This is a genomic window from Paenibacillus lactis, assembly GCF_017873605.1.
Taxonomy (GTDB): Bacteria; Bacillota; Bacilli; order Paenibacillales; family Paenibacillaceae; genus Paenibacillus_AQ; species Paenibacillus_AQ lactis.
This window is the reverse complement of sequence record NZ_JAGGKI010000006.1, coordinates 1-230,686: the sequence shown is the minus strand read 5'-3', so window position 1 is coordinate 230,686 and position 230,686 is coordinate 1. Positions and strand designations below refer to the sequence as shown.

General features: G+C 50.9%; 194 protein-coding genes, 3 pseudogenes and 5 riboswitches. Of the genes and pseudogenes, 38 read left to right on the top strand and 159 right to left on the bottom strand.

Annotated elements, in window-relative coordinates:
• Positions 1–583 precede the first annotated feature (583 nt).
• From J2Z18_RS13900 to J2Z18_RS13890, 3 genes are all read right to left on the bottom strand, one after another.
• Complete coding sequence (locus tag J2Z18_RS13900) at positions 584–2,038, bottom strand: Msr family ABC-F type ribosomal protection protein (RefSeq protein WP_007128151.1); 1,455 nt, start codon at positions 2,036–2,038, stop codon at positions 584–586.
• A gap of 533 nt (positions 2,039–2,571) precedes the next feature.
• Complete coding sequence (locus J2Z18_RS13895; protein ID WP_232239373.1) at positions 2,572–2,928, bottom strand: hypothetical protein; 357 nt, start codon at positions 2,926–2,928, stop codon at positions 2,572–2,574.
• A gap of 23 nt (positions 2,929–2,951) precedes the next feature.
• On the bottom strand, positions 2,952–3,434 hold the full coding sequence (locus J2Z18_RS13890; protein ID WP_007128154.1) for an SRPBCC family protein: 483 nt from the start codon (positions 3,432–3,434) through the stop codon (positions 2,952–2,954).
• 172 nt (positions 3,435–3,606) lie between these two features.
• Between J2Z18_RS13890 and J2Z18_RS13885 the strand changes: the two genes are divergently transcribed.
• Entirely contained in the window at positions 3,607–4,422 is an 816-nt protein-coding gene (locus tag J2Z18_RS13885) for an AraC family transcriptional regulator (protein WP_007128155.1), read from the top strand.
• 209 nt (positions 4,423–4,631) lie between these two features.
• On the opposite strand, the gene ppsA is transcribed toward J2Z18_RS13885, so the two are convergent.
• The 9 genes from ppsA to J2Z18_RS13840 all read right to left on the bottom strand — a co-directional run bounded on the left by ppsA (position 4,632) and on the right by J2Z18_RS13840 (position 18,328).
• Positions 4,632–7,286 carry a phosphoenolpyruvate synthase gene (ppsA, locus tag J2Z18_RS13880; protein WP_007128156.1) on the bottom strand — a complete coding sequence of 885 codons (2,655 nt, stop codon included), beginning with the start codon at positions 7,284–7,286 and terminating at the stop codon, positions 4,632–4,634.
• A 270-nt stretch (positions 7,287–7,556) separates the two neighbouring features.
• Positions 7,557–9,764: a glycosyl hydrolase family 95 catalytic domain-containing protein gene (locus tag J2Z18_RS13875; protein ID WP_007128157.1), complete on the bottom strand. Its 2,208-nt coding sequence runs from the start codon at positions 9,762–9,764 to the stop codon at positions 7,557–7,559.
• A gap of 34 nt (positions 9,765–9,798) precedes the next feature.
• The gene (locus J2Z18_RS13870; protein WP_210094827.1) at positions 9,799–12,192 is read right to left on the bottom strand and encodes a glycosyl hydrolase family 95 catalytic domain-containing protein; all 2,394 of its coding nucleotides are present in this window, start codon (positions 12,190–12,192) and stop codon (positions 9,799–9,801) included.
• 221 nt (positions 12,193–12,413) lie between these two features.
• Positions 12,414–14,024, bottom strand: coding sequence for an extracellular solute-binding protein (locus J2Z18_RS13865; protein ID WP_007128160.1), 1,611 nt, complete (start codon positions 14,022–14,024; stop codon positions 12,414–12,416).
• 108 nt (positions 14,025–14,132) lie between these two features.
• Complete coding sequence (locus J2Z18_RS13860) at positions 14,133–15,011, bottom strand: carbohydrate ABC transporter permease (RefSeq protein ID WP_210094826.1); 879 nt, start codon at positions 15,009–15,011, stop codon at positions 14,133–14,135.
• 28 nt (positions 15,012–15,039) lie between these two features.
• Complete coding sequence (locus J2Z18_RS13855) at positions 15,040–15,948, bottom strand: ABC transporter permease (protein ID WP_100085189.1); 909 nt, start codon at positions 15,946–15,948, stop codon at positions 15,040–15,042.
• 79 nt (positions 15,949–16,027) lie between these two features.
• On the bottom strand, positions 16,028–16,987 hold the full coding sequence (locus J2Z18_RS13850) for an aldo/keto reductase family protein (protein WP_040738210.1): 960 nt from the start codon (positions 16,985–16,987) through the stop codon (positions 16,028–16,030).
• Positions 16,988–17,142: 155 nt separating this feature from the next.
• Positions 17,143–17,505: a cupin domain-containing protein gene (locus J2Z18_RS13845; RefSeq protein ID WP_007128164.1), complete on the bottom strand. Its 363-nt coding sequence runs from the start codon at positions 17,503–17,505 to the stop codon at positions 17,143–17,145.
• A 343-nt stretch (positions 17,506–17,848) separates the two neighbouring features.
• A complete protein-coding gene (locus J2Z18_RS13840) occupies positions 17,849–18,328 on the bottom strand; it encodes a GyrI-like domain-containing protein (RefSeq protein WP_007128165.1) in 480 nt (159 codons plus the stop codon).
• Positions 18,329–18,437: 109 nt separating this feature from the next.
• Here J2Z18_RS13840 and J2Z18_RS13835 point away from each other — a divergent pair, with 109 nt between their 5' ends.
• A complete protein-coding gene (locus J2Z18_RS13835) occupies positions 18,438–19,397 on the top strand; it encodes a helix-turn-helix transcriptional regulator (protein WP_007128166.1) in 960 nt (319 codons plus the stop codon).
• Between the two features lie 56 nt (positions 19,398–19,453).
• On the opposite strand, the gene J2Z18_RS13830 is transcribed toward J2Z18_RS13835, so the two are convergent.
• From J2Z18_RS13830 to J2Z18_RS13805, 6 genes are all read right to left on the bottom strand, one after another.
• Entirely contained in the window at positions 19,454–20,521 is a 1,068-nt protein-coding gene (locus J2Z18_RS13830; RefSeq protein WP_007128167.1) for a sensor histidine kinase, read from the bottom strand.
• Positions 20,518–21,219: a response regulator gene (locus tag J2Z18_RS13825; RefSeq protein WP_007128168.1), complete on the bottom strand. Its 702-nt coding sequence runs from the start codon at positions 21,217–21,219 to the stop codon at positions 20,518–20,520. The genes J2Z18_RS13830 and J2Z18_RS13825 overlap by 4 nt, the downstream gene beginning before the upstream one ends.
• A 155-nt stretch (positions 21,220–21,374) precedes the next feature.
• A complete protein-coding gene (locus tag J2Z18_RS13820) occupies positions 21,375–22,148 on the bottom strand; it encodes an ABC transporter permease (RefSeq protein WP_007128169.1) in 774 nt (257 codons plus the stop codon).
• Positions 22,145–22,882: an ABC transporter ATP-binding protein gene (locus J2Z18_RS13815; RefSeq protein WP_007128170.1), complete on the bottom strand. Its 738-nt coding sequence runs from the start codon at positions 22,880–22,882 to the stop codon at positions 22,145–22,147. The genes J2Z18_RS13820 and J2Z18_RS13815 overlap by 4 nt, the downstream gene beginning before the upstream one ends.
• Positions 22,883–23,402: 520 nt before the next feature.
• Positions 23,403–24,476: a phosphotransferase enzyme family protein gene (locus tag J2Z18_RS13810; RefSeq protein ID WP_007128171.1), complete on the bottom strand. Its 1,074-nt coding sequence runs from the start codon at positions 24,474–24,476 to the stop codon at positions 23,403–23,405.
• Positions 24,477–24,795: 319 nt separating this feature from the next.
• Complete coding sequence (locus J2Z18_RS13805; protein WP_210094825.1) at positions 24,796–26,103, bottom strand: ADP-ribosylglycohydrolase family protein; 1,308 nt, start codon at positions 26,101–26,103, stop codon at positions 24,796–24,798.
• Between the two features lie 30 nt (positions 26,104–26,133).
• Between J2Z18_RS13805 and J2Z18_RS13800 the strand changes: the two genes are divergently transcribed.
• The 3 genes from J2Z18_RS13800 (at position 26,134) to J2Z18_RS13790 (ending at position 29,645) form a co-directional block, all read left to right on the top strand.
• The gene (locus J2Z18_RS13800; RefSeq protein ID WP_312889619.1) at positions 26,134–27,087 is read left to right on the top strand and encodes an AraC family transcriptional regulator; all 954 of its coding nucleotides are present in this window, start codon (positions 26,134–26,136) and stop codon (positions 27,085–27,087) included.
• Between the two features lie 176 nt (positions 27,088–27,263).
• Positions 27,264–28,010 (top strand): EcsC family protein, encoded by a 747-nt coding sequence (locus J2Z18_RS13795; protein WP_007128174.1) that lies wholly within the window; start codon positions 27,264–27,266, stop codon positions 28,008–28,010.
• Positions 28,011–28,295: 285 nt separating this feature from the next.
• Entirely contained in the window at positions 28,296–29,645 is a 1,350-nt protein-coding gene (locus J2Z18_RS13790) for a glycoside hydrolase family 64 protein (RefSeq protein WP_007128175.1), read from the top strand.
• Positions 29,646–29,774: 129 nt separating this feature from the next.
• Here the strand turns inward: J2Z18_RS13790 and paiA are convergent, their stop codons facing one another.
• From paiA to nirB, 4 genes are all read right to left on the bottom strand, one after another.
• Complete coding sequence (gene paiA / locus J2Z18_RS13785; RefSeq protein WP_007128176.1) at positions 29,775–30,332, bottom strand: spermidine/spermine N(1)-acetyltransferase; 558 nt, start codon at positions 30,330–30,332, stop codon at positions 29,775–29,777.
• Between the two features lie 24 nt (positions 30,333–30,356).
• A complete protein-coding gene (locus J2Z18_RS13780) occupies positions 30,357–30,806 on the bottom strand; it encodes a MarR family winged helix-turn-helix transcriptional regulator (protein WP_007128177.1) in 450 nt (149 codons plus the stop codon).
• A gap of 220 nt (positions 30,807–31,026) precedes the next feature.
• Entirely contained in the window at positions 31,027–33,165 is a 2,139-nt protein-coding gene (gene nasC / locus J2Z18_RS13775) for an assimilatory nitrate reductase catalytic subunit NasC (RefSeq protein ID WP_007128178.1), read from the bottom strand.
• Positions 33,166–33,198: 33 nt separating this feature from the next.
• A complete protein-coding gene (gene nirB / locus J2Z18_RS13770) occupies positions 33,199–35,367 on the bottom strand; it encodes a nitrite reductase large subunit NirB (RefSeq protein ID WP_007128179.1) in 2,169 nt (722 codons plus the stop codon).
• Positions 35,368–35,825: 458 nt separating this feature from the next.
• Between nirB and J2Z18_RS13765 the strand changes: the two genes are divergently transcribed.
• A complete protein-coding gene (locus J2Z18_RS13765; RefSeq protein ID WP_007128180.1) occupies positions 35,826–37,052 on the top strand; it encodes a nitrate/nitrite transporter in 1,227 nt (408 codons plus the stop codon).
• Between the two features lie 124 nt (positions 37,053–37,176).
• Here J2Z18_RS13765 and J2Z18_RS13760 read toward each other — a convergent pair.
• Positions 37,177–38,406: pseudogene (locus J2Z18_RS13760) on the bottom strand (MFS transporter).
• Positions 38,407–38,554: 148 nt separating this feature from the next.
• Here J2Z18_RS13760 and J2Z18_RS13755 point away from each other — a divergent pair.
• Together J2Z18_RS13755 and J2Z18_RS13750 are read left to right on the top strand one after the other, a co-directional pair.
• Entirely contained in the window at positions 38,555–39,169 is a 615-nt protein-coding gene (locus tag J2Z18_RS13755) for a TetR/AcrR family transcriptional regulator (protein WP_007128182.1), read from the top strand.
• Positions 39,170–39,335: 166 nt separating this feature from the next.
• Positions 39,336–39,677, top strand: a complete 342-nt coding sequence (locus tag J2Z18_RS13750) for an MmcQ/YjbR family DNA-binding protein (protein WP_007128183.1) — start codon at positions 39,336–39,338, stop codon at positions 39,675–39,677.
• Between the two features lie 6 nt (positions 39,678–39,683).
• On the opposite strand, the gene J2Z18_RS13745 is transcribed toward J2Z18_RS13750, so the two are convergent.
• The 5 genes from J2Z18_RS13745 to J2Z18_RS13725 all read right to left on the bottom strand — a co-directional run bounded on the left by J2Z18_RS13745 (position 39,684) and on the right by J2Z18_RS13725 (position 48,940).
• Positions 39,684–40,244, bottom strand: a complete 561-nt coding sequence (locus tag J2Z18_RS13745; protein WP_007128184.1) for a dihydrofolate reductase family protein — start codon at positions 40,242–40,244, stop codon at positions 39,684–39,686.
• A 144-nt stretch (positions 40,245–40,388) separates the two neighbouring features.
• Positions 40,389–40,619, bottom strand: coding sequence for a hypothetical protein (locus J2Z18_RS13740; RefSeq protein ID WP_007128185.1), 231 nt, complete (start codon positions 40,617–40,619; stop codon positions 40,389–40,391).
• Positions 40,620–40,821: 202 nt separating this feature from the next.
• Positions 40,822–41,598 (bottom strand): SDR family oxidoreductase, encoded by a 777-nt coding sequence (locus tag J2Z18_RS13735; RefSeq protein WP_007128186.1) that lies wholly within the window; start codon positions 41,596–41,598, stop codon positions 40,822–40,824.
• A 461-nt stretch (positions 41,599–42,059) separates the two neighbouring features.
• Complete coding sequence (locus J2Z18_RS13730; RefSeq protein WP_210094824.1) at positions 42,060–47,969, bottom strand: S-layer homology domain-containing protein; 5,910 nt, start codon at positions 47,967–47,969, stop codon at positions 42,060–42,062.
• A 743-nt stretch (positions 47,970–48,712) separates the two neighbouring features.
• On the bottom strand, positions 48,713–48,940 hold the full coding sequence (locus tag J2Z18_RS13725; RefSeq protein ID WP_007128189.1) for a hypothetical protein: 228 nt from the start codon (positions 48,938–48,940) through the stop codon (positions 48,713–48,715).
• 317 nt (positions 48,941–49,257) lie between these two features.
• Between J2Z18_RS13725 and J2Z18_RS13720 the strand changes: the two genes are divergently transcribed.
• Positions 49,258–51,798 (top strand): S-layer homology domain-containing protein, encoded by a 2,541-nt coding sequence (locus J2Z18_RS13720; protein ID WP_007128190.1) that lies wholly within the window; start codon positions 49,258–49,260, stop codon positions 51,796–51,798.
• A 135-nt stretch (positions 51,799–51,933) separates the two neighbouring features.
• Here the strand turns inward: J2Z18_RS13720 and J2Z18_RS13715 are convergent, their stop codons facing one another.
• The 6 genes from J2Z18_RS13715 to J2Z18_RS13690 all read right to left on the bottom strand — a co-directional run bounded on the left by J2Z18_RS13715 (position 51,934) and on the right by J2Z18_RS13690 (position 56,708).
• A complete protein-coding gene (locus J2Z18_RS13715; protein ID WP_007128191.1) occupies positions 51,934–52,290 on the bottom strand; it encodes a winged helix-turn-helix transcriptional regulator in 357 nt (118 codons plus the stop codon).
• A gap of 82 nt (positions 52,291–52,372) precedes the next feature.
• Positions 52,373–52,948 (bottom strand): 6-phospho-3-hexuloisomerase, encoded by a 576-nt coding sequence (gene hxlB, locus J2Z18_RS13710; RefSeq protein ID WP_007128192.1) that lies wholly within the window; start codon positions 52,946–52,948, stop codon positions 52,373–52,375.
• On the bottom strand, positions 52,941–53,573 hold the full coding sequence (hxlA, locus tag J2Z18_RS13705; protein ID WP_007128193.1) for a 3-hexulose-6-phosphate synthase: 633 nt from the start codon (positions 53,571–53,573) through the stop codon (positions 52,941–52,943). The genes hxlB and hxlA overlap by 8 nt, the downstream gene beginning before the upstream one ends.
• A 576-nt stretch (positions 53,574–54,149) precedes the next feature.
• Positions 54,150–55,397 (bottom strand): MFS transporter, encoded by a 1,248-nt coding sequence (locus J2Z18_RS13700; protein WP_007128195.1) that lies wholly within the window; start codon positions 55,395–55,397, stop codon positions 54,150–54,152.
• A 335-nt stretch (positions 55,398–55,732) separates the two neighbouring features.
• Positions 55,733–56,137: a nuclear transport factor 2 family protein gene (locus J2Z18_RS13695; protein ID WP_007128196.1), complete on the bottom strand. Its 405-nt coding sequence runs from the start codon at positions 56,135–56,137 to the stop codon at positions 55,733–55,735.
• 100 nt (positions 56,138–56,237) lie between these two features.
• Positions 56,238–56,708 (bottom strand): DinB family protein, encoded by a 471-nt coding sequence (locus J2Z18_RS13690; protein WP_007128197.1) that lies wholly within the window; start codon positions 56,706–56,708, stop codon positions 56,238–56,240.
• A 192-nt stretch (positions 56,709–56,900) separates the two neighbouring features.
• Here J2Z18_RS13690 and J2Z18_RS13685 point away from each other — a divergent pair, with 192 nt between their 5' ends.
• Positions 56,901–57,803, top strand: coding sequence for a LysR family transcriptional regulator (locus J2Z18_RS13685; protein WP_007128198.1), 903 nt, complete (start codon positions 56,901–56,903; stop codon positions 57,801–57,803).
• Positions 57,804–58,267: 464 nt separating this feature from the next.
• On the opposite strand, the gene helD is transcribed toward J2Z18_RS13685, so the two are convergent.
• From helD to J2Z18_RS13650, 7 genes are all read right to left on the bottom strand, one after another.
• Positions 58,268–60,682 (bottom strand): RNA polymerase recycling motor HelD, encoded by a 2,415-nt coding sequence (gene helD / locus J2Z18_RS13680; protein WP_007128200.1) that lies wholly within the window; start codon positions 60,680–60,682, stop codon positions 58,268–58,270.
• Between the two features lie 336 nt (positions 60,683–61,018).
• A complete protein-coding gene (locus J2Z18_RS13675) occupies positions 61,019–61,696 on the bottom strand; it encodes a DUF1796 family putative cysteine peptidase (protein WP_034273142.1) in 678 nt (225 codons plus the stop codon).
• A 305-nt stretch (positions 61,697–62,001) separates the two neighbouring features.
• Positions 62,002–63,081, bottom strand: a complete 1,080-nt coding sequence (locus J2Z18_RS13670; protein ID WP_050954003.1) for a glycoside hydrolase family 88/105 protein — start codon at positions 63,079–63,081, stop codon at positions 62,002–62,004.
• 190 nt (positions 63,082–63,271) lie between these two features.
• Positions 63,272–64,915, bottom strand: a complete 1,644-nt coding sequence (locus J2Z18_RS13665) for an extracellular solute-binding protein (RefSeq protein ID WP_007128204.1) — start codon at positions 64,913–64,915, stop codon at positions 63,272–63,274.
• A gap of 51 nt (positions 64,916–64,966) precedes the next feature.
• On the bottom strand, positions 64,967–65,866 hold the full coding sequence (locus J2Z18_RS13660; protein WP_007128205.1) for a carbohydrate ABC transporter permease: 900 nt from the start codon (positions 65,864–65,866) through the stop codon (positions 64,967–64,969).
• Positions 65,867–65,880: 14 nt separating this feature from the next.
• On the bottom strand, positions 65,881–66,846 hold the full coding sequence (locus J2Z18_RS13655) for an ABC transporter permease (RefSeq protein WP_007128206.1): 966 nt from the start codon (positions 66,844–66,846) through the stop codon (positions 65,881–65,883).
• A gap of 270 nt (positions 66,847–67,116) precedes the next feature.
• A complete protein-coding gene (locus J2Z18_RS13650) occupies positions 67,117–69,387 on the bottom strand; it encodes a helix-turn-helix domain-containing protein (protein WP_028405104.1) in 2,271 nt (756 codons plus the stop codon).
• A 658-nt stretch (positions 69,388–70,045) separates the two neighbouring features.
• Here J2Z18_RS13650 and J2Z18_RS13645 point away from each other — a divergent pair.
• Together J2Z18_RS13645 and J2Z18_RS13640 are read left to right on the top strand one after the other, a co-directional pair.
• Positions 70,046–70,528 (top strand): MarR family transcriptional regulator, encoded by a 483-nt coding sequence (locus J2Z18_RS13645; RefSeq protein ID WP_007128208.1) that lies wholly within the window; start codon positions 70,046–70,048, stop codon positions 70,526–70,528.
• A gap of 57 nt (positions 70,529–70,585) precedes the next feature.
• Positions 70,586–71,617, top strand: a complete 1,032-nt coding sequence (locus J2Z18_RS13640) for a nitroreductase family protein (RefSeq protein WP_007128209.1) — start codon at positions 70,586–70,588, stop codon at positions 71,615–71,617.
• An 86-nt stretch (positions 71,618–71,703) separates the two neighbouring features.
• Here the strand turns inward: J2Z18_RS13640 and J2Z18_RS13635 are convergent, their stop codons facing one another.
• The 5 genes from J2Z18_RS13635 to J2Z18_RS13615 all read right to left on the bottom strand — a co-directional run bounded on the left by J2Z18_RS13635 (position 71,704) and on the right by J2Z18_RS13615 (position 75,299).
• A complete protein-coding gene (locus J2Z18_RS13635) occupies positions 71,704–72,066 on the bottom strand; it encodes a DUF4181 domain-containing protein (protein ID WP_007128210.1) in 363 nt (120 codons plus the stop codon).
• A 326-nt stretch (positions 72,067–72,392) separates the two neighbouring features.
• Positions 72,393–73,271 carry an ADP-ribosylglycohydrolase family protein gene (locus J2Z18_RS13630; RefSeq protein ID WP_028405105.1) on the bottom strand — a complete coding sequence of 293 codons (879 nt, stop codon included), beginning with the start codon at positions 73,269–73,271 and terminating at the stop codon, positions 72,393–72,395.
• An 82-nt stretch (positions 73,272–73,353) separates the two neighbouring features.
• The gene (locus tag J2Z18_RS13625; RefSeq protein ID WP_034273146.1) at positions 73,354–74,178 is read right to left on the bottom strand and encodes an isocitrate lyase/PEP mutase family protein; all 825 of its coding nucleotides are present in this window, start codon (positions 74,176–74,178) and stop codon (positions 73,354–73,356) included.
• A gap of 183 nt (positions 74,179–74,361) precedes the next feature.
• Positions 74,362–74,796, bottom strand: coding sequence for an SRPBCC family protein (locus J2Z18_RS13620; RefSeq protein ID WP_007128213.1), 435 nt, complete (start codon positions 74,794–74,796; stop codon positions 74,362–74,364).
• Between the two features lie 2 nt (positions 74,797–74,798).
• Positions 74,799–75,299: a MerR family transcriptional regulator gene (locus J2Z18_RS13615; protein ID WP_007128214.1), complete on the bottom strand. Its 501-nt coding sequence runs from the start codon at positions 75,297–75,299 to the stop codon at positions 74,799–74,801.
• 233 nt (positions 75,300–75,532) lie between these two features.
• Between J2Z18_RS13615 and J2Z18_RS13610 the strand changes: the two genes are divergently transcribed.
• Complete coding sequence (locus tag J2Z18_RS13610) at positions 75,533–75,871, top strand: DUF1801 domain-containing protein (RefSeq protein WP_007128215.1); 339 nt, start codon at positions 75,533–75,535, stop codon at positions 75,869–75,871.
• 228 nt (positions 75,872–76,099) lie between these two features.
• Here J2Z18_RS13610 and J2Z18_RS13605 read toward each other — a convergent pair whose 3' ends face one another.
• The 3 genes from J2Z18_RS13605 to J2Z18_RS13595 all read right to left on the bottom strand — a co-directional run bounded on the left by J2Z18_RS13605 (position 76,100) and on the right by J2Z18_RS13595 (position 80,003).
• Positions 76,100–76,618, bottom strand: coding sequence for a hypothetical protein (locus J2Z18_RS13605; RefSeq protein ID WP_007128216.1), 519 nt, complete (start codon positions 76,616–76,618; stop codon positions 76,100–76,102).
• A 361-nt stretch (positions 76,619–76,979) separates the two neighbouring features.
• Entirely contained in the window at positions 76,980–79,019 is a 2,040-nt protein-coding gene (locus J2Z18_RS13600) for a serine hydrolase domain-containing protein (protein WP_210094823.1), read from the bottom strand.
• Positions 79,020–79,265: 246 nt separating this feature from the next.
• The gene (locus J2Z18_RS13595) at positions 79,266–80,003 is read right to left on the bottom strand and encodes an SDR family oxidoreductase (protein ID WP_007128219.1); all 738 of its coding nucleotides are present in this window, start codon (positions 80,001–80,003) and stop codon (positions 79,266–79,268) included.
• A gap of 186 nt (positions 80,004–80,189) precedes the next feature.
• Between J2Z18_RS13595 and J2Z18_RS13590 the strand changes: the two genes are divergently transcribed.
• Positions 80,190–81,095 carry an AraC family transcriptional regulator gene (locus J2Z18_RS13590; protein ID WP_028405112.1) on the top strand — a complete coding sequence of 302 codons (906 nt, stop codon included), beginning with the start codon at positions 80,190–80,192 and terminating at the stop codon, positions 81,093–81,095.
• A 257-nt stretch (positions 81,096–81,352) separates the two neighbouring features.
• Here the strand turns inward: J2Z18_RS13590 and J2Z18_RS13585 are convergent, their stop codons facing one another.
• From J2Z18_RS13585 to J2Z18_RS13550, 8 genes are all read right to left on the bottom strand, one after another.
• Positions 81,353–81,850, bottom strand: a complete 498-nt coding sequence (locus tag J2Z18_RS13585; RefSeq protein WP_007128221.1) for a DinB family protein — start codon at positions 81,848–81,850, stop codon at positions 81,353–81,355.
• Positions 81,851–81,981: 131 nt separating this feature from the next.
• Positions 81,982–82,575, bottom strand: a complete 594-nt coding sequence (locus J2Z18_RS13580; RefSeq protein WP_040738121.1) for a YdeI/OmpD-associated family protein — start codon at positions 82,573–82,575, stop codon at positions 81,982–81,984.
• 130 nt (positions 82,576–82,705) lie between these two features.
• Positions 82,706–83,482 (bottom strand): MeeY/MeeF family manganese export membrane protein, encoded by a 777-nt coding sequence (locus J2Z18_RS13575; protein ID WP_040738123.1) that lies wholly within the window; start codon positions 83,480–83,482, stop codon positions 82,706–82,708.
• 555 nt (positions 83,483–84,037) lie between these two features.
• Complete coding sequence (locus J2Z18_RS13570; protein WP_007128224.1) at positions 84,038–85,243, bottom strand: PQQ-binding-like beta-propeller repeat protein; 1,206 nt, start codon at positions 85,241–85,243, stop codon at positions 84,038–84,040.
• Between the two features lie 349 nt (positions 85,244–85,592).
• Positions 85,593–85,793 carry a helix-turn-helix transcriptional regulator gene (locus J2Z18_RS13565; protein ID WP_007128225.1) on the bottom strand — a complete coding sequence of 67 codons (201 nt, stop codon included), beginning with the start codon at positions 85,791–85,793 and terminating at the stop codon, positions 85,593–85,595.
• Positions 85,794–85,803: 10 nt separating this feature from the next.
• Positions 85,804–86,184: a DUF2178 domain-containing protein gene (locus tag J2Z18_RS13560; RefSeq protein ID WP_007128226.1), complete on the bottom strand. Its 381-nt coding sequence runs from the start codon at positions 86,182–86,184 to the stop codon at positions 85,804–85,806.
• Positions 86,177–87,400: a hypothetical protein gene (locus tag J2Z18_RS13555; RefSeq protein ID WP_007128227.1), complete on the bottom strand. Its 1,224-nt coding sequence runs from the start codon at positions 87,398–87,400 to the stop codon at positions 86,177–86,179. The genes J2Z18_RS13560 and J2Z18_RS13555 overlap by 8 nt, the downstream gene beginning before the upstream one ends.
• Positions 87,397–88,146 carry an ATP-binding cassette domain-containing protein gene (locus J2Z18_RS13550; RefSeq protein WP_034273169.1) on the bottom strand — a complete coding sequence of 250 codons (750 nt, stop codon included), beginning with the start codon at positions 88,144–88,146 and terminating at the stop codon, positions 87,397–87,399. Before J2Z18_RS13550 ends, J2Z18_RS13555 begins: the two co-directional genes overlap by 4 nt.
• Before the next feature lie 289 nt (positions 88,147–88,435).
• On the opposite strand from J2Z18_RS13550, the gene J2Z18_RS13545 reads away from it, so the two are divergent.
• Positions 88,436–88,867 carry an N-acetyltransferase gene (locus tag J2Z18_RS13545; protein WP_007128230.1) on the top strand — a complete coding sequence of 144 codons (432 nt, stop codon included), beginning with the start codon at positions 88,436–88,438 and terminating at the stop codon, positions 88,865–88,867.
• A gap of 118 nt (positions 88,868–88,985) precedes the next feature.
• Here the strand turns inward: J2Z18_RS13545 and J2Z18_RS13540 are convergent.
• From J2Z18_RS13540 to J2Z18_RS13520, 5 genes and pseudogenes are all read right to left on the bottom strand, one after another.
• Positions 88,986–89,918, bottom strand: a pseudogene (locus J2Z18_RS13540) (NAD(P)-dependent oxidoreductase); the annotation flags it as partial.
• 121 nt (positions 89,919–90,039) lie between these two features.
• Entirely contained in the window at positions 90,040–90,903 is an 864-nt protein-coding gene (locus J2Z18_RS13535) for an NAD(P)-dependent oxidoreductase (protein WP_007128232.1), read from the bottom strand.
• A gap of 274 nt (positions 90,904–91,177) precedes the next feature.
• On the bottom strand, positions 91,178–91,753 hold the full coding sequence (locus tag J2Z18_RS13530; RefSeq protein ID WP_040738221.1) for a TetR/AcrR family transcriptional regulator: 576 nt from the start codon (positions 91,751–91,753) through the stop codon (positions 91,178–91,180).
• A gap of 75 nt (positions 91,754–91,828) precedes the next feature.
• Entirely contained in the window at positions 91,829–92,818 is a 990-nt protein-coding gene (locus J2Z18_RS13525) for a formylglycine-generating enzyme family protein (RefSeq protein WP_007128234.1), read from the bottom strand.
• Between the two features lie 90 nt (positions 92,819–92,908).
• Complete coding sequence (locus tag J2Z18_RS13520) at positions 92,909–94,369, bottom strand: sulfatase family protein (RefSeq protein ID WP_040738222.1); 1,461 nt, start codon at positions 94,367–94,369, stop codon at positions 92,909–92,911.
• Between the two features lie 250 nt (positions 94,370–94,619).
• On the opposite strand from J2Z18_RS13520, the gene J2Z18_RS13515 reads away from it, so the two are divergent.
• Positions 94,620–95,402, top strand: a complete 783-nt coding sequence (locus J2Z18_RS13515) for a helix-turn-helix domain-containing protein (RefSeq protein WP_007128236.1) — start codon at positions 94,620–94,622, stop codon at positions 95,400–95,402.
• Between the two features lie 46 nt (positions 95,403–95,448).
• Positions 95,449–95,574 (top strand): sporulation protein YjcZ, encoded by a 126-nt coding sequence (locus J2Z18_RS13510; protein ID WP_198031543.1) that lies wholly within the window; start codon positions 95,449–95,451, stop codon positions 95,572–95,574.
• Positions 95,575–95,732: 158 nt separating this feature from the next.
• Here the strand turns inward: J2Z18_RS13510 and J2Z18_RS13505 are convergent, their stop codons facing one another.
• The 5 genes from J2Z18_RS13505 to J2Z18_RS13485 all read right to left on the bottom strand — a co-directional run bounded on the left by J2Z18_RS13505 (position 95,733) and on the right by J2Z18_RS13485 (position 101,926).
• Positions 95,733–96,860 (bottom strand): GntR family transcriptional regulator, encoded by a 1,128-nt coding sequence (locus J2Z18_RS13505; protein WP_007128237.1) that lies wholly within the window; start codon positions 96,858–96,860, stop codon positions 95,733–95,735.
• A 183-nt stretch (positions 96,861–97,043) separates the two neighbouring features.
• Positions 97,044–98,627, bottom strand: coding sequence for an extracellular solute-binding protein (locus J2Z18_RS13500; protein ID WP_007128238.1), 1,584 nt, complete (start codon positions 98,625–98,627; stop codon positions 97,044–97,046).
• 74 nt (positions 98,628–98,701) lie between these two features.
• Positions 98,702–99,598, bottom strand: coding sequence for a carbohydrate ABC transporter permease (locus J2Z18_RS13495; RefSeq protein WP_007128239.1), 897 nt, complete (start codon positions 99,596–99,598; stop codon positions 98,702–98,704).
• Positions 99,599–99,638: 40 nt separating this feature from the next.
• Positions 99,639–100,598 carry an ABC transporter permease gene (locus J2Z18_RS13490; protein ID WP_007128240.1) on the bottom strand — a complete coding sequence of 320 codons (960 nt, stop codon included), beginning with the start codon at positions 100,596–100,598 and terminating at the stop codon, positions 99,639–99,641.
• Between the two features lie 278 nt (positions 100,599–100,876).
• On the bottom strand, positions 100,877–101,926 hold the full coding sequence (locus J2Z18_RS13485) for a 2,3-butanediol dehydrogenase (RefSeq protein WP_007128241.1): 1,050 nt from the start codon (positions 101,924–101,926) through the stop codon (positions 100,877–100,879).
• A 382-nt stretch (positions 101,927–102,308) separates the two neighbouring features.
• On the opposite strand from J2Z18_RS13485, the gene J2Z18_RS13480 reads away from it, so the two are divergent.
• Entirely contained in the window at positions 102,309–103,337 is a 1,029-nt protein-coding gene (locus tag J2Z18_RS13480) for a LacI family DNA-binding transcriptional regulator (RefSeq protein ID WP_007128242.1), read from the top strand.
• A 515-nt stretch (positions 103,338–103,852) separates the two neighbouring features.
• On the opposite strand, the gene J2Z18_RS13475 is transcribed toward J2Z18_RS13480, so the two are convergent.
• The 41 genes from J2Z18_RS13475 to J2Z18_RS13280 all read right to left on the bottom strand — a co-directional run bounded on the left by J2Z18_RS13475 (position 103,853) and on the right by J2Z18_RS13280 (position 147,179).
• Positions 103,853–104,473 (bottom strand): flavin reductase family protein, encoded by a 621-nt coding sequence (locus J2Z18_RS13475; protein ID WP_007128243.1) that lies wholly within the window; start codon positions 104,471–104,473, stop codon positions 103,853–103,855.
• Positions 104,474–104,590: 117 nt separating this feature from the next.
• Entirely contained in the window at positions 104,591–105,871 is a 1,281-nt protein-coding gene (locus J2Z18_RS13470; protein WP_007128244.1) for an FG-GAP-like repeat-containing protein, read from the bottom strand.
• 76 nt (positions 105,872–105,947) lie between these two features.
• Positions 105,948–106,745 (bottom strand): polysaccharide deacetylase family protein, encoded by a 798-nt coding sequence (locus J2Z18_RS13465; protein WP_007128245.1) that lies wholly within the window; start codon positions 106,743–106,745, stop codon positions 105,948–105,950.
• Between the two features lie 101 nt (positions 106,746–106,846).
• Positions 106,847–109,105, bottom strand: coding sequence for a rhamnogalacturonan lyase (locus J2Z18_RS13460; protein ID WP_007128246.1), 2,259 nt, complete (start codon positions 109,103–109,105; stop codon positions 106,847–106,849).
• On the bottom strand, positions 109,089–109,859 hold the full coding sequence (locus J2Z18_RS13455) for a DUF1961 family protein (protein WP_007128247.1): 771 nt from the start codon (positions 109,857–109,859) through the stop codon (positions 109,089–109,091). The genes J2Z18_RS13460 and J2Z18_RS13455 overlap by 17 nt, the downstream gene beginning before the upstream one ends.
• An 81-nt stretch (positions 109,860–109,940) precedes the next feature.
• Complete coding sequence (locus J2Z18_RS13450) at positions 109,941–112,541, bottom strand: exo-rhamnogalacturonan lyase family protein (RefSeq protein WP_007128248.1); 2,601 nt, start codon at positions 112,539–112,541, stop codon at positions 109,941–109,943.
• Positions 112,542–112,803: 262 nt separating this feature from the next.
• Entirely contained in the window at positions 112,804–115,128 is a 2,325-nt protein-coding gene (locus J2Z18_RS13445) for a helix-turn-helix domain-containing protein (protein WP_007128249.1), read from the bottom strand.
• Positions 115,129–115,453: 325 nt separating this feature from the next.
• The gene (locus J2Z18_RS13440) at positions 115,454–117,049 is read right to left on the bottom strand and encodes an extracellular solute-binding protein (RefSeq protein ID WP_007128250.1); all 1,596 of its coding nucleotides are present in this window, start codon (positions 117,047–117,049) and stop codon (positions 115,454–115,456) included.
• A gap of 118 nt (positions 117,050–117,167) precedes the next feature.
• Positions 117,168–118,052: a carbohydrate ABC transporter permease gene (locus tag J2Z18_RS13435; RefSeq protein WP_007128251.1), complete on the bottom strand. Its 885-nt coding sequence runs from the start codon at positions 118,050–118,052 to the stop codon at positions 117,168–117,170.
• Positions 118,053–118,072: 20 nt separating this feature from the next.
• The gene (locus J2Z18_RS13430) at positions 118,073–119,035 is read right to left on the bottom strand and encodes an ABC transporter permease (RefSeq protein WP_028405132.1); all 963 of its coding nucleotides are present in this window, start codon (positions 119,033–119,035) and stop codon (positions 118,073–118,075) included.
• A gap of 225 nt (positions 119,036–119,260) precedes the next feature.
• Entirely contained in the window at positions 119,261–120,259 is a 999-nt protein-coding gene (locus J2Z18_RS13425; protein ID WP_007128253.1) for a hypothetical protein, read from the bottom strand.
• Positions 120,260–120,518: 259 nt separating this feature from the next.
• Positions 120,519–121,838 (bottom strand): HAMP domain-containing sensor histidine kinase, encoded by a 1,320-nt coding sequence (locus J2Z18_RS13420; RefSeq protein WP_007128254.1) that lies wholly within the window; start codon positions 121,836–121,838, stop codon positions 120,519–120,521.
• Positions 121,839–121,855: 17 nt separating this feature from the next.
• Positions 121,856–122,533, bottom strand: a complete 678-nt coding sequence (locus J2Z18_RS13415; RefSeq protein ID WP_007128255.1) for a response regulator transcription factor — start codon at positions 122,531–122,533, stop codon at positions 121,856–121,858.
• Positions 122,534–122,718: 185 nt separating this feature from the next.
• Positions 122,719–123,267, bottom strand: a complete 549-nt coding sequence (locus J2Z18_RS13410; RefSeq protein ID WP_007128256.1) for a cysteine hydrolase family protein — start codon at positions 123,265–123,267, stop codon at positions 122,719–122,721.
• 61 nt (positions 123,268–123,328) lie between these two features.
• Positions 123,329–123,703, bottom strand: coding sequence for a winged helix-turn-helix transcriptional regulator (locus tag J2Z18_RS13405; RefSeq protein ID WP_007128257.1), 375 nt, complete (start codon positions 123,701–123,703; stop codon positions 123,329–123,331).
• Between the two features lie 17 nt (positions 123,704–123,720).
• On the bottom strand, positions 123,721–123,810 hold the full coding sequence (locus J2Z18_RS31045; protein WP_167324083.1) for an AraC family transcriptional regulator: 90 nt from the start codon (positions 123,808–123,810) through the stop codon (positions 123,721–123,723).
• A 38-nt stretch (positions 123,811–123,848) separates the two neighbouring features.
• A complete protein-coding gene (locus J2Z18_RS13395; protein ID WP_007128258.1) occupies positions 123,849–124,460 on the bottom strand; it encodes a GNAT family N-acetyltransferase in 612 nt (203 codons plus the stop codon).
• Positions 124,461–124,464: 4 nt separating this feature from the next.
• On the bottom strand, positions 124,465–125,076 hold the full coding sequence (locus J2Z18_RS13390) for a TetR/AcrR family transcriptional regulator (protein ID WP_007128259.1): 612 nt from the start codon (positions 125,074–125,076) through the stop codon (positions 124,465–124,467).
• A gap of 336 nt (positions 125,077–125,412) precedes the next feature.
• Complete coding sequence (locus J2Z18_RS13385) at positions 125,413–126,081, bottom strand: DUF998 domain-containing protein (RefSeq protein ID WP_007128260.1); 669 nt, start codon at positions 126,079–126,081, stop codon at positions 125,413–125,415.
• Positions 126,074–126,505, bottom strand: a complete 432-nt coding sequence (locus J2Z18_RS13380; protein ID WP_007128261.1) for a hypothetical protein — start codon at positions 126,503–126,505, stop codon at positions 126,074–126,076. The genes J2Z18_RS13385 and J2Z18_RS13380 overlap by 8 nt, the downstream gene beginning before the upstream one ends.
• Before the next feature lie 36 nt (positions 126,506–126,541).
• Complete coding sequence (locus tag J2Z18_RS30785; protein ID WP_007128262.1) at positions 126,542–126,670, bottom strand: hypothetical protein; 129 nt, start codon at positions 126,668–126,670, stop codon at positions 126,542–126,544.
• Positions 126,671–127,143: 473 nt separating this feature from the next.
• A complete protein-coding gene (locus tag J2Z18_RS13375) occupies positions 127,144–128,910 on the bottom strand; it encodes a glycoside hydrolase family 2 protein (RefSeq protein ID WP_007128263.1) in 1,767 nt (588 codons plus the stop codon).
• Positions 128,911–128,946: 36 nt separating this feature from the next.
• The gene (locus J2Z18_RS13370; protein WP_232239310.1) at positions 128,947–131,421 is read right to left on the bottom strand and encodes a family 43 glycosylhydrolase; all 2,475 of its coding nucleotides are present in this window, start codon (positions 131,419–131,421) and stop codon (positions 128,947–128,949) included.
• Positions 131,422–131,426: 5 nt separating this feature from the next.
• Positions 131,427–132,293 carry a carbohydrate ABC transporter permease gene (locus J2Z18_RS13365; RefSeq protein ID WP_245255990.1) on the bottom strand — a complete coding sequence of 289 codons (867 nt, stop codon included), beginning with the start codon at positions 132,291–132,293 and terminating at the stop codon, positions 131,427–131,429.
• Positions 132,275–133,171, bottom strand: a complete 897-nt coding sequence (locus J2Z18_RS13360; protein ID WP_028405137.1) for a carbohydrate ABC transporter permease — start codon at positions 133,169–133,171, stop codon at positions 132,275–132,277. Before J2Z18_RS13360 ends, J2Z18_RS13365 begins: the two co-directional genes overlap by 19 nt.
• Positions 133,172–133,264: 93 nt before the next feature.
• Positions 133,265–134,650: an ABC transporter substrate-binding protein gene (locus tag J2Z18_RS13355; protein WP_007128267.1), complete on the bottom strand. Its 1,386-nt coding sequence runs from the start codon at positions 134,648–134,650 to the stop codon at positions 133,265–133,267.
• Positions 134,651–134,779: 129 nt separating this feature from the next.
• Positions 134,780–135,856 (bottom strand): GntR family transcriptional regulator, encoded by a 1,077-nt coding sequence (locus tag J2Z18_RS13350; RefSeq protein WP_007128268.1) that lies wholly within the window; start codon positions 135,854–135,856, stop codon positions 134,780–134,782.
• A gap of 193 nt (positions 135,857–136,049) precedes the next feature.
• A complete protein-coding gene (locus J2Z18_RS13345; RefSeq protein ID WP_007128269.1) occupies positions 136,050–136,955 on the bottom strand; it encodes a metal ABC transporter permease in 906 nt (301 codons plus the stop codon).
• A gap of 3 nt (positions 136,956–136,958) precedes the next feature.
• Positions 136,959–137,891, bottom strand: a complete 933-nt coding sequence (locus J2Z18_RS13340; protein WP_007128270.1) for a metal ABC transporter permease — start codon at positions 137,889–137,891, stop codon at positions 136,959–136,961.
• 3 nt (positions 137,892–137,894) lie between these two features.
• The gene (locus J2Z18_RS13335) at positions 137,895–138,623 is read right to left on the bottom strand and encodes a metal ABC transporter ATP-binding protein (RefSeq protein ID WP_007128271.1); all 729 of its coding nucleotides are present in this window, start codon (positions 138,621–138,623) and stop codon (positions 137,895–137,897) included.
• 1 nt (position 138,624) lies between these two features.
• Entirely contained in the window at positions 138,625–139,593 is a 969-nt protein-coding gene (locus J2Z18_RS13330; RefSeq protein ID WP_040738227.1) for a metal ABC transporter solute-binding protein, Zn/Mn family, read from the bottom strand.
• A gap of 388 nt (positions 139,594–139,981) precedes the next feature.
• On the bottom strand, positions 139,982–140,578 hold the full coding sequence (locus J2Z18_RS13325) for an ATP-binding protein (RefSeq protein WP_007128273.1): 597 nt from the start codon (positions 140,576–140,578) through the stop codon (positions 139,982–139,984).
• Between the two features lie 23 nt (positions 140,579–140,601).
• A complete protein-coding gene (locus J2Z18_RS30900; RefSeq protein WP_312889613.1) occupies positions 140,602–140,814 on the bottom strand; it encodes a GNAT family N-acetyltransferase in 213 nt (70 codons plus the stop codon).
• Positions 140,815–141,011: 197 nt separating this feature from the next.
• On the bottom strand, positions 141,012–141,209 hold the full coding sequence (locus tag J2Z18_RS13315; protein WP_007128276.1) for a hypothetical protein: 198 nt from the start codon (positions 141,207–141,209) through the stop codon (positions 141,012–141,014).
• Between the two features lie 288 nt (positions 141,210–141,497).
• On the bottom strand, positions 141,498–141,827 hold the full coding sequence (gene csaA, locus J2Z18_RS13310) for a chaperone CsaA (protein WP_007128277.1): 330 nt from the start codon (positions 141,825–141,827) through the stop codon (positions 141,498–141,500).
• A 148-nt stretch (positions 141,828–141,975) separates the two neighbouring features.
• Positions 141,976–142,863 (bottom strand): arylamine N-acetyltransferase family protein, encoded by an 888-nt coding sequence (locus J2Z18_RS13305; RefSeq protein ID WP_007128278.1) that lies wholly within the window; start codon positions 142,861–142,863, stop codon positions 141,976–141,978.
• 175 nt (positions 142,864–143,038) lie between these two features.
• A complete protein-coding gene (gene pdxR, locus J2Z18_RS13300) occupies positions 143,039–144,466 on the bottom strand; it encodes a MocR-like pyridoxine biosynthesis transcription factor PdxR (RefSeq protein WP_007128279.1) in 1,428 nt (475 codons plus the stop codon).
• 355 nt (positions 144,467–144,821) lie between these two features.
• Positions 144,822–144,992, bottom strand: a complete 171-nt coding sequence (locus J2Z18_RS13295) for a hypothetical protein (protein WP_208604277.1) — start codon at positions 144,990–144,992, stop codon at positions 144,822–144,824.
• Between the two features lie 177 nt (positions 144,993–145,169).
• Positions 145,170–145,592: a VOC family protein gene (locus tag J2Z18_RS13290; RefSeq protein ID WP_007128280.1), complete on the bottom strand. Its 423-nt coding sequence runs from the start codon at positions 145,590–145,592 to the stop codon at positions 145,170–145,172.
• Positions 145,593–145,704: 112 nt separating this feature from the next.
• The gene (locus J2Z18_RS13285; RefSeq protein WP_007128281.1) at positions 145,705–146,535 is read right to left on the bottom strand and encodes a helix-turn-helix transcriptional regulator; all 831 of its coding nucleotides are present in this window, start codon (positions 146,533–146,535) and stop codon (positions 145,705–145,707) included.
• A 62-nt stretch (positions 146,536–146,597) separates the two neighbouring features.
• Complete coding sequence (locus tag J2Z18_RS13280; protein ID WP_007128282.1) at positions 146,598–147,179, bottom strand: LysE family transporter; 582 nt, start codon at positions 147,177–147,179, stop codon at positions 146,598–146,600.
• 130 nt (positions 147,180–147,309) lie between these two features.
• On the opposite strand from J2Z18_RS13280, the gene J2Z18_RS13275 reads away from it, so the two are divergent.
• A complete protein-coding gene (locus J2Z18_RS13275) occupies positions 147,310–147,864 on the top strand; it encodes a helix-turn-helix domain-containing protein (protein WP_007128283.1) in 555 nt (184 codons plus the stop codon).
• A 67-nt stretch (positions 147,865–147,931) separates the two neighbouring features.
• Here J2Z18_RS13275 and J2Z18_RS13270 read toward each other — a convergent pair whose 3' ends face one another.
• From J2Z18_RS13270 to J2Z18_RS13245, 6 genes and pseudogenes are all read right to left on the bottom strand, one after another.
• Positions 147,932–148,708, bottom strand: a complete 777-nt coding sequence (locus J2Z18_RS13270; RefSeq protein WP_007128284.1) for an ABC transporter permease — start codon at positions 148,706–148,708, stop codon at positions 147,932–147,934.
• 28 nt (positions 148,709–148,736) lie between these two features.
• On the bottom strand, positions 148,737–149,513 hold the full coding sequence (locus J2Z18_RS13265) for an ABC transporter ATP-binding protein (RefSeq protein ID WP_007128285.1): 777 nt from the start codon (positions 149,511–149,513) through the stop codon (positions 148,737–148,739).
• Complete coding sequence (locus J2Z18_RS13260; protein ID WP_007128286.1) at positions 149,510–150,550, bottom strand: ABC transporter substrate-binding protein; 1,041 nt, start codon at positions 150,548–150,550, stop codon at positions 149,510–149,512. The genes J2Z18_RS13265 and J2Z18_RS13260 overlap by 4 nt, the downstream gene beginning before the upstream one ends.
• Entirely contained in the window at positions 150,537–151,997 is a 1,461-nt protein-coding gene (locus tag J2Z18_RS13255; protein WP_007128287.1) for an aryl-sulfate sulfotransferase, read from the bottom strand. Before J2Z18_RS13255 ends, J2Z18_RS13260 begins: the two co-directional genes overlap by 14 nt.
• A gap of 30 nt (positions 151,998–152,027) precedes the next feature.
• The gene (locus J2Z18_RS13250; RefSeq protein WP_007128288.1) at positions 152,028–152,567 is read right to left on the bottom strand and encodes a MarR family winged helix-turn-helix transcriptional regulator; all 540 of its coding nucleotides are present in this window, start codon (positions 152,565–152,567) and stop codon (positions 152,028–152,030) included.
• Positions 152,568–152,908: 341 nt separating this feature from the next.
• Positions 152,909–153,094, bottom strand: a pseudogene (locus tag J2Z18_RS13245) (glycoside hydrolase family 5 protein); the annotation flags it as partial.
• A 276-nt stretch (positions 153,095–153,370) separates the two neighbouring features.
• Between J2Z18_RS13245 and J2Z18_RS13240 the strand changes: the two are divergent.
• Positions 153,371–154,567, top strand: coding sequence for an AGE family epimerase/isomerase (locus tag J2Z18_RS13240; protein WP_007128290.1), 1,197 nt, complete (start codon positions 153,371–153,373; stop codon positions 154,565–154,567).
• 148 nt (positions 154,568–154,715) lie between these two features.
• Positions 154,716–155,723 (top strand): substrate-binding domain-containing protein, encoded by a 1,008-nt coding sequence (locus J2Z18_RS13235; protein ID WP_007128291.1) that lies wholly within the window; start codon positions 154,716–154,718, stop codon positions 155,721–155,723.
• A 142-nt stretch (positions 155,724–155,865) separates the two neighbouring features.
• Here J2Z18_RS13235 and J2Z18_RS13230 read toward each other — a convergent pair whose 3' ends face one another.
• The 9 genes from J2Z18_RS13230 to J2Z18_RS13190 form a co-directional block, all read right to left on the bottom strand.
• Positions 155,866–157,029: an MFS transporter gene (locus J2Z18_RS13230; RefSeq protein ID WP_007128292.1), complete on the bottom strand. Its 1,164-nt coding sequence runs from the start codon at positions 157,027–157,029 to the stop codon at positions 155,866–155,868.
• A gap of 70 nt (positions 157,030–157,099) precedes the next feature.
• Positions 157,100–157,200, bottom strand: a riboswitch (purine riboswitch).
• Between the two features lie 117 nt (positions 157,201–157,317).
• Entirely contained in the window at positions 157,318–158,526 is a 1,209-nt protein-coding gene (locus J2Z18_RS13225; RefSeq protein ID WP_007128293.1) for an aminotransferase class I/II-fold pyridoxal phosphate-dependent enzyme, read from the bottom strand.
• A 600-nt stretch (positions 158,527–159,126) separates the two neighbouring features.
• The gene (locus J2Z18_RS13220; protein ID WP_007128294.1) at positions 159,127–161,370 is read right to left on the bottom strand and encodes a stalk domain-containing protein; all 2,244 of its coding nucleotides are present in this window, start codon (positions 161,368–161,370) and stop codon (positions 159,127–159,129) included.
• Positions 161,371–161,618: 248 nt separating this feature from the next.
• The gene (locus J2Z18_RS13215) at positions 161,619–162,053 is read right to left on the bottom strand and encodes a hypothetical protein (protein ID WP_007128295.1); all 435 of its coding nucleotides are present in this window, start codon (positions 162,051–162,053) and stop codon (positions 161,619–161,621) included.
• A 45-nt stretch (positions 162,054–162,098) separates the two neighbouring features.
• Positions 162,099–162,473 (bottom strand): VOC family protein, encoded by a 375-nt coding sequence (locus tag J2Z18_RS13210; RefSeq protein WP_007128296.1) that lies wholly within the window; start codon positions 162,471–162,473, stop codon positions 162,099–162,101.
• A 13-nt stretch (positions 162,474–162,486) separates the two neighbouring features.
• Positions 162,487–163,002 carry a GNAT family N-acetyltransferase gene (locus J2Z18_RS13205; RefSeq protein ID WP_040738128.1) on the bottom strand — a complete coding sequence of 172 codons (516 nt, stop codon included), beginning with the start codon at positions 163,000–163,002 and terminating at the stop codon, positions 162,487–162,489.
• A gap of 103 nt (positions 163,003–163,105) precedes the next feature.
• Positions 163,106–163,834, bottom strand: a complete 729-nt coding sequence (locus J2Z18_RS13200; RefSeq protein WP_007128298.1) for a class I SAM-dependent methyltransferase — start codon at positions 163,832–163,834, stop codon at positions 163,106–163,108.
• Between the two features lie 160 nt (positions 163,835–163,994).
• Positions 163,995–164,270, bottom strand: a complete 276-nt coding sequence (locus tag J2Z18_RS13195) for a CD3324 family protein (protein WP_007128299.1) — start codon at positions 164,268–164,270, stop codon at positions 163,995–163,997.
• A 320-nt stretch (positions 164,271–164,590) separates the two neighbouring features.
• The gene (locus J2Z18_RS13190; RefSeq protein WP_007128300.1) at positions 164,591–165,703 is read right to left on the bottom strand and encodes a threonine aldolase family protein; all 1,113 of its coding nucleotides are present in this window, start codon (positions 165,701–165,703) and stop codon (positions 164,591–164,593) included.
• A gap of 318 nt (positions 165,704–166,021) precedes the next feature.
• On the opposite strand from J2Z18_RS13190, the gene J2Z18_RS13185 reads away from it, so the two are divergent.
• Positions 166,022–166,216, top strand: a complete 195-nt coding sequence (locus J2Z18_RS13185) for a hypothetical protein (protein ID WP_144865832.1) — start codon at positions 166,022–166,024, stop codon at positions 166,214–166,216.
• 54 nt (positions 166,217–166,270) lie between these two features.
• On the opposite strand, the gene J2Z18_RS13180 is transcribed toward J2Z18_RS13185, so the two are convergent.
• From J2Z18_RS13180 to J2Z18_RS13165, 4 genes are all read right to left on the bottom strand, one after another.
• The gene (locus J2Z18_RS13180) at positions 166,271–168,049 is read right to left on the bottom strand and encodes an ABC transporter substrate-binding protein (protein WP_007128302.1); all 1,779 of its coding nucleotides are present in this window, start codon (positions 168,047–168,049) and stop codon (positions 166,271–166,273) included.
• Between the two features lie 87 nt (positions 168,050–168,136).
• Positions 168,137–170,194 (bottom strand): catalase, encoded by a 2,058-nt coding sequence (locus tag J2Z18_RS13175; RefSeq protein WP_007128303.1) that lies wholly within the window; start codon positions 170,192–170,194, stop codon positions 168,137–168,139.
• Positions 170,195–170,527: 333 nt separating this feature from the next.
• Entirely contained in the window at positions 170,528–171,403 is an 876-nt protein-coding gene (locus tag J2Z18_RS13170) for an RNA polymerase sigma-70 factor (protein WP_007128304.1), read from the bottom strand.
• A gap of 40 nt (positions 171,404–171,443) precedes the next feature.
• Complete coding sequence (locus J2Z18_RS13165) at positions 171,444–172,634, bottom strand: NAD(P)/FAD-dependent oxidoreductase (RefSeq protein WP_007128305.1); 1,191 nt, start codon at positions 172,632–172,634, stop codon at positions 171,444–171,446.
• A gap of 317 nt (positions 172,635–172,951) precedes the next feature.
• Here J2Z18_RS13165 and J2Z18_RS13160 point away from each other — a divergent pair, with 317 nt between their 5' ends.
• A complete protein-coding gene (locus J2Z18_RS13160) occupies positions 172,952–173,503 on the top strand; it encodes a hypothetical protein (protein WP_007130072.1) in 552 nt (183 codons plus the stop codon).
• A 93-nt stretch (positions 173,504–173,596) separates the two neighbouring features.
• Here J2Z18_RS13160 and J2Z18_RS13155 read toward each other — a convergent pair whose 3' ends face one another.
• Both J2Z18_RS13155 and J2Z18_RS13150 read right to left on the bottom strand, forming a co-directional pair.
• Positions 173,597–174,244, bottom strand: coding sequence for a hypothetical protein (locus tag J2Z18_RS13155; protein ID WP_007130073.1), 648 nt, complete (start codon positions 174,242–174,244; stop codon positions 173,597–173,599).
• On the bottom strand, positions 174,244–175,683 hold the full coding sequence (locus J2Z18_RS13150; RefSeq protein ID WP_007130074.1) for an aminotransferase-like domain-containing protein: 1,440 nt from the start codon (positions 175,681–175,683) through the stop codon (positions 174,244–174,246). The genes J2Z18_RS13155 and J2Z18_RS13150 overlap by 1 nt, the downstream gene beginning before the upstream one ends.
• A gap of 108 nt (positions 175,684–175,791) precedes the next feature.
• On the opposite strand from J2Z18_RS13150, the gene J2Z18_RS13145 reads away from it, so the two are divergent.
• A complete protein-coding gene (locus J2Z18_RS13145; RefSeq protein WP_210094821.1) occupies positions 175,792–176,709 on the top strand; it encodes a DMT family transporter in 918 nt (305 codons plus the stop codon).
• A 143-nt stretch (positions 176,710–176,852) separates the two neighbouring features.
• Here the strand turns inward: J2Z18_RS13145 and gcvH are convergent, their stop codons facing one another.
• Positions 176,853–177,242, bottom strand: coding sequence for a glycine cleavage system protein GcvH (gene gcvH / locus J2Z18_RS13140; RefSeq protein WP_210094820.1), 390 nt, complete (start codon positions 177,240–177,242; stop codon positions 176,853–176,855).
• Between the two features lie 173 nt (positions 177,243–177,415).
• Positions 177,416–177,540, bottom strand: a riboswitch (glycine riboswitch).
• Positions 177,541–177,852: 312 nt separating this feature from the next.
• A riboswitch (glycine riboswitch) is annotated at positions 177,853–177,962 on the top strand.
• 3 nt (positions 177,963–177,965) lie between these two features.
• Positions 177,966–178,073: riboswitch (glycine riboswitch) on the top strand.
• A gap of 111 nt (positions 178,074–178,184) precedes the next feature.
• Between gcvH and gcvT the strand changes: the two genes are divergently transcribed.
• The 3 genes from gcvT to gcvPB are packed head-to-tail and all read left to right on the top strand — an operon-like array spanning position 178,185 to position 182,103.
• The gene (gene gcvT, locus J2Z18_RS13135; RefSeq protein WP_210094819.1) at positions 178,185–179,303 is read left to right on the top strand and encodes a glycine cleavage system aminomethyltransferase GcvT; all 1,119 of its coding nucleotides are present in this window, start codon (positions 178,185–178,187) and stop codon (positions 179,301–179,303) included.
• The gene (gene gcvPA, locus J2Z18_RS13130) at positions 179,300–180,649 is read left to right on the top strand and encodes an aminomethyl-transferring glycine dehydrogenase subunit GcvPA (RefSeq protein ID WP_210094818.1); all 1,350 of its coding nucleotides are present in this window, start codon (positions 179,300–179,302) and stop codon (positions 180,647–180,649) included. The genes gcvT and gcvPA overlap by 4 nt, the downstream gene beginning before the upstream one ends.
• A complete protein-coding gene (gcvPB, locus tag J2Z18_RS13125; protein WP_007130079.1) occupies positions 180,646–182,103 on the top strand; it encodes an aminomethyl-transferring glycine dehydrogenase subunit GcvPB in 1,458 nt (485 codons plus the stop codon). The genes gcvPA and gcvPB overlap by 4 nt, the downstream gene beginning before the upstream one ends.
• Positions 182,104–182,348: 245 nt before the next feature.
• Here the strand turns inward: gcvPB and J2Z18_RS13120 are convergent, their stop codons facing one another.
• Positions 182,349–183,965 (bottom strand): YcdB/YcdC domain-containing protein, encoded by a 1,617-nt coding sequence (locus J2Z18_RS13120; protein ID WP_007130080.1) that lies wholly within the window; start codon positions 183,963–183,965, stop codon positions 182,349–182,351.
• Between the two features lie 123 nt (positions 183,966–184,088).
• Between J2Z18_RS13120 and J2Z18_RS13115 the strand changes: the two genes are divergently transcribed.
• Positions 184,089–184,883 carry an arylamine N-acetyltransferase family protein gene (locus J2Z18_RS13115; protein WP_007130081.1) on the top strand — a complete coding sequence of 265 codons (795 nt, stop codon included), beginning with the start codon at positions 184,089–184,091 and terminating at the stop codon, positions 184,881–184,883.
• A gap of 178 nt (positions 184,884–185,061) precedes the next feature.
• Here J2Z18_RS13115 and J2Z18_RS13110 read toward each other — a convergent pair whose 3' ends face one another.
• Positions 185,062–185,541 carry a nucleoside deaminase gene (locus J2Z18_RS13110; RefSeq protein WP_007130082.1) on the bottom strand — a complete coding sequence of 160 codons (480 nt, stop codon included), beginning with the start codon at positions 185,539–185,541 and terminating at the stop codon, positions 185,062–185,064.
• Between the two features lie 300 nt (positions 185,542–185,841).
• On the opposite strand from J2Z18_RS13110, the gene J2Z18_RS13105 reads away from it, so the two are divergent.
• The 3 genes from J2Z18_RS13105 (at position 185,842) to J2Z18_RS13095 (ending at position 188,991) form a co-directional block, all read left to right on the top strand.
• Positions 185,842–186,171, top strand: a complete 330-nt coding sequence (locus J2Z18_RS13105) for a hypothetical protein (protein ID WP_007130083.1) — start codon at positions 185,842–185,844, stop codon at positions 186,169–186,171.
• Positions 186,172–186,251: 80 nt separating this feature from the next.
• On the top strand, positions 186,252–187,958 hold the full coding sequence (locus J2Z18_RS13100) for an ABC transporter ATP-binding protein (RefSeq protein ID WP_040738666.1): 1,707 nt from the start codon (positions 186,252–186,254) through the stop codon (positions 187,956–187,958).
• A gap of 181 nt (positions 187,959–188,139) precedes the next feature.
• Positions 188,140–188,991, top strand: a complete 852-nt coding sequence (locus J2Z18_RS13095; protein WP_007130085.1) for a hypothetical protein — start codon at positions 188,140–188,142, stop codon at positions 188,989–188,991.
• Between the two features lie 160 nt (positions 188,992–189,151).
• Here J2Z18_RS13095 and J2Z18_RS13090 read toward each other — a convergent pair whose 3' ends face one another.
• Both J2Z18_RS13090 and J2Z18_RS13085 read right to left on the bottom strand, forming a co-directional pair.
• Positions 189,152–191,026, bottom strand: a complete 1,875-nt coding sequence (locus J2Z18_RS13090; protein ID WP_007130086.1) for an ABC transporter ATP-binding protein — start codon at positions 191,024–191,026, stop codon at positions 189,152–189,154.
• A complete protein-coding gene (locus tag J2Z18_RS13085; RefSeq protein WP_007130087.1) occupies positions 191,023–192,810 on the bottom strand; it encodes an ABC transporter ATP-binding protein in 1,788 nt (595 codons plus the stop codon). Before J2Z18_RS13085 ends, J2Z18_RS13090 begins: the two co-directional genes overlap by 4 nt.
• 272 nt (positions 192,811–193,082) lie before the next feature.
• On the opposite strand from J2Z18_RS13085, the gene J2Z18_RS13080 reads away from it, so the two are divergent.
• A complete protein-coding gene (locus J2Z18_RS13080; protein WP_007130088.1) occupies positions 193,083–193,499 on the top strand; it encodes an NUDIX hydrolase in 417 nt (138 codons plus the stop codon).
• A 121-nt stretch (positions 193,500–193,620) separates the two neighbouring features.
• Here the strand turns inward: J2Z18_RS13080 and J2Z18_RS13075 are convergent, their stop codons facing one another.
• The 6 genes from J2Z18_RS13075 to J2Z18_RS13050 all read right to left on the bottom strand — a co-directional run bounded on the left by J2Z18_RS13075 (position 193,621) and on the right by J2Z18_RS13050 (position 198,764).
• The gene (locus J2Z18_RS13075; protein WP_007130089.1) at positions 193,621–193,968 is read right to left on the bottom strand and encodes a hypothetical protein; all 348 of its coding nucleotides are present in this window, start codon (positions 193,966–193,968) and stop codon (positions 193,621–193,623) included.
• A 152-nt stretch (positions 193,969–194,120) separates the two neighbouring features.
• Positions 194,121–194,603, bottom strand: a complete 483-nt coding sequence (locus J2Z18_RS13070) for a tetratricopeptide repeat protein (protein WP_028407279.1) — start codon at positions 194,601–194,603, stop codon at positions 194,121–194,123.
• Positions 194,604–194,916: 313 nt separating this feature from the next.
• A complete protein-coding gene (locus J2Z18_RS13065; protein WP_007130091.1) occupies positions 194,917–195,555 on the bottom strand; it encodes a nitroreductase family protein in 639 nt (212 codons plus the stop codon).
• Positions 195,556–195,680: 125 nt separating this feature from the next.
• Positions 195,681–196,136 (bottom strand): RrF2 family transcriptional regulator, encoded by a 456-nt coding sequence (locus tag J2Z18_RS13060; protein WP_028407278.1) that lies wholly within the window; start codon positions 196,134–196,136, stop codon positions 195,681–195,683.
• Between the two features lie 77 nt (positions 196,137–196,213).
• Complete coding sequence (locus J2Z18_RS13055) at positions 196,214–198,220, bottom strand: Na+/H+ antiporter (protein ID WP_007130093.1); 2,007 nt, start codon at positions 198,218–198,220, stop codon at positions 196,214–196,216.
• 124 nt (positions 198,221–198,344) lie between these two features.
• Complete coding sequence (locus J2Z18_RS13050) at positions 198,345–198,764, bottom strand: Lrp/AsnC family transcriptional regulator (protein ID WP_306437002.1); 420 nt, start codon at positions 198,762–198,764, stop codon at positions 198,345–198,347.
• Positions 198,765–198,943: 179 nt separating this feature from the next.
• On the opposite strand from J2Z18_RS13050, the gene J2Z18_RS13045 reads away from it, so the two are divergent.
• Positions 198,944–199,924: an oxidoreductase gene (locus J2Z18_RS13045; RefSeq protein WP_007130095.1), complete on the top strand. Its 981-nt coding sequence runs from the start codon at positions 198,944–198,946 to the stop codon at positions 199,922–199,924.
• Between the two features lie 91 nt (positions 199,925–200,015).
• Here J2Z18_RS13045 and J2Z18_RS13040 read toward each other — a convergent pair whose 3' ends face one another.
• From J2Z18_RS13040 to J2Z18_RS13030, 3 genes are all read right to left on the bottom strand, one after another.
• The gene (locus tag J2Z18_RS13040; protein ID WP_007130096.1) at positions 200,016–200,606 is read right to left on the bottom strand and encodes a TetR/AcrR family transcriptional regulator; all 591 of its coding nucleotides are present in this window, start codon (positions 200,604–200,606) and stop codon (positions 200,016–200,018) included.
• 73 nt (positions 200,607–200,679) lie between these two features.
• Complete coding sequence (locus tag J2Z18_RS13035) at positions 200,680–202,359, bottom strand: glycoside hydrolase family 2 protein (RefSeq protein ID WP_007130097.1); 1,680 nt, start codon at positions 202,357–202,359, stop codon at positions 200,680–200,682.
• A gap of 23 nt (positions 202,360–202,382) precedes the next feature.
• Positions 202,383–203,423, bottom strand: coding sequence for a Gfo/Idh/MocA family protein (locus J2Z18_RS13030; RefSeq protein ID WP_007130098.1), 1,041 nt, complete (start codon positions 203,421–203,423; stop codon positions 202,383–202,385).
• 233 nt (positions 203,424–203,656) lie between these two features.
• On the opposite strand from J2Z18_RS13030, the gene J2Z18_RS13025 reads away from it, so the two are divergent.
• Positions 203,657–204,550: a helix-turn-helix transcriptional regulator gene (locus tag J2Z18_RS13025; RefSeq protein ID WP_007130099.1), complete on the top strand. Its 894-nt coding sequence runs from the start codon at positions 203,657–203,659 to the stop codon at positions 204,548–204,550.
• Positions 204,551–205,711: 1,161 nt separating this feature from the next.
• Here J2Z18_RS13025 and J2Z18_RS13020 read toward each other — a convergent pair.
• The 9 genes from J2Z18_RS13020 to J2Z18_RS12980 form a co-directional block, all read right to left on the bottom strand.
• Positions 205,712–208,165 (bottom strand): DUF4962 domain-containing protein, encoded by a 2,454-nt coding sequence (locus tag J2Z18_RS13020; protein WP_210094817.1) that lies wholly within the window; start codon positions 208,163–208,165, stop codon positions 205,712–205,714.
• A complete protein-coding gene (locus J2Z18_RS13015; RefSeq protein ID WP_028407273.1) occupies positions 208,162–210,252 on the bottom strand; it encodes a heparinase II/III domain-containing protein in 2,091 nt (696 codons plus the stop codon). The genes J2Z18_RS13020 and J2Z18_RS13015 overlap by 4 nt, the downstream gene beginning before the upstream one ends.
• Positions 210,253–210,260: 8 nt before the next feature.
• Complete coding sequence (locus J2Z18_RS13010) at positions 210,261–211,028, bottom strand: SDR family NAD(P)-dependent oxidoreductase (RefSeq protein WP_007130104.1); 768 nt, start codon at positions 211,026–211,028, stop codon at positions 210,261–210,263.
• 57 nt (positions 211,029–211,085) lie between these two features.
• Complete coding sequence (locus tag J2Z18_RS13005) at positions 211,086–212,957, bottom strand: cache domain-containing sensor histidine kinase (RefSeq protein WP_028407272.1); 1,872 nt, start codon at positions 212,955–212,957, stop codon at positions 211,086–211,088.
• Positions 212,954–214,003, bottom strand: coding sequence for a response regulator (locus J2Z18_RS13000; protein WP_007130106.1), 1,050 nt, complete (start codon positions 214,001–214,003; stop codon positions 212,954–212,956). The genes J2Z18_RS13005 and J2Z18_RS13000 overlap by 4 nt, the downstream gene beginning before the upstream one ends.
• 107 nt (positions 214,004–214,110) lie before the next feature.
• Complete coding sequence (locus J2Z18_RS12995) at positions 214,111–215,691, bottom strand: extracellular solute-binding protein (RefSeq protein WP_007130107.1); 1,581 nt, start codon at positions 215,689–215,691, stop codon at positions 214,111–214,113.
• Between the two features lie 126 nt (positions 215,692–215,817).
• Positions 215,818–216,690, bottom strand: coding sequence for a carbohydrate ABC transporter permease (locus J2Z18_RS12990; protein ID WP_007130108.1), 873 nt, complete (start codon positions 216,688–216,690; stop codon positions 215,818–215,820).
• Positions 216,691–216,705: 15 nt separating this feature from the next.
• Positions 216,706–217,659 (bottom strand): ABC transporter permease, encoded by a 954-nt coding sequence (locus J2Z18_RS12985; protein ID WP_007130109.1) that lies wholly within the window; start codon positions 217,657–217,659, stop codon positions 216,706–216,708.
• Between the two features lie 6 nt (positions 217,660–217,665).
• Positions 217,666–217,848: a tautomerase family protein gene (locus tag J2Z18_RS12980; RefSeq protein ID WP_007130110.1), complete on the bottom strand. Its 183-nt coding sequence runs from the start codon at positions 217,846–217,848 to the stop codon at positions 217,666–217,668.
• 372 nt (positions 217,849–218,220) lie between these two features.
• Between J2Z18_RS12980 and J2Z18_RS12975 the strand changes: the two genes are divergently transcribed.
• Complete coding sequence (locus J2Z18_RS12975; protein WP_232239450.1) at positions 218,221–219,318, top strand: glycoside hydrolase family 88 protein; 1,098 nt, start codon at positions 218,221–218,223, stop codon at positions 219,316–219,318.
• A gap of 135 nt (positions 219,319–219,453) precedes the next feature.
• On the opposite strand, the gene J2Z18_RS12970 is transcribed toward J2Z18_RS12975, so the two are convergent.
• The 4 genes from J2Z18_RS12970 to purT form a co-directional block, all read right to left on the bottom strand.
• Complete coding sequence (locus J2Z18_RS12970) at positions 219,454–220,557, bottom strand: sensor histidine kinase (protein WP_007130112.1); 1,104 nt, start codon at positions 220,555–220,557, stop codon at positions 219,454–219,456.
• Entirely contained in the window at positions 220,554–221,249 is a 696-nt protein-coding gene (locus J2Z18_RS12965; protein ID WP_007130113.1) for a response regulator transcription factor, read from the bottom strand. The genes J2Z18_RS12970 and J2Z18_RS12965 overlap by 4 nt, the downstream gene beginning before the upstream one ends.
• A 96-nt stretch (positions 221,250–221,345) precedes the next feature.
• Positions 221,346–222,704, bottom strand: coding sequence for an MATE family efflux transporter (locus J2Z18_RS12960; RefSeq protein ID WP_007130114.1), 1,359 nt, complete (start codon positions 222,702–222,704; stop codon positions 221,346–221,348).
• Between the two features lie 379 nt (positions 222,705–223,083).
• The gene (gene purT / locus J2Z18_RS12955; protein WP_007130115.1) at positions 223,084–224,244 is read right to left on the bottom strand and encodes a formate-dependent phosphoribosylglycinamide formyltransferase; all 1,161 of its coding nucleotides are present in this window, start codon (positions 224,242–224,244) and stop codon (positions 223,084–223,086) included.
• Between the two features lie 64 nt (positions 224,245–224,308).
• Positions 224,309–224,390: riboswitch (ZMP/ZTP riboswitch) on the bottom strand.
• A gap of 213 nt (positions 224,391–224,603) precedes the next feature.
• On the opposite strand from purT, the gene J2Z18_RS12950 reads away from it, so the two are divergent.
• Entirely contained in the window at positions 224,604–226,049 is a 1,446-nt protein-coding gene (locus J2Z18_RS12950; protein ID WP_007130116.1) for an ATP-binding protein, read from the top strand.
• Between the two features lie 3 nt (positions 226,050–226,052).
• Here the strand turns inward: J2Z18_RS12950 and J2Z18_RS12945 are convergent, their stop codons facing one another.
• Positions 226,053–226,685, bottom strand: coding sequence for a YdcF family protein (locus tag J2Z18_RS12945; protein WP_034275186.1), 633 nt, complete (start codon positions 226,683–226,685; stop codon positions 226,053–226,055).
• A 420-nt stretch (positions 226,686–227,105) separates the two neighbouring features.
• Positions 227,106–227,882 carry a phytanoyl-CoA dioxygenase family protein gene (locus J2Z18_RS12940; RefSeq protein ID WP_007130118.1) on the bottom strand — a complete coding sequence of 259 codons (777 nt, stop codon included), beginning with the start codon at positions 227,880–227,882 and terminating at the stop codon, positions 227,106–227,108.
• 123 nt (positions 227,883–228,005) lie between these two features.
• Here J2Z18_RS12940 and J2Z18_RS12935 point away from each other — a divergent pair, with 123 nt between their 5' ends.
• The gene (locus J2Z18_RS12935) at positions 228,006–228,908 is read left to right on the top strand and encodes an AraC family transcriptional regulator (RefSeq protein WP_007130119.1); all 903 of its coding nucleotides are present in this window, start codon (positions 228,006–228,008) and stop codon (positions 228,906–228,908) included.
• Positions 228,909–228,940: 32 nt separating this feature from the next.
• Here J2Z18_RS12935 and namA read toward each other — a convergent pair whose 3' ends face one another.
• Entirely contained in the window at positions 228,941–229,963 is a 1,023-nt protein-coding gene (gene namA / locus J2Z18_RS12930) for an NADPH dehydrogenase NamA (RefSeq protein WP_007130120.1), read from the bottom strand.
• Positions 229,964–230,124: 161 nt separating this feature from the next.
• Between namA and J2Z18_RS12925 the strand changes: the two genes are divergently transcribed.
• Positions 230,125–230,565, top strand: coding sequence for an Lrp/AsnC family transcriptional regulator (locus tag J2Z18_RS12925; RefSeq protein ID WP_007130121.1), 441 nt, complete (start codon positions 230,125–230,127; stop codon positions 230,563–230,565).
• The last annotated feature ends 121 nt before the right edge of the window (positions 230,566–230,686 follow it).

Sequence of the window (230,686 nt, the reverse complement as noted above, 5' to 3'; positions counted from 1 at the left end):
AAAAAGGCGCACTTGTCCGCAAGGGACGAGCGCGCTCGTGGTTCCACCCTAAATTTGACCCGCCGTAATCGCGAATCCTCATTGGATCCTGTAACGGGAATACCCGGCGAAGTATACTCTCAAGGATAAACCTTGATTTCCATATCGCAGCTGCAAGGTGGTAAATCCTTAGGGGTGCCGAAGAGGATTTCAGCCCATGTCCTCTTTCTCTGAACGGCCCTTGGTTAAGGATTCATGTCCTTGGTCATCGCTATTCTTTCTTTCGTTTTCAATCTCACGCAAAAAAGCGCACTGATCCCGCAAAGGGACGAGTGCGCTCGTGGTTCCACCCTAATTCGACCCGCTTATAAAGCGAATCCTCATTGGATTCTGTAACGGGAACACCCGGCGAAGTTTACACTCAAGGATCATCCTTGATTTCAACATCGCAGCTACAAGGTGGTAAATCCTTAGGGGTGCCGAAGAGGATTTCAGCCCATGTCCTCTTTCTCTGAACGGCCCTTGGTTAAGGATTCATGTCCTTGATTACAGCTTTTATGTTTTTACATGGTACTTGAAATATTTGCCGGCGTCAAGCTGGAAGTTACTCCAATCGAACAAGCCCGCCATCCTTCACTTCATACACCTGATCGGCGACGCCTTCGAGCAGGCGAACATCGTGGGATATAAATAGGATGGTGCCTGTGTAATTTCGCATCATCGTCTCAAGCGCTTCCACGGCTGGAACGTCCAGAAAATTGCTTGGTTCATCCATAAGCAGGATGTTATAGCGCCCAAGCAGCAATTTGGCCAGCTGGAGCTTGATGATTTCGCCCCCGCTTAATACTGACAGCTCTTTGCGAACATCCTGCTGCGTGAACCCCATGGACGCGAGTACCGCTCGAATGTCCGAAACCGGGTATTCACAGTTTTCCTGCATGAATGCCATGACGTTCTGATTCCGATCGAACTTGTAACCGGTTTGGACAAAGCAGCCGATTTCCGCCTTGGGCGATAATGCAATACCGCTCTCCCGATTGCGGATCATGTTGAACAACGTCGTTTTTCCTGCTCCATTTGCGCCCGTGATTGCAATTTTTCCTCCAAGCGGGAATTGGAAGGACATATTGTCGAAGATCACCTTATCTCCGAATCGTTTGCAGATATCCTGCCCTGCAATCGGAAATGGATTGTGGAGCTCCAGCGCTTTGCTCTGTCGGAACTGGACATTTCGCATGGCCTCGGGGGCGGTAACTTCGCCAAGCGCTTTGATTCTCCGTTCCGTATTTTTGACTGCGTTATGGAGCTTTTTTTGTTTGCTCCCTTGGGACTTTTGATGGCCGAGGCGTCCGCCGCTTTCCGATCTGATTTTGCTGTTCGTTCCCTTTGAATCAAGCTTCCGAGCCTGATTTTTCTTCTCGATGATAACCTGCTCCAGTCGCTCCCGCTCTGCCACGTATTGTTTATATCGGGTTACTTGGCTTTGTCGTTCCTCTTCCTTCTGAACCAAGTAATCGGTATATCCTCCCCAATATTCGGTGATCTTTCCGTCTCTCAGCTCCCAGACCTTATCGACAACCTGGTCCAGGAAATAACGATCGTGACTGATGATGAGCAGAGCTCCGGAATAATGTTTAAGCTGGTTAACGAGGAAGTCGATGCCGCCGCGATCCAGATGAGATGTCGGCTCGTCGGCAAATATGCCGTGCGCTTCGCCCGACAGTGCCTGTGCAATTTTTAGTCGTGTTTCTTCCCCGCCGCTCATGGTCTCGGCTTGCACTTGGTTGATGCCTAATCTGCCAACGATGGCGTAATCCTGCACATCTTGGACGACTACCTCATCCAATTGGGGGAGATAGGTAAACGTTCCTTCCCTTGCAATCTTGCCGTGCTGTACAGGCATTTTGCCTAGCAACGCTTTGAGCAGTGTACTTTTTCCAGCTCCGTTGGCACCAACCAGACCGATTCGATCAAACTCATATAACTCCAAATGGTCGATATCGAGCACAGTGCGTCCCAGATATTCCACATAAAGATCCGTTGCTTTTATCAACAACATTTAAATACCTCCTTCGAAAATCGCAGTTTCCGTCGTTTCGTTCGCAGGTTGGACCTGCGATTTGCAAAGAGAGGATTATATAAAGAAGAACCAGTGTATCCTATGCATCCTCATGCCTCCTTTTCATATCAATGACTTTGACGTTACATTGCCAGCAGGAGAGCAATAAAAAATGCAGATTCAAGTCCACGTGTGGGCTTGAATCTGCATGGGTTACGTGCCAGAACAGAGCGAAATAAGGCACAGCAAATATGCCGTCCAGGTCGCAATCAATGTCCTCATACGTAAAAATAAGCAGCTCAAAAAAAGCCCACACGAGTGGAAATCCGCTTCTTTATCGCATACTTACCATAAACGCATGGAGTGAACCATTGATCGCAATCCTCCTCTTCTTTAATAGCCGTATCTTAACATCATCGGCTTCAACCGTCAATTGATACGCTTCCTGATATACAGTTAGTTTACATGTCCGCATGATCTAACCCTAACGGTTTAACTGCAAGAACGCATTCTCTTCCCCGCTGGAATCACCTTCAAATCGCCTCCGCCCTAATCAATTCCAGCCAATGTTCAAGCGTTTCTTTAATCTCAAAGCGATTTCTAGACCGCATTTCCTTTAATGTATCCCAGTTATCATTTACGACCACCAACAGATATTCTCCGCTGGCACTCGAATCCGGTGACCAACCTAAGTCGATAATCAATCTCTCCTGCCCGCTTTTGGGCACGATCCATTCACCTTTCTCCAGCCTCATCTGAATGATTTGCAGCAGATCCTCGGTGAAATAGTGCCAGTTCTTGATAAATCCATCTGCATCGGGCTCAGGTTCAACATCATAGAACTTATTGTAGCAAACGGCAAAACCTGCCGGAATTCGAAGCTCCATCATTTCCAATGTTCATGTACTCCTTATCAATGTCCGCCAAGCTTCTCAAACTCTTTTTTATACAATTCATATTTAACCGCCCACGCATCTTTGCGGGATTCCATCGTTCTTTCATCAAGCAGCGCCTCGATGACATCCAGGCATACATCCCATCCGGCAATGTCCTTAGGCGTATGGTCCGTGATGCTCGTGATTCGCTCTGTCAGCACCAACCGGCAGCCGCCTCTTTCCGGATGCAATTCGAAGCGGACCCGGTCCTCACCCCACGTATATTCCAGAACGGACAGCTCTTTGTAATCGGTAATCTCAAATACCTCGAATGTTCCGTCCTGCATATCAAAAGTAATGGTTCCGCCCAAACGCAAGTCTTCCACCTTGAGTTCAGAAAACCACCTTGTCAATTTTTCGTTATCCGTCAGGTAAGACCAAACGTTCTCCACGGAATGCTTCAATGTGCGTTCGAATCGGACCCTTGTTCCAAACTCGTCTTGCTCTACCACAGCCAACATTATATAACCTCCTTCCCGTTATCGACGATCTCAAACTTTTAGAATGACTCCATTGACATTAAGGATAAACTGCGCTTTCCTTAATTTAATAGAATTATAGCTCCATATGCAGCTATTTCATACCTGCCATGGTCCTTCATATAATTTTCGATTAGGAAAGGAGAACACTTCATTGTCCGGAATTACCTTTGTTCGTAACCCCGATTTGCCGTTCCTGGAGCTTAAGCACTGCGATTCCCTAGATCATTTGTCGTACAAAAAACATTTTCATGAGGAGCTCTCCATCGGTTTGGTTGAGGAGGGAACCACACGCGTCTGGTCAGAAGGACAGCAGTTCCAGGCTTCAGCGGGACAGGTCGTCTGTTTTCCCCCGCTGGTCCCTCATGCCTGTCATCCGGAGAATCCCTCCATTTGGAAATATACGATGATATTTATTCATCCCGAATGGTTTGCCGATGTTCCTTGCGATCTTCCGATCCGCCGTCCCCATTTCCCGGTTCTTCTCCAAGGGGCTCGGGGGAGCCAATGCCGCCAATTGATCCTTGCTTGCAGATCGCTGCTTCACGAGGATGCCTCGCCCTTAGAGATTGAGTCGATGCTTCTGGAATTAATGCATTTAACGAAGGTCATATTGCAGCCCTCAACCCCCGTCTCGGACATGGAACGTGCAGCCCCCGCCGTTCTGCAGGTCAAGTCATATCTCGATCTTCATTTCAAAGAGCGCATTACGCTGGATACACTCCAAGAGATCTCGGGTATCAGCAAATTTCATCTGATTCGTCTGTTTAATGCGACATTTCACCTTGCTCCCCATGCCTATCAAAATTTACTGCGCATCAATTATGCCAAGCGGGAGCTGTTAAGCGGCCGGCCGATTGCCGACGTCGCTTTTGATGCCGGATTCTACGATCAAAGCCATTTTACGAGAACTTTTTCAGGCTGTGTCGGCACGACTCCGCTTCAATATATAAGGGCAGCTACAACCTGACCGCAATTTTTTACAAGACCGCCTTGCGCACGAATTGTACAATCGAAAAAAATCGAGGGTGCCTTGACGAGAATGATCAAGGGCAATCAGGGAAGAAAACCCGTCAATACGGGTTTCTTCCCGAGAGTGTCCTCAGCTTTGCATCGGTGCCTGTTTCCATGTAATGCCGTCAATGAGGCCAAAGCCCTTTTCCTTGACGTAATCGGTCTTTACAGTAATTCAATATACCCTTCCGTTCCATGCACCCGGATTCGCTGCCCATCCTTTATCCGTTTGGTGGCATTCTCCACGCCGACAACGGCCGGCAATCCATACTCACGTGCAATTACGGCGCCATGGGTCATCAGTCCGCCAACTTCGGTGACCAGTCCTTTGATGGATACAAACAATGGCGTCCAGCTGGGGTCTGTAAAGGAGGTGACTAAAATATCTCCCTCATCCAGATCGGCGTCTTCCATGTTTAAGATGACGCGTGCGCGTCCCTCGATAACGCCGGAGGAGACGGCAAGACCTGCAATTGCTCCGTCAGGAAGATCTTCTCGTTTGTAGGCCCCTGTGATGATTTCACCCTCCGATGTGATGAGACGCGGCGGCGTTAATTTTTCATACAATTTATACTCGTCTTTTCGCTGGCTGATCATCTTTCTTGGCGCAAGCCTCGCTTGCTGCTCGACCATGCAACCCGGGTCATCCAATGTATTGGTGCGCACGACTTCGTGAAGTTCCTCAAAAGTAAGATAATAAATATCTTCCTTTTCATGAATAACGCCCGCTTGCACGAGCCGTTCGGCTTCTTTCAGCAAAGCCTGCTTATAAACGAAGTACCGACTCACCATGCCGTATTTGGGATATTCCCGGTAACCGATGAAATTCCGGATGAGGTCGATCTTTCGTTTGGTTTCTTTGGCTTTTTGTTCACCATCCGGCAATTGCATCAATCGCTCTAATAGTTCTTTTTCTTTTTTCAAAGCTTCCTGGCGCCCCTGCTCAAACTTCCGAACACTTTCATTTGGTTCAAAGTTTTTGATGTTGCCCAGGATCAAAGGGATAAGCGTGCTTGGTTTTTCACTCCACCGGGTTCTTGTGATATCGATTTCTCCGGCACATCGCATGCCATACTTGTCGAGAAAACTTTGAATTGCGTCAAGGGCTTCCTGCCCGCCATCCAGCTTAACCAGTTCATCCAAGAAGGCGTCGTCTTTGACATGCTGTAAATAATCGATGACTTCCGGATAAGGACGGATTGCATCAGCGACATCGAGCAGGGCCAAGCCCATTTCCGAAGTAATATTGTGGGGTACAGATTGTGAAAGCGTGTCTGCTGCGTTTTTTTCACCTAACCATTGGTTCATTCGCTCATTAACCCATGCTGAAGCATTCATGGCAGCCATAAACACAGCCGAACTTTGCGGGTCAAACAAGATCTTCTTTAATTGCTGAATATCTTCCAGGATAAAATCAAACAAATCCGATCCAGACTTCGTTTGGATGTGTTGTTTTAACTCTTCGATCGATGTCTGACTACGTTTAATCAAATCAGAAACGATCGTCGGATCGTTATCGAATTGCGGTTGGGCACCGGCAGGCGGCATACCTTTATTGCTTTTACCCGGGCTTGATTCGTTTTTATCGTTTGGTAATAGTTTTATGAAATCTCGATCGATTATGGTCATAAGCGCGTCTTTTAGAAGCGGATCGTGTTGTCCCATGCCATTCACTAAAAATTCTCTGCTGTCAGGTGATGCCAGATTCCGTGTGACATCAACAAACAATCTTCCGCCAGCTTTATGCATGGGGGCTGAAGTCGTCATCAGAAAAAATGACAATCCAAGCGGCTTTATGGGATCCGTCATCATTTGTTGATGACCCACAGAGATATAGACGTGATTTTCTTCATCATTCGCTTCAGGGATCGGAAATAAAGTCGTGATAGGCCGGCTTTGGACCATATAAAATATGTCATCGACTAGGCACCATTCGATATCTTGCGGCTGACCGAAATAAGCTTCAATCTGTCTCCCGATGCTTGCCAGCTGTAATATTTGCTCATCCGTCAGGGTTTGAGCCTTTTGCCGATCCGGATCCAGCTGCTTTGTTTCTGTTCCTCCTTCGTTCCGTGCATAGATTGCCAAAGTTTTAGTGGCGATCCGCTTCTCGGCGATTTTTCCTTCCCGTACTTTGTAACCATCGGCAGAAACCAAGCCAGAGACTAGCGCTTCTCCAAGTCCATAACTGGCATCAATGGAGAGGAGCTTTCGGTTTCCGGTCATCGGATCAGCGGTAAACATGATCCCAGAAGCAAGCGGGAAAACCATCCTTTGAACGATAACGGATAAATAAACTTGACGGTGGTCAAATCCATTTTGCATACGGTAGATGACCGCGCGGTCCGTAAATAGCGAAGCCCAGCATTTGCGGATATGCTGCAGGATGGCATCTTTGCCGATGATGTTTAAGTAGGTGTCTTGTTGCCCCGCGAAAGAGGCATGCGGCAAATCTTCGGCGGTCGCGCTGGAACGTACGGCATAAGCATGCTCTTCGCCAAACCGGGAGAGAGACTCGGTTACTGCAGTCACCACGTCGGAAGGGATCTCAACGTTCATAAGGGTTTCCCGAATCTTCCTGCTGATTTCACCAATTTGATCTCGATCCTCTACGGATAGCATGGTTAGTCGATGGAGCAAAGCATGATACGTTTCGTTGTGTTCGACGGCTCTTTGATATCCCTCGGTTGTCACGCAAAATCCTTCAGGAACTTGGATTCCTTCGATTTTTGATAATTCCCCTAAATTCAATCCTTTTCCGCCAACAAGCCAAAGCTGGGATGTTGCCATTTCCTTAAAATCGATAACCAACGAACTCATTCAACATCTCTCCTAACCATGGATTTGAAAAAAAACATTTGACAAGAGATTTTTCGGCATGCTACAATGAAAATGTAAGATAAGATATTTATGACCTTTTACACAATCTCAGTCGTGGTCTGATTATATCACCGCGTCTGTTTATATGCAATACAAAAGAACCTGGTCCATCGACTCAGGTTCTTTTTTTTATGACCATCCGCTTCTTTGCTTCGTCGTTCCTGCTTCGGGCTTGGACAGTGCCTGTTCAATTTCCGATACGGATCGCATTTACCCAGGCAGGAGCAGAAGCCGCTCGCCGGGCATCGTCTCAAGCTGAATCCGTTCTCCTGCAATCGCTTGCCCTTCCGCCCCGTCCCGGTAAACGATGACGCCCCGATCCGGCCATGGATTGAGCAGCTTGAGCTCTCTTCCACGCTCGCTTGTAATCAGAACGTATCGCACCTTGCCGTTCTCAATCTCGCTGCTTACGACAAAGGCGCCTACGGCTCTTAGCTTCTTGAATCTCGCTGTTCTGTCTGCTGGCCAGGTCGGAAAAAGGCGCAGGATGCCTTGATGGCTCTGCAGCAGCATTTCGTGCAGGCATGCCGGTACGCCGGCCGCATCCTCAATTCCTCCGCCTCCGTGATGGATCGACAGATTGGGCAGCGCGTACCGCTCGCATTCCGCTCTCAAACGTTCCAGAAGCTCGGCCGGGTCATGGCCGACCCGCGCGGCTGCAGCGTAATAGGTTGGAAAAGCGTTGAAGTCGGACCAGCGCTGCATCTCTGCCACCGTATCCTGCGCGATCTTCAGCTCTTCGGGCGAACTGTCGAGTCCAAGGTTCCCGGCCGGGAAAATATGCTGCACCGCCAATGAATTGCGGTCGTTCCAGCTCATTCCCTCCTCGGTCAATCTATAGACCGTTTTGCCGCTTCGTTCCATCAGCGGATAAGCGCTCAAGTTCGCTAAAATGTGCCGCCACTTCGGCTGTCTATGCGTATCCCGATCCAGCTCTACACTCAAATGGAGCATGGCTCGCATGATCATTCGCACGAAGCCGAGCGAAAGAATCGGGTTTTTCCGGTCTTGGGAGCGCTCGTGGATGTCATCATCGTAGATGACGTAACGTCCATTCTCAAAGACCAGGTAGTCTTCCCAAAAATCGGCGACCGCAAGCAGATAAGGATAGACCTTTCGCGCGTAGTCCAGATCGTATGTATAGTAAATATGCATAAGCAAGTTGACCGCCGCAAACGAGGCGTTTGATTTTTGGCCGTGAAACAGCGCGGAACAAACCATGCCGTCCGGACCGAGTTCGACCGGCATGTAGATGCCCCGGCAGTTCAACTTCTCGCGGGCCAATACTTTTCCAAGGGGAAGGAAGGCCAGCAAGGGATCGCAGTAGCCTGAAGACAAGGCGATCCGATTTCCGGTATACAAGCCGAAGTAAGGCGCTTCAAAGTTGTAATTCATCGTGTAGGACCCGGTCCATTTCGGCCGGTCCGTCGTCACCCAGTTGCCGAACAGGCCCGGCTGGACCTTGTCTGGACGCATACAGGATCCAATGATGTAGTAAGAGGCGTAATAGTACTTCTCTAATACGGGATCGCCGATTTCGATCGAGGACGCGCGCCAGTACTCGCTCCACCAGCCCCGATGGTTTTGCTTGCGTTTGGCCAGATCGTCCAAGCCTCCGGTTGCGTAATCATTCAGCAGGCCTAGTGCCCCTTGCAGGCAATCCGGCTCGTCTCGGTTGCTGACGATCGCCGTCACAACAGCCAATCGTTCTCCTGCCCGGATCTGAAAGGAAGCTTCCACATTCTGAAACAGCCACTTGTTTTGCGCGTTCGTACCGATGACACGACATGCGGCAGCCACTCGTCGAACTTGCGGCAGGCTGCCTGGATTGGCGGCGTAGCGGAACCAGATTGCTTCCGGGTCGGCCCCGTTATCGTAATGGTAGACCTCATCGGTGGCACTATCGCCGGCATGGAGTCTGGCGGTTACATCCAGCTTCCCTGCCATGCATTCCAGTTCGGTCACCAGCACGTTGGAATCTGCGGAAACCCAGGAACATAGCCGCAGCTTCACCTGCTCATTTCGGAATGATCCCCTCGTTTCGGCATTCAATATGTCCTGCTCCAGGTCATACGACGCATCCGCGAGCCGAGGCATCAGCAGCGATATCTGCCCGACCGTTATGATGCGCGCGCCCGTTCTCCGGCCGTTGTCCCGGAGCAAGCGTCCAATCCGCTGTTCTTCACTTTCGCCAAGATGAGGCTGAACCCAAAAATCGTTTTTGCCAATGTAAAAGGTCTGATGATGGGCCTCGCCGCCGATCGAAACCCCTACGTCGCCGTTGCCGAGCAGCGGCGCGTCCGTCCACGTATCCGTTGGGATCCGGGTTGGCGGACGTCGGAATACGCCTATATGGTCTTTCCATTGCTCTTCCCGAATGCTTATTTCATCCTGGTTCATCCATACACTCGATTCCATTGCTCTCCTCCTTGGTTAAAATCCTTGACAGATGCTATGACAAAGGCTTCAGCTCCAGCCGCAAGCGACGAGGCCTTTCATCCAGCTTGACATTCACCGGTTGTCCTGGCCGAAATTCGAACTCCTGGATTCGCGCCACCATGTCCGGCAATATGAGCCGGACAGCCTGCCTTCCGCTGCATGTTCGAAGCGTCACGTCTACCATCTGTTCTTCCCGATCCCAGCTTAACTCGCACTGCACCCCGCCTCTTGCCAGCAAAGGCCCGACAGATCCCCGAATCCACCGTGTCGGCAAGGCCGGAAGCAAATGCAGCTCGCCTGGCACAGAGAACAACAGCATCTCCTGCACTGCGGCCGTCCATCCCATATTCGCATCCAATTGAACGGGCGCCCAGTCCATATCCACGCCGATCCCCATGCCCCGCCAGTCGTTATGAAGCGTCATCAAATTATTCATGACGCAGGAGCGGCCGAGGATATCCAAACATTCTAGAGCCAGGTCCCCTTCTCCCATGCGCGCATAATTATTCGCCATATGGGCGAGTGACCAGCCGGACTGCTCCTTCAGACCGATGACGAGCCGCTTCCGGATAGCCTGGACGAAAGCATCGAACAGCGCCGGATCGTTCTGCCTGGTCACTTCAATCCCCGGAAAGACGGGGTACGCATGCGACTGATGGCGATGATGGTAATTGTCATCATAATCGGGATGCATCCATTCGCGGACGGCACCGTCCTCGTTGATCTGATATGGAGGTATGCGCTCCAGCATAGCCCTCCACTGATTCTCTTCCTCCTCACTTTCCCCGATCGCACGCAAACCGTCAGCCAAGTTTCTCATTAATTCCTTGGCGATCGCGAAATCCATCGTGGCGTTAACCGTCGTGCCCATCGAATGACCGGGTCCTTTCCAATAATTCCCCGGCGTATTCTCCGGCGAATTGGAAGGCGAACTTACAAAGAATCCATTCTCGCCAAGGATGAAGAAATCCCTGTAAAACCATGCCGCCTCGCGCATGAACGGAATCGCGCGTTCGCGCAGGAAGGCTATATCGCCCGTATGCAGATAATAGTCGTAATACAGCTGGCTGACCCAGCCCGCGCCCCCGGTCCAATGTACGATGTGGGGCTGGAGATGTTTGAGCAGCCCCGAGTCCGGCGCCGTCGGAGCGGGAATGTAAATCCCGCGGCAGCCGTATAAGAGGCGCGCATTCGTCCGGAAGTCGTCCATCAGCGAATCCATGTAGTCGAACACGGCCAGCATTAGGCCCGACATATTGCCGGAGAGCGCCTGCCAATACATCATTTGCAAATTTTCGTTCACCATGTGAAACGCCCATACCGCATCGTAATCGCCAGCCCACAATCCGTAGAGATGGCAGGGCTGCCCCTTCTCGCGCGAGGCGGATATAAGCAGGTAGCGTCCGTACGCCCACATCTTCTCCATCAGTGCGTCCGGAACCTCGCCCCTGTATGCTTCCATCAGCAGCTCCTCATTGGAGCGCTCCCTTCCTTGCGCCCTCAAGTCGAAGGACGATGCGTGGAACAATCTGCCGTGCTCCGAAGCATGCCGTGCGAGCAGCATCTCGTAGTCGGCTGCCAGATCCCGAAGCTCGAATGTCAAGCGCTCCCACTGCTCTTCCCTCTTCCCCGACGGAAACAACCGGATGATCACGAGCAGCGACTCGGCGTCTTTAATTGAGTACTCCCGTTCATTGGCACCCAATGTCCCGGACCGATTGACGATCCTGGCGACTGCTCCGAAGTCCGAGCCGTCATTGTTGCGAGCGGCGTAGTATAAATAATGGCCGTCCCGCTTCGATTCGGGAGCCTCCGGGATATAAGCCGTTCCCGGCCGGCGTGTATCCTCGGGATTATGCGGCTGAAAGGTCATCGTGGCTTCCAGCGCAAGCGGACCCTGCTTACGGATGGCCAAGACGACGGAATCGTCCGTGCGGGAGACGAATAACGATCTTTCGTACGCGGTCTCCCCAACCGTCCAACGAACCGTAACTTCCCCTGTGGCCATGTTCAGTCTTCGCTCATAACTGCGGAAGGCGCTGTGCTGCGGCATATAAATCTTCAGGTCCCCCAGCGGAAGAGGCGACGCAATCTTCGGCTCGTATCCGCTCGTGCGCAGGCATTTGACTAGAACGCCATCAGCTTCCTCTGCTTCTCCTTCGGCGAGAAGGCGCCGAACCTCGGGAAGTATTGCGCTCACATCCGGCAACTCCGGTGTCGAGCCCTTACGCCACAGAAGCTCATGATTGAGCAGTATGGTTTCTTCGTACACTCCTCCGTATACCGAAGCACCGATGCAGCCATTGCCAGACGGCATCGCTTCCCTCCACTGGGACCGCCACCATGCTGCGGGATAGCGCATCGTCAAGATATGTTTCTGATCGGTATTGCGATGATCTGAATGCATGCCATATATCCTCCTCTCCAAGTCAAATCATATCCGGCACTCCATAGCTTGGGCCCGAATCGACGGTATCGAGATCAAGGTTCTTAAAAAATGGGGACAGCAAAAACTCAATCTCGTTCATGTCCTGGTCCTCGATGTCGGTAACGATAAGGCCATCCCCCGGGGATGGCCTGGTATCGGCGACTGGATTTGCAAGCCTTGCATTCCATGCATTCGCGGGGTTATCGAAGGCGCGACTCCTGGATAACAACGCCGTCCTTGTTGTTAAATCGTTCGGTTGCTTCCTTAATAATCTCGTTGCCGCCTTTCTGGCGATATTCCTCGATGACCTTGGGCCAATCGGCGATATCCTCGTTGCCGTAAATCATTTTGACCATATGGTCGACGATGATCTTAGGCGCCTGATCCGGCCGCTTGGAAGCGAGGTCCGGATACCGCTGGAACGATTCCAAATCAGGGATAAAGATAATGCCGCCCACCCCTTCTCTTGCCAGTGTGTTATCCAGCGCATCCAGCACGTCTTGGCCGCCTTCGAGCTGCTCCATCCGCATCCGATTGATTGTCGCATCGCCCACGAATCCCAGCATGCCCCTGAAGCCTTGCTCGGCTTCTTCTTCCGCGGTTGTAGGCGCTTTGTAATTCACTTTGCCATTATCGATCGTGTAATTCTCCCCTTCGATGCCGAAGGTGAAGAACATTTTGGCTTCATCGGTCAGCATCCAATCCAGCATCTTGATAATGCGGATCGCTTTTTCCTCCGGCACATTCTTGTTGATGTACAAAGACGTAATAACCGAGCTGTACAATCCGTAACCGCTCAGTCCGTCAGGCCCGACCGGTGACGGAATGATTTCAACCTCGGCCTTCGGATCAACCGCTTTGATCTTCGAGCGGAAATCGAGCAGCCCCGCAGCGTTGGACGTCCACATGCCGGCTTTGCCGCCATTGATATTTTCTGCGTATGTAGTTACATTCAATGTGGCAAAGTCTTTTGGTACCAAGCCTTCATCATACATGGTTTTGTACATGGTCAGCGCCTTGGTCATATTGTCTACGTCGAAAAACTTGGGAACGATCTCGTCGCCCTGCTGCATGAACTGATAGCCTAACGCGTCGTAAGGGCCGAAGAAGAGGTCGGCGTACTTAAAGTCCATGCGAAGCTGGTACGGATTTTCGACACCCAGCTTCTTGAATGCGCGAATGACATCAAGGAATTCCTCCGGCGTCTTCGGCACGGGCAATCCGGTTTGCTTCAGCAGATCGGTCCGAATGAACGTGGCCCGTCTGGACGGATTGCTTAGCCAGTTCGGGATGCCGTAAATCTTGCCCTTATAACTGACTTCGTCCCAGGCTGCTTCCGTGACGTGCTTCATGATGTTCGGCGCGTGTTGCTTCAGCAGATCGTCGAGCGGCATGAAGACACCGGCTTGGACGGACCCTGCCATCGATTTGTCCGTCGCACCTCCTACGTTTTGCACGACGTCGGGGATATTATTGCTTGCGAACATAATCGACATTTTGGAATCGAAATCTTTAAGCGGAATCGTAGTCAACTGAACGTCGGTATTCGTACGCTTCTCCAGTTCCAGCACCCATTTATCTTTGTTGATATCCGGAGACTGCTCCACATGGGGATTGCCGCTTGTCGTGATCGACATGCTGAACTTCAGAGGCTCCTCCGCTCCCGAATGGCCGGTCTCGCCGGTTTGGGCCGGTTGTTGATTGGTCTGCCCCTCACTCGAGTTGCCTGGAGTGCTGCCGCCACCAGCGCAAGCGCTTACACTTCCGACTGCAAGAATGATGGCTAGCATCAGGCTTAGTCGTCTCTTCATCGTACCTTCATCTCCTTTTCATTGAATAAACCACAACAATAAGTTACTAAATATAAAAATTAATGGTTATGGCATATTTATTATGGATGTGTGTTTTTTTATCATGGGCTACGATTTGATCGAACCGATGAGCATGCCTTTCACAAAATATTTTTGCAGAAAAGGATACACCAGCATGATCGGCAGCACCGATACGATTATGACGGACATTTGGACGCCGCTTGGCGACACGTTCGACAACTCCTCCATCAAACCTCCCGCCTCGGCCATGGAGTTATTCATCACGATTTCCTGAAGCCTGAGCTGCAGCGGATACAGCGTGCGCGAGTTGATGTAATATAACGCTTGCGAGTATGAATTCCAATGCGTGACTGCATAGAACAACCCCATCGTCGCCATGATCGGTTTGGACAGCGGGAGCACGACGCTCCATATGATCCTAAGCTCTGAAGCTCCGTCTGTTCTGGCGCAGTCGATCAACTCATTAGGCAGGCTCATATAGAAAGACCTCATGATGAATAAATTATAGGCGCTGATTGCGCCTGGGATCATAAGTGCCCACAGCGTATCGAGCAAATGCAGATTTTTGATAAGCAGAAAGTTCGGGATAAGCGGCGCCGAGAAAATGAAAGTAACGAGAATGAGCATCAGAATGGGCTTGCGTCCCTGATACTCCTGCCTGGACAGGGGGTAAGCGAGCGATGCGGTCGAGACGAGATTGATCAAGGTGCCGACGACCGTAATGAACACGCTGACGCCGAACGCGCGCAGGATCGACGGATCATTGAGAATAACTTGATAATTATCGAAGGTCAGATCGACCGGAATCAGCGAAACGCGCCCGCTATTGATAGCCGCTTCACTGCTCAGAGACTTAGCCAGTACGTGTAAAATCGGAAAAATCATCATTATCCCGAGCAGCGTCATAAAGATATAGTTCATGCAGTCAAATAAATGGAAACGACGAAGCTTCGATGATGGCTGCATGCCGCAACCCTCCTTTTGATTCGTAAAATTAATACAGTCCGCTGCCCGTCGCTTTCTTGCTCAGCGTGTTGCCGATCATGATCAGGCCAAGGCCGACCACGGATTTGAACAAACCGATGGCGGTCGTGTAGCTGTATTGCTGCTGGATCAAACCGACGCGATAGATATACGTATCCAGAATATCGCCGCTATTTTCATTTAACGGGTTCAGGAACACGAATACCCGTTCGAAACCGAAATCAAGAAAGTTGCCAATATGCAGCAAAAACATGATGACGACCGTTGGCAAAATGGCCGGTATAGTAATCTTCGAGATTTGCTTCCAGCGGTTGGCACCATCGATGCGGGCAGCCTCGTACAGTTCAGGATTGATGCCGGCGAGCGCCGCAAGGTATACGATCGTGCCCCAACCGCTGTCCTTCCAAATGCCCGATCCTACGAGAATGCTTCGGATATAGGACTCTTCCCCGAGAAAATAAATGGAGTCCAAACCTAGCGATTCGAGCATGCTGTTTACGAGCCCTGTGGACGGGGACAAAATACCGATGGCGATGCCCCCAATGATGACCCATGATAAAAAATGCGGCATGTACACGACGGTTTGCAGCACTCGCTTAAACAAAACCACCCTCATCTCATTCAGCAGGATCGCCAAAATGATCGGCACGGGAAAAGCAAAGATGAGGTCATAACCACCGATTAAAATCGTGTTCTTCAAAATCCGCAAAAATTCGCTGTATTCAAACATGCGTCGGAAATGCTCCAGCCCGACCCACGGACTTGCAGAAAATCCATTGAATATGTTGTAATCCTGGAACGCCATGGCCGAGCCTAGCAACGGAATGTATTTGAATACGATGAAATACAACAATCCTGGCAGCGAGATGATGTAAAGAACCTTGTATTTGCGGAACTGGCTCAACCTCGATCGGGACATGGAAGTGCGTTTGGGCGGCTTCGATGCGGCAATGGGCGTGTTTCCCGGCATATTCTTCACTCCTTCTGTAAATCATGTGCTACTTCTCTTCGAATTTAAGCGCAGCATCAATGGCATCGAGCGTAGCCGCGTCAAGCCGGATACCGGAAGCGTGGACGTTATGGTCCACCTGCTCTGGTCTCGAGGCTCCGACGATGCAGCTGGCCACGGATGGCTGACGCAGAATCCAGGCTAGCGCCATTTGTGCAAGCGAGATGCCGGCCTGATCCGCGATCGGTTTCAGTCGCTGCACCCGCTTCAGGTGATCCTCGTCAATCCAGCGGGAGATGGCTCCGTTCTGCTTCGGGTCCGCCGCCCTCGAGCTTGGCGGGATCATGCCGCCAGGCTCGTATTTGCCAGTAAGCGCGCCTTGGGCAAGCGGAGAGAATACGATTTGGCCGAGCCCCTCCCTCTCGCAAACCGGGATCAGCTCCAGTTCCGGTTCGCGAAGGAGCATATGGTATTGCGGTTGACTGGAGATGATGCGGTTCAGGTTCAATTCGGCGCCCGTCCGAACCGCATCCACGATCTGCGCCGGTCTCCACATGCTCACACCTGTGTACAACACTTTGCCCGCTTTCACCAGATCATCGAGAGCCCGGAGCGTTTCGTCGAGCGGCGTATCGGGATCGTACCGGTGACACTGATACAAGTCGATATAGTCGACGCCAAGCCGCTTCAAGCTCAAGTCGCACTGCTCGCGAATATGCTTGCGGGACAAGCCGCGGTCATTGGGGCCGTCTCCTACCGGCACGCAAACCTTTGTGGCCAGAACATATGAGCTTCGTTCGTATTTGGCCAATGCATGCCCAACGATCCTTTCTGCTTCACCATGATGATAGACGTTCGCCGTATCAAATAGATTTATGCCATGCCCATAAGCGCGGTCGATGATCCTCTCCGGAAGCCTGGGATCTGAAGCCGCTCCGACGGTAAGCCAGCTGCCGAGTGCGATTTCGCTCACCTTCAATCCACTGTTACCCAGTCTTCTGTACTGCATAGATGTCAACTCCATTCCATCTTCAAAATTCAGGCTGTGCCCGCACTGTTTGGTACAGGTTCTGATATCCTGCAAATCGATCATAAAACGACAGACTATGTAAGCTCCATGTCGCGTCTCCATACTGCCCTGTGTTTTTCTACGACGTTGTTTCATCATTCCGCCTGACTTTTATGGCGAACGTGCCCCGCGTGACACCACAATGTTACGAGCGGATCGTCTTCGCTGGAACGAAGGTGATGGTCTTCGCCAGCTTCAATAATCAGGATATCCCCTGTGGTTACAACGTGCTCCACTCCATCCACCTCCATGATGCCGTACCCTTGGATTATGATGAACGCCTCTCGATCCGGATGCGTATGTATATCCAAGCCTCCGGGTCCGTCGTTCGTATGGCTTCTTTCGCCGGGCTTCGTGAAAGCGAGACCACCGGCGCATAAATAATCGCCGGGCAGAAGGTCTCCGAGTATATGGCCAGACCTCGTATCCTTCAATTCATGAAGCCGAAATCGTAGCATTTCGGGTTCCTCCTTAATAGAATTTGATCAGCTTGGCTTTCTTGAACATCATACCTTCCGATCGCTTCTTGCAACATGTCGTTTCTTAAGCCGCAGCTGTGTTTTCTTCGAAGGGCGCTTACAATCGGAAAATCATAAATCTATATATAGAGAGAGAGGATTTTTGGATAAATAAAAACCGCCCTCATAAGAAGGCGGTAATTGCTATTATGGAAATCGCGCTCCGTTGCTTCTACACTCTGACCGGCTGTTCTCCTGTTTGATCATCCAGTTCTTGCACCGATCCCAAAAAGGCTGAAATGTTTTCGGTATGTAGAATGGCACAGATTAGATACAGGTCTACTTATTTCCTAACGACAGGAATCCACATTTCACCAAATACGAGGCCGTTTCGCTGCCCCATTTCCACCGTTGCGTTGGGCCCGCCGACATAGGCAACCTCCTGTGTTTCCGGCAGCGCTTGTCCAAAGGCGATACCTGTAAGCATCTGACTCAACTCATCAGCGCTCTGCGCTTCTCCTTTTACAACGAGGTATTCCCCTTTAGGAAATTGGATCGCTCTGGTCGCTTCCGGTATCGATGCCTCGGTCATCACGCCAGCGTAATACATCATCTTGTTATTCACGGCTTCGTTTACGGCAAAGATGTAGTCATTTGCGGCCACGGCCTTTAATGTGTCAAGCTTTCCATCTTGTTTTACGGCCTCCCAAAAGTCGGCCTTCTCCTTGTTGATGCCGGCATAGTCGGTGTAATCGCTTTGAAGCTCCGTTCCGATCCCTAATACGATAAAGCTGTCTTTTTCCTCAATACTGTAATTGGTCATATTCCAAACCTTCCTCTTCTTAAATTTATCAAATGATTTGTTTTTTCACTTGATGGGTTTATAATAACTTTAAACCATGTCAAAAAGTGATACTGTTTAGGAGGGCCCGATGAAAAAAGTTGAACGGATCAACACCATCATGCGGTATATCAACAACCGCGCCCACTTTACCATTTCTGAAATCATGAGGGAATTTAACATCTCTCGTTCGACCGCGATTCGCGATATCAGAGAAATTGAAGCGATGGGAATGCCGCTTGTCGCTGAGGTCGGGAGGGATGGGGGATATTTTGTCATGAACAACTCCGTCCTCCCTACGGTCCGCTTTACCGATAATGAGATTAGAGCCCTGTTTATCGCCTTTATGGCCACAAGAAATCAACAACTGCCATATTTAAAGAGCCGTCACTCTTTAGCCGAAAAATTGCTGGGTCTCATCTCGGAAAACCAGCAAGATGACCTGGTGCTTCTAAATCAAATATTGCTGTTCGAAGGAACTAACCCCAATAATCCGGACCTGCTTGACCTGACTGATCTCCCCCATCCGATGTTGGAACATCTCATTCAAATTCTTCTTGGGGACAGGTATTTAATGCTCTTCGTCAAAGAAGAGAAGGTAACCAAGTCATATCCGATTTATCTCTTGCATCTATATCGGGAAAAAAGCCAATGGCAAATTGATGGCTTGGACCTAGAGGCTGAAAAAAGGCGGATCATCCCTGTCGACAATCTCACTGATGTACAACCATACCCTGTGAAAAAAAGAATGAACAAGAAAAAGATATCCGAGCTCAGTAAGCTGGAGGAGGCAGCCAACCTTGTCCTTGATCTCGGTCCAAAGGCGATTGCCCAGTTCAAAAAATACCACCCTTTGAGGTTTTCGCTTGCTTATACGAATCCGTATCAAACCACAGCGACCTTAAAGACTTTTATCAATGTGCATCATTCAGAAGAAGTAACCGAAATAACCAATTGGCTGCTTTTCCTCGGGGATGATATCAAGGTAAAGGAAATGCCAAGAGAAATTGCAGAAGGCTTAAAAGGGAGATTAAGCGTATACGTACCATAAGAAGCACTCTATCGATTGAGAGATGAAGGGAACATCCGGCGTCCGGTCAGGAACGTTTATTCATCCTTGAAAACCGGCAAGGTAAAATAAAATTCGGCTCCGCTACCATCTGTACTCCTGACCCAAATCCGGCCGCCATGATCTTCCACGATTTGTTTGCAAATGGCCAGTCCCAGACCTGCGCCTCCGAACGCTCTGGAACGGGACTTCTCTCCACGGTAAAACCGTTCAAACAAATACGGCACATCCGCTTCAGCGATGCCTTTCCCATTGTCTTTGACCGCAATAAGCAGACAATCTCCTTCATCTTTCATAGAAACGGTAATTTCCGTTAAATCTCCGGCATATCTTTTGGCGTTTTCGATCAAATTTTCAAACACTTGGGCAATACGATCGGCGTCCGCCCTTACAAGTCTGGAAGGGAATGGCCGTTCGACGGATAATCCAACCGGAGCATCCTGAAACTCGATCTCGTAAGGGGCTATGATTGCTTCAAGCAAGACTTGGCTGTCGATGACCCGGGCGTCCATGATTAGGTGCCCCGCCTCCAATTGAGCGAATTGAAACAGGTCTTCAATCATGCGATCCAGCTGCTCTGTTTTGTTTTTGATCACGGCCAGGTATTTGCTCACCTTTTGTTCATCGCGTGCTATGCCATCCTGCAAACCTTCGACATAGCCGCGAATCGAGGTTATCGGCGTTCGCAAATCATGGGAAATGTTGGCAATCAGTTCATTGCGCGAACGTTCGTAAGAAGTTTGCTGATCCAGGGATTCCTTCAACCTTGCACGCATTAATTCGAATACATCGCTGAAGCGTCCTACCTCGTCATGGTAGCGGTTGCGGATTTGAAAATCCAAGTTGCCGTTTATAATTTGCTCCGCTGCATTGTTCAGTTCCTTTAGGGGCAGAAGGACACGTCTTGTAATCACATAAGCCAATATATAGGCGCATAGAAGATACGCCACCACTAGCGTGCCGATCACGAAAATGAATATCCCCATAGTTCCGCCGCTTGGGCCCTGCTCTTTCACGCGAACCCCGGATATCGTCATCAAGATTACAGGAACAAATATAATCCCGGTTAGTGAAGCGATCAGTTTAAAGCGGATTCCGGTCTTCATCGCAAACCACCATCAAGCTTATAGCCTACGCCCCATACCGTTTTGATCAAGGTCGGGTTGGCGGGATCCCGCTCAATTTTCTCCCGGATTTTCTTAATATGGACGGTTACCGTATTCAAGTCTCCGCGTTCTTCGAAACCCCAGACATTTTGAAAGATTTGTTCGCGAGTTAACACCTGATTCGGATGAAGGGCCATAAAGCGGAGTACTTCAAACTCCTTCGCCGAGCATTGAACAGGTTGATTTCGAACGCTCACTTCGTAGGCTTTGAGATCGAGTTCCAGATCTTTATGTCGGATGATATCCGATGGCGGCATTGGTGACGACAGCTGATTCACTCTGCGGAGCTGCGCCCTGACCCTTGCAATCACCTCGCCTGGACTGAAAGGCTTGACTACATAATCGTCCGCGCCGATTCCTAATCCGAGAATTTTATCGACATCGCTCTTCTTGGCGCTAAGCATGATAATGGGTATGGACGATTCGGAGCGAATCGTTCGGCATACTTCAATCCCGTTTAAATGGGGCAGCATGATATCCAAAATCATCAATTGCGGCCGGGTTTCCCTGAACAATCGAACGGCCTCTAGCCCGTCGCTAGCGACGATGACTTCGAAGTGCTCTTCTACAAGGTAATCCTTTAACAAATCCGCAATTTCTTTCTCATCTTCCACGATCATAATCCGGTCGAGCTGCACGGGTTCACCTCATTCATATCCATATATATCCTTCTCCTGTATCATAACACTCGCTTCGTAGTAGATACCAATATAAGTGAAAGTGAACATGGCCTTCCTTGAAAAAATCGCCTAGTAGCACTTATCGGAAAACCTTGAGCAGGAAGGGCCCCCTCCTATTGGATTAGATCTTTTTTCTTGATGATCAACGCACTGGCGGCATAGAACAATACGATGTATGCTGCGATAATCGCGGTGTTCTGAAGCACGGCTTCCCAAGTAGCCTTATGGACGATTTCATGAAAATAGTACATGTGGTTCACAACGGAATAGGGTTTGATCATCTCGAACGCATTCAAGGATTGTGCGGCAGTCAAAATTCCGATGGAGAGCCCAATCGTAGTACTAATGTTCGTGGCCATGACAGCCAATAAAACGACAATCATTCCGCAAGCCATGTACGGCAGCAGCATTGAGAACGTCAGCCGAATCGTTAACCATACCCCTTCCTCTCCTGTGTACTCCTCTCCAGCATAGAATGTATACTCGCCCCAACCGAAGGCAAGCGTTCCAATCGCGTACTCTGCTGCGAGGGATAAAACAACCAGGACTAAGATGAATACGAATAATGAGGCGATTTTGGCATTGAGCCATTCGATCCGTCCGACGGGTCGCAGCAGCGTCAGCTTGAACGTGCCTGCTTTTATATCGCCAGTAATCAAGTCTGCCACGTAAACGGGAATGAAGATGGTCATGAATTGGGCCAAGCTGTTTATGAGCGCTAAAGGAAGGGATTGCCCGTTCGGCGTAACAATGACCGACTTCCATTCCCCGCCAGACTGATAAAAATAGACGGTCATGCAAGCATGGATGATCAGAATGGCTATAAATATATACATTTTCTTTAATCTGAAGGTTTTGTAAAGCTCGTTTTGGATCAATCGAATCACGACCTACCATCTCCTTCCGTTATGTCCAAAAAGTATTGCTCGAGCGTTCTGGGTCCTCCAGATGAGAGCAGCTGCTGGACATCGCCTTCCGCCACCAGCTTACCGTGTCGGATAATGCCGATCTTGCTGCACATTTGTTCGACTTCATGCAGCAGATGGCTAGAAATGAGGAAAGTAATGCCTTGCTCCGCAGCAAGCTGCGCGATCATTTCTCTAATTCCCTTCATTCCTTGCGGGTCAAGTCCGTTCGTAGGTTCGTCAAGAATGATCAGCTTCGGCTCGTTTAGAAGCGAGCTCGCAATACCAAGACGCTGCCTCATCCCGAGCGAATAGGAACCAACCTTGTCTTTTGCCCGATCGGACAGTCCAACGATCTCAAGGACTTCTAGCACGCGTCTTCTTGTCACGCCCGTCAGGAGGTTCGCTGTCAGCATGAGATTGTCATAGGCGGAAAGATAGGTATAGAAGGCTGGCTGCTCTACAATAGCGCCGACAAGTGCTATTGCATCTTTAAAATGTGACTTCAATTGATATCCTCCAATCCTCACTTCGCCTGCATCGGGATGGATAAGTCCCGTTAGCATTCGGATCGTTGTTGTTTTACCGGATCCGTTGGTGCCAAGGAAACCGTAAATATCGCCTTCCTTAATCCGAAGATTAAGACCATTGACAGCGGTCCTGGAACCGAAGGTTTTCGTCAATCCCTTTGCATCAAGTAGGATCTTGTTTTCCATAAGCGTTCTCCCCTCATGTCTTAGCGACCTTGTTTTCCTAATCGTAAAGGCTGAACATGAAAAGTTGATTTTTGAGAAATAAAAGATTGGTAGGAAAAATATTAACATTCGATTAAGCATAGTCATGTGATCCGGCGCTTATTGAAGGGGCGCATCATGTTCCTTCTTAGGAGACTCTCTCAAGCTAGAAAAGAACACACTAATGACTCCGATGCTTAAGAAGGAATCAGCTGCTATTTGGCCGCCTGATCGGCAATTAATACAAAAGCGGCTATTATGTAGTAAAGGACCATTTTGTCAACTCCTCTCTATATTTTCTAAATCCTTCTCATTAGAATAAATGCATGATCTTAAGAGCTGGCCAGAAAGAAATTAACAGTTCATATCGAAATGATTAACATTCGATAAACTCGCAAAAAAACACCCCCCAAATTATGATTGGGGGGTGTGCTCCAAAATTTCACTAAAATCATATATCTTCCGTCTTCATATTTTATTTTGAGTTCGCTACAATATCGACTTATATCTTACGTTCCTCATATTCAAAGGGTTCTTCACACGAATAGATCTCATGGAACAATCCTTCATACGGGATATCGTCTTCCATGCATTTTATAAAATACGAAAGCCGCTCATCACAGTCCGGTTCCTCGCCGGTGTTTTTCATCACTTCGAATGCATCCACAATATTTTCCATGACACACGCCTGTATAAATAATCGGAGCTGATCCAGCATCGAATCTTCCAGCTTGGTCTCGGATCTGTATCCCTCAAGGACCGTTTTAAAGTAATCATCCATAAAGGCTTTACGTTTACCGGCGTCTGGTTCGAACTGGATCCAGCCTACTCCGTTTCCCCAGACACTTGCCAAGTCATACATGTACCAGCCGAAGCATGAATTATCGAAATCGTATACCGTGATTTGCCCGGTATCAAAATCGATCGAATAATTCCCATCGTTGTAATCAAAATGGATCATACCGTAAGTCTCATGGCCTCTGTCCAATCCTTCTAAAGCATGAAGGAGCTCAACCAGCTTCTTCTTCAGCAGAAATAGGGAGTCAGGAATCAGTTTATCGATATATTCGGCATTGAATTTGTCGGAAAAATGATGCCTGCGGTGGACAGGTGTGTACTCTTTTGATAATTGGTGCAGCTTCCCTAAGACTTTACCGCAGTTGTAATAGTATTCGGATATAGGAGCTCCTTCCCGGTAACGATAATGATTTTCCGCAAGCATTTTTCCTCTAGCCTTTTCAAACAGGCAGATAAAAAAGGGATGCTGATTATGGGTAATCTCCTCAAGCAGATTCCCATTCCGGGAGCTGATTACATTGGAGACGCTGCCTCCGTGCTCAAATAAATAGCGGATATATTCAACCTCGGCCAGAAAATCATCCCGGCTTCTGTCAGGTAAGAAAGCGATTCGCAGTATTTTTGCGTCGGCTCCTTCTTTCTCAAAGGCATAAACGACATTCCGCCCTCCTTCATGGGGTGGAATCAGCTGGATTTCATAGCCCTCCAACCCGTACAATTCCAATACGGATGGAAGTAAGTGTGCATCCATGATTTGCAAAACCTCGTTATAATTCATAGCATCTCTCCTTTTTAACTGATAATCTATTTAGTATTTAACTGCAGTGTGTGTATTCATATTTCCTTGTTACATGAAGTTTGAATATCAAATTCGGATTATTACTCATCATGCATAGCACTATTCATCTGCTCAGCTACTTACAGGGTAAACGCTAAATACGGAAGATCACAAGGGGGAAAATGGTTTTAGTTATTCTTCGAAGGCGATCAGCAAGTAAGCTCATAATCAAATAATCGTCTTCTAAAACAAGCAGAAACCGCGATATTCGCGGTTTCTTATGTGAGTTATGCTCTTACCCTCGTAAATGGATCCTCGCTTAAGCATCGTTAAATGTTTGCTCCGCTACTGCGGCAAATCTCTCTACCAGATCGCTGATCTTGAATGTCTCCTTCCCGATCATATACGTCTTTACTGTATCATGGAATGGCGCGTACCAATGGGCAGGCACCCCCTCCTTGCCGACGATCGCACCGACAATGCTGCCCGCGGTCGCGGCCGTGCAATCATTGTCCAGCCCCATCGCCACTGTCTCCGATATGACCTTGGACACGTCCGTCCCTCCGATCATTAATCCGAATACGGTCAAGCAAGCATTGTTGTTCGTATGAACGCTGTGCATACCTTTAAAACGATTGTTCACAGCCTCCCTGGCTTCTGCATAATTCCGGATATCCTTTCCGATGGAGAGCGCCCATTCAATATCCTTATATAGGTTGCACCCTCTAGGAATTTCAGTTAACCCGATGCGCAGAGCATCTACCGGATGATCAACCTCGAAGGCGGCAGCTTGCGCGGCGCTGAAAAACATTTCGCCATAGATGCCGTTCCTTCGATGGCTCAAGTAGGCGTCGCGGTACGCATACTCCGCGGCTTTCGAGGGGATTCCGGGAGCGATATAGGCCCACGGGTCGGATCGAATGTCTCCGCCGATCCATTGACAGTACGGATTGTTCACATCCGCCGCTTCCATCGCCGTCCTGCCTGCCTTCAAGTTAAGAAGGGCGACTTCCTCAGCTGTGCAGGCATACGGCAAATATTTCAACCAGCTCTTCCCCACATCCTCCGTGGTAAAATGTGTCCCATGCTCCTCGGCAATGAGCAGTCCCAGGATCGTGTACGTAACGTCATCGTCAACCGGAACGCAATTCAGACCTTCAAGGGTATATTCATAGAAAGTGCTCTTCCCATATCGCAGATGGTTTGGAGTCTTCGCTTTGGACCAATAGTTCTGCGGCGGGAAATGATCGCCAATATACTCGGCCCAGCTCTTCATTTCATCGACTCCCCATAGTTCCACCGGAGCTCCGAGCGTACATCCGGCGAATCGAGCCAGCATAGCACCTTCCAGCTTATTTTTATAAACAGTCTTATCGAACGATTTCCACATTCTTCGGGGTCCGTCAGACCGTAACGCTTGAATCCCCTTCAGATCATTCGGCTCTTGCGAAGCAAGCGCCTCGTCGACAGGCAGATCTTGCATTTTTTGAAGAGAAGCCTTCATCGCCCGTTCCACTTCCAACAAGACGTCGGAAACGTCAGTTGCACCGTATTCATGAGCCAAACGCCCGTATTCAATGATTCTCGTGGCCAGCTCGTTCAATTTCGGTTCCGCCGGATACGCCATATCAAATCTCCTTCCGCTTTTGCTTTCCTAGTGTATTCGTTTTCAAATCCAGATTATAATAAAACAGATGACAATTCTGCTGAAAAGGAACCAAAAACTATGCAGAAACGACCAACCTCATATGAAGTAATTTCTCAGCCGTATCTACTTCCACCAAGGTTTCCTGTAGATTGGATCGAGAATTTTATCCAGAGAGATGCTGATATCACCTATTTGCACTATCATAATTGCTTGGAGATCGGATATTGCTGCGAAGGCTCGGGCGTGTTTATCGTAGAAGAAAAAATACTGCCCTATTCAAAAGGCGATGTGTGTATTATTTTTCCGGGCCAGCTCCATCTTGCCCAAAGCGTAAAAGGTCAGGTAAGCCGCTGGCATTTTTGCTTCTTGGATCCAAAAACGCTTCTCGGCACTGTATGTCCTCAAGCATGGAATGAGTCAGCTCCACCTGGATACTCACGGTTTACGAATATCGTCAATCCCAGCGACGCTCCCGAGATTTCGTTAATGGCGGAATTCCTTATGAAAGAATTGGGCCAGCAGATGACGGGGTATGAATCCGCCGTTAGAAGCTCTGTTTGGAGCCTGATAACCCTCATTGACAGAATCATCAACCCTTTGTCTGACCAAGCGTTTGAAGCTGAAGCGATTGATCGGGCTTCCATGAACAAAATTTCTAAATCACTGGAGTACATCTCACAGCATTATATGGAGCCGATAGGAATCGATGCGTTGGCGGCAGCTTGCAATCTCAGCGTCACCCATTTCCGCCGTACGTTCCGCTCCTGTATGGGAATGGCTCCGCTCGATTACCTGATTCATGTTCGAATGCAGATGGCTTCCGCATTGCTGTGCCATACTGACAACAGCATTCTGAATATTTCGGAACAGGTAGGCTGCGCTACCCTATCCAGCTTTAACCGGCATTTCAAGCAAAGGATGGGGGTCTCTCCATCCAAGTGGCGAGCGATGAAACGTCAATGACCTTCGCACGATCAGAAACAATCGAACCTCTATACAGAACCCTGCCCACAATCAGCAATCTTTATCTTCGATGCGATGCTGGACTTTAGTCGAGGTCCGCTACCTCCTGCGGACGGTTTCGAATCATGGATATATTCGTTATAATTTTGCCAAGTATGTTGGAGGAGCGATGGAGCATGAGCTACGAACATAAAGTACAGAGGGAAATTGCCGACTGGGAACACAAAATGTTCAGACCGCCGGGATGGCTGGAAAAAACATCGAAAACAATCGGCAATCGAATTAATCATTGGATTCCCCCGAAGGTGCACAATATCATAACGACCACCATTCGATCGATCGTGCGCACGGCATTGTTCGGCGCGGAATATACGCCGAGTCGGCAGGTGGAGCGTACTTTGGAACTCGAGGCTGCGGATCAAGAAGCGCAGGAATTATTTGCCCTGTACCAAAAAATTGCGGTTGCCGAAGGGGCTGGAACGGGAGCTGGCGGCATTATGCTTAGCATGGTGGACTTTCCCGCTTTAATTGCGATCAAGATGAAATTTCTGTTCGAGCTGGCTCATGTTTACGGCTATGACACCAAGCATTTCTCTGAGCGGGTATTCATTCTCAAGGTGTTCCAAATGACGTTCTCGGGACCGGGGAACCGTGCGCGGCTGCTCGAATCCGTCAAGCATTGGCATATCGAAAAGGAACAATGGATGTCCGACACCGAGTACGCCCGCAATATGGACTGGGAGACATTTCAGATCGAGTATCGGGACGCCATGGACTTCCGGAAAATGCTGCAGATGGTGCCTGGGATCGGCGCTGTCGCAGGCGCCTGGGCAAATTACACCATTCTTGAGGAGCTGCGTGAATCCGCCATGAATGCTTACCGCCTTCGTAGATTGCACGATGATTTCGTAATTGTGGGTTAAATCCCCTTTCATTTGCCAGATGTCATGACAATAGAGGCAGCTAATCTGTATGATTAGCTGCCTTAAAAATTGCCTGCTATTGTAACGCTCAAACTCCATCCGAAATTGTGAACCCCATCCCGAAATTCCAAGACTCCTATATTTTGGTAAACGGAATTATAATCATTTTTGTAACCGCATTCACAGCAATCAACAGCCGAATACCTCGGTAAAACAAAGGAGTGATGCCGTTTCAAGCCCAATTGCAAAGTTGACTTTATCCCCAAATTAAAGGAGGAACTTTTAATGATTCGAAAGGGATTGTCTTATTTGCTGATTCTGTCGTTGCTGCTGACGTGCAGTACCTTCTTCGGTACGAAGGCGGAAGCCGCAGACTACACGCAGGGCGTCGAACGATCCGGAAGCACAGCTACCATATGGTTCAAATCGTCCGTCAACACGAGTTGGGTGGATGTTCATTACAAAGTGAATGACGGCGTGCAGCAAAATTTGAGAATGGCGTACAACGCTGGCAAATCCCGATACGAACAAGCGATCACAGGCATAGCCGCTGGCAACGTCATTGCGTATTGGTTTACTTATAATAACGGAACCCCAGCCTACGACACCAATATCTTTACGTACACCGCTGGTTCCACGCCAGATCCCCCTTCATCCGGTTCCATATATGACATTCTCCCATCCTCGATTCCCATGCCGCCAAACGGTGCCGTCTCCGTAAAGATCATGAACGGGACCCATGGCGCTTACACCGACCAGCAAATATACTGGGGCGTCCTCGGCATCAATCCCGTGAACGGTCGTTGGAGCTACCTGGACCTGAGTGGCAATCTGATCCCCATCTCGAGCGCCTTGAATGATGCGCCAGGCCACTTAACCAAGAACGGCATCCATTACGCCAACATTTACCACAAGGTCAGCGATGCTTCCTGGATCACCTTGCCTCAGATTACTTCAGGCCGAATGTTTCTTAGCGTCGGTTCCCCAATGTACTTGAAAACCTTCGATCACGGATTTGCCGGTCCCGATCTGAACAATCCAACGGATCCAAACCGCGATATCATTTTCGATTTCGTTGAATTCACGGTTGACCAGGCAGGCTATCACGGCAATACGACACGCGTGGATGGGTTCGGTTTTCCGATCCAGCATCGGCTAGTCAACAAATCAGGTTCTTTTGACCAAACCGTAGGTGAGCTTGAATCCGAGACTCGAAGCGGAATTTTCGCCAAATTCCAGGCCGAGGTTCCTGCCGAATTCAAATCGCTGGCAACCGTTCAAGCTCCATATCGCATTGTAGCGCCAATTCACGGCTCTTTCGCCCAGGGAGGCGCGAATGCCAACTATTTCGCCGGGTACGCACCGTACAGTACGCAGGATATTTTCCGGTGCGACGGCGCTTTGACGGATGCTGCAACGTGCGCAGCCATCAATCGCCATGTATATACGACGAGCGACTGGAATAACGTGTCAAATTACTTTCAAGCCGCTCCGGCTAATTATTACGCAAAATTCTGGCACGACCACAGCATTAACCGCTTGGCCTATGGATTTGCATATGATGATGTCAACGGCCAAGCTGCTTATCTCGAAGTGGGCGATCCGAAGGGCCTGATTATTCGTGTAGGATGGTAAATGATCAATCAAATCTGTTAGATCTAAAGCAAAAACGATGACATAGGTCATCGTTTTTGTTGTTATACCATTAAAACGTTGCCTAAGCCGTACAGACAAGCCGCACCCATCTTGGCGCCCTTTTGCTAGTTATAGCTCAGCTTCAGTGCTATAATCTCGTTTGAAGCGTTCCATGCTTGTTTTGGTCATAATGTAATCCCTCTGTTCTTCGTCCCCCATATAAAAGGAATGGGAACCTGTTTGAACAAACCCCATTTTCTTATAAAAAGCAATAGCATTTTCATTTCGTTCCCAAACGCCTAACCAAACCTTCCGTTTATGGCGTTCCGCCGCGACTTCCATGGCTTTATTGAGCAGAAGCTTGCCAAGCCCATGTTTTTGATAGCGGCTCTTGATATAAATCCTCTCGATTTCAAGCGAGTCATTGCCCATCAATTCCGTTTGCGCTTCTTCGGTGTTTACCTTTAGATACCCGGCGATTTCCCCATTATAAGAAATAAAATAGAACTCCGAATAGCTATTGCTTATCTCTTGTTCTAATTGGTTTAAGTTAAATGCTTTGTCTAAATATGCCTTCATATTTTCAGGTGAATTCTGATCCTTAAATGTTTCATTAAATGTTTCAACACTAACATCTTGAAGTATTTCCAGGTCTTCTAAGGTGCATTTTCTTATATGGATCGTCAATCGATCTCTCCTCCCTTTGATAAATCAATACAATCTCTTGTTGCCCTTTTTAACAAACTCCCAGTCTTTCTCTACATTTTTTCTGACCCTCTGCAAGAGATTGAACAGAGTTTCTGCTTCGTTTTCGGATAACCCATCTAATGCAACCCCATTGGAGTAATCATGTTCTCTCTTTATAAAAGGATACACATGTTTCCCTTTCTCCGTTGGAAAGAGCCGTTTGATTTTTCTATTATGATGATCTTCCTTCTTTTCAATGAAGCCGTGAAGCTCAAGCTTCTTGATGGCACGGGCTGCAGTTGTGCGGTCTACTTTTATCATCTCAGCGAGCTTCTCTTGAATGATTCCTGGGTTTTCACATACCCTCACAAGGTACAAATACTGTCCTTTGGTCAGGTCATATTCTTTAAATTCCATATTGCTAATCGAATCCAATGCTCTTGCAATCATTCCAATCTCTCGAAGAATTTCCATCCAATTGACTCCCTCGTTCTCAATATGTTGCAATTGCAACAAAAGTATTTATTTAGTTTAATCGAATAATGCTGCATTTGCAACAATTAACGACAAAATAATGACCACTTCGATGAGATGCTCTGATTCATCGAAATGGTCATTAGATTGATAGAAGCTGATTTGTGACATCGTAATAGAGGCGAATTATAATCAATGTAGGCGCTTTGTTCTTAACCGCTTATCCTTCCAGGCTGTTTGCCTGCTTTAAAGACCGAATACGAACGGCAGTGGTCTTGAAGCCGGGCATTTTGCAGAACGGGTCCAGCTCCGGCCGGGTAGCATGATTGACGTTCTGTACCCCGCCCCAATGCATAGGGACAAACAGGGTATCTTGCCGAATAGAGTCTCCAACTCTGCAGCGGACCGTAAATGAGCCATGCTCCGACACAACTTCGACCCACTCGCCGTCACGGACCCGATAACGCTGTGCGGTAGTCGGGTGAATCTCTGCGAAATTCTCCAGCTCGCGTGCAAGCAAAGAGGTGCTTCTCCGGGTCTGCACCCCGGTCAGATAATGGGACAATACGCGTCCATTGGTCAGGATTAGCGGGTATTCCTCGGACACTCCTCCCCAGCGCTCTCCTTCTGTTATGTTGAAAACTGCCTTCCCGTCCGGGTGGGCAAACGATTGCTGGAACAGTAAGCCGACCCCAGCCTCTTCGGTAGAGGGGCAAGGCCAGTACACCCCTTCCTCCCTGCGCAATCGGTCATACGTGATGCCGTAATAATCAGCAACTCCGCCTTTGCTCGCCAGCCTCAGCTCGTTAAATATCTCTTCAGGCCCGTTGAAGCGAAAGTACAGTCCTTTTCCCAGTTGGTCTGCTATGGAGCAGAGGATCATCCAGTCATGGCGCGCCTCACCGGGAGGCTCACGGCCGGCTTCCCGCAGAAGGACCCGCCCCTCCAGATTGGTCAGTGTCCCTTCATTCTCCAAATAGGAGGTCACCGGCAGCACGATGTCAGCCAATTGGGCCGTTTCGGACATGAACATATCGGCAACCACCAGCAGATCAAGACTCTTCAAGCCTTCCACCACATGCCCGGCGTTCGGATTCGAAACCACGGGATTGGATCCCATCACGAAGAGAGACTTGATCTCGCCCTGATGAACAAGCTCCATCATCTCATAGGCCGAGACGCCTTTTCCAGGTAAGCTTGAAGCTTCAACACCCCATACGGAGGCAACGTACTTACGGTCCTCCTCATTCTCGATCGATCTGTAGCCAGGCAGCTGATCTGCCTTTTGCCCATGCTCTCTTCCGCCCTGTCCATTCCCCTGCCCGGTGACGGCTCCATATCCGCAGCCTTCCCTGCCGATTTTGCCTGTGGCTAAGACCAGGTTCAGAAAATGCCGAACCGCAAGATGGCCATCCGTCTGCTGCTCTACCCCTCGGGCGGTCAAAATCATTCCTGTGCCTGCCATGCCATAGGATCTGGCTGCCTCCCGGATCTGCTCCAGCTCCAGTCCGCATAGATCGGCAGCCCGATTCAAATCGAACCCGTTCATATAGGCTCTCAGCCCATCATAACCATTTGTCCTGGCTCGGATAAATGCCTCATCCACGAAGCCCTCATCCATGATGATCTTCAGCATGGCATCAGCCAGCAACGCATCCGTACCCGGTCTGATCGGCAGGTGAATATCCGCAATGGCGGCTGTTGCCGTTTTCCTCGGGTCGATGACCACGATCTTCGCTCCGTTCTCTTTCGCCTGGTTAAAATAAGGCAGCAGCGTTGGCTGGCACTCCGCGATATTGGTACCGGCGAGGACAATGCAGCGCGCCAGAGGAATGTCGGCCAGCCTGAACGTCAGCCCCCTGTCAATCCCAAAGGTTTTACTCCCAGCAGAGGCCGCAGCCGACATGCAGAAACGACCGTTATAATCGATATATTTCGTGCCGAGCGCCACTCTGGCAAATTTGCCGAGCAAATAGGCCGTTTCGTTGGTCAGCGATCCACCGCCGTATACGGCATTCGCATCAGGACCGTACTGGTCTGTAATCGTCATTAGCCGATGGCTTATCACGTGAATCGCCTCGTCCCAGGAACAAGAAACGAGCTCGCCGTTGACACGGATCAGTGGTTCCAGCAACCGCTGCGAGTGGACAGCATGCTGATGCGCATTCATGCCTTTGACGCAGACCCTGCCCTCGGAGGCAGCGTTTGGCACGCCTTCAATCTGGTAGGCAGTCCGTCGCTGACCCGGAACGCCTTCCTCCACTTCAGTAACCGTCATCTTACACTGTACACTGCAAAAAGGACATTGAGTCTCTACCTTGGCAGGAGCTCTCTCTATATCCAAATCCGTATAAACCATCTTAGACCACCTCTCCCTCGATTTCTCCTCCGTCTAACCGGCATAAGCTTTCAACGAACGTCGCGACAGCTTTTCTGCAAGCTCACGCTGCATATCATCGTCAAGCATAATCTCCCGGATCGCAAGGACATCCGTACGTTCCACCCACGCCCACAGCGGTTCATCGTAGAAGCTGTTCTGCCGATACCACTGCAGGCAAGCGGATACGAGACGAACGATGTCTTCCTCTTGCTCTGCAACACCGATCAGCTGTCCTTCACGGACAGGATGCTCCGCATGTCCGCCGAGATACACCTCCCAACCTGCGGGGGAAGCTGAGATCCCGATCCCCTGGACCAGAATTCCAATGGGCGACCCTGTCCCATATGACACGCCGGCACTTACCGGATAAGGAAGCGTTACATCTTGCCAGCTGATGCGGAGCCTTTCCCCAATGCGCTGGATGCCAGCCGCGACCGATTCGGAAGCTTCCCCATCGTCAATACGTATCCGCACGCCCTGATAATACGATTGATCTGCATAAAAAACATGGCTTTGTGCCTTCCTAGCCGCTATCCTCTCTTCATCGTTAACAACGCCCGCCATTTCCAGATAGAATCGTATGACCGGGAGGCATATAGTACATCCGCCCGCCTTCTTCCAGCCCAGTTGCGACATGATGTCCGGGATGGTACGGCAGCCTTGATTCACCGCGTCAGTAATGGTTTGCTTCATTGAAGAATGACCATGAACCGTACAATCACATATAGGAGCTTCCGCCGGCATTCCGACTGCTTTCTGTTTCTGCGGCTTATCCTTCGTTTTACTGTTTTTCATATATAGGACAATTCCAACCACCATAGGCCGGCATCCGCCGCAAGAAGCGGATGCTTTGGTATGCGCCTTTACTTCTTCGGCACTTGTTAAATCGTGGTCGGTTATGGCATGAATGATCGCCGCTTTGCTGACACGGTTGCAAGCGCACACCGTTTCATGGTCCGGCAGCGCTTCAGCCGCCGCTTCCGCCGGGCTGGCAGCACGCTCACGCGGGAGTAGCTCTGCTACGGCCGCGCCCCGTTCCACAAATCCCAGCAATGCAGCTCCTTCCGCCGTATCCCCGAACAGAATTGCCCCGGCAATCTTGCCGTTGTGCATGGTTACTTTTTTGTATGTGCCGCAAACGGCATCATAGTTCTGAACAGCGGTTTCTACGCCTTCACCCGAGATTACGCCGGCGGAAAAAACATCTACACCCGATATTTTAAGCTGGGAGGACGGGATCGACCCGTTATAGGGCTCAGTCTCGTGTCCGCAGATGACGCGGGCAAGCACTCTCCCCTGCTCATATAAGGGGGCCACCAGGCCGTAACTTACTCCCCGGTGTTCCGCGCATTCCCCCACGGCAAAAATGTTCGGATCGCTTGTTCTCATGAAGTCATCTACGACAATCGCCCTCCGCGTTAGAATGCCGCTTCTTTGGGCCAGCTCTATGTTCGGCCTGATCCCCACAGCGAGGACGACCACATCCGCATCAAGCCGCGTTCCGTCCATAAACCGAAGCCCCTGCGCCCTTGTTCGGCCGGTAATTCGCGTGGTGTTTTTCGCCAAATAAAATTGCATCCCTTGGCTCTCGAGTTCTCGCTGAAGCATATCCGCAGCGACGCGATCCAGCTGTCGATTCATGATATAGGGTGCGTTATGAACCACTTGGGTCTCCATACCAAGATGAAGCAGCCCGCGAGCTGCTTCCAAGCCTAACAGCCCTCCGCCAATGACAGCCGCTTTTCTATAGGATTTGGACATTTCGGACATTCTCTCGCAATCGTCGATCGTTCGAAAGGATATAACCCCTTCCTTATCCGTCCCTGGGATAGGCGGTATGAATGGAGATGAGCCGGTTGCCAGGATTAATGCATCATACGTTGCGCGTAGGCCGGAGGCTGTCTCGACGAAACGTCGTTTGGCATCGATATGACGAACGGGCTGACCGGCCAACAAGCGGATCCCATGCCGCTCATACCAGGACCAGTCGTTCAGAATAATATCCTGCAGCGCATGTTCACCTTGCAGGACTTTGGATAAGAGGATCCGATTATAGTTTGGAAAGGCCTCGGCTCCGAAGATCGTAATATCAAAGTGCTCCGGAGCAAGCTTTAGGATTTCTTCAACACACTTTATCCCCGCCATGCCATTCCCGACGACTATAAGTTTCTTTCGCTGCATGTTATTCCTCCATTCAAGTCATGTCATCTTCATGTGAGAATAATACAAAAATGCCCTCCCCCTGCACGCAGGGAAAGGGCGTCATTGCCTCAAAACTGGCACAGCATTGTGCCGATCTTCGATTATTATGTTAAATACAGATTAGTTCATGTCGATTATAATGTCAATATATATTACATTTTGAGAGTAGTAAATTTATAAATTTAAATTTTTTTAAACTTTTGTGTTATGTATATTGACACCATTTCCCCCTCCTGTCTATAATGTGAACATCAAATCAGCTGAATAGTTAGACGAAAGACACAATGACGTGTTTTTCGTCATGGGCAATGTGGCCGCGAATCGTTCTGGGAAAGAGCGACTTGCGGCCTTTTTTGCCTGCGGCTGGGGATTTTGCGATTTGGCTTCATGAAGCAAAGAGAACAGAGAAGAACACATTTGGATGAGGAGTGAAAGTCATGGAGAGGAAAGGTTTTTGGCAAAGCGGGCATAAGCCCTCCCTGTTCGGCGCTTTTCTGTATTTCGATATCAGCTTTATGATTTGGGGCATGCTCGGGCCGCTTGCGGTTATCATTGCCGCGGATTATCCGATGGATCCGGTTCAGAAGGCAAATTTGGTTGCGCTGCCCGTTCTGGGCGGCTCGATCCTCAGACTTGTATTAGGCTTCCTGGCTGACCGTCTCGGCCCCAAACTCACCGCTCAGATTGGAATGATTGTCACCCTGATCCCTCTGTTGCTCGGCTGGTTATGGGTAGATTCACTCGATCAATTGTACGTCGTTGCCGTTCTGCTCGGGGTCGCGGGAGCATCGTTTGCCGCAGCGCTCCCTCTCGCTGGTCAGTGGTATCCCAAGGAACATCAAGGCCTGGCGATGGGGATTGCGGGGGCCGGGAACAGCGGTACCGTCCTTGCAACGCTGTTCGCCAATCGTCTAGCCCAGCATTTCGGAAGCTGGGAGATTGTGTTCGGTCTTGCCATCATACCTATTGTGCTGGTATTCATTTACTTCTCGCTGTTTGCCCGCAACAGTCCGAATCGCCCTGCCCCCAAACGGCTGTCCGAATATGGTCATGTCCTTAAACAACGCGATGCTTGGGTATTCTGCGCCCTGTACTGCGTGACCTTTGGCGGCTTTGTCGGGCTCGCCAACTATTTGACGATCTTCTTTAACACTCAGTACGGTCTCTCTGCGGTTCAGGCTGCAGACATTACAACGATCTGCGTCATCGCAGGGAGCTTCTTCCGCCCAGTTGGGGGCTTTCTCGCCGATCGAATCGGCGGCTCCCGCATGCTGATGATTCTCTATGCCGGTGCCGCGATCATGCTGATCGGTGTTTCCTTCCTGCCTCCTCTTTGGGTCGTTGTCACCCTTCTGTTTATCGGCATGATGTGTCTGGGAGCGGGTAACGGTTCCGTATTTCAGCTCGTCCCTCAACGGTTTGCCGGCGAGATCGGCCTGGTTACCGGGATCGTCGGCGCTGCCGGTGGACTTGGAGGCTATGCGCTGCCGCTGATTCTAGGGCGATTGTACCAAGCGACAGGCTCATACGCCACAGGCTTCATCATTTTAAGCTTTATCGCGGCGGCTTCGTTGACGCTTACGATCGTAATGCAGCTGAAATGGCGCCGCAGCTGGCTCCGCAGTGTGCCATCCGGCCCGCAAACCGGATCGGCTAAGGTTTAATCTCGGAATTAGCCATACGTACAGCACATTGAGCAGAACAACTACGTGGAATTGTGTTGTTTTGCTCATTTTTTTATATGGCGGAACGTAGTCATGTTTAGTCCTCCTAAAGACTACCTTCAATTTATTGCTGATTATTAAGAGAACAATCGGACGTATTCAAAGTACAAGCCCAAAATATCAAGGCGATCATGCTAACTAGAACCCCCAGCATGCACACGCCGAACCACCCTGCCCAAGAATAAATCCAGGTTGACGCGATTGCACCCGTTGCACTTCCAAAGGAATAAAAGACCATGTACCCGGCAGTTAACCTGCTCCTTGCTTCCGGACGAACACTTAAAATCATGCTTTGATTGGTAACGTGAATCGCTTACACTGCGAAATCCAACATAAGGATCCCTATGATGAAAAGCCACATGGAATGCAGTAGTAACCCGATTGGGAGCCATGCGAACAATAACAGCAACAACGCGATTCCTGTTGTCCGTTGTACTAATCCCCGATCTGCCAGTCGCCCGGCGCTGCTCGCGGCCAACGCCCCCGCTGCACCTGCGAGTCCAAACAATCCAATTACGCTGTGGCTGAACGAAAGTGGAGGGGAGCTCATCGGCAAAACCATTGAGGACCATAGAATACTAAAGTCCGAAAAAATGAAGAAGGCAAGGAGGCCGCGAATTCTCAATAGGGGGATTTGTACGAATAAATCTTTTATGGAGCGGAGTACTTCCCTGTACGAGTTCTTACTTGGCGGACGTCTTGTATCGGGTGTAACGGTTAGGAACACAAAAGCCAATGAGATCATGATCACTGCCGAGACGATATATACGGAACGCCATCCGTTCATATCCGCTAAGGTGCCCGAGAAGGTACGGGCCAGTAGTATCCCTATTACAATTCCACTAGTAACAACTCCAATCGTGCGGCCACGTCTGTATTGCGGTGCTCGATCAGAGGCAAGAGCAACAAGCACTTGTGCAACTACAGCCTGGAATCCAACCGTCCCCAAGCCGAGGAATAGAAACCAAGGTTTTGAAGCTAATGCGACGATACTTAATGCGATCGATAATAACACGATCATCCCCGTTACAAGCCGACGCGGATTAAACATATCCCCTAACGGCACCAAGAACAATAACCCAAACGCATAACAAATCTGGGTCACGGTTACTACCGTACCGATGATAGATCTATTCATACCAAACTCAGTAGCCATCATATCGAGCAAAGGTTGGGAGAAATAAACCGTTGCTACTGCCGATCCGCAGATGACCGCATAAAGAAAAACCGCCGCGCTCGATAGTTGAGCTTGTGATTCCGTGTAATTCGGACGAAGCTTAGGGGAACTTGACATTAAATCAGCCTCCTTAAATGTACCGTTCGGTATGTTATTTTGAGACCAATTAACTCACAGAAATGGATGAATGTCAACACTTGCTTGATTTAATCAATATTATTCGATAAAATATTATGTACTAAAAGGTATTTAATCAGGAGGGGTTATGGCTAGAATTCGTGAATTTGATGAACAACAGGCTTTAACGGAGGCAATGCATGTGTTTTGGGAAAAGGGATACGAGGCGACTTCACTTACTGACTTAACTTCTCGAATGAAGATTCAGAAACCTAGTTTATATGCTGCATTTGGAGACAAATTATCTTTGTTTGAATCAGCCCTTCGAAAGTATAACGAAATACATGCTAAATCCATTCGCTTGAAGCTTAACGAAAGTACGAGTGTCAAGACTGCCTTCAGGCGCTTGTTTCTGGAAGGGGCGTTCCCTGACGGAACCCTTGAGCAGAATGGCTGCTTCTGCATTAATACGATGGTGGAGCTCGCTCCGCACGATGCGAAGTTTGAAATTTTGACGCGAGAGCATCAACAATATTTAGCGGCGATGTTTGAAGACGCCCTTAAACGAGGGATACGCTCCGGAGAGATCGACGAATCGATCAACGATCGGGCGATAGCCCAGTCCCTTGTGGTAGCTTTCATCGGAATAACGGTATTAAAGAAATCCAATCCTAATCGGGAATGGATCGATAGCTGCATCGACTCAGCGTTATCATTACTCACAGCACCCCCACGTAAAGAACGTGACAGTCTGATTAAATGAAAGGAACCAAGTGTCGATCCGTGTTCCTTGCAGCTTCGGCTTGTCCCCCGACAACCATATTTGTTATGTTATTAGTAGTTCTGCGCTTGATGTTGATTAGGAGTGCATACAAAAATGCCGTACAAGCCACGGCATTTTTGTAGGTTATAGGTTGGGGGAGTTATGAATGCGAAGTAGACAGGAAGCCATTGATTACTGTTTGAGTTTGAGCCATGCGTATGAGGATCAACCATTTCGTGATAAAAATTGGACAGTGATTCGGCATCAAGATAACAATAAAGTTTTTGCTTGGATTTTTGAAAAAGACCATCTTATTTGGATCAATGTAAAATGCGAACCCGGCATGCTCGAGTTCTTACGCCAGGCATACACTGCAGTAGTTCCGGCCTTTCACCTTAATAAAAACCATTGGAATTCTATTATTCTTGACGGCACCGTACCAGAAGAAGAAATTCATGACATGATCAAACAGAGCTATCATTTAACTAAAACATCTTCCCGAGGTTAACCCGGTTCACTTTTCGCTTCCATCCAAATGATAGATGAGCTGCACGACTCCTGAGGAGAACGTTCTTGTATTCACCAGCTTTAAATTCAACCTTTGCTTGATATCCACGAACAACGGTTTTCCTTCTCCCAAAACGACAGGGTGAACCGATAATCTGAATACATCAACCAGCCCTAACTGGATAAAGGTTGTAATGAGGCTTGCTCCTCCATATAACCAGATGTCATTACCCGGCTTATTCTTTATTGCATGTACTTCTTCAAGAATATGATCGTTGATGTAGATTGCTTTATGATCGTTTCCTGATTGTGTCCGGGAAAACACATATTTTTCTTTACTGTGAACGATTGACCAAAGCTCATGATCAGCGTCCGATTGATCCGGATCCGGCGTGAATTGGCCCCACAAATCATAACTTTTTCTTCCATACAATATCGTATCGATTTGATTCAAGAAATCCAAAAACCCCATCTCCGGGTCCATAATGCACCAATCTACTTCCCCATTCTTTCCTTCAATATAACCATCTAAAGTTACGGCTAAATCTAAAATGATTTTACGTTTCATGCTTTGTTTCTCCTTTCGGGATTTACCACTTATTCTAGCCCTTAATGATGTCATCTAATGTCATATAACGTATCCATCGAAAATAAAAAAAGCCGCCGATAAGCGACTTTGCATGAAAAAAGTTTCCTCCGGCGCAAGGCGTGGCTATCCCCAAGTCTGCCACACTTGAGTTTCGAGTAAATGTTTGGCTCTGGCGATCACAGATTCGGGAATCTGACTCACCTCTCCCATTTCATAAAGCACAGACATATGCCACCATGCCCCATCCCATTTCTGGCGGGTGTGTTCACCGTGGGCTGTCACCCATTGCGAAGTGGATTCAAGGAATCGTATAGATTCTTCAATTGCCAAACGAACCGTTTGATTGGTTGCCATCCTGCTATCTCCTTTTGGTATACCGCCGTAAACCTTAACCTTGCGTGGATCTCTTCACTGGGTGGGTGGAGCGGCAATCCGTATATCGAACCCGGGTAACTATCAATTCCTAATTGATATCTCTTATAACGCGGCAAAGCTGCCGAGTCGACCATGGATCCGGCAGCTTTGATTTTTTAATCAGTCAACCACTGAGGAGAACTCACCAGAAGCCTCCATCGGAATGAATAATCTGTCCCGTAATCCATTCAGATTCTTCGCTTGCTAGAAAAACGATTAATTTGGCAGCATCTTTAGGTTCACCGATCCGCCCCATAGGGAATCTCGGTAGCAAGTATTCTTTCAATTCATCGTTCATCCATCCAGTGTCTGTTGGTCCAGGGTCTACTGCATTAACGGTGATATGAAGCGGCGCTAATTCGAGAGCAACGGATTTCGTAAAAGTGGAAATCGCCCCCTTGGTCGAAACATAAGCCAAATTTCCAGGTTGAGGTGATTTGTCCTGACCCGATACCAGGTTAATAATTCGGCCACCGTGTGTGCCTTCAATTCGACGAGCGAACTCAACCGTCAAAAGACACGTTCCTCGAATGTTCACGTTATAATGAGCATCGAGGATATCCGCATTGAGTGATCGAAAATCAACATCAACGGAATGGGTTGCGTTATTTACAAGAATGGACGGCAATCCCAGCTTCTCCTGAACTTCATTAAGCAGTATTTCCGGTGCTTCTATCTGCGATAAATCCAACTCCATGGATTCGCACCTTACGCCCAAGCTGCGGATTTCCTCCATTAGATGTTCTGCCCAGTCCAAATCCTCATTAACAAAATAGTCCATGCCTTGATCATAGGCTGACCAATGAGTGAAAAAGATGTCAGCGCCTTCTCTTGCTAATTCCAGGCATATTGCAGTACCTATGCCCATCTCCCGACTGGCGCCCGTAACAATGGCAATCTTATTCATTAATCGTTTCATACCCCGCATCTCCTCACGGAAACGCCGATTGACGTGCTAATGGAGACGTAGGCTCACCCATTAAAAAAGCGAATACCTAAAAAGGAATTCGCCCGGTGTATTTATAGCACATGAACCCAGCGATCCAATAATGGTTAAACAAAAAATGGGAAATTGACCCTTTAATGAAAAAGGGTTCAACATATCCTTTCCATTCCTTCACCATTACAGGATATCTGCCATTTTTAGTCCATGCTCCTTTCGTACATCTCCATGCTCATACGGTACCATAATTATGAATGATAGTAAATTCGTTATTAATAAAAACGGGACGGATTTTCAGATGTCAGATTGATCTTCCGGTCGGTGAGAAGGGGCCTTGAAATTTTACTTCAACAAAAAAAAGAGCGGGAGGCTCCTCCCGCTCGAACACATAAATCCATCATATGCATATGATACCAGCTCGACCCTTACTCCGTTTCTTACGAAGCCTCCCGGCTTCTGAGCAGGTAGTTGTACATCAGCTGCGCTGCCATGGCCCGATTGGTAACAGACTTCGGTGACAGCTTGCCTCCAATGGTGCCTTGAAGCATTCCGGCATCCAGCATGTAGTCCATCGCTTCCTTCGCATAACTGGATACGTCCTTCGCATCGGTATAGCTTTCGATCTTCTTTCCTCCGCCCGGCAGCTCGCTGCCAACCGATTCCATCATCGCATGGAGCATGACGACCATATCCTGACGCGTGATCGAGTCCCCTGGTCTGAACCGGTTATCTCCCGTTCCATGGACAAATCCCAGCTTCTTCGCTGTAGATAGATACGGCGTATAGTAGCGGCTGCCCGCATCGGCAAAATTACCGTCTTCATCCGTATTCTCCGGATTTATGCCGAAGGCGTTCATCGCCATGACCAGGAAATCGGCCCGGCTGATCTCCTTCTGCGGCAGATACCGTCCTCCTCCCGCCCCCTTAATAATGTCACGGGCAGAAAGGTAATGGACGGCGTCTGCATACCAGCTTCCCGGTTCCACATCCCGATAGGATACCGGCTTATATGCAATCGCATATGTGCCAAGCTTGCCTGTCTCGAACGTCAGAGCACGAAGCTCTTCATCGTAAAATGCGTTCAGGACAGAGGTTATCGCTCCCATCGCATCGACTTCCCACGCGACCAGCTGATCCGTTCGTTCGTCGGTCTTGGCTGCATAGTGGAGCGAGACGGATACTGGGGTAGTACTTCCCGGCCATTCCACCGTCTTGCCATCGATTTGCAGCAGCAACTCAACGACCGGTCTATTAGCGATCCCGGCAAGCTGGTCCGTGGACAACAGGCTTCGATCACCCGCCCGTACCACGATACCCGTGAACTGCCCTGCATCCGGCAGACGGTTCAGCATATCGGAAGCCAGCTTCACGGTTGCCTGCGGCGTAACGATCTCGATCCGTTCCCGCGCGTGATTGCGGTTCAAGTAAGCTGACGGAACCTGGATGACGATTTCGCCGTTGAACGAGCGGGCGCTTTCGTCCAGCTGGATCGTCACGGTCTTGATTCCACGCGCGTTCGCAGAGACGCTCTCGAAGGCACTGCTGAGCTCCGATTCGCTGACGGCTGCTTGAGCCCTCTGGCCGTTTATGGCGATTTGCGCCGTAATCGTTCCCGGTCTGGAAGGCCCAGTGGCCGGTGGTTTTCCACCTGGCTTGCTTTGGCCTGGTTGATTACTGCCGTCGTTATTGCCGTTGTTTCCGTTGTTTCCGTTGTTTCCGTTATTACCGTTATTACCGCCCCCATTGTTGCCGTCGCCGTCATTTCCGCCTCCAGGCGGAGACGTTTTCTTCGAGGTCGTAAAACGATAGATTGGGCTCAGCTGCTTGGCGCCGAATTCATCGGTAATATCCATATACCAGTAATACGTCTTGCCGGCTTCAAGCCCCTTCCATGCGGCTGAGGCAATTTCTCCGGATTTCACGTCTTTTTTCTCGCCAATCAGCTTATTTTTGTACACGTTGACTGCAAAATAATCGGTTGCCACCCGTTTTTGAATGTCCCTGAACGCAAACGGCTCGGTAAAATCCTCGATGGCGTCGTCAAAGAAATTGTAATCGTCCAAGTAAGGCGAGTACGTATCCACGTCCAGCGTACCTGAGACCGGATCGAATTGAAGCAGGCGCAGATAGCCGTTTCCGCCATTCGACCCACCCTGATAATCTGCCAGCATTTCGATCACCTGTCTCGTCGATCCGTCCGGATGCGTCACAGTCTTCACGACCCTATTCGCGGCATGATAATGCCCGCTTAGTACGAGCTGCACGTTTTTGTTCGGTGCAATGACCTGGTCAAACACGCGCTGTGCCATATTTGACAAGGTGCCGTTGCTCTCCAGATAGGCGTGCATGCCCACGATCGCTATGCGGTCCGCATGCTTCTTCAGCGCCTCGTTGGCCCAAGCAATGGTTTCCGGTGTGTCTTCAAGTCCGAAGCCGATGTACAGGAAAATAAAGTCATGGCCTCCAAACGATACGAGGTCGTAATGGTTGCGGTTGTTATCCATTTCGCCGCCATACCACGGATTGTTCTTGTATCGGTCGGCCCCGACATACTTTCCGTAGTAGGAGTAATCCACGCCGTCAATGATGACATCGTGATTACCCGCGAGGACGCCATACGGTACGCCCGCTTCGTCCAGCTTCTTCAGATTGCGGTCGGCTACCGCCCACTGCTTCTCGTCGTCAGCCACGTTCACGATGTCACCTGTATGAATGACATAACTGAACAAGCCCTTTTTATATTCTTCCGCGATCCAATCGCCCAGTTTATCGAAAATATCCGGGTACGATTCCGCGTAATACTGCGTGTCCGTAAACCATAAAATGTTGAACGGCGCGTTCGCGCTCTTCACTTCATCCTGCACCATGGCCTGGATTTTGCCATTTCGCACATAACGCTTAGGATCCACTTCCGCCGTCAGGGCGATGTCGGATTCGGCATCGTCGCCGGTGGCCGACTTCAGCGCTGTCCACTTGCCAGTCTCATAATCCCATGCATACAGCGTCACGATGCGTCCCGGAAGCGTGCGTCCCTCCCAGTGCAGCTCTACCTTATCCTGTTCGGTCCATGCTTCGTCCAGCTGGACTTCGAATCGATGATAAGGGAATCCGGAATCGGTATCCGTGGTGAGGTAATCTCCGTCAGGGTAAGCCATTTTGTCGGCCTCTTCCTTGCCGATCCCCTTCTCGCCGTCTGGCTCCAGAACAAGCGGCGGCTCCCGGTCTGCAACGTTGATATGACCCTCGATTCCGTCAGCGCGGGCAAAATCGTATTTATCCCCCTCCAAAAAGCGCACATCCATCGAGTCTCCGCTTGGATCGCTGAGCCGAGCTCTCAGGCTCGGATTCAAACCAACGTTCTCCGCGAAATCGGCTGGGGAAACTTCGCCCGGAAGAAGAGGCTTCTCCTCTTCAATCATGAAGGTGCGTGTGATCTCCGCCGAATTGCCGGCCCCGTCGAGTACGGTCACTTTCAGAATATGCTCGCCCGGCGCAAGCAACGTGGAAGACGTCTCGTAAGGAAGCGTGATCGTCTCACCATCAAGCTCCGCCGTAACTTCGGCAACTCCGCTTAACTGGTCCGAAGCGACCACATCCAGCTTGAACGCCCCTTTGAGCTGCATTGCTTCGGTCAACAACTGTCCTTCCCCATACGATATTCCTTCAATCTCCGGAGCGGTATTATCCACAGTCACGTCGATGGACTGGAAGACTTGTCCGTTCATCGACATGCTTAGAGGATAAATCCCGTCCTTTATCGTAGCGGTGTCAAGCTCGGCATATCTTGCCGTAAATTTGTCCTGCGGAATCGGGAAGCGGAAGTCGCTGATCATCGGCTTGTTCGGATTGCTGCCGTAATCCGCATCACCGAATCCGTAGTAGGTATCCTCCCGGTAATCCACGGTTGTTTGCCCCAGATTGCCCAGGTAGTTCAGCACCTTATCCGGTTTAACGACCGAACCGTCCGGAAGCACGAGATGAAGATTCATCACTTCGAAATCGTCATGGTTGTTCTTGCCGAATACCTTGTCGTGATCTTTGACTTGATAAGGAGCGTTCTCATTTCCTGTATGCACGGAAACGGTCGAACTGGTTACGAAAAGATCCGGTGTCATATCGAACATCGACCATGCGCCGTCGATATATTTGGGCAAGATTCGTGCGAAAAAGACCGTCTCTCCGCTTGCGTTCAGCGCGCTTGCCGACGCTTGGTAGATCTGATCGATGCCACGGGTCTGCATGCCGAGCTGTACCTTGCCTGGCAGCGCCTTGCGAAGAGGCATCGGATTTCCGTCGAAGTGAACCTCGATATCGTCCTCGGCACGGGAGCCGTATGCGTAGAATGATGCATTCCCGCTAAGCATGCTTCCGTTTGCAATGGATAACCCCGTCTTCGGCAGCTCCGTCCCCGTGCTTTCATCATTAACGGTCAGAAGGCCGCCTCTGGAGTTATATGGAACCCGTGTACGATTGCCGCTGCTGTCGACCGCGTCGATGATATAACGATAGACGCCGGTTTCATTCAGTGTGATCGAGCCTTGGTAGACGTAACGTCCGTTTTCCTGGGACGCAAGCTGCAGCGCATGCTTGTCCGTAAAAGTCGTCGGCTCCTCGGAGGCTGCTCCGATCAATACCTCTGCTGAAGCAAGAGGCTCGTCGCTGGTCACGGTCACAGCATATGCCTGCCCCTTGCCCAAATTATAGGCGGTCTGTTCATGCTGAAGCGTAGGTGCAATCATGTCCACGCCTGTTATAGGCGGCACCTGACCCGGATCAATGCTGCCAGGATTGGCATACATCCGGTTATCCAGTCTTTTCATAGTCGTTCCTGCATCCGGGTAGGCATATCGAACGACTGCGTTACGAACGTCGTTCACCAGCCTGTCCGGGCTGTCGGGCGTGCTCGGGTCGTACCAGGCCTGCACGATGTACGAATTTGCCTGACCCGGTGCTGAAATGGCCAGCCCGCGATGCAGCGAATTCGGAAGATTGAAATCGGAAGCTTTTGAATTATCGTAGAAAATAATGTCGCTATCGTTCAGCGTGCTGTTAAAGTGCAGATTGAAGTCGGCCGTCGTTGTATATCCCTTGCCGTTGGCGATGGCTTCCTTCGCGAACCAGATGACGGCTGAGCTGTAAGGCTCGATTGCGGTATGATCCGGAATCGTCCAGCTCTTCGGTGCCGTCTGATTCGGGTACAGATACCAGAGCGTGTAATCCTTGAGGTCCAATTCCTGATCCGAATGATTGTAGATTTCAACATATTCGTACTGGTTGCCGCTTCCCCATCGGTAATCCCCGGCCGGGTTCGGCAGAATCTCGGTAATGAGGATGCGCGGAACGTCTCCGCCTGCGACGGCACCGGTTAACGCCGTTTCATAATCCCCGGATCTCGAACGTTGAAGCCCATCCGCTGCCTCTATGTAATAATACAGCTTATCGCCGATCAACTGATCGGCCGGAACGACCGCATCGAATTGATCCCCTCCGCGATCCATCATATCGATCATGCTGTATGGGTTATTGACAGCCGTTTTGTAATAAAGCTTAACGTCTAACGCATCGCCGTCTTCGTCATAGACGCTTGCACTTACGGTCAGAGGCTGCGTCGGGTCGGCCGAGGCGACCGGCGTGTGACTGATGTCCGGCATGCGATTGTCAGGCGGCAACAACTGATCCGGATCGATGATACCGGCGGAAGGCGCTGCTTCCCGTGCGTAAGGAATCATTCCTGAACCGCCGGAAGGCGGCTGAAGGTGCACGCTCTTGCCGTCGCCGACATCCTCGGCGGTATAGTAGAAGCTGCTGATTACGGCGGCGTCATCGCCTTTACGGGTTATGTATAAACCGCGGTCCGTGTTGTTGAGGCCATCCTGTCCCCGAAGCTTGAATACCGGTACATGGTCGGGAACCGAATGATACTGCCGGAAATCGGATTCCGTCAGGGCGGCGGCAGCCCCGGTTATGGACGAGCTGGTTCGTTCCACCCATAGCACGGCTGGGCTGTCCGCCGGGATGACCACTCCATCCGGATTGCCGTAAACCGTGTCCGTTACCGTCAGCGTCTTCACGCCCGTATTGTAGTCGTAACGAATGTTGAACTCATCGTTGAACGAGAGCGGTGCCCCCGAATGATTGTAAAGCTCAACATATTCGAACAGATCGGCCCCGCCTGCGCCCTCGATCGTTTGCTGATTCGACCGGTCATCGGGATAAATTTCCGAGATGAACACGGGCATCGCTCCCGAAGGGGCTGCATAAGCGGGGGTGTTTGCAAGCGCAAACTCAAAAAAGCTGCTGCCGATCAGTATGCCGGATAATAATCCGGCGATCCATTTTCGCTTCATGTGCTCCTCCTTCATGCTTTTTATCTCTAAAAGCCTAAAGCATGAAGGTTAAGTGAATATCAAACGAAATCGAGTATTTCGTAAACGTAAGACAAGTCGTTCGTCTGTGTGTTGGAACGTCTGAATGTTCTTATGCCGGCAGGGCACACTACAGAAGGAGGTGCATATGATGAGGAAGTTATTGATACTGCTCTTGGTATTTCCTTTGGTTTTTGGATGTTCCACGGCCGAAGTTTTCGGCGAACCCAATGTAAATCATAGCCAAGAGGAACAGGATGATACGATACATTCCTATAGACGCGGCGGATTTCGCTCGCCCAGACGAAGCTATAATCCGGGAATCGGTACCCCTGGGCGTACGACGCGGAGACCGGACCAAAACGTTCGCAATCCGGGCCAACCGAGAACAACGCCAACGCCGCGAACGGGGTTCGGCGGTTTTTTCGGCGGTTTATTCGGGGGATTGGCACTAGGGACAATATTGGGATCATTGGTCAATCCGTTTGCCGGTTTTTCGCTTGGGTTTCCTTTGCTGTCACTACTTAGCATTGGGCTATGGATCATCATTATTTATGCGATCATTAGATTGTTTCGTAGGCGGAAGCAATATTAATCGGAACCCACTGTATGATTTAACAGTGGGTTTTACATTTCAATGGGACCACTCGTTTCGGTGGGAGCTTTCGCGCTCGTATGCGCACCCGCATTGAAGTATGGTTAATCCGGTTCTGCGGAACACGCGCTTAACGCCGAGCAGAATCTTCATCTGTTCCGGCGACCGAATCGAAAACACCGTCCTCCGGAACGTTCGTGAGCTTTAGCTGCCGCTTGATCTGATTATTCATACTCTCATACCAGGACTCAAAGGAGTCATCCAGCTGCTCCTCTCGATTACGATCCTCATTCACATCCGAATCGACTTCGATGTCATTACCCAATACCCCGTAGTCATCTTTGGGATGACTCATCATTCTCCTTCAGCTCCTTCTTCTACGGATTGAAATATTCTCTCCTGTACAACCCAATGTTATGCTACGGCTTTTACCAAGAATGATTAAGGTATGTGTCTATGACCTGCTGTTCGGTCCATAACGAACGCTGCAATTTCAAAAATCGATAGTTGTGAAAAGTATCACTCTACCAGAACATTACGTCTAAATAAATAGAGTCCGCTCATCAAACATCAGCCTGCAGATTAGATGGAATAATCAGAAATCACTCTTTGTTAACTAGGTCCTTCACCCCGGTTCAATCACAGACCATTTTCCTAAAAATTTGATTGCAAGATGTGAACCTCGGCATATATGATAAGATCACGAATCTCATACCGATTCCATTATTCGGCATTGATTTTATCATTTCAAGAGGGGGATTTTATCTGAAACGTAAACTCATCGTCAAAGTAATGACCACGGCTGCGCTGCTGAGCGCATGCACGTATCCCGTCCACGGGGCTTCCATTTCGCTGAACGATATTAATCAATCCTATGCCAAGGATGCGATTCTGGGATTAGTGGAACAAGGTATTATCAATGGAAAGGGCAACGGCAAGTTCGATCCGACCGGCAAAATCGAGCGCCAGGACTTTGCCATCATCCTGGCGAAGGCATTAAAGCTTGATATTCACTCCAACCCTGAGAAACCGACATTCAAAGACGTTCCGGAGGATCACTACGCTTACGCATTCGTTGAGGCTGCCGTCAAAGCCGGCTTGATTAAAGGCGTAGGCAACGAGATGCTTGGCGTGGGACAGAACCTATCCCGGCAAGATATGGCGGTGTTTTTGGTAAGAGCCTTAAGCGTCGTTGGTATTGGAAAGGATGAAATTGGAGACATTGATAGTAGATTGAAATTCTCCGATGCGGCAAGCATTGCCGACTATGCCAAGTATCACGTTGCAGCGGCCGTGGAGCTTGGGCTCATGAAAGGCATTAACGACAAGATGTTTAATCCAACAGGTCAGGCGGACAGGCAATCGGTCGCATTAGCAGCCAACCGATTCCTGAAAGTGAAAGAAGAGCTCGAGACTCCATCTGAAACGCCAGTTCCAACGCCTAAGCCTGGTGAGGAAACGCCTACTCCTGCCGAGAAGCCGACACAGAATCCAACGCCACCCACCGGGGGCAGCGGCGGTGGATCAACCGCGCCAAGCGACCCGAATCCGGGCGGCAACCCAAGCACGCCGGACACTACGGCTCCAATGGTAAGACTATTGTCTGCCGAATCCGTCGTCGTAGGGGATAACGTAGCGGTTACTAGCAGCGAAACCGGTATCGTTTACTTCGTTCCATATTCATTGAACGCCTCCACGAAAGCCCAGCTTGAATCCTTTGTCGCCGACAAGCTTGCCAACAAAACCATCGTGGCCGCTGCTCAAACCGAAACACAGATTGCAACCTTAAATCTGTCACCGGGCGATTACAAAGTGTATGCGGTCGATGCTGCCGGCAATGTGTCTGCGCCTTCCAATAAGATTATCCTTTCCGCACCACTGATGAAGCAGCCAACTCTGCATTTTTTCGATGGTCGCTCACTCGCGATCGCTTACGAAGAGACACTTAACCCCCTCTTCGTACCAAATGTCAATGAAATATCCGTATACACCAAGGATGGAGAGCTGCGATTGCCGCAGGAAATTAAACGGGTTGAGATTACGGGGCAATATATTCTCGTTACTTTTGCCGAGCCGCAGCCTATGGCCAGACCGTTGGAAGTCGTGTATGCTCCGTTATCAGCCTCCACCGCCGTCCGCAGCGCCGATGGAAAGCTCTCACCAGCCTTCGGGCCGACCGCGGTTCAGTATTTGCCGGACAACGTAAGGAGTCTTCTTGAGCAGCTGATTTCATCAGCCGAGACGCTCCGTGATAACTCAACCCCGGGGAATACGGCTGGTACTTACCCGCCGTTCGCGTTCGATCAATTGAATCAGGCGATCCTAAATGCTTACTCCGCTGCGGACAACCCAAATTCAACCGTGGAAAGTTTGACCAGCGCATATAACCACCTGTACCAACAAATCGAAGCGTTTAAGAGAAGTCGTTTAAAGCCCCTCAAAATCTCCCTGACTGAGGAAAATGCATCGTTCGTGTTAAACAGCAACAGGTTGAGCGTGAACGGCATGTCAGCACGAATTAAAGATTCCTCACTAGAGGAAGACCGATACGATATAAGGAATATTGGAAACCTAATTAAGGTAACGAGAGACGATGCTTTCACAGAACTGGAAATCCATTTTAATCCTGTCGCTTACGGGTTCGAGATTCAGTCAGAAGGCGAAACGATTGGACATATCGAGATCGAGACTTCGGATCCATCGCTCATCCAGTTGACTGGCGGTGACCAGGGTATCCAGGTAGCGCCAGTTCCGAATGTGAATCAAGACCGCCCGGTCTCCCTCATCTTTAAGGTATTCGAGAAGGATGCCGAAGCGGGTAAGATCGAATTGCCTATCCGATTTGATTCCGAGCCCCCGACAGTTACGGGGGTAACCTACGACAGCGCTCAAGGACTCTTCTTATTCCAATCCGCTGAACCGGTATATTCCTATCCTCAGACCATTCCACTGAGGGCTCAGGTCGATTACTCCAGTAACGGCGATTTCGGCCAAAATTCCATCGATATCTTCCCGTTAGTGGACAGAGAAGACTTCGAGGCAGGAATCACGCAGGATAAACGCGCCGTCATGATTCAGCTTACCCCCAAAGGGCTTTCCAAGCTGGCCGGTGAGCTTCCTGGCGGAAAGTTCAGAATCACGATATACGGCATGAGTGATTTCGCAATGAATTGGCAGCAGGAGCTTCATATTATTGACGCACCGAAAACGCAATGAGGAATAAGTCGACAACGTCAATAGAACCACCCGATTAACGGGTGGTTCTATTTGCGCAAGCCTGCTTGCTTTTTGTATTGAATAATAAAATGCCGCATGCAGCCTCTTGCTCCATAGCACGCATAAAGCGCTCCCTCATTTGGTCCAGACGAACTGTTCGCCGTAATCTCTTCCCCAATCGTACATCAATTTCAGGATAGGCATTAAGCTCTCCCCGTAAGGCGTAAGCGAATATTCGACTCGGGGCGGAACCTCGGGGTAAACGACACGTTGGACCAGCCGGTCCTCCTCCAATTCACGGAGCTGATTGGTCAGCATTTTCTCCGTGATGTGGGGTATCATACGGTTCAGCTCACCGAAGCGTTTAACGCCCTCCAAGCCAAGATGCCAAAGGATGATCAGCTTCCATTTGCCTCCGATGACCGCCAGGGTTAACTCCTTATGGCAGTTAATTTCTTTGAGATTTATTCGCTTCTTGACTTCATTTGCCATAATTATCACCCCTTCTTTCCTACTAGTATACAACGGTCACGGAGATCCCATCAAAGTGGAGTACATAGCGCAGGGACGTGTCCTACTCCAGATTGGCATGCAGGCTGAACATCTGGTCGGATTGGAGCTCGCTTACCTCCATCAATCTTAAGATGATGGAATCCAGCACAATCAACATTGTCTGCTCAAATAGAGAGGCCATCGGCTGGACGGTCACGAGCGCATCTTGGTGCTGTTCCTTGGTGCTTCCCGGCAGCTGAACGATCGTATCGGAAAGCTGCCCGATGCGAGATTCGGGTTGGATCGTTAGGGCGGCTACGTCAGAGCCGATATGCTTGGCCTTCTGGGCCATCGCAACTAGACTCTGCGTTTCTCCTGAACCTGAACCGATAACAAGCAAGTCGCCTGACCCGATCGCTGGTGTTACTGTGTCGCCCACAACGTGAACGTTATATCCCATCTGCATTAGCCGCATGGCAAAGGTTCGCATCACCAGGCCGGATCTGCCCCCACCCGCTACAAAGATGGCATCGGCATGCAGGATTCGTTCAATTAGTGCTTCAACCTGAACGGCTTCGACCTTCTGTACAGCTTCGGATAGCTCTTTGACGATTAGAACGGCCTGCCTAAAGATTGGCTTGCCCATCTGGTTAGGCATGTTTTACCAGTTGATTCATTTTAGCGGCCACGCTCTTCTTATCGGATTGACCCGTGATTCCACCGCCAACGATGACAAGATCCGGCTTCGCTTGAATGGCTTCAGGAAGAGTCTCCAGCTTGATTCCTCCCGCAACGGCGGTTTTGGCATGTTTAACGACACGCTTGATCGCAGCCAATTCCTCGAAGGAATTCTTGCCTTCCGCCTGGTGGTCATAACCCGAATGGACGCAAATATAATCCACGCCTAAGGCATCAAGCTCCTGTGCCCTGCCCTCAATGTCTTTTACATTAATCATATCGACCATGACTTGCTTGCCTTGCTTCCGGGCTTCGGCCACAGCGCCTTTGATCGTGGAATCGTCGGATACCCCCAGCACCGTTATAATATCCGCACCGGCTTCGGATGCTTTCATCACTTCATACCCGCCGGCATCCATAATTTTAAGGTCGGCAAGCACTCGCAAATGCGGGAAAGCCTCCTTGATCGCTTTCACGGCATGCAGCCCTTCGTTAATGACGACCGGCGTGCCGATTTCCACGATATCAATATGCTCGGCTACCTCGGCCACCACTTGTTTCGCTTCCGGAATGTTCACTAAATCCAATGCCAATTGAAGCTCCATATCGTTAATCTCTCCTTATGAACGTATTGGTTATTGCCTTCACGAGCATTGTAGAGTAAACACGATACAATCCGGAAGTACGTACTTATAAGTGAGATACTAACTTGCAAGTAAGTAATAAAGCGGGACAAGGGTTTCAGGGCTTCATTTATTCTGCCTTGTCTTAACCACTCTCGGTATCTTTTTCTCATAAACGGATAAGACATGGGAAACCAATTGTTCGCTTGGCAGCGTGTTATCTCTCAAAAGCGCATAAATAAGGTTCAAGAATGTCTTTGCATCGTTCTCGGATAAATTTCGGATTGATTCCATAATATGATCATGTGAATAATGCTCTTCCTTCGACTCCATCTTTCTCCTCCCTAACCCAATATGACTTTAGTGCGCCTGCAAAATATGTAAAATACGTTGTCTCCATGACTCTATTACGAGATGGTTACACCCAAATTTTCGACTTCACTATCACAGACTCCTGCCGTTAGCTTAATGAAAAGGCAGCCAGATCATCAGACCTGCTGCCTCCACGTATTCATTCAACGATAGTTTTCTTAGCGCAATCTTATTAATGCAGCAAGATTACGTCTCTTGCGCAGTAAGCACGTGCTCAGGCGCTTTTTGCTTCATGATCGGCACCATGACCAGTGCACCAAGAAGGAATAATAATCCTGCTCCGCCATAGATCGTGCTCAGCGGAAAGGCGTCCTTTAACGCGCCGGCGAAAGACATGGATATGACCATCATGCCGACGAACATTGGATTTAGAACGCCGTTGACGCGGCCGACAATGGAAGCATGTGACCATTTGAGGATCATGGTGCTAATCCCGATATGAATGCAAGGGAACACAAGGCCATTCACAAATTGTACGGCCAGCGTGACCGGTACGCTCGTCGAATACCCGACAATGGCTGTGCAGACCGCTCCTGAAAGCATGCCCACAGCAAGAAGAAGCTGAGGCGGAACCTTCTTGGCAAAAACAGCGACGACCCCGCCGCCGATCAGCATGGCTCCGCCATTCACCATCAGCAGGTATTGCAGAAACTCCTCGCTGCGTCCCAGACGCTCCGTTACGATAAACAGATTGAGCGCTTGGGCTACACCAACAGCGAGTCCAGCGAGAATAAATGCGAGTCCGAGCATGCGCAGGACTTGGCTTTGCCAAACATAACGGAAGCCTTCGGCGAAATCTTTACGAAATTGCCCTTTTACAGCGGCCGTTTGCGGCTTCATATTATCCTCAGGCAGGCGGACAAGAACGAGTGCGGACAGCAGAAATACGACGCCCATTACAGCGATCGATGTTTCCAGGCCAAACGTGCTGTATACGAAGGTGCCAAGCATAGGGCCAAGCACCATAAAGATGGCCATCAGCGATTGGAATAGAGCCATCCCTTGCTGCAGCTGTTCCTCAGGCACATGATACTTAAACAACCGCATGCTTGAAGGCTGCGAGAACTGCGAAAGAATCGCCGAGATGAATGCGACCAGGTAGACGGATTGCCATGAACCGAAATGTATGGTCAGAAGCACTACGAATACGGATACCGCGGATAATAAATCGCACCAGATCATCGTTCGTTTGGGCCGCCAACGGTCGGCAAATGTACCGCCAATGAACGAAAACACAAAAATAGGCGCGAATTCCGCCACGCTAATTAAAGAAATGGCGTATGGATCATTATTCGTTCGATCCGCAATATACAAAAGAATGGCAAAATTACGTACCCAGATCCCGATCTGCAGGAGCACGCTTGATAATAAAATCGTCTGCAGGAACCGATTGTGAAGCAGGCTTGGTGCATGGGTGCTTCTTTCTTGCTTCAACCTTTTCAACCTCCAATTTGTCTATAAAGATGTGCATCTTGCGTCGTGCTACGGCTCTCCTTTCCATTCTTTAATTATAAGAACCTCAACATGGTTGACCTCCTACTAAAGACTGATATTTCGGAGTGCGTGAAAAAATTTTTCCCTGTAGATGGTCAGGGCGATGCTTCAAATCAGCCCTGGAGGAGTTACCGGGAATCGCTGCAATAATGAGTATTTGTTACCCGCTGGCTGATAAAATTGCAGCCATAAACAAAAAATGAACCAGACCCTCGGTCGGTTCATTTTTCATATTATTGTAAAAGAGTTTGCTTTTACTGCTCATGGCATTATCTTTATGGGTTTTCATAGTTTTTTAACGGCATTCCTACATACTCCCGGAAGCAGCGGGTCCGCTCTCCCTCGAATTCGAAGACGATAGCAAGCTCATTGCTAAAATGCCGCCCATTTAACGAACCTTCCGAGCGAAACACCACCATCCCGTTGTCATCATCCTCCAGCACGATGAGGGGAGTCAGCTGCATCTGAAATACGGAGCGCTCGAACCGGACTAATTCCTCGAACCGCCCTTTGCCCTCCTGCTTGTGATTCCATCCCTCTAACGGAAGTGGAACGAAGAAATGAAAATCCTCCGTAACCTGTTTAAGAAAATCGGCTGTATCCCCTGTTTCCAAAGCATGCCTAAAAGCATCAAACACTTCACTAGTGCGGGATTGGACAGAATCAAGAGATTTCTCCATGAACATATCCTCCTCATCAAGATTTATTAGCTGCTTACCTTTTATTCATCGCCTTTGTTTGATATAAAGAATAAGCAATAGGATACCTGCACTGCATGGCTTAACTCAACGCTAGAACCTTTAACTGGCTCGAGATCACGCCAAGGTGAAACGACTCGTGAATCAGAATGAAGTTTAACAACTCACCAGAGGTGTTGAATTGGAACGGTCCCATGGCAAACGGAGTTGAAAGTTTCTCGCCCAGCATTTCAGGTGTCAGCTCAGATAAGCGGGAAAGCTGAGCTGTTAACATCTCGACCATCGCTTCCTTTGACGGAGGATCGAACGTCCAATCCGAGGGCTTTGTTCCAGAGTTAAACAGCGTTTCATAAGAGTCCGGTATGACCGGCGGACTGTTAAAGATCAGGGCAGAATACTTATCCATCCAATACATCATATGGCCGACATTCCAACGAACCGTATTGTTGAAACCTGCGGGTTGAATATCGAAGAGTTCCTCCGGAATCGCCTGCACCTGCTGCACCAGCACTTGACGTGCAGTTGTGGCTGTGTTGATAATCATTTCAGACATGTTATTTTCCTCCTTTGTCATGAGAACCGCTTGATATGTCCCCATTGTATGACTCATGGAACTTACCATCAATGCAGTGGGCGTTACCGTAACGTTAAGTATCAGTTAACGATAACTCGTTGACACAAGAAGAAGTCGGAGCAACAATAGGCATTAAGCATGATACACATGCTATAGAAAGCAGGTGTGAAGGTGGAGTTAAAACAGCTTCAGTATTTCATGGCCATTTGTGAAGAGCTTCATTTCTCGAGAGCAGCCGAAAAAATGGGAGTCAGCGCACCCAATATCAGCCAGCAGATCAGGCGACTAGAAGAAGAATTAGGCGTTCTATTGTTCGACCGTGTGGGTAAAACAATTGTCCTTACAGATGCCGGTGCGATTCTTCGTGAGCATGGTGCCGCCGTGTTCAGACATTTGCAGCAAGCGGGCGATGCCATCGCAGATCTGAAGCAAATGCAAGGAGGCTCTCTATCCATCGGGGTATTGCCCGGTGACGCGGATCTGATGTTCAATGCCATGCTGCTCAACTTCCATCAGACCTATCCCACCATTTCGCTGTCCCTATTGGAAACCACAAAGGTAACGGAACAAGTGCTGGACCGAAGCATCGATGTGGGCGTAACCATTGGACCTGTTATCGATGAGCGGCTCACAACGATTCCTTTGTTCCATGAGGAGTTTTCATTGGCAGTAAGTATGCACGATCCCATTGCAACGGAAAGCTTTATCCCTTTGAGTAAGCTGCAAACCTTAAAAATGGTCATGTTCCCGCCAGATCATCAGTGCCGGAAGCTGATCGACCACTTTTGTATGGACAGCGGCTTTGCACTGCAGCCGCATATGGTGACGACAACATTATCTTCACTCCTTCAGATGGTACAGAGCGGAGTTGGCGCTTGTGTTCTGCCGAGACTTCTATTGGATAATCTTGACAATCCAGATATCAAGGTGGTGCACCTAAGGAACCCTACGCCTTCTCAGGACATTTGTCTGATCTACCGCAGCGACAGGTACGTCGGATACGCCATGCGCACGTTCATCAAGACTTTGAGAGCCTACATTGAGACAGCGATCCATCATGCGAAGTCTTCATAGTCAGGGTAATCCGTGAAAGAATCATCGGGATATGCAAGAACTTATGTCAGCACAACAAAAAAGTCGCGGGAATCCGCGACTTTGCGTTGGTGTGAGTTCTTGTCCACCCATCACTCGGACATACTTTGTTAACCCGTTCATTTTAAAAGAAATTCAATAAACATGTTAGCAGCATCACAACTAGAGGGCCGATCACGAAGAACCCTAGTAATAATGCAATGATCTTAAATGGCGCTGACATGCCATGGTTCATTTTTTAGCTCTCCTTCGTTAAACGCCTTATCATTTTCAGCCATAGGTTTATTTTACAATATGTGGGGCGTTAATGCTATAATTATACATTTGTAAACTAAGGTTACGTGTGATATAGGAAAGGCGCGCCCATCGAGGCAGCGCCTGATCATCCTTCCAATAACGCAAGCAACTGAAACGGTCTATCGATATGCGAGCTTTCGAACCAGCTATCAAGTCACCATTTCATACAAACTAGAGTCCATGCTCTCCACGAATGGCGACCAGTCCCCTGTTGTATAAAGCAAGAGCTGATGCATGGCCCGGGTACATGCCGTATACAAAAGCTTGCGATCGTTGTCCCGGCCGTAAGCATGCGGTGACGCCTCATATATCAGAACCGCATCGAACTCAACCCCCTTGGCGAGATACACGGGAATAACCATCGCACCTTTCTCAAAGGTTTCCGTTTCCTTCGTAATGAGCTGCAATGCTTCGCCTCCATGCTTCCGCAATGATTCGAAGGCTGAGCGGCTTTCGGCAGCCGTCTTCGTAATGACAGCAATAGATTCGAAGCCTTCGGCTTTAAGCGCTGCAATATCCTTTAATACACGTATGTCACGCATCTCTCCGTCTTCCACCTTCACAAGAAGCGGCTTCGGTCCGCTCCTTTCAAACGGGACGATTTCCGACGCGTCGGAGAGCAGCACCTTCGTAAATTCCACAATCTCCCGAGTTGAACGATAACTGCGCACTAGGCGGATCAAGCATGTTTCGGTTTCTCCATAGAGCCGGAACAGCGGTGACTCGGCATCCTGCAGATTCGTTGATTGCGTAAAAATCGCCTGCCCGAAATCACCAAGTACCGTCATGCGGGCACGCGGAAACAGTTTTTTGAGATACTCATATTGAAACGGTGAATAATCCTGCCCCTCATCAATGAAGACATGCCGAATCTCCGTGTTCGTGCGAACGCCTTCGATCAATTCTTTTAAATACAAATACGGAGTGGCATCCTCATAGAAAATTTCAAACTTCTCCAGCTTATCCTTGGTTTGCTTACAGATTTCAGACCATAGCACCGGGATATCGACCTCATTCGTCTTGTCCCGATAAGCAGCTTCATCGATAAATAGCTGGGTATACAGGCCGTGAACATCGATGAACGAAAATCTTTTGACATTTTTCCGGATCGGTTTGAAGCTTGCCTTTACGATCTTTTGGCGGAGTAAGTCCTCCTCCCGCTCGGCGAAGTCAAAGTCGCCTTCGTCTTCTCGGCGTTTGTTGCTTATTTTCTCGCGAACAACGGCGTAGTGCTCAGCAATGTCAAGCACTTCCCTTTCCTTATGCAGCTCACTGAATACTTCCGCATAGTGCTCGTTGTCGAGATAATGGAGCTCCTCCTCAACCCAGGAGGCCCCGAGCTCCTTGCGTTCCAGCAGTGAAAGCTCCTTCAGAATCCACTTCTGCAGGAGATCGACACGATTGGCCAAGCTCAAGGAAGTGTCGTATCCGTAAAATTGCGATCTCATTTGCTCGGCGGTGATCAGAACGCGATCCCGAAACCGAATGCCGTTGAACAGCATGCCCTCCCGCCCCAGCCACTGTGCATAATTCTGCAGGGCTTTCATGAAAGCCTCGGACGCCTTATACTTCATCCCCTGAAGGCGGGCCTCATCGTTTGGCGTTGATTGTGCGGTCAGCACATATTCGATCTGGCTGAAGGGATCCTCCACTTGGAAGGATGAACCGAGCCAATATTCGAGATATTCCTGGAAAGTCGTCTGCTGCATATTCTCCTCGCCAAGCTCGGGAAGGACGGAGGATACATAGCTGTTAAACATCTGGTTTGGTGAGAATAGAACGATCTGATCCGCCTTAAGCGAATCGCGGTTTTTGTACAGCAAGTACGCCACACGCTGTAAAGCCGCGGAGGTCTTCCCGCTTCCAGCTGCACCCTGCACAATAAGCAGCCGGCTGTGATCGTTCCGGATGATGGCATTTTGCTCCTTCTGGATGGTGGATACGATACTTTTCATTTGCGAGTCCGCGCCTTTGGCTAGCATCTGCTGAAGAAGCTCGTCGCCGATCGTCACGCTCGCGTCAAACATACGACGAAGCTGTCCATCCTGGATCTGGTATTGCCGTTTCAGCTCCATCGTACCCGTGATCCGCCCGACCGGAGTGTCGTAAGAGGCAGCGCCAGGGGAATGATCGTAGTAGAGACTTGCGATGGGGCTGCGCCAATCATATACCAGGAAGGTCAATCCATCTTCATCGACGAAGGAGGATACGCCGATATAAATCTGCTCGCTCCCGTTCAAGCCGTCCTCCAGAAAATCGACGCGTCCGAAATATGGAGAAGGCAGCATTCGATTGAAGCTCCTCCACTGCTGCAGCAGAAGCCGATGACGGCGCTCCCTCTCGGATAGTACCGCGGCCTGTTGTTTAATCGTATAAAAGGTTTCTTCAAATTCCTCGTCCGTACTCGTATTGACCGTAACCTCTTCCCAGAATCTCCTGCGAATCTCGGCTGCCTGATCGCTCAGACCGCTAACTTCCGGTTCCAACGCGTCGATCCTAGCCTTCAGCTTTTCCCTAACTTGATCCAGCCGTTCTTGTTCTAACCGCCATCCCTTAGCTTCCATCTCGCTTGAACACACTCCTTTTCATTCTGGTCTGAAAAAAGTGCATTGACAAATCAGAGGTCACTGATGTACAATTAAATTAGGAAAAGTAATTATAATATCAGATTAAACTTGATTTTCAATTGCGCTACTGATTATAACATAGCGCTTTTTCGCGTTCAATTATTATTTTGTCTTTTGCCCCCTTGGTGTTTTAGCCTAGCTTTTTTATTTTTCGTAAAATCGAACGTACTCGCTATAAACCGGGAATGAGCATACAGCGACTAAATTAATAAAAATAGGAGTGCGGCTAAGCGATTGCCGGCACTCCTATTTTCACGTTCCAGGGCAGGCCTCTTAAGTCCAGTACCCTGTTAATGACAAACCGTTCAAGGCATAATCCCACACTGCTATATCATTGGGCCGTTCGAGGGGAACCTGCAGCGTGCTGATGCCGCCTAGTTCCCAATCGATCTCCTGAATCGACTCCAAACCGGATACAGGCTGCATGAATAAAATGCTGCAGCTGGCCGGCGTCAACGAGGACAGGACGGCATGAAGCGCGACGGCCTCTTGTACCCCGATCTCTCCCCACCGGACGAACAAAACGGAGCGGCTGTGTTGGAGCACATACCAAAACCGTTGAATGCGTCGGGCAAGCTTTTCCTGATATGCATTATAGGCCGCCACCCAATCCTGGTTCGGAACGATCGGGAAATCATGGACCGATATGATATTATAGCGCGAATCGAGAATAAAATGGGCGCTAAGGTGCGTCCCTCCTTCCGGCACAGTGATCCCTTCCTCCAGATAGGCTGAAGTCCCCTCTATCTTCCGGAGCTGTCCAAGCTCCATAAAGCCTTCAAACCGACTCTTAATCAAATGCGTCACATCCGTTACTGCACTTGAGACCATCCAATCCAGCGGGAAGGAAAAACGCCGCAGCTGTTTGCGCTGCAAATAGATGGATGGCCCGCACCAACTGCCCAAGCTGATTATGACATCATATGCGCCTTTCAAGTCTCCCAGCTTCACATTCGTCACCACTTTCTTGTTAAGAACATCTGCTCTATTCTATGCATTGTGACAAGCAGCCGTATAGATGTTCGGGCAACGAGAAGCGATTACTGCCCTTGTTTTTCGATAGGGCAATCGTTTTCTGGTCCCATCGGTACCCTTTAGCGAATCCCCGCGCTTGTTGGATCGCTTCATATTCGGACTTGGCAAAGGACAAAAGGCTCGCTCTCCTTTGATTTATGTATGGTAACCTCCCTCCAAGTCATGTTCGTTTATATCAAAATTCACCTTCAGATGCTTTTCTTCCCCTGCTCCTTCGATGTCTAATCGACCTGGTCGCTTCGTCTGCTCAGCTCGCGGTTTCTCTGGGCCTCGACTACTTCAATGACTGCCGCCAGGAACGCCAGCGCCAATCCTTGTCCCCAGCCCTGTGCCCATTTCCGGTCAATGCCGAGATATCCTTCGATATCGTTCATGACCGCCGTACCACCGGACACGTTCAGGACCCGCCCGTTATCCGCAATATTGGCGAGCACGCCGTCCAAGGCTCTTCTCACATATTTCGCGTGCAGCGGATTGCCCTGCATTACCATGGCTGCTGCAATTCCTGCTGTAGCCGATACTTCGCCGTAAGCATCCGGGTAATCGAGTACGGTGCCCCATAGCCCGTCCTCATGCTGCAGCCGTTTAACGGCTGCCAATTGGTCGCGCAAGGAGCTCCATATATGCATCATCGGAGGATAAAGATACCCTTCCGGCAGCCCCCTTGCCGCACGGGACATCGTATAGGCTGCCCAGGCGTTGGCGCGCGCCCAATGGATGGCGGACATATGGTCCTTTTTGACGTGGTTGTATCCATGGTACCACAGCCCGGAATCCTCATCTTGCAGGTAATGAATATGCCGTTCGAATTGATGCAGCGCGTCGTCTATAAGCGTCTTCTTCTCAAGCATCACGCCGACCCGAAGCTCCAAATATGCTGCCATGAACAGGGTATCCGCCCAGCACTGCTCCGGAAAGTCATTGTTGGCCGACACCGTATGCTGAAGGACCCGGTCACCGAAGCGCAAAGCTTGATGCTCCAAATAATCAATTTTACTTAAAATGAGATCCAGATATTTTTGATCCTTTGTCTGATCATACAGGGTCAACAGCATATGCCCCATCGCGCAAGTGTTCACGGTCCATTCTTCCGGAATGCCCGCTTCGAGGTACTCCTCCACCCAATCGATCATCCGATCCAGGTAAGCGTGCTCGCCCGTGACCTCGAACAGCCGGCTAATCCCGTAGAATGCGACGCCGCCCGGCCAGTCCCACGTCAAATCCATCCCGAACGTATAGTCCGCAATGCGCTTCGCGGTTTCCTTCAAATCTTCTAAAGCAATATCTAGTTTCAGATTCATATTACCCTCCATATCATTCAGAGCCCCCGCTTGCGGCAGGAGCTCTGTGTATTGGTTGTACGATTGATTGTACCGTTCGAGGCAGCCGTACGAAATGTTCATACGGTCGCCGCTGCTAGCAGATTCACTAATTTAATTATAATCGGATCATTTCTTTCCTCCAACTTCGTATATCGCTAGATTTTCACGATTACCGGAATTGACCTGCATCAATCGCTTTTTGCTTCTCGTCCAAAATCTCCTGGTAGCCTGCGTCGAGGAATTTCTGCTTGGCCGCTTCGTATCTCGCATCGAACTGGTCGGCCGGCGCAAGGATAATATCAAGATACAGCTCCTGGAAGAGGTTGTTCAAATCCGCCTTATACTCGGTAACCTTTTCTAGAACTACGGTGAACAGCGGATCCGGCGTCTGGTATGGTTTGGTCTCGTTACGGTATTTAATCATGTCCTCGACAATCTGCTCGTAACCTGCAGGCGTCCAGTTATTTTTGTTCGCCTTAAGGGTAAGTTCTGGCGTCGCGAAGGATGGTGCTTCCGTAACAAGTGCCCAATAGTCCTTGTTATTGTTCTGAGATAGTACGGATTCTCCCTTGAAATCCGGATTTTTCACCGGAAGGCCATCGGAATCGAGCGTATAATTCTCGCCTTCCACCCCGTTCTGGAGGAACATCAGGTTCTCCGGTTGGCTCATCCACTCGAGATACATCCATACCGCCGTGCGCTCCTCAGCCGTCGATTCATGATTAATTCCCATGATCAGGCCGAACGGCCAGTCGGCGCGTCCTTGCGGCACATTCCCCTCCGGTACGCCCGAGCCTGGAGGAAGCACGGCAAATTCAGCATCCGGATTATTTTTCAGCGTAGCTTCAAACACATCGGTGTTGTTGGTAAGGTATAGACCATAGGTGCCTGTATTCCCCGCTACAAATTCGGCCTTGAGCTTGTTATCATCGTCGCGAAGATAGAACTCTTTGTCAATAAGTCCGTTATGGTATTGATAGCTAAGGTTACGCAGCCAGGCTTCGGAAGCCGGCGTCGTAAAGTCCGCAACAGACAAATCGGAGTAAAGCGCGTGCGTCTTCGGATCGATCGGCCAATCACGGAATGCGTAGCTATAGTTGAATACATTCCGCGTCAATCCGGCCCCCGCAACGCCGATCCCTGCTTCCTTCCATTTGACAAGCATTTCATTGTACTTCTCAAGCGAGGTCAAGTCCTCGACTTTCATGCCCACCTTCTCCACCCAGTCTTTACGAATGATGCTGACAAAGTTATTGAAATCAGGACGCGCAGCGAATACGAACGTATTTTTCCCATCAACTATCCCGTATTGCAGAATCGTCTCGCTCAAATTGCTCCAATACGTTGGAGCATAGTGTTCAATCTCTTTCCAGTCCAGCTCCTGCATAACACCTTCCCCGTAATATGCAAGCGCTTGCGGCATGTCGTAGTGGAAAATAATATCCGGCGCTTTGCCTGCAGCGAGCAGCTGCTGATAAGTTGTCACTTCGTTCGTACGGGCGATCGGCGTAAACTTGACCTCGATATTGTATTTGTCGCCGAATTCCTTCTGAATCCAGCGGGTGTAATAGTTGTCCGTGACGTTCCAGCCCTCGAACGCACGCTCATATACCGGGATTTCGAGCGTAACTCTCTCCGGAAAGCCTTGCGAGTAATCGGGATAGCTGCCTTCGGCGTTTTCGCTTGGAGTGGCACCTTCATTCGTTGGAGCTGGCTCCTTCTTACTATTGGTGCTGCTCCCCGTGCAGCCAGCTAGAAGCGCGGTAATCAAGATGAAAGCCATGAACAATGACATGATTTTCGGTTTGCTCATCGTATATCCCCTTTTCACCTTCAAATTATCGAAGCAACGGAATCGCAGACGTTATTCCTTAATAGCACCAAGCATGACTCCCTTTACAAAATACTTTTGAATGAACGGATAGACACAAATGATCGGCAAAGTCGCGAAAACGACACACGCTGCCTTGAGCACTTCAGGATTGCTGAGCGAGACCTGCGTCATCTCTAGCTGAAAGCTCTCGCTGGCCTGAACCACCAGGTAATATAGTTTCAGCTGCAGCGGCCGCAGATCGACATTATGCTTAATATAGAACAGCGCGTCCTGATAAGCGTTCCAGCGTCCGACCGCGTAGAATAGGGACAATGTCGCCAGAATCGGCTTGGAGAGCGGCAGCACGATGCTGAACAGAATCCGGAAATGCCCCGCCCCATCCATCCGGGCCGATTCTTCCAAGCTCGCCGGAATATTGCTGGAAATCGAAGTTCTTAAGATCAGCAGGTTGAACGCGCTAAAGGAGAGCGGCAATATGAGAGACCAGATCGAATCAAGCATCCCCAAGCTGTTGATCAGCATATATTCAGGAATGATGCCGCCTCCAAAGAACATCGTAAACATGAAGATGAAGGTGAAGAACGAACGGCCCTTCAGCTGTTTTCGGGATAGCGGGTAGGCTGCGCAAATGGTGACGATCATGCCGATCACGGTGAACAGCACCGTAATGATCACGGATATGTAAAGCGACCTCAGGATGCTCTGATCGGCAAACACTTTGCCGTAAGCATCCAGCGTGAAGCCCGCCGGCCAGAGAAACACCTTGTTAGCAATAACGTAAGCGTCCTCGCTTAAAGATTTGGCGACGACATGAACGAATGGCAGCAAGCAAGCCAGTGAGGCTGCAATGAGAAAGAGACGGATCAGAATATCCCATAGGTCCAGTTTCCTGATGCGGCGCACGGCATGGCTGCTGGCGGTTGTTTTCATCGCTTCCCTCCTTTCTATATCACGCCGTCTTCGCCTAATTTCTTGGCAACCCGATCCGCCAACAAAATGAGGACGAGCCCTACGACTGCCTGAAACAATCCGAGGGCGGTTGCTCGGCTGAAGTTGCCACCCTCGATCCCCCAGCGGTATACGAGAACGGGTATGGTCGTGGTGAACTCCGTGGTTGCTTTATTCGATAAGGCAAAGACCCGCTCGAAGGAACCAGCCATCACATGGCCCAGGTTCAAAATAAGCAAGGTCACGATCGTCACCCGGATCGAGGGCAGCGTGATGTTCCACATTTTCCGCCATCGGCCCGCACCATCCACGACCGCCGCTTCATATAGCTCGGGATTAATGCCGCTTATCGCAGCCAGGTAGATGATGGTTCCCCAGCCCATGCTCTGCCATACGCCAATGAAGATATAGCTGATTAGCCAATTGACGTTATCTTGAAGGAACGGAATTCGTGTCCCCCCCAAATTGGCGATCAGATTATTGATCATGCCGGTTCCTTCGCCCAGCAATTGATAGGCGATTGCCCCGATAATGACCCAGGACAGAAAGTGCGGTAAATAGAGCAGCGTCTGATTCACGCGCTTGAATAAAGCGTTCTTTACCTCGTTGAGCAATAATGCCAGGATGATTGGCATGGTAAAACTAAATATCAGATCCGACACGTTCAGCAACAGCGTGTTGCGAATGGCGCGACCGAAATCGGATTTGGCGAAAATGTCCTTGAACACTTCCAGCCCGACCCATTCACTGCCCCAAAATCCGTGGGCAATCTTATAATCCTTAAACGCAAGGATAAGACCGCTCATCGGCGCGTACTTAAAGACCAAGACAAACGCTAACGGGATGAGAAGCAGAAAATAGAGCTGCCAATTCCGACGAAGATAATAAAGGATTCCCTGTTTCTTTTCTAGGAAGGGATTTGAAGCGGTTTCAAATCCTGATGCAGTGTCTGGGACTTTCAAAATTTCACCTCCTCCATGGCTTGATCTCCTCCGTGCATTCCCCTTAATGGATGACCTCGAGGTTGGACATATCATATCGTCCCGATCATTCAAAGGTAAACGCCGAATATTGATACACTGCAGCCACTTTTGATTCAAATTCCATCTGATCCGCAATTCCTGAGAAACTAAGAATCATTTATGGCTGCTTGAATCAAATAGGGTGTGTTGTCCGTTCCGGCAGCTACATCAGTTAGCCTGTGGACCAAGCTTAAGGACCGTTTCTGCAGGTCACGAGGTTTTGGATCTGTGCAGCTTGTAGCTGCTCGGCGGCATCCCTTCGAATTTTCGGAACAGGCGATTGAAGCTTCGTACATTCATGTAACCTACCTCGGACGCAATTTGGGCAATCGACAGGTTACTGTCAAGAAGCAGCTCTTTGGCCTTCTCGATCCGCAGCAGGTTGAGATAGTCGGACAGGCTTTTGCCCGTTTGTTCGTAGACGATCTTTCGCATGTAAGAGTAGCTGATACCGATTTCCTTAGCCATCTCTTCAAACACCACTTCCTCACGATAGTGCTCATTCAAATAATGGATGATTCGCTCGGCATATTTGTGGGTCCCGCCCGGTGAGCGCGTAAGGTAGTGAACAATTTCGCTGTAAAATCCAATCAGATATTCTTCAAGCTCATCGAGTGTATCGAATGAAGCCAATGCAGCATAAATATTCCCCCTCCTGGAGAAAATCCGCGCGGTGCTGACGTTATTCTCTCTAAGGTGCTTAATGGTCACGCCAACCAATTGATGATAGATGAATAGGATATTATCGTAGGACACGTAATCGGCAGAACGGATTTCGACGCGTATGATTCTCAGCTCTTCAATGATGCTGTCCAGATTGCCTTGGTCAAGGAAGTTTAGAATTCGTCTTTCGCTGTTAGACGGATAGATATATTTTTTGTCCCGACCTTCCTCCTCCTTCCAATATGTGATTCCGCCGCTGCCGGCGATCATCCGCTGCTTGATCGCTTCCAGCGCCTCCGCCAGCCGATCCGAGACCAGCCGGATTGAATCTGCCGGACGGCTCACACCAATTGTGACTGAATGCTCCAGCAATTCAGCTGTATCGTCCTTCATCTTTTCTAAAGCGGCATGAATGCCGATTCTATGGTTGTCATCTTCGTCCTGTCCATAGTTGATCAGGATGGCGAAGTGCCCGTCGCCGTGATAGACGCAGCGCGCTTGAACGCCTTTGTGGAACAAGTGAGCACATTTCGAGATGAGCAAGTAGCGATGGTAGCTGCGCGTTTCGGGATTGTTCCGGCTTATATAATTCCGGTAACCGTCGATGGAAACGACGGCTACAAGAAAGTGCAAGTCCGGGAAAATTTCTTCCGCCTGAGACGTTACTTCCCCCCGCAGCAAACGATGGATGGCGTGGCTTTGGGCATCCTGCTCGCGGATACTCAGCAGCTGATACAACCCTTCCTCCTCTTCCTGCATCCGCCTGAATGCAGCCTCCAGAAAGACGAACTCATTCTTATTGCGGACCCCCGGATTGACGCGACCGCGAACGGTACGAACCAGTTCCCTGACCGGCTTGGACAACCAAGTGGCAATGAAAACGGTCAGGATGGATCCCGCGAAAATAATGACGATCGTAAGGAATATGATGCTTCGCTGCAAATTGTGGGGCTTGTTCATCAAATCATCGACTGAGTAGATGCTTACGTTTGTCCAACCGAATTCTTTCGTACGGGACCACGCATACAGTAATCGCTCGCCGTTAAGCTCACGGAACATATACCCTTCAGGCAATGCCTCCTGGGCGATATCGTGGATGAATGGTTCCTCATACGCGTTCTTGAGCAGCAAATTCTTGTCATGATGGGAGATGATTGTCCCGCTTGACTTCATGAGAAAATAACCTTGTTTCCCCGATTTCGTTGATTGCAGGTACTGCTGGATTTGACTCTCCTTCAAATTGACAACAATCGTTCCGCGAGTAGCGGTTGAAAGCCGATTTAAAGGCAATGCGAACGATAAGACATTCACGCCCGAATCAAGCTTGCGCGGATACCATACGCCGCGGATTCCTTTTTGCTCCATAAGCGCTTCGTTCAGCCAGTCGATCGGCTCGTATTTGTCCAAGCTTGTAATGCCTTTGTCCGTCGATATTACGTAATTCGCATCGTCAAGATAAAAGAAAGACGAATATACCCCGTCGACGCTCTGATTCAGATTCAACAATTCCTTGAGTACCGCCATTGCCTTGCTTACATTCATGTAATTCGTTTTGAGTTCAGCTAGAGACTTGAACGGACGGATTCGATCGAAGATGTCGGTGCCGCCAAGGCGTACCGTATTCTGGGATAGATTGCTCAGAGCATTCTCATTCAGCTCGCGATTGGCATTTAGTTCTGCAAGCGAGGTTTCGGCGAAGGCATGCTCCGAATTTTGCAGGATCTGGGAGCTGCTGTACCAGGTTAAGATGGCCATCGGTACGGCCATGATGCAGAATAGGATAAATGCCAATTGCATCATCATTGGAATTCGCTTCATTGGACCCCTCCATACCCTAAATTGATTGCATAAGAAAAAAACACTTATGTATGTATTAAGATAACTAAAGCGCTTTCATTTGTCTTCGCTTTTAGGTGTCTGTTTTGTTCAGATTTCGCATTATATGTTAAGTCAATGGGGACCAGCTCGTAAATCGCCATAACTGATCTTCATGATCAAAATCTGATCCTTTTGCGAAAATGGGATCAAATTTTGCCAAGATGATCAGTAATGTCGTGCGTCAATTATGTTCCCGTTGGATCATCACCTGACCAGATATAAAATAACATTTGTCATCCTTGTGCATGGTTAGCAGCGCAAGTCAGCTTGATACGGTTACGTTGATTACCGTCGATTGACTATGTAAGACACAGCACCAAACAACCGCCGTGCAGTGACGGCGGTTGTTTGGTGTTATGACGGACTACGATACGGCCTAACGTTGCGTTCGACAACTGACGATCACGAACAGAAAAATACATCATCTGCTCCTCTAAACGTTTGGATTTTTAGGCAGGCTGTCTTTTATTTTTGTTAGATAAAACCGATCTTATGCAGCATATTTCATGATTTACCAAGCAGCAGCACGCACTTGCCGAATCATGTGAACTATGATATTTTAGTTTCCAAGTAAACAAAATGGAGTGTGGACCGAAGCATGGATTATCCTGACCGTATCAAGACGTTAATTTATGAACAGCTGCTTCATTTTTCCCATTTGCATGAACAGAGAATGGAGCTGGAGCTTAAAGAAATCAAAAAGATGGTACAGCTTCAGCAGCTGAAAGACGTGCCTGGAAACTTATCGACCATTCATGTTCTGGATTGTATCGGCGATCATGAACCGATCAATCATTCCGCGATTGCCGAGAAATTAAAATTGTCAAAGGCCAGCATTACCAAGATTAGCAAAAAGCTGCTTGAGCTTGAGCTTATTCATCGGACCCAGCTCAATGATAATCGCAAAGAGGTGTACTTTCGTCTTACCCCCCAAGGGAAACAGCTGTTTGAAATGCATCGGTCTATGCACGAAGCGGAAGAGCAGCGATTTATGCGTTTTTTGGACCATTACTCCGACGATGAGCTGCATACGATTTTGAAGTTCTTTCAGGGAATGGCCCGGTACATAGACGAGAGATAAACAAATTTTTTTAATATTTTTGTTTACTAGTAAACAATTTTCCGAGGAGGAATTACATTGAATTATTCCCAAACGATAAGAGAACGCAGAACCATCCGGAGATTCAACCCAACCCCGGTTGACCCTGATATAATCGTATCCTTGCTGACTGATGCAGCCAAACTGTACGAGACCGAAGGTACACCGCGCTGGCGTTGCCTATACGCCGGCACGGCAGAGTCGCGTCAAAGGCTGGTTGAGAGCATGATCGCCAAAATGAAGGAAAGCAAATTCGGCAAGCTTATCCCTGCTAAAATGATCAATTATTTCATAAAACAGATAACGGATATTCCCTCGCACCTGATCTTCATCGCGGAATCCGCCTCCGATCAGCGACAGCGCGATGAAAATTACGCTGCCGTGTGCAGTATCATGGAAAATTTTCTCCTGCTTGGTTGGGAGCGCGGGTTGGGCGCGCTGTGGGACACGGATCCGATGCTTCAAAGCGAATCGTTTCTTGCGGAAATCGGTTTGCAAGAGGGGGAACGTTTTGCTGGAATTTTACACGTGGGATATTTCGATAAAGTGCCGAGAGCCCGAAGAAGAACGCCGGCGGAACAAAAATGGACCTTGATCGTCGGAGACGGACAGCCGAGTGAAGTGCAATCGAATAACGCCCGGATTTCAGAGCAAAGCATTCTGGAGGTTCTGAATGACGCCGTCTGGGCGCCTAATGACGGATTAAGGGAACCGTGGCGTTTTATCTATGTAACGGGCAGCGGAGCAGCCGGAAAGCTGCCTGTCTTGCAAGGGAATCCTTCGCCTGCCCTCCTCCTAGTCGTAGCCAAGGAAGAAGCAGATTCCCATAAGCAGGAGGAGGATTATGCAGCGGTATGCTGTTTGATCCAGAACTTTCAATTGCTGGCCAAATCCAAACCGTGGTACGCACGCCGAACGGTCCCGGAATGGATATATAACCAGGATCATTGCAAGCTATTCGGCATCCGTCCACTGGAGCGGATCGTAGCGGTGCTGGAGCTCGGGGAAGATGATCCATTCTCACAATCGGCACCGTCTGCTCCCCCATTGCTGAACCTCACGCATTTATGATGATATAGGAAAAAAGGACATTCGTTCCTTCAAACGAATGTCCTTACGACCCTTTTTAGAAAATACGGTGGATCCTGCTTGCAATATCAAACGAACAGCTCAACACCAAGGAAGAGCAGCAAGCTGCTGACACTTGTGTAGGCGCTTAGGAGGTGCTGTTTGGATTCCTTATTGAAGCGTCTTTCAACAACGGATCGGAATGCATGCAGAAAGACTAGCACAAGAATAAAGTCCTGATAAGCCTCCCATCTCCATTCCAGAACAAGCCTCGTGTAGAAGAGGGCGATTAAAGAAACCGCAACAATGATGAGCTCCCCCATGAGATGAAATCGGTTGATATGCTTATACAGCGGCCCATTTGAATTGTAGGTGACTTTCATTTTTTTTCTCATCCATAAGTAACCGATAACGACTACGATTGCATACAAAATGATACTAATCTGAAACATTCAACTGCCCCCTTTCTAAGATAACGGACAGTATCACTTTTGACTTAACGCTCAAGTTTTGTGTACAGCTGCTCGAATTTGGTAATAAAGGTGATCCCTTCCTATTAAAATACACTACTTTCTTGTTTGGATCAATGGATTTAAGGAAACGCCTTCTTAATTGATTAACACACCATGCTTGCAGGTTAACATAAGGAATCATCGGAGTGGCTGATATCTAATACTCGAGACCGCTCTGCTGCTCTTTATCTAACGGGTACTTCTTGGTAAACAAGGACTTGAGCTTCATGGGAAACAAAAAAAGCCGCGGATTCCGCGACTCCTCACTACGAAATTTTCAATGCATATAGCTGCGAGCTGATCTCATCAAGCTTCTCCTTAATCAAAATCGCCTCGGCATATCGGGCCGGAATGCCCGCATAACCGTAGTAGATGCCTGCCAACCCACCGGCGATCGCGCCGATCGTATCGGAATCACCGCCTAGATTTGCCGCCTTCTGCACGACTTCTGCATAATCCGACGTTTGGAGCAGGATGTGGAGCACCCACCGGAAGGTATGTACCACATACCCGCTTGTCGGACAATCCGGCCGTTCTTCAATGATGTCCTCGTATTCGCTTCCCGCCACTTCGGCCATGATCGCCGTTCTTAAGTGTTCTCCCTGCAGAAGGCGCTGAGCCATTCGGTTATACATGATGCAGGCTTCAGTACACCTTGGATCATAATGCGTCATGCGTGACTGCATAGCCGTCATTCGATCAATATCTGCCGGGTCCTTATACGCTAACGCCGCAGGCAGGCATCGCATGAGGGATCCGTTCCCGCCGCTTTGCCCCATATCCATGTGCGCCACAAACGCGGCTTCGAGCCAATCGCCCTCGTATTTTTGAAACACGTGTCGGATGATATTCCCTATGTCTTTAGGTCTCGATTGATACCATTCCATAAAGAAACGCCCGATTGCTTCCATTGGTTCAACAGGATTTTCGAGGATTCCTGCTGCCACGCACAGGGTCATCATCGTATCATCGGTCACTTCCCCAGGCTCCAGGTGCCATACCCCACCGCCAATGATCTCCGTCAAATAACCATGCTTCTCCTCGATCTCCCGTTCAGTCATAAACTCCGTCGTTCCGCCAAGCGCGTCGCCCACAGCCACCCCGTACAGCCCGCCCTTGATTCGGTCAAATATTATGTTATCCATTCAAGCACCTCACATTTACTGAAGTTCTTCGTCGAGAGCGTTCTTTGGGGATGTATAGGATTATAGCATATGTAGAAGCCTCTTAGAGCCTCAATAAGTCATCATAAGAAATTTTCGAGGTCGAGGTCATTAGCTCGAAGCTGCCCCTATCCAACATGTCCCGGCCGATGGACTGCAATAAGGATACCGCAGCTCGGAATGGCCCGGAGCCGGTACTGATTCGCTGGATGCCGAGCGCTTCAAGTTCATGCGCTGGAGGCAATTCGGGTACAGCCAATACATTAATCGGGCCGTTTATTTCTTGCCTGAGTGTCCGGATGTCAGAGACTGTTTTGATTCCGGGGACAAAAATACAATCTGCGCCTGCTTCCTGATAAGCATGCGCCCGTTTAATTGTTTCCTCGAGCTTAGTGAAAGGAGTCTCTAACTTGATCCAGTAGGGATCCGTTCGGGCATTGATAAAGACGGGAATGCCAATGCGTTTCCCAAGCTCACGGATGGCGGCGATTTTCTTTTGCTGATCAGGAATATCATACAGCGGCATTTGCGGATCCATGGTGCTGTCTTCCAGATTGATCCCTACCGCGCCGGCGTTGATTATCTGTTTGACCGTTTCAACAAGTTCCTCTGGGTTCTCTCCATAGCCGTCTTCGATATCCACGGTTACGGGAATGTCGACGGCTTGAACAATGCTGCGGACGGCATCCAGCATCGTGTCAAAGGGCATGCTGCGGTCCGCATAACCACGAGATGCCGCAATGCCAGCACTGGTCGTGCCGAGAGCTTGGAAGCCGCATTGCGCGAAAATTTTCGCGCTTACAGCATCCCATGCGTTAGGCAAAATAAAGAAGCTCGAGTGAAGCTTTCTGAAATTCATCGCCTTTTGAACTAGTTGTGTCCCTTCCATCTTACGCCCTCCCAACTCAATTTCTTCATATATGCAGCCCCGTTACATATTACACCAGGTATGATTCGATAATTATCGAATCATGGAATGCACATGCCCGCTCCGCTCCTGCACTCGTCTTAGAAATGAACAGAGCCGTTTCTCGGCAACAGCCGTTCCCAGACCCTACAAAATCCCTGTCGCCTATTCGAGTGATTTGCCAAGCGCGTCAAGCATTTCGTTCGTGCCATGCTCGCGTATCTCTGGCGTATCATGCCCGTCGAAAAACGCCCCTTGCTCGGTGAATACCAGCTTCGTGCCGCTCTCGGTTGGGAAGAGCTCGACAGTCGTGATTGAAACGGACATCCGAATATCGTCCGAATCCAGGGAGTAGCTATAAACGATCCGCTCCTCCGGCACAATTTCTTGATAGCAAGCGTCAAAGGTAAAGACGGGTCCCTCTGGCGGACCTCCGCTGCTGTATTCCCTCCCTCCGACACGAAATTCAAAAATTTCGGGCTTGGAGAACCACTTTGCCTTGGAATTCACATCGGACCAGGCTTGAAAGACCCTCGCAGGCGATGCGGCATAAGTTCGTTCCACTACAAAAGTGGCGTGTTTGACAAAACGTTCAGTCACGGTTATTCCTCCTTAGATTTTGATTCTTCTTCTCCCACGGCAAGAAAATCGCCAAGCATATCGAGACGCTGCTCCCACCTTGTCCGCCGCTCGATAACCAATGCCTCATGGCTTTTTTTCATCACTTGCAAGAGTTCGGTGAAATCTTCCACAGCTAATGGTGCATTTCCCTGTATCGACTTGGATACATGCTGAAGCTGTTCAAGGAGCATTTGCTGAAGCTTCATTTGCTCCTTAATTCGAGCCATCTGCAGGTTGATGATCTCCAGCGGGCTGATCTGCCCGTCGTTAAGGACGGACTTGATTTCCTCCAAAGATAAACCCAACTCCTTCAGCGATACAATCTGCTGCAAGCGGGAAAGGTCAGATTCGTTGTACAGCCTGTGACCTGACTCAGTCTGCGCGGATGGCGAGAACAAGCCGATTTGATCGTAAAATCGCAAAGTTCGCACGGTGAGCCCTGCGAGTTTGGCAAGGTCCCCTACTTTCCAATGTCGTCTCATCAGAAACTCCTTTGTTAGCGCTAACGGTTTACCGGTAGCTCTAGTATAAAAGATGACGTTACGTAAGGTGCAAGCCATAAATTGATTTTAGAGCAGGATTTGCTTGGAATGCATCCATATATCTGATAGAAATATTTAGGCAAGACATTTACCAAATATTCCTTTACAGGAATATTCCAAACGTGGTATATTCAGTTCAGTAAATAATTTCCTGGAAAAGGAGCTGAGCTGGATTGAATCAAGAAGTAACCTCTTTTATAGAAAATCTCGGTAAGCCGTGGCAAGTTGAGATTTCAAATCGACTACGCGAGTTGGTTCATGAAACCATTCCCTCGGTCGAAGAGCGTATCCAGTACAAAAAACCGCATTTTCTTAAGAATGGACATTACGCCGCGGTGATTTCCCCCTCGAAAGACGCAATTGCGTTCATGATTATGAATACGGCCGAGCTGGAAGTGCCGAAAGAATTTGAAGGTCCGCCTGAGCGAAAATGGTTGAAAATTCGTGAAGTCGATTCGCCGGACTATGGACTCTTAAGTCAATTGCTCGAAAAGGCATCCAGTTCGCTTTAATGTAATCGAGAAGGCGATTTGAGCATATTTATTTTTCATCGATTGGAACATGATGTGCAGGGAATGCTAATGGATTATCCTAATTTATCGATTACCTGTCCAGCCAGCAATAATCCATTTTCATATCTGAAGGCACCCGGAAAATACGGTACTAACCGTTCATTTCCAGGTGCTTTTTATGCTGGAGGTCGTGTTAAAAAAAGAAATCCGAACGGCAGGCAATCACCATTATAATCCGGATTCTGGCGACCGTCTCTCAATCTTGCATGCAGGCTCCTTAGCTTTTTTGAAGCTTGCGCCTTTGATTATTTTGGTAGGCAGAGGGTAGATTGTTATGAGCTTCTCATAAATAACCTTCACCTCTTCTCGGTTATCACTTTTTATATGGCGAGCCAGAGCTTCGAAGTCCGAAACATCCTTTTTCCGATACCAGTCATACCCAAGCGCTATGGATTCGGCGAGTTTATCTCGCGATTCTTGAGGAACTTCCGGCTTTTCGAGATACATTTTTATGGCATACATCACGTTCGACCCATACAGTTCGCCAGTACGGTTTAATTCTACCCCTTCAGACTCCGTTTGCGTTGTGAGATCTGCTGACTCCCCGATATTCGGTGTTGGAGCTTCTTCCGATACGGATGGATGGTTTCGTTGATTTGCCTCTCCGGTACTAATGCTGCAACCGGCACTTAAGGCGAAGGATAAAATCATTGCGATTTTACCCCCATAATGAACAAGATGCTTCAAGTTTGAATTCCCCCTCATGCTTCAACAAGCAGATTGACCTCTGTGGGATTATTCTACTATACAACCATTATTTTCTTCCAATTATTTTTCGACTGCCCTTTGGCAAAAGGTGTCAGCGAAATAGTGCCCGTGAACCGAGCTAAACAAATGGGCTCGCTCCGCTCCAATCGGACCACCATCTTGATTCCCACGGATTGGCGAATTTTGGCCCTTGGGACAAAACAACGCATGAAAAAAAGCCGCCTTTGGCGACTTTTGAGAGTAACTTTTCGGTCTTGTACAAACGGTGATTCATGCATTTAACACTCCGGTTCATCGCTTCGCTTAAAAATCACATAAGTTCGAGTGACCCTTCAACAAGTTAAGCGGAACCCGGCAACGTCAAGCTTTTCGTCCCAAGGAGGTATAACAACGCTGCCGCTTCCTTGCGTGTCATGACCTGCTTGGATCGGTAATCGACGGAGCCGTCTGGGGACGGTGTCACTTCCGGACCATAGAACTTGTATCCGACGATATTGCTTACAGCGTCAACGGCCCATGAATCGGTCTTCCCCGTTAGCTTTGCTTTCTCTAGCGGATGACCTAGCAGGATCGCAAGCCGTGAAGCCATCGCTGCCGCCTCCTGACGGGTGATCGGACGGTCCGGTTCGAACGAGCCTTTGTCGGTGCCTGTCACAAACCCCATATCAAACGCTGTCGTGATTTTACCCGCATCCGACCGGTTCGCCGTGTCCCTGAATGCAGGTTGGCTCTTTGAAGGGACAGCTCCCAGCCAATTGACGAGCCAAATGGCGAATTCGGCGCGAGTCATCGGCGCATCCGGAAGAAACCTTCCGTCCTGTCCGGCTTGAACCACGTTAAGCTGATGCAAGCCGTCAATGTAGGACGCATAAGGATGATCTTCGCCGACATCCTTAAATCTTTCGGGAATAGGCAGCTTCTCCGACCACGCCGCCGGATTGGTTTTGGTGAATAAGAACCTGATGGTCCCGTCCTTGTTTTCTTGAAACGCCACAGGACTTCCTTGCTCATCCTCGAACAGCAGCGGCTCGACTTGTTGGAGTGTGTGCTTACCCATTAAATCTTCTAGCAAGAGTACGCCATCTTGTGCCTTAATTCGAGTTGTCAAATAGGCGACCCGCAAATCCCGATAGATGCCTTCGTACCTTTCCAATTGATCCTTGGCAGGTGTAGCGTAGATTGGTTGACGTTCAGCCGGAAAATACCTGTCCATGAATGCTTCGAATAATCGGTCTCGAAGATCGGAGTTATTGTTGTACACGATAAAGGCGCCAACTTTCTGCTCGGGAAGAAGCCACATCCATGAAGCGAAACCGGGGATGCTCCCTCCTTTTCCGATCACGTATTGATCGTTGAATTTGTGATGCATAGCGAACTCAAACCCGTACGTCATCGTCGGCACCTTCGGATGAATCGCCTTCTGCACGCTTTGCATCTCTTTTAATGTTTCTTTCCGAAGAATGCGTGTCTCTCCGAGCGTTCCTTCGTTTAAATGGGCGAGCATAAACTTGGCCATATCGCTCCCCGTCGTTAGCATGCTGCCCTGAGGCATATCGGTTGGAATCGTATTGTAAGGCGGCAGCGGCTCTTGCCGTTCGTTGTAACCGGTAGCAAGGCTTGACTCCATGCCTGGAGTCAATACGAACTGGCTGTTCTTCATTCCAAGCGGCTTGAAAATGTTGTCATTCACGTATTGATGGAACGGCTTACCGGACACTTGCTCGACAATATAACCCTGCAGCATTGAGGCGAAATTATCATATTTATATACTTCGCCCGGTTTGTGAATGACCGTTGGCATCGTCTTGATGATGTAATCTTTGAGCTGCGCAACGGCGGACAAATCGCCCGTAATCATGTCGCCCGGCGGCGGGTCTACGATATCAAAGCCGGTTGTATGTGTAAGCAGATGCTCCATCGTTAGCGGCGAGCCCGTATTATTTTTTAGTAGCACGTCGCCCATGTACTGCTGAACGTCCTGTTCCAGGTCGATCTTGCCTTGTTCCACTAGCTGCATAACGGCTGTAGCCGTAATTACTTTGGAAACGGAGGCAATACGAAACCTGGACTGTTCCGGATCCACGGGTTTTCCTGCCTCGAGGTCTGCATAGCCGTAGCCTTTCTGCAGCAGTACTTTGCCATCCTTAATGACAACAAATAACGCACCGGGTACTCCCAAAGCCTGAATATCGGGGCGGTTGAAAAACGTGTCGGCAAACGCTTCGATGTCCTTCTCGTTCAGTATGGCCGCCCTTTGGGCTGGCGCCAATTTCTCTTGAGGCTCTCCGGCTGCGGGTACCGCAGGCACGGTGGCACAAGCGACCATAACGACTGCCAAAGCCGAAAGCATGTTTTTTTTCCAAACAGGGATGGTTGCCATTTAAGCTGCTCCTTTCTCACTCCAATCTACTATTGCAGCGGAATCGCCATTACAAGTATTGAGGTCTTGTCTTCGATGCCGGATCCGACTTTTTTATTGTATTTGCGAATTCTTTCTGTTTACTTTCTCGTTTCATTCAATTACCTTACAAAAAGGCACAGACGTCTCGCGAACCATGTTCAGGTACTAAAAAAACCGCCATTGGCGGCTTTTTAAAGGACCTTTTGTCTTGCCCTCCGTCTAATGTTAATTAAATCCGCCATTAATGCGGATCGTCTGTCCTGTTATCCACCGGGCTTTGTCGCTGACAAGCAGCTCGATCGCATTGGCAATGTCTCCGGGTTCGCCCAGTCGTCCGAATGCGTTCATTCGGCGGTATGAATCAATTAGCTCTGGTGACTTGCCGCTTAAGAAAAGTTCAGTTGATACCTGGCCCGGCGCTATGCAATTGATGACGATATCTCTTGGGCCGAATTCCTTGGCCAATTGGCGGGTCAACTGCTCGACTGCTCCTTTCGTAGCAGCGTACACGCTGTACGTCGGAAGCATCCCACCTGAGATGGAGGTCGAGAAGTTAATGATCGTTCCCCCCTGCTCCATATGCTTCATCGCTTGTTGACAAGCGAAATACGTTCCCTTCACGTTGATCGCGAAATGCCGGTCAAAGCTCTCCTCCGTCACGTCCTCAATCGCCGTACACTCCATGATGCCGGCATTATTAACCAGAATGTCCAGGCGTCCAAACCGCTCAAGCGTTTCCGCGAACAACGTTTCAACTTCTCCTACCTTGCTGACATCGGCACGAATCGCTGCAGCTTCCCCGCCGGATGCCTCAATGGTCTGAACAGCCTCCTCCGCTTTCCCTGAATTCGAGGAATAATTGACGACCACCTTCACTCCGGACGCAGCCAGTTGGATCGCGATCTGCCGTCCGATTCCCCGTGAAGCCCCGGTAACGATTGCCACTTTTCCATGTAAACTCATATTTGTTCACACCTTTACCTTCATTTTATTGCCGGTAACCCGACTGGATTGACCCTGTGAACTCATTATATGGAATCAATGGCTTATGCCGTTAGAACATATCTATTCAATCCTTGCCTAATTCTCTTCATTCTCGATATGATAAAAGCAATACACTCCGACTGATCTGGAAAGGAATACGTGACTATGGACGAATTACTCCGCAAGGAGCAAGTCTTGCAGCAATTGGCGAGTTTGATATGCCGCCACGCTCCGTCAACCGGGACACATTTGACGCCGATCCCGTCGTTGATGTTGATGCATGCTACAAAACTGTCCCAGCCGATGGAATCCGTATATAAGCCATCGATATGCGTCGTAGCGCAAGGGGCAAAAACAGCGACAACGGCCAATGAAACCTATCGATATGATCCATCGACCTATCTGGTGACTTCCGTCGAATTGCCTATCATCGGAAGAATCATTGAGGCTACGCCCGAAACTCCGTATTTAAGCCTAAAACTTAGCTTCGATGCGGACGTCATCTTGGATATTGTCAAAGAGACGAGCCCCTCCGTTGTTTCGCTGAGGGAAGCCTCCCGCGGCATAACCGTAAATCGCACGTCTCCACCATTGCTCGAAGCCATGGTTCGTCTCATGCAGCTGCTGGACGAGCCAGATCATATTCCTTTCCTGGCACCGCTAATCATCCGCGAAATTCTGTATCGCATCCTCCAAGGTGAACACGGCTCGCTTATCTATCAATTTGCTATGATCGGCAGCCATGCACACAATATCGCGCAGGCGATCCAGATGATTAACCGGCAATACGACCGTCCGCTTGTCATTGAGCAGCTTGCCAAATCCGTCAACATGAGCACGTCTGCATTCCATAAACACTTCAAACGCGTCACGGCAATGAGCCCGTTGCAGTATCAGAAAAGCTTGCGCTTGCAAGAAGCCCGCCGACTAATGGTGACCGAGGCCGTGCAAATTTCCGAAGCCGCCTTCCGCGTAGGCTATGAGAGCCCATCGCAGTTTAGCCGCGAATATGCCCGTATGTACGGACGGCCGCCCATGCTGGATATTCAGGAGCTACGGGATTCGATATGAGTGATAGTCATAAGCACTGCGCGAAACATAAGCCATTTTAAGCCAATTTTCATGACATTCATTTGACCTTAAAACAAAAGAAAAGGCAATCTACTCCAATCGAATAGATTGCCTTTTCGGGCCGCTGTTACTTGCCACGATGTCTCGTGATAAACGGAAATCTTCCTTGGTATTTTCCCTCTGTTGTACTAAGGAGCGGAGGAGATCATCGCCGGCAGCATATGCCGATTCCCCGCGACTTCACGAGGCATCTTCATTCATTTTACTGACTCGTCGGCGGATGGACCGTAAAAGCCCGGAACCGGAATATCAAGGAGCCGCAAATATACCCCAAGCTGCGCCCGGTGGTGAACCATATGGCTGATACCGAAGGTGCGAAGCGCGATAGCCCGAGGCTGGCGCAGGATGATATGGTCGCCGTTTCGCAAGGTCCATTCCTCGCCGAGCGTCGTCTCACCGCATTCGGCTAACAGCTGATCAAGCTTGACGACGTTTGCGTCGAATTCTTCCAACACGTCATCGCGTTTTTCTAAAGCCTCCCGCCGAAGCGGCACGGTTGCAAGATCGAATTCAGGGTACTGAAAAATGGCAATTTGCCAGTTGAGGATGTTGATCAGATGCGTGGCCAATCCGCCAAGCGTCATGGACTTCTCGTGCGGCTTCCACGACATATGCTCTTCGGGCAAGCGCTCCAGAATGCGGCGTGTAGCACTCAACTCTTGCTTCGCGTCTCCCACAATCAATTGTTTTACCATTGTTTTCCTCTCCTCCTTATATAGCAAGCATACTATAAACCCGCTCGGGTGAACATCATGGATTGGGTCGGATCTTTTCCAGTTCTCAATGAGAGTCCGCGAGAATCGGAAAGATGAACTAATCGTATATCCTAATCGTTTAATCCCTTTCCATCAAGGATTTGCGGTACATATTTTTCGACCCGGGACGCACGGGTTTTAGACTGCTTGGGTTGGGAGAAATAATGAAGATACGCTCTTTGACGTCCGGGCGTCAAGCCTTCAAATGCTGCTTTCAAGCCAGGGATTTCCTCGAGCTTAAGTTGAAACTCTTCAGGAACTATGTATTCATCCGTCTTTTTAAAATTGACTTCCAAACCGGCCTTTTCAATCTCAATCGCTTCATATATATAAGATTTCAAGATGGGTTCTAACTCATCGATTTCTTGTGCATTGGTGAACCGAATTTGACGCGCCGCCTGCACATTTTCCGTTTGTTGGATGAGAATTCCGTGGGCATCCTGTAATAAGGCGCCTTTGTGAAACAGCAGTGCACAATATTCCTTAAATCCGTGGATTAAAACGACGTTCTTATTCTTAAAGCTGTAACAAGGATGCATCCACTTAAAATCTTCGGTCAGCTCACAGTCAAGAACGATGGCTCTCAACTTTTCATATTCTTCTTTCCACTTTCTGGATTTACTTACGAATTCATCGACCTTTGGATTCAGATTTCGAGTTGTCACGATGGAGCCCCCCCCCTTCAAATTCGTCGATCCGCCGATCGACAAGAATGATCATTCATCGTTTGCGTAAAATGGCCACCCTTTACTGGATGGCCATCTGTCATTTCATATAGTGAAGCTCAGAGTTAACCTAGAGTGGATCGGCTTGTGATTGTTTTTTGTTCGCAGGCGCAAACCAACCGAGAAGGGCTATCGCCACCAATACACCATAGAAGATCAACGTCCAGGCTGTGCTATGTGGAAAATGATGATCCAGCACAGCGATATCCTCATGAGCTAATGTAATCACGACGAGCTTGACCCCAACCCATGCTACGATGGCATATGCCGTGGTCTCCAGTGCCGGCCGTTGAGCAAGCAGCTTAACAAACCATGTCGCCGCGAATTTGATCAGGATGAGCCCGGCGATGCCGCCAAGCAGGACAACGATAAATTTTCCGCCGTCCATTCCACCGAAATTTCCAAGCGGCGAATCCGGAAGGCCCAGCGCTAAAGCCACTGCAGCAAGAATGGAGTCAATCGCAAAGGCGAGGTCAGCAAGAGCAATTTTACCTACGGTAGGCCAGAAGCCTTTGCCCGCAGCATCTTTCTTTATATCCTCGCGGATGTTCTTGTTTTCCTTGCCAAAACGCGCTTTGATTATATGTTTTAAGCCAAGGTACAGCAGATAAGCAGCCCCGATCGCTTGAATTTGCCAAACGTTCGCAATAAATGATATGGCAAACAGGGCGGCGAAACGAAAAACAAAAGCCATGATAATTCCGTAATTGATGGCTTTCTTCTTCTGGTCATCCGGTAAGTGCTTCGCGATTACCGCCAGAACGAGGGCATTATCCGCAGATAGTAAGCCTTCCAATCCAATAAGAATTAGTAATGCCCATGCATACTCCAACCAAAGTGACTCCAACAGTTACTTCCCCTCTCTGATGTTTAGAATGTCATGACAAGCTTCTTGCTTTTAACCTCCAAGCATTGAAGCAAAGGGGATTTTCCGACTTACATGGTTTCCCGTATCCCCTTTCGCTATTTACGTTGTCATTTAACGTCTCGTTTCATTCATTTTTCGTTTGTTTTATCATTCATGCTCCGTAGAAATCTCATCACCTTTCATAAAAATTGCCACCCGCTACACTATCCGTTGATGAATCTATTGTTAGTGTCCATTTCGGCTAAAGATAGTATACCAACAGCCTGCCGCTATTCATAGTGACTGTTGATATAAAAGAACCAGAACGGATTTGGATACAAAGTCGCAGAAATCGTGAGCTCATGTGTAAACATTCCAACTCTCTCTTTCCATCCGAGCATCGCGGCATGCATCGAAGAAGATCCATGTCATTACCGCTTTTTTGGATACGAAAAAAACCGCTAAACGCAAGGAACCTTGTGTTTAGCGGCTGCTGCATGAAGAAGCTAACCTGAAATGAGTCTGGCTCGTCAGCTATTGGTGTTGAGGGATATGTTACTGAGCAACAGGTTTCTTCACACCGCTGATCTGCCCGCCATGCTGAACGACAAGCACGTCTTGTCCGATGAGCGTCGGCAATGGTGTGCCTTTGTATTGAGCGGAGGCCAGCGTACGTCCACTGTTCGTATCGAGCATTAGCAGCTTGCCGTTCTCAAGTCTTACATAGGCGATGCCCGAATCGCCGAGGGACCATTCGGTCACTTTCGCTTCAAACGAATAAGTTTTTTCCGGCTCGGATTTGGAAGGACTGACTGTTTTGAAGCGGGAGACCACAGCTTTCTTTTGAGTCTCATCATACTTTTCAATGACATAGAAATACTCTCCATCGGATACGACATCCGATGCACTTTGATCTTCCACGAAATCCACCGGTATGTAGGATCGGGTAGCCATAATTTTTCCGTTGGTCAAACTAATTTCATTGATGTTAGCTGCATATCCGGCATCGATGCCCTCGGTTACGTCTCGCGAATAGAACGATTTGTCATTCGAGAAGAGAATGTCCTGATGGTCACCGTCGTTTTGTGTCCATTTTACTTTGCCGTTCTGAGGATCGATTCCCTGTAACCCGCTCGTGGTCAAAGCACCGTCGATAGTCGTGGTTGCAACAAGGATTTTGCCTGTTTGCAGCAGTTTGTACCCATGGGCGCCGCCCTTCAATTTCCACTTCACCTTTCCGTTTGATGCGTTGTAGGCCGTCAGTCCGAACGCATCCCCGACATAGATCACACCATCGGCTGCATGCAAGCTGTGATTCACATAGCTTTCTTTCTTAGCTGGCTGGGATTGGGTTTTAACCTTCCATTGCAGCTTCCCTGTTGCAGCATTGAGCTTGATCAATCGGCCAGTCGCATCCGTAAACCATACCGATTTACCGTCTGTGACGGTCTGCGAGACCGCGGTCGCAGGATACGTCCAGCGGGTTTTGCCTGCCGACGCGTCAAAAGCAATATATTTCTTCCCGACGGAATAGTAAAGGCTGTTCTTAATTAATGTGGTTTGGGGGCTGATCTTACTCGGATCTCCCAGCGTCTTCGTCCACATCGGTTTCAGATTATAGGAAGACTTGTCCTCAGCTGACGCAGCAGAAGCTACATGTCCCTGCCCCGGCAAAATGGAAGAAATCGGCGATGCGAGAAGAGCCACTGCCATACTTGTTACGACGAGACGAGAAACGGTTTTCTTACGATTCATATTCATTGATGTATTCCTCCTATGATTAGATATACATATACCAGACGCTAGATAAGACAAAAGGTTGCATAATAATCCTATAAAATCCAAAATATCGAAAATTATTTAAAACCTTCCATATTCAGCATTCAACGAAACTAGGAAGTAACTGGATCGGTCTCACAACAGGGATAACGGGCTGGAGAAACCTTAACAAGCTGAGCCGCCCTGTGAGACGAAACGACCATCCGCTTTATGGATACATGTTATTGTATTATGACTAATTAGTTTTTTCAAGAACCATTTGGTTTTTACACAGGCGTACGAAATGACGCATTTGCTGATGCTATGGCCCATCAAATGCATCATCGTATGTTTAGTCGAATATAAACAGCTCCTCAATGGGCGCTCCAACTGCACGGGAAATATCAATCGCCAGCTTTAAGGAGGGATTGTATTTTGCCGCCTCCAGACGGATGATGGTTTCTCGGCGAACCCCTACCTTGCCCGCCAGCTCATCTTGGGTCATTCCCGCTAACTGCCTGTACTTTTTCAAATTGCATTTGAATGGTTCCATGGGCATCCACCTAACAATATTTATCCAGATAATAAAAAGTTATGGAATACGTCAGAAACGTAGCTGCCCAACCCGCTGCGCTCACGATAATCATGAATTCTCTCGTTACGAAGGCGAACATGCTGCCCATTCCAATGATAAACAAACATGCGGCCGGCACCCACATGGTGATGGACCTCGCCTTCTGAGCATTCATGTAATACCGTTCATCCGGCATCTCCTCTGCCAGCTTCCCATTGAAATAGAAACTGAAAAAGCTAAAAAAACTAAAGTAAAACAACATGGCTGGATCATGGGTCTTAAAATACTGCAGTCCGTTAAACCCCAATAAACCGAGCAGCCAACCGTGCTTTCCAATCCGTACGTAACGCTTCCTCTGTCCCTTATACATTCCTGATTCCTCTCCTGCGGTTAAAAATCAACGCCACCTCGATCCCTACCAGCAGAGCGATAAGGTATACGGCTGCATCCATGCTCATCACCGCGGCTGCCAGCAGGCACATCATCAGCGGAACGGCATATTTGCGGGGATGGTGCCATAAGTCACTCTCCACCCGCCATTTGTGCACGGGATATTTCCACTCGAGCCAAACGGCTGCAATGGCGGACTGGGCGGCAAATACGATGCTAATTACATAATACACGATTTCTACGGACCCATGAAATAGAAGCCAGGAGACTAAGAAGATCATGTAGATGAACAGGTTTACGGTCAATATAAACAGACCATACGGAACAACGGTACGTTGAAGCTGGCCTGGCAGCATTTGGATCTTCCGGTGCAGCCCGCGATTGCTCGATAGCAGGATGCCGATCGGCGTGTTAAAGGACAGAACCGCAAATGCGAGCGGCAGGCACGAGTCCAGATGCATCTGCTCGAGCATAAACGCCATGAAACCCGCAAATATACATAACGCCAGCGTATTGTATAAATAGCTTTTATGCGAGATTAGATACCGTACAATGTACCGCAGGAACGAAGAGCTTCGAAGCGGTGCCGCTTGGTTATCCTTCATCCTCGAGACCTTGTAGAATCGGTAAGAATCCGTCCGATGCAGCACGAGCCCTTGGAGGATGGTGCTGATCAGCAGTCCCGTCAACCGATAGGACGGCTCGGGGAGAAGACAGAGGGCTGCTTGGATGAGCAGCAAGAGACTGGCAGTTATCCTTTTACCGCTGTTCATCTGGGCGAATATTACGAAAGCAGTCAGGCCCGCATTCAAAAAGCTAAGCAGAAATGCCGGTATATAAATAGCCGTAAAGGACGAAAATGCCATGTAAAATACGAGAATGTACGAAGTCTTGGTAACCAGGGTGTATAGAGCAACCGCATAAAAATAGGCTGCATTGAACATGCCTGGCGCAAATGGAAGCATGAACGCTCCTTTCAGCTTCCTCCGGTTATCGTCCGATGCCAAGGTCTTCAGTACGATACCAAACGTAAATACGGTTATGGCCGTCATAAATACGAGCAAGGACACCTCATAATGGCGATCCAGGCTGCTCAGCGCCGCAAAGATCGCGGCTAAGGCTATGGCATGCTTCCACAATCGGTCGTAACGCGCCCCGAGGAGCTTTTTGGCGAATCCATGAAATGTCGAGATCACTTGTTCAGTACACCTCTAATGTGCTCGGGATCCATCTCTCCTTGCAGGAAAGTGTGACGGATTGATCCGGCTTCCAAAATGATGATGCTGTCCGAGGTTAAGCACAGGCTCTCAAGTACGTGGGAAGAAAACAAAATCGTCCCATAGCTCCTGTATTCATTCATCAACCGGTACAAAAACTCCGTGCTCTCAAAATCCAGCCCGTTGACCGGCTCATCCAGCAGCAGCAGCTCCGGACGCAGTGCAAATCCCGTGATCAGATAGGCCTTCCTCCGGCTGCCCATCGATAATTGGCCCAAGAACGCGTTCCGGTATTTCTGAAAGTTGAATCCTTCAACAAGTTCATCCAAGGTATCGTGACGAACTTCTCGTCCGTAGGACCGGAACACATGTCTCACATATTCCTCGAACGTGAAATACTCAAACGATTCGTCCTCCGAAAACACGGTATACCGGTTTCGCTTAAACGCAAGGCTGGTCAGCGATGCATCCTCGTTCCTCCACTTCAGCCGCTCAAGCGAATAATGCCGGTGAATGCCGCTCAGAACATGGATCAACGTGCTCTTGCCGGCTCCGTTCAATCCTACCAAACCGATGATTTGATTAGGGCCGATTTCCAAATGAAGGTTCGAAATGACGGCGTCCGTTTCCGTCCGGTACCAGGCGCAAAGTCCGGTCATGCTTAACAAATGCTGCTGCTGCTTCCCGTCATTGATTGCGGAATTTCCAACTTCTCCAGCCTGCATAAACAAATAGAACGCCTCCTGCTAGAAATAATAGAGCCAGCGGATACGATTGTTGGATAATACGTTGAATGCCAATCCCGATCCAGAGCAGGCCCATCCCGATACGAAGAACCATTTTCATCCCGATCATTCCTCTCAGATGTGATTTATTTGTCTCTTTATGTGATAAATATATCACCTTTTATGCAGATGGTCAAATGGCTTCCAGGTTTGACACGGTGCAGGAAAGGTTTTACAATACGGGGCATGTGTCCTAAAATACGATGTTTTATACTGGAGTGAATACGATATGCAGATTCGATTGATGACGGATAACGATATGGACAGCGTTATCGACATTTGGCTGGCTGCCTCGAAAGAGGCCCACCACTTCATTCCCCAGGAATACTGGGAGTCCAAAGAAAAGGACATGCGGTCCGTGTATTTACCAATGGCCGAAACGTATGTGCTGGAAGAAGCAGCCGGAATAGTCGGCTTTATATCGACCGTTCAACATGCCTTGGCTGCTTTGTTCGTTCATCCTCGCGAGCAAGGCAAGGGGTATGGGTTGGCCCTGCTTCAATCCGTCAAGGAACGCGGCCCTAAGCTCGAGCTTAAAGTGTATAAAGAGAATGAGAACGCCTTTCGTTTTTATTCCCGCCACGGCTTTTCTGTTGTTGAAGAAACGGTTGATGAGGATACCGGTCATGCGGAATACGTCATGTCCTGGGAAGAGCGTTAATCGGGTATATTCCCCTTCAAATGCTTCTTCGCTTCATTCGCTGATCTGCGTGAATGGAACCCATCAAATAAACCCACTGATCCTGAGTGATCAGTGGGTTTAAACAATTGGGATTTATTCAGGCCGATGGAGCGGGCTTCTTGAATACTTCGATCAGACTGGTGAAGCTATTCCCCGCTTGACCATTAGCCACACCTCGCTTGAACACCTCTAAGACAGCTGCGGGAAGGGATGCGTCGATGCCGGCATCCTTGCTCGTATGTACAATGTGATCGACACTCGCCACGCCCATGCCGAGCCGGTCTACATCCCCTGGATGCTCGCCAGCATCGATCCGAGGCGTATAGAACTCGATGAACATCGGCAGTGATTTCATCGTCTCAATGGCATAGGGGCGGATCTGCTCAGCCGTGAGGCCATTCGCGCCTGCAAGAGAAAGGGCATGCAAATAACTGAGCATGGAGGTCCAGAACATATCCATCTGAATCTGATAGTACAGCGCTGCAAGCCCCGGATCCTCGCCCCGATAGTCGGCCCCCGTCAGGACCTCAAGCGTCTTTTTATGGGCATCAAAAACCTCTCTTGTACCGCTGTAGTATGTTGAGGATTCCGCTTTGCCGATACCCGATGGTGGGACCTGTACGCCGCCCGTTAGGTGGCGTGCTCCGCGCGCTTCGAGCCACTTCGCCGCCTCTCTGGCTTTTTCCGGAGTGTCTGAGCTCAGGTTGACGAAGACTTTACCGCTCAAGTCCCTTGCAGCCTGTTCTAGGATCGCGTACATCGCGTCATAATCCGTGAGACTGAGGATAATTAAATCATTCGCAGCTATCGCCTCGTCAACACTAGACGCTTTAATGGCACCCTTAGCTGCTAAAGCGTCCGATTTGCCGGCAGTCCGGTTCCACACGGTTACCTCATAGCCCCGATCCAGGAATACGGCTGCCATCGCTTGGCCCATCGGGCCCAGACCGATTATGGTTACAGATGGACGGTTACGTTCCCTTGCTGACGTCGCTTCATGTTTTGATCGTTGATCATTTTGATTCATACAACATAGCCTCCTTAAATATACTAATCAAACAAAACGGTTTTGTTTCCACTTAGGCGAGTGTTCCCCTATTTTTGATCTCAACCCAGAGTGCTTCCATGCAAGTACAAACATTTCATTTCACTTAACGCAGCACTTTGACAAGCGCGCCTAGCTCTTCGTTCCCATAACCTGAATCCACAGCTTTTTGGAAGAGGCCCAGGGCGAATGTTGGAAACTCAGCGTTGATTCCCGCCTCCCGCGCTTGCTCCACGAACATTTTTACGGTTACCAAACAGGTGTTAAGTGAACTTTGCGGCTGATCAAACGTATTGGATTGAATCATATCCCCTTCGTATTTGATCATTTCTCCCATTGCTGGAGAGATCGCAGAGATCATGGACCCGAATTCATCTACGCGCAGGCCATCGGATTCAATGATGCGCGCCGCATGAAAGAATCCCATCATGGAACCGAATAGCGTAGACAGAAATGCCAGATCCGTTGTGGATGCTGCGCTGACCTTTTCTCCCAGGTAGGGAACGTTTCCAGCCAGACTCTTGAGCAGGGCCTCACTTTTCTCGTAAGCCGATTTCGAGCCTGATGTAAAAATTGTCGTGTCCGGTCTTCCAATTTGCGGTGGTGTGGCGGGGATGGCCCCATCCAGATAATCGGCTCCATGCTCCCGTGCCCATGCTGCATTATCTCTAGCCTCTTGGGGAGTCCCCGTGCTTAGCTGCACGAACACTCGGCCGGCGAGGGCTGCCGTAACCTCAGGTGTGTCCAACACGCTGTAAGAGATCTTGTAATTGGCTACACAGACGATCGTTACCGGACTGGAAGCTACAGCAGAAGCTGCATTGGGAGCTAGAATTGCCCCGTCCCTGACGAGAGTTTCTGCTCTTTCAACCGTCCGATTCCATACGGTAACGCGATGACCATTTCGGAGCAGCGCCTGTGCGAGGGCGGTACCCATTGGTCCTAAACCGATCACTGTTACATCACTCATATAAATTCCTCCAATTTTCCATTAGTGAAACGAAACTGTTTTGTTTCGTTTGAGAAAACAATACAACACGGTTCATAATCGTGTCAAGATATTTCTTCCATGTCTATGGGAAAGTCTATGGGAAAGGGAAGATTCCATCCCAATGATGCAAGGCTTGATTGCTTATCCGTGCGATATCCTTTATCCCCTTCAGCCCCGTTCGTTCATGTCCCTGTCAATTTAAGGCGCAAAAAAAACCTAAAGCCGTTAACTCGCTTTAGGTTCGTGGTTAAATCTATTCGTTCGTTTGACCAAGATATAATTCAATCAAATGTGTAGATAACGCCTTAAGCTGTGCCGCAGGTCCCGAGAATCCATAAACCGAAACGGAGGACAACGCGCCGTTAATGACAAGCATCAGTTGATCTGTCAATGTATCGTCATTCACACCGGCCAACTGTGTCAAACGGGATAAACGCTGACGTATGGCACGATTGTACTCTACGGCGAGTAAATGGACAGGGTGATCTTCTTCGGAAAATTCAGCAAGAGCATTTAGAAAATGACAGCCTCGATGATAACCCGGCTCGAGCATCTCGATCGTCGCATCGATCAAAGCCAGTAACTGCTCTTTAGGTTTTCCCTCTTTTTCGGCGATCACTTCGTCAAAGTGCTCCCAATTGATATGATCCTGTTCTTGGAGGTATGCCATAACTAAATCGTCCTTGGTCGGGAAATGACGATAAAGCGTGGCTTTGCTCACACCGGCTCGTTCAACAATGGTATCGATCCCAACGGAACGAATGCCTTCGCGGTAGAACGACTCTGATGCCACGTTAAGAATATGCTGGCGTGCTGAAGCGCGTACCATTTCCTTCACCTTGCCTTCTTTGTGCATACTAAACAAAACATTTCTGTTTCGATTCGAATTGTAGCATGTTTTCTATCATCGAGGCAAGGAATCTCTTACAACTCGGAAACCGCAATTGCCCGTCGAGCTGTCGGGCGTATTCCCGCTGCGGGCTGCCACGCGGTACCGGTTGCAATAGGATCTGTGACACAGGTACGAGCCCCCGCGCATAGACCTTCTGCCGGTTGGCTCTGCGTAGAACGGGTTACTGGCGGATGTTTGTTGATGATAGGACGGGCTGAACCAATCGCCGCACCATTCCCACACATTGCCGGACACGTTATACAATCCGTAACCATTCGGTTTGTAGGCATCAACGGGCGCCGTCCCGATATACCCGTCGCTGGCGTTGTTTTTGATCGGAAATTTGCCCTGCCAAATATTGCACTCGTGTTCTCCATCCTGCTTCAGCAGATCGCCCCATGGATAGGTCCTGTCCTCTAACCCCCCGCGCGCGGCATATTCCCATTCCGCTTCCGTCGGGAGCCGCACGCCGGCCCACTCGCAATACGCCATGGCGTCATTCCACGAGACATGTACCACCGGATGGTCCATCCGGCCTTCGAGAGTCGAGGCTGCTCCCTCGGGTGCAGCCCAGTAAGCGCCTTCCACCACCAGCCACCAAGGCGCTTCTTGCGGAACCTGCGTCACTTTAGCTTTGGTCTCATCTGAGGCCAGCAGTTCAAATACGAACGACCATCCGAATTTCTCAGCTTCCGTTACATAACCGGTGTCCTCTACAAAGCGTTGATATTCCCTATTCGTTACGGCATACGGCGAAATTTCGAATCCGGAAACCGTAACGCTCCGCGCCGGCCCTTCACCGTCACTTGGGAAGCCTTCTTTCGAATTCGTGCCCATCATAAACGTCCCCTCAGGGATTGCTATCATGTCCGTATGAACATCCGCTTGAGACGGTTTATGGTCAAGGCTTTCACGCACCATGACAGGTTGTTCATTCCGATCGGCTTCCGCAAGCTGAACGTTCGCTCTGGATCCCGTACAGCAAGAATGATGTTCTCCCACGCTCGATTCCTCCTAATCCTTGATACAGAGAACAGGACAACCATATTAGAGCGGTTATCCTGCATCCATTCACTGCAACATCGTTTTCTATTATACAAACTCCCGAGGATGACGTCGCATCAGCTCCGGTACCGCTTCTCCCCGGCCTGTATTCTTTAAGCGCTCAATATATCGCGGCAGATGACCTTTGGCATGGTAAGGTCCCCCCTCTTTCATGACCGTCCACAACGGATCCACGTCAAACGGCATCGTGGACATCATCTGATCATGCCACTCATTCAGCAGATAGACCGCTTCCCTGCAAAGCTCCGGTCTTTGAGACGCTTGGTTATGCTGTTCATGGACATCTTCGGAAATATGGAACAGCATCTCTTTGTCGAACAGATGAAAGCCGTCATGATAGGTCCGAATGTAGAGCCATTCTCCGAAACGAACGCTTCGTTGACAAACATGGGCGCATTGCGATACGACCAGATACTCTCTGCCGCTCCCTTGCCCTGTCCGCAGGCTATCGGCGTAACTGATGCCGTCCCAGCTTGCAGCCGGAGCGACGTTCAGATAGTCCGCCATCGTAGGCAGTAGATCCAGATGATAATGAAGCGCGGGGTCCGTAATTCCCTTCTTGATCCCAGGTCCCCGGATAATCATCGGAATGCGGCACGTTCCCTGATCCGCCGTACCATGTTCTCCATAAATCCCAAGCTCCCCCATGTTCTCGCCATGATCCGCAGTAATGATAATGACCAGATCATCCATGACTCCCTTATTCTCCAGCAATTCGAAGATCGCACCGATATGCTCGTCCATATGGCGAATGCCGCAATCGTAGCCGTCCACCATCATCCGCAAATCCTCCATCGACTTGATCTCCCCTGGATGTCGCGGATATTTGGGGGATACTTCACTATTATACATGTTAATTTCGTTTGCTCCATGCGGGCCAACCTTCTTCCGATGCTCCTGAAGCACCTCTTCCGTAATCCAAGCAGGCAGAGGATCATGCTCGAAGGGATTTCCCAGCGACTGGGGAGCACGATACGGTGTATGCGGATCCCAAAAATTCACGTATAGCATCCATTGGTCCTCATCCGCATGGCGCTCCAGCCAATCCAGAACGACTGGCGATACCTCTTCGGCAGACTCCATGCCGCTCTTACCGGTATTGTAGATTTCATTGAAGCCCGCATAAAAGGTCCATGCCGAATGGCGTTCTCCGAACGGACTGATCAAGGCCGTCTTCATGCCGGCCCGGCGGAATATTGCGGGAAAGCTCTCCGTTACGAGCTTGTCGTGAAAGTCGCGGGCAATGCCTTCATGCCGCACGTCGGCAGCCGTGCCCCCATGACCGACGACGCCGTTATGTATGCCGAACTTGCCGGTCATTAATGCCGTTCTTGAAGGAAAACATGGCGCGTCCGAGGTATAGTAATTGTCAAAACGTACGCCTTCCGCAGCAATCCGGTCAATATTGGGCGATGTATTGCGATGATAACCGTAGCAGCCGAGATGATCCGGTCTGGTTGAATCCAAATCCAGCAGCAATACTCTCATATCCACATCGTTCCCTTCCTCTTCGTTATCCACTTCCGACTTGTTGAAGCTACAAATAAAATGGTCAATGTGTCGTTGCTTGAAATTATAGGCCGCGATGCATGCGGAGTCGATGTACATTTCGCTGGTTTGGTGTACGATTCCATTCCAATTTTCATACAAGAAGATCATAGAAGCGAACGAAATTCTACTCAAAGCAAGTATAAATATGCTAGGCTATAGGTATAAAATCACTGCGAGGTGCTCGAATGTGTTCCAATTGATGAGCGTGAATTTTGATGATTACATCCCAAATTGGCGGACACAGCTGGAGACGATTGCATACAACGTCCTTGTTGTAGTAAGAGCAGGCAAGGTAAGATACGAGATCAACGGAGAAGAAGTGATTGCGGAAAAAGAAGACGTGCTCTTTATCCCTCAGTCTACCAGAAGAAGCGGCGGCAATTGGAACGATACCCCGCATCAGAAGCATACGATTCTATTTACGCTGGATCGCCAAGAGCCAACTGGAATTCCATTTCTGGACGCAGGGCAATTCATGAAATTCAACCTTACGCATATTCAATATGCCTATCGCCGCTGCGAGCGATTATACGAGGAAATGCGGGGCGGCAAAAGCTACCGCACGATGATCTGTCAAGGCATCATGCAGGAGCTGATCGGGATGCTGGCCCGTGAGCTCGAAAAGACTGAGCTTGCGCCCAGCAAACGAAACTACGCGGATACCATCAAATCCTATCTGCTGGAGCATTATCGCGAATCGATAGAAATCGATGCATTGGCGAGATTAATCCATCGCTCTCCGAGCTATGCCGCAGCCCTTTTCAAAGAGGTGCACGGTCAATCTCCGATTCGATATATGCACCAGCTGCGGGTGCAGGAAGCCTGCAGCCTGCTGATTCACTCGGACATGAGCATCACACATATCGCAGACTATCTGGGTTATTACGACACTTCCTATTTTTATCGGATGTTTAAAAAACACACCGGTTTCTCGCCCTCAGACTATGTACAACAACACAACTTGCTTTAAACCCAATCAAACATATCAACCTAAACATAGTATTAAGTATTCGGAGATGAGAGGAGGTTTCCTTGTGGGTGAAGTAAACGGATATGGCGGAGGCTACTCCATAGGAGCAATCCTGGTTCTCTTTATTCTTCTGGTTATCATTGCTAGCTCCTTTGGTTTTGGCATTGTTTAATAGGGAAACCTAAACTCACAGCATAGGCTCGGCAAGCACCAAGAACCCGCCGATCATTATCGCGCGGGTTCTTGGCATATACAAAGTTTAAGATGTGGAAATATTGCCTGACTAATACATAGGATCGCACGTGCTGAAAGAGATTTCCTTCATCCTCTCTAATCGGGGAGCCCGCTTCGCGGCGCAACAGCCGTTGTTCCTCGCTCAACCAGCTTGACCGGCACCAGGATTTTGCCCGAGGCTTGCTTGCCCATTTCCAGCCAGTTCACGATAATCTCGGCGGCCTGGCGTCCGATTTCATAAAAGTTTTGTTCAACCGTCGTCAGTGGTATGATGACATGCTCTGTGACCGGATTGTTGTCGAACCCAATAATCGAAATATCCTCCGGAATACGGATTCCTCTGTCCAGACAGAGATTCAGCAGGTTGGCGGCGATAAGATCATTCTCGGTCTGAACGGCCGTGATGCCCTCCGCACGGTAGGAATCAAGCAGCTCGTTATAGAATCGCTCCGCGCCGACTTGTTCCCGGTATCCCTTCATATTCAGCCAAATATATCGGCTGTCAAGAGGAATCCCGTGATCCTTAAGCGCCTGGCAATAGCCGAAATACCTGTCCCGGACCGAGGAAGTAGATTCAATGCTTACAGCCGTCAGGAATGCGATTTTGCGGTGGCCGAGCTCGATGAGTCGGGATACCGCCTGGTACGAGCCGCTGTAGTTGTCTGATACGACCGCTCCGAGCGGAAGGCTGTCGAAATATTTATCAATGGTAATGATCGGATAGTCCTCCAGCGTAAGCCGGTGAAGGATATCATAATTCGTCTGATCGTTCCTGGGATACAGGATGATTGCCGCTATTCCTTTTCGCGTCAGCATTTCCAGCAGATCCCGCTCTTTCTGGGAGTCGTAATCGCTTTGATGAATGCTCAAGTAGTAGCCATTCGCATTCAGCCAGTCCGATGCGCCGCGAATGTACCCCATCGTGCCCCGGTCATCCTCCGAGGGCAGGATCAGGGAGATCATTTTTCCGGTGCCTTCCTCTCTTCCATCTTGCCCGCGGCTCCTGGGTTTGACGAAGCTCCCGCTTCCTTTAATCCGGTAGATCAAGCCTTCCCGCTCGAGCTCTTCGAGCGCTCTTCTTGTCGTAATGCGGCTCACGCCAAAGGCCGAGCTCAGCTCGGCCTCCGTGGGCAGCTGGGATTCGGGAGGGTAGCGGCCCGAAACAATTTGTGATTTCAGCTCGTCCATCATAACGCTGTACAGCGGTTTATTGTCTTTGGTCAACTTCGCTCTCATCCCATCTTTAACGTACTTGCACGTATCTCGCTTGTTACGCTAAATTATAGCGTTTCTAACATCGGCATGTAAACTCGCTGCACGGAAATCGCCCGCTGCCGTACGCCCATACCGGGCAAGCGATCGTTTACACAGCAGTCTCGGCAATCGCTCGTGAACAATGCCATAGGATCATTTGACGTTCAAATATCGTTCGTATTGCGCACGCTTGATTTCCAGGTACTCCTTGGCCCCCATCTTGTCGAGCGTCTTGACGTATCCGTCCCAATCGGTATCTAAGCTGGCCTTCCCCGTCACGAACTTGACCCTCATTTCCTGGATATATTTATTGATATCGGTCAAGATTGCGCTCGTCGTGTTCGCTTCCTCATCTGTCGGCACGAAATCCGGCCACAGCTCCTTCGGGGCGAATTCATCCAGCTCAGCCGGGTCCGCCTTAATCTCGTCGGCTACCGTTGTCCCTCTTGCAGCCATCCGCAGCTCATCGTCCGGCTCCACATAAGGGTAATACGCACCGTACACATTGTCGACGTATTGGAACGCCCCGAGCTGCACGCCTCCCTTATAATTCAAGATGTCTTCCTTGTACCTCGGCTTGCCGTCTACAAGATCGTATGTTTCGCCCTCTAACCCGAAGGTGCCGAAGTTGATGCCCTCCTCGCCGTAGAAGTAATCGATCCATTTGATCGTTTCGACCGGATGCTTGTTTTTGTTCGTTATGATGAATCCGAATATGCCTTTGGCAGGCGGTCCGAGCGTGCCGGCAACCTTGTCCCCGTTCGGTCCTTCCAGCGCGTTAATGCCAACGTACTGCTCGGCAGCCTCCTTGCCGATATATCCAGGGCCTTCCCATACGAAGGAGCCGATCTTTCCGCTCGCGCCGTCCGCCGACCATTTGGCGTAGTCGTAGCCGGTCGTGAAATTTTGCTGCGCAAGCGAGCCGTCTTTATACAAATCGCTCATATACCGCAGAAGCTCCCGGTACTTCGGATCGTTGAACGTCGTTTTCACCTGTCCATCGGCGTCCTTGTACAAATATTGGCCGAACGCCTTGGCGCCGCCTTCTCCCATGCCGAAGCTGCCTGCGAGGAAGCTTTCCAGGAAGGTCCAATACTGCGTCTCAAGGACCCAGCCCAGGCGGGTATCATCCTTCTCTCTTACCTTCTTCAGCGCCTCGCGGAGCTCTGCGGTCGTCTTCGGAACGTCTTCATCCAGCCAGGATTTATTGATATATAACCGGACGGAATTAAATGCCTTCGAGAAGTCGACATAGGGCAGCGCGTAGATGTGTCCGTCGGACATCGTGATCGCTCCCTTGATGTCCGGATTCTCGTTCAGCAGCTTTCGCAAATTAGGTGCATGCTCCTCGATCAATTCCTCAAGGGGTATGAACAATCCCTGTTTGCCGTATTTCATCAGCTCGTCCGTTCCGAAGGCGATGCGATAAAATGCATCGGGAAGATCGTTGGAGCCGAGCATGACGTTTTTCCGCTCCGTTACGGCTGCGCCGGCAAGTTCCTCGAACTCGACCTTAATGCCGGAGATCTCCTCGTATTTTTGCCACATCCACAGCTGATCGGCCGGAGGATGAACATCCGTATAACCGCGCTTCACGATATGCAGTGTAATGCTTCCCGGATCCCCTTCGGTATCGGAAGGCTCCGGAGAAGCCTCGCTCCCGGACCCGCCGCAGGCGGACAGGAGCAAAGAGAATGTCAGGGTCAAGGCAAGCAGAAATTGAAGTCTTTTTCTCATATCAACAATCCCCTCTTTCCATCTTTATGAGGTCCAAGCCAAGAAATCGGGCTGTTCCTGCTTGAATCCCCGTGTTATCCCTTGATCGCTCCCACCATGATGCCTTTCTCGAAAAAACGCGACAGCAGCGGATACAACAGAAGCAGCGGCAGCGCGGACAGGACGACAATCGCATACTTCAGCCCTTCCTTCACCATCATCTGGTCCGCATACTCAGCCCCGACCGATATGCCGGCCATCTCCTTGAAATCGTTCTGCACGAGAATTTCCCGCAAAATAAGCTGCAGCGGAAACTTCTCCCGATCCGTTAAGTAGATCATCGCATCGAAGTAAGAGTTCCAATGGCCGACGCCGTAGAACAGAAGCATGACGGCAATGATGGGCATGGACAGCGGGAGCACGATTTTGTACAGCATCTGAAAATCGCCGCAGCCGTCCACATAGGCGCTTTCTTCAAGCTCGATCGGAATCCGCGTCTGGAAATAGGTGCGCATGATGATCATGTTGTAGGCGCTGATCGCCCCCGGCAGCACAAGCGCCCATACCGTGTTCAGCAGCCCAAGCTGCTTATTGACCAAATACAGAGGAATCAGACCACCGCCAAAAAACATCGTAAACGCAAACAGCATCGTAAACAGACCTTTACCGTAGAACCGTTTGCGGGACAGCGGATAGGCGGCGAGCACCGTCATGATCAGGTTGATGGCAGTTCCCAGGAAGGCATACAGGATGGTGTTCAGGTACCCGCGCCATATTTCGCCGTTCTCAAACACCTTGGCATACGAATCGAGATTGAAGCCGGCCGGATATAACAGCAGCGGCTTGTCCCAGATTTGACGCGGATCGGAGAATGAAGCAAACAGCACGAACACGAGCGGATACAGAATGATGACGGTGACCAAGACGGCGAGCACCAGAATGACGATATCCGCGATTTTCTCGCCAGGCGTTCGTTTGATGTTCAGCAGCACGACATAGGTTCCCTCCTTAACATACAGTCGGCATTCTTCCCTACCATAAGCTGGTTTCCCCGGCCTTGCGGGCTGCCGCATTGACGATAATCAGGATCATGAAGTTTATGACGTTGTTGAACAGGCCGACTGCCGCGGAGAAGCTGTACTGGGTGTTAATCAGCCCGCTTTTGTACATATAAGTCGAAATAACCTCAGAGGTTTCCAGGTTCATCGGGTTTTGCATCAGCAGGACTTTCTCGAAGCCGACGCTCATAATGCTTCCGGCGCTCAAAATCGATAAGATGACAATGGTCGGCAGGATTCCGGGAATCGTAATATGCCAGATGCGGCGGAACTTGCTGGCACCGTCCATGTAAGCCGCCTCGTATAAATCCGGGGATATGCCGGATATCGCAGCGCTGTAGATGAGTGACGACCAGCCGATTCCCTGCCACACGCCGGACCAAACATACAAATGCCAAAAGTTAGATGGTTCGGCTAAAAAATCGACGGGTTCTTTCCCGAGAGAAACCAGAATGGAATTGAAAACGCCGTTCGTCGGCGAGATGAAAAAGAACAGGATACCGACTGCGACCACGACGGAGATGAAGTGAGGAGCGTAGGAGATGGTCTGGGCGAATGAGCGGAATTTGCGGCTCCGCAGTTCATTGAAGAGCAGCGCCAAGAGAACAGGTGCCGGGATGCCGACGAGCAGTCCATACAGGCTGATGCCGATCGTATTTTTCAGAATTGTCCAAAAGTAATACGCATCAAACAGCCGCTCGAAGTGCTCCAAGCCGACCCATGGGCTGTTCCAAATGCCTAGTCCGGGCATAAAATCCTTAAACGCGATTTGAACGCCGTACATCGGCCAGTAGTGCCAGATCAAGAAGTAAAGTACCGCCGGAGAAATAATGAGATACAGTCCGACATTTCGCTTCAGCTGCTTTTTGACATGCTTCCATTTGCTCGGCCTCTGTACGGGCTGTGCGGATGCCGAGGATAGGCGAGCGTCCATTTGTGGCCATGACCTCCTTCTTGAAAAAGGTAAACGCGGCGGAGATTTTTGTCAGCGTAAGAAACACAGATGTTCATCTCCTGAATTCAGCAATTCATCATCCCCTTCCTGTATTTGTTATGATATGTTGTTATGTAATTTCATAGTTGTTATAACACATTCTAGGTTCGATTCCCTGGATCGTCAAGATCTAATCATTTAAAAGATTGGGAGAAATGAAAAAAAGACCGCGTTGTTAAGCGGTCTTTCTGTTATCGTATTACCTCGCGAGCCTTGAATTAATGGGCATTGACGAGAATCTTTACCTGGTTCTTTTCCTTGAGCAGCGCCTCAAATCCATGCTCCACCACTTCATTTAGCTTAATCTTCTGCGTAACGAGCTTCTCTGCCGGGAAGAAGCCTTTCTCCATCAGGCTGATCACGGCCGGGAACACGTCACGATAGCCGATAATGCCGGTGATGCTCCGTTCTTTCATAACAATATCGTTCGGAATGATCGGCGCAGAGGTTTCGAAAATGCTGACGATCATAATCTGCCCGCCGATCTTCGTGGAATGGATTGCCTGAGTGAGAACGGGAGGAACGCCGGTCACTTCGAAAGCGACCTCGACACCCCCGCCGGTGCGCTGCTTCAGCTCCTCGACGACATCGCAGGCTTTCGGATCAATCACGATCGCCCCTAACTCCGTCGCCTTCTGTTTCCGTTCCTCGGACAGCTCTACGGCGTAGATATCCGAAGCGCCTGCAGCCTTCAGCGCCTCGATGACAAGCAGTCCGATCGGCCCGGCACCAAACACGACGGCGCGATCGCCGGCTTTCAGCTGGCTCTGGCGTACTGCGTACAAGGCAACGGCCGACGGCTCAACCAATGCCCCCTGCTCATACGAAACACTGTCGGGAATTTTGTGCACCATATGCTCATCCGCTGCGACGAACTCGGAGAATCCGCCTCCGCCGCCGGCCAGGCCCAGGAAGCCCATTTTTTCGCACAAATTGTATTTACCTTGACGGCATGCCTCGCAAGTCCCGCAGGAAAAAACAGGTTCTACGACGACGCGGTCGCCGGCTTTAAAGCGAGTTACTCCCTCCCCGACTTCAACCACTTGGCCCGAAAATTCATGGCCCATAACGACCGGTGCCTGTTCTCCGGTAAGCGCATGCGGGGTTGATTCAGGTATAAAAATCGGTCCGGCTACGTATTCGTGGAGGTCGCTTCCGCAAATACCGCACCATTCCACCTTGATTTTCACTTTACCTTTCGTTGCTTGAGGCTCCTCAATGTTCTCGAGCCGCAGATCCTTCACACCATGCCAGCGCAGTGCTTGCATCGTCTTCATCTCCTTATGAGTTCGAAAATAAAAGAATGAAATAGGAAACGTTTCCGAAATCAAATATGTCATAGTTTCGCTATTCTGTCAAATCTTCTTCCTTGAATTGTGAAAGGTGATATAGCATGTCAAGGCTCTTTGTCTGTAGCATGCCATAAATCGCAGTTTCCCGGTATTCCAATGGATCTCAATTACCGCCGACAATCGCCGTGAAGTTATATTGTCATCTTCAAAACACCTTCTTATCCCCCAACTCCCCATCCTCCCCCGTCTTTAGGAAATAAGGAAGCATGCATGCTATAATAGAGGTGATTGCCTCAATCATCCAATATTTTCGTACTCATACAGGAAACGTTTCCGATAGAGAAAGGGTTAAAGGATTATGACGAATTCAAAAAAAGTAACCATTGAGGATGTTGCCAAAAAAGCAGGCGTCGGTATTGCCACCGTCTCCAGAGCCATCAACAACAGCAAAGGAATCAGTCCGAAAACAAAGGCCATGATCATGCAGGTAATCGAAGAAATCGGCTTCAGTCCGGATACGTCAGCTCAAAGCTTAAAGGTCCGTCAGACGTATCAAATCGCCTTGGCCGTCCCGGACATCCGGAACGCCATCATCCCGGAAATCGCCTGGTCGGTCGAACAGACTGCCAAACAGCACGGGTATCGGGTTGTTCAGATTAATACGGCCGGCAACGCCCGGAACGAGCTCGAAATCGTGCGGGATATCAAGAAGCTGCACGTGGACGGGCTGATCATCATGCCGCTCGCTTACCCTAAAACGCTCGGAGATCTGATTAGCAAATCCAGCCTTCCGGTATCCATCATCAATTATGGCAAGCAGCTCGGCGATGAGTACAAGGCCGATATCGTCGGCCTCGCAAGGCAGGAAGGCAGACTTGTCATGGAGCATCTCATCAAGATCGGGAGAACGCGGATCGCTTATGCCGGCGCGCCAAAGGATAAAATCGAAGAACGTTACTGGGCATATGAGCAGTCGTTGAATAAGGTCGACCCCTCCCTCGTTTATTTCGGAGAAGATTTCTCTTTCGAGACAGGCGTCCGCGCGGCGGATTACTTCTACGGGCTTAAACATATGCCGGACGCGATCTATGCCGTCAACGACATGGTCGCCATCGGCATTGTTAACCGATTTAAAGAATTGAAGATCAAGGTTCCGGAAGACGTCGCTGTCGTGGGCATCGACAACAACGCGTGGACCACGGTTACTACGCCGCAGATCAGCTCTGTTTCCATTATGGGTGACGAGGTGGCGCGGCTTGCCACGGAGCTGCTCTTGAAGCGTTTGCGGGAACGGAAAAGCGGCGGCTACGAACGCGTTCAGTTCGAACCCCGACTGATCGTGCGGGAGTCTAGCGTATCCATCACCCGAACCACCGCCGAGGAATAAAGATATGACGAACTTGCGTGTGAACAATAAGAAAGACCGTGCAGCAGCTGCTGCACGGTCTGTTCTATGATTGCTTGAGTAAGGTTCGAGAAATGATCTCTGTTCCCTTTCCAAGCGATTTGGCGAGACCAAATGTGCTTTTTCTCACTATGCTGTGTCAGAGAAGCTTGCTAATAAGTAGCCGTAGATCATCGATGAGTGTGTCTGGATTTGACATGGCAATCATATGACTCTCACTGCTCCGATCTCGGGGATTTTCATCCGTATTCTTCGGCCATCCGTCATATTCTGTAAACCTCTCAATAAGGTAACCCAGCCTGCGCATTATCTCGGTCCAGACGCGGGCGACGCGTTTGCTGCTCCACGGAGCCTCATCTGCCGGCTCTGGATAAGCGGAACAGGCGAACCCGGGAAGTGAGGGTGCCACGATGTGTAACGCAATCCTTGGAGCTTCCCTTTTTGCTCAACTCTTTTTGTACGGGTTCCTTGATTCTTCGATGATCGTGATCTTTCATTTATACGGACCGAGGTCCGAATACCGGCGCTAACTTCGATGCAGAAAGCTGCTCGCTTAGCCCGAAATATTCGCAAAAATTCATGATCATCGGATTCCATTTCGAAGGATCGATATAGTTGGACTCTCCATCCATAAGAAGCCCTTCTTCGATATGCACTTTTTCAATGTAAACTTCCATGGCAACAAGCGAACTTGGTTCTTCAAAAGGGTGGACCTTCACAAGCCTGGCTTCCAGGTGGATGGGACATTCCTTGACGCGCGGTGCGTGAACGAGTTCGGACGGAAGTGGAGTTAGCCCGGCGATCCCAAACTTATCCGCCTCATGCTGATATCCCCTCTCGGCTTTAGATTCCGGCACAGGATTGCGACCGGTCAATAGCGTCAATTGATCGATTGCGGGAATCAAGTCAACCGACGGAAGATTCAGCACGCACTCGCGCTCACGGATCAGATTTTGAACGGTCTGGGATTTGCTGCTCATCCCAAGCATGCATGATTGATTGAGCCACCAGGCGGAAGACATTGGAGCCAGGTTGGGCGTGCCGTCTTCGTTGACCGTGCTGATCAATACGACCGAAGTGCCGAAGTATAGGATTTTGGGCTGGATTACTTTATGCATGACAGACACCCTCTCTCCACTATGATTTTTAAGTAATGTATCACGAGACCATTTATGGAAGATAGGGTTTTGGAATAAGACCGCAAGATCTCGAAATTGGACCGGGGATTCGCCACATCAACTAGAGAACAGCGGAACTTCCCCGCCCGGATACAAGGTCGAGCTGGACAGCCGTTTCGTCTGCGGCAAAGGAATACCCGAAGCAGGCTCGCTTAAATCTGCACTTTTGCTCGAATAGATAGACGCTGTTTCATCGCTGTAAATAATGACTTGCTCCATACCGCTTCCCCATAAGTCGGCATGGACGGCATATCCCTCGTCAGGAAACTCCGCGATTGCATTCATGTGACCGTCATACAAGGTGGGAAGGACCCCTCCACCGCGCCGATAAGCCAATATATAGTCCAGGGCTCCTTCCGCCCATCCGCGCAAAGGCTCGATAATCGTTAGCCAGCCTGGTGTTTTGCGGTCTTCTTTCCAAACCTCCCGGCCGCTGCCGTCGAGCAGGAATAAGGCGTCCTTGCCGACCAAACCCTTCCCGTCGTCCTCTCTCACAAGCCGGTCCAGCCCCGCAATTTGCAATCCAGGCAGGTCGCTTCGGAAGCGACCGAGCGCGATGTGCTGCGACTCGATGGAGCCTTCGTATCGCCATAGCTCCCTCCCGTTTCGGTCATACATGACCGTGACGCTGCCTCCGATCACGATCTCCGGGTCTCCGTCGCCGTTCACGTCGCCGATCCAAATGCAATCGGCATGGTCATCCAAATCGCGGCAGCTCCATAACGGCGTGCCGTCATGGTCCAACAAGGTATAACCGGCCATCACTTCATCATACCCGTCCCCGTCCAAATCGTAGACCCAAGGGAAGTGGCCCGGATTGCCCTCATGCGTCCATAGGATGTTGAAATGATGGTCCATTGCCCACATGCGGCGATAACGATCCTTTAGGATGATATCCCGCGTATGCGGGCTTCCCGTCAAATTCGCAACGATAATGCAGTCATGCGCCTCCGGATCCGGCAGCTCATGCGATGATCTGACGCTTCCGTCGTACCCGTTAATGACCAAGAGACGGTTCTCCATAACGCATAACACCTCTAAATGACCGTCTCCGTCGATATCGACAATTTGAGCGGGATAATCCGAGCCTTGACTGCCGGCGCCAGGATCCGGTTTGCCTGTTTGCCACAGCAGATTCCCCTCCAAATCGTACGCAGTGAGGCACTGCACCTGATGGGGAATGTAACGCACGTCCTGGCGGTTGTCGGGTTGAACGAGCAGCATCTCCATCCGGCCGTCTCCGTTTAAGTCGCCAAGCAGCATTTTACACCGCGGACCTGCTGCCCGAATATCCAGCCTCCCGATGAGCAAAGGATCAATTGCCTTCCCTTGGTTCATCCGATATCCCTCCTTTTGATGAATGATCATGAAAAATCCTCAAAAGCTCCCTCCAACTGCCATTTCGGCACTCCCGCTAAAGCTTGATCTGCTCTCCGCCTTTCACTTCGACAATCTGTCCATCCACGTCCAACCAAACGCTTAATGCTGACGGGTTATAGACGAAATCCAACGCGGCTGCAAACTTCAGTCCTTCGAATGCTTTCGTATAATCGACTAACTCGATGTTCGTGCAATACCAGATTTCCGGTTTACCTCCTACATAAGCGCAGAACTGTTCCATAAGTTCCCAATTTTGATCGTGATCGAATTCGTAGCTATGCCCCCATACGTTCATCAGATACAAGTACTGCTTTTTATGCAGGCTCATGAAGGTCTCGGCGTGCTTCATCAAATCACGATTATGATGACAGGTCGGCTGCCATTCCAGGAAATCGTCCGGCATTCCGAAATGCCCTGAACTCGCAACGACTCTCGCATATTCTATCCCGAGGCCCGGCAGCATCTCTTTAATTCTGCGGCTGTAAGAGCCGTTCGGATACGACATCCCTCGAACCGTATACCCTACGATACCCTCCAAAATGCGCCGGTCTTCCATGACTTCATGCACGATTTGCTCATTCGGACAGCGAGCGATCGTCGGATGGGTCAACGTATGCGCCGATACCTCGTGACCTTCATAAAGCGTTCTGACCTCTTCTGCCCCCACCCTGTCCGGCGTTCCGAGCAGCCCGGAATTGATATGAAAAGTTCCTTTGAGCCCATGCCGGTTCAAGATGTCCACCAGCCGCCGATCGGCAAATCGTCCGTCGTCATAACTCAATGTCAGGGCTTTGTGCCTCCCTCCAGGAAAGCACATCATAATTTTGGTCATCCTGTTTCCTCCTCATCGGATATGCTCCTCGTGAAGGATTATGCTTCCATTACGAGATATACTCCTCGTGAACGAAATATCCCCCTCGTAACGGGGGCCGATTACCTTCGCCTTGCGCGGGGAAGATACAATTGCGGAACAGGCACCATTCCCCAATCGATATCGGATGCAAAATAAAAGCTTGTATAACTTGGCTGGTTATATACGACATTCTGCCATGCAATTCCTGTCCGATATTGCGTATCATGCATCAACGTATACAATTTTCGGTCCGTTACTTCGGTGCTCAAGTAGATACGGATCGCCGAGCTATCCTTTGTTCGAACCAACAGCTCCTCTCTCCAATCTCCGAACACGTCCGCAACAAGGCATGGATTTCCCTTCGTACCGTTGTTGGAAACCGCGCCTTCTGCGGTAAGCAGCCTGCCTCGTTTCCAGTCGTCGATCGTAACCGGCTCGTCGAATCTGCCGTTGATGATCTGTGTGGTCATATCAGCCGACCATTTGATGCTCATGTTCGTGCCCGGTACCTGTGCCGCAATCCGTTCTCCCGTACATGTCATCAAGCCGAACGCTTCATCGCTTTCATAACCTTCGCTGCACCATGTTTGAAGGCCGCGATGATTCGGTTCAACCTGCCCGATCATTCCGCGCCCAACGTCATCGATTGCGAAGCCGCCGTATAACACCTCGCCGGTTGCCGCATCACGCAGCGTATATCCGTAGGGTCCCGATGCGCCGCTTTCATGGACCATAAATATCTCCAACCCTTGCCGATCCGGATCTATATTCGCTACATGAAGTGCATCGCCGTGACCCAGCTTGGAGATTGCGCCAGGCTCCTTGCTTTCCGGGGGCATTTCAGCCCGAGAGCTGTATAAAATCGTTCCGTCATGGTCGATGGTTGCCGCCCCGTATATAATTTCGTGGCAGCCATCTCCGTCCACATCTGCAACGCTTAATGAATGCGCGCCTTGTTTAGCGAGGCTGCCGAACTTCTCACTGCGGCCGTCCTCTAGACCAAGCGTATCATGAAAAGGGTTATTCATCGAAACCCAGCCGCTGTCGACGAACCACTTCTCCTTAAGGCGCTTTCCATCCCAGGAATAGGCTGCGACGGCGGCCCTGGTATAGTAGCCGCGGGCAAAGATCGCAAACGGTTGTTTGCCGTCCAAATAGGCTACGCCTGCCAGAAATCGGTCCACGCGATTACCGGGCTCGATGCGGTTCCAAGCATAATCCCCCCACATCAGACCGTCATCATGCCGCCCCGGCTTATAGGGGATCGTCTCCAATTCCTCGCCCGTATGCCCATAAAATACGGTTAAATATTCAGGCCCATCAAGAACGAATCCCTCGAATGACCGCAAATTGTTGCGGCCACTCCGACTGGGAGCATACACATCGAGGAAGTAATCGGCGAGCCGTTCCGCATCCCCCCTGGACAAAGGGTAATCGTAACGTTGCTCGATCCCAAAGCATTCTTCCAGCGTGGAGGGCCATCGTCCGGCCACCACCTCCTCATGGGAGTGCCAGCGCATGAACACTGAGACGATATGCTTATAGTAATCCTCGCTGCTCATTCGATAGTCGTCCGAATGGCTGTATCCGGCAGCGATATCCTCAGGCGGCATCGTTACATAAGTTTCGGTGGTGCTCTGACCTGCCTGATTGTACCGGATGACCTTCGTGCCGGGTGCGGTCTTAAACATGAGCTCGGCTCTCCCGTCTCCGTCAAAATCGTAGACCAGAAACTGCGTATAGTGGGCACCTGCCCGAATGTTCACGCCTAGGTCAATCCGGTATAGCAGCGTTCCGTCCAGCTTATAACAGTCGATATACACCTGTCCGGTGTAGCCGGAGTGCGATACATCTTTCGCGTTTGAAGGGTCCCATTTGACAAAAAACTCATACTCGCCGTCGCCATCTACATCCCCTACGCTCATGTCATTCGCCGAGTATGTAAAGGTTTGACCGGTCGGCGTTATGCCGTCAGCCGGTTTTTGCAAGGGTATTTCGTAGTACGGACCTTCCCACGGATTGACATCGGCACTTCGGTCGACCTCTTGACCGTCGACAACGGCACAAACATAGTAAACCGAGTCTGGCGTCCCGCCGGGATCCAAATAATTGGTGCTGTCGCAGACAACTGCGATCAAGCTGCCATCTCGATACAGGTTAAAATCAGTTCCGGTCAGTCCGTTACTGCTAAAGCCGCTCACTTCATTCCCGAGCAATCGCCAGCTGAGAAATACTCCTTCGGATGTGACAGCTGCAACCAGCCCGCGACCCAGGTATTCCAGCTGAACCTCGGACTGATTCCTTGTTTCATTTTTGTACTGATCATGGTCGGTTTTCATAATTAGGCCCCCTCTCAATTGATGATTTGCCTGCGGCATACACGGTTAGATTTGCATATTCACCAATCAACGGGGCCATCTGGCGGAAACCAACCTTGCCGCCGGCGAGTTGCGGTCCGTACGTCTGACCGTCGTCCTCCCATGAGAACACCGGCAGGTCGTTAACGGCAAACGTAATGCGGTTCTTATCCTTGACGATGAGCATCCGGTAAGGGCCAACCGCGTCCATGACGCCAGGGATGGGATCCGCCCCTTGAGCGACCAGATGGAAGCCGTAGCTTTTTCGCAAATTGCATGTGTGAAACATCCGTTCTTCCGTCCACTTCCTCCGAAAGTAAGAGATATGGAAGGCATTCATTTCGCCGTGATGGTACTGGTCGTATTCCCCCGTCCGGGGCTTGATCGAAGGATCGAATAAATCACGCCCCTCCGTTCCGGTTGCGCAAAAAAACATCATGGCCAAGCCCGGCTCGCGCACCGGCCAAAAATCCCAAGAAATTGCGGCGTCTGCCGGAAAATCCTCAAGACACCACAGCACGAAATTGGCGCGCTGTCCCTCCTTCTCATCCAAGATGCTCTCGAGTCGCATTCGCCCCATAGGAAACGTGACAGAGGCATTCCCTTCCAATCGAAAATCGGCGACATGCTCGGGATCGGCTAGCGGGTTCACGTATATCTCCCTCCAGCCTTCAGGAATAAGCGAGCTATCGGCCGGTGCCGGAACTCCTGATTCGGTTGATTGATGAGGTTTCATCTTAAGTAATGCTCCTTTCTTCCAGCCACGGGCGGATTGCCAACTATTTTGCAGGGCGGACGTGCCGATTACCAGGCTTCTTTATATCTTGGCTTGTTGCCGTTCCGATACCGTATGGCCCGGGAGTGCGTCCGGGATCAGTTCCAGGCTGATGATCGTGTTCAAAGACCACTGCGACGCCTCGTTCGTGTTCATCCAGTCAATCTCCTTCAGCTCGCCGGCGTAAGTAACGTCAGCCGAGTCTTTCTCCAGATCTGTTGTAGCAAAAGGATGTGACAGCAGCGTCGACCAGGCAAAATCGGCTGTACGTCTGTCCTTTCGGTACCAAGCGCCGTAAGCGACGAGGGCCAGTGTCAGGACAGGGTGCTCAAACCGCTTCGTGCTGATTGCACCGCCGGTAATTTGATCCTTTTCTTCTTGCGTGAGATTATAGAACACACCAAAATCAGCCATCATCTCATCCCACTGCTTATCCTTCAGCATGCCGGACAGCTCGAACCACACTTGCGGTGCGCCCATGCATAACGCCAGATGCCGTCCCCAGTTGTCGTCGCCCATCGACGTAAGCACGCCGGTTATCGGGTCGTAACCGTAAGTCGGACCGGAGATCAGACCGAAATTCGCCTGTTTGATACATTGAATGCCGGTCAGCAGTTTGTCACGGTAAAATGGATCCTCTTTACGCTCCCAGCGGGTCATCCAGTTGGAGCTGAAGGCCGCCCAATCGGGACCGACCCGGATATGCGTCTTATGCTCGTCCTTCGGAAAATAGGCGCGCATCGGGTCGATATGAACGGTTGTATAATCGGCGTCCTTGGCCACATCCATCATATCCCCGATTCGTTCGTCCCCCGTCAAATAATAATAATAGCGATGCAAGCCGGCCATGCTGATCCGGGCTTCCTTGCAGCCGCAGCCCCAATGGACGACGTTATGCCGGGAGCCGAGGCCTGCGTATTCACCGAAGTGGTAGACGTCAACCTCGCTTGTATGGCGCGTCATCGCCTCCGCCATCCGGAATATATCTTCGCGTCCCGAACGCAAAAACATCAGCCACAGCCACATGTTCGGGACCAGTTCGGTATTTTGCCACGCACAGCCGCCGAGATCATAATTCCAGACATGGCGGGCAGGGTCATAGCTGTGCATGAAATCGCCGTAATCCCAGAAGCCGTACCAGCGCCTCTGCTCTACCTCCCTTTGGTAAAAGGCGATGATCCCGTCCAGCTTCTCTTCGAGACGGGCCTTAATGGGCGTTCCCCGGTCCGGCAAGCTCCAGATGCCAAAAGCGCCCCGGCTCCGCAAATAAGCCGGCTCGCATACAAGCAGCGGCGGCGAATCGTTATAGCTCGCGTAGGCTTCCAGCTCAATCGGCGACGGCGTCGCCCCCCGGCACCAGATCGTCAGCTCGCTCGTATTGCCGACGCCGTAAGACGTTGCGCGCAGCTCTTCCGCGCCTTCGTAGGAAGACTCAACATGCGTGCTCGTATCGTAATGGCGCATGTCCATGGCGGGAGCTTCCGGCGACCAGAACCAGGCGGTCAGCTGGGCCTCGTCCGCCGTGAGACCGTGTGCCTCCATGCCGGAAGGATGCTTCTGCCAGAAATTGCGCATCGCAAGAGCCAGGCCGCCGCCTGGCCCGCCGACATACGCGACCCCGCGCCCTCTCCGGCCTTCGGCGGATTTGAGCCAGCTGCACCCTGCCTTGGTCCGCTTGGCCATCAGGTAATGGTCAGCTGAGAGCTGCGCCATTTTATAGCCGTCCCAGCACGCGGAATCGTCCAGCAGATTCATGAAGTATTCATCGGCCATGTCTTCATCGGGCAGCAATTCCCCATTGAGCTGACGCTTGAACAGCTCCAAATATTTGCCATGTGTACGCCGCGTATGGAGCGTCTTCGGCGATTCGCTTACAAAACCGCTGTCGCCCGCGAACCGGACGTGGCGGTTATAGAGCGGCCCGCGCATTGGCAGCCCGAAACGGATGCCGAGTCCCTTCACGAAATCCTGATTCGGATTGCCGTCATAAAAAAACGTATGCACGACCCGAAGCGACTCCAGTCCCGCGTAGGCGTACAGGCGAAGCGAAAATGGCAGCCATTCTCCGGTTCCATTGACGGCACGGTGACGCCCCGTCAGCTTAATGACCGCTCGGACCGGGCCTACTTGCTCCACCTTCGCCTCGTAAATCCGGGATTGATATCGCTCTTGCCGGATCGTTCGGCTGCCGGTCAGCTCGCTTACGCTCTCCTTGATGGCAATTAACTCGCCATAGGAGCTTATGCTGATACCGTTGTGTTGAACATCGGCGATCATACGGCTGCCTGTTTTCGGTACCCGAAAGGAAATGACGCCTGTGTCGATCGTAAAGTCGTTCTCCGTCTCATGCACCGACAGCGAAGCTGATGTTGGCAATAGCCCGGGTTCTGCCTTCACTACCGCGCACCCATCAGGAGCGCCAGCCGGAAAAGCGGCCGCATGCGCCGTCCATTTCACGCTGCCGTCCGGCCAATATGCAGTCGGCCAGCTCTGCAGCGCAGGTGCGGTGCCGCCTTCCATATGCAGCGACAGCCGCTCGTCCCGCGAAAGCTCCCCTTCCTTCCACGGCATCCCCCACGTCAACCCTGCCGGAATAGGCGTGGCTGCCTTTAACCAACGCAGTTGTACCCGCGTGTCGTTCATGGAATCATCTCCTAACGTTTTTGCTCACTTCCGACTTCTTCAACGCCCTTATTGTAGTGAGCTGAGGTTTTCCCGGCAATGACACTTTCTTGATGACCTCTTCCGGCCGAAATTGCACGATTTCTAAAAGATTGCACTTTATTGCACGCGAAGGCTAAACGAGCTTCTCACAGGCCCTTCGCTTCGCAACAAAGCCGGCAGCGTTCGCATGATGAACCACTGCCGGCTTCTTCCCCGATGTGTCTTTTACGCAGCTTGCTTCCTACTCCGCCCGGCTTAGCTCGCGGTAACGGGTGGGGGTCATGCCCTCAAGCTTTTTAAAGATCCGGTTAAAATAGCTGTGCCGATATCCGACCTGTTCAGCGACCGTGTTGATTTTCATCTCCGAATCCCGAAGAAGCTCCTTCGCTTTTTCCATGCGCAGCTCGGTCAAATAATCGATAAAGTTCTTGCCGGTCACCTGCTTGAAGGATTTGCTCAGGAAAAACGGGTTCGTGCCGATGTGATCGGCGCAATTGTCGAGCGAAATGTCGCGCATATAGTTTTGCTGCATATAGATCATGGCTTGCTCGATCAGCCGTTTGACCTGGCCATCCGTCCTGCTTGTTAGCTCCTTCATGAAAGGTGCGATCACCTTCATCTGGAACCATTCGCGGGCGCCTGCAGGCTCTTTGATCTGAGATAGCTGCTCATACAGGTTGGCGCCCTTAAACAGACGATTTGGCTGAATGCCGGATACAAGAATTGCATGCTGGACGGAACCCAGCAAATGAAGCATCCCCTGCTGGACGTCGATCGCTTTGGCCTCTTTCACGGACAACGCTTTCTGGAACTCGACGAGCAAGGCGTTGGCGTCCGCTTCCTGCCCGGTCCGTAGCGCCTGAAGAAACTCCCGTTCCAGCGTGAACGGGTACTGCGGTTCGGACGAATCCTCAAAGTCCAGCTGCTCCATCTCGATGATTTGGTTGTCGTTATCGAATTTGCGGAAGCTGGCCGCGTGCTTCACGCCCTCGAATGCGAGCGGTATGTCGCTAGCCCGGGTGACAGCCCGGCTGATCGCTACGGTCACCACCATGTTGAGCAGCCGGTTAATCGTCCGCGCAAGCTCTTCGCTGAATGCTTTGATCGTTTCCGCACAGGGCTCTCCTTCCGGCAAGATCAGCAGCACGCCCGATCCGAGATCGTGGAAATTGATCGTGCTGCTTTGCTCGAAATAGGAATCCGCCAGCTCTTCGATCATGTTGACGGACGCAAAGGTGACCAGTCCCTCGTCCCCAAACTTGAATTTTCCTTCCATGCTGGCGATTCCGGTAAGCTGTACGTACAGCACGACAAACTGCTTGCCCCGCACCTGCCATTTATACCGCTCCATCCGTGACCGAAGGTCCTCCTCGGTATATGCGTACAAATAGCCCTGAAGCAGCTGATGGAGAAAACTCTCCTTCACGTGCGGCAGCTGCTCGACCAGCTTGGCGTTCAGCTCCCGGCTTTCCCGGTTTAAATGCTGCCATTGCCGCTCGATCAGCGTGAACTCGTCCTCCCGGCTTCCGCCTATCAAGGAGGCACTAGGCAGCAAATCCATCATCAGCCGTTTGACGGGCGAATACATACGGTTCGATGCAAGCCAAGCAAGGAGCACCGCCAGGAAGAGAGCGCTCAGGCTGACCGTCAAAATGACTTTGGATATAAAGACAACCGGCGCCGTGATATTGGTGATCGGCGAGGCTGACACGTACAGCCAGCTGTCCATGATTCGTGCGAAATAACCGTATGTAACCGCGTAGGTTTTATCGTTCCATTCGTACAGGAACGAGCCTTCCGTGCTCCCGTTCAATTCGATCTCGCTCCTGACTGCCATAACAAACGTCGAGTCGATCGTACTCCCGTTGGCGGATACGTAGAGCTGCCCGGCCGGCTCCATCAGAAAGTTCTCGCCGTCGGTATAAGGCGTAATGGTCCGCAGCGCCTCCGCGACCTGATCGTTGTCCAAGCGGACGATCAGGGCACCGATCGGTTTGGGGCTGCCCCCGGGAACGAGATGCACAAACGTCAGTTCCCGTTTTCCCGGCTGATCAGGGTCAAGCGCCAGCTGTGTCCAATACGTCGTTTTTCCCGCGTCAAGGAGACGATCGTAAAGCGATATGACACTTCCGTCATGCAAAGCAGAGTATTCCGGATAAAACAATACCGGCTGACTTCCGCGCAAATAGAGGCTGACGTTGCGAATCATCGTATTGGAGCCCTGCATCACCAGCAGCGTATTCGTAATATCGCGGGTCTTCTCGAAATCGCGCACGAAGTCGCGATCGCTGAGCGAATAATCGAAGCTCGTATCGAACGCCCAATGCGCCAGCATCATTTCGAGATTGGACAGCTGTTTATTGAGATTCTGCGACCGCTGCTCAATCTGGTTATTATGGAGGTTCAACAGCTCCTTTTCCAGCTTTCCCCCCGCCATGGAGTACACGAGAACCCCTGTTATGATGCCGGGAATGCCGGCAACGAACAGGAACATGATCAAGGTTTTCCTGTAGAAGCTGCCGGATCTGCCGGATAAGCGGGCCAATAACGTCTTCCATCCATTCATCGTCAGCTCACCAACCATATCTAAAATTAGTTTTGCCTTCCCACGTCAGGCGGACCTTTGATCTTTCAGATATGTAAGCGTATTCAATAACCGCGAAATAAAACCGTTTCCTTTCATTAGCATAACGCGGACCTCCCCATAAAGCCTGCATGTTTTCAGGGTAATTTGTTCAAAAAACCGAGGAATCTCAAATAACTCCACATCGTGGAGTTCTGGATGCAAAGCGGTTACTCTCAAGTTTCGGGTAAGTTGAACGGTTACATTCTATTGCGAAAAAGAGGCCACGAGGCCTCTTTTTCGCTGGAGCGACACGACTATGGACTGCTTAGGATTTGGATGCCGCATACAGCTCGTTGATTTCCTTAACGTAATCGTCGCCGCCGGATTTTTTCCACAGTTCGATTGCGTCGCGCCAGCCCTGCTCGTCAATTTGGCCGACGATGAATTTAATGCGGGCGTCGTTAATAATATTTCCGAGCTGCTGCCCTTTTTGCGAGTATACTTCAGAAATGAACGGTTCCGCCGGATTGGCGACGATCGTTTCCCGGTTTTTCAGCTGAACCTCCGTTTGCTTCAAGCGAAGCGGGGTCTGGGCCACTTGCAGCCCCTTGCCTTCCGGAATGTAAGGCACCATCTGGTTAAGCCCTTCGACTTCCGATTCGAGCAGCACAGCGTCCGTGCTTCTTTCCAGCGTCTGATCATCGATCTTAGTATAATGCACGCCTTCAAGCCCGAAGCTGGTCAGCGTCTGTAATTCAGGCTCGTTCAGCTGGTCAAGGAATTTCAATATGCGGTCGACCTCCTCTTCAGTCTTCACGCTCGACTTCGGAATAGCCAAAAGACCGGCGAATCCGGAGGTAGGCAGGGTACGAATTTGTCCATCCGGACCGGCTACCGCTCCGAACACGTCCATGTAATGCTCTCTTGAGTCTTTGCCCGCAGCTGCATTCGCTGCTTTGATTTTGTCGTCGACTCGAGCCGCGCCGTCCACGACGTCGATAATGACGCCGGCCTGACCGTTAACGAGCGGATCGGTCCATTTCGCGGAGTCCATGACGGCAAAATCTTGGTTGACGAGCTTTTCGTCATACAGCTTTTTCATGAACTTCAGCGCTTCGAAGTATTCGTCGTATTCGAACTCCGGCACGAGCTGGCCGTCCTTTTCCCCCCAAACGTTAGGCGCACCGAACCACAGCTTGATCTGGTCGAAGCCCGCACCCCAACCGGCCGTCCATTTGACCATGACCAGACCATACGTGTCGTCCTTGCCGTTTCCATCCGGATCCTTCTCTTTGAACGCTTTCAGCATATCGTAAAATTCATCGATCGTTTTCGGCTCCTCCAGGCCGACGTTCTCCAGCCAATCCTTACGGTAATAAACGCCGTTACGGCCAAGCTCGCGCCCGCGATATACGCCGTACGTTCTGCCGTTGATCGAAGAGTTGTTCAGAATGATTTCGCTGGCCTGGCTAAGGTTCGGATAATTTTTGAGCTTGTCGGTCAAGTCCCAGAACGCCCCCGATTTCACCGCGCTAACGAAGCTTGGCCCCTTCGAGTCCGGCACGTAAATAATTTTCGGCAAATTGCCCGACGCGAGGGTAATGTTGAATTTATCAGCATACGAAGCGTTAGGCACCCATTCGAAATGAATGTCCGTGCCCGTCAGCTTCTCGAGCTCGGCCGCTACGGGACTATCATCCTTTGGATAGTTCGTTTTAAAAATCGGGAGCATAATGTTCAGATTATACGCTTCTTGCGAACCTGATGAAGCGCTTGCAGGCGGAGCTGCAGTCGAGCTGTTGGTTGAGTCCGTGCCCCCGCTGCTTTTGGTGGACGAGCAGCTGGCCAGCAATACGATGCACATCGTGCCTAGAATAAGAAATGTGGAAGCACGCTTCGCTTTCATTGTCTTTTTCTTCATTAAATAGCCTCCCTTTATCGTTAGAATCCTATTGCAAACCGCGCGAGCTCCAAGCAACCCCATCTTGCTGGTATAACTAACAGAGCCACGCGGATTCACACATTTGGAAAATAAAGCTCTACCCTTTCACGGAGCCAAGCAGGACGCCTTTGGCGAAATGCTTTTGCAGGAACGGGTACACGCACAGGATCGGGATCGTGCCGACAACGATCACAGCCATCTTGATCGATTGATCCGGCGGCTTCACAAAGTTAGGGTCCATCGAGTTCAGATCCCCTGCAGCCGCTTGCGATAGCAGAACGATCTGGCGCAGCATGACCTGCAGCGGCCATTTGTCCGGATCGTTGATATACAGCAGTGCCGAGAAGAAATCGTTCCAATGTCCGACGGCATAAAACAACGTAAATGTGGCGAGAACAGGCATCGACAGCGGCAGCACGATCCGCCACAAGAGGCCAAGCTCGGAGCAGCCGTCGATGCGGCCGGCCTCCTCGATCTCCTTCGGAATTTCCTGAAAAAAGTTTTTGACGATGATCAGGTTAAACGCGCTGATCGCCCCCGGCAGCATGAGTGCCCAGAGTGAATCCAGCAGCTGCAGCTCCTTGACGACGAGGTAAGTCGGGATCATGCCCCCGCCGAACAGCATGGAGAAGATGACGAGATTCAGCACCAGATTGCGGCCGTACAATCCTCTCTTTGCCAAGGAATAGGCCATCGTTACCGTAAAAAACAAATTGACGAGCGTGCCGATCACGGTCACGTACACGGAAACGCCAATGCTTTTCACAATCGTGCCTGTAGAAAAAATAAACTCGTAGGCATTTAACGTAAATGTTTTGGGTATGAAAAACACCGCCCTGGACGTCAGCTCCGCATCCGAGGCGAAGGAGCCCGCGATCACGTAAACGAAAGGGAGCACGGCAGCCAGCCCGAACATTGTGAGCACGATATAATTGACGGTGTCGAACGTGACGCCTGCCGCTGTTCTGTATTGCTTGGCCATGGATCATTTCCCCTTTCTTCTTAATAAAGCCCGGATTCGCCGAATTTTTTCGCCAGCCAGTTCGTGCCAAGCACAAGCGTTACGCCAACGACCGATTTAAACAGCCCGACGGCCGTGCTGTAGCTGAAGGCGCCTTGCGTGATCCCCATCGCGTAAACGTATGTGTCGAACACCTCGCCTACCGAGCGATTGAGCGGATTTAACATCAAATAAATTTGTTCGAAGCCGTTGTCCAGCACGCTGCCCATACGCAGAATCAGAAGAATTACGATGGTGCTGCGAATCGCTGGCAGTGTGATATGCCAGAGCTGCCTCCAGCGATTCGCCCCGTCGATCGTCGCGGCCTCGTATTGCTCCACGTCGACGGCCGACAGCGCCGCCAGGAAAATGATCGTTCCCCAGCCGCATTCCTTCCAGATCGTCTGCAAAATGATGACGGGACGGAACCATGACGGATCGGACAGAAACTGGATTTTCTCCCCCGTATATTGGTATAGCAGCTCGTTGACCGTGCCGCCCTCCGTGGTCAGGAACACGTACGTCAAACTCGCTACGATTACCATCGATATAAAATGCGGTACATAAATCATCGTTTGAATCGTCCGCTTAAAGAACGAAAGCCTTACCTCATTTAACAAGAGCGCCAATATAATCGGAGCGGGAAAAAAGAAAATGAGATTATAAAACGATAACAGCAGCGTATTGCGCAGCAGCATAAAAAACTCGGGGTTATTAAAAAACAGGCGGAAATGCTCGAAGCCCACCCATTCGCTCTTCAAAAAGCCGGTAAACGGCTGATAGTTTTGAAATGCCAGCAATACCCCCCACATCGGCACATATTTAAATACCAAAAAATAAAGCAAGCCTGGGAGCAGCAACAGGTAGAGCCATTTGTCCCTGCGCAGCCTTGCCGCGAAGCTCGTGCGGTAATCCGCCTGCTTGGACGTTTGCGGGAAGTCCCTTTGAGCCGTAGCTTGCTTCATCATCATCCACCTCCATATGTCGTTCATCGCCTCGCGAGCGGTGTGGCCTTATTATGCAGCAGCGCTTTCTTTTCCGGCAATGAGACATTTTTGAAGGCTGAAAGAGCCGTGGCGATCGGCATTCTTAAAGAAAGTGCAAAGTGTGCAAAAGAGTCAAAAGACTTCCGAACATAAAAAAGCTGGTAACCTTGACGAGGCCACCAGCTTCTCTAGCGCACGAAAGTGTTAGATCGCTTCATTTTCACTCGATAGAACCTGATGCTGTTCACTCATGGCTTGCCGCCGATCATGCAGCACCAATACAAGCATCATTCCCATCACGATGCCGAAGATGATCCCGGCCTGCGTGGTCAGCATCCGAAGCACCGGGTGCTCAGGTGAGAGCTGGGAATCCGTGCGAATCGCAGAGAAGAGATTATACGAAAATAACATGCCTGAAGATACCCATACGGCTGCCATCCGGGGGACAAACCGCCGTGATCTGCTGCGGGAAGTAAGGACAATTAATCCCCATGCTCCGGCGAAGGACCATGCGCCCGTGCTTAACGTCAGCAGATGCCACCACATGTCGCGCTCTTCCAATCTGGCCGGATCAATGCCGATCGTCCCTCCCGCCGCCCAGAATACCTTGATCATGCCAAGCAGGATACATCCTATGCCAACAAGTCTCCCCATGATTTGCTGCAGCCTCAAGGTATTCCCGGGCAATTGGCTATAATCCATCGAATTGCCGAAAGCCTCCGGCCAGCGTGACCTTGCATATCCTGCCATGGCGAGCGGAAGGCAAATGCTGACGCCAACCAGCGATAGCATAACGAATAATTGTTCCAAGGCCCATACGCCGGCGGCACCTGCCTCCTGATCCCGAAGCATGGCAGCCGGGCCCAGTACCGGAGCCAAGAGCAGCATAGGAACGAGCAGACCGGTACCTATCCATACAGGGATGGCAACCAGCCATGCAGGCAGACGCGCCCCCCAGGGCATGCTGAATGCTAATGCAAGCAGGATTCCGATCGCTGCTATTATGGCGGTAGCTGCGTTGATTGCTCGCCAACTGGTGTCGCCCATTTGTTCAGTCGGAATGAATAGCCCTAGCGTCCAAGCGATTTTAATCAGAAAATACGGCATCACCGATATGGCAGCTCCATAGCCATATCTGCGCCTCATGGTTGACCATTGTGAAACCTGCCTCTCTTTCAAAGCTGTTGTGCGATCATACCTCATGCTGGATCACTTACCTCCTTACACACGCTAATTGTGTATCCCATTCTATCTCCCGAATCGAAAAGTAAAGCGACCCCAAGGTTAAGATTAGGTTAATAATTGCATCATAAGGTTCACAGCGCTCTCGCATCATCGAGATGCATAAAAAAAGCTGCTTGCAAGTCATCACAAACGACTTATAAGCAGCTTCAATGTCAAAAAAGTCGGCATTCTTAAGGCTCTCTTAAGCAGGCCTTGTCTTCCGTACCCAATCTGTTAGCTATTTCGTTTCTTTCCAAATGGAAAACGTACACCCCGTGGAGCTGGATTCCATTTCCCACTGCATTCCCATCTCCTTGGTCATCAGCGAAACGATGGATAAACCAATACCGGCGCCTTTCTCAAGAGTCTTATTGCTTATTCCGGGACCTCTGTCTCTAATAATGAGAGTCTGCTTCTGACTTTTCTGACCATCCGTCATATGAACCGCGATGTACCGGCCCGCTCCGGCGTGACGCACCACGTTTTGAAACACATTGTCGAGAATCCGATGCAGCCACATGGGATCCGCAGCCCAGATCACCGGCTCGTCAGGGAGCTCGACCTGAACCTCGAAATCCTTTGCTTCAAATACAGGATACCATTCGGCCACTCGATTCCGGACCTCCTCCGTTATATCGACGGGCTGCATGCTTATGGGATACTTCCCTGCCGACAGCAGCGAATAGGACAGGAGATTATCCATCAGCTTATCGACTTCATTCAGCTTCCTTTCAATGATGGAAAGCGACGTTTGCCCATGGGAGGATTCCGGGTTATTGCGAACCGTATGGATATGCTGGCGGATGACGGTCAATGGGGTGCGAAGATCATGGGACACGTTTGAAATGAATTGCTTGCGCAAATCTTCCTCTTCCCGCTCCCGCTGTTGACTTTCCCTGAGTTCCCGCACCATGCGGTTAAAGGCTCCTTCGAGCTCTCCGATTTCGTCTTTTTTGCTAATCGTGACCTCATTCGGAATTTCATTCTTCCCGCTAACGCTCATCGCTGACTGCAGCTTGATCAGTCTTTTGCGAAGCTTAACGAAGAATAGCCAAGACAGCCCCACGAAGCAGAGACAAATTATGAAAAACAAAAGGATCAGCGGCAAATTTCCCGCGAGCGACATCTCTGCTGATAGGATATGGGATTCAGGGAGCCGCATGACCATAAACCCTTGCTTGGGATCGCCACCGATCAGCGAGGCTAAGGTAAACGATCCTGGTTTATGTCCTTGCATCTGAAGTGAGAGCACATCCTCATAATCCCACTGCGCTGGTGTATCATCCGAAAGGTCTTGGACCGCCTGCGTTTTGCCCGACGGATCAACCCAGAATATTTCGGCATCCGGAAACTCCTCATTCAACTCGGCCAAGCGGTTAAGGATCGTATCCCGATCCGTCCCGTTCAGCTTCATGGCCTCTTGCTGCCATATACGGGTGATTTCTTCCGGACGGTAAATCGGATGATTGCTAAGGAGATAGCCCGGAAAATAAAACATCGCGGGAATGACCGGCCAAAGCAGCATAGCGGTCATAATGAGGATCAGGTACTTTGTCATTAACGAGCCTCGGATTTTCATGCCCGCACCCGGTATCCGACGCCGCGGATGGTCTCGATAATTTGGGGAGAAGCCGGATCCTGTTCGATTTTCTCCCGCAAATGGCGAATATGGACCGTTAATGTTTTATCCCCCGCCAAATGCGGTTCGCCCCATATCGCTTCATAAATCTGCTTCTGCGTTAAAATGTGATTCAAATGGTCAAGGAAATACATAAAAATATGAAATTGCTTACCTGTCAGCACAATCTCATCCTTCGATTCCGTGTGCCATATCCGGTTACGATTCCGGTCGATCGTTAAATGACGGATCTGAAGAAGTTCCGGTTCCGAAACGCCCGTGCGTCTAAGAAGCACTTGAATGCGGGCCAGCAGCTCATCCGGATGGTATGGCTTCGTCATATAATCATCGGCAAAAGACAAGCCCGTAAGCTTATCCTCAATGGCCGTTCTCGCCGTTAGCATCATTATGGGCAGCTCTGGCCTCTGCCGCTTGATCCGTTGACCGACCGTAAAGCCATCCAAGCCCGGCAGCATTATGTCGACGATAACCAAATCACAGCGTTCTAATGCTTCCTCTACGTCATAACCGGATGTCTTCCATATGACCTCATAGCCGTGCCCGCTTAAAAAGTCTCTGGACCAGGCACCGATCTCCTGATCGTCTTCAATATACAAAATCGTGAATGTCTTCATTCATCTCGGACTCCTAAATAGTGGTATATGAGTAGTCTAGCATATCATGGCTGTAAGGGAATGAAGATTCGCTAGAATTTCCAGAAAACATAAAACCACTGATCCAGGATCAGCGGCTTATGTATATCATTTATCATTTCAATTGTTCATGAGCTCTTCCATGTCCTTATAGGACATAGCCTTAATCAAATCAGCTCGTTCAGACTGCTAGTATTCCTTACTTGCGCAAAGGTATCTTGTAAGGATGCCATAAATGTTTGATGAACGGTTTGGGCTGGGATCACGGTTCCGTCCCATTCTATATCCCTGGTCGCACATGCATCGCTCAGCAACAATACTTCATAGCCCAAGCGACTTGCGCTTCTCACGGTAGAATCAATACAGATGTGGCTCATCATGCCGCATACGACTAACCGCTTGGCCTGAATGGATTCAAGATGCTGCTGCAGTTCCGTTTGATAGAAGCTGTCAGGGGTATGTTTTACAATCACTTTTTCGTCTGACCGGGGAGCTACTGCTGCATGAATGTTAATCCCTTCCGTACCGGGAAGAAAGAATGTTGCGTGTTCATCTAGCAGGATGCACTGAATATGGACAATGGGTAAATTCTTTTCCCGGAACAGCGTCAATGCCTCTTGAGCGCGGGCAGCTGCTTCATCGGAATTGTACAGCTCATTTCTCCCTCCCTTGAAATAATCGTTCTGAATGTCGACAATTACTAAAGCTGTATTCATCGTTCATGTCTCCTTTACTCGTAGTAAAGGTATTATAATATCGGGAATTACCACCCGTGAATTACCCACTTTTTTGTGGGTATGGGATGCCTTTTCGATCGAGAAGCTCGGTTTGCCCAAGCTCCACCATATATTCAATTCCGATCTCTTGCATGATCAAGACCGCATCTAACAATCTTCTTCCGCGTGCAGTGAGATAGTACTCTACGTGCAGCGGATAACCTTCCGTTTTGATTTTATCCACGATTCCGCAAGATTGGAGCTCCCTTAAATGCTGCAGCAGCATTTTTTGGGTGATCTGGTCAATTTCACGCTCTAGCTGCGCTAAGGATGTGTTCCCGTTCTTCAGCTGATAAATGATCATGGTCTTCCATTTGCCTTTAATAATGTCATGGACAATCTCCAGCGGGCAGTTACATACTTCACGAATGATCATAAACTCACCTCTATGCATCATAGCCGGGTTTTCCGGTATTGTTCCGGCGTCATGCCGGTTGTTTTGGCAAAGGCTCGAAAGAGCTGGCTTGGGCTCGCAAATCCCACGCACTGCGGCTTGTAAAGTGCCGATCCGTGCTCGTCGATTATGCGTTTGAGCTCGGCTGTTTGCCGAGCCTCAACGAGACGATGTGATTGACTCCGATTTTCTTTGCCCGGTGGCTGGGAATTTCCCTGCGTTTGTATTCCTCGAAGCCTAATTTATTATAGAGCTTTATTGCTGCCATATTGGTATCGGCGACTTCTTCAATCAAGTAAACCTTATAAGATGTATGCTCAAGGATATGACGAATTAACTGCGTAGCAACGCCTTGCCCCCTGAATTCGGAAGCTGTCCCTACAAATTCGATGGAGCCTGCCCCAGATGAAGGATGAACAAATGGTGTTTCAAATTCTTTTTTTAGGAAAACGCCAGCCAATGTGCCTTTATACCAGCCTAAATGTTTGCGAAGCTCCTGTTTATCCAGTTTGACAGAAAGTGATGTTCCATTCGTGCAGGCAGCCATTCCGATCACTTGCCCCTTGTGTAATGCCACATAAAATTGATCCAGCACGAACATGTGGGCGAACGCTGCAGCAAGTTTTTTCGGATCCTTGGAGAAAAAACCTAGCCACTCCTTGAAGCCATCCGCAAATAGCTCCGATAATCCTGGCCTCACATCCAGCTCCGCTTGATCAGCCTTCACTACGGTTATCATGGGTTCACTCCCCTACCTTAAATAGAAATGCGGTCATGACTGACGGCGAGGGCATCTGAAAGTTGCTCTTGAGCAGGATTTTCATCTCGGCCAAACCCTGAATGGAGGCGTAAAAATAGACGGCCATCTCTTTTGCATCTCCCAAGCGGAACTCTCCAAGCTGCTGCCCCTTACGAATGAGCTGAGCCGTTGCATCAAGCAATCTGGCATTGACCTGGAGAATCTCCTCATGCAATTGGGAGTCCGTGCCTGCACTTGCGAACAGCGCTTGATTGATTAAGATCAGCAAATTGGCAAGCTCCTCCCCGTTCGACAGGTCGGTGTAAACTTCATCGATAAACCGGGCAATTAACTGCTTAGGGGATTGATCCGACTCGAATGAACGAATATTGCGTTTCAACCCTTCGACTGCATAGCCGACCAATTCGTTAAGCAACTGATCCTTTGTCCTGTAATGCCGATACAGTAACCCGATGCTAATGCCAGCCGTATCCGCGATGTCTTGAACACTCGTCGAGCCGTATCCTTGATGAACAAACAGCTGCATCGCCGCTGAACGGATCTTGTCTCTGGTGGCATTCCGCATTTCTTCATACTGCTCTTTGGTACGTGGCAAAATCATAACTCCTTTTTTTGAGTGAGTTTTTACTCATTATAAAAAAGTTGAGCTGGAATTTCAACCCAACGAGTAAAAATAATCGTACTGCGAGGCCACCCTTTGCAATTCCGCTATCATATAACTTGATAATGACATAGCAAAAGACCCAAGTTCTTGTCGATATGTCAACTGTACATGAACTTGGGTTTTCATCTAAATATAGAACTATATTAGAACAAACGCGGCTATGAACATAACGTCTGGTCATCGTTTTGCAGATATCAATCAAGCGAACGCTGATGTTTTCGCCGGCTCAACTCCGCCTCCCGTTGGTATCAACGATACCAAGCTTGCTCATGCCCCTCCCTGCTTGCGGAGTTTGAGCGCATGCACCCCGACGATCAAGAGCCATGCGATGTCGGCAATAATCAAGAATCGTCCGAACAGACCTGCCAGAATATCAGGACCAAACCGGCCGTCTTGAGGGATTTGCAGGACGAATGCGAGCATGGCGACGAGCGCAATCCCGGTGCTAACGAGCAGCCGTTTACGAACGGGTCTCCATGGTTTGCTACGAGTTAACGCCAGGCTTAGCAGCAGAGCCGCGACCGGCGTATAATCGAGCATGGCGCCAATGGAATGCATCTTTCCGCTGAACGTTGCAGCCTCCGGGCTCACGGATATCGGATCGGTGACGAATACGGCCGCGATCAAGACGCCAGCCGCGCTTATAGCAAGGATAGCGAGCCCAATGTATCCCGTTATGGAGCGAATTTGCGGGAAAATTGAAATTGCAACGCCAATCTGTGCAGCAGCCAACAATCCAAATGCGACTTGCATGAGCCATCCAACGCTGCCAAGCGCATATTCGCTAATAAAACGCCATGTAGGATCGAACTCCGGCTCCAGCACATGAAGACTGGCAAGAATAAGGACGAACAACGTTCCACATAATACCGATCCGAAGGCGAATTTGGAAGCATTCGCAGATACCGGTTTTACTGTAACTAGCAGTTTAGCCATTTGTCATCCCCCCAACAGCCGCAATTCTCCTCATCGACGATTCATATCCGCCACCACCTGGATAGGTCCATGCGCCCGTATTCGTATTCCCGTCTGAACTGAATGCTCCCTTGAAGTAAGTATTCGAGCCTTTCTCGCCGGCCCAAATGATTAGCGTGTCCCCTTCCATTTCGTAAACATAATCGAATGTGTTGCCCATCGTATCATAATACCGTGATTTGATGTCATGGCTAGGTTCTTCGCCAAATGGCTTTAAATGCCCGATAATCTCAATGCCTTTCACTTCTTGTCCATGCTGCATAAGCTGAACGCGTTGTATCAAGAAATATCCGCCTTCCATCCATTCATAGGTTACGGTGCCTTCTGCCCCTCCGCTGATTTGCCATGTACCGACTAAACGATCCAGCGATTGAAGATCAGTCACTTTTCATTCTCCTTTCATTGTTTAATTGGTTATTTCTTATGATTGATCTTTCTTCTTATCGGCGATCATCCTTTTTAGGTAATTGTCCAGTTGGTCAAGCCGCTCGTTCCAGATGGTTCGATGGTTCTGCAGGTAGCTTGCGGCAAAACTGTTGATAGCCGTCATAAGTCATCCTCCTTTTAGATACTCGAGCAATATCCCTCGGAAAAGGCGAGACCCTCTTCCCGCAGATATGGGTAGAATCCAGCCAATCTCCTAAGATCTGGAGAGGTCTGGCATCGTGTCTGCAGGTTCGCTGTCTGCTCATGCACCCAATATACACTTATACGTATATACATGTCAATGTATATAATTGATTTTCCAAAAATAATTGTTTCTAGTTCAAACTGCATGTAGGAACTCTTCCTTGAAAAAAAACGGAACTTCTTAACTGGAGCTGGAATTCGTTTGATTTGTCCAAGCTTTGTTTATGAACGACGGTAATTTGGCTGGATCACAACAAAAAAATAAACCACAGATGTAATCATCCGTGGTTTACTTCCAGATAAAAGCTTTCGGCGTTAGGATCTGCGAATCTGAATCTTCAAGAGAGATTGCTCCCGGAGATTGGGTCGCAAGGCTTCAATGCTTCAAGTTGCTCATGCCAGGTTTATGCTTCGAATCGAGTCCATATTCACTTTCGGCTTGCGCTCGATTGTCAGTAAGCCGTTCACTTCCTGCTGCACGTCCGTAATTTGCGTATAGCAGAATCCGCACACGTAAGGCAAGCTTTTTATCGCCTGCGTTATGCCTTCGTAACGCTTCAAAAATTCCTCATCGCTGCGAACCTGATTTCCGTAGCCCCAGCCCTCTTCGCTTGTAAAGGCGATGCCGCCGTATTCGCTGATAATGACAGGCTGACCGCGATAGCCATAGCCCTGCGCAAATGGGTATCGATGCTTGTTATGCGCGAACGCATTGCCTAAGAGTGCGTCTTTGTCCCGATAACGCTCTTCCAGCATGGCGCCCAGCTCTTCATAGTCGTGGAGCGTAATAATATCCGATACCGTATGCTCCCATCCGTCGTTCACAATCACCGGCCGCATTTGATCGAATGCCTTGGTCAGATGATAAATCGACTCCGTAAACTGCTGCTGCATGCGATCGGTAAAGATCTCGGATATTCCCCATGACTCGTTAAACGGTACCCAGGTAATAATGGAAGGATGGTTATAATACTGCCGAACGATTGCCATCCATTCATTCGTGAAGCGTTCTACGGCATCGTCGCCGAATTCGTAGGTTGACGGCATTTCCGACCAGACCAGAAGACCTTTGCGGTCGCACCAGTATAAATAACGGGGATCCTCCAGCTTCTGATGCTTGCGCACACCGTTAAAACCGAGCGCAAGCGTTTTGTCGATGTCTTCCAGCAGCGCTTCCTCCGATGGAGGCGTCAGATGCGTCTCGCTCCAATACCCTTGGTCCAGCAGCAGCCGCTGATAAAGCGGCGTATGATTCAGCAAGATTTGATCTCCTACGATCCGGATGCTTCGCATGCCGAAATAGGAATAGACGGTGTCGATCGGTTGCCCGTCTTGCTTAAGAATCATCTCGACGTCGTATAAGTTCGGATGATCCGGGTGCCAAGGCTTGATCTTCCATTCACCCGCCGCTTCGTTCACGACACTGACGTCGACCGTTACCGTACTGCGTTCGACGCTCGTTTCCGAAGATCGGATCAGCTTTCCGTCAAACCGGACGATCGTCTGAAGGGTTACTCCGTCGTAACGAAGCCCTGTATTCCCCAATTCATAACAGAAGTTCGCCGCCCCCCGTTCCAGGTCCGGCGTAATTTTCACCCTGCGGATATGGACCGGGTTCACGTATTCCATCCACACGGTCTGCCAAATGCCGGTGGTTTGCACGTACCAGCAGCCAAAGCTGTCCTTCATCCAGCGCTGCTTGCCGCGCGGCTGCATGCAGCTGTTGCTGTCCATAGCTCGAACGGTAATTCTGTTCTCCCGGCCAAGCTCGACCGCTTCGGTAATATCGAACGAAAATGCGGCATATCCTCCCTCATGCGTGCCGATCCTCCTGCCATTGACCCATAGAGTCGCCGCGTAATCGACGGCTTGAAAATGCAGCAGGATCCGCTTTCCCGCTGCCTCATTAGGAACGGTAACCGACCGCTCATACCACACGCAAGGATGGAATGTTTCGTCTCCTATGCCGCTGGCCTTCGTTTCAAATGTGAAGGGGACCGTAATTTTGCGGTCAGCATCTAATCGTTCGAACCACTTGCCGCTTTCCCCCTCCAATGCATCGTCGAACCGAAAATCCCATTCCCCGTTCAGATTTTCCCATTCTTCACGTACCAATTGCGGTCTGGGATAGTCCTTAATATACTTGTGCGAGCTTGACATTCTGTTCCACTCTCCATCTTCTGTTAGTTTATGTTTCTATTTCACAGCTATGGACTCTACCGTGATGTCCCCGAGCTCGATCTGCTCCGCATGAACCGACCGAATGCCCACTCTCCCCTGCATGAAAGCCCGCGGATCCTCGTACGTCAGAACCGGGTCTTTCCCGTCCTGCGCATAAACTCGGATTTCGCCGCGAACCGCCTCAATGCTTAAGCTTGCTAGCTCATTAGGCTCCAGCGAAATTTTCACGCTTTGCAGAAGCTCGGAATCGTAATTATGTTTGTACAGCTCAAGCTTCGTGGCGCTGACGGCAAGGAAATATCCCATCAACGAATCGCTCACTTGATCCCGGAAATCCGACTCGTTCGTCACCCGGAAGAGCACCCCCGCCTGACCGGACGGGTCAACGCCAAGCTTTACGGTCGTACGGATGCGATAGTCGGTCCACTGAGGACTTCCTCCATACATCTTGGCATCGGAATCGGCTGTGCCGGCATACCTTCCATCCGTTTCAACCCACTGGCCATGAATATCCTCGGCGCTTGCTTGTTCCAGAACACCCTCGACTTTGAACTTTTCTTCATTGACCCGTTCAAGATCCATCGTTGTCCACTCCAGCGTTTGGCCGCTGTTCAATTGAATGGTAAGGCTACGAAACCCCTTTTCGAGCTTCAGCGACCCGACCCGGATTTTCACCCAAGGCTCGCTGCCGGAGTGATCGCTGCCATCGACTTTATAGCTTCCGGCTACCTTATCGTCCACAAGAACCTTGATGGCCGATGGATGCGCGCCGGACTTGACCGTCAGGTCCAGCCCATACGTGCCGGATTCGGAGACGTTCACCGCGTAGCGCAGCCAGTCGCCTTTTTCCGTCAGTGCGGCCGCATAGCTCCCATCCTCTGCGAGCTTGATTGCCGTTCCGTCCGAACGGCGCCATTCACTGGAAGCTGAGGGGTGCCGGACCGAAAAGCCCCTGCCTTCGCCGCTTAAATAATGAACGGCCTCGATGCTGCCAGGAAGCGGCTTAGCCGTATCAAAGTCGCTGGTGCCGGAAGCGTGATTCGAGAACGCCGTATACGAAAGGCCCGGTTCGCCTTCCTCGTACAGATATCCGATTTTGCCTGGGCCGAACGAGTCCGCCGATTCATCCAGCCTCAGCATGCCGTCCAGATAAACCCGGAGCCGATCTTCTCCACGCTCGACACGAATGGTGTGCAGCTTAGACCAATCCATGTCTTGAGGGATCTTCGTCTCGGCAAGCACCTGACGCCTTCCGTCCACCACTGTCCCCAAGGAAATCGCGTTGTCCTTCGGCTCAATTTCGGCGAATCCGTATTGATTCGCATCCTCATAGGCAAACAATGCGGCAGCGCGCGCCTGAGACGGTACCAAATTATATTCAGCCGTAAAGATTGGACCCGTGCTCTCCTTGCTGATGATTCGACCGCTCCCTGCTGTTTCTTTAGCCTCCCACAATGCTTCGTCGATGTCAGCTCCATCCAGTCTGTCGGCAAAGACCGGCCCTCTCGGAACAGGCTGTTCGTAGTTCGTCGGTCCGAGAAGCTCCATCCTGTCTCCATTGAAGACCAGCCTATCGATGTTCATACGGCGGACAGGCGGGCCTTCCTGGGATCTTCCCGTAAGGTTATGGTATACGAGATAATATGAATCCAGGTCGGGACCAAGGACGGTTGAGCTGTGGCCGAGTCCGTAGAAGTCCGGCTTGGTGCTGATGACGAGCGGGTTGTTGACCGGAACGGTATACGGACCAAGCGGCGAATCATGGGACACGGCATAGTTAATGCGATAACCTTTACTGAATACGTGATTGCCGGTATAGGTCATATAATAGGTTCCGTTACGTTTAATGATCATGGACCCTTCGGTCCAGTGGCCTAAGTATGGGCCCGGAATCGTTTGGCCTACCCCGAAATCGGCAGGACCGTTCATGGGAACGCCAACAATGCCCGAGGAGCCTGCATGCGTAAACAGCCAGGTTCCGTCATCGTCGATGAACACCGAGCCGTCGATGCTCATGCCGACATTCTCGGAGATTCGTTCGAACGGGCCTGTCGGCGATTCGCTCCGGAACACGAAGTGACCTCTGCCTGCCGGAGAAGTATAAAGATAGAACCAGCCGTTCCAGTAAATGACTTCCGGCGCATAGGCGCCGGTCGAGACAGGATCTTCGGTCACCAGCCCCGCATACCGCCAATCGACCAGATTATCCGACATCCACGCCTTGATTCCCGTCCGGTGATCCTTCGTGCTGACATACAGATAATAGCGCCCGTCATGCCGCAGCACGTATGGATCTCCGTTGCCGTAATCCTCCCATTCTTCCTCTAAGGATGGAAAAGGATTGGCATACGTTTGGTTCTTGTAAATTTCCATATCGACCGCCTCCGGTTTCGTGATTGTACTGCAACCCGACATTGCCAATCCGGCCGCTAATCCTAATGCTCCAAGGGATCTGGCGATCTTCCGCAGGTGCGGTATGCTTATCGGCATACGCCTCACCCCTTGATTCCGCTGATCGCCATCGATTCGATAAAGTATCGCTGGCAGAAAAAGAATACGATGATCACCGGCACCATCGCGATGATGGCGGCGGCCATGATCATCGGATAGTCCGACTGACCGATGTACATGGCCTGCATGGAAGCGATCAGCACCTGGATCGTTTGCTTCTCGGGCGTATGCAAGTAAATCAGCGGGCCGAGGAAATCGTTCCAAATGCCCATAAAGCTCAGGGCTGCTTGAGCCGCCAGCGCTGGCTTCATGATCGGCAGCGCGATCTTGAAGAAGATTCCAGGAAAGCTGGAGCCGTCGATCTTCGCCGCTTCGATCAACTCCGTCGGCATCGCGCTCTGCAGATACTGCCGTATGAAGAAGATGACGACGATGTTTCCGAACAGGCCGGGTATGATGAGCGGCAGCAGCGTATCTACCCAATCCAGCCTGGAAAAACCGATATATTGCGGAATCATGACAACGGAATAAGGAATCATCATCGTTCCGAGCAAACCGAGGAACAGCACCCCTTTATATGGAAACTCAAATTTCCCGAATGCATACGCCGACATGGCGGATACCAGCATGCCGACCGTCAGGACGATTACGACGATGATCAAGCTGTTCATAAACCCGTTAAGCAAAGGCGACTCCTGCCACACCATCGCGTAGTTGCCAAACGTAAACGGATCGGGGATCCACTGCGGAGGAATTTCAAATACGTTTCGTCGATCCTTAAGTGAAGTCGATATGGTCCAAAGGAACGGCGCGACCATAAACACCGAGCCGAACAGTAACAGCAGCAGCGACCAGAGGTCGGTCCATCTTTCCCGTCTCACGATAATCCCCCCTAGTCCTGATAAACCCATCGATTGGAAAGCTTGAATTGAATCAGCGTGACGATGAAAATCAAAATACCCAGCACCCATGCAACCGCACTCGCATATCCCATGTTGAAATACTCGAACGCATGCTGGAATATGTAATAGACGACCGTAGCGCCGCTATATTCCGGTCCGCCGTCGACCGCCAGCACATAGATTTGGCTGAACGACTGGAACGCCCCGATGATACCCATAACGATGACGAAAAAATGAATCGGCGTAAGCAGCGGGATCGTAATTCGCGTCAGCTTATGCCATGCTCCGGCGCCGTCGATTTCCGCAGCTTCGTAATACGTTGATGAGATCGACTGCAGTCCCGCTAAGTACAGCACCATGTTCCCCCCGATGCCGCTCCACAGACCGATCAGGATCAGCGAAGGCTTCACCCACTCGGGTTTGCCCAGCCAGTTAGGCCCGGTTATCCCGAACACCTCCCACAGGAAGTTGTTGAGCAGCCCGTAATCCTGGTTCAAAATCCACTGCCACAGCAGCGATACCGCTATAATCGGCGAGATGACCGGCAGATAATAGATCGTGCGCATGAACGAGATGCCCGCGATTTTGCGGTTCATCAAGATCGCCAGCAGCAGCGACAGCACCATGCCGATCGGTATGCCGATCATCAAATACACGGTGTTATACAGAGATTTGAACACCTTTTCGTCGGCCAGAAGATCCTTATAATTAGCGAATCCCATCCACTGCGGATCGGACAGCATATCCCATTTATGAAAGCTAATATAGATCGAGAACAAGATCGGCACGAGGCCGAACAAAAGAAATCCGAGGACCGGCGGAGCGACGAACAGATACAGCCAAGCCAGTTCCTTTCTGCGATAGCCGCTGAGCAGCTTCGTTCCCATATTCATTCCACCTTCGCCTGTATTCCTTATGACAGGGCGTTGTTCATATAGCGGGGAGCGCCGGCAACAGCAGCCGGCCGCCCCCTTGCGCCATTATTTATTTCCCTTGTCGTACAGCTCCTGCATCTTCGGCTGGATTTCAGCCGTGAAGTCCTTGGCCGACATATCGCCGTTCCATACCTTGCTCGCGTTCTGATTAAATGCATCCATCCATTGCGTATCCTTCGAGAAGGCTATCACGTCCGGACGACCGTAATCTTGGATAATATCCAGAAATACTTGACGTGTTTGCGGCCCTTTATCCATTTCCATAAACTCGCCTTCGGCCATGTCGATCAGGTTGGGAACCGCTTGCCCGAGCTGGTAGTTTTCGCGCTGTCCTTGCTCATCCAACGACAGGAACGCCGCCAAATCGAACGCTTCCTGAGGGTGCTTGGATTTCGCCGATACGGCAAATCCCATCGAACCGAGCCAGGTCGCCGTTTGTCCCGTGTTCGGGCTTGCCGGCCATGCCGCAATATCCCAATTGAACGGCAGCTCCCAGAATGCCGGCTGATCCCAAGGACCCATCGCAAACATGGCCAGCTGTCCGTTAATAAAGCGGGTGTAAGCATTCATTGCTTGCTCAGCTTCCTGATTCGGGCTGACCTTATGCTTCAGATTCAGGTCGGCTACGAATTGCATCGCCTCATAAAACGCAGGCTCATTTACTTTCACGGTACCGGTGTCGTAATCGATGTACTCGCCGCCGTTGGCCCAAACCGCGGACTCCAGGCTGTATGCGCCAACCCCGTACTGCTCCGGCTTTCCGTCGCCGTTGTTGTCAACCGTCAGCTTCTTGGCTGCTTCGAGCATGTCGTCCCATGTCCACTCTCCGGCTGTTGCGGATGGATACGCCACGCCCGCTTGATCGAACAAATCCTTATTGTAGACAAATGCCCACGGGCCAACATCCTTCGGCAGTCCGTACAAGTCTCCGGTACCGACCTTGCTTCCGTCGAAGCGGTAACGGTCCATCGCCTGCTTCCATACGTTGTCTGGTTTAAACAACGTCGTCTGGTCCAGATAGGATTGAATATTGAGGAGCGTTCCGGCTTCTGCAAACCGATAGAATTCGGGCCCGCCGACGTAGAATACATCAGGCACCTTGCCGGAGCTGATCAGCGTTGTCATCTTCTGCGAGTACTCGCCCGGAGGCACCGATGTATATTTGACGGTGACATGCGGGTACTTCTCCTCGAAGGAAGCGATCAGCTTTTCGAAAATTTTCTTTTCGTTCGGATTGCCATGGCCCATAAACTCGATCGTCACGGGCTCCTTTTTGTCCGTCCCGGCGGCAGCCTCATTGCTTGGCGCCGAGCTGTCCGGGTTGTTGGAGGAAGCTCCGCCGTTTGGACCGCTTCCGCCTCCGCTGCAAGCGGATAACGCAAACATCAGTAACAGCATGATCATACCTGCAAATTTGCTCTTCGATTTCATGCGATTCCCCTCTTCTTCAAGGTATATTGTAAGCGCTTTACGAAGTCATAATAACTTATAACAATATACTTTTATATACTCAATTTATTATAAAATTGAAGAGATTGAATACTTCGCATAAGAATCGCTTTATTCCTTTACAAGCTGGACCGGCACAACGATTCTTCTAGCCTCAAAGGCCCCTTCAATCTGCTCGGTCAGCAGCTCGATGGTCAGCCTGCACATCTCCTCCTCGTTTTGCCGAATATACGGAACGTTCGGCAGATCCGGCGGATCGAACGTAATCAGCTCCAGATCGTCAGGCACCCGTCGACGTGAGGCGACAGCGGCTCTATAAACATTTCTGCACAGCTCCGTATTGGCTGTGATGACCCCGGTGATAGCGGGACTGCCGTCCAAAAAATCCTGAATGTGTTCGACGGATTGACCCGAAGCTATCTCATCCAACGGAAGGAGACACCATAAGCTTTTGTCGATCGACAATCCGCGCTCAAGGAAAGCCTGCTCAAACCCTTGCGCTCTCTCGTCCGTTACGGTATTCGTAATTTCCGGCGAGATGAAAGCGATGGACGAATGGCCTTTGTTCAGCAGATACGCGACGGCTTCCCTCGTGCCGTTAATGTTATCCGAGCTTACGCTGTACGTCTTGATCTCCTTCAAGAACCGGTCAATCAGGACAAACGGGAATCGATCCAGCGAAAGCCTCAGTATCGAATCGTTATATGTCTCGTTTTCAACCGGAAAAATGATCATGCCGTCCACTCCCTGCTTCAGAAAGGACGAAATGACTTTGGACTCCTCAAGCTGCGACTCGCGCGTAATTCTCAGCATCACTTCATACCCTGCGGCAGTGGCGTATTTTTCAATGTTATCCAGAAAGCGCTGGTCCACTTTGGTTTTCATCGTCGGCAGCACCAGCCCGATCCGGCCGCTTCTGCCTGCTCCCGCCGTCCACTCGCCCAACTGATCGAGCGCGGCAGCGTTCTCCGGCCTGCTCATGACAAAGGTCCCTTTCCCTTGAATCCGGACGAGCAGCCCTTCCTCCATCAGTCCGACCAGCGCGTTTTTGCTTGTAATTTGACTGACGCGGTACCGCTCGGACAGCTCCTTCTCCGAAGGGACCCGGTCACCTTCCCGCAGCTTGCCGATGGCGATCAGCCGCTTGATGTCTTCCTGAATTTTTTTGTACAGCGGCAAGGATTTCAATGCACATCACAACCTTTATAATTTAAATAGTATAATTAGTATATTAATATAACATAACTTTGTTTTTGTAAATGAAAAAAAGCACCCCCAAGAGTGGGTGCTTGATTATTTATATTTAATGGTCAGCCCTCCCCCTCCTAACTGCTCAGCTTCCAAGGATGGGGTCTGCGATGATCTAATGTGCCAAGGATGCTCACGAAACGGCATCGATTTGTTGTTCCTCTTGATCGGGCCGTTCATAACGATATAAATACCGGGACAGCACGCCATGCTTCGGCGACAGCAGGAAGCTTACAAGAAAGACGATCCCGGTCGCGAAAGCCATCGATCCCGAAATGGACGTGTCCAGCCATACGGCGACGTAATAGCCCGCGAAGGCAGAAATCACACCGAAGGCGCCGCTGAGCACCAGCATAATGGACAGCTTATCTGTCCATAGATATGCCGCTGCAGCAGGAGTAATGAGCATGGCGACGACCATAATCGCCCCGACGGCATCAAACGAGGCAACGGTTGTGATCGACACCATCGACATAAACACATAATGCAAGAGCACAACCGGTATGCCGATGCTGGCGGCTAAGGCCGGGTCGAAGGAGGTGATTTTCCATTCCTTGTAGAAGGCCAGGATGACCACCAGCACGACCAGCAGCACGGCAGCCAGCATGAAGGTTGCCTTAGGCACTTCGCCAAGAAGCGGTACATTCATGACCTCCCAGGGCACGAACGCAATCTCGCCCATCAGCGCGTGCTTGGTGTCCAAGTGGGCATTGCCGACCTGGGTAGCAATCAGAATGACGCCGATGGCAAACAATGTCGTAAACACCACTCCGATCGAGGCATCCTGCTGAACCCCCCGGGAATGAAACCACTGTACGAGGAGGGCCGTTAGAAGGCCGGTAATGATCGCCCCGATCAGCATATGAGGTCCGTTTAATTCCCGCGTAATCAGAAAGGCGGTTACAATACCGAGCAGCACGGTATGACTAATGGCATCGGCCATCATGGCCATTCTTCGCAATATGAGAAACACCCCGACAATGCCGCAGGACAAACCGACCAACGAAGCAGTAAGCAATATCCAGCCCGTATATGTCATCGTTTACTCCCCCTCCCTGATGGCCGGAACCTTGGTCCAGCTTGAGCTTGGATCCTCCACCTGCTTCTTCTTCTCGGATCGCAGCTGGAGTGCCTGAATCAGCAGCCCTTTCTCCGAGCCGAACACGAGCGACACGGTGAATAATACCGAGGAGGCTATCACGATAAACGGGCCCGTCGGCCAGCCTTTGCCGAGCGTGCTGATCAAGGTTCCGATCAGACCGGAGCCACCGCCGAAAATCGCGGACAGGATCACCATCGTTCTGAACGATTGCGTCCAGTACCTTGCGCTAACAGCCGGTATGATCAGCATTGCCGCCATCAGGATGACACCTACGGCCTGAATGCCGATTACGATCACGAGGACGAGGACCGCCATGTAGATCGCGTTCATCCATCGGCTGCTTAGTCCGAGCCCGCGGGCAAAGTCCGGATCGAACAAAAACAGCTTCCATTCCTTGAAAGCGACCGTCACGATCACGATGACCAACAGGGCTAGGGCAAGCATGGTAAAGACGTCTTTACGGACCATGGACGCGGCCTGACCGAAAATAAAATTATCCAGTCCGCTCTGGTTGCCTCCAGCCGTACGATTGACGATCGTGAGCAGCATGATTCCGAGTCCGAAAAATACGGACAGGATCATGCCCATCGCCGTATCCTCCTTGATCCGGCTGGAGGAGCGGATCCATCCGATTAACCAAGCGCCGATCAACGCGCTGACCGCGGCTCCGATGATCATGAACAGCAGATTTTTGGTACCGGTCAGCGCGAAAGCCACAACCACGCCCGGAAGGGCAGCATGCGAAAGCGCGTCACTCATGAGGCTTTGTTTCTTCCAATACGCAAGACAGCCGATCATGCCGGCCGCCATGCCCAAAATCAAGGTACTGAGCAGCACCCATTGTGTATTTGGAGACAGCAATGAATTCAACACATGTTACGCCTCCTTCATGAAGCGAAGGGAACCGCCATAGGCCCGGTATACGTTGTCCTTGGTGAACGCGTCCTCCGTCTTCCCGTGGGCAACGACGGTACGGTTAAGGAGCAGAACGTGATCGAAGTAATCCTCGACCGTCTGCAAATCGTGGTGGACAACCATCACGGTTTTTCCCGACATTTTCAAATTTTTCAGCGTGGTCATAATCGCACGTTCCGTCGCAGCGTCCACTCCGGCCAGCGGCTCATCCATGAAATACAGATCGGCGTCCTGCACAAGAGCCCTTGCCAAAAACACGCGCTGCTGCTGTCCCCCGGACAGCTGGCTGATCTGCCGATCCGCAAAATCGGCCATGCCCATCTGCGCAAGGGACGCCATCGCCTTCTCTTTATGGCTCTTGTTCGGCCATTTCAACCACCCGACGCGCCCGTAGAGTCCCATCATGACAACGTCGAGCGCATTGGTTGGAAAATCCCAATCCACCGATCCGCGTTGAGGCACGTAGCCGACTCTCGTCTTGGTCTGACTCAGCGTTGATCCGAAGAACGATACGTCTCCCGAGAGCTTCGGATGAAGCTCCAGCATCACTTTAAGGAGCGTGGATTTGCCGGCCCCGTTGGGACCGACAATGCTGGTTAACGAACCTTGCTCCACCTCGAACGAAACATCATGAAGCACCTTATTTTTACGATAGGATGCATGCAAGCCTTGAACTTTCAGCACACTCATCTTATTCACCGCTTCCTGTTAATGCATGATAAATGGTTTCAACGTTATGGCGATACATTCCGATGTAGGTCCCCTCCGTCGTCCCTGCTTCCCCCATTGCGTCAGAGAAAAGCTCTCCGCCTAGCTTCACGTTGAGCCCTTTCTTGGCTGCTCCTTCAATGACCGCGTTGATGGAAGCCGGGTTGATGCTGCTTTCAATAAAGACGGCGGGGATGTTGTGTTCAAGCAGCGTATCGATCGTCCCGTTGATGTCCGAAAGACCGATCTCATCCTCAGTACTAAGTCCCTGCAGCCCGACGACCTCCATGCCGTGCATGCGGCCAAAATATCCGAACGCATCATGCGCAGTAACGATAACCCGCTGAGCTTCAGGAATTTGACGGATCTTGTCTTTAGCTTCTGCCTTCAGTTCATCCAGCTTGGCGAAATAATCCCGCTTGTTTTGTTCAAAATATTCGGCATCATCAGGCGAGAAGGCTTTCAGCTCTTCTACAGCCGAATCCAGCGCCAGCTTCCATAGGTCGATGTCAAACCAGACATGGGGATCAATCGCCTTACCTTCATCCTCAAGCAGCTGATCCCTCGGGATCGCATCCGCAATGGCCAGCACCGGTTTATTTTTACCAATCTGCTCAAAGATCTCCGTCATATTTCCTTCGAGATGCAGGCCGCTGTAAAATACGACATCGCTGCCTTGCAGCTTCTGAATGTCTCCTTGCGTAGCATTGTATAAATGCGGATCAACCCCGGGCCCCATCAGGCTTTGGACCTCTACCCGGTCACCGCCGATGACGGTAATCGGCTCTGCAATCTGACCAATCGTCGTCACAATTTGGATTTTCTCTGCAGGATCCCCTGATGCTTGGTTCGTCTGCGGCTCACCGGAAGCACATCCGGATAGCACGAGTACCAGACTCAGCATGACCGCTCCCAGCATTTTCGTCGTTTTACTGAACAATTTGGTTTTCATCTTCCATTTCTCCTCCTCCAACGTATTGCCTTGTTCGAACATGACAATGTGCTTCTCCCGTCAATTCCATCCTGCATCAAACCAAATGTAATTCCTTGTACCAATTATTTTGCCTTAGGTAAACTTTAATAGCTATGTACAAAAAATAATCCATCATTAGGCATTTGTCAATACGATTTTGCCGTTCTTACGCAAACCACAACAAAATCAACGTCAAAATTCCTTGTGGTTATCCTTGTTTTTCGATTTTTTAAACGGATGCAAATTATTTAGAAGCGGTTAACTTATTTTCCTTTGATGATGAAAATACTGTATAAAACAAAAAAACGAAGCCCCTGGTCAGGTTCTTCGCTAGTTTCTGGTTTTATACTTGTATCTTTCGCTTAAGTTATCCTAAAAACCGAACATGGGAAAGCTTCGTTTTCATGCGGTCCAGCTGTTTTCTCGTACGGCTTCGACGATCGGGTAGCAGCTGAATGCCGGCATGTTCGGCAATCACCGAAACCACCTCATCGATGGATAGCCGATCCGTATCGATATGCTGCCGGAATACTTCCTGCGATAATCCGCTGATGCATCGGTCAATCTGCTGGGCTGCCCATGAATTCGCTCCTTCATAACGGCTACGAAGGCGCTTAAGGAGGACCTCCCTTGAAGCACACAAGGTAAAATGCCGAACATCCACACCGTCCCGGCGGAGCCTTCCTACGATTTCATCGAAATATTCCGGATTGGTTACCGTCATTGGCGCAATGATGATGCGGTTAGACTCCTGGTCCATGTGCTTGAACATGGCGTAATTAAACTCACGCCACATCGGGTAATGCTGGAAATCATCCCGCTTGGCATCCGGCGGCAGGTTTGACCGAATGAAATAGCCGGCATTTTCCGGATCGTACACATACGAATTCGGCAATCTGCGATGAAGCTCGTGTGCAGCTTGCGTCTTCCCGGAGCCGAAAGCTCCGTTAATCCATAGAATCATGGTTTACCTCCTGAATAAGGCCCTTATTTTCTCAAAAAATCCGGAGTTCTTGTCAGCGTCTTGCCATGATCCCGCACGAAGCCGAACTGCTCGTACAGACCGTGCGCATCCCTTGTTGCCAAAATGCCGAATAAATTTCGGTAATCCGGATGTCCGGTAATCGTTGCGATTAGCTTTTTGCCTACGCCTTGAGCCCGGTAAGCCGGATCCACGTAGACGTCGCATAACCAATACACGGTCGCCCCGTCGGTGACCACACGGGCAAAGCCGATTTGCCGCTCGTTATAATAAAACCGAGCCCTTCAATGAATCCAGGATTTTAGATCGGGACCGCTTATTGGCCCAATAGCTGTCATGCAGAAATCTTAAGATGGCTGCTGTATCCAGCAAGGAAGGGTCGCTGCTGATCGTCACGTCTTTGAGATCCAGGGGTTCATTCATGATGCAAGATCCGATCATTAACATGGAGCCTCTTCTGCTCCAGGATCTTTTCTCTCAGCCGATCGCATTCCTCGTTGATCCGAGCAACTTTGCGTCGCGTCAGAAAACGGAGAAAAACAAGCACCGCATACTGTGCAAAGGTCCAGCCGGATGACACCTCGTCGTCATGGTGATAGAAGCCTGCGTTCATGGATCCCCCTCCTAACCCTATGGGTTCATTTAGAAAACCTTCCCAGTTACCATCTTATGATAACCGAACGAATAAAACAACGCCCCTGGCGGCAATTCGCCATCCTGCTGTTATTGGCCGTCTCGTTGATAATTGTTTCAAAATAAGCGTTTCCCATCTCGCGGAGAAGATGATCGAGAACGCTTGCATAACATATCGGGTGGCATTCGGCAGCTATGGAAACAACTCGGTTCAACCATTTAAAAAAGGCTCCGAGCAGCTAAGCCCCGGGCCTTTTCTTCGATATCGTCATGCAATTGGGGTGCCGTCGGGCAGCTTGTATTCCGGCCGCAACAGGACAACATCTCCCTTCTCCGGAACTCCGCCCAAGACCAGCACCTCGGATTCAAAGCCTGCAATGCGTCTCGGCGGAAAATTCACAATCGCCGTTACCTGGGTGCCGATCAGCTCCCCGGCGTCGTATCGGCGCGTAATTTGCGCGCTAGTCCGCTTGATTCCAAGAGGACCGAAATCAATTTTCATTTTAATCGCCGGAACGCGGGCTTCCGGGAAAGGCTCGGCGTCCACGACGGTTCCAACACGGATATCCAGCTTCAAAAAATCTTCGATCGTTGCCATGTTGATTCGCTCCCTTGCAATGGTTACCGAAGTTTTGCCATGAACTTCGTATGGTGGGAATCATCATAACATCAGCAGCGGAAAGGCCGCAAGTTCGAGAACGGTTATAATCATTTCATCTGGGGGCGAGCCCAGCGATGAAGAAGGCTCATATGCTTCCAGTACGATATTTCTGCTCCTCCATCTCCCTTAGCCAACGTTCATGGAGTCTGGTAATTTTGTCCCATATCCCTTCACGCTCCAGCTCCGAATAATGGACGAGTTCCTCATGGAATAGATCGGCCAGCACTTCTCTCCACTGAGCCTTGCTTACGATTTCTGAGGAATGCATGCCCGCTTCATCCCATGACTTCAATATCCGGCCTTTGAGCTCATGGATTCTGTTCACGCTCCGCTGCCTTACAATGAACAGGTCGCGCCAAGGCGACTCGGGGGATCGGCTGTAGAATTTATGGTTAGCTGTGAAAACATCCAGGGTGTCAACCACATCAGGAGCATAATCTATCCCAACATAGGAATTGGCAGGATCATGCGTCAGACGCCAGCCTCCTTGTACCACAGCGGACTCCATGAGGCTGTAAGAGAACGGTCCTTGACGATATGTCCCATATCTTAACGGTATCGGTTCATAAGGCATATCACCTAATCCGACATCAACGATCCATGGCTCTTCTTGTCCGTCGTCATTGGCTAAGCTCACGGTAATCCCTAGATGAAATCCGTTAATTCGCGGCTCTTGCCCGATCGGCTGTACTCCCGCCCGATGCCACCGTACCTTATAACCCAAAGCCTGAAGCAGCGTGCCGAACGCGCCGTTCAGATGAAAGCAGTACCCGCTGCGCCGGCTCAGCATCAGCTGAATGGAACTCCGCACGTCCATAACGGTCGGTTTACCCGCAAAAATATCGACGGTTTGCCAAGAAATTCGCTCTACATGTGCTTGATGAAGCTCGAACAAAAACGCTTGTGTTGGAGCCTTTCTATCGTAAATTCCCAATCGGTTTAAATATGATTTGACTTCCGCATCCGTAATCAATATCTCCACTCCTCTGTGATCAGCCATCTGTAATATATGCTATATCGCTTCTGACCTTAAGGAAATGGTCAGAAAAGGCAGATTTAAAGAGACAGTTGCCGTCGCGCCTCAAAGCCTGATTTTACGCCATTTTCTTGATCACGGAGGTTAGGTCACGGGGTTACGCGGCGGTTCATTAATCAAGCGACCAGGCATTACGCAGCAGCTGGATTCCGTACTCCATCTCTTCCTCCCGCAACCCCGCAAATCCCATATATAGTCTCGGGTACTGTCCGGCATCCTGCGTTTGCCCGATCCACATCTTTCGCAGATCATAAACCCTTACTCCCTGTTCCGCCGCAAGGCGAATCAACTCCTCTGACGTGACATGCTTCTTAATCGTCAGCTGGATATGCAATCCCGAATACTGGCCGGAGATCTCCACATGGTTGCCAAGATAAGTATGAAGGATGTCAATTAGGTGTCGATGCCGCTTCCGATACAAGCTTCTCGTTCTGCGGATATGACGGTACCAATGCCCCTCCTTGAAAAAAGACTCCATCGCCCACTGCTCAACCCGGGACGGAGCAAAAAACAACGTATGCGGCATCTTCTTCAACCGATTCATCAAATCCGGCGGAAGAACCAGATAGTTCATCCGAAGCGTCGGCGTCAGCACCTTGGAGAAAGTTCCCGCGTAAATCACCCTTCCGCTCCGGTCCAGACCTTGGAGGGAAGGAATCGGCTTTCCATGGTAACGAAATTCGCCATCATAATCATCCTCGATGATATATGCATGGTTGTCCTCTGCCCATCGCAGCAGGCGTTCCCGCTCGGGGTATGGCATAATGCTCCCTGTAGGAAATTGATGGGAAGGCGTGACATACACCAGCTGTACCTGCCTCCGGTTTAACGCAGTGATCGATATGCCGGAGTCCCCGACCGGGATCGGTATGACCTGAAAGCCGTTCAAATGGAATTGATCACGGACAAGGCTGTAGCCGGGCTCTTCGAATGCCACCGCTTGGATGCCCTTAAGCAATTTGGAGAGAATCCCCATGCTGTATGCCGTGCCCGCTCCGATGACGACTTGCTCCGGCGTAGATTGCACGCCCCTTGAATTCCGCAAATAATCGGAAACCACCATACGAAGACCGTATTCGCCTTGCGGATCACCGTAATGACCGATTTCTTGCAGATGTTGGTCCAGCGATTCCTTGAGCATTTTATTCCAGATCCGTACTGGAAAAGCACCCGGGTCTAGTGCTGTCGGATTAAAATCAACTTGAACCGGAGGCAAGCTGTATTCCGTGCCTAGCACTGGTGCAGCCGCAGCAGGTTTAGCAGCCTCCCCGCTTATAGGTCGCGCCACTTCGCGTTGGTACGGGTTAACGGCATACAGGCCGGAACGGGGCTTGCTGATGACATAGCCCTCCGCCGTCAGCATCTGGTAGGCCGTTTCAATCGGGGTTTTGCTAATATTCAACTGATTTTGAAGCGACCTTACCGAAGGCAGCCGCTGTCCGTTTGCTATAACCCCGCTTCGAATGCTGTCGCGTATGAGGAAATACAATTGCTGGTATAGAGGCTGCTCGCTTTGCTCCGGTAGAATAAGATCGATCATAAGAACGCTGCCCCCAATCTGGTGTTTGAAATGTCGCGTGATATGCAATTTATAATATCTCCGGCCTCTTTAATGTCATGGACAGGTGACCTGCACGATTTATTAAAAACTGACCATTTTATAGTAGTCAGATTTATTTTATTATAGAACTTGCTTACCGACTAGATCCGAATCCGCCTTCATCGGTCTCTCCCTTGCATGATCGAGTCGTGACCGTGAGCATCGGTAGGACCAGCCGCAACAACAACGTTCGCGTCGGGAGGAAGAATAACATGAGCTCATTCATCCATCTAAAAGACAAAATCGGCCAAGGCATAACATTTCGGCAATTCATGGATACGACAATGGAAGGGTCCTAGGTCGATGGGGCGCCCGTCCCGCTTATATTCAAGCGGTCATGGACCAGTTCAAGCGTGAGAACCCGGACAAAGAAGCGCATGAATACCAGACTCGCCTTGACGAGACATACCGACGGATCGGCCAGCTGTACAACGAAGCGACGTTCTATCAAGTCGTAATCGTTCAAGAAGTAAAGGATCTCCTGCAGACGTTCCCAGCACCTGGCCTTGAAATATAAAAATCGCAGGCCTTGGCCTGCGATTGCACTTATGTTATCCTTGATCGCTTACCTTATTCTTCATTACCTACATTATCCCTGTTTATCTCCTATTACAGTACGCTGTTCTCAATCATTCCACGGCGTTTAATCTTCCAGCTCCCAAGCCGGATTCCAGCATATTTCCCACAGATGCCCGTCCGGGTCAAGGAAATGACCCGAGTACCCTCCCCAGAACGTATCTTGAGCGGGGACAGTTACGGTTGCCCCTGCCTTTACGGCTTGCTCCATGACCTCATCGACTTCTTTCTTGCTCCCGACATTATGGCCGATCGTCATTTCCGTCGAGCTTGGTGCATGATGCGGGACATTCGCTTCCACGGCCAAGTCCTTGCGACTCCAAATCGCCAGCTTCACGCCAGCCTGCAGATCGAAAAAGGCAACCGCTCCATGCTCAAACTCGGTTCCGACAATCCCCTCAGTCGGCAAGCCGAGTCCGTCGCGGTAAAATTTCAGCGATCGCTCCAGGTCATCAACGCCAAGCGTTAGTACAGATATACGCGGTTTCATGATACATTCCTCCTAAACGTGTGGCTTTCGCCTTCAGGTTTAACTTCCTGTCACTATTTATTTTCGCTTCCGATAACCCGTAAAGGATTGTAAAAAACGGACATCTTGTACACTAACCCTGGCTGCACGGGGCATGGAACACCTGCTGAGGCGAAGCGCCGTAGAATCGTTTGAAGCTGTGGATAAAGTGCGACTGGTCATAATAGCCGTATTTAGCGGCGATATCCGGAAACCGGAAGGATCGGGCATGAAGCAGCTCCCGCAGCAAATATTGAAACCGGATGATGTCCGTCATTTCTTTGGGACTGATGCCCAGCTCTTTTTGAAAAGCCCGACGTACCGTTCGTTCGCTGTAATGGAGCTTCTCCGAGAGGGATTTGACGCTCAGCATCCCCTTCTCTTCGTATACATATCGGAGCCCATGCAGCAAAATCGGCTCGTCAAGGGAGAAGTCTGCCCGATCTAACCTGTTCCATAAATAAGATTCCATTCGTTCGATCCGCTGGCTCGTCTCGGCAGCTGTCATGATGCTCTCGCTGAACTCGAAGGCGTCCCTACCCCAAATCTCATGCAAGAACACTTGCGTATTCCGGAATTCCGAGACGGGAAAGCGAGTGAATAAACGAACCGTCTCCGAATAGAAGCGGACGCCGAACAGGCAGTGATCCTCCGTTATGGAGAACGCGTCCGGTACAGTCATAACCCCTGCCACGAAGGCGCATTCGGAGGCGGAGTGGGAATGGAGGTCAAATATAATGTCGACGCATCCGTCGGGCAAAATGCGATGCTGCGGCGGGCGAGCCGATGGCCGCACATCCAGTGTCCAATACGCGGCCACATAAGGACTCAGTCCAGGACTTGGCAGAAATTCGCGATAGCTGTAGGAAGCGTCCGGATGAGAAGTCTCGATCATCGGAGCTTGCAGCGGGTTGAACGATCGCATGGTCTCCCTCCCATTCGTTCTGACGTCGCTTTCATTATACGATATTTGGCCTCTCCCTTGGGCTAGTTCGCGAAAATGGATACCGCACTGTATATGAGCAGCAACCCCATCGCAATATTGAATGCTCGCTCATGGCGGTCAAGGAAACTTTGGAGGAGCCTGCCGCTTAATGCCCAAGTTAAGTTGGCGCTAATCCCAACGGCCGTCAGCAGTAATGAAAACATGATCAATTGAATGCGGGAATCCGCCACAGGGATTACGAAGGACGAAATGGCCGTAAAACCGTATAGAATCACCTTGGGATTGATGAATTGAAAGAAGAATCCGAACCAGAAGGAATTCATGCCTCTGGCAAGGTCTTCGTTTTGCTGCGGCTTGCTTCTCATGATTTTGACGGCTAAATACAGCAAATACAAGCTCCCCAACAAATCCAAAGCGATCTTGACCCTCGGAATCCATTGATTTAACGCAAAATTGAAGTAACCGGACAACAGCATGATGACGAAGCATCCCGCTGCAACCCCACCGATAAACTTTAGAACGGCCCGGTACCCGTATTTTTGGGCCTGGGTCATCGAGATAATATTGTTCGGTCCCGGCGTAAAGGATGAAACGAGAGCAAACATAAGCAAAGGTATGAGCATGGCCGCCTCCTCCCCTCTTGTTGTATGATATAATTTACGATGTGTGCACTATAACGTATGTACGTTTAATTATACATTACGTGCGTTATAACGCACAATCTAAAATTTGTTCAGCAGGAGGCACTCGAACATGAAGCATATCAACAGCATTCTCGCTCAAAACTTGAAGCGGCTCAGGGAAGAACGCAAGCTTAGCCTGGACAAAGTGGCTGATTTGACCGGAATCAGCAAGACGATGCTCGGCCAAATTGAACGCGGCGAATCCAGCCCCTCGATTGCTACCGTATGGAAAATCGCCAATGGGCTGAAAATCTCATTCACCTCCCTGATCCATGAACCGGCAACGGATACCGTTGTCGTACCTGCCGATGAGGTCCAAGCATTGGTTGAGGATAATGGAAAGGTCCGTATCTATCCGTTGTTTCCGTTTGAGGACGGACGCAGATTTGAAATCTACTCGCTTCAGATGGAGCAAGGGGGATATTTAAGCGCGGAGGCTCACATCGACGGAACGGAGGAATTTATTACGGTGTTCGAAGGAGAACTAACGATTCGGATCAGTACCGAGGAATACACGGTGCGTCGCGGGGATTCGATTCGCTTTAAAGCCGATAAACCTCATGTTTATCACAACTCCGGCGAAACGACTAACCAGTTCAGCATGGTGATTCATTATAGAGAATAATGCTGGGAATCAGACAAATTAAACGCATCCTGTTAATAGGATGCGTTTAACGGGGATGCATTTAATCTTAACGTCGAAGCGCCTGGGTGCTGACCACCCCGTATCGGGATAACAGCTTCCTGCCGAGCAGCGCCACAGCGCGATCCGTCAGAAAGCCCATTAAGCCGAGGCAGATGAGGCCTACGAATATCCAGTCCGTACGGAAGAACAGCCTGGAATTCCAGATCAAATACCCGACGCCTTCGTTGGATGCAATCATTTCAGCTCCGATAATCGCCATGAACGACGTCCCCATGGCAAGCCTTACCCCCGTGAACATATACGGAACCGTTGCGGGAATGATGACATGAAGAACCGTTTGCCATTCGGATGCGCCCATGCTCCGGGCGGAACGGATTTTGTCCTCTTCCACGGACAACACGCCAGTCAGCGTGTTCAGCACCACGATAAAAAAAGTGGCGTACAAGATAAGTGCGACCTTTGACGTCTCCCCAATCCCGAACCAGACCAGAAATAACGTAATGAAGGCAATCGGCGGAATAAAGCGGATGAAATTCAGGAAAGGCTCTGCAATGGCTCGCACGGCATTCACCTTGCCGATAATGAGCCCTGCGGGAATCGCGATCAGGCTGCCTAGCGTCCAACCGAGCAGAACCCTGTAGGAGCTGATGCCGATGTAGCTTAACAGCGTTCCGTCTTGAAGCAGCTCATACCCGCCTTTTGCCGTATCGATTGGCCCCGGCAGAATCTCCGGTCCGTAGACCCATGCCAGGAGCTGCCACGCTGCCAGTATGACAAACCAGAAGATGAGTTGGCGAATGCCTTTGATCATGTTATTGCTCATCGTTCTCCAAACTCCTTTCTTCGCATCGCTAGTCATCAAAATGCTCTTGGATTCGATTATGAAGCCGGTGGAACTCCGGCTCGGACAAATCGCGCGGATAAGGCAAAGGGACGTCGTAAATATCCGTGATCCTGGATGATGGTCCTGCGGACATAATGCCGATCCGTTCTCCTAGGAGCAGCGCCTCCTGGATATCATGGGTAACAAAAATAACGGTTTTATTCGTTTTTCTCCAGATATTGACTAATTCCCTTTGCATCGTGCGTCTCGTCATGGCATCAAGCGCCCCGAACGGTTCGTCCATAAGCAGAATTGCAGGATCGTTCGAGAGCACTCTGGCCAGTTGAACGCGCTGCTTCATGCCGCCGGACAGCTCCCTCGGGAATTTTTGCTCGTGCCCGGCCAGCCCAACCAAAGAGATATACCGATCCGAGATTTCCCTTCGCATCGTGGCAGGCATCCGTTTCATCCGCAGGCCGAATTCGACGTTCTCCCGGACGTTCAGCCACGGAAACAAGGAAGAATCAGCCTGCTGAAATACGACAGCGCGGTCCTGACCGGGGCTCTCAACTTCTCGTTCCCCGACCATCACCTGGCCTGACGTCTTGGATACGAAGCCCGCGATGAGCCCGAGCAGCGTTGATTTGCCGCAGCCGCTCGGCCCGAGCAGTATGAAGAACTCTCCGCCTTTCACCGTCAAATTAACATCCTGAATGATGTAATGCAGTTCCCCTGCTCCCGGCTGCGAGAAGCTTTTGTTCAGCTGCTCAATATATATCCCGTTCGTTTGCGGCGCAGCGCTCATTGATCGCCATCCCCTTTCTTGATATCGATAACGCGTTCGGGAAATGCCTCCCTCACGATATCCAAATCCAATTTCTCCTTCAGGTCAAAGTCTCTCTCGATAATGCCGCTGGACACCATATACTCCTTCTGTCCTTCCAGCCCCTCGTAAGCCTTATCCGAGAATCCGATGCTCCATGGATTGACCGGAAGATCCTTTAGAGTCGCGTCCTTCGGCTGCTTTACTTCCGCGTACATGATTTCCGCCGTTTCCTCCGGATGTTTCTGCGCGTATTCCGAAGCTTCATCAAGCGCCTTGAGGAACTGTACAAACCCTTCACGGTTCTTCTTCAGAAGCTCGGTCGGCGCGATCAGCCCCGTGCCGATCCGCACCGGCGTCTGCGACATATCGGTCAGCTCGCGCGCCTCTGAAAGGGCGCTGAATTTTTCATTCAGAACAGCACCGTATACCCATGCTGCGTCAATCTCCCCTTTTTTCAACGCGACGTAAGCCTCATCGAAGCCTCCCTGGCCGACGAGCTCCACATCGGAAATAGCAATACCGTTCTCGGCCAAGTACACATCCCATAAATAAGGAATAAAGGTCCCTCTTGAGAAGCTCAGCTTCTTGCCTTTCAGATCGGCTGCGCTTTCGATTTCCTTGCGAACGTACAGCTTCCATTCGCTTGCGCTGAGATCCGTTGCCGTACCGGATGAAGCAAAGATGGTGTAATCGCCCTTACCGGCAGCGTTCAGAAGCGGAAAGTCGGCGCCGAATGCAACATCCACCTGTTTGATGAACAGGGAGTTCACGCCTTCGGCAGGCGTTGCGAAATTTACCAGCTCCACTTCGATTCCGTACTTTTCGAAGATCCCCTTGGATTTCGCAACGCGGAATGTCGTATTTGTGGAAATATCCGCAATTTTAAGTTTTAGCCGGCTTTCCTGCTGCTCCTCACCTGATACGCCGCTGCAGCCGCCAAGCAGACCCGAGATGCTCAATAAGCACAGAAGGAGCAAGACACTTCGTTTTCCACCATTTCGGCTAGTTCTGTTCATGGCGATCCCGGTCCTTTCTGGCCGTTTCATCCGTTCTGGCCACGCAGAGGGCTCCCTCTCCGTAAGAGATCGTCCCTTCAACTTCAACGGTCGTAATGGCCCCCCGCGGTGCTGCTCCCGGAAGGCGGTAATCGGCGACATCGATCTTGGGGATCTCCGTTTCGATGGGCTTCTCAAGCTGCGGAACCCAATCGTACGGCACACGATACGCCCGGTAGACCATGTTGGAGTTCCGGTTGTTTTTATACGGCGATATGTACTCCCATACCAGCTCATGCTCCCGTGTCACTTCGAAGATCCGCCCGTCCGCGCCTTCCGTAATCAGCGTGTTGCCGTTAGGGAGGCGCTGCGCCGAGCTGATGTACGGACTGTAGAAACGGTAGGAGTCCAGCGGTGCCTGAAAGCCGGCTTCCGTCGGTGTGTACTGCCATTCGATCTCCAAGGTAACGGGATTGATCTCCAGAACGCGGGAGTGATCCCGGCGAGCAACCTTCAGACCGTCAGGCGACTCCGGATTAGGACTTCCATATCCGCCCCAGCCCCCGTTGTCGAAAATGAGAATGTTTCCTTCGCCCGGAAGCCCCTTGGGGATCAGATGAGCATGGTGCTGACCAATGATCCAGCCAATATGCTTCACTTCCTCCTGATCATAATTCGGGCCCAGCTTCCAGACGATTTCGCCTGTACGTTTGGAGATGATGGCAATGATATTGCTTTCTCTGGCATCCCAGATGATGTTATCCGGATGGAAACGCTGGTCTCCCGCATCATAATGCTTGTTGGGCCCTAATACCGACACCGAATTGATATGCATCCAGTCACCTGCATGGACGCCGAAGCCGCGGGTGTTCGGGTCCCGATACAGAGACTGCTTCGCATCTTCGTCAAACCCAAGCTCGGAGAAATGATCGCTCACGGACCACTCCCATAAGATTCGCCCTTCCCAATCGACTTCAATAATCGTGTCATCAAGCAGCTCGATGCTCGCGATCTCGGAACGGGTGACATTTTTGTGCGCAAGGATGATCGTTGTGCCCGAGTCGGTCTTGGGTTCCTGCCCCGGCGCATAGTAGCCTACCGGGTTGCCTTCCCGCTGATAATCATGATGCTGGCGAGCCATCCACTGCGGAGAATGACCCGGATCTTCGATAAATTCATAGCGGTCAAATTTCCATACGATATTGCCTTCCCAATCGACCTGAACGAGATTGCTCTCATCCTGGAAGCCATATTTCGGATCCCGCTCGGAAGTGCTGCCTAGTACAAATCCTCCTGGAAACAGCTTGTTGGGAAAACCACGCAGCCCTTTCCATAGGTGTACCTCTCTGCCATTCATGTCAATCAGGAGCGCGCCGACATCAGCTGCCTGAAATATCGTATAGCCGCTCCAGGCCTTTTCAGGCAAATATACCGTCGCACCCGTAGGATAAATCGTCGGATGTCCCATAGTTCAACCCACTCCTTAATAACGTGATCATTAATATGAGATAAAATCCCGGTTACGCCGGGAAGCTGGAGATCCGCCTTTTCCCGCTGGTCCTTCGGAGATATGGCCGACCAGCTCGTCAATCCGTTCCGAGAAGCCCACCAGCGATTCGTTGAGTCGTTTAAAATAATGGATTTGCTGAATTAACTCCTCTTGCGAAAAAGTGCCGAACAATAAATCGATGATGCAGGTGCCAACCTCCTGATTTCGAAGCAGCATCTTCCGCCCACGCTCCGTAATATTAAGCGCGATTGAGCGCCTGTCGGTCCGGCTTCTCTGCCTGACGGCAAACCCGGCGGCCTCCAGCTTGTCGCACAGGGCGGTAACTGCCCCGGACGTGAAATCCAGAACCTCCGCAAGATCGCCTAATCGCTGTTCGCCGTTTCGCTCAATCGTCTTCAAGATCAGCAAGCCGGGAAGGGATACGCCCTCTACCGAAATCTTGTCGCGTTCTTTCACAAATCTACGAACAAGCTTGCGAAAATGCCAGTCCGCCTCTTCCATCAATATCCAATCCTTGTTTTTCTCCATACCGCTCCTTTCCCGGTTAGCATACCCTCCGTCTGCCGGTCGGTGAATCAGCCTTGCGCTCCTTAAAAGGCGCGGCCTTTCTGCCTTCGTTAAAGCAGAAAGGCTCCTGCCATTCTTACCTCTTACACGAGGTGAGAATGATCAGGAGCCTTTGGTGGACCAATCGGCTGATTATATCTTTCAATACTAAGATAATGAGCGTTCATTTAATGATAAATAAACCACTTGCTTGTGCTTAGATTAAACCCATTAATTCAACCTGTCAAGTGGGAATTAACTAATACTTCTGCTCAGTTAAATATTCCGGCTTTCTTCGAGGTTTGCTTTATCCCATTCGCTCCATTGGCACCCGTAATGGCGATGGCAGGAATCGCAGTATGGAGGTCGTTTTTATACCAGGTGTGGGCATGGTTCACCCCCCTCATCACAAAAGCCTTTCCGGTTGAGTCATACAACGTGGTTCCGCTTACATAAAAACCGGCAGCAGTCTCTGTTCTCGAAAACCCGCTTCCGACCACAGTGAGCATAAGAGCGACTAACAAATGAGTCCTCCATTCGATCCATAATGACAACACGCTTTTTCCTCCTTTAGGAACGAACGGATATCAACGCGAATTCTTCATCAGCTCGATTTAGGTTATCGTTTAATTTATAAATGGAGTTTATAATGCGGATTTGTAATAGTCAATCTGATTTTAACGATCCCTGGTATTTGCGTTGTGTCGAACTTCCGCGTTGACATATATGGTCCTCAACCATTAGATTTATATTTAGTTAATCGATTACTTTATATGGAGGCTCTTATGAATACACATGATCCGATCTTTAATGAGATTCGCAAGGAATGGCTTGAGCATATCCTCCCCTTCTGGACCCGTTTAAAGGATGAATCAAATGGCGGATATTACGGCGAAGTCGATTTCTCACTTACCGTTAAGCCTCGTGCTCCGAAAGGCTGTATTGCGAATTCAAGAATCTTATGGAGCTTTGCCGCAGCCTATCGCGTCACGGGAATTGCGGATTATCTTAAATGCGCGCGACATGCGTTCTCCTTCCTTACCAAGCGGCTGCTGGATTCCGAATTGGGCGGGTTGATCTGGATGGCAGACTATCAAGGAAATCCGCTGGACACCCGTAAGCACATCTATAATCAAGCCTTCGGCGTATACGCTTTAAGCAAATATTTCCGTGCAACCGGTGAACCTGACGCGCTGAAGCTCGCACAGGAGCTGTTTAAAACGATTGAAACGGTCGGTTATGATGAGCAAATCGGGGCCTATCGGGAAGAGTTTGACCGGGAATGGAACGAGCAGCCTAATGTAATGCTGAGCGGCAACGGAGTTGTGGCAGACATTACGATGAACACGCATATCCACGTGCTTGAAGCCTATACCACGCTTTACCGCATTTGGCCGGATCCGCAGGTGAGGCAATCGCTGGATCGGCTGCTGTCGATTTTGCATGATCGTATGTTTGATCCGGAGCTTGGAAGGCTTAATGTTTTCTTCGACAAGAACTGGGCATCGCTGACGGATGTGACTTCCTTCGGCCACGACATTGAAGCAAGCTGGCTGATTCAAGACGCGATTGAAGCTGCAGAGCTTTCGAATCCGAAGTATAAGCAAATGGTCCTTGCCCTCGCGCATTCCGTATCCGCGCGTGCCATACTATCGGATGGCTCCGTGATGAACGAGGAGGAAGGCGGCCGGCTGGATACGACCCGCATATGGTGGGTACAGGCCGAAGCGATGGTCGGCTTTCTGAATGCGTATGAGCTCACGGGCGAAGCACGCTTCCTCGAGCTAGTGCGAAAGATATGGAGCTATACCAGCGAGATGATCATCGATCCGCGTCCGGGCGGTGAATGGTACTGGTCCGTTGACGGGCAAGGAAATCCCGCTGGACGTGAAATTGCCGGTCCCTGGAAATGTCCCTACCATAACAGCCGCTTCTGCATTGAGATGCTGCTTCGGATGGAGCGGCTGCACTCAAAGGCTTAATGATAATATTAGCCGCTGGTCTCGTCTTTATTTGTCATTCCCAAGCAGGTATACTTGATTTTGAACCAGGCGAGCATTCTCTCGAATCTAATACTTCAGAGAGAAAAAAAGGCTTGCAGCCATTGCTGATAAGGAGAGAGACATTGCGGTGAGCAAACATATTACGATGAAGGATATCGCCGAAAAGCTAGGCGTCAGCACGGTAACGGTATCCAAAGCTTTGAATGATAAGGAGGGCGTTGGCGGCGAGCTGAAGCAGAAGATCAAGGCTGTCGCGGTGGAACTGGGCTACCGTTTGAACACGGCCGCCAAGTCGATGCGCGAAGGATTAACCTACAATATCGGCGTAGTCATTCCCGAGCGGTTTACCGGACCGGATCAGTCGTTTTATTTAAGGGTTTATCAAGAAATAGCGAAAGCGCTTGAATCCTATGGCTATTACGGCATCCTTCATATTCTAAGCAGCTCGGATGAGCAGGAGCTCCAACTGCCGCGCGTGTACTATGACCGGAAGGTTGACGGCATTATTCTGCTCGGTCAGATCAGCAAACCATATATCGAGCTTATGGATTCGACCCGGACGCCGATCGTGTTTCTTGATTTTTATGACGATCATCGCGATATTGACGCCGTGGTCACCGATAATTTTTACGGTGCCTATGAGCTGACGAACTACTTGATCCGTCAGGGACATCGGAACATCGCTTTTGTTGGAAGCATCCATTCCACGAGCAGCATTCAGGACCGCTTCCTCGGATATTACAAGTCGCTTCTTGAACATCGGATTCCGCTTCGCCAAGAGTGGGTTCTTCATGACCGCGATGAGCACGGGAGCTTCGTCGACATCGCCCTTCCTGATGAAATGCCAACGGCCTTTGTATGCAATTGCGATCAGGTAGCCTATCTGGTAGTCCAACAATTGAAGAATGACGGCTGCCGCATACCGGAGGATTGCTCCGTCGTCGGCTTTGACAATGATATCTACGCCACATTGACCGACCCGCATCTAACGACGGTGGAGGTCGATATTGAACAGCTGGCGCAATCCTCCATCCAGGCCATGCTGGGCAAAATCGCTTCGCCCGACCTGCGGCACGGCCGCATCGTCGTTCCGGGCAAAATCATTTACCGCGAATCCGTGCGAAAGCTGCTATAGCCTTCTCATGCATAAAAGACGCAAAAAAAGGCAACTGCCCTGTGAACTGCACCCCTATTGTTATTGTTAGACATAACTTAACAGTGGAGCTGCAGTTCACCTGTAGCAGCTGCCTTTTATTCAATTTTGCTTCGGGTTAACCTCATTTGCTCAATCTTGCTGAAAGAGCGGGCCTAGTCAGGGAATAAATCGCACACACAAGGGAGATAATGACCACCCCGCCTCCAACCCATGCCGTACTGCTGACAGAGCCCCCCTGCTCCAAGACGATACCTCCGATAGCTGAACCAAGGGAAATGCCAAGCTGCAGCGCTGAGTTGTTGAAGCTTTGCTGGATATCGGACGTGTCCGGGTCCACCTGAATCAGGTAGTTTTGCAGCGGCGGAGCCAGGCTCCAGCTTAACGCACCCCAAATGATCATGACTGCCATGAACAAGACCATGGAGAACGTCGTGAACGGCAAGGCAAACAGTACCAGCATAAATGAAGTAATGATCATAATAATGCTCTTAGGGGATCCGAGAGCATCGGCAAGTGCTCCGCCAAAAGCACCTCCACCTACGGCCGATAAACCGAATATAAAGTAGAAGACACTAATCCAGTACGGGTTCAGCCCCAGCTCCGACTCCAGAAACGGCGTAAAATACGCGTATACGGTATAATGTCCCGCCAGCATAAACAAGCATGCCAGATGAGCCCCGGCAATTTTCGGATTGGCCAGCGCCTTGATCTGCTCACGGAGCGGAGTCACTTGATCCGGCTGGATCCGGTCCAGGAAGAAGTAAATAAGCGCCATCGATCCGATCGACAGGACGCCGATCCCGAGGAACAGAACGCGCCATCCGTAGGCTTCGCTAATCATGATCCCCAGCGGCACCCCCAGCACCAGGGACGAGCTGATGCCCATATAAATGAAGCCAAGAGCCTTAGCCCGGTGCGCAGGCTCCACCACCTTCGCCGCAATGGTCAGCGACAGCACAATAATAAGCGCCGTGCTCATGGCCGTCAGTATTCTTGCAGCCATCAGCATCGTGAAATTCGGACTTACGTATGCTATCACGTTTGCGACAAAGAATACGAACAGGGACAGCATATATAGCCGCTTACGTTCCATTTTTGCCGTCAAAACAAGAAGAACCGGCCCCGAAAAAGCATAGATCAGGGCGAATACCGTGATCAATTGCCCTGCGGTACCGATTGAAATATTTAAATCTTGAGCAATTTGGGGCAAAATACCGCCGACAATCAATTCCACCAATCCAACGCATATGGTTGAGATTGCAAGGATAAGCACCTTCAAATTCATTTGCTATCGATCTCCTTCCATCATCGCATGTATAACTTCTGCGGCCAAAAAAATAATCCTGACGACGGAAAATGAAAAAGCCATTTTCAGTAGTCAGGATTTTTACGGTTCCTGGTAGAGACCCTCAGACCATATTAATGAGGTTATACTAGCTGTGAATATTCGTTTCTAGCACTGTTGAATAATTTATCACATCGTTTGTTAATGATCAACCCTATGAAACATTTTTTCAGAGATTTTCAAATTATCTTAGCAAAGAATGATCCAACATCTGCCACATCCGAAAGCTTACGCAAATTCACTTAGGAATGAGCCGATCCGTCTTGCGGCTTCACGCAGCACATGCTCTTCCTGCACTAGCGCAATGCGTACGAATCCTTCCCCTTCGGAGCCGAAAGCATCGCCGGGGATGACGGCGACACCGGTTTTGAGCAGCAGCTCCCGAGCGAAAGCTCGCGAGCTCCAAGGCTGATTGCGCTGCAAGAATGCCGGCGGTAGCTTGGCCCACAGGAACATGGTCGCACACGGCTTACGTACCTCCCACCCTGCTTCAGCCAGTGCTTCCACCAATACGTCTCGGCGGGACTCGTACAGCGATGCAGCCGCATTTCCGGCTTCGGGGTCCGCCATTGCATCCTTCAATGCAGCAATTGCAGCGGACTGAATCGGTTTAAATACGCCAAAATCGATGTTGTTCTTAAATTCGCGAAGCGAACCGACAGCCTCCGGATTTCCGGTCAGGAATCCAACTCGGCATCCGGCCATATTGAAGCTTTTCGAGAATGAATGGAGTTCCACCGCAACTTCTTTGGCGCCTTTCGCCTGCAAAATGCTGACTGGCCGGTAACCGTCAAATCCCATTTCCGAATAAGCCATATCATGCACAATCAGCACATGATGCCGCTTCGCCTTCTCGACCAAGGATTCGAAGAAGGCTAGATCGGCTTCCGCCGCAATCGGATTGCCGGGAAAATTCAGCAGGATGAAAACCGCCTGCTCCCATACCTCTTCCGGAATTCGATCCAGATCGGGAAGGAAGCCCCGCTCCTCTCTCAAGGGAACATGCCAAGGGGTTACGCCTGCAATGGCCAATGCGCCGGTGTAGATCGGATACCCCGGATCGGGAACGATGGCGATATCTCCAGGATTGCAGATGGCTTGGGCCAGATGGGATAGTCCATCCTGCGAGCCCATTAAGGCCAGCATTTCGGAATCAGGGTTTACCTTGACCCCATAACGGTATGCCATCCAAGCCGCACATTGGCTGCGGAATTCCGGCGTGCCGCTTGTGCCTGGGTAAGAATACTGCTCTTCTTTCATCACTTCCGAGCTTAGCGTTTCGCGTATCGTTAATGAGGGGCCGCGGTCCGGGCTGCCGATGCCCAAATCGATCACTTGTTTACCTGCTTGCAACGCCTCCTGTTTCCACTCCGCGACCTCCGCAAAAATGGAAGAGCCGAGATGTGAGAGCTTATCGGCGCGCCATGAACGGCGCATTCTAGAATTCGTCAATGATTACACCCGCTTTTTTTGCATTTATTATAGCATGAATAAGCTCTACACTGGGCAGGCCCCAAGGCGTTCCCTTCCCTGCATATGAATAACTCCCTGCCTTAACCGCCTCTCATAATCAGTCTATAACCTGTGAGCTCATCGCCTAACCTTCGTTTAAAAATAGTTGTTGTTCTAAGTTCCACATGGGTACTTGCGCACTCAACGCATGCACAGGAGACGTATGATATACCAGTTCATGGGGAGATGTTCGCGGATGGGATGTCCGACTAGGAAAAAGAAACGATGCAAAAAAAACTAAAACTGTGGGATTCAAACCAAAGAAGAGAAAACGCAAGATTAGGATAAAAACGGTTCGAATGTCAGTTCCGTCATCAAGAAGTTGTTGCTCGAAGCAGGGTCGGGCACAATCAGAAAGCCTAACGAAGTGCCCAGAAGGATACGCGTAAAATTCAACAGGTACGTGTTGCGCCAGAAGAAGGGATAATTCTCTTTGTTTTTCCTCACTCCTACAAAAAGACCCCACTCTCAAAGCCGAAGCCGTAAGTGTGGAGTCTTCATGAATCTATAGGGGATACCCATTCATTATTGCTTTAATTCCGGCATCTGAGTAAATAACAGATTCACCGGCAGATTGCTGCCTGGGGCCGCGGTCAGAATAATGTCTACCTGCTGTTCATAATCGCCGGTCCGGTACAGAACCGATTGTTCACCAGGGGATACCTGGCCTAACGAGTAGATCGGCGTAATCGTTCCGTTAACCATTGCATAGCCGGAATACTTTCCGCCGCGCGGGTTAAACGAAATCAGCGTATTCGGCGCAACGCGGTCCAGCGTAATTTTGTACAGGACGCCAAAGTTACCCGTATTCGAGGTAGTATCTCCGACCATCGGGTCCGTTCCCTGAAGGTTCGGATCATCCATGTTATCCCCTAGAACCAACCGCTGGGGATCCGCGCCGACAAGCTCGGAATAACGGATGACACGGGTGGAATCCGGATAGGTGCCGCGGTTATGCACACCGTCTCGGTTCAAGATCGGGAGCTCCGGCAGCACCTTCAGCGGGTCGGCTTTCTCGTCGATCATAATGACATCGAATTGAATCGGCAAATCGCTGTACATATCCGAATATAAAGAGATGACATGCCCTTGCTTCATGCGGACTTCGCTAAGCTCGGTCATCACCAGCTTCTGCTCGCCCGGTGCAAGTGTTACCGACATTTGCTTCGAACCATCCTGCATCGATTGGAAGTAATTCAGCACCGATTTCTTCCCTGCCGCTGTGGCGATCGGAGAAGGTCCGGCAAAACCAAGAAAGTCTTGGCGAAGCGTTACCGGCGTGCTGTTTTTGTTTGTTGCCACGACGTACATCTTAACGTTCTTATTCAAGTTGTTCACATGGTGGATCATAAACCGCATATCCCCGGATGCCGTTTCCCGATAAACAATGCCTTCGCTGTTGACGGTCTCCGGGCTGTTGCTGCGGATCAGCGTGCTCGGCTCGTCATAGAACTCGTAATTGATTTTATCTCTGGATGTCACCGAGCCCGTGAAAGTGAATTTCTCGCCTTCCGGAATAAAGAGCTTGTTGAAGTCTTCTTCTACATACAGGGTTTCGTCTGTGATATGAATCGTATGCTCGTAAGTGGAGCTGAGCCCCTTTCTGTCCGTTACGGTCAGCCGGATCGTATGAACTCCCGGAGTAAAGTATGCATACTGCTTGTTTTCCCATTTGTAGGTCAATTGCTCGTTCTTATCTATGTCGTCATAGCTCTGATCGATGATCGTGACCAGCTCACCCATCTTGTATTCGCCCTTATCGGTATCAAACATGGCGACAGGCGGCTGGTTAGGTTGAACGACGGTAATTTTTACGCTGTAAGGATCACTCCAGGTTCCGGTGGAATCCTGAACGGCATAGGTAATGGTGTACTCTCCCGGCGTATCGAATATGTCCTGTCTTCCTTCCCAGCGCTCATTGATGATCTCGCCCTGGGCATTCTCAACCTCTGTTGTGTATGTAACGGTCGTTTGTCCGGCCAAAATCTCTTTCGGGCCCACGGTGAATTTGGCTACCGGCTTGGTCTGCAAATTCATGATTACACGCTTGCCCGCGTTATCAACGGAATAAGGAATCTCTAACGCCTGCGTGATGGCAGTCAGTGGAACCATAAAGGTGCCGTTTGTCTGATAGGAAGTGCCCTTCATGTTCTTGGATACGCCGTTCACGGTGTATTTGCTGCTGTTTGTTTTGAATCGGAGCTCGTTGCTGCCTTTTGTAATTACCGTCTCCTTCGTTTTCTTGTCGTAAGAGACCTTGAAGCCGACCCGATCTACAAGAGCACGAATGGGAACGTAGGATATGCCCTTCTTCACTTGCATCGGCTGAGGCGCATTGTAGGTCACGCCGTCTTGAATCATCTTGGTGCTGTTGAAATAAAGAATAAGTTCTTTGCCGCCAGCGCTTATCTGGTTATTTGGATTATTTGGGTTATTTGGATCATTCTGATTATCCTGGGCTTCTCCAGGAACGGTTGGCTCTTGTTCGCCGCCCGTGCCTCCTGCTGCCGGATCGGTCGTACCATCTTGCTCTTCAGTAACTTCCCCTGTTACTGTCTCTGTCGAAGCAGCGTCCGTTTGAGAAGTTTGAGAAGTTTGCGAGGTCCCCTTCGTTTCGGCGCTCTTGTTCGTTGCTGTCTGTTCGTACACTTCTTGGGTCACTGTTCCCGACTTGTCGTCCGGGACACTTGCATCCGCACTCGCCGGATATGCCGCAGCAAGTTGAGCTACAGCGAGCACAGCAAGCAGTGATCGTTTCTTCAGTTTCATTCCTAAGCTCCTTCTAATCCTATTTTGTTTATAATGAAAGATGTCCATACTATTAGACGCAAATATTGGTAAAAAAGTTTCTCTCATTCCTCAATTATTCTGATAGAAATTAAAAACAAGTTCTATAAGGTGCCTGTCCTCATGGTTCCAAGGTATCGTTGATCCCAGTTTTAAGCGCAAAAAAGGCTGCCGGCGAGAATACGCTGGCAGCCTGCATACATGACTGATTTATCAAAACTAAGAGAATTTCATCGATAGGATATTCTGCCAATTTTCACTAAAAGCACGGCGTTGATCGAACCGGCCGCCATTAGCATCAGGTGGATCAGAATCGCCCATAGCGCCTCCCCGTTCGCAACAACAGTCAAAACCCCAAACCACAGGAACAACGGAGGCAGCTGGATAATGCTTAAGCATAGCGTCAGGAAGAGGGCTATATTTTCGGGAGCGTCTCCCTCGCGAATACGGGCCATGTTAAGTGCTGTGCCTGCCAGCCCGATGCCAATAACAATGGAAACCCCTGCCCAGAAGGACGTTACCGCCGTTTCAGAACCGACCTCGGGTCCAAGAAACGAAAAGCTGATCCAGCTCGAGCTTAGATACATAATTCCGGCCGTTATGGATAAAAAAGCAGACAAAAAAACCATTCCAATCACGCTTCGATTGATCCATATTTGCTTCATCGCGGCATCATCTCCTGAAAAATCCGTTCCCTATTGATAGATGAGTTACTGCTTGTTGCCAACAGCGATCCAACGCCCATCGATATCCTCAAACACAAATTCATGATTGTTGTAGTCCGTGACGTCTAAAGGCCTCACGATCTTTACGCCGGCTCGCGACAGCTCTTCCTCCATTTCCTTCTGGTTGAAGCTGATCAGATAAGCGTCATAACCAGATCCGTAACGGAGCCGATTCGGCACAACCTCCTGATCCGTCATCGTCAGAACGATCTCCACCGAATCCCTATACAGACAGATATGAGGCTCTGCAGCATCCATATAGGGCACGGCCCGAAACCCGATGTTTTCGTAAAAACGGGCAGTTTCCCCAATATTATCGGTTGGGAATATTTGCAGGCAATGCGAAAAACCCTTATTCATTCGTATCCCTCTCTCAAATGATTCCCAGTTCCTTCACGAGATACAACACCAAGTCGTCGTCGGCACGAACCATCTCTCCGGGGACCACCGGGACATTGTGGTACATGATGCCGTGTCCATCCGGTATGTAGCCTCTACGGCAGTATATCCGCTGCGCGGCTCCGTAATCCTTGTACAGCCCTACACCGATACCGATGCGATGCGTCGTTTCACGGGCAATATGCTCAAACTCTTCGATGATCCGATTGGCGATGCCTTGCCTCTGGTATTCCGGAAATACGTTCAAATCGTTAATCTCCGGAATCCCATTTTCGCGAAAGAACGGATAATCCGAATCATATTTCAAATGGGAAACGCCGGCCAGCTCTCCGTCCGCATACGCCAGCAGCGTAACGCGCTTTCCGGTCCGGTTCTCCAGATCGCAACGATCGTAATACGCTTCCGGACGATGAATTTGATGCTGCGCGAAGGCTTGCTGCCAGGCAATTTTGAGCTCCATGCCTTCCAATCTCTTCACAGTGATCTCCATTCAGGTCATGACCCCACTTTCTCACTTTCTCACGCTAGGTATAATCACTATAATAACCGCTTTCCTTATGCTGGTAAATGACCTCGCAGCCAGCTTATACTGCTTATCGCGTTCCCGATATCAACAGAAACATCGGCCGATGACTCTCCTCCTCCCATTCCGGATGAACGGCTAGCTGTTCATCCGCTGGCCCCCAATCCTCCACGTGGGTAATCGTAAACCCAACCCGGATCAAAAGATTCAGGTACGTTCCGATCGTCCGATGCTGCTTGATTACGCCTTCGGCCAACCAATTCGTGGTTCGAGGTCCCTCGAATTGATAATGATCGACCGGCCATGTCTTGAAGCCATTCGGATGAGGGATCCATCCAGCCCCCTGCGATGCCGTGTAAATCGGATGTTCGATCGAGCATACCAAACGTCCGCCGGCCTTAAGCGAATCATACGCCTGCTTCAACAGCCGCTCTATATCCTCGATATAATGAAAGGCAAGCGAGCTGTAGACCAGATCATATCTCTCCCGTTCCAGCTCGATCGTCTCCAGGTCTGCCCGAAGGTATGAAATTTGAGGGTCCTTCGTTTCATCCTTGGCCCTTGCAAGCATCTTAGCAGACACGTCGATGCCTACGACGCTTATGGCACCATGCTCCTTAGCCCAGCGGCAGAACCAGCCGAAGCCGCAGCCTAAATCAAGCACATCGATCCCCTTCATGTCGGGCAGCAGCGATTGAAGCGCCGCCCATTCCGGGGCACCGCCTAGTCCGTGGATGGAACGATTCAATTGACTGTAGCCTTGAAAGAAATCCTCGTGATCATAAATATTTTGAGTCATAAAGGTCACTCACTCCCCGTTTCCTTCCGTGTTCTTCTAAACTTATCGCGATTTGCGATGCAACTCAAGTTCAAGAATAATTATGACGCAAAGGGGATCACCGCATAAAAAAAGCGATATTTGAAGGATCCCCATGGACCGCGTCAAATATCGCCTCTCATCATGGTTTCGGCTTTTGTTGCCGGATGATCCGCCGGATGGATTGCTCCGTAAGATAATGCCGCTGCGACAGCTGACGAATGGATTCGCCTCGGCAGTACCTCTCGTAGATCTCGCGGTTCCTACGGGTTATTTCCGCTTTGGCCCCCGTCCGCTCTCCCCAGCTTGTGCGGCGGCCGGCCTTTCTGGGGATATAGATATAACCGCCGTCTATATATTGTTGAATAACCTTAATTACGTCGTCAGGTAAAAGATGCTGTGCATTTTCATATTTCATATTTGCCGCTCCTATCTACAAGAAAAATGAACAGGATTTTGCCAAATCCTCATGTAAATAGCGAGCAAAGCATGCACAAGACATTTACGCCTTAACTGGAAGCAGGCTCCGAACAAACCCCTTTGTCCGTATTCTCCATGCTGTGCTGCTTTGCCCGGAGCCTGATTTAACCGTTTGTACGGTGGTGCTTCTTTGAAAAGCCATGTGTTATTCACCTCGCATTTATGAAAATACGTAAGCCAGTTTTGCACTGCTATTATTTTACCAGCATGAACGCCGTCGATAAATCATAACCGGAAAATCAATCCCCTTGCACGCTCCTATTCAGTTTCAGCGATTTCAGCGTGCTTTATTTTCTCATCAAGCAGCCGGAAAGCTTCCTTCAGCTCTTCTTTCGGCACCCGGCTATAGCGGTCCCCGATATGCACCTCGGTGGAACAGCTCTGATCGCCTGTTTCACGCAAATAACTGATGAGCCCAACCCCAGTTTCGGTAAGCACATCGACCAAAAGCGGCTCCAGCTGCTCCATACTCATCTTAAAATGGACATGAAACATGTTCGATACCGGAATTTCGGGCCGAGTCTGAATCCCTTGGCACTGGTTGAACAGCATGGCCAGTTCCTTAGCCTCCTCATAATATTGCTTCATGCGGCCGATTCTCAGCTTATAATAAAAATCCGAGCTAATGATATACGGATACAAGCTGACCAGGTCACCACCATGCCGCCGTTTCCATATTTTCGATTTGGCCGTGAACTCCGCATTTCCCGCAAGAATCGCCCCGGCAATCCCGCCGATGCCTTTGTAGAACGAAACATATACACTGTCAAAAAGAGCGCAAATTTCAGCAGCGGATTTTCCGTAGTACGGCGTAATTTCAAACAGTCTTGCTCCATCCAAATGCAGCTTGATTCCGTTCGCACGGCAATATGCCGAAATCGCCTCCAGCTCCCCGTAATCAGGCAGCTGTCCGCCGATCTCCCGCTGCGGCAATTCCAACAGCAGACATGATATCCGCTCATCCAGATGCTGAACATCTTCAAGCGTAATCAATCGGTCTTTATCCGCCAGAAGGATCGGTTCAATATGATGGAGCTCCTTAAGACCGTCCTCTTCATGGATCTCCAGATGACACAGAGGATGGTAAGCCACCCGCTTTAATCCGGCTTCATCACACCAAATCCGGAGGGCAATCTGCTGCGCCATCGTCCCGCTCGGGAAGAACACGGCCGACTCCTTGCCAAGCACATCAGCCATCCGACTCTGGAAGTCTTCAATAACCGATCCGCTGCCGTACATATCTGCCGTTTGTCCACCATCGACATCCTTGAATGCCTCCAGCAGAACTTCGGCTGTCCGGGCGCTGTGTCCGATTAACGGATACACCGTTTTGCTATATGTTTCATTTAGCGATTTCTTAAGATGCTCCATATGTAGGGGTCTCCCTTCGGGGTTCGATGCAACGTTTCGCACATCGTCCGTTTATTCCTTGCCTGTTCTTTAGCATACTAGATAATTGGTCTGCGGAATATGCCTTTCCCTAAAAATGAGACGCAAGAAAGGAAAGCCTTGACAACGATGTCGCCATGATGCTGGCGTCAGAAACAGCCGCGTGTGCGAAAAGGGGAAATCCGCTTGACCAGGTTTACACTTTTTACGGATAACGGCGGCCTCCATAATGTACGTAACAAGACATTCCACGTTCATTCATTCAGACGTAATCCAGAATGTCTGACAGGAGGCAAAGTGATGTACGACGGCTACACGCTAGAGAAGCTGCAGGAGTATCGGCAATCGGAATGGGAACGGCTTGAACGCAGAGGCTTATATGTACAGCCTGATCCTTTGGAAAAACATATGCAGGCGGGCAAACGAAGCCTTCTTCATAATCTTTTCGGCTTCTTTCGACAGCGGCAGTCTCGCTCAAGCCAAAAGCTCCTCTAACGCGAAACAGAGCAGGCGCGGTTATTATCGCATCTGCTCTGTTATTTTTTCTCGTCATACCCGCCAGATTTGCTTGAAATCAAGCCAGCCTAGCCGGTTAATGACGATCCCCTTATAGGAAGCATTCAAATGGGCATAGAACTTCGTATGTGCAAGGAACAAAATTTGCGCTTCGCCGCGCAGCCGATCTTCGATTTTCTTTAATTGGCCGAATCTATCCTTAGAATCCGGGCTCGCTAACGCGCCATCGATGCACTCCATGACCCATTCCCTAAGCCCCGGATCCATGAGCTCTTTCACAAAGCTGCTGTCCTGCTCGTAGTTCTCGACCAGACAGACTTCTTCGCCGGGCAGCACCAGCGCATGCACAATGCAATCCATCTCTTTCATCACATCCGGACGGAGAATCGTATCCATCCTCTCTTCGCGGATGATGACCGGTATTCCGATATCGGCGCAGCGTTCCTTGATCCATGCTGCGTCCTTGGCATGATTGGCGATGGTGCCCATGATGATTGGTGTTCCATCATAGCCTGACTGTTCCAGCAAGGATTGCGCAAGCCCCAGGTCGTACTGCTCCTGGTATTCAAGTGTCCTCTTATCCCGGATAAAGCTTCTGGCCGGAAACAGACGGTGTTCTCCGAGCTCCCGGACCATACCTTGGCGATCAAGGACCAGATCCACGGCACGCCGGAACAATACGCATTGATGGGGGCCTGGTTTCGTCATATTCCATGTCATCATGCTCGTGCATCCTTCGGAGGACTCAATGGTCACCACCTCGTCGTTTCCGTTATCGGCTTGCCTTACGTCCGGATCTTGAAGCAGATTCTCCCAGCTGACCTCATAATGGATGGCATGCTCAGGCATGATGACGATGTGCACGGTGTCCAAATGCGGACGACCTTGATAGTAATGCGGATTGGCGTGAAAGACCAATCGCTCTTCGCTCCATGTCTCGAGGATGAATGGCCCTGTGCCCATCGGGCGGGCCCAATACGAAGCTTCGTCCGGCTCGGCAAGGTGCTTAGGAATAATGGACATACAGATCGCGCTCAGGAACCGGATAAAGATCCGATTCGGTTTGTTCAACATAAATCTTACAATGCGGGGAGTGACGACATCGACCCGATTCAGCTCGCGAACGATCCAGCCGTTGCGTTTTCCGCGGCGAAGCCGTTCGACCGTATATTTGACATCATCTGCGGTCAATTCGGTGCCGTCATGAAACACAATCCCTTTTCGCAGATGGAAGGTCCATTCCGTTCCGTCATCATTGCTCTCCCAGTAGTGGGCGATGGCCGGCAGATAGCGGCCGGTTTCGTTATCGTAGTTCACCAGTCTGTCGAAGATTTGCTCAATCATGAGGGACTGAACACTGTATACGCAATCGGCCGGATCCAGCGACTCAATGGTCCGGTAGATTGGAAGACGTAAGGAATCCTTTGACTGTTCGCCTTCCTGCTCTTTGCAAAATCCGAAATGACCGTTCATCCATTCCACAAACGACTCATTTGTGCGAATATCGTTTCCATACGTCCGGAGCAGCTCAAACGCCCGCTTATACTCCCCCTTCTCCGCCCATTGCCGCGCCGATTCCTGCAGAAGCTGTTCCCGATTGGCCAGAAACGTCAGTACGGAACGGTTCCCCCGTCCTCGACCTGCCCTCCAGGTTATCCACGCTTTCTCTTGCATTTTGCGCAGGACAAGCTTCGCATTGCGTTCCGTGCAAAACAAGGTGGCCGCGATCACTTCAAGCGTCACTTTCGTCGAAGTGCCCTCCGCCCCTTCAGCCAGCTTCCGATGCAGCATCAAATATTGTTCGCTGAGCAAGGCACCTCACTCCCCCGTAATCCGATATATACCTTGTATTCTACAGGGTGTTCCGGGTTCGCGCGATACCTAATCATCGCTTAAGTTCTAAACGATTCTTGACCAATGCCGGTGAGCTGCAATGGCTTCAATGAAACTGTGCCCGAATGATTTCAGGTCGTCGCCCTCGCGGGCTGTAACGATGCCTTCGCCGCTGGCCGAAGGCAGTAAATTGACGCCCTCGTCGATCGCTGCAATCGGCTTGTAATGCTGATAGGCCTCTCTCACGAAGTCAAGAACCTTCGGCTCGCTCAGAAGCTCGGATACGCTGAGTGTCCCGCCCGAAACGAGCACCGCATCGAATAAGACCGAATCGGCTCCGAGCAGGGAGTGCTTCACTTCAAGCTCGCCGCTGGTTTTGCCGCGAATCATGCCGAGCTTGGCGCTCACGATTTCCGTTATGACGCCTGCCTGCTGCAGCTGGGTGAGCACGAACGGCAGCTCGTCCGAATATCCGTTGCCGGCAAGTACTGCAACTTTACGGGTAAGCGGCAGCTTCACGGTATTCATCATGCTCAAAGCGGGCGAGGCCAAGCTGGAAGCGGAACCGCTCTTCTGCGGCGGAATCGTGCCGATGCCTTCCGATATGCGAGTGGCTAGCTCGCTGTCCACGTTCGCGAACACGTCTACAACCTGCTGACGAATTTCTTTCCGCTGCACCTTGCCGAGCTCGAACTGGAACGCGGAGACGATATGCTGCTTCTCGACTTCGGACATGCTGTTCCAGAACATGGACGCCTGGCTGAAATGATCCTTGAAGCTGTCGCTTCGCTCTCTTACCTTCCGTCCCTCTACCTTCTCGGTATAATGTTCATAACCGCCCTGCTCTCCGGGCACCGGTGCCGGCGTATTGCCGGCGATTCCGTTCTTATGATAGCTGACAGGCCCTTTATTTATCGTCATGCGATGCATGCCGTCACGCTGGTTATTGTGGACCGGCGCAACCGGGCGATTGATCGGTATCTCGTGAAAGTTCGGTCCGCCGAGACGGGACAGCTGCGTATCCGTATAGGAGAACAGCCGGCCTTGCAGCAGCGGGTCGTTGGTGAAATCAATCCCCGGCACGACATGTCCGGGATGGAAGGCGATTTGCTCGGTCTCGGCGAAGAAGTTATCGGTATTGCGGTTCAGCGTCATTTTTCCGATAAGCCGCACCGGGACGAGCTCCTCCGGCCATATTTTCGTAGGATCCAGAATGTCGAAGTCAAAACGGAATTCATCTTCCTCCGGAATCATCTGCACGCCAAGCTCATACTCCGGAAAGTTCCCCGATTCGATCGCTTCCCACAGATCGCGGCGGTTGAAATCCGGATCCTTACCCGCAATCTTCTGCGTTTCATCCCAAACTAAGGAATGGGTGCCAAGCACCGGCTTCCAGTGGAATTTCACAAAATGGGCTCTGCCTTCCTCATTCACAAACCGGAATGTATGTACACCGAAGCCCTCCATCATCCGAAAGCTTCTCGGCAGCGCCCGGTCGGACATTGCCCACATCACCATATGCACGCTCTCGGTATTATTGGCCACGAAATCCCAAAAAGTATCGTGCGCGGACTGGGCCTGCGGAATTTCGTTGTGCGGCTCCGGCTTCACGGCATGAACGAAATCGGGAAACTTCATTGCATCCTGAATGAAGAACACCGGCATGTTGTTGCCGACAAGATCGTAATTGCCTTCCTCCGTGTAAAACTTGGTCGCAAAGCCCCTTACATCCCTGACCGTGTCCGCTGAGCCTCTGGACCCCGCAACCGTGGAGAAACGGACGAACACCGGCGTAACCGTTGATGGGTCCTGCAGAAACTTCGCCCGGGTAAACGCCCTCATGGATTCGTACACCTGGAAAAAGCCGTGAGCTCCGAAGCCCCGGGCGTGGACGATACGTTCAGGAATCCTTTCATGGTCAAAATGGGTCATCTTCTCCCGGAAGTGGAAATCCTCCATAAGGGTCGGCCCGCGAACCCCCGCTTTCAGCGAATGCTCGTCCTCGGATACCCGAAGCCCTTGGTTGGTGGTCAAGCCTTTGCCATCATTATCCACCGTAAATTGAGCCAGCTGCTGGTCCTTGATCGTCTTCTTGCTGCTGTTGTTCGAATTGGAATCCTTCATGCGTCTCGAACCTCCTGGTTTATAGTTGGTACGAATATCTGCCACTATTAAACATGGGTGCGTCAACTAGGTAGCAGAATAACTAGGCATCCGAGAACTATTACCCTGCAATATGGAAAGCGAATCCAGATTCACCCTTCCTTCATGAAACGCTCATTCGATAGCTTTAAGGAAACATCCAGCACGAACCCGATAAAAATGGGTCCTTATCAAGTAAAAAAGAACGGATTCATTTATATAGAACCATTTGGTATAAGGAGCGCCAAATAAAAAACAGCCTCTCCCATCAGAGACAGGCTGCTTATGTTAACCCCTATTGTAGCGGCGGGTTGATTATAACTTCGGTGGAATCAGTCCTTGAAGCTTATCCGGATTTCGCACAATATAGATTTCTTGAATCAATCCATCCTTCACATTCACAAAAACAACTCCGGTTATGACCCCTTGATGATAGAACACGACGCCGGTTTGACCATTCAGCTCATTGATCTCGATTAACAGCGAATCGCCATCTTCCAGCTGTGCATTGTGAAGAATCCCCAGCAGGAAGCGGGCGACCTTCTCTCTCGATTCGACCGGTCGAGCAGCGGCGATGACCTTGCCTCCGCCATCCGAGATGAGAACAGCATCTTCCGCAAGCAAGCTTAGTACATGCTCGGCATTCCCGGCCGATAATGCCGCAAAGAAGCCATTCACCCACTCCTCCGCCACAGTTCCCACGCCGATCAGATCATCCTCCGTGATCCCCATCTTGCCACGGGCTCTGCTCATCAGCTTGCGGCAATTCGTTTCACTCTTCTCCACAAGCTCCGCAATTTCAGTGTAGTCGAAGCCTAGCGCCTCCCGAAGAACGAAAACGGCACGTTCAGCGGGCGAGAGCCGTTCCAGCAGAACGAGCATGGCATAGGACAGCAGATCTTGATTCTCAACCGCCTCATAGCTGTCGCCGAACGCACTCGGAACCGGCTCGGGAAGCCACGGACCGAAGTATTCCTCCCGTCGCTGCCTAGCCGATTTCAGATGATCGAGACAGCGGTTCGTTACCATTTTGCACAAATAGGCCTTCGGTTCCTTAATCTGATCCATCGGCAGGCTCTGGACCTTGACGAACACATCTTGAACAGCGTCCTCCGCGTCGGAGACGGTGCCTGTCATTTGGTATGCGAGGTGAAACAACAGGTTTCTATATTGCTTATACAGCTCTCCCACGGGTATCCTCATTCCTTTAGATTGTTATAGTCGCTGTCGGTTAACGAACCATGCTGGCATGATTCCACATGAACGTCTTCACTTTGTAAGCGAGCTTGCCGGTGATCATGATATCGATTCCCCAGCTCCGGCTCCATACCAATCCGTGACCGGGGCCGAGCCCGACCGTGTAGCCTTGCGAAACGCCGCGATGCCTCTCGGCGTTTGCGCCCTGCCCGGATAAATCAGCCTTGATGATTCTGCCTAACCGGGTTGCCTGTGGAATGGCCTCCTTGCATGTCATCCGATCTGCTTCGCCGGTAACGGGATCTACGATATGGGCACAATCGCCAATACTGTACACGCCGGGTGCCCCCTGAACACGGTAGCTTTCATCCACGATGATTCGGCCGTCCCCGGTCAGGGGAAGCCCCAGGCTGCGAGCGATTGGATTCGGAGCAAGCCCAAGCGTCCACACGGTAAATCCGACCGGCAGCGAATCCCCGTCAGATAACCGCAAGCGGCCCTGTTCCTCACTCATCGCTCTTGTCCGGTGATGAAGCATAATCCCTAGGTTTTGCAAATAGCGCTCTAGCCGATGACCCACCTTTGCTGGTCCCTCCATAAACAGTCGTTCCTGGGTATTCAGCAAATGGACGCGGATGTTGTGAGGATCGAGCCGAAGTGCCGCAGCTTCCTTTCTCATGGCGAACGCCAGCTCCGCCGAGGTCTCAATTCCGGTGATTCCGGCTCCCGCTACCGCTGCACTCATCAGACGAAGCTTCTCTGCTCCATCCGCCATCGTGGCGGCAAGCTTCAGGTTGGCCATCCATTGCTCCCGGATGCGCGCTGCTGCATTCGGTCCGGTCAGCGCATATCCTCCTTGCTCCGGATTCGGCATCCGGACAATGCTGCCAACGGATACGACGAGGACATCATAATCGAGTGAATGGCTGATCCCCGCCCGATCCTGATAACGAAGCGATTTATGGTCTTTATCGATGCCCGTCACGGCTCCTTGCAATACCTCCGTTCCCTCAGGGACGATCCGCTCCCACGGCACGTGTATCGGCTCCCCGGTAGCTGCCGGACGGAACAGCAGCACCTTGCGGACATGCGCAGGCGCTTTATCCAGCAAAATGAGTCGGAGCTTCCCTCCGTTTGATAGTTCCGCATGGGCTTTGTGAATCGCTTTGAGTGCGTGAATGCCGGCAAAGCCGCCGCCTACAACGATACAAGTCAGATTTTTCATATACCCCATCTCCCTTATCAGCGCGTATTTGCATATGTAACGAGGAGGGAGCGATTTTTGTGACACCGCTTCGGAACAATCGATGGGACATTTCGGCTACCAAGGTTTAAAATCTATTATATTTCAAAGACCATATACTGGTAGTAATTGTGTATAGAAAAAACCTCGTTCAATGTGATACCCTTACATCTGTTGTTTTTAAGAGAGGAATCCTGAACGAAAAAATTCCGCACTGATTAAACAATGAAGAGTATCATCAAGAAGTAATGACTCTTTGACTATAAATAAAGAGTTCAAAAGAAGGAGACCATTTGTAATTGAAGGAGCGCATGTTAGCTTATCGAAGAAAAAAACATTCTAAAATCATCATAATTGTTGCCGTATTCATTATCTTTTTATCTATCGTCCTTCTGATCATCAACAGTAATGCTAAAAAAAGAATCGAAGTGACGTCGAGTTATTATGCCAGTTTCGTATCGAGTGTACAAACGTTAGATAAGATGCTTGCTCAAACTTCTGGCGCTAAAGCAGATGAGATTGCTATTAAGATGTTAGACGTGTATACAACCGTTATTTTTGTGAACGATCGACTTGATTTGTTAGAGGATAACGCTCATAGTTTTTTGGGATTAGAAGTTCTTAAGAACGATTTTTCCGCATTTAAATATACTTTTGCATCCATTGTAAGAAGCTGCATTGAAGATAGAGACGGATTGGAATCAGAAATACATTTGAAAGTGGCGAAACATATCCATTTATTCTCTATTAATTTACCGAGAAATTACGAGAATTCTAATGATTTTTACAACCAGTTTCGTATAGCAGCAGAGCATATTAAGCCGTTACCTAACATTCCATTCGAAAAATAATCCTACCATCTGCCAAGCGAACTTCACTGTATTTTACTACAAACTTAGAAGATAAACTGTCCTTGAAAAGCGGTGGGTCTGCTTTCTTTATCATCATCTTACTTGCGCCCGGGCTTGTTTCAGGAACTTGATCGTTTTCTCGGAATCCCATACTTGATTGTTGTTCATACCGCCCAATATAGCGCTTTTTTCTGCAGGTATGTCCGGAACATTTACTTCTTTCCCGTTGATATGGGCCACAAGAAACCTGACGTTACCGTCTTTAATTAATGCCGGACTCGTGGTTTCGTGATTTACAGAAAGAGAGCCCTTCATGATGTCCAGTGATTTATCCAGTCTCGAAGCATCCCCCCCAGCCATTACCACCCTGAAGCCGGCATTATGCCTCTCGATGCTTAGAAATGATTTTCCAGCACCACCAGAGTATACAATAAATTCATATTGGCCTGTCGGCTTGGAGAGATCCATTAAACTGTCAGTTACACGGTCGAACTTGTTGGCATCAAAAAAATGAACTTCAAATCCAGGCCCAAGCGTTACGGAATTGACCTCTTCTTCATTTTTATAACCATAGCCGGCCGGATCCTCCAGGATCAATCTCCTAAATTCCTCAAGTCCGGCACCTTCTGCATAGTGCTGGATGTCTTCTGGAATACCGGCAACGTCATTATCTGTTGACCACAATCCGAAGCAAATGACTGCACTTAGAAGGGCAAGTACAACATATTTTAAATGCCTCATCACATAACCTCCCGATGAGCAGCGGCGATTAAACGTCCCACTCCTTCCTCCATCCGGTCCTCGGGGATAAACGAATAGCTAAGCCGAATCCACGAGTCCATAGCATCAAGCGGGTCGCAGATGCGGCCGGGCACAAAGGCCACGGACGCTTGCAGGCACCGCTGCAGCAGTGCATCCGCCGATAACGGCTCGGGCAGCTGCACCCACAGATTCAAGCCCCCGCCCGGACTATTCCATTTCCAGCCGGTCGGAGCAAGCAGCGCCTCCATTTTCTCCTTGCGCAGCTCCAGCGCCGTGCGCAGCTTCGCCACATGATTCTGAAGACGGCTGGAGAAGAAGTACTGCTGAAATATTTTTTGTGTCAATAGCGGCGTGCCGTTATCGGACAGCGCTTTGACGGGAACGATCGCCTGCATCATTTCGGGACGTGCGGCAAGCACGGAGATCCGGAGCCCCGGTGCAACATATTTGCTAAAACTGCGAATGTGGATGACGTAGCCTTCGGTATCATAGTAGAACATCGGCGCCGGCGGCATCGCGCCGAAATACATATCATGGTACACCTCGTCCTCCACCAGAATACACGCATATCGCTCGGCCATCTCGACCAACTGCTTCCGCTGAGGCACGGGGACCGTGTAACCCGTAGGGTTCTGGAAGGTAGGGTTCATATAGAACAACGAAGGCTTCTCATCCCGCATAAGCTGGTCGAGCCGGTCAAGGTCATAGCCCATTGGCGTAATCTCAACTGGAACGATCTTCACGTTTTGCTGGACGAACACATCAATCGCCGGACTGTACGTCGGCCGTTCGATCAAGATGGTGTCCCCGCTTTTCACGAATGCACGGGATATCAAGTCTATCGCTTGCTGCGAGCCCGTCGTGATCATCAGCTCCTCGGGATGCAGCGATATGCCTTGCTTTTGCATGAAATACTGCGTTAATTCTTCGCGCAGCTCCGGATCTCCCTTCACCGAGGAATAAGTGCTCAAAACTCTCGGGTACTTATCAAACACTTGCTTCACATGGTTTGACAAAAAGGCGTTCGGCAGCAGATTGGGATTGATCAGCGCCTCCGACATTTGATATTCCACCGGGATGCGATGGATGTCCGACAACCGGCTGCGATGGATATACTGCGATTTGGCACGATATGTCCATGCTTGTTCCTTACGATTGATTCCTGCCGGTCCTTGGCTTGCCGGCGCCACGAAATAACCGGATTTGTACTTGGATACAACAACGCCCTCATCCTGCAGCCGTTGATACGCCTTCAGGACCGTCAATCGGTGCACTTGTATTTCCTCGGCCAACTGCCGGACAGACGGGAGCCGCTCATGCTCCCCCCACTTTCCGGATTGAATCCCCTGAATGATGACGTCATAAACCGACTGATGAAGCGTCCGCTTTCCTGATCCTGCTTCCCAGGACGATTGCACCTGCACCCTCTCCTTCTCCGATCGCAATGTAGTTTGGCAATCTGTTCTATTCCTTGCCGATCTGTTCTATTAGCTTCCTATTATAGTATACAAAAAGGAGGAGGAACCATGATTATTTTCAACTATTTGCTGATGTGCGCCATATTCAGCACAACATTTCTCGTCATCAAGATCGGCGTCGAGGCCGGACTTCCGCCGTTCTTCTCGGCGGGGTTACGATTTTTACTCGCAGGTGCGCTCCTCTTCCTCTGGATGCATTGGAAGCGTAAAGCCAGTCTGCGCCTGCTCCTGCGCAAGGAATTCATCCTGATCGGGATGACCAGCACGTTTACGACCTTCGCCACGCTGTACTGGGCGGAGCAGCATGTCGATTCAGGGCTCGCCGCTATTTTGTCCGCCACGGGACCGATGATGATCCTGATCATCCAAGCCGTATTCTTGGGAAAACGAAGCAGCCGCAGCGACTACATAGGCTGTATCATCGGCTTCATGGGTGTCTGTCTGCTTATCATGCCGAAGCTGGTGCTGGAGCATGAAGGCGTATGGATCTTCAGCTGCATCCTGATTCTTATCGGCGAAGCCGCATACGCTGTCGGCAGCCTGGCAACGCGCAAGCTGACCTTTGATCTGTCTGAGGTCTCGCCGATCACCCTAAATGCAGTGCAGATGCTGTACGGAGGGGCCGCATTGCTCCTGTTATCGTTGTTCACGGAGCAAGTGACGATGGAGCAGCTGCAATCCTGGCCGGCTGCCGGTTCGATCTTGTACTTGATGGCCGTCGGCTCCATGCTCGCGCACAGCCTGTATGCCTGGCTGCTAAAAGCAACGAATGCTTACTTTCCATCGACGTGGCTCTTCATATCCCCGATGGTCGCATTGGGGCTCGGGGCACTGTTGTACGGAGAACACGTAACGAGCTTCTCCATTCTGGGCAGTATTCTGGTTCTGTTCGGGATTATCCTGATGCAGTGGCGGGGCATCCGCTCCCGCCTGCAGACACGTAAACACGGAACGTCATCGGTATAGGATGAGGGTGTGAAGGCGGCAACTCCACATTTGCGTGAAAAAAAAACAGCTGCGTCGCTCGTAAGTCTTGTTACGAACGCGCAGCTGTTTTTTTGAATGTCCTGTCCACCATCTATATGGACCCTTAGCTTGCATCACTTCATTTAATCGACCTTCGCACGATACGCATCAGCGCTCAGCAGCTTCCCAAGCGCTTCCTCCACATCGCCGTCCACCTCAACCTCGACGAGCCAACCGCCTTCATATGGTTCGCCGTTCACCAGCTCCGGCTGATCCTCAAGCGTTTCGTTGATCTTCGTAATTTTGCCGGAAACCGGACAATACAGCTCCGATACAGTTTTAACCGACTCAATTGTGCCGATGCTGCCCCCTGCGCTCACGATCGTACCCGGCTCAGGCAGTTCTACGAATACGATATCGCCAAGCTGGCACTGCGCATGATCGGAAATGCCGACGCGCACTACATTGCCGTCTACCTTCAAAGCCCATTCATGATCGTCGCTGTACACCAAGTTCTCTCTGATTTCGCTCATTACGGATACACCCTTTACTTTTGGATTCATAATGAAGTGAATATATAAAAAAAAGGGACGAAAAAAAAGGCCTTCGCCTTCTCTCTGTCCTCGGTACCTGAGAGTTTATGACGGACTGTCAGATTGATTGTCCCGTCTTTCCCCTTGGGTGGCTTGCGCACTCTCCAGAGCTGCGTCAGATGGCGGTACTTTTACCTGAGAGATTATTCGTTAGCCCGGCGGGGTTAACGGGTTGCTCCTTCGGTGCCGCTTAAGGCTGCTTACGCCTGATCTTGCGGTCTCTCCCATCCATCGTCATCCGCTTATTCAGTTGGATGATTCTCCCACAGAATAAATCAGGGCTTATCGTTGTGTCAAGATATCTGACAGAATTTTATTATACTCACGATGATGCAAAATTGAATTCAGCTGCCACCGGAACCATATAGACGAACTAACTTGTTCCCTCTATATGTTGCAAATTTAGAGTTTCCCTTGGGATTATTGCAAAATCCTCCAAATTTCGCATTCAAAACTTAATTTAATGGTTGACACATTATGGAGAATGCCGTTTATAATAATCAGAAGAACGACACAGGTTAGATAACAACTTCATAACAAGATACGGCGAATGATGGTAGCGGGAGAGATTACCGGTCAGACCCGCTTGACTGGTAACGCCGAAGGAGTAAGCCGCTTGCTTGCGGTGAATCTCTCAGGCAAAAGGACCTTTACCGGACGCACCTCTGGAGAGCATTCTACAATGTAGAATCACCCACGGGGAAACTCACACGAGCTCTACATAATGACGAACATGAGATGTGGGGTAACTCTCAGGTACAAAGGACAGAGCAGAAGATCGAAGAAACGAACGTGCTGGTTTTAGCGCGTTTTGTTAGCTTCCCTTCTGCCTGTCCTTTTTTGATGTTCCAAGCGTTTCTACCAATCTGAAGAGGTGAAGAGATGAGTTCATTACTGCGCACACCGCTTTACCCGCTTTACTCCGATTTCCCTTCTGTCCGCTGCATCGATTTCGGCGGCTGGGAGCTGCCCGTGCAATTTACCGGCATCGTTCAAGAGCATGAAGCCGTTCGCAAGCATGCCGGACTGTTCGATGTGTCACATATGGGCGAATTTTTCGTTGCCGGTCCGGATGCCGAGGCTTTTCTCCAGACGCTGACGACAAACGACGTAACCCGGCTATCGGTCGGCCAGGCCCAATATACTTTGCTGTGCAACGACAACGGCGGGGTTGTGGATGATCTTCTCGTCTATAAGCTGGCTGACGCGCGCTACATGCTCGTTGTCAATGCATCGAATATCGACAAAGATTTTGCTTGGCTTCATGATCAACGTTTCGGTGACATCGAGCTCCGTAACGCATCCGCGGAGACGGCACTGATCGCGCTGCAGGGTCCTGCAGCCGAAGCGATCATATCGGCAGCCGTACCGGAAGCCGAAACACTCCAATCCCTTCCTTCCTTTCACTTCATTCAGCATGTTAACGTATTTGGTTCCAAGGCCCTCGTCTCCCGGACCGGTTACACCGGAGAGGATGGCTATGAAATATACTGCAGTGCGGAACAAGCACCGGCCATTTGGAGAGGACTGCTTGACGCAGGTCAAGCGCATGGCTTAGTCCCCGCAGGTCTCGGCGCTCGCGACACGCTCCGTTTCGAAGCCAAGCTGCCGCTTTACGGGCAGGAGCTTTCGGAAGATATATCGCCGCTGGAAGCCGGCCTCGGATTTTTCGTCAAGCTGGATAAAGGCGATTTTATTGGACGTGAAGCACTGCTTCGGCAAAAAACAGAGGGTATTCCCCGCAAGCTTGTCGGCATCGAAATGATCGACCGCGGCATCCCTCGTTCTCACTATACCGTTCATGACGGAAACGGTGATCCGATCGGTGAAGTTACCAGCGGAACGCAATCCCCTACGCTGAAACGCAGCCTGGGACTTGCGCTTATCGACAGCGCCCATGCAGCGCTTGAATCCGAGGTGTGGGTTGAAATCCGCGGGAAGAAGCTAAAGGCCAAAGTCGTCAAAACCCCATTCTACAAAAGAGGAGCTGCCTTAACATGAAGCATCGTTATTTGCCTATGACCGATCAGGATCAAGCCGAGATGCTTGCCGTGATCGGCGCGAAGTCGATCGAGGATCTGTTTGCCGACATCCCTGCGGCCATCCGTTATGACGGCGTCCTGCCCATGTCGGAAAGAATGAGCGAACCTGAGCTGCTGAAGCATATGCGCGCCCTTTCGGACCGCAATGCCGACTTTGACCGATACGCCAGCTTTCTGGGCGCCGGCTTGTACGATCACCATATTCCCGTCGTGCTGAACCACGTCATTTCCCGCTCGGAATTCTATACGGCCTACACGCCGTATCAGCCGGAGATCAGCCAAGGCGAGCTGCAGGCCATATTCGAATTTCAATCCTATATCTGCGAGCTGACCGGCATGAAAGTGGCGAATGCCAGCATGTATGACGGCTCCACCGCGCTTGCCGAAGCTGCGGCTCTTGCCAGCGGCGCCACGAAACGAAAAAAAATCATCGTTTCCCGCGCCGTACATCCGGAGGCCCGCGAGATTCTGCTCACGTCCGCCCATGGCTTGGATCTGGAAGTGATCGAGATCGGGTGCGTGAACGGCGTGACCGACCAAGAGGCGCTTGCTGCCGCAATCACGGACGAAACGGCCGCCGTCCTCCTCCAGTCGCCGAATTTCTTCGGATGCATCGAGGATGTGAAGGCCATCGAGCCTAAGGTTCACCAGCATAAAGCGCTGCTCGTCATGAGCGTGAACCCGCTCTCGCTAGGCTTGCTGGAATCGCCGGGCGTCATCGGGGCCGATATCGTTGTCGGCGATGCCCAGCCGCTCGGCATCCCGGCCTCTCTCGGCGGGCCGACGTGCGGATTCTTCGCGGTCTCCGAGCCGCTCATGCGCCGCATTCCCGGACGGATTGTCGGCCAGACCGTCGACAAGGACGGCAAGCGCGGATTCGTATTGACGCTGCAAGCACGCGAGCAGCATATCCGCCGCGAGAAAGCGACGTCCAATATTTGCTCCAACCAGGCGCTTCTCGCTCTCTGCGCTTCGGTATACATGTCCACGATGGGGAAAGCGGGGATGCAGGAAGCCGCACTCTTGAATGTGCGCAAATCCCACTATGCAGCGGATCGTGCTGCCAAAGGTTCACTCTCCCTTCCGTTCAGCGCGCCGTTCTTCAACGAATTCGTGGTGAAGCTGCCGGAAGGTACGAACATTGACGCCGTTAACCGGAAGCTGCTTGCGGCCGGGTTTATCGGCGGATACGATCTCGGAACCGCCTACCCCGAGCTGCAAGGGTGCATGCTGATCGCCGTTACCGAACGGCGGACGAAGGAAGAAATCGACCGATTTATCGATGAATTGGAGGCGATCGTATGAAACCGGAAAAAGCATTGATATTTGAACTCAGCAAACCGGGCCGTGTCGCCTATTCGCTCCCCGAATGCGACGTACCGGAGACGGATGCAGCCTCATTGATTCCGGAGCATCTGCTTCGCAGCCAGCCTGCCGAGCTGCCGGAGGTCTATGAGGTCGATGTCATCCGTCATTATACCGAGCTGTCGCGAAGAAACTTCGGCATCGATAACGGCTTCTATCCGCTCGGCTCTTGTACGATGAAATACAATCCGAAAATTAATGAGGACGTGGCCCGTTTCGCCGGGTTCGCCAAAATCCATCCCTATCAGCCTGAAGAAAGCATTCAAGGCGCGCTGGAGCTTCTCTATACGCTGCAGCATGATTTGGCCGCGCTGACCGGCATGGATCAGGTTACGCTTCAGCCCGCTGCCGGCGCCCACGGGGAGTGGACGGGTCTGATGCTGATCCGTGCATACCACGAGAGCCGCGGCGAGAAGCGCACAAAAGTCATCGTTCCCGATTCCTCCCACGGCACGAATCCTGCCAGCGCTACCGTTGCCGGCTATGAGACCATTACGATAAAATCCAACGAGCGCGGCATGGTCGATCTTGAGGCGCTGCGCGCAGTCGTAGGCGAAGATACCGCAGCGCTGATGCTGACCAATCCAAGCACCCTCGGCCTGTTCGAGGAGCAGATCGTGGAAATCGCCGAAATCGTGCACGAAGCAGGCGGCCTGCTCTACTATGACGGAGCCAACTCCAACGCGATCATGGGCATTACGCGTCCGGGTGATATGGGCTTTGACGTCGTTCACCTCAATCTGCATAAAACGATGAGCACCCCGCACGGCGGCGGCGGTCCCGGCGCAGGTCCTGTCGGCGTCAAGAGCAAGCTGATTCCGTTCCTGCCGAAGCCGGTCGTCTCCAAACGGGATGACGGCACGTATTATTGGGATTACGACCGTCCGCAATCCATCGGGCGGGTCAAAGCGTTCTACGGCAACTTCGGCATACTTGTTCGCGCTTATACGTATATCCGAACCTATGGTCCGGAAGGATTGCGGCGTGTATCCGAGCTGGCCGTCCTCAATGCGAATTACATGATGCATCGTCTGGCGCCACATTACGAGGTTGCTTACCCGGGCCTCTGCAAGCATGAATTCGTGCTGTCCGGCAGGAAGCTAAAGGAGTATGGCGTTCGGACGCTGGACGTCGCCAAGCGTTTGCTGGATTTCGGCTACCATCCGCCGACCATCTACTTCCCGCTGAACGTTGAGGAGTGCATCATGATCGAGCCGACGGAGACGGAAAGCAAGGAAACGCTTGACGGCTTCATCGATACGATGATCCAAATCGCCAAGGAGGCACAGACCGATCCGGAGCTAGTTAAGAACGCGCCGCACACCACCGTCGTAAAGCGCCTTGACGAAACGACGGCTGCACGCAAACCGGTACTGAATTGTACGTGCGGTTAATTGGGGCTGCATCAGAAAGGAAACGAGCATGAAACGCTTCGGCATCCCGCCGCAGCTTCCATCCTGATTGCGGGAAGGTAGCGACAGGCCAGCCGCAGTTCACAGCCAACCTGTATATGCATGATTAAAGGGATCCCATACGCCGACATTGCGGCGCACGGGATCCCTTATTGGGTAACGTTAGTTTTTTCTTCCATCATATTATGAAGTTCTGTGGCTCAAAGCTCCGGCTCAATGTGCAGACACTAAGATTTCATATCCAGCCTCCAGATCAGCTCTCCTGATACCGCATCGACATACTGCAGTGTGGCCGCCTTTTCTGTTCCGTCCAAGGAGTTGCTCCGCTTCACAGCAGGCTCATAGATCAGCCGATAGCGTCCCGAATTGTCATCTCCGTCTAAGTACCAACGCATCGACACCTCCAGCTGCTCCTCCACTTTCCGCGCTGCCTCTTCTTCACTGATCTTCGCGATAAAGTTGTTCTGAGCAAGCTCCCGAATCTTCTCCATGGACACGCCGCGATACATTAAAACTTCACCGGTGATGCTGCATATGCTGATCGTCACGCTCTCTAGGCGCACACGGTAGGGTCCGATAAACAACGGCAAATGGAAAAACTCCCGTTCCGGGTCCTTCTCTTCTTGCTGATCGAGCTCCAATTGCAAATAATTGATATACTCGGGAAAGCACTGATGAAGGAATTGCTGTGCTTTCTCCCAGCACTCCGCGCGGGTAAACGATGGTTTCTTCCTCTTCATGCGATCCGGTTTCACTCTAGTGTAATAACTAACGAGCTGGCCCGTGGATTTCTCGATTTGGAGCGTATGCGATGCTTTTAACCTGTTAAGGGCCTTCCCCCATCTTCTCGACATATATCCGTCCACGGAGAGCGGATCCTCTTGGGCGCCGCTAGTCCGCTCTTCCGCTGACTCCCGCTCAGTATAGAAGAGATACAATTGTTCACCGTCATCCTTGCGCTCCCCTAAAGCATATAACGAAGAATCAATTCCCAAGACGGTCTCCCAATAACGCAGGGATGCGTTCCAATCATTGAAATCCATGTTGTTTAACGAAACATTCCCACGATATCCCGCAGACTTGTCCGGTTTCATCGCATCATCCTGAACGTTAGGTCCGCTCCTGTTGAACTCGCTGATGGGGCGGGTCGGCGGATACAGAGCATGCAGAAGATCTTGCAAAGGCTCGCCGGACACCGCATCATACTTACGATGAATCGTAACCGGCTCATAAACGAGACGATGCTCCATCGTGTCCGCTGTCGTTTCATAATCGCCCGGATACAATGCAGCAATGACGGGAACCAAGCACAGCTCCTGTATCATTGTTCGTCTTGCCGTATCGGGGCTTATCCTCTCGGCAGGCCATTCCGGCAACCTCATCGCCGAGGACGCTTCCTTCCGGTAACGAACCACCCGCAAGTCCCGGTTTATACGCAGCGTACATCCGGTATCCGGCAATTCCAGTCCGCCCACTTCCATTCTGTATTCGACGGTGTACTCGTTATGGATATCGTCGATGCGGACCCGGGTGAACTGTTCACAGCCCGGCAGATGTTGCTTCACAAAAGCATTAGCTGCAGCTCTTACAGCCTTCGTAGAGACTTCGCTGACATCCGCCTCCTCCTTCTCGGTTCGGATATAGAGACTCATCAAATCTCCGGTTTCAAGAGATAGCGAGACTTCGATATTATTGTCTTCGCTGTGCGGATCCTCCCATATGTACGTACGCTCCCTCGGTGCTTCGCCCTTTGGTGTATTATCTGCCATGGCGAGCCGATAATGCTCGGGGATATTGACAACCGCCTTGGCTGAAGCCAGCAGTGTCGAGTCGTCAAGAGCCATGGTTAAGCCTCCCTTCGATTCCTTTTTTCCATGGGTCTTCATTTCCATCCTTCAAGAATAGTATATAATGAGAAATATCTTGGATCGATCAAGCTCAAAAATTAATAGAGATGCGGTGATACCTTGAACACAACAACGGAAACCCTCAGCGTTACAAAATATTTGGAACGAATCGGCTATTCCGGTCCGATCGTCGAGAGCGCCTACATGCTAGCCAGGCTGCAGGAGCAGCATGTGCATTCGGTTCCCTATGAGAACCTGGATATCCTGGCAAATATTCCGCTTTCCCTCGAGATCCCGGCGCTCTACGATAAAATCGTGAATCGGCGTCGCGGAGGATTTTGCTTCGAACTCAACGCACTATTCGGGTGGCTGCTGCAAGAGCTTGGGTTTGAAGTAACCCATTATTTCGGACGATTTTGGCAAGGCGAATCGCATACGCCTCCGAAAAGGCGGCATCAGGTTCTGCAGGTAACCATCGGGGAGCAGCGTTTTATCGCTGATGTAGGCGTAGGTGGAGCGGGTCCCCGCCAGCCGCTGGAGCTGGTTGACGGTCTCGAACAGGTGCAGGGCGACGAGACCTATCGCCTTCGGGCAAATACCGATTACGGCTGGATGCTGGAGCAGCAGAAGCATGGTGGCTGGGAGTCCGTCTTCTCCTTCACCGAAGAACCCAATCTGCCGCAAGACTTCATCACTACATCCTATTGGTGCGAGCATGCCCCCGATTCGCCGTTCAACAAATTCGCAAGAATCTCCATGCGGACAGCAGAAGGCCGAAACACCGTAGAAGGCGAGGAGTTCCGGATTTTTACGAGCGGCGGGGTCCACACCTTCAAGCCGAGGTCTGAACAGGAGTTTGAGGATGCGCTGTATACCTATTTTGGAATCAAGGTCCCTGAGCAATTAAAGCAATAAGCCTGCGTATGCGGTAAACTCCATGGTTCAAACTTAGAGTTTATAAACTGCGGCAAGCCACGATAAACCGGGTTCCCTTAGGGAGCCCGGTTATTATTGTTATTTAAGGCTGTTTAAAATCGCACATCAAACGATGAAAAAATAGGCTCGCATGGGAGCAGACGCTGCAATCGCAACGTTAATATTCGATTTTTCGTTCTGCAGAAGACCATGCTTGAAAAGGCAGCAAATAATCAGCCGGTTGAAGCAATCTCATCGGGATGGAACGCTGATCCATAGGCTTTTCGATTTCTTCGTAGATGAAATGATCGTCAAACCCGATATTGGCAGCGTCCTTCTTCGTGCTTGCATAATAAACCGCATCCGGTCTGGACCAATAAATAGCTCCAAGACACATCGGGCAAGGCTCGCAGCTGGTGTAGATCACGCATCCGGTCAGCTGGAAGCTCTGAAGATGATTACAGGCTTCGCGAATCGCCTGAACTTCAGCATGCGCCGTCGGATCGTTTAATGTTGTGACGAGATTTCGCCCTTTGCCAATCACCTTGCCATCCTTGACCACAATCGCTCCGAACGGGCCTCCTTCGGCTTGCTGCACGTTACGAAAGGCTTCGTCAATCGCCATCTTCATCCAATACTCATGGCCGTATAACATCATCTTAAAACCGCTCCCTTCTCGCTTCATGATTTCAACAAGTCTGTACCATTTTATTTTTCCAAGCATTCTTTCCACTGGACATATGCCACTCAAAATATCATATCACATCATATTCGAATCACCATAATATTTCCAGATCATGAGACAATCCATGCGGTTAGGGTCAGGGGTATGGCGAATTTTTTTCGGTTGACGATATGTATACATACGTATACAATCAAAATTAATAGTATACAAACGTATACATACAGCGATTTGATTGTAATACATTTGGATAGGATCATTCAGGAGGTGAGCGGAATGAGACACGAAGACCCCATCGACAAGATCCCGCATCGAGAAGATTTCGAAGCTAACCAACGACGCGGGGGACGGCATAATCGGCACCGTGATGACCGGAGCCACTCGGGCAGGGAGCACGGCAGGGCCCAGACCTTCCGTCGAGGACGCGCGCTGGCATTTCTGGACCAGTTATACGTGAAGCGGGACACGCTAAAGCGGCAGGTAAACGATCCCGATTTTGAAGCGATTCGTCAAGTCGTGAGCGGGGAATTAAAAGCGGTGGATCAGATCATTCAGGAGTATATCCAGGCTTTCGATCTTCAAGAGTCGCAAGGAGCGGAGGAATGAAGTTCAGCTGCGTGATGCAAGCCCTTTCTGTTCGTTAAGAATACCTGCATATTACATATGACTTGGGAGTGTGATTGGATTTGATACGAAGGTTTTTCTCTTATTATCGTCCCTATAAGGGCCTATTCATCCTTGATTTTACGTGCGCGGTTATCGCCGGATTGCTGGAGCTGGCTTTTCCGCTCGCCGTCAGCAAATTTATTGACGACCTGCTGCCCGGGCAGAACTGGCCCCTGATTCTGATCGCTTGTCTGGTGCTGCTGTCCATTTATGCGCTGAATACGGCGCTTCAATATATCGTGACCTATTGGGGGCATATGCTCGGCGTGAACATCGAAACCGATATGCGCGCTAAAATGTTCTCCCATATCCAGAAGCTGTCCTTCCGTTTCTTCGACAACAACAAGACCGGCCATCTAATGGGACGTGTGACGAATGACCTGAATGACATTGGCGAAGTTGCCCATCACGGACCGGAGGATGTATTCATCGCCGTCATGACGCTGCTCGGCTCGTTCTCTCTAATGGCTTACATCAATTTGGAGCTGGCGCTGATCACGTTCATCATCGTCCCGCTAATGGCTTGGCTCATCATTAAATTCGGGGGACGAATGACGACAACCTACCGTCAATTGTTCCGGGATGTAGGGAATTTCAATGCCCGTATCGAAGACAACGTTGGCGGCATCCGCGTCGTTCAGTCCTTTGCCAATGAGGAGCATGAGAAACGGCTGTTCGAGGTGGAGAACAAGCAGTTCCGTGCCACCAAGCTGCTTGCCTACAAAACGATGGCAAAGAGCACGTCCGTCAGTTACATGTTAATGCGGCTGATTACCGTGTTTGTCATGATTTGCGGTGCATGGTTCTTTATCCAAGGAAAAATCGAGATGGGCGAATTTATGGCGTTCCTCCTGCTCTCCAATATTTTTTTCCGGCCGATCGAGAAGATCAATGCCGTTATCGAGAGTTATCCGAAAGGGATTGCTGGCTTCAAACGGTATTTGGAGATTATGGATACCGAGCCGGAAATCGCGGATGCGCCTGATGCCATCTCCCTCAAGTCCGTGCGCGGAGATATCCGATTCGAGGGCGTCACCTTCGGCTATGAGCCGAACCGGCCGATACTAAACAACGTCAGCCTCTCCATCCGTGCGGGAGAAACGGTCGCTTTCGTCGGTCCATCCGGCGCAGGCAAGACGACCATATGCAGCCTATTGCCGCGCTTCTACGAAGTGGACCATGGCCGGATTACCGTCGACGGCATCGATATCCGGAACATTAAGCTGCACAGTCTTCGCAAACACATCGGCATCGTCCAGCAGGACGTGTTCCTCTTCTCAGGCTCGATCCGCGAAAATATCGCTTATGGCGATCTGTCCGCGACAGACGAGCAGATCTGGGAAGCCGCACGCCGGGCTTCGCTGGACGATCTGATCCGCAGCCTGCCGGAAGGCATGGACACGATTATCGGCGAACGGGGCGTGAAGCTGTCCGGCGGACAGAAGCAGCGCTTGTCGATTGCCAGAATGTTTTTGAAAAATCCTCCGATCCTCATCCTGGACGAAGCCACCTCCGCCCTGGACACGGAAACGGAAGCCCAAATCCAAAAGTCGCTTTCCGAATTGTCCGTCGGAAGAACGACGCTCGTTATCGCGCACCGGCTGACAACGATCCAAAACGCTGACCGCATCATTGTCGTTAATAAAGATGGAATTGCCGAACAAGGCACACATCAGGAATTGATTCGATCGGGCGGCGCGTACAGCAGGCTGCATCAATTAAACTAGTCCGGTACCCTGATTGCCGGCAAGATGAGGACGGATCTCGCTTGGAGCGTGGGATCCGTCCTCTTTTTGCGTTATTTTTCCGAAATCTACCCTATCTACCTATTTACTAAGGTCTGCACATCGATTATAAATGATAAAATGATATCAAACGCGTTTATCCGATAAGGGGGCTGCAGTTGCGATGAGACCGAAAATTGCAGTGATTATTGTGCACGGATTGGGTAAGCAGAAGAAAAACTATGCCGATAAGTTCAAGAAGCAAATAAGAGAGGCTTTTGCTAGAGCCTCCGGCCAATCCCCTGATCAGCTGGAGATCGAAGCCGTTCACTGGGCGGATGTATTTGCCGGCAGAGAAGCGGAATTGGAACAGAATATCATCACCCCCTACCGGCTGCGATACCGCCGCCTTCGACGGTATGTGCTTCATAACCTGGCCGATGCCGTTGCCTACCAGCCGGTCGACTCCGAATCCCAAAACTATGACGCCGTTCATATGACCATCAGCCAAGCGCTGCACAGATTAACCGCTTCAGCCGGACCGACCGCCCCGTTATGCGTAATTGCCCACAGCTTGGGCGCCGTTATCGCGAGCAATTTCTTCTATGACCTTCAGCACTCGTCCCGCGGGCATAAGCTTGTAATTGATCCCGCTTCTCCACTGGAAAGAGGGGACACCCTCTCCCTCTTCTATTCTCTTGGCACGACATTACCGCTTTGGAGCCTGCGATACGGTGATTTTGACCGTCCGATCCGCGTCCCCTCCGATCGGCTTAGGGACTATCACGGCAGCCTTGACGGCGAATGGGTCAACTTCTATGACAAGGATGATATCCTTGGGTATCCGCTTAAAGGCGTAGATCCCGCTTACCGGGATGCCGTACGCGAAGATGTCGCCGTTAATGTCGGCGTCTGGTGGAAGAGCTGGAACCCCCTGTGCCACAGCGGATACTTTGCAAGCCGCACCATTCATGAATACATCGCGGATAAGCTGACTTCGGTCATGCGCAGCATGGCACCTTATCCATCAGACTAATTCAACATTGGTTTGTGCTGGACCATCCATAATAAAATCCCCTTTCAAGCTAGAAACCGGATCATGATGTTTGACGCCGGCATCGCTAAAGGGGATTTTTCTTTTTGGGTAATTCCAGGGCCAAAGGGTGCTTGGAAACACTATCGGCCATGATCGGCCATCAAGTGCCGGTTTCTTCGCCATACCACAGCTGCCGGAAGCTTTCGCTCGAGCGCAGCAGCTCTTCGGCTGTTCCTTCCGCCTCGATCACTCCCCCGTTCAGGACGATAATATGATCTGCATGATTCAAGGCCGCCCTTCGATGAGATACAACAAGGCAGGTAGCTCCTCTGCGCTCGCGGAACAGTCGTTCCCACAGCTTGCGCTCCGTCTCGACATCCAGCGCACTGGATAGATCATCGAAGACATAGAGTTCTGCATCGCGGACAAGCATCCGCGCAGCAGCGGTACGCTGTGCCTGCCCGCCGGAAAGCTTTACGCCCCGAGGACCGACCATCGTCTCAAGTCCGTCCTGCAGGTGCTTAATATCCTCCTCCATCACCGCAGCATACAGTGCACGATCCAGACTTCCGGGCTTCTCCTCGATTCCAAGCAGGATATTGTTCCTCAGCTTATCGCTGTACAGCCTAGGAATTTGCGCCGTATAGGCACTTTGCGGCGGAATGAAGAAATCCGCAGGATTATCGATCCGCTCTCCATTCCAGCGGATATCGCCGGCTTCGGCCGGAAGCAGGCCGAGCAGCGTCCGAACGAGCGTGGTTTTGCCGCTACCGATCATACCGGTTACAACCGTAAATGACCCCCGGGTCAGATTAAGGCTGACGTTCTCGATGCCGCGGCCGGTCTCAGGATAACGGTAGGTCAGCCCTCTCGCTTCAAGCTGTTGAAGCGGCGGTGCATAGATCATCGGAGGCTTCGGGTTCAAGCTTGATTCGGTCTCTTCAACTTGTGGGGCGCCGCCTATGGCTCTTTCTTCGGTAAGAGACTGCTCTCCGTCAGGGGCCCCTGCTCGTCTGCGCTCGGGCTGATGCTTGGTCTTGGTCCGACCAATGCCGATATAATTGGCTGCTGTCAGCAAGGTCGCGGGGGCGCCTTGAAGCATCGATACCATTCGCTTGAAGCTGACCCCCATCTGCTTGTAGTAGGTCATAAAGTTGCCGACATTAGAGATGAGCTGAGTGACAAACGTTAAATAATAGACGAATAAGGACAAGTCCCCTACGGTAAATTCGCCGTTGCGCATTTTATAGCTGGCCAGCACAAGAATCAGGCCGGTTCCCAAATTAACGGAATTGGTGAAGACGGAAGACAGTGCCTCTGTCAGCAGCTTATCCTTGACCATCGATTGGCGGCGATTCTCGCTGAGTCTTACAAAACGGTCAACGACGCGCTTCTCCGCCCCTGCCACCTGGATCGCTTGAACGTTCGCGAACATTTCGCTGATGGCGCCGGTAACTTTGGCTGTCGACTCGCGGCTGGCCGCCCTGTATTTCTGGATCCTTGCCGTTGCAATCTGAGCAGCCGTTACGACCAGAATTAAGGGAACGAACACCAATACGGTGAGCTGAAGATCGATCGAGATCAATATCCAGCTGGCGACAATGACAAAGCCGATCAGCCCTAATGTATCAACGGACCAGCTCGTTGCCTCTTCCGCCTGATCAACATCGTCACGGAAATTGCTTATCGCTTCGCCCGGCGAGCAAGGAATCGCCCGTGCGCCCGGCTCCTTCAGCACATGAGCGAGCATATTGCGCCGGATCAAGGTGGCGATCCGGAACCGAAAATGAACGTCAGTCATGAAGCCGCCGAAGATTAGCGCGATCCTCGCCAGCGCCGCTCCTATCAGGAGCACCGCGATGGCCCAGACGCCATACGGAAATTCGTACGTGCCTTCCAAATGATCGAAGAAGGCTTTCGTTAGCAGCCCCGGGAGGAGCGGAGCCATATGGATCAGCGACCATGCAAGTAAATTCAGCAGGTATAAACCCGGACGGTAAAGCAACAGCCGCCAGAAAAAATGCCTCGTTTTCATACCAGTACCTCCTCCGCGCCCACCGCAAGCATTCGGCTGAATCGCGATGTCGGATTCGCGGCAAGCTCTGCCCTTGCCCCGCACTCGATCGTCCGCCCGTTCTCAAGGATGAGAATTCGGTCCGCCCGCTGCACGGTGGCCAGGCGGTGAGCAATGATAATGCAAGTCTTCTCCCGTAGAAGCTTCGTGATTGCCGCCTCGATCCGATGCTCCGTCAACGGGTCAAGCCGAGAAGAAGCTTCGTCAAGAATAACGAGGCCCGGATCGGTCAGGAACACGCGGGCGAACGCCAGCAGCTGGGCTTCGCCCGCGGACAAGCTGCCTCCCCCGGACGCCAGGCTCGTATTAAGCCCTTCCGGTAAGGATGCAAGCCACGCCCCCAGTCCGAGCTCTTCCAACACTGAATGAATGCGCTGATCGGGAATCCGATCATCGAACAGCGTTAAATTATCGCGGACCGTTCCTTCAAGGATCTCGATATTTTGCGTCACCATCGCGACTTTCCGCCTCAGCTCTTGCAGCTTGCAGGCGCGAATGTCCGTTCCCGCCAGCTCGATGCTTCCCTGCTGCGGATCGTAGAACCGGAGCAGCAGCCGGGCGATCGTGGTTTTACCGCTGCCGGTCCGCCCCAGTAATCCAAGCGTTTGCCCCGGCTCCAGTCGCAGGTTCAGCCTTTCGAGCGTAGGCGGGCCATCCGCTTCGTATGAAAACGTCAAATCACGGAATTCAACCGACAACGGACCGGCAGGCAGCGGCGCTCCCGGACCGTCCTTGATAAGCGGCTCCGTCGCCAGCAGCTCCCGTACCCGCATGAGGCTGGCGTCTGCCTTTTGAAGGTCCTCGAGCTGGGTCCGGATTTTCTCGATCGGCTTCGCCAGCAGCTCCGTATAGTAGAACACCAGGTAGATGGAACCGATGGTCAGCCCTCCTTGCCCGTTTTTCCATAGCAAGGCGCAGACGATAAAGGCAGCCGCATTGCCGAGCGCAAACACGAGAATCGTTGTACTCCACATCAGAAAAAATCCGATGAAAGCCCTCACCCGGACCGGCAGCATCCTCCTCGCCAGTTCGAAAAAGCGGTTCATGACATAATCCGCCGCCCCGTTGGCCCGGGTATCCTCCGTTCCTTCAAGATGCTCCCCGATGAAGCCGTAGAAATCCGCATTCAGCTCCCGCCAGCGTTTCCAGACAGGTATGGCAAACCTGCGTATGTATTGGATGACATAAATACTGCCGATAACAAACGCTGTCATGACCAGGCCGATCCAGAAGCTCTCCCGGAACAAGAGAACCAGGATGCCGATCATTAACAGCAGGTTGCCGAACAGGTGGATGATAAAGCTGGAGAAAAAATTGGCGAGCGCATTGACATCGCCGTCCACCCGTTCGATCAGCGAGCCGGACGTCTGCGTCTTATGGAAGCTCATGTCCAGCGACAAGCAGTGCTCCGCCAGCTCGGCACGCAGCTTGTTGGTGGTCGTCCAGCCCAAATTCTCGCTGAAATAAGCGGCTGCAACCGATACGCCCTGCTGCAGGAGTGAAAAGCCAATAAAAAAGCCTGCAGCGTAATACAATGCCGTCAGGCTTCCTTCGCCTTGAGCCGTATCAATAAAATAGCGGATGATCTGCGGGTTGATCAGCTGCAGTCCGATCGACAGTACCAGCAGCACGGCAAGGCTCGCAAGCATTTTTTTATGAGGCAGCACATACCTGACCAGCATTTCCTTGTACATCCCGAGACTTGTCGTCCTTCGCTTCGCCCGGAATAACCGGTCCGTTCGCATATGTTCCAATCTCCTTTCCCTTGTTGGATCTTTGAAGCCCCGGATCACCTAGTTCTCCTTGTTAAACCGTAATAACAGCAGCCGCTGACGATTCATATCACCGTTAACTCAGTGTCACTAAGCAATGATATGATAATAATAATGGCTTAGGGAAAATATTACAAGAACATAAGTTCCTGTTCGGTGACGAAATTGACGAGAGAGGAATTTGCAAATTACAGTCGAAAATTATGTGATGGCTTATACCATGATCAAGAGAAGGGGATCCCTTTATGCAAGGATATAATGTGCTTATGATTTTTAGTCCGGATATGAACCGATTGCTCATGTGCAAACGACGTAAGGACCCGTACAAAGGGCTGAGCAGTTTCGTCGGCGGCAAAATCGAGCGTGGCGAGTCGGGATTGGAAGCGGCTTATAGGGAGTTGGCGGAGGAAACCGGCATCGTGCAAGATAATGTGGTGCTGCAGCATGTTATGGACTTTACATATTATTGGCAGAATTGCTATGTTGAAGTTTATGCAGGCAGATTAAAGAACGATGTTAACCTGCAAGGAGACGAACACGAACTATACTGGTCCGATATGGAGCAGAACTTCTTCGATATGTCCCTGTTTGCAGGGGAAGGAAATATCGGCCACATGGTTGAGCAGGTCAAGATGAACAGAAACAGACTTTGGGAAGATTGATCCCGGGGCTTGCCGGTATGACTTGGAGGAAATGCTTAAAGGCCGCCTTCTAGGAAGGCGGCATAAGTATAAGTGTTCATTAAATCGAAAGCAGACCGCTTTCTCTTTCCTGTATGGGGTATTACGTATCGGAGACCATCGTCAGCACCTGGGCAAGCAGTTTATCGGTATTGCCTGGGTCGTTCCCGGTAATGCCGCGTTGGGCTTTATTGGCGGCATCCGCATGATGGACAGACTTGGCGGGAGTGGTATTGCCGGATGTCCCGGTACCGCTGCTTAGTCCGTTTCCGTATCCGTTTGCCCGGCTTTCCTGAACGACTTGCAAGGTATACCCGGAGGCTCCGCTGCGTGCAGAATCCAAGGCGTTTGCTTGTCCGCCTAATGCGTTTTGACTTCCTGCGAGCATGATCATCAGCAGCGTGCTGCCAAGACCGATCGACCATAAGTTCATGTTGTTTGTTTTATTCATTAGTGCTGCTCCTTTCATCACCTATCGTGACATCATTAGTCTAAACGGCCAACCTTAGTGAGAAATGAAGACAACCTTAATTTCCATTTCATATTCATCACTGTTCACAATTGGTTTACATAATATTATTTATGTAGTGTTCATTCAACATGCTATTCCCAAACTTGATCAAGCTTATCCGCATAAAACGAAATCGCCCGTCGATAAGACACAATCCCCTCATCATGACTCGTCTCGGCAAGCTCCGTCAGCAGCAGTTCCATCGCATGCTGATAGCTTCCTAAATTGTATAATGTCATCGCGTAAAATACGTTGAATTCCCTGGCTTCGGGGTATTCCTTCTTCGCAAGCTCAAGGACTTCTTTGGACTTGCCATACCGGCCCAGCGTCCGATACGTGGAGCCCAAGCCGAGCAGCGCTCCGCGCCGGTCCGCCCCCGCCAGCCCGGAGGAAATCGCCTTCTCGTAATAAGGGACGGCGGCGCCTTCGAGCCCGAGCATGTCATGGACCCATGCCAGCTGATAATTCAGATCGGGATCATCCGGCGTTTGGCCGTGAAGCGTCAACAACATTTCCTTCGCTTGCTCCGGCTTCCCTTCTTCTCTTAGCTTGATCGCATCCTGCAGCGTTTCCATCCATTTCACCTCTGATTCTGCGCATTTCATTCGCTTCCTCATCTTACCAATCGGTCATTCCCCATGTCAAAGCAAAACCACCCATGATCTCAAGCCTATGTTTAAAAATCGGGTGGCGCTCTAATTAACTTATTCTCGCATAACCTCTACCCTCTCGATCTCAAGGCTGCTCAAATCGTGGATCTGTTCCTTCATGGCGCGAAGAAGGCTTAATCGTCCGGGAACTGAACGAACACGTCCCATCCATAAAAAACAGAGGTCTACTGAACTGTAAACCTCTGTTTTTTTGCTTCGATGATTTAGTCACGAGCCATTAGTTCATTTCGTTCCAGAAAGCAATATCTTCAAGCGGAAGCCGGACGGTCGGACGAGCCGGCGACGCCGCTTTACCGATCGCGATTAACATAACGCTCCGGTACTGGGAAGGAATTTGGAATGCCTCGACAAATTTTTCTTTGTCATAACCGCCCATCGGCACCGTATCATAACCTCTCGCGCGGGCAACCAGCATGAGCTGCATGGAGATGAGGCCGGCATCGACATCCACAATGCTTTCTTTAACATCCTTATCCATGCCGGCATAAATGTTTTCCGCCGTGTAAATAAAACGCTGCTTGACCTCTTCGGTCATATACCCCGCTTCTTGGGACATCGTATAAATTTTTTCACCCTTCTCATACCATTTCATGTCCCCGAGCACGGCAATGACTGCAGATGCCTGAAGCACATGCGCCTGGTTGTTAGCGATCGGATGCAGCTTCTCCAGCAGCTCCGGCTTATCGATGACGAGGAAGCGCCATGGCTGAAGGTTGCTCGATGACGGTGCCAGCGATGCTTCCTTCAGAATTTCTTCCATTTCTTCTCTTGGGATCTTTACGGTTGGGTCGTAGGCACGAACCGAGTGACGTTCTGCAACAACCGTGTGAAAATCAGGCTTCGTTAGAGTTGACATGGTATTCCCTCCATTTTATATTGTGCAAATTAATGCACAGTTTATACCGCAAGTAAACTGTGATGATTTATGCACAGCATAATTCAGCGATCAATTAATTGTCAACTATTACTTGTGAATGAAAATCATACCGACCGCTCGACGATATCTGCGATCGTGCGGGATCTCAGCACACTCAGCGTGTTCTCTTCAATCTCGGACAGAATATCGGAGAAGGATTCTTTGATCTGATCGGCAAAACAATGCCCTGCCGTTGCGTCCAGCATGCTGTCGCTCAGCGAGCTGTGGACCTGAAGGGCCGTATATACTTCGGCCAGCGTAATCTGCTGGGCGTCCTTCTTCAGCCTATAGCCGCCGTCTCGTCCTTCTCGTGATTCGATCAAATTTTCTTGGGCGAGCGTCTTCAGGATGCGTCTGATTAGCGTGGACTCCAAGTGCAGATAAGATGCAAGGTCGCCGCTCGAGCATTTGCCCGAATGGCGCTCAAGCGCTACCAGAGCCTGTACGGCGAGACTAAAGGTTTTATACGTGGACGGGCAGGCCATTGGCGCTTTTTTGTCCGCTGCTTTTTGTATACTCATGATCCTACCCCTTTCTAGTGCTTTCTCCATATTGTATCGTAATGCCGACAACCCTTCAAGCTGAATAGGCGGGAGCTTCATACGCTCTCGCCCTGATCCATGGCTTGCGTTTCGAACAAATTGGCTTCCCGGTAATTCACGTCCATTCTGAAGTGGCTTGCCAGCGTCCGGTCGATTTCCCCCTCCTCGAACTGCCTTTGAATCTCATTTCGCTCCGCCTGGATGGCCTTCAGCTCCAGCTCTCTTCGCTCATTATTCATCTTGCGCACCGTACGGCTCCACATCCGGTCATTGCACAGGTAGAGCTCCATCGCCCGGTAATCCGCCACGACTGCCTGTAATGCTGCCGGTCTTTCTGTTCGTTCCATGCTTTCGAGCTCATCTATAGCCGCATGGATGGCTGCGAGCTTGAGCGCCTTATACTCATCCCAATCCGGATGATCAGGCGACATGGCAGGATGCTTCGGCCGCTCCCCTCCTTTTAAGAGACGCATGACCTGCCTCCACAGTGATTTTATGGTTAAACGGGGCCTGTAACGGCTCGTAAGAAGCAGCTCGACTTTGTTCAAGGAGGCGATAAATTTCTCAGCAACCCTAGGAGCAATCCGCTTTTCCCCCAACCATTGTTCAGCAACGGCGCGCTCGGCCTCCAGTCCCATTTTTCTTATTGCGATCGTAGCTTTCCAGGCACCTTGGATGTCGCCCGTTCCAGCTAATCTCGTATGCTGAAGCTTCCGGGTGTAGACGAGCATTAATTGAAGGGCTTCCTCCTTATTTTCGTCATTCATCTCTTCACGCACCGTCTGCAAGCCTGCTTCCAGGACCCGGATTCTCGCTTCCCGATCATGGGTTTCCTGCCCGGCGGTCGCCTTGTTCTTCTCCCGCGTAAGCAAAGGAAGCAGGCTGCTGGCAAGGATAAGGGTCATTAAAATAACACCTGCGCAAATAAACAGAATGAGCGCCCGCTCAGGGAACGGACTCCCATCCGCAAGCGTTAACGGGATCGAAAAGGCGGCGGCGAGCGTCAAAGCCCCTCTTACCCCGGACAGTGCGGTCAGCACTGCCGATTTGATATTCCGGTTCGTAGAAAGCCATACCCAAACAAGCCGAAGCAGAATAAGGACGGCTGTAATTAAAACGATATACCCGATAACCTGGCCGTTATTGTAAGCGGGATCACTCCAAATCTGATTAATGACCCCAGGAATTTCATGTCCGAGCAGCAAAAAGACAAGGCCGTTTAGCGTATACAAAATGACGGACCAGGTGCTATCCGATACGACACGGAGCCTCATGGAGGCGGACCGCATCCGGTCTCTCTCCACCGCATGGGTAACCCCTGCCGCAACGACCGCCAGAATGCCGGATAGATGAAGTTCCTCGGCGATCAAATAGATGATGAACGGCGTCAAGATGATAACAAGCATATGCAGCGTTACGTCTTCCATCCCGAGTCTTCTCAGCAGCATCCTGAACCAAATGACGGCCAAACCAAGCGCCGCCCCGACCGCCAAACCACCGACCGCAATGACGAAGAAGCTTAAGGCGGCCTTCGGCAGCGAGAAGTAGCCGGTCACCGTTGCCGCAATTGCAAAATTGAAGGCAACAAGCCCGGAGGCATCGTTCATCAAAGCTTCGCCTTCCAGCAAATGCATGATTTTGGGGGGAAGCTTGGCCCTTCCCGATAATGAGCTGACGGCTACGGCATCCGTGGGTGAAAGAATCGCCGCAAGCGCGAAAGCAGCCGATATTGGAATAGTTGGTATCAGCCAATGGATGAACGGGCCGGCAATAAGAACCGTGGCAAAGACCAAGCCGAGCGCAAGCAGCAATATATAAGAGCGGAGCTTCCAGAGTTCCTTGCGAGGCGTTCGCTTCCCGTCGTTAAATAGCAGCGGGGCGATGAAGAGAACCATGAACAATTCGGGATTCAGCGGGACATGGTGAAATGACCGAACGAATGCTGCGGCAATCCCAAGGGCGATCTGGATCAGAGGCACGGGGACAAATGGGACAAACCGGTGGATCATGTTAGAAATGCCGATAAGCACGAGAAACATTAAAATCATCAGAAAAATTTCCATTATCTATCTGCCTCCATCCCAAACAGTACGATCTTTCTCAGGAGCACAACGCTGCTCGTTTACTGCCGCGCCTAGCCACGGAATAGGTTGTGTAGAATAATGGAAATTTATGAATCCGGTCTTTCTATTCTTTAAATTCGATCGGAGAGGATAATACGGTCATCGTTGAAGTGTGTCCATAAGCGCTGCATGTCATAATGAACGCTTCAAGGGATTGCATGGATTCCGTCATGATCTTCATGAGATAGTTATATTGCCCGCTCACCTGATACAGCTCAACAACCTCGTCTGCCTGCCTGCAAAATTCCAGCAGCTTATCGCATGAACCGGCTTGTATGAGAATAAACGCCGTAACGCCCTTTCCCATCTTATCGTGCGCAAGAATCGTCCGATATGCCTTTATGATGCCTTTCTCTTCCATTCTTCGTACCCGTTCCGTCACCGCCGGCTGGGTCATATTGATATGCCGTCCCAATTCGGAATACGACATTCTCGCATTGTTCGCCAGCAATTTTAATATGTTGTGGTCAATCTGATCCATCATCTCGCTCCTTTGCCAGTTGATTAGAATTTCAAATCAGTGGATGCGAATCAACTTTAATTTTCTAACCATTCCACTCCGGATGCCTTGAATTCCTTATGTAAATATATTCGCTTTAAACGTACAATGAATCCACAAGAACATTATTCAATCCATATCCATACTTAAGGAGGAATACGAATATGAGTACAAATGTACATGATCCCATACAGATTGGAAGCTTAACGCTAAGGAATCGAATCATCATGGCGCCGATGCAGCAAAACCAAGGCACCACTGAAGCCTATGCGACCGATTATCACGTAAAACACTACGCTGCCCGCGCCGAGGATGTCAGCCTCGTCATCATCGAGTCGACCGGCGTATCGCCGAACGGCCGTCTTTTTCCTGACGATATCGGCATCTTCACTGACCGGCACGTTGACCCCCTTCGGCGGATCGTGAACGCGGTTCACCAGAAAGGCACCCCCGTCTTTATTCAATTAACGCATGGCGGCCGGAAGTCCTGGCCATCTCTAACGAATAAGCTGATGGGGCCAAGCGCTATCGCCTATGACGATGAATATGGCATCCCCTTGGCGATGAGCTTGGACGATATTAGGACGGAAATCGAGCGATACCGGCTGGCAGCCCGAAGAAGCTTGGAGGCCGGTTTTGACGGAATCGAGCTTCATGCCGCCCATGGACACCTCCTGCATCAATTCCTTTCCCCGTTATCGAACATGAGAGAGGATCATTACGGAGGCAGTCTGGAGAACAGGCTTCGCCTAATTATCGAGGTGCTGGAGGCGATCCGCGCCGAAGTAGGGTCCGAGTATCCGGTGCAGCTGCGAGTATCCGCATCCGATTTTGCGGAAGGTGGACTCACGCCGGTTGAAGTGGCGACGGCATTGACGTACCTGGAATCCAAAATAGATGCCGTGCATGTTTCCTCGGGAGGGCTGGTGCCGAACGCTCCATTAGCGACGCCGGAAGGTTACCAATTGCCATATGCATCGGTGATTAAGCAGTATGTAAACGTTCCAGTGATTGCAGTCGGGAATATTCGCACGCAAGCTTTCGCCAATTTCATTCTAGTAGATCAATTAGCGGATGTAATCGCTGTCGGGAGGCCGTTAATGGAAGATACCCGTTTTGTTGAGAAAATGCTTGTTCATTCTTAATTGCATATCGATAACAGCACAGGGAACGGCTTTTGAAATCCTGCGATTTCAGCCGCTCCCTGCTTCGCTATATATTGAAAGATTCATACATTTAAAACATGACATCCAGCGTGCTCTCGACGATTTGAAGGGCACGGTCGCGATTCAAGGTGGCGGAGTTAAGGACCCGAAGACCGTAATAGCTGCTTAGAAAAAGCTGTGCCAGCTGAAATGCCGAATGCTTGTGGCTGATTTCACCGGACTGAATGCCATCCTCAATGGCTGCGATGATGTGCTCCTCAAGCGTCTGGAGATATTCGCCGAAGGTCCGCTCGACCATCGGATCCCGGCCGGCCCGCTCCATGCTGACATTGACAGCCAGGCATCCCCGGTGATTCGGATCCGCAAAGTCCATATCGATCGCCCATATGAACAGCGCCCGCAGCCGCTCCTTCACCGGAATGGGACGGCCAAGGATCTCGATGGAGCGATCCAGACCGATTTGACTGTATCGCCGAAGCACCTGCTCGAACAGCTCGTGCTTGCTGCCGAAAGCATTGTAGAGGCTTCCCTTGCCCAGCCCCGTCCGCTCGCACAGCTCTTGGGTGGAGCTCGCTTCGTACCCTTTTTCCCAAAATACCTCCATCGCCGCATCAATCACCGCTTCATCCTTGAATTCGCGGGGTCTTCCGTTCGTGCTCATAACACTCATCCCTCTATAATGAAATCGTTTTGTTGATTCGATTATAGGGTTTGTGTACCACTCAGTCAAATATTTAATTCTCTCTAAGTACCTCCCTTACCGTTTCATATGCAAGCTTCGGGCGACGATACTCGTCGACCAGGCCTTTGCTGTTTCGGGTGCATGAGCGGGATAGCAGCCACCCCAGCCCTTCCGTGACCCGGCAGTCGCTGAATTGCCAGATGAACATACCGGAAATGTAGTCACGTCGTATGTACGCCTCGAGGTTGCTGCGCAAAATATCAGCCTGCCGCTCCTCGGAGCCCTTCTCCCGATTCGGACTTCGAAAGCCATAGAAGCCGTCCGCCCCGAATTCGCTCAGTATCATCGGTTTTCCTCTCCCGCCGAGCGCATCGGCCCAAGCCCTTGCCTGATCCGCCAGTTCGCCGGGATCTTCATCTGTATACCATCCAGGATACAGATTAAATGACACGATATCCGCCAAATCAAAACATAGCTCCCGGTCCCGATGATGAGACGCAAAGGAACGGGGGCGGCTGGAATCCAGCTCTTTTATTAGAGTCAGCTGTTTCTCGTAATGCACCCTGCCTTCCTTGGTATCGCTGGCGCATTCATTCAGGACCGCCCAGATCAGAATGGAAGGATGATTGAAGTGCTGCTCCACCATCTCCCGGGTGACCTGCTCGCTCTGCCAAGCAAAATTCGGATTCATCATCTGCTCCAGGCTTAATCCCCGGGCATGGTTCTCCTCCCACACCGCTATACCTCGTTCATCGCACATATCCAGAAAACGTTCATCATACGGATAATGGCTTGTTCGAACTGCATTGCACCCCAGATCAACGATAAGCTCAAGGTCCTTTGCCATCAGCTGCAGCGGAAACGCTGCTCCTGCCAGCGCATGGTCCTCATGCCGGTTCACGCCTTTGAGCACAAGCTCACGGCCGTTCAGTAGCAGTTTTCCATTACAGGTTGTTATTTCTCTGAACCCGATCCGGTCGATCCAATCGTCGCAGTCGGATTCGTCCACCGTTAGGACAGCTCGAAGCTCGTATAGATTCGGCTGCTCCAGCGACCACTCCTGTACATCCGGGTATGGCAACGTCACAATTAGTTCTCCACGTTCGCCAGGACCGACCACACAGCTGCCCAGCGGCAAATTTGAACCTGCCAGTCTTCCCTGGACATCAGCCTTCTTGGTCACTTGACCGATATTGCGTATGATCACCTTCCATTGCCCTTGCCAGCTGCCTTGCTCTCTGTGAGGAGTGAACATGACGTTCTCGATGTACAGATCACCGATCTCTTCAAGCACGACCGGCCGGATGATTCCTCCGTACGTATAGTAGTCGTTCGGGACGTGAAGCGCGGAGGCCTCGCTGAAAGCATTGTCTGAGTAGACCAGAAGCTCGTGCTCCCCTGGCTCCACATCAGGGATGACTGCATCGAATGCGGTATACGCATTGTAATGACGGGCAACCAGTAGCCCATCAAAGTACACTTGAGCCGTGTGGCTGATTCCTTTAAAAACCAAACGTAAATGGGTCTTCTCTGTTAACTTGATCCGTTTTCTGTAGACCCCCGTCCCCCTGTAGGTTCCGAATTGGGGATGCAATTCCCAGCAGCCGGGAACGGGCAGCTTGTATGGAAATGCTTCAGGGGGTTCCCCTAGAGCGGCTGCAGGCGCGAAATCCCACATCCCCTCCAGCTCCTCGATCTTACGGATTTGATGTGTATTGAATAGCCTGATCAATATGATTCCTCCTCAGCGATTCATTAAGCTCCCAGCACATCCGAAATCATCACTTTACGGCCCGTCTTAGCGCTTTCCAGGGCGGCGAGCACCATAGCCATGCTGTAAATATTATCGCTGCAATCGGTCTCCGGCTTCGTCCCGTTCAGCAGGGAATCGAACATATGCTCAAGGCATCCATGATGACCGATCTTCGCCATGTCCGGGAGCACTCCATTTATGCGCTCATATTTCCGGATAAACTGGCCTGTCTGATCACTAGGGGCGACAACCTCCGCATAAATCTCGTCATGTCCGTCCCAGATGGCGGTGCCCCTCTCTCCCGTCACCCTCCATGCAGCTTCCCATGAGGTCTGAACCCCTTCCGCGCACCATGAGCCGCGGTAGTTGAACACCGAACCATCCGACATCTCATAGATGCACACGGCCATTGCATTGCCGGCATACCAGGACCCCGGCGGGTTAAATTCGTGACAGTATACGGATACCGGGTCCGCTCCGCTGATCAAGCGTGCTTGGTCGAACGTGTGGATCGCCATATCCAGCAGCAGCGGGCTATCCATGACATCCCGAAATCCGCCGAAATGCGGCCCTAGGAAAAAATCGGCTGCCATAAAACCCGGCTTTCCGATGGAACCGCTGTCAATCAGCTCTTTAAATGCCCGTATGCGCGGATCAAAGCGGCGATTTTGCATGACGGCATGCGTCCTCCCGGTTTCTTGAGCTAGACGCACGATTTCCAGACATTCCGGCATGGATTCAGCGAGCGGTTTTTCACTAAAAACATGACATCCATGCTTAAGGGCAGCTGTGCTGATTGCATAGTGGCTAGCAGGGACGGTTACGTCAAATACTACATTGGCTCCGGTCGATTGGATCGCGTCGGTGACATCGGTAAATACGGGACATACCAGGCCGTGGCGGTCTGCCATGGCAACGGCGAATGATTCCTGGATATCCACCAAACCTACGATTTCCGTATCTGCTCTTCCTTTTGCATAGTCCACCCATGTATTCGACATATGGCCGCATCCGGCAACGACGACTTTAAATGGCTTGGTCATGATCTCATGCTCCCCACATCAGATTTTTAGGTGCTCCATTGCATCGCCGGGCAGATAAGATCGGACAATCTGTCCGCCTTAGTCGACTTCTCATTGAGATAAGCACCCGGTTGAAATCATTCGAATATTGGCTTACTGTAAATGAAGCAACTTCATTATATAAGCAGATTTTTTGTTAATCTCTATATAACCTTGTGCATTACCACTCTGATCTTGCGGTTTGAGGTGAGCCCATGTCCAATCCGAAAGAGCTGCACGAAAACACCAGGCTTGATTATAAGGCCTACCCGGTACAGGTCTTCCGCAACTTTAGTCCGAACGCGCGAAGTAGAGACTGCATCCTGTATCTTCATTGGCACGAGCACTTCGAAATCATTCGCATGCGGGAGGGGTATGCCGTCTTTCATATCGACACGGCGCCGTATGCCATGAAGCCAGGCGATGTCATGATAATTCCTGGCGGTTGCCTCCATGTCGGCTATGCAAGCGAGGATGGGGATGTTCGATTTGATTGTGTCGTTGTCAACGGGTCGCTGTTCAACGACTTCATCCATGACCCGCTCCATACCCGCTATGTAGCCCCGTATCTCGAAGGAAAGCTGAGATTCCCTATTAAGCCGGCCGAGGCCAATCCGGTGATCCATGATTACGATAGACTGATCGAAGAAATCATCGACGAGTTAAGCTCACGTCCTCCCGCGTACCAGTTGATAGCCAAAACCAAGCTTTACACCCTTTTCGTAGAGCTTGCAAGAGCCTTTCTGCCCTCTCATCTGGCGGAGAAGCCAGCGGAGACGTATTTTGCCAATCGTGAGCGTTTCAAGCAGCTGATCAGCCGGATCGAAACCGAAATCGGCGAGAAAATCTCCGTGGAGGAGGCGGCCGCGCAGGTTGGCTTGAATCCCTTCCATTTCTGCAAAATGTTTAAAAGGCTTACCGGCCGGACCTTCGTTGACTTCGTCAACCTCACCCGGATGAACGAGGCTGAGAGGCTGCTTCGCGAGCGCACCTTAACCATCACGGAAATTGCCGGGATTGTCGGCTGCAGCAATCCGAATTATTTTACGAAGCTGTATAAACAGTACAAGGGGATGACCCCCTCTCAGTCCAGGTCTGCAGCGGAATAAGTGGGATGCTGGGCATTTGGAGGGGGGACTTTTGGGGGTAACTTTGGAGGGCAATGCTCGGGAGTTACTTTTGGGCGCTCACAAGTCCTTTTCCGGGACTTGCTCTGACCGCTGAGCTACTTCGGGCGCTCACTTGTCCCTTTTCGGGACTTGCTGCGGGCGCGGAGCTGCTTTTCGCGCTCACTAGTCCCTTTTCGGGACTTGCTGCGGACGCGGAGCTGCTTTTCGCGCTCACTAGTCCCTTTTCGGGACTTGCTGCGGGCGCGGAGCTGCTTTTCGCACTCACTAGTCCCTTTTCGGGACTTGCTGCGGGCGCAGAGCTGCTTTTCGCACTTACAAGTCCCTTTTCGGGACTTGCTGCGGGCGCGGAGCTGCTTTTCGCGCTCACTAGTCCCTTTTCGGGACTTGCTACGGGCGCGGAGCTGCTTTTCGCGCTCACTAGTCCCTTTTCGGGACTTGCTGAGAGCCTGGACTACTTATCGCCTGGACAAGTCCCTTTTCACCACATCGCCGCAAAGTTTCGCCAATAGAGCCTACTCTTTTACACGCACAAAGGCTCGCTGGAACAGCCGCTTCGCTGCCCATCGAGCCTTTGTTACAACATGTACGCTCCATCCATGAATCTCATCCTACTATCGAATGAGGTATTTGTGCAGACCACTCGCACTCCGACACCGAATATTACCGATCCACCAGCCACCAACTAACCGGCTATCAGTCTTCTACCCGCACTGTACACCTGTATCCAAGCACAACCGTGGAACCGATACTTACACCGCCGAGTCGCCAGGTTACTGTTAGCCCTCGTGACAACCGCATTACCGATCCGCCGGACCATACCTGCAGGCTGCCAATCTCTTGTTCACCTGTACACCAACCACCGACTCTCCGCTCACTTATTTCTGTTACCGAATCACCAAACCATCATGCATGGCTTGTCGTCCGAGCTTCGACGCTGATCATCGTGCAGCAGTCATCATTACACCGCGCGCCGGGAGAGGCACGCGGTAAGAAAACTCATCGCTCACTCGATTCCAATTACAGAATCACCAGAATACTAGTTATCTGTTCATTCTCACTTCAGCCTCGGGTCGACCTTTCAAGATGACCGCCCAATCGTTGACCACCTCCGAGCCGCCCTACACTTGCCCCGTGGTTCACTCAGTATGCTTTTGGGACCTCTACGCTTCTTGTCTTCCCGTCCCCGTTCGTGAAATAGAGAAGAACGCCGTGATCCTGATCATCAAGAAAATAGGAGACGTACTTGTTCTCGTCCTTTTTCATGGGAACGAGCAAAGTTACAATCCGGTGACTCCTCGCCAAATTCGTTTCGGCATGCAAATGCCATTGCGGGTCCAGCTCTTTAATCTCCTCCGGATCAACGCCGGTAAATTGATTATGCTGCGACAGTGTTAGATCGCCGGATGAACTGTAAACGAACCGGCCTTCCATTTCCGCCTTGATTCCCGCGACTCTGAAGGTCTGACCCGAAAGCTTCATTCGATGCAGCGTATGGAAGAGCCACTCGACGCGGGCCGGCTTAGCCAAGTCCACCGTATCGACAATGACGAAATAAGATTCGTTATAAAAGTAGATTTCCCGCACATACCTCTCCAGGTAAGGAACATGCTCGAAGTAAGCGTCTGTCGCGTTCATACGCGCATATCCGACTCCTTGTGAGGATTGGACCTCTTCTACCTTGCCGCTCGCCTCGATACAGCGCACCTTATCCTTGCCCGCATACTGGCCATGTCCATCGATCAGGATGTTGTTCGTGGAGCGGGTTTGCCGCCGCCAATTCATATGCATCGTGCTGCCGTAAGCAATGTAATACCCGCTTTCGATCGCCAGCGGCTCGCCGAAGGCATGCAGCAGAAATCCGTTCTGGTCGCCATGGCTGTGACTGATCGAGCCGTACGGACTGCTTTTTGCCAGCAGCATAATATGCTCATCCGGATCATCCATGCGGTGATGCATGGCAACCCATCCGATGTCGCGGAACCATTTGACGGCGCGAATCGTACCCGTGCCGCTGACTGAATCCTCGGTCGTCCACTTTTCAGAATTGTTTCCCTTGCTCCACCTCTCTGGCTCTTCGATAACCTCCGCTTCAGACTGCCTTATAGCCTCACCTTCTGATTCCCACACCGCTATAGCGGGGGCTAACGCCTCGATCTGCGGGTAATCATGCCGATACAGCATATCGTCGAACCGGAAGTCCCACCAGCCATAATTGTAAAATTTCGAATCGGCGTCCTTGTCGGCTTTTGCCACCTGCTCAAAATACCATTGATACAACCCGTTACCTGTAATCCCCGCAAATTGGCGAATGTTAAATGCTGTTTTCAAGCTGACCGGCTCCCCGAGATAGGACTGGTCGCCGAAGCTCGCCCGAATCGTATCCGGACTGCTGCAATACAGCGGAAAATCTCCCGTTCGCGCAAAGAACGGACGTTTATAGAAATCGATCGATATATAATTGCGGATCAAATTCAACGCATCGATAACAAAGGCCATACCGGTCGTCCAATAGAGCGGACCCTCCGCCCAGCCTCCATCCTCTCCTCCCCACGGGGAGTATAAGCAGGCGTAGTATTCCAGCGTGTAATCCAGCCATTGCTGCGCCTTCGGCTCTTCATGCAGCATGGCGATACAGGCGGGTACCAGCACGGACGATAGCGAGCGGACGGCATGGCTGTCGAAGGGAACATGATGAATTTTAGAGCGTTCCATTACATGATAAGCAACCTGCTCCGTACGTCGCAGTAACGCGCTTCGGACAAGCTTGATTTCTTCGGCAGACAGCATGTCATGCAGCCAGTCATAGCCCCATGCGAGCGCACCGACCATTCTAAACGCAGCCTCGTCGTTATAATCCCTCGACGTCGTCCCCTCCTGATCCCAGCCTGCCGCATGAAGCAGCCACTGTTTCGCTTTTGCAAGGATCTGATCATCCTGCAAAATAACGCCGGCCACGCTCAAATGCCGAATCGCGTACAGCGTCTCCTGGCAATCCATGTACATCTGTCTCCATAAACTCGCCACCCGCTTATGATCCGGATACGGCTTCGGCTCCGGAATGAGCGGCTTCTCCAGCCAGGGTACCACCGACTTCTCGTAAAAAGCTTTCCAGCCGCAATCATCATCCTCGCGCTGCAGCCTCTCGCGGAATGCGGTGATTCCGCTGCGATCCAACCACAGACGTGGATGTGACGCCGAAGTGTTCAGATAACGGTCGGCTCTGCCGGGCAGAGGCGTTTCCGGGAGCCCCTCAGGCACCTCAAACCGACGGATTCGGCTCCATGAGGTTCGTCCTCGCAGATCATCGGTCGGAGCTTCCCCTTCACTTTGGTTCATCAGTGCATATCTCCAGTAATACGTACCGGGGGCAAACACATGATCCGGCGTATACAGATTATACGGGATGTCCGTGAACGTCCTCGTCACGCCCGGCTCGAACGATGGCGACATTGATGTTTGCAGAACATAGCAATCGTTGTCCAGCTGCCCCGGCATCCAGGTGAACCTCGGGGGATTTTCGAGCAGCCTGGTCTCTTCGTTCGGCTGATATGGCACAGACAGACGCCCGCTGTGCGGTTCGAATAAGGTCTTCATGATTGCACCATCTCCTTCAGTCCTTGGCTGGTCATACGGAAGCTTCTTATAGATTTGCCATCGGACAGCGTCAGCCGACCGCCTTCCTTTGAAGCCTTCCATTGCAGCTCTACGGGCCTATCTCCGCTTCGGTATACTGCTATAAAACGGGACCTCTCTCCTTTCATGCGCAAGAGAATCCCTTCCATCTTCCGGCTTGGATCATCCGCGGTTCCAGGCGATTCCACCTGCACGCATTCCATGCCCTCAAACGGAACGAAGGACACGGAGGCGCTAAGGCCTGTTTCGCTCGTGATCCCCAAATCAAGCTGTCTCCGCCTAATTCTCAATCTGTGCGTGAGCTTTGCCGAAACGTAACCATAGCCATCTTCCGTTCCGAGTTGACGCGGCCAAACATCGTCTTCCGGCTCCTCGTCCGAGTCGCGAGTTTGATGATCGCCCCCGGCATCGACCAAGTTCCCGCTCCCAATATAATGAAACCACCAATCCACTACCTCCGGCTTCTCCGTCTTCACCTCAAACCAATCCAGAAGCCACCCTTCGGTTAGCAGTAAATGGCGATCCAGCACGGCATGCTCATAGGCTTCTTGCGTGCGGAGCCAAACGTAGGCGCAGCTTTGCGATGATTCATAGCGCACGCATGCGCCTTTGGATGGGAGCTGAGAACGTTCTCCAATGGATACCGTATTATGGCAGGCTGTATGAAGATACCACGCCTTTTTCAGCTTTGAGCCATAGGGTACGGTCCCACGATCCGGCGATAAAGGTGCTCCGTTGATATGAACCATAAGATTTAGTTTGTCAAAATGGCCGTGTGAGCCGCCATGCGGTCCAAAATCGACAAGGGCCTGAATACCGTTCCGAGCCTCCGTTCGTAATAACGCAAATCCGCTGTGCGGAAGGATGATACTAGAGACTACAGGCCCTGCGGAAGCTGCAGACACAGGTCCGCCCATCGTTCCGTTCCAACTGCTTTTACCATAGAGGAGCGCCTCCAGCATGCCGATTCTCCCCTGTTCGCCGTTCATATCGCGATAAGCGGCGGCGAGCAGCCCGCGGTAGCTCCCATTCTCATACACCGTCAGGCCGATCTCCATAATTTCAGCGATTTCTCTGGCATACGGTACCCGCTTATAAGGACCGTCGTGCAAAGCCGGCAATACGCCGTTTCGGTCTGCCAAGCGGACAAGTACAGTCAGCATACCTTCCATGGACTGTCCATCTCCGCCAGTCAACGCATATACATCCTCGCCAAGTCTTGAGCCCATTTCGGCCGCAATGAGATAGGCCCGCAGAACAAAAACGTGATAATACACGCTCCGCTCGAACTCGAGCTGATCCGGCCGGACCGCGATGCTCATATGGTGCTTTAACCCGCCCTCACAGCGGATCAGCTCCCTCATTTTCAGCTTGTCGCCTTGCACCGCGTATATACAAAATAACGCCGCGATAAGCCAAGCGGTGTAATTGTTCTCCGGATTTCCCCGCTCCCGGGTCAACGCTCGATGGTATTCCGTCATGCTGCTCTCCAACATGTGAAGGAACTCGTTAAAGATCCGCGACTCCGCTTTATCGAAGCGCATGCCTTCATCCCGAAGCAGCAGGTAACCTCTTAGAATCGTTGTCGTCCAGATCGCTTCCGTCAGGGCCTGATGGAACGCCCTGCCTTTCAGCATCCAGGGCTGGGCATCCGGATGGACCGGATATAAAGGAAACTGCCTGGCATAACGGAGGAGCAGATGTTTGCCGAATTCGCTGTATCCTCTCTCACCCGTACCCGCGTAAACAGCGGCAGCTTGAAGGATATATCTGGCCATCGCCTGATGCTTAAACACGAACCACGCTCCCCGGTACGGCTCGCCCTCCCATCTGCAGCCATACGGGCAGCCATACACTCGTGCGTTCGCTTCCAGCGGGTCAAAGATCAATTCCGTATGATGAACGGGACACACATATTGATGCCACCAGCCGCCGGGCTCCTCTGGTACCTCCGGATTACTCGCAATGACCTCATCAAGCTCAGCCTTCAGCAGACGGAGGGTCTCCCGGCTCCATTCATACCGCCGCGATTTTTCCTGAATTCCCATAAACTCTCTCATCGCATAAACATGCCGCCGTTGATCTCGATTGTTTCGCCCGTTATGTAGGAGGCCAGATCCGATACGAGAAACAGGATCGATCCCGCCACGTCATCCGGCGTCCCTTCGCGCCCCAGCGGAATGCCTTGAACCGTTGCCTTCCGTGCTTCATCCGAGGTAAACGTGGCATGAAATGCGGTTTGTCCGATAAAGCCCGGGGAGACGGCATTGACGTTAATGCCGCTTGCGGCAAGCTCCTTGGCCAATCCTTTGGTATAGCTGATCACGGCAGCCTTACTGGCTGCATAAATGCTGGCTCCGGGTCCGCCGCCGTTATGGGCCGCCACCGATGTCAGATTTACGATGCGGCCGCCTCCGGCCGATTTCATGCCGGGAATCACCGCTTTACTCACGAACACCGTGCTTTTCATATTGACATTCATCACGTTGTTGTACAGCTCTTCCGTCATTTCGGCATTGGAGAGCCGCTGGACCAAATGACCCGCATTGTTCACCAAGATCGTAATCCTGCCGCCGAATGTGCTCTCCACCTCGCGAACGAGCCCCTCCACTTGCTCGATCTGCGTGACATCCGCACGGAACGCATGCGCCTCGCCGCCGCTGCTCCGAATGTCCATTACCGCCCTTTCTGCCGCTTCCTTGCTGTTCAAGTAATTCAGCGCCACCTTAGCGCCGCTTCGGGCCAGCATGATCGCGGCCGCCCGCCCGATGCCTCCGCTCGAGCCCGTTATTAAGGCAATGTTTCCCGATAAGTTGATTTGCATAAGAATCCCTCCTGATTGGTGTCAAGTTGATCTCCCGTTACCCACTCTGAAGCAGCGTCACGTTTGCAGCTGCTTCAGCCTGCTCTCCTGATCATTAACGCGTTCCATCCGCGGCATCGTCATCACGATCTTGGTTCCCGATCCCGGCTGACTGCGGATCTTGATGCCGTAATCCTCGCCGTACACCATCTGTATCCGCCGATGTACATTCACGATCCCGATCCCGCCTCTGCGGCGGGCATTCCGTCCTTCATCTTCGTCCATGAGACGGTTTTTCTCCAATCGCCGGCGCAGCCGGCCGAGCTTAGCCTCCGGAATGCCGGAACCGTTATCCTCCACGATCACCAGCAGCTGATCCCCTTCGATGCGGGTGTCAATTCGGATATAATGCCACGGCTCAATCCCCTCCGGAAACGCATGCTGAAAAATGTTCTCGACGATCGGCTGCAGGGAGAGCCGGACCATTTTTTCCAGCAGCAGCTCCGGCGGCGTTGCCACCTCGATTTCGAAGTCCCGTCCGATCCGGTGCTTCAGGATGATCATGTAATGGCGGACATGGTTGAGCTCATTCGCGATCGTGATCTCCTCCAAATTCGTCTGAATCGAATATCGGAGCATGAAGGCCATCGACTCCACCATCTCCGAAATTTCATCGGAGTCCTGCACGATCGCATAACAGTTAATCGTTTCGAGCGTGTTATACAGAAAATGCGGATTGATCTGCAGCTGCAGCGCCTGGAACTCCGCCCGCTGCCGCTCCAGCTGAATGTTCTGGAGCTCCAGCTGCGTTTTCTGATTGTGAAGCTCGGTATCGTATACCTGCTCGATCATGTCCGACAGCCGGCTGACCATCAGATTGTAGCTGTGGATCAGCCCTCCGATTTCATCCTCACGCGGCTTGGCGTCCGTAATGTGGGTCCAATTTCCCTTCTCTGTCTGGCGCATGCCGTTCTTTAAGTTCCGTATCGGATCGACGATGGATTTACCGAACCGGTATGCCAGGACAAGCGCTATAATCAATGTGACAAATCCAACAATCATCGTGGTCGATCGGATGCTAGAAATGGGCGCCCTTAGCTCCTCCAGCGGCATCATAATGACCAGGCTCCATCCCGAATAATCCGATTGCCTCGATATGATCATCGTGCGCTCGCCAAGCACCGGTTCAATGAAGCGTTTATCCCCTTCGGCAATAATGCGCTGCGGCAAGCCGCCTGCCGTAATCCCGTTCATATCAACGTGATCCGGTGCATAGACCACCTCACCCTCGCGGTCAAGGATGAAGAAAAAGCCCTGTTCACCCAGATCAACGCCATTCCATAGGCTCGACAGCTGGTTTTCATTAAACTCGATAGCGAGAACGCCCTTTACGTCATACGTGCTCATGCCGCGGATTTTCCGGGCGACCGTAATGACATTGCCGCGATCTTGTTCCAGCAGACTCGTCTTGAGAATGGCGATCTCGCCGTTGTCCGGCGTCTTCTCCATCAGCTCCTGCAGCCGATCCGACGGATCAATCGACATGGCGGAGAAATTTTGATTCTGATCGAAGATCGATCGGCCATGGTACCCCAGGATGTACATCATATGCGTTTGGGTCGGATACTGAATAAAGATTTTCTGAAATACGTCTTTTCGGATCAAATGGGTGAACCGGTAATGCTCGTAGCTGTCGGCCGGGTCCATATCCAGAAATTTTTTTACCGAATCCTGAAGGAGAATGGTATTGCTGATCCGCTCGAACATCTGCAGCTGACTATCCGTCTGGCGTGCGGCATTCGTTATGACAGTCGTCATATATTTCTCCACCTGTTCATCAATGGCTTCGGACGATTTGAGGTAGAAAAACACGCCGACGGTGGTCAGGGAGAATAGTACGACAATTAGGAAATACAGAAAGATTTGGCGGGACAAGCTCCTTCTCATTATTCGATCCCCAACAGCTCCCGGTATTCGGAAGGGGTGTATCCGGTAAATTTCTTGAAGGTTTTCGTAAAATGGGGATGATCCGCATAGCCCACCTCAAACGAGATGTCCGTTATTTTGTAATGCGGGATGGCAAGCAGCTTCTTGGCCATCTCCATCCTTTTCTTAATGCGGTAGTGCACGAAGGTTTCATCCGTCAATTGTTTGAACAGCTGGCTGAAGTAAGACGGATTCAATCCGAGCATATCCGACACCTCGTCTAGCGAAAGATCCTTGGACAAATTGCGCTCGATATAAGCTTTGGCTTCCTCGACGGGCTCTTTGGCATTGCCTTTGCGCTTTGCCCGGATCTGCTGGACGGTCTGCTCCACGGCTTGCCGGAATGCTTGAAACATATTCCCCGGATTGCCGGACTCCGCCTTAAGAAATCCCGCCATTCGCTCAAAAGTGTATACATCCCTGCTGTTTAGCTGCTTGATTAGTTTCGCATACAGCTCACCCAGCAAATCCTGAAGCTGAATCGATTCGAGCTTTCGTTCCTGGCAGTATTCCTCGATTTCTTGAAGCCTTACCTGGATTTCGTTCATTTGCAAATGCCATACGGCGAGCTCCAACTGCTCAAGCCAAGCTTCCAGCTTGGATAATGGAAAATACCCCCGCTGCTTCTCAAGCAGCGCCTTCCGCTCCGTCATGAGCTTGCTGATCGTATGGTGCACCACTGATTTGGTAACCGGCTTCAGCAAATACTCCTTCACTCCATATGACATGCATTTCTGGGCGTACTCGAAATCCCCGTAACCGGAGACGACGACAACCGTGATATCGCCATAGTGCTCATGCAGCTGCCGGCTAAGCTCCAGACCGTCCATTTTCGGCATACGGATATCCGTGAAGATAAAATCCGGCCGGGCTTGTTGGATCGCTTCCAGCGCCTCGATGCCGTTGCCGGCGGTTTCCGTCAGGATCACGGAAGGATCCGCCTGAGTTATCAGTTTGGTAAGGCCCATTCTTATCATAGGTTCATCGTCAACGACCAGAACGCGGTACATTCCCATTCCCCTTTCGGATTAGCGAGTGTGTATAGGGTTAGCAAGATACTCCCCTGCAATGGATAAGCAGAGGAGTATCTTCCACCCTATACTAAAACAAGCTCCACTTATTCGAAAGCGTTTTCTTTTTCGTTAAATCGCTTCGTTGCCTCCTCGATGATCTCGCTGCCGCCCTTTGACAGGTACTCCTCCAGCACCTTGCCGTAATCCTCGATCGGCTCCCGGCCGTATACCATTCGAAGCACATGCTCGAGAATCAGCGGCGGCAGCTCGTCGGATTTCGGAGTCAGCTCCGGATATTTCACCATGGCTTCCAGCCTCGGATCGAATTCAATTCCCCGGCGCCCTTCGCTTGCAAGCATATGATCGAACGCATCGATCAGCGCTTTGCCGGAATCGGACAGCTCGGATACGCGTTTGTTGTAGGTTGTATCCTGAACCATCCACAGCCAATAGTTTAGATACCGCATTTTATCCGCGCCGGCGGCATCCGTTGGAACCTCGAATACCGGCTTGCCGTCCGTTACTTGATAATCCTCGCCTTCAATGCCGAAGCTGAAGTACAGCTCCGCTTCTTCACTGACCATCCAGTTGAAGAACTTGACGATATCCGCTGCCTTGTCCTTGGCTTTTGCGTTGATGAAGAAGGACCGCGTAACCGGGTTATAATGGGCATATCCGCCCTTTCCGTCCGGGCCGACAGGCGACGGGATGAGCGCAACCTCCGCCTCAGGCACATTTTCTTTAAGCTGAGTCCCCCAAATCGGGAGTTCGTTCGCATTCATGGACCACATGCCAGCTTTGCCGCTCGTGACGATGGATTTGAAATCCGCGCTCTCGATCGTTGCGAACTCCTTGCTGATCAATCCCTCTTCATGCATCGTTTTGTAGATTTGGATTGCCTTCTTCATATTCTCCTCATCGAAGAAGCTAGGCTTTACCTTGCCGTCAGGGAATACTTTGAACTGGTTCAGATAACCCAGCACGTCATAAGCGCCGAAGAAGGTATCGGCATATTTAAAGTTCTGCCGGCCGGCATAAGGCTGCTCCACTCCCGCCTCCTTGAATGCACGCAGCACATCCAGCGTCTCTTCAACGGTTGTCGGAACCTCCTTCCCGACCTTCTTCAGCAGATCGGTGCGAATCCATGTCGCGCGCCGGGACGGGTTAGACAGGATCTCCGGAATACCGTATATATTGCCTGTCTTGGAATCGGTCATCCGCTTCCAGGCCTCCTCCGGGATGAATTGAAGCAGGTCCTGACCATGCTCCTCGAGCAGATCATTCAGCGGGAGGAACACGCCGTTCTCTACAGCGCCCGCGAGCTCCGGACCGCTAATCCCGCCGGTACCTTGAACGACATCCGGAATGTCGTTCGTCGCGAACATCTGGACCATTTTATCCTGATACTCGTTATGCGGGATCAGCCGGATGTCCAGGTCCGTGTTCGTCATTTTCTCCAGCTCCAGCACGTATTTGTCCTTGTTGATATCCGGATTCTTCTCCACGTAGGATACGTTCAGCGTTCGCATGGAGATCGAGAATTTCGTCGGCCCTCCATCAGTACCCCCTTGCGTTTCGCCGCCCACTCCGTTGGCTCCGTTACTGCCGCCGTTATTGCCTGAACAGCCTGCCAGCATGGCAAGCACCAGTCCGGCCGTGATCACACGTCTCCAGCGTTTACTCATAAATCCCCCTCTTTTCAAGCTAGAATGTCCGCTATATAATAGCGCTTTCAAACTTAACCTCAGTATAGAGAGCCGTTATGGTAGTCACAAGGAATGTCTTTGGCCCGGTTTGTCGTTTTTTTAGAATCATTCTTTGATCGAACCGATCATCATCCCATGGATGAAGAAGCGCTGCAGGAACGGGTACAGGAGGATAATGGGCAGCGTGGCGACAAGAATGACGGCCATCTGAACGCCCTGCACGGATTGGGAGCTCGCTTCAAATGCCATGTTCCCCGTATCCGTCATCCCCTCGTTAACGAGGAGCTCCCTCAGCTTCACCTGGAGCGGATACTTTGCACGGTCGTTGATATAGTAGAGCGCATCCATATACTTGTTCCAGTTGGTCACCGAGTAGAAGATCCCCACAGTGGCAAGCGCCGGCTTAGATAACGGCAGCACGATGCTCCACAGCGTCCTAGCTTCGCTGCACCCGTCGATACGCGAGGAATCGATCAGTTCATTCGGAATTTGAGCGAAGAAGGTCCGCAGCACGAACAGGTTAAAAGCACTTATCGCCGTCGGCAGCATCAGGGACCAGAGGGTGTTCACCAGGCTCAACTCACGCATCAGAATAAATTGCGGAATGAGTGGAGCCGTAAAGATCATCGTCATCAGAATGAACACCATGATCGTCTTTCTTCCCACGTACTCCGGTCTCGAAAGCGGGTACGCAAGGGATGCGGTCGCCGCCAGATTGATGAATGTCCCCAGCAATGTGATGTAGACGCTGATCCCGAACGCTCGCCAGATCGAAACATCTTGGAACACATGCTCATAATACGCCAGCGTAAATTCTACCGGCCAGAACATCACCACGCCCCGATCGATCGCGCCCGGACTGCTGAACGATTGGGCAATGACGTTAAGAAACGGCAGCAGCATGGTCAGCGCGAGAAGGGTCAGGAACATATAATTGCCTGCGAGAAACAGCTTTCTGCCGGGACTATCGTATTTCACCTTCGTCACCCCCCTCTAATACAGCGACTCGCCGGTCGCTTTCTTGCTGATGGCATTGGCTATCGCGATCAGGAACAAACCCACCACGGATTTGAACAGCCCGATCGCGGTCGCGTAGCTGTACTGAAGCTGCTGCAAACCGGCCTTGTAGATATACGTATCCAGAATTTCGCTGGATTGAATGTTGAGCGGATTCTGAAAAACAAAGACGCGCTCGAACCCGTAATCCAGAAAATCGCCGATCTTCAGCAGGAACAGAATCGTAATTACCGGAAGCAGCGCAGGCAGCGTTATGCTGAGCGTCTGACGCCATCTTCCCGCCCCGTCGATGTTCGAGGCTTCGTACAGGTCGGGGTTGATGCCTGCCAGCGCAGCCAGATAGATGATTGTCCCCCACCCGACATCCCGCCACAAGCCTGAACCGACCAGCACGGTCCGGATATAGGAATCTTCGCCGAGGAAATAAATCGGCTCAACGCCGAACCATCCGAGAATGACGTTCACGATTCCCGAGCTCGGTGATAAAATCCCGACGAAGATACCGCTTACAATTACCCACGACAGAAAATGCGGCGCATAAAAAATCGTCTGAATGATTTTTTTGTACAGCACGAGTCTTACCTCGTTCAACAGCAGCGCCAGTACGATCGGTGCCGTAAAAGCAAACAAGATGTCGTACGTTCCCAGCAAAAGCGTATTGCGCAGGATTTTCAAGAAATCATAATGCGAGAACATCCGTTCAAAATGCTCCAGACCGATCCACGGGCTCTTCGTAACGCCTGCGAACAGATTATAATTCTGGAACGCGATCACGGAGCCGAGAAGCGGCACGTATTTGAACAGGACGAAGAACAAAAGTCCCGGAAGCGAGATCAAGTACAGCGCCTTGTACTTCCACATGAAGCCTAATACGTTCTTGCGTTTATTCTTGAGCGTCCCCAATCCAGCCGCATGATTTCGATCGGCCATCCTTCCTCACCTCTTGTTTCTCAAATTGGCCGGCGCATGCTCATTAATCGGAATCTCGTCAAATCGGATGCTGATGAACTCGGGCTCCCGTTCGATAATTCGGGACAGCTCCCTGGTAAAAACCTCGACGATTTCTTCCTTCTGAGCATCCGACCGCCCTTCGTACATTTTGATCGTAATTTGCGGCAACGGCATTCGCCTCCCTTGCTTATGGTGTGAATATGAATACTCATATCCTAAGAGCCCGGCTAGCCATGCAGCAATGGAAGATCATCGGCTCCTTTGTGTTTTTTTTAGGCGAAACCACCGGGCTTGTGTTTTTATAAGACGCGCTTGTCATTTTACTAGAAGTTCGATCGGAAGTATGGAAAAAGAAGGCTGCTTGTGGAACAATGAAGCAAACCCGAGCGATTATGATCGCATCAATCACGATCCGAACGGAGGTAAATCATGAGCGAAAATCATACAGAGGGCCGCGTAATATCGGAGGCGGGCCGCCTCAGCCCGGGGCATGATGCCCATGCGGGGCTGTGGAGGCTGCTGGAGGATAAGCTGTCGAGAATGGCTGTCCAGCTGGCAAATAAGGTCCCGCACGCAGCAGTGAACGGCAAATACGATTCAACCCGCATTGACTGGTGGACATCGGGTTTCTGGCCGGGCATGCTGTGGATCATGTACGATATGACCAAGGATCCCGCGTATAAGGAACGAGCATGGGAGTGGGACGTCAAGCTGGAGCAGGCTTTCTTTTCACAGAACAACTTCCATCATGATGTTGGCTTTCAATTTCTGCCGACGGCGGTCATTAAGCATAAATTAACCGGTGATCCGGATGCCAGGCGCAGAGGACTACTGGCAGCTACGATGCTAGCAGGAAGGTTCAACCCGGCGGGTCGTTATATCCGGGCCTGGAACACGGTTGATCGGACGGCTTGGAACCACGGCAATGAAGGCTGGTCCATTATTGACTCCACAATGAATCTTTCCCTTCTCTTTTGGGCATCCGAGGAGCTGGGCGATCCGAGATTCGCCCATATCGCCTCCCAGCAGGCCGACACAGTGATCGAGCATTTCATTCGAGCCGACGGCTCTGTCAAGCATATTTGCATCTTCGATCCCGTAACGGGAGACTATATCGGTGCGCTTGGCGGCCAAGGCTTCGGACCGGACTCGGCTTGGAGCAGGGGGGCTGCCTGGGCTTTGCACGGCATGGCAAACACTTGCCGGTATACCGGCGACGCCAAATACCTTGATGCTGCCAAACGGGTTGCGCATTATTTTATCGCCGCGCTCGGTGAGGAGGGAGTTCCTGCCTGGGATTTCCGGACAGAGCTTGTAGAGGCTTCAACATCATCAGATACGGAGCTCGAGCCTCCGGACACCTCCGCTGCCTCCTGCGCCGCCTCGGGATTGCTCGAAATCGCCGCTCTCGTACCGAAGAACGAGGCTTCGCTTTACATACGACATGCCGTAAAAATCATGGACTCATTAACCGAACGATACGCCGAATGGGACGATCCGGAGTACGAAGGCATTCTGAAAGGGGCAACCGGCCATAAGCCCGCGGGTCAAAATATCAATGTGTCGTTGATATACGGCGATTACTACTATCTGGAATCGGCCGCAAAGCTCATGGGCTGGAAGCAACGGATCTTCTGATCCGACCATGGAATTGTAATGCCAATGCTTCGCTTCCAATCGGCTGCTTCCTGCTTTGATCTTAATGCCTGTCCGATACGCACGATCGCGTCAAAACTAAAAACAGCAAGCGCCTTCCCTGGCGCTTGCTGTTCGTTATGTTTGTATCGGGACGGTACCCGTGCGTTCGATCGGCAATCGAATGAAGAAACAGCTGCCGTGATTCGCTCCTCGGCTCTCAGCCCATACCTGGCCGCCGTGGGCGGTTACCAGGCGCTTCACGATGGCAAGCCCCATTCCGCTTCCGCCGCTATTCCGATTCCTTGATTTATCCCCACGATAGAATCTTTCAAAAATAAAGGGCAAATCGTCCGGATTGATGCCTTGGCCGTTATCCTCGATACGCACCAGTACATGCTTATTCTCGGCTATAAGCTCTGCTCGCACACGTCCCCCCATAGGGGTATGTCGAAGGGCATTGCTCAGCATGTTCACCAGGACCTGGTGGATTCGATCGGCATCGACCATCGCAGGCATCGGCGGTCCGCTGGTATACTTCAGCTTCACCTGTTTTTCAAGATACATGGGCTTGACCAGCAGCACCGCCCGCTCCATCAGCTTCGACATATCCTGCCTGGCTAGGCAAAGGCGGAATTCGGGCGATTCCATATCATGCAGATCCTCAAGCTCGGTGACGAGATCGATCAACCGGTCGATCTCGTGCAAGCAAGTGCGAAACCGTTCAGCCGTCGGCTCCCAGATTCCGTCTTCCAATGCACGGGTATGGCTTTTTAACGTGGTTAACGGCGTACGAAGCTCATGCGCGATATCCTGGGTCATGCTTCTGCGAAGCTGCTCCTGCTTCTGAAGCTGCAAAGCCAACTCGTTAAGCGAACCTCCAAGCCCGGCGAGCTCATCTTCGCCATCTACATGAATTCGGGTGGCCAGATCACCTCGCGTCATCCTCTCAGCCGCTTGCTTCATTTGAACCAGCGGCGCGGAGATACGTCTTGCCACGTAAATGCCGGTCACCGTGGCAAGGGCGATCGACAGTATGCAGGTCAGTATGATCGACTGCATCTGAGCCTGTTCCAGATGGTAGTTCAGCTGGTCGATCCCGTGCCCTTCCGCGGTCTGCTGCTGATACATCGCGATATGATAATGGTTGGTCAAAATGCTGATCCCGGTAAACATAATCAAGATCCCGGTCGTGATGCTGATAATGATGGCAGCCAGCCGCAGATCCAGCCTTCGCTTCATGATTCCTCGCCTCCGAACCGGTAGCCAAAGCCGTACACCGTTATAATAAACCTCGGTTGTTTGGGATCCTGCTCGATCTTATGCCTTAGATTTTTGACATGCTGATCTATGGTGCGGATATCGCCGTCATAATCAAAACCAAGAACCCGTTCAACAAGCTCCTCACGGGAGAAATGACGTCCCGGATATTTCGCCAGCAGTACAAGGAGTTTATATTCGTTTGGCGTCAAGCTCACGGCCTGTCCATGGCAGGTCACCTCGTGCTTGCCCGAATGAATGACAAGGGCCCCGTGCCGATACACCGTAACATCTGACAGCAGCTCGGCATCATCGCCGGACCGTCTCAAGATGGCCTTGACTCGTGCAAGAACCTCCCTCGGATCGAACGGCTTCAGGACATAATCATCCGCTCCGGAGGAAAAGCCCTTGAGCCGGCTGCTTGCTGCGGATTTCGCCGTCAGCATCAGGATCGGAACCGGGCTGAATGAACGGATGTGGGCACAGAGCTGCTCGCCGTCCATGTCGGGCAGCATCAAATCCAGGATGATCAGGTCCACCTTTCCGTCCCGCATATGCTCCAATGCTTCCTTAGCATTTGCCGCCTCCAGCGTCCGGTACTGTTCTCTTTGGAGATACGACACAAGAACTTCCCGGATGTTCGGCTCATCATCGATGATTAATATCGTCCTCATTCCCGACTCTCCTTGCTGGAATTAATCTTCATGCCTTGAGTTGTTCTATTTTTATTTAGGGATGCTCCAGGCGTCCCGGATAATCCGAATCATCCGTTACGTCTGAACCGGTATCGAGGCGGGCTGAGCGGGTCTGCTCAGCTTCTTCATGCTTAAATAATACGCTGTTCCAAGCGGAATAAGCGCCCCCAGCCAAGCCAGCGGATTGGCGAGACATGCCCCGGGGAACCCGATCAGAGCCGACAGGAACATAGCGGCAACGACGCGCATGATCAGCTCCATAATGCCGGCGACGGTAGGGATGAAGCTTTGGCCAAGCCCTTGCAGCGAGAACCGGTAAATGAACAGCAAAGATAAGAGCAAATAGGTTGTTCCGTTCGCTAGGAAATACTGGCCGCTGAGATCCAGCAGCTGCTCCTGTCCCTGACCGACAAACAAAGAGACGGCGGCCGGACCTGCAACAATAACAAGCACCCCCACCAGGATGCTAAACGATCCCGAGAGCAAAATGCATTGCTTGACGCCTAGCCGAATCCGGTCGATCCGGTTCGCCCCGAAATTTTGCGCCGCAAAGGTTGCCATCGTAACGCCGAAGGAGTTCATCGGTTGGGTAGCGAGCATATCGATCTTCTGAGCCGCTGTGTAAGCCGCAACTGACAGTGCGCCAAGACCGTTCAGCGTAATCTGAAGAATAATCGCCCCGATGGCGATGATCGATGCCTGAAAGCCCATCGGGAAGCCCACCCGCATATGCTGGCCAATAAACGTCCAATCGATCGACCAGTCGGCCGTTTTGAACTGCAGCAACGGAACCTTTTTATGGATATAGATCAGGCAGAGCAGACAAGAGAACAGCTGTGAGATGACAGTTGCTAGCCCGGCACCCGCTACGCCCATCTTAAAGACGAGTATAAACACGAGATCCAGCACAATATTCAGAATACTTGCGATAACCAGAAACAATAGCGGAGTGCGGCTGTCCCCGAGCGCCCGAAGCAGGTTGGCCAGCAGGTTGAATAACACCGCTGCGCCGACGCCAGCATTGATTACGATCAAATACGAATAAGCATCATCCAATATTTCAACCGGCGTGTTCATCATGACAAGGGCAGGCTTCGTAAACACGATACTAAGGATGGTCAGGACGATCGTGAAAACGATACTGATCCAAAAGCTCGTGCCGACGCTTTTACGCACACCAGCAATATCCTTTGCCCCGAACCTCTGCGCGGTAATGATGGAGAGGCCTGCCGTCAGGCCTTGCGCAAAGCCGATAATAAAAAACATAATGCTTCCGGTCGAACCGACGGCCGCCAGTGCGTTCACGCCGATCGTGCGTCCGACAATGAGCGTGTCGGCCATATTGTAGAATTGCTGAAACAGATTGCCGATTAACAGCGGGATCGTGAACATGATGATCAGTTTAATCGGACTGCCTTGTGTCATATCTTTCATGAGTGCTCTCCTATGATGTGAAGTTCGCCATTCAACATCTTTTTTCTAATATGTATGGTTTCCTGCTGCACACCGGGTCGCTTATCGGGCGATGGGTCTTCCGGGCAGCACGAATGCTGTTTTCTTGTGTATCTTATCATGAACAACGGCAAAAGTGATGCAGGTTTATATTCAAAATCTAAATAATTTCCATGGCACTGCCTTTCCGATCATCGTATGGCCATTCGTAGATAGGGATCTAACGTATCCTCTTATGGAAAAGAGGCCAGCCGTTGGCAATCCGGCTGACCTCTCGCTATTGGGCAGTATTGCATTCTTCAAATGGATTTGATATCAAGCATAAGCGGATAAGGCGCACTTCGGAAGAAGGCTAACACCGTTATGCTTCTTCCACCCCAAGCTTGTCCAATGCCTGTTTGGCACGAGATCGCGCTTCCTCCACCTCGCCTGCGGTCGACAAGGCCACCGCTACTCTTCTGCCAGCCTTTGTCACAGGCTTGCCGAATAGACGAACCTGTGTGCTCGGTACCGCGAGCGCCTGCTCGGCGCCCGTAATCTTGTAGTTTTCAAGCTCACCCGGTGCTTTCAACGGACGGCTGGCGCCCGGGGTGATCAGCACGATTTCCGGAATCGGGTAACCGAGGATGGCCCGGACATGAAGCGCGAATTCGGACAGATTTTGCGTGACCAGCGTAACTAATCCGGTATCATGCGGGCGAGGCGATACCTCACTGAAATATACTTGATCCTCGGTCAGAAACAGCTCGACGCCGAACAATCCGAAGCCGCCCAATTCATCGGTAATGGCCCTCGCAATGCGCTCGGCTTCCTTCATCTGCTGCTCGGATATCGGATGAGGCTGCCAGGATTCGATATAGTCACCGCTTTCCTGCACATGTCCGATCGGCGGACAGAAGCTTGTCCCGCTCACCGAACGAACCGTTAACAGTGTGATTTCCGACTGGAAGGTGATGAACTCCTCGATGATCACCCGGCCGTTCTGTACGCGCCCGCCTTCCATTGCATTGTTCCAGCATGATTCAATGTCGCTCTCCGATCGGCAGACGCTCTGCCCTTTCCCTGAAGAGCTCATAAGCGGCTTAATTACGCAAGGAAAGCCCATCTCCCTTACCGCGACCTCGAATTGTTCATAGTTATCCGCAAAGCGGTATCCGGCCGTCGGCAATCCGAGCTTCTCCGAAGCAAGCCTGCGGATGCCCTCCCGGTCCATCGTCAGCTTGGCCGCTCTTGCGGTAGGAATGACGCGGAAGCCCTCCTCCTCCAGCTTCACTAACTCGGATGTGGCCAAGGCCTCAATCTCGGGAACGATCAGATCAGGCTGTTCCCGCTCGATGACTTCCCTCAGCTTGGCGCCGTCGAGCATATCGATGACGTAATGGCGATGCGCGACGTGCATGGCAGGCGCGTCGGCATATCGGTCTACCGCCACGGTCTCCAAACCTAACCGCTGCGCTTCGATAATGACTTCCTTTCCGAGTTCTCCGGATCCCAGCAGCAGCATTTTTTTCGTTTTATACATCGTTCTCCAGTCCCCTTTTCAAAATAGAAATATTAAAAAGAGGTAAGGGAAAATAAACTTCCCTTACCTCTGCCCAGGCGTACGGCTGTCGTCATCCATGTGCTCCCTCATGGTTCCCCCATGCAGCGCCAGTCACACATCGACCTACTCATTGTCAGCTAAATCATACTGAATATTGAGCATGAATGCAATATGAATGCAATATGACCGCTCATGACAATCACCGAAAGCGGCCACTGACCAATCCGTTCCATGCGCGCAAGTTACCAAATCTATCGCCCTTTCATTGATGAAAGCGCATCCAGCACATATAATAGGGGGGTGATCAAACCTTACAGTCAATTGAAAGGAGACTTGCCGTGCTCCCCTATTCTGTCCAGCGTCAGGACTTTGCTTTTGAACACGCCATCATCGGAATGGCCATCGTTTCAATCGACGGAGAAGTGCTTCAAGTCAATTCGGCTTTGTGTGAGTTATTGGGCTGCTCCAAACAAGAATTAATGGATGGAGCGCTGAAAGCGACGAACATCGGCGGAATTCAGGAAGTGATTAGGCACAAGACGGGAGATTTCCAGCTCAAGCCTTCTCAGGTGACCGCACTCCAAGTTGGCATGAAATACGAACATCCTGCCGGACGGAATCTGGATTTGAAGCTTCACTTTTCGGCATCCGCTGAAGCGCAATCGCCGTTCCGCCATTGCTTGGTCCAATTTGAGAATCTCACCCCTGTTTACGAGCTCCAGGAACAGCTGACACAGAAGGAGATGAAACTGGTTGAGAAGGAAGAAGGCTTCCAGCAGCTCCTGGAAGAGCTCCCGCTTTCCGCGCTCATTACAAAGTACGGCATGATCCAGTACGCAAATCAGGCGACGCTACGGCTGCTTCACGCCTCGAATGTCTCTGACGTGCTCGGAATTTCAACCGATGTCGTGGTTGATCCCTCTTCGCATCATAAGCTTGCAAGGCGAAGAACGCGTTATGCGGAATATCGGGAAATCGGACCCGTTACATATCTTATCCGCTGTTTGGACGGTCAACAAAAAATCGTCTCCGGTATCACGCTGGTCACCACCTATAGAGGCGAAAAGGCCGCACTTAGCATATTCAAAGATATCACAGAGCAGAAGATGGAAGAGGATCGCATCATGCAGTCCGAAAAGCTGACGACAGCAGGACAATTGGCAGCAGGAATCGCGCATGAGATCCGTAACCCGCTCACGTCAATTAACGGCTTCATTAAACTCCTTCGTTCGTCGGAGCAAAGCAATAAGCTGTATTTCGATATCATCGAATCGGAACTCAAACGGATCGAGCTGATCGTCAATGAACTGCTGGTGCTATCCAAGCCGGAAACCTCCCATGTCAGCAAGCCATTTGACGTGCTCGGCATCGTCGAACAAATCGTTACCCTGATGAAGGTCCAGGCTGCGCTGAACAATATCGAGATCATCCCGCGTTTCCCTGCCGAGCCTGTATACGTTCACGGCGAAGCGAATCAACTGAAGCAGGTATTCATCAATTTGCTGAAGAACGCCATGGAGGCGATGGATCAAGGAGGAACGATCACGCTGACCATTCAGCAAAGCGACAGCGATGTCCATATCATCGTCCAGGATGATGGTATCGGCATGACGCCAGAGCAGATCCGGTCGTTGGGACAGCCCTTCTACACAACGAAGGATAGCGGAACCGGGCTCGGATATATGATTACGAAAAACATCATCCATAATCACGGCGGATCGATCCATGTGGAGAGCTCCCCGGAGCAGGGCACCAGCTTTACGATTCAGCTGCCTGCTTTATAGATATTAGCGAAAAGGCGACAGCACGACATAACCGGTGTAATAAAACATCTCCCGAAGCAGGAATGGAACCTTGCTCCGGAAACTTTGATATGCACTTCGATCCGTTGGTGACGGATATGCCTTCATTCCGTAATCGTCCGCCATCGTCATCGCCCGCTTCATATGAAGCCGGTCGCTGACGATCAAATACGTGGACAAACCTTCTTGTTCACCGACCGCTTGGGCATGGGACAGGTTCTCTTCCGTTATCTTTGACACCGTTTCGATCAGAATGTCTGCTTCCGGAACTCCCCGGGCAATCGCGTAATCCCGGGCAACCTCGGATTCCGCCGACTCAAGGTCCGATCCCCGTCCCCCCGTAAAGATCAGCTTATCCACATACTGATGCTTATACAGCCATAAGGCATGATCAATGCGTCCCTGGAATACGGGGGAGGGTTTATCGCCCCACACGGCCGCTCCAAGTACAATGGCGGCATCGGATTTTACAGGCTCGGTCTTTGCTCCGTAAGTCCATATGGCGACGGCCGCATAAACCATATATGCCATGATAACGGCAGCAGCTGAGAGGACGATTCGCCGGATCGTCTTTCTTCGGCTTCCTACGACTTTGCGAGACCGATTTACATTATTCACAAACTCCCCCCCGATCTTCCTCGAAAGCCTTTTCGCAGCAAAGCGTTGATTTTTAAATTGATAGGAGCTGAATCCGTTCAATACGACTCCATTCTACCATACCGGTTCTCTCCCCCCGGTATTTTCATTAGGTTATAAGCTCCTTTACCGGCTTAAGTCCACTAGGTGCGAGGATCAAGGACGGGTTAGATGTAAGCGATCGATGCACGAATTAGATATACGGATTAGATGAATGGGGCAGAGGTAAGATCGAGGTGGAGCGGCTCGAAGCCGGAGCAGCGACTAGATCGAGCTAGCCACGACGCTTGCCACGCAAAATGAAAAAACAGGGATTCAAAGCATCCCTGTTTAACCGTCGCCTTTAGCTGAGATTTATCCTTTCTTCTCATCCGAATACAATTCTTTTCAGCCATGACATTGCTAGCCCACGATCTCGTACTTCGGCTTCACGTTATTAAAGTCGGGATTTTCACCGCTAACCATCAGCCCCATCCCCCAATCAAAGTGAACATTGGCCGTCGGCAGATCCGATGCATCCCGATATTGGAACAACACGTTTCGCCTTGTTCGCTCGCTGCGGTTAACGTCCGACCCATGGATGGTCAGATAGTTGAAGAAGAGTACATCTCCCGCCGATGCCGGACAAGGTGTCCCTGACGATATCGGATATTCCTTGTGGTTCAGGTAATACGAGCCTACATGAGGAAGTATTCCTTCTTTGTGGGAACCGGGAACGACACACAAGCATCCGTTCTCCGTATCCGCATCATCCAGGTGAATGCTTGCCGCAAGCATGGTATGATCACGATGAGGGAAGTAAGGATAATCCTGGTGCATCGGAAAGGCTGCCCCGTTTGAGGGAGGCTTCACCAGCATTTTGGAATGATGAAGCTGCACATTCGGTCCGATAATTTGCTGCAGTACGGCGGTCATTCGCGGGTGGATGGCGGCGCGCATGAAAGCGGCATCATGATAGTGTACGTCATGAAACCCTTTCAGCACCAGCTTCTTCAGCTGCTCGGGAGGCAGATAATCGCCCTGCCAAGCGTGGTTCTGATCCGCCTTGGCGCGCGCCGCCCTCCGGATAATCTTCTCAACCGCTTCCCGCATCTCTTCCACTTCCGCCGGATCGAACACGTTCCGGACCAGCAGATACCCATAATCTTTGTAAAATTGGACATCTTGTTCATTAATCATGCCTTAGAAACCCTCCTCAATCTTGTTTTGGTTCTGGTTTCATTATAGGCAGCTCATGCATCGACGTATTTGCACAGCGAGGACCACAATTTGTACAATTACGCCAAGGAGGTGTTCATAACGATGATTCAATGGACCCACAGCGAGGAGCGGCTCAATCGGTATGCCGGGCATCTGCCGGGCGAGCGTCTTTCCTTTCTCGTACATTATTGGGGAAGCGTCCGGAATTTGGCTACCAATGCGATGCATAAGCATTCCTTCCTGGAGATTTGTTACGTTGACAATGGCGAAGGCATCTATACTGAAGCCGGCGTCGATTTTCCCTTGCGACAAGGCACAGCCTTTTGTTCAAGGCCAGATATTTACCATCGGATCCAAAATGTCGATCAACTGGATTTGTTATTCGTTGCTTTTGAAGTCAGAAACCATCCGGCTGAGGATCACGCCATGAACTACTTGCGTGTCCTGGAAGGAGGGCCGGTATGGATTGAGGATGCCCGCGAAGCGCCGTCAATCCATCTGTGGAAATCGCTGCTCATCCATGAACAGCCAGGCCAATCACTGCCGGTTACGCTCTTGCCGCCCCTCGCGCATGCGCTGCTTGAGTCTTTTTCCGTCATGTTCGGCAAAAAGGACACGCTCCCGAAAGGGCCGGAAATCTCCACCGGTTTCTCCCACTCCGCCCAGCTTGTTCAGCGGGCAAAGCTCTACATCAGGGATAACTTGGGCCGTCAGCAGCTGTCTTTAAGCGAGGTTGCACGATTTTTGAATATATCCCCTCGCCAGCTGTCGCGATTGTTCGCAACCTGCATCCATGAGTCATTTTCCAGCTTCGTCCGAACGGAGCGAATTCGAGCCGCTGAGCTTATGCTGACGATTTCTGATGAACCGATTAAGCTGATTGCCGAGCGTACCGGCTTTTCGTCCGTCCATTACTTCACGAGATTGTTTACCATGACGAAGGGCGTACCACCGGCAGCATACCGCGCTAAATTTAAAGCAGTCTTGGCAGCACGTACCGAATAACAGCTCATCGATTCGGCTTGATCGTTCTGCTGTTAACCCTCTGTATATCCGGTGGTGAACCATTGATTACGGTATGGGGCCGGCTCAGATATGGTTTCTCCCAGCTGCTCGGCTGCCGTCCGTGGCCAGAACGGGTCTTTCAGCAGGGCACGGCCAACCGCGATGAGATCGGCCTGACCTTTGCGGAGGATCTCTTCAGCCTGCTTCCCGCAGGTAATCAACCCGACTGCAGCGGTCGGCATTCCAATCTGACGGCGAATCGCTTCCGCATAGGCAACCTGATAGCCTGGATATACCTCCGGTTTTTGATCGGTTACGCCCCCGCTGCTCGCGTCGATGAGGTCGACCCCTTGCGCTTTCATCCGCTCGGCAAAGTCAAGGTGATCCTCGATATGGTTCCCATGAGGATGGTATTCTTCCGCAGAGATTCTCACGAATAGAGGACCGTTCCAAACCTGCCGCACCTTCTCAAGGGTCCTCCCGAGGAAGCGGTACCGATTCTCCCTTGAACCTCCATACATATCCTCTCTCTGATTGGTCAAAGGGGACAAAAAGTCATTGATGAGGTAACCGTGAGCGCCGTGAAGTTCTATGACGTCAACGCCTGCTCGCCTAGCACGGACAGCCGCGTTCCTGAAGGCCTCGATGACCCTTTCGATCTCCGCAATCGTCATCGGCTTCGTCCTTTTCCCCCGATACGCTGCCCCTGACGAAGAGAAGCCGGTGCCTTGCTCCTTCTTCCTGCCGGCATGACCCAGCTGCATGCCAACAGCCGTCCCTTGCCGGTGCAGCATGCTCACAAGCTCTCGAAGCCGCTGCTCCTGCCCATCATCCCATAATCCCAATCCGCCCGGATCTGCCCCCGTCCTCTCAACGGCCGTTACCTCAATCATGATTAATCCCGCTTGGCCGATCGCCCTCGCGCCGTAATGCAAATACTGCCATTCGGTTAGCTTCCCTTCTTGGTCTGCTGCTAACGTGCCCATCGGCGACATCATGATTCTGTTTTTTAACCGTACGCCGCGGATGGTAATCGGACTGAATAACATGGACATAACTGCTCTCCTCTCCGTTTTTTATGCTTTGCATCTCATGGCTTAATCCTATATGATGAAGGCGCAAGCGAGAATGGAAAGTTAAAGGTTTTTCATTATTTTCACCGCAATTTTCAAGGAAGTTTCGGGATTTACGCTTTATTTTCTAAGGAGGTGCGCATGTGGATCGAACGGATGTCCAAATCCTCGAATTGCTGCAAAATCATGCACGGCTTTCCATGACGGAGCTAGGCAAGCTCATCGGGCTGTCTCAGCCGGCCGTAACCGAGAGGGTCCGCAAGCTGGAAGAGCAGGACGTCATTATCGGATATCGGGCCGTCGTGTCGACTGAGAAGCTGAACAAGCACTGTATGGCGTATTTACTGTTCCATACGAAGCATTGCGAGAATTTCATTGCTTTCTGCGAGCAATCGAACGAGGTTGTCGAATGCCATCGTATCAGCGGTCAACATAATTATCTTATAAAAGTGGTCTGCGACTCGATGCGGGCACTCGAAGCGTTCATTAACCAAACAGGACAATTCGGCGATTCCACGACATTGATCGTCATGTCGTCCCCGATTGAGAACAGGGTGCTGCTGCCCTCACAGGTTGAAGAGTAGCCGGATTTCGGCAAGCGCCGAATCGGTTAATCAGAACCACCCGTCAAACGGGTGGTTTGCTCTTGGGGTATAACCCCTTGTTGCCAAACTGCGCCTAAAGACGCTAGCCTGACAATAAAAT

What these genes read in the sequence shown, in the direction of transcription:
- J2Z18_RS13780 (WP_007128177.1), bottom strand. Translation starts at nt 30,806, where the DNA reads ATGGAAATTCTTCGAGAGATTGGAATGATTGCAAGAGCATTGGATTCG.
- J2Z18_RS12960 (WP_007130114.1), bottom strand. Translation starts at nt 222,704, where the DNA reads ATGAAAGATATGACACAAGGCAGTCCGATTAAACTGATCATCATGTTC.
- J2Z18_RS13195 (WP_007128299.1), bottom strand. Translation starts at nt 164,270, where the DNA reads ATGAAATATGAAAATGCACAGCATCTTTTACCTGACGACGTAATTAAG.
- J2Z18_RS13255 (WP_007128287.1), bottom strand. Translation starts at nt 151,997, where the DNA reads ATGGGACATCCGACGATTTATCCTACGGGTGCGACGGTATATTTGCCT.
- J2Z18_RS13355 (WP_007128267.1), bottom strand. Translation starts at nt 134,650, where the DNA reads ATGAAATCGAAGAGCAAATTTGCAGGTATGATCATGCTGTTACTGATG.
- helD (WP_007128200.1), bottom strand. Translation starts at nt 60,682, where the DNA reads ATGGAAGCTAAGGGATGGCGGTTAGAACAAGAACGGCTGGATCAAGTT.
- J2Z18_RS13830 (WP_007128167.1), bottom strand. Translation starts at nt 20,521, where the DNA reads ATGAAGACCGGAATCCGCTTTAAACTGATCGCTTCACTAACCGGGATT.
- J2Z18_RS13260 (WP_007128286.1), bottom strand. Translation starts at nt 150,550, where the DNA reads ATGAACAGAACTAGCCGAAATGGTGGAAAACGAAGTGTCTTGCTCCTT.
- J2Z18_RS13240 (WP_007128290.1), top strand. Translation starts at nt 153,371, where the DNA reads ATGAATACACATGATCCGATCTTTAATGAGATTCGCAAGGAATGGCTT.
- J2Z18_RS13765 (WP_007128180.1), top strand. Translation starts at nt 35,826, where the DNA reads ATGGAGAGGAAAGGTTTTTGGCAAAGCGGGCATAAGCCCTCCCTGTTC.
- J2Z18_RS13190 (WP_007128300.1), bottom strand. Translation starts at nt 165,703, where the DNA reads ATGGAGCATCTTAAGAAATCGCTAAATGAAACATATAGCAAAACGGTG.
- J2Z18_RS13025 (WP_007130099.1), top strand. Translation starts at nt 203,657, where the DNA reads ATGTCCAATCCGAAAGAGCTGCACGAAAACACCAGGCTTGATTATAAG.
- J2Z18_RS13185 (WP_144865832.1), top strand. Translation starts at nt 166,022, where the DNA reads ATGTACGACGGCTACACGCTAGAGAAGCTGCAGGAGTATCGGCAATCG.
- J2Z18_RS12985 (WP_007130109.1), bottom strand. Translation starts at nt 217,659, where the DNA reads ATGGCCGATCGAAATCATGCGGCTGGATTGGGGACGCTCAAGAATAAA.
- J2Z18_RS13805 (WP_210094825.1), bottom strand. Translation starts at nt 26,103, where the DNA reads ATGGCGTATCCGGCGGAACCGAAATTGAACGAGCTGGCCACGAGAATC.
- J2Z18_RS13490 (WP_007128240.1), bottom strand. Translation starts at nt 100,598, where the DNA reads ATGGACGCTCGCCTATCCTCGGCATCCGCACAGCCCGTACAGAGGCCG.
- J2Z18_RS13545 (WP_007128230.1), top strand. Translation starts at nt 88,436, where the DNA reads ATGCAGATTCGATTGATGACGGATAACGATATGGACAGCGTTATCGAC.
- hxlA (WP_007128193.1), bottom strand. Translation starts at nt 53,573, where the DNA reads ATGGAGCTTCAATTGGCATTGGATTTAGTGAACATTCCGGAAGCGAAA.
- J2Z18_RS13840 (WP_007128165.1), bottom strand. Translation starts at nt 18,328, where the DNA reads ATGACCAATTACAGTATTGAGGAAAAAGACAGCTTTATCGTATTAGGG.
- J2Z18_RS13845 (WP_007128164.1), bottom strand. Translation starts at nt 17,505, where the DNA reads ATGCTACGATTTCGGCTTCATGAATTGAAGGATACGAGGTCTGGCCAT.
- J2Z18_RS13050 (WP_306437002.1), bottom strand. Translation starts at nt 198,764, where the DNA reads ATGATGGATCAGATTGACCACAACATATTAAAATTGCTGGCGAACAAT.
- J2Z18_RS13520 (WP_040738222.1), bottom strand. Translation starts at nt 94,369, where the DNA reads ATGAGAGTATTGCTGCTGGATTTGGATTCAACCAGACCGGATCATCTC.
- J2Z18_RS13330 (WP_040738227.1), bottom strand. Translation starts at nt 139,593, where the DNA reads ATGAAAACCAAATTGTTCAGTAAAACGACGAAAATGCTGGGAGCGGTC.
- J2Z18_RS13030 (WP_007130098.1), bottom strand. Translation starts at nt 203,423, where the DNA reads ATGACCAAGCCATTTAAAGTCGTCGTTGCCGGATGCGGCCATATGTCG.
- J2Z18_RS13650 (WP_028405104.1), bottom strand. Translation starts at nt 69,387, where the DNA reads ATGAAGCGAATTCCAATGATGATGCAATTGGCATTTATCCTATTCTGC.
- J2Z18_RS13015 (WP_028407273.1), bottom strand. Translation starts at nt 210,252, where the DNA reads ATGGGAATTCAGGAAAAATCGCGGCGGTATGAATGGAGCCGGGAGACC.
- J2Z18_RS13870 (WP_210094827.1), bottom strand. Translation starts at nt 12,192, where the DNA reads ATGCATTCAGATCATCGCAATACCGATCAGAAACATATCTTGACGATG.
- J2Z18_RS13435 (WP_007128251.1), bottom strand. Translation starts at nt 118,052, where the DNA reads ATGGCCAAGCAATACAGAACAGCGGCAGGCGTCACGTTCGACACCGTC.
- J2Z18_RS13395 (WP_007128258.1), bottom strand. Translation starts at nt 124,460, where the DNA reads ATGATAACCGTAGTGAAGGCTGATCAAGCGGAGCTGGATGTGAGGCCA.
- J2Z18_RS13365 (WP_245255990.1), bottom strand. Translation starts at nt 132,293, where the DNA reads ATGGGTTTATCAGGACTAGGGGGGATTATCGTGAGACGGGAAAGATGG.
- J2Z18_RS13730 (WP_210094824.1), bottom strand. Translation starts at nt 47,969, where the DNA reads ATGAAGCGAAAATGGATCGCCGGATTATTATCCGGCATACTGATCGGC.
- J2Z18_RS13230 (WP_007128292.1), bottom strand. Translation starts at nt 157,029, where the DNA reads ATGAATTTGAAGGTGCTTATCCTTGCAATCTCAACCATATGCGTTGGA.
- J2Z18_RS13590 (WP_028405112.1), top strand. Translation starts at nt 80,190, where the DNA reads ATGGACGAATTACTCCGCAAGGAGCAAGTCTTGCAGCAATTGGCGAGT.
- J2Z18_RS13890 (WP_007128154.1), bottom strand. Translation starts at nt 3,434, where the DNA reads ATGTTGGCTGTGGTAGAGCAAGACGAGTTTGGAACAAGGGTCCGATTC.
- J2Z18_RS13175 (WP_007128303.1), bottom strand. Translation starts at nt 170,194, where the DNA reads ATGAAGGATTCCAATTCGAACAACAGCAGCAAGAAGACGATCAAGGAC.
- J2Z18_RS13735 (WP_007128186.1), bottom strand. Translation starts at nt 41,598, where the DNA reads ATGAAACGATTAATGAATAAGATTGCCATTGTTACGGGCGCCAGTCGG.
- J2Z18_RS13790 (WP_007128175.1), top strand. Translation starts at nt 28,296, where the DNA reads ATGATTCGAAAGGGATTGTCTTATTTGCTGATTCTGTCGTTGCTGCTG.
- pdxR (WP_007128279.1), bottom strand. Translation starts at nt 144,466, where the DNA reads ATGATCGATCTTATTCTACCGGAGCAAAGCGAGCAGCCTCTATACCAG.
- J2Z18_RS13740 (WP_007128185.1), bottom strand. Translation starts at nt 40,619, where the DNA reads ATGGCAACCAATCAAACGGTTCGTTTGGCAATTGAAGAATCTATACGA.
- J2Z18_RS13345 (WP_007128269.1), bottom strand. Translation starts at nt 136,955, where the DNA reads ATGACATATACGGGCTGGATATTGCTTACTGCTTCGTTGGTCGGTTTG.
- J2Z18_RS13110 (WP_007130082.1), bottom strand. Translation starts at nt 185,541, where the DNA reads ATGATGTTATACGGCCATGAGTATTGGATGAAGATGGCGATTGACGAA.
- J2Z18_RS13010 (WP_007130104.1), bottom strand. Translation starts at nt 211,028, where the DNA reads ATGCAAATCAACTTATCGGGAAACATTGCCTTAATAACGGGCTCGAGC.
- J2Z18_RS13420 (WP_007128254.1), bottom strand. Translation starts at nt 121,838, where the DNA reads ATGACAAAGTACCTGATCCTCATTATGACCGCTATGCTGCTTTGGCCG.
- J2Z18_RS12965 (WP_007130113.1), bottom strand. Translation starts at nt 221,249, where the DNA reads ATGAGGACGATATTAATCATCGATGATGAGCCGAACATCCGGGAAGTT.
- purT (WP_007130115.1), bottom strand. Translation starts at nt 224,244, where the DNA reads ATGTATAAAACGAAAAAAATGCTGCTGCTGGGATCCGGAGAACTCGGA.
- J2Z18_RS13615 (WP_007128214.1), bottom strand. Translation starts at nt 75,299, where the DNA reads ATGAGACGACATTGGAAAGTAGGGGACCTTGCCAAACTCGCAGGGCTC.
- nasC (WP_007128178.1), bottom strand. Translation starts at nt 33,165, where the DNA reads ATGGTTTATACGGATTTGGATATAGAGAGAGCTCCTGCCAAGGTAGAG.
- gcvPB (WP_007130079.1), top strand. Translation starts at nt 180,646, where the DNA reads ATGAAACCGGAAAAAGCATTGATATTTGAACTCAGCAAACCGGGCCGT.
- J2Z18_RS13535 (WP_007128232.1), bottom strand. Translation starts at nt 90,903, where the DNA reads ATGAGTGATGTAACAGTGATCGGTTTAGGACCAATGGGTACCGCCCTC.
- J2Z18_RS13715 (WP_007128191.1), bottom strand. Translation starts at nt 52,290, where the DNA reads ATGGCAAATGAAGTCAAGAAGCGAATAAATCTCAAAGAAATTAACTGC.
- J2Z18_RS13750 (WP_007128183.1), top strand. Translation starts at nt 39,336, where the DNA reads ATGCGAAGTAGACAGGAAGCCATTGATTACTGTTTGAGTTTGAGCCAT.
- J2Z18_RS13860 (WP_210094826.1), bottom strand. Translation starts at nt 15,011, where the DNA reads ATGCAGCCATCATCGAAGCTTCGTCGTTTCCATTTATTTGACTGCATG.
- J2Z18_RS13285 (WP_007128281.1), bottom strand. Translation starts at nt 146,535, where the DNA reads ATGCGATCGTTCAACCCGCTGCAAGCTCCGATGATCGAGACTTCTCAT.
- J2Z18_RS13080 (WP_007130088.1), top strand. Translation starts at nt 193,083, where the DNA reads ATGCAAGGATATAATGTGCTTATGATTTTTAGTCCGGATATGAACCGA.
- J2Z18_RS13445 (WP_007128249.1), bottom strand. Translation starts at nt 115,128, where the DNA reads ATGAATGGATGGAAGACGTTATTGGCCCGCTTATCCGGCAGATCCGGC.
- J2Z18_RS13480 (WP_007128242.1), top strand. Translation starts at nt 102,309, where the DNA reads ATGACGAATTCAAAAAAAGTAACCATTGAGGATGTTGCCAAAAAAGCA.
- J2Z18_RS13635 (WP_007128210.1), bottom strand. Translation starts at nt 72,066, where the DNA reads ATGTTTCAGATTAGTATCATTTTGTATGCAATCGTAGTCGTTATCGGT.
- J2Z18_RS13275 (WP_007128283.1), top strand. Translation starts at nt 147,310, where the DNA reads ATGAAGCATATCAACAGCATTCTCGCTCAAAACTTGAAGCGGCTCAGG.
- J2Z18_RS13530 (WP_040738221.1), bottom strand. Translation starts at nt 91,753, where the DNA reads ATGGTACGCGCTTCAGCACGCCAGCATATTCTTAACGTGGCATCAGAG.
- J2Z18_RS13265 (WP_007128285.1), bottom strand. Translation starts at nt 149,513, where the DNA reads ATGAGCGCTGCGCCGCAAACGAACGGGATATATATTGAGCAGCTGAAC.
- J2Z18_RS13095 (WP_007130085.1), top strand. Translation starts at nt 188,140, where the DNA reads ATGAGACCGAAAATTGCAGTGATTATTGTGCACGGATTGGGTAAGCAG.
- J2Z18_RS13550 (WP_034273169.1), bottom strand. Translation starts at nt 88,146, where the DNA reads ATGCAGGCTGGAGAAGTTGGAAATTCCGCAATCAATGACGGGAAGCAG.
- J2Z18_RS13220 (WP_007128294.1), bottom strand. Translation starts at nt 161,370, where the DNA reads ATGAAACTGAAGAAACGATCACTGCTTGCTGTGCTCGCTGTAGCTCAA.
- J2Z18_RS13500 (WP_007128238.1), bottom strand. Translation starts at nt 98,627, where the DNA reads ATGAGAAAAAGACTTCAATTTCTGCTTGCCTTGACCCTGACATTCTCT.
- J2Z18_RS13290 (WP_007128280.1), bottom strand. Translation starts at nt 145,592, where the DNA reads ATGAAACCGCGTATATCTGTACTAACGCTTGGCGTTGATGACCTGGAG.
- J2Z18_RS13425 (WP_007128253.1), bottom strand. Translation starts at nt 120,259, where the DNA reads ATGAGGTATGATCGCACAACAGCTTTGAAAGAGAGGCAGGTTTCACAA.
- J2Z18_RS13040 (WP_007130096.1), bottom strand. Translation starts at nt 200,606, where the DNA reads ATGAGCACGAACGGAAGACCCCGCGAATTCAAGGATGAAGCGGTGATT.
- J2Z18_RS13360 (WP_028405137.1), bottom strand. Translation starts at nt 133,171, where the DNA reads ATGGGAACGAAGCTGCTCAGCGGCTATCGCAGAAAGGAACTGGCTTGG.
- J2Z18_RS13645 (WP_007128208.1), top strand. Translation starts at nt 70,046, where the DNA reads ATGGATTATCCTGACCGTATCAAGACGTTAATTTATGAACAGCTGCTT.
- J2Z18_RS13370 (WP_232239310.1), bottom strand. Translation starts at nt 131,421, where the DNA reads ATGCCGATAAGCATACCGCACCTGCGGAAGATCGCCAGATCCCTTGGA.
- J2Z18_RS13795 (WP_007128174.1), top strand. Translation starts at nt 27,264, where the DNA reads ATGAGCTACGAACATAAAGTACAGAGGGAAATTGCCGACTGGGAACAC.
- J2Z18_RS13850 (WP_040738210.1), bottom strand. Translation starts at nt 16,987, where the DNA reads ATGCAGTACAGAAGACTGGGTAACAGTGGATTGAAGGTGAGCGAAATC.
- J2Z18_RS13060 (WP_028407278.1), bottom strand. Translation starts at nt 196,136, where the DNA reads ATGAGTATACAAAAAGCAGCGGACAAAAAAGCGCCAATGGCCTGCCCG.
- J2Z18_RS13085 (WP_007130087.1), bottom strand. Translation starts at nt 192,810, where the DNA reads ATGCGAACGGACCGGTTATTCCGGGCGAAGCGAAGGACGACAAGTCTC.
- J2Z18_RS30785 (WP_007128262.1), bottom strand. Translation starts at nt 126,670, where the DNA reads ATGACGGCTATCAACAGTTTTGCCGCAAGCTACCTGCAGAACCATCGA.
- gcvPA (WP_210094818.1), top strand. Translation starts at nt 179,300, where the DNA reads ATGAAGCATCGTTATTTGCCTATGACCGATCAGGATCAAGCCGAGATG.
- J2Z18_RS12970 (WP_007130112.1), bottom strand. Translation starts at nt 220,557, where the DNA reads ATGAAGCGAAGGCTGGATCTGCGGCTGGCTGCCATCATTATCAGCATC.
- J2Z18_RS13410 (WP_007128256.1), bottom strand. Translation starts at nt 123,267, where the DNA reads ATGAATACAGCTTTAGTAATTGTCGACATTCAGAACGATTATTTCAAG.
- J2Z18_RS13455 (WP_007128247.1), bottom strand. Translation starts at nt 109,859, where the DNA reads ATGAAACCTCATCAATCAACCGAATCAGGAGTTCCGGCACCGGCCGAT.
- J2Z18_RS13745 (WP_007128184.1), bottom strand. Translation starts at nt 40,244, where the DNA reads ATGAAACGTAAAATCATTTTAGATTTAGCCGTAACTTTAGATGGTTAT.
- J2Z18_RS13600 (WP_210094823.1), bottom strand. Translation starts at nt 79,019, where the DNA reads ATGGCAACCATCCCTGTTTGGAAAAAAAACATGCTTTCGGCTTTGGCA.
- J2Z18_RS13630 (WP_028405105.1), bottom strand. Translation starts at nt 73,271, where the DNA reads ATGGATAACATAATATTTGACCGAATCAAGGGCGGGCTGTACGGGGTG.
- J2Z18_RS13145 (WP_210094821.1), top strand. Translation starts at nt 175,792, where the DNA reads ATGATTATTTTCAACTATTTGCTGATGTGCGCCATATTCAGCACAACA.
- J2Z18_RS13470 (WP_007128244.1), bottom strand. Translation starts at nt 105,871, where the DNA reads ATGAACCAAGGGAAGGCAATTGATCCTTTGCTCATCGGGAGGCTGGAT.
- J2Z18_RS13450 (WP_007128248.1), bottom strand. Translation starts at nt 112,541, where the DNA reads ATGAACGACACGCGGGTACAACTGCGTTGGTTAAAGGCAGCCACGCCT.
- J2Z18_RS13205 (WP_040738128.1), bottom strand. Translation starts at nt 163,002, where the DNA reads ATGGAGATCACTGTGAAGAGATTGGAAGGCATGGAGCTCAAAATTGCC.
- J2Z18_RS13225 (WP_007128293.1), bottom strand. Translation starts at nt 158,526, where the DNA reads ATGCGCCGTTCATGGCGCGCCGATAAGCTCTCACATCTCGGCTCTTCC.
- J2Z18_RS13855 (WP_100085189.1), bottom strand. Translation starts at nt 15,948, where the DNA reads ATGTCCCGATCGAGGTTGAGCCAGTTCCGCAAATACAAGGTTCTTTAC.
- J2Z18_RS13725 (WP_007128189.1), bottom strand. Translation starts at nt 48,940, where the DNA reads ATGATGAGTCATCCCAAAGATGACTACGGGGTATTGGGTAATGACATC.
- J2Z18_RS13335 (WP_007128271.1), bottom strand. Translation starts at nt 138,623, where the DNA reads ATGAGTGTGCTGAAAGTTCAAGGCTTGCATGCATCCTATCGTAAAAAT.
- namA (WP_007130120.1), bottom strand. Translation starts at nt 229,963, where the DNA reads ATGTCCATGTTATTCAGTCCGATTACCATCCGCGGCGTACGGTTAAAA.
- J2Z18_RS13440 (WP_007128250.1), bottom strand. Translation starts at nt 117,049, where the DNA reads ATGAAGAAAAAGACAATGAAAGCGAAGCGTGCTTCCACATTTCTTATT.
- J2Z18_RS13020 (WP_210094817.1), bottom strand. Translation starts at nt 208,165, where the DNA reads ATGAAGACCTTATTCGAACCGCACAGCGGGCGTCTGTCTGTGCCATAT.
- csaA (WP_007128277.1), bottom strand. Translation starts at nt 141,827, where the DNA reads ATGGCAACGATCGAAGATTTTTTGAAGCTGGATATCCGTGTTGGAACC.
- nirB (WP_007128179.1), bottom strand. Translation starts at nt 35,367, where the DNA reads ATGCAGCGAAAGAAACTTATAGTCGTCGGGAATGGCATGGCGGGGATA.
- J2Z18_RS13415 (WP_007128255.1), bottom strand. Translation starts at nt 122,533, where the DNA reads ATGAAGACATTCACGATTTTGTATATTGAAGACGATCAGGAGATCGGT.
- J2Z18_RS13325 (WP_007128273.1), bottom strand. Translation starts at nt 140,578, where the DNA reads ATGATTCTATGGATTAACGGAGCTTTCGGCTCCGGGAAGACGCAAGCT.
- J2Z18_RS13155 (WP_007130073.1), bottom strand. Translation starts at nt 174,244, where the DNA reads ATGAGGCATTTAAAATATGTTGTACTTGCCCTTCTAAGTGCAGTCATT.
- gcvH (WP_210094820.1), bottom strand. Translation starts at nt 177,242, where the DNA reads ATGAGCGAAATCAGAGAGAACTTGGTGTACAGCGACGATCATGAATGG.
- J2Z18_RS13475 (WP_007128243.1), bottom strand. Translation starts at nt 104,473, where the DNA reads ATGCATAAAGTAATCCAGCCCAAAATCCTATACTTCGGCACTTCGGTC.
- J2Z18_RS12935 (WP_007130119.1), top strand. Translation starts at nt 228,006, where the DNA reads ATGATTCAATGGACCCACAGCGAGGAGCGGCTCAATCGGTATGCCGGG.
- J2Z18_RS13665 (WP_007128204.1), bottom strand. Translation starts at nt 64,915, where the DNA reads ATGAGCAAACCGAAAATCATGTCATTGTTCATGGCTTTCATCTTGATT.
- J2Z18_RS12995 (WP_007130107.1), bottom strand. Translation starts at nt 215,691, where the DNA reads ATGAGTAAACGCTGGAGACGTGTGATCACGGCCGGACTGGTGCTTGCC.
- J2Z18_RS13210 (WP_007128296.1), bottom strand. Translation starts at nt 162,473, where the DNA reads ATGAATAAGGGTTTTTCGCATTGCCTGCAAATATTCCCAACCGATAAT.
- J2Z18_RS13755 (WP_007128182.1), top strand. Translation starts at nt 38,555, where the DNA reads ATGGCTAGAATTCGTGAATTTGATGAACAACAGGCTTTAACGGAGGCA.
- J2Z18_RS13075 (WP_007130089.1), bottom strand. Translation starts at nt 193,968, where the DNA reads ATGAATAAAACAAACAACATGAACTTATGGTCGATCGGTCTTGGCAGC.
- J2Z18_RS13055 (WP_007130093.1), bottom strand. Translation starts at nt 198,220, where the DNA reads ATGGAAATTTTTCTGATGATTTTAATGTTTCTCGTGCTTATCGGCATT.
- gcvT (WP_210094819.1), top strand. Translation starts at nt 178,185, where the DNA reads ATGAGTTCATTACTGCGCACACCGCTTTACCCGCTTTACTCCGATTTC.
- J2Z18_RS13595 (WP_007128219.1), bottom strand. Translation starts at nt 80,003, where the DNA reads ATGAGTTTACATGGAAAAGTGGCAATCGTTACCGGGGCTTCACGGGGA.
- J2Z18_RS12975 (WP_232239450.1), top strand. Translation starts at nt 218,221, where the DNA reads ATGGCTGTCCAGCTGGCAAATAAGGTCCCGCACGCAGCAGTGAACGGC.
- J2Z18_RS13250 (WP_007128288.1), bottom strand. Translation starts at nt 152,567, where the DNA reads ATGGAGAAAAACAAGGATTGGATATTGATGGAAGAGGCGGACTGGCAT.
- J2Z18_RS13120 (WP_007130080.1), bottom strand. Translation starts at nt 183,965, where the DNA reads ATGGCTCTTGACGACTCGACACTGCTGGCTTCAGCCAAGGCGGTTGTC.
- J2Z18_RS13045 (WP_007130095.1), top strand. Translation starts at nt 198,944, where the DNA reads ATGAGTACAAATGTACATGATCCCATACAGATTGGAAGCTTAACGCTA.
- hxlB (WP_007128192.1), bottom strand. Translation starts at nt 52,948, where the DNA reads ATGCCTAACCAGATGGGCAAGCCAATCTTTAGGCAGGCCGTTCTAATC.
- J2Z18_RS13560 (WP_007128226.1), bottom strand. Translation starts at nt 86,184, where the DNA reads ATGTATAAGGGACAGAGGAAGCGTTACGTACGGATTGGAAAGCACGGT.
- J2Z18_RS13895 (WP_232239373.1), bottom strand. Translation starts at nt 2,928, where the DNA reads ATGATGGAGCTTCGAATTCCGGCAGGTTTTGCCGTTTGCTACAATAAG.
- J2Z18_RS13865 (WP_007128160.1), bottom strand. Translation starts at nt 14,024, where the DNA reads ATGAAGAGACGACTAAGCCTGATGCTAGCCATCATTCTTGCAGTCGGA.
- J2Z18_RS13280 (WP_007128282.1), bottom strand. Translation starts at nt 147,179, where the DNA reads ATGCTCATACCTTTGCTTATGTTTGCTCTCGTTTCATCCTTTACGCCG.
- J2Z18_RS13570 (WP_007128224.1), bottom strand. Translation starts at nt 85,243, where the DNA reads ATGAATATGAATCGTAAGAAAACCGTTTCTCGTCTCGTCGTAACAAGT.
- J2Z18_RS13215 (WP_007128295.1), bottom strand. Translation starts at nt 162,053, where the DNA reads ATGAAGCAAATATGGATCAATCGAAGCGTGATTGGAATGGTTTTTTTG.
- J2Z18_RS13625 (WP_034273146.1), bottom strand. Translation starts at nt 74,178, where the DNA reads ATGGAAGGGACACAACTAGTTCAAAAGGCGATGAATTTCAGAAAGCTT.
- J2Z18_RS13585 (WP_007128221.1), bottom strand. Translation starts at nt 81,850, where the DNA reads ATGGTAAAACAATTGATTGTGGGAGACGCGAAGCAAGAGTTGAGTGCT.
- J2Z18_RS13875 (WP_007128157.1), bottom strand. Translation starts at nt 9,764, where the DNA reads ATGGAATCGAGTGTATGGATGAACCAGGATGAAATAAGCATTCGGGAA.
- J2Z18_RS13165 (WP_007128305.1), bottom strand. Translation starts at nt 172,634, where the DNA reads ATGAAAAATCTGACTTGTATCGTTGTAGGCGGCGGCTTTGCCGGCATT.
- J2Z18_RS13430 (WP_028405132.1), bottom strand. Translation starts at nt 119,035, where the DNA reads ATGAAGCAAGCTACGGCTCAAAGGGACTTCCCGCAAACGTCCAAGCAG.
- J2Z18_RS12940 (WP_007130118.1), bottom strand. Translation starts at nt 227,882, where the DNA reads ATGATTAATGAACAAGATGTCCAATTTTACAAAGATTATGGGTATCTG.
- J2Z18_RS13105 (WP_007130083.1), top strand. Translation starts at nt 185,842, where the DNA reads ATGAGACACGAAGACCCCATCGACAAGATCCCGCATCGAGAAGATTTC.
- J2Z18_RS13485 (WP_007128241.1), bottom strand. Translation starts at nt 101,926, where the DNA reads ATGCAAGCACTGCGCTGGCATGGTGTGAAGGATCTGCGGCTCGAGAAC.
- J2Z18_RS13815 (WP_007128170.1), bottom strand. Translation starts at nt 22,882, where the DNA reads ATGGAAAACAAGATCCTACTTGATGCAAAGGGATTGACGAAAACCTTC.
- J2Z18_RS13000 (WP_007130106.1), bottom strand. Translation starts at nt 214,003, where the DNA reads ATGTACCGCGTTCTGGTCGTTGACGATGAACCTATGATAAGAATGGGC.
- J2Z18_RS13405 (WP_007128257.1), bottom strand. Translation starts at nt 123,703, where the DNA reads ATGATCATTCGTGAAGTATGTAACTGCCCGCTGGAGATTGTCCATGAC.
- J2Z18_RS13200 (WP_007128298.1), bottom strand. Translation starts at nt 163,834, where the DNA reads ATGACTCAAAATATTTATGATCACGAGGATTTCTTTCAAGGCTACAGT.
- J2Z18_RS13385 (WP_007128260.1), bottom strand. Translation starts at nt 126,081, where the DNA reads ATGGCTAAACTGCTAGTTACAGTAAAACCGGTATCTGCGAATGCTTCC.
- J2Z18_RS13565 (WP_007128225.1), bottom strand. Translation starts at nt 85,793, where the DNA reads ATGGAACCATTCAAATGCAATTTGAAAAAGTACAGGCAGTTAGCGGGA.
- J2Z18_RS13465 (WP_007128245.1), bottom strand. Translation starts at nt 106,745, where the DNA reads ATGACCAAAATTATGATGTGCTTTCCTGGAGGGAGGCACAAAGCCCTG.
- J2Z18_RS13900 (WP_007128151.1), bottom strand. Translation starts at nt 2,038, where the DNA reads ATGTTGTTGATAAAAGCAACGGATCTTTATGTGGAATATCTGGGACGC.
- J2Z18_RS13690 (WP_007128197.1), bottom strand. Translation starts at nt 56,708, where the DNA reads ATGTCTGAAATGATTATCAACACAGCCACAACTGCACGTCAAGTGCTG.
- J2Z18_RS13090 (WP_007130086.1), bottom strand. Translation starts at nt 191,026, where the DNA reads ATGAAAACGAGGCATTTTTTCTGGCGGCTGTTGCTTTACCGTCCGGGT.
- ppsA (WP_007128156.1), bottom strand. Translation starts at nt 7,286, where the DNA reads ATGAGTTCGTTGGTTATCGATTTTAAGGAAATGGCAACATCCCAGCTT.
- J2Z18_RS13460 (WP_007128246.1), bottom strand. Translation starts at nt 109,105, where the DNA reads ATGAAAACCGACCATGATCAGTACAAAAATGAAACAAGGAATCAGTCC.
- J2Z18_RS13660 (WP_007128205.1), bottom strand. Translation starts at nt 65,866, where the DNA reads ATGAAAACAACCGCCAGCAGCCATGCCGTGCGCCGCATCAGGAAACTG.
- J2Z18_RS13070 (WP_028407279.1), bottom strand. Translation starts at nt 194,603, where the DNA reads ATGGAAACGCTGCAGGATGCGATCAAGCTAAGAGAAGAAGGGAAGCCG.
- J2Z18_RS13835 (WP_007128166.1), top strand. Translation starts at nt 18,438, where the DNA reads ATGAAAAAAGTTGAACGGATCAACACCATCATGCGGTATATCAACAAC.
- J2Z18_RS13375 (WP_007128263.1), bottom strand. Translation starts at nt 128,910, where the DNA reads ATGTCAAGCTCGCACAAGTATATTAAGGACTATCCCAGACCGCAATTG.
- J2Z18_RS13810 (WP_007128171.1), bottom strand. Translation starts at nt 24,476, where the DNA reads ATGAATTATAACGAGGTTTTGCAAATCATGGATGCACACTTACTTCCA.
- J2Z18_RS13510 (WP_198031543.1), top strand. Translation starts at nt 95,449, where the DNA reads ATGAGAGGAGGTTTCCTTGTGGGTGAAGTAAACGGATATGGCGGAGGC.
- J2Z18_RS13315 (WP_007128276.1), bottom strand. Translation starts at nt 141,209, where the DNA reads ATGAACGCAGGCTTCTATCACCATGACGACGAGGTGTCATCCGGCTGG.
- J2Z18_RS13670 (WP_050954003.1), bottom strand. Translation starts at nt 63,081, where the DNA reads ATGAATCTGAAACTAGATATTGCTTTAGAAGATTTGAAGGAAACCGCG.
- J2Z18_RS13270 (WP_007128284.1), bottom strand. Translation starts at nt 148,708, where the DNA reads ATGAGCAATAACATGATCAAAGGCATTCGCCAACTCATCTTCTGGTTT.
- J2Z18_RS13695 (WP_007128196.1), bottom strand. Translation starts at nt 56,137, where the DNA reads ATGGAGAAATCTCTTGATTCTGTCCAATCCCGCACTAGTGAAGTGTTT.
- J2Z18_RS13065 (WP_007130091.1), bottom strand. Translation starts at nt 195,555, where the DNA reads ATGTCAACTCTAACGAAGCCTGATTTTCACACGGTTGTTGCAGAACGT.